This is a genomic window from Streptomyces sp. NPDC007901 (assembly GCF_042959465.1).
Classification (GTDB): domain Bacteria; phylum Actinomycetota; class Actinomycetes; order Streptomycetales; family Streptomycetaceae; genus Streptomyces.
Window position 1 is genome coordinate 216646 of sequence record NZ_JBIBKW010000010.1, and the last position, 190505, is coordinate 407150.

The following is a 190505-nucleotide window of genomic DNA, read 5'->3' on the forward strand; positions in this document are numbered from 1 at the left end:
CCGCCGTCGTGGCTGATCGCCGTTGCGGCGGTGCTCGGTGGAGCGGCAGCGGGTTGTATGGGCCGGCGAGAGCAGCCAACCCCAGGGGCGCGGGGAACTGCGCAAACCCCCGCCGCCTCGCACCCGGTGTCAACCCGGTGTACAGCGGCCGAAGTACACGGCGACGTGCCCGTACTCCTCGGGGATGGCCGGGGGTTCACCCCACCGTCGGCATCGGATGTCGGTCCCGCCCCGTACCGTTGAAGCATGGATCTTCGACCCCCCGGCCTACGAGCCCTGCTTCGGCGGCCGCGGCGGCTACTGGCCGCCGCGGCCGCCGTCGTCGTGCTCGTCGGCGCCGGCACGTGGACGGCCGTCGCCTCCGACGGCCCGCCCCCGGTGCAGCAGACCGACAAGGTCAGGGCAGTGGACGGGGTGCGTCTCGACACCTCGTTCTTCACCACGGCCGGCACCGGCCGACGCCCCGCGGTCCTCCTAGCCCACGGCTTCGGCGGCAGCAAGGACGACATGCGCGCCGAGGCCGAGGACCTCGCCCGCGACGGCTACGCGGTCCTCACCTGGTCCGCCCGCGGCTTCGGCAGATCCACCGGGAAGATCGGCCTCAACGACCCGGAGGGCGAGGTCGCCGACGTCTCCCGGCTCATCGACTGGCTGGCGAAGCAGCCCCAGGTAGAGCTGGACAAGACCGGTGACCCGCGGGTCGGCATGGCCGGCGGCTCCTACGGCGGCGCGATCTCCCTCCTCACCGCCGCCTACGACCACCGGGTCGACGCCATCGCCCCCTCCATCACGTACTGGAACCTCGCGGACGCCCTGTTCCCCGACGGCGTCTTCAAGAAGCTCTGGGCCGGGATCTTCTTCAACACCGGCGGCGGCTGCGCCAACTTCCAGCCCGAGCTGTGCGCGATGTACAACCGGGTCGCCGAGTCGGGCAAGCCGGACGCGGCGGCCGTCAAGCTCCTCGAAGAACGGTCACCGTCGGCGGTCGGCGACCGCATCAAGGTGCCCACCCTCCTCTTCCAGGGCCAGACCGACTCCCTCTTCACGCTCTCCCAGTCGGACGCGGCGGCGAAGGCGATCAAGGCCAACGGCGCTCCCGTCGACGTCGACTGGATCGCCGGCGGCCATGACGGCGGCGACCTGGAGACCAGCCGTGTCGAGGGACGGGTGACCTCCTGGTTCGACCGGTACCTGAAGGGCGACAAGGCCACCGACACCGGCCCGGCCTTCCGGATCACCCGCACCGGAGGCGTCGACTCCACCGACGGCGCCGCCCAGCTGCGCGGCGCGACCTCGGACAGCTACCCCGGCCTGGAGAGCGACCGCAGGTCCATCACCCTGAAGGGCGGCACCCAGCGCGTCGACAACCCGGCCGGCGCCAGCCCGCCCGGCGTCTCCGCGCTGCCCGGCCTCGGCGGTGGCGGCCTCTCCCAGCTCTCCTCCCTCGGCGTCGGCATCTCCCTCGACTTCCCGGGCCAGTACGCCCGCTTCGACTCGGCACCGATGGCCGACACCGTGCAGATCACCGGCACCCCCACGGCCACCGTCCACCTCACCTCCACCAGCGACGACGCCGTGCTCTTCGGCAAGGTGTACGACGTCGGCCCGGACGGCACCCAGCAGGTGCTGCCCTCCCAGCTGGTCGCCCCGATCCGCGTCGAGGGCGCCAAGGCCGGCAAGGACGTCACGATCACCCTCCCGGCCATCGACCACGAGGTGCAGAAGGGCCACCGGCTGCGCCTGGTCCTCGCCTCCACCGACCTCGGCTACGCCTCCCCGACCGCCCCGGCCACCTACACCGTCTCCCTCAAGGGCGCCCTGAGCGTGCCGACGGCACCCCGGGTGGACACGGCCGCCGCGCCGCTGCCCGCCTGGGTGTGGTGGCTGCCGCTGGCCGGCGCGGTGGCCGCCCTGGCCCTGCTGCTCACCGGCCGGCGCCGCACCGCCGCCCCGGCCCCTGCCCCGGCGCTCGCCGAAGTCCCGCTCCAGATAACGGACCTGAGCAAGCGGTACGCGGGCTCCACCGACCGGTACGCGGTCCGGGAGCTGTCCTTCCGCGTGGAGAAGGGCCAGGTCCTCGGCCTCCTCGGCCCCAACGGCGCGGGCAAGACCACGACCCTGCGCATGCTGATGGGCCTGATCAAGCCGGACGGCGGCGAGGTCCGGGTCTTCGGCCATGCCATCCGCCCGGGCGCGCCCGTCCTCTCCCGGGTCGGCGCCTTCGTGGAGGGCGCCGGCTTCCTCCCGCACCTGTCCGGCCGGGAGAACCTGGAGCTGTACTGGCAGGCCACCGGCCGGCCGCCCGAGGACGCCCACCTGGACGAGGCGCTGCAGATCGCCGGCCTCGGCGACGCGCTGGCCCGCGCGGTCCGCACGTACTCGCAGGGCATGCGCCAGCGCCTCGCCATCGCCCAGGCCATGCTCGGCCTGCCGGACCTGCTCATCCTCGACGAACCCACCAACGGCCTCGACCCGCCGCAGATCCGCGAGATGCGCGAGGTGATGATCCGCTACGCGGCCGCCGGCCGCACGGTGATCGTCTCCAGCCATCTCCTGGCCGAGGTCGAGCAGTCCTGCACCCACCTCGTGGTGATGGACCGAGGCCGGCTCGTCCAGGCCGGTCCCGTCGCCGAGATCATCGGCTCCGGCGACACCCTTCTCGTCGGCACCGGCACCCCCGTGGAGGAGCCGGTCGTGGAGAAGGTGGCCGCGCTGCCCGGCGTGGCATCCGTGACCAGCACGGACGACGGCCTGCTCGTCCGCCTGGAGCCCGGCGCCGGCGCCCCTCGCCTGGTCGCCGAACTCGTCCGGCTCGACGTGCCGGTGGCGTCGGTCGGCCCGCACCGCCGTCTGGAAGACGCCTTCCTGACCCTGATCGGAGGTTCCGCATGAGCACGCTCATCGAGAAGTCCGCGGTCGCCTCCGGCTACCGGGCGGGCCGCACCCTGCCGCTCCGCGTAGAACTGGTCCGCCAGCTCAAGCGGCGCCGCACGCTGGTGATGGGCGGGATCCTCGCCGTACTGCCCTTCGTGCTGCTGATCGCCTTCGCGATCGGCGGCCAGCCGGGCGAGCGGAACGGCCAGGTCACCCTCCTGGACACGGCCACCTCGTCCGGCGCCAACTTCGCCGCGGTCAACCTGTTCGTGTCGGCGGGCTTCCTGCTGGTCATCCCGGTCGCCCTGTTCTGCGGGGACACGGTCGCCTCGGAGGCCAGCTGGTCCTCGCTGCGCTACCTGCTCGCCGCACCCGTGCCGAGGGCCCGCCTGCTGTGGTCCAAGCTGGTCGTCGCGCTCGGCCTCAGCCTGGCCGCGATGATCATGCTGCCGCTGGTCGCCCTCGCCGTCGGCACGGCCGCCTACGGCTGGGGTCCGCTCCAGATCCCGACCGGCGGCGCGCTCGACACCGGCACGGCGACCCAGCGCCTCGCGGTCGTGGTGACGTACATCTTCCTGTCCCAACTGGTCACCGCCGGGCTGGCGTTCTGGCTGTCCACCAAAACCGACGCACCCCTCGGCGCGGTCGGCGGCGCGGTCGGCCTGACCATCGTCGGCAACGTCCTGGACGCGGTCACCGCCCTCGGCCACTGGCGCGACTTCCTGCCCGCGCACTGGCAGTTCGCCTGGGCGGACGCCGTACAACCGCATCCCGAATGGGCCGGCATGATCCAGGGCACCTCGGTTTCCATAACGTACGCCCTGGTGCTGTTCGCCCTGGCCTTCAGGGGTTTCGCCCGCAAGGACGTGGTGTCCTAGGTCACCGGACGATCTCCCTCCGGCCTCGACACCCCTGGTCCGTGGCCTCTTCGAGATCCATCCGCAACGCATCGGGGCGCACGTTCCGGCCCCCTGCGCCGTCAGAGTCGACGACAAGTCAGGAAGTCGACTCCGACCGGCTCAGGGGGTACACGCGATGGACCGACACCGGACCCGACGGCAGGCGTGCGGGGCGCTGCTCGCCCTCACCACCGCGGGCGCACTGCTGCTGACGGGCTGCAGCGCGGACGGGGACCACACGAACGGCCCGAACCACAGCAACGTTCTCCCGGCCCCCTCTCAGGCGCGGGGCGACGGACCCACCTCTTCCGCCACCGCCCCGTCCTCCGACCACCTCTCCACCTTCGCCCTCGACGTCGACACCGCCTCCTACGGCTACGCCCGCCGCACCCTCGCCGACGGCAACCGCCCGGACCCCTCGACGATCCGCCCCGAGGAGTTCGTCAACAGCTTCCGCCAGGACTACCGCACCCCCGAGCACAACGGCTTCACGGTCACCGTCGACGGTGCCCGCACCAGCAGGCCGAACTGGTCCCTGGTCCGCGTCGGCCTCACCACCCGCCCCACAGAGGACACCGACGCCCGCCCGCCGGCCGCCCTCACCTTCGTCATCGACGTCTCCGGCTCCATGGACCAACCGGGCCGCCTCGACCTCGCCAAGAAGTCCCTGGACACGATGACCGACCGGCTGCGCGACGACGACTCGGTCGCCATCGTCACCTTCAGCGAACACGCCGAGACGGTCCTGCCGATGACCCGCCTCGGTGGCCACCGCGCCGAGATCCACGACGCGGTCGACGGCCTCGCGGCCCTCTCCTCCACCAACCTCGGCGAGGGCGTCGAGACCGGCTACGCCACCGCCGTCGAGGGCCTGCGCAGGAACGCCACCAACCGAGTCGTCCTCATCTCCGACGGCCTCGCCAACGACGGCGAGACCGACCCGAACGCCATCCTCAAGCGCATCGACGGCGACCGCCGCGAGTACGGCATCACCCTGTTCGGCGTGGGAGTGGGCAGCGACTACGGCGACGCCCTCATGGAACGCCTGGCGGACAAGGGCGACGGCCACACGGTGTACGTCGCCGACACCGCGACCGCCGCCGACGTCTTCTGCCGCCAACTCCCGCAGAACATCGATCTGGTGGCCCGGGACGCCAAGGCCCAGGTGGCCTTCGACCCGCACACGGTCGCCGAGTTCCACCTCATCGGCTACCGGGACCGCAAGGTCGCCGACAAGGACTTCCGCAACGACCACGTGGACGGCGGCGAGGTGGGCCCCGGCCACACGGTCACCGCCCTCTACGCCGTCCGCACCAACCCCGGCACGGACGGCCACCTCGCCACCGCCACGGTCCGCTGGCTCGACCCCAACACCCGCTCCCCGCACGAGAACACGGGCTCGATGGAGACCGGCGCCCTGCACGACTCGGTATGGACGGCGTCCCCGCGCTTCCAGGTAACGGCGGTGGCGGCGTACTTCGCGGACGCGCTGGCGGGCGGCGACTACGACATGCCGGGAGCACCGAGCCTGACGAAGCTCCAGTCGCGGGCGGCGACGCTGGCAAGGACGACGGAGGACAAGGACGTATCCGACTTGGCCACGGCCATTCGGGAGGCGAGTTCTTCAAGCGCCGCGAACTGAAGCGCTCCTTCAGGGGCGCGGGGCTGTATCAATATGCGGCTCCGCCGCGTGGGCGCGATCAGCCACAACGCACCCGCACCCGGCGCACGACCGCACCCCTTACGGCGAGACCCATTGACCTCCCCTTACTTCCGAGTAAGTTGACGCCCCATGAGCGTACGCAGCGACCTCAGACGAGCACGCCGGCGGACGGATCTGGCCGACCGGGGCAAGGTCGAGGTCATCAGGGACGAGGCCGGGGTCGTGCGGGAGGTGCGCCGCCCGCCCCTCGCCGCCCCGCTCGCGACCGGCTCCCTCGCCGACCTCCCGTACACCAACGCGGCCGAGGAACCCCACGCCACAGCGATCCGCCGCAGCGAGGGCACCGTCACGGCGGCCGCGTTCGCCGCCCGAGTGACCTCCGTCGCCAAGGGGTTGATCGGCGCGGGCCTGGCCGCAGGCGACCGCGTCGCCGTGATGTCCCGCACCCGCTACGAGTGGACGGTCCTGGACTTCGCCGTCTGGGCGGCCGGTGGTGTGACCGTCCCGATCTACCCCACCTCCTCCGCGGACCAGGTGGAGTGGATCGTCCGGGACTCCGGCGCCCGTCACATCGTCACCGAGACCCCGGAGAACACGGCGACCGTCACCACGGGCACCGTCGGCCACCCCGAACCCCCACGCGTCTGGGAGCTGGACGCAGGCGCACTCACCGACCTCACCACCCTCGGCCAGGACGTCCCGGACGAGGAGGTCACCAAGCGCCGTGGCACCCTCACCCCCGACACCACCGCCACGGTCTGCTACACCTCCGGCACCACCGGCCGCCCCAAGGGCTGTGTCCTCACCCACGCCAACCTGCACGCCGAGGCCGCCAACACGGTCGAGCTGCTGCACCCGGTCTTCCAGGCGGTCACCGGCCAGACCGCCTCCACCCTGCTGTTCCTCCCACTCGCCCACATCCTGGGCCGCACCCTCCAGATCGCGTGCCTGATGGGCCGTATCGAGATGGGCCACTTCCCGAGCGTGAGACCGGACGAACTCCGGCCCGCGCTGCGGGAGTTCCGGCCGACGTTCCTGGTCGGGGTGCCCTACCTCTTCGAGAAGATCCACGACACCGGACGGGCGACGGCCGAGAGGATCGGGCGCGCCGCCTCCTTCGACCGCGCCGAGCGGATCGGGGTGCGGTTCGCCGAGGCGTATCTCAGCAAGTTCCTCGGCACGGGGAAGGGACCCGGGCCGGGCCTGTACGCCGCCTGGGCGTTGTACGACCTACTGGTATACCGCCGTATCCGCAAGGAACTCGGCGGCCGGATGCGGTACGCCATCAGCGGCGGTTCACCGCTCGACCGGAATCTCAACCTGTTCTTCCACGCGGCCGGGATCGTCGTCTACGAGGGCTACGGGCTGACCGAGACCAGCGCGGCCGCCACCATCGTGCCGCCGCTGGCACCCCGCCCCGGCACGGTCGGGCAGCCCATCCCGGGGACGGCCGTCCGGATCGCCGACGACGGCGAGGTGCTGGTCAAGGGGCCGGTGGTCTTCGGGTCGTACTGGAAGAACCCGGAGGCGACCGCCGAAGTCCTCCCGGAGGACGGCTGGTTCGCGACCGGTGACCTCGGGGCGCTCGACGCGGACGGCTATCTCACCATCACCGGCCGCAAGAAGGACATCCTGGTCACCTCCGGCGGCAAGAACGTCTCCCCGGCCGTCCTGGAGGACCGGCTGCGCAGCCGCTCGCCCGTCGGCCAGTGCCTGGTGGTCGGTGACAACCGGCCGTTCGTCGCCGCGCTGATCACCCTCGACCCGGAGGCGGTCGCCCACTGGCTGTCCGTACGGAAGCTGCCCCCGGACACCCCGCTGTCCGAGCTGGTGCGCGACGACCGGATGCGTGCCGAGGTGCAGAGAGCGGTCGACTACACCAACGAGGCCGTCTCCCGCGCCGAGTCGATCCGCTCCTTCGCCCTGGTCGAGGGCGAGTTCACCGAGGACAACGGACTGCTCACCCCGTCGCTCAAGCTCAAACGGCACGCGGTGACGGCCCGCTATGCCGACGAGATCGAGGCGCTGTACCGCGGCTGACGCGGCATGTGCCGTTGCGCCGTCCGCATTCCCTGCGGTCACCCACTCGATCGGCCGAGCCTGCCTTGCGGGCTGGATCTGCTCGTGGTCATGTCTCCCCGAAAGGCGCATGAAGGACATTCAGGCGCCGTGGTCAAGGGCTCGATCGCCGTCGGCAGCGGGCCCGGCGAACTCCCGGGAGGACCATTGCCCCGCCGTATGCTCCGCTCCGCGGCCACCGTGCTGGTGGTTTCCGCACCGCTCTTCACTGCCGCGCACGCACGGGCCGCGTCGGGGGACTTTCCCTGCGCCGTCGCCATCCAGAAGATCAGCTCCTCGAAGACCAGCGGGATCAGCCTCAGCCTTTTCTGCGGTCGGACGCAGACCGTCGACGTGAGCATCGCGGCGGGCGGCGCCGAGCTCGCGAGTTTTCAGGAGACCGTCCAGGCCGGCGTCCAACGGACCGTCAACCTCACCGTGCCCAAGGTTCCGCAGGTCTGCGCCACGCTGCGGACCGGCGGTGTGAGCACCTTGGTGTGCACCCCCGACGGCAGTCGGCTGTCCGAAAAAAGTTAATAGTTCGATTAGTTACACTCGGTTGGCCGTGTCTGGAATGTGGAGATAAGTGAGGTGCATGTTATCGTCTGTGACGAGTCGGGCACGGTCCGTGAAGAGGGTCGTGTGCGTGAAGAAATCGGAGACATCATGCAGAAGCTCAAGAAGGCCGCTGCCGTGGCGGTCATGGTCGGCGGCATCGGGCTTGTCGGGGGAGGGGTCGCCAGTGCCGGTGAAGGGCACTACAGCGACCCGTACCCTGGCGGCTTCGCCGTCAACAACCTGCAGCTCGCGGACTGCCAGCAGTCGTTCGACGGCGGCGTCGCCTTCGCTCCTGTCAATGGCGCGGTCACCGGCGACCTGAACCAGAACATCGGCAACTTCTGCTCGAACACTGCCATCGGCCACTGATTTCAAGGGCGCCGTGGAGAGCCGGTCTCGTGCTGCTGCGCGAGGTCGGCTCCTCGCTGTGTGCCGAGGGTGTCGGGTTGCGGCGACCGGCTTTGCGGCCTGCCCGTCCGATGATTTATATCCGTTACGGGATTTATGGACCTACTAAAGATGCTTGATGAAGGTGTGTCTGGAATGTGGCGTTAAGTGAGGTGTGTTATCTTCTGTGACGAGTTTGGCACGGTCCGTAAGGAGGGTCGTGTGCGTGGAGAAATCGGAGACATCATGCAGAAGCTCAAGAAGGCCGCTGCCGTAGCGCTCATGGTCGGCGGCATCGGCATCGCCGGCGGTGGTATCGCCAGCGCCAATGACGGTCCGGAGGTCGCCATCGACAACCTGCAGGTTGCGCGCTGCCACCAGACGTTCGATGCCGGCACCGCCTTCGCTCCTGTCAACGGTGCGACCCTCGGCGACCTGAACCAGAACATCGGCAACTTCTGCACGAACGCCACCATCGACGACCACTGATTTCAAGGGCGCCGTGGAGAGCCGGTCTCGTGCTGCTGCGCGAGGTCGGCTTCTCGTTGTGTGCCGAGGGTGTCGGGTTGCGGCGACCGGCTTTGCGGCCTGCCCGTCCGATGTTTTATATCCGTTACGGGATTTATGGACCTACTAAAGATGCTTGATGAAGGTGTGTCTGGAATGTGGCGTTAAGTGAGGTGTGTTATCTTCTGTGACGAGTTTGGCACGGTCCGTAAGGAGGGTCGTGTGCGTGGAGAAATCGGAGACATCATGCAGAAGCTCAAGAAGGCCGCTGCCGTAGCGCTCATGGTCGGCGGCATCGGCATCGCCGGCGGTGGTATCGCCAGCGCCAATGACGGTCCGGAGGTCGCCATCGACAACCTGCAGGTTGCGCGCTGCCACCAGACGTTCGACGCCGGCACCGCCTTCGCTCCTGTCACCCTTGCGACCACCGGCGACCTGAACCAGAACATCGGCAACTTCTGCGCGAACACCGCCATCAGCGCCTACCAAGCCGTCCCCATTCAGGCCGACTGATTCAAGGGCGTCGTGGAGAGCCGGTCTCGTGCTGCTGCGCGAGGCCGGCTTCTCGTTGTGTGCCGAGGGTGTCGGGTCTCCGGTGCGCTGCCGGGGAGTGCCTCCGGTGGGTGAGGGTGGGGTGCGTGAGGCCCTCGTTCAAGTGCCCGTCGGGGGCTCTTTGCCGTGTGCGTCCTGGTGCGCCGAATGGCGGGGTCGGTGAACGGGCCGGCCGTGCCTGCTCCTCGTCCGGGTGGTGGGCCGGCTCTGTGGTCTGCCGGCCTGGTGACTTCGATAATTCATGGGCTTTATGGCGCTATTAGGTGCACTCGATCGGGTGTGTCTTGAATGCAGCCTTAAGTGAAGTGCGTGTTACCTTCTGTGGCAAGTCGGGCACGGTCCGTAAGGAGGGCTGTGTGCGTGAAGAAAGCAGAGACATCATGCAGAAGCTCAAGAAGGCCGCTGCCGTAGCGCTCATGGCCGGCGGCATCGGGCTTGTCGGTGGAGGGGTCGCCAACGCCGGCGCGGCGCACTGCAACGACCCGCGCCCCGATGGCGTCGCCATCAACAACCTGCAGCTTGCGGACTGCCGGCAGTCGTTCGACGGCGGCGTCGCCTTCGCTCCTGTCAACGGTGCGACCCTCGGCGACCTGAACCAGAACATCGGCAACGCCTGCGTGAACAGCAACCCCCACGTCGACGTCGACTGATTCGAGGGCGCTGCGGAGAGCCGGTCTCGTGCTGCTGCGCGAGGCCGGCTTCTCGTTGTGTGCCGAGGGTGTCGGGTCTCCGGTGTGCTGTGGTCCGAACGGGGGCTCGGTGAAACGGGCCGACCGTGCCTGCTCCTGGCCCGCGCGGTGACCGGCTCCGTGACCTGCCTATCCGATGAGTTATATCCGTTATGGGACTCATATATCAATTAAGGACACTCGGTCGGGCGTGTCTGGAATGTGGCGTTAGGCGAAGTGCGTGTTATCGTCTGTCACGAGTCAGGCACGGTCCGTCACGAGGGTCGTGTGTGTGAAGAAAACGGAGACATCATGCAGAAGCTCAAGAAGGCCGCTGCCGTAGCACTCATGGTCAGCGGCATCGGCATCGCCGGCAGTGGTATCGCCAGCGCCAATGACGGCCCGGAGGTCTTCATCGACAACCTGCAGGTCGCGCGCTGCCACCAGGACTTCGACGCGGGCGCCGCCTTCGCCCCTGTCAACGGCGCGACCACCGGCGACGTGCACCAGAACATCGGCAACTTCTGCTCGAACGTCAACCTGGAGCACTGATCTCGGGGCGCCGGCGGCAGTCGGGTCCCATACGCGGAACAAGGGGATGTCGAGGTAGTGAGAACTCGGCGTCCCCTTGCCGTGTCAGTTGTATCCCGCCGTCGCGGCGGTCGAGAGTCAATACACGGAGGTTTACGTGCGCAGGTTCAAGAAGGTCATGCTGGTGACCAGTGTTCTCGGTGGCGTCGGCCTTGCGTCGGCCGGTACCGCCCAGGCGGCGGAATGCGGCGACGAGCCGCCCCACACCACCGTCAAGAACGCCCAGCTTCTGGACTGTGACCAGGCGTTCCAGTCCTCTCTTGTCACCATCAACGCACCGATCACTGTCGGCGGAGACCTTACCCAGAACATCGGCAATTTCTGCACCGCGATCGCGCCGGGAAAATGATCGGCTGACGGTCCGGCGGCTGGTAGGGGAAGAGGGTCTGGGCTGTTCGCAGAGATGTACCAATGAGGTCAGCGGCCGCGCACGGCGGCCGCTGACCTTTTTTCACATCAAAGCGCCGACCGTCAATCGCAATTAACCTCAATCGTCCTATGGCGCCATGCGGATGAAAACCGGCCGCGGCTCGGCCGAAAGAGGGGTTACCGCTTGATACGGGTTTTCCCGCTGAGGCACCATCGGGTCCATCCTTCTGCTGAAGAGGGTGTGAGCCGGTCCACGCCTCGGAGGGGACATGAGCAATTCGATCATCATGCCGCGCTGTCCGGAGACGGGGAAAGCGTCGTTCCGCACCGAATCCGAGGCGAGATGCTGGCTGATCAAGCAGCCGCTGCTGGAGAGAATCCCGGACCGCATCTACCTCTGCTCGGAATGCCGCTATTGGCATTTCACCGGGTCCCACCACTGGACCAGTCAGAAAATCGGATGGCGGCGAAACTATGGCAGACGTGAGGCCGCTTCCCGGCGCCACAGCGGGCGGCGGAAGAAGAACTGACCACTCACCTGCCGCAGCCGCCCGCTTTCCTCTTCCAGCTTCTTCTTCGACCAGAAAGACGACCAGAATGCGACAGAACCTGAGCAAGGGAATGATCGTGGCCGGTTGCGCGACGACCCTCCTGTCGCTGTGGGGCATCCCGGCGCTCGCGGACTCGCGGACCGACACGGCCACGGCCGAGTCACTCGGCACCCTGTCCGGCCACAGCGCCGCCGACGTCCCGGTGGACGCTCCAGCGAAGACCGACGACGTGCCGGCCTACGGGGCGCAGGGTGCCGACCGGGGAGCCGAAGGCGGTGCCGCCGGCAGGACGAGTGACCACGGTCGCACCGGTGGTCAGCGCGACGTCGACGGTTACGGCGACGACAGCGGCTCCGGCCGCGTGGTCGGGCAGGGTGACTCGGGCGGCTCCGGGGGGAGCGCCGTGCAGGGTGACGCGGGCGGCTCCGGTCGCGTGGTCGGGCAGGGTGACTCGGGCGGCTCCGGGGGGATCGCCGGACACGGTGACTCCGGCGGCTCCGACTGGATCACCGGACTCGGCGATGTGAGCGGCTCCGACTGGATCACCGGACACGGTGTCGACAGCGGCCGGGGCGACGACGTCACCGGCGGCTACGGTGACGACGAAACTCCGCCCACGACCCCGCCCACGACTCCACACACGACTCCCCCCGCGCCGCTGCCGTCCTCGCCGCCCCGGGCGGCGACACCGCCCAAGTCGGCTCCGCACGTGCACACCCCGTCCTCCGGGCCGTCGACGGCGCCGCCCGCAGCAGGCCCCGAGCAGCCGCTGTCCCTCGCAGAGACCGGGGTCGGAAGCGAGACCATGGCCACCTCGGGCGTTGCCGCGTTCCTGATGGCGAGCGGGGTCATCTTCTATCGACGGGGCCGGGGCGCGTTCCGTCGGTAGTACTCTGCGGCAGGGGGCCGGACCTGGCACGTCCGACCCCCGAGGCCTACCGTCAGCAGCGGGCCCGCGACGGTGCTTCCGCGGTGCTCCATCCCACCTGCACGGGCGACGCGTCGCTGAGCGGTGTGCCGCGCAGGCGGCGGCGCACCCCTCGTACCAGTGCCGTGGCCGTGAACGTGGCTCCGTGGACGAAACGCATGGCGGGGCCGTACGAGGAAGCGGTCAGCAGGCCTGCCAGGAAAAGCCCCGGGTGCGAGGACTCCAGGTCCCGCCCGGCGACCGGGGAGCCGTCGGCCGCCGTCGCGAGGCCGCCGCGCAGCTCGTCGGAGAGCAGGCCGAGCCGGTCCAGGGTCGCCCGGAACCCCGTTGCGGCGATGACGTGTTCGGTCTCCAGTGTCAGCGGTCCCCCGGTCAGGCTGACCGTGTCCAGCCGCACCCCGCCCGGCACCGCACGAGCCGCGGTGATGTCCCGGTCGAGCAGCACCTCCACCGCCGGCTCCACCCGGTCTCGTACCCACCAGGCTCCCGCCGGGCCCAGCGCGGTGGCCGCGACGCGGGTGCGGACCGACTCGGGGAGGCGCCGGAAGAGGCCCGGGCGCTCGGCGTAGAACCAGTTGCGCCAGCCGCAGCCCAGGCCGCTGTGCGGCATGCGGGCCGACTGCCACCAGGGACGCTCCCAGGCAGGCGGCACATCGTTCCAGTGCAGCCGGTCGGCCCGGGCCATCACCCGTACCCGAGTGCCCTGTTGGGCGAGCAGCGCCGCGGTCTCCAGGGCCGCCTGGCCGCCGCCGATCACCGTGACGTCCCGGCCGCGGAACTGTTCGAGGTCACTGTGATGGCTGCTGTGCGAGACGAGTGAGGGATGCAGACGGCGCAGCGGAGCCGGGATCTGTGTGAAGGGCATGACACCGACCGCCAGCGCCACCGTTCTCGCGTGCAGCACCTCGCCGTCCTCGGTGACCGCCTCGAACCCGGCCGGATGGGTCGCCACCCGGCTCACCATGCGCTCGTCCACCGGGGGGACGGCGTTGGACGCGAACCACAGACCGTATGCGGCGAACGTCGTCACCGGGATCGGCTCGGCGTGACGAGCCGTCATCCCCTGTGTGGCGCAGTACGCGTCCAGCCGCCAGCGGCCCTCGGGATCCGTGAGGTTGGAGGCCCACGGCTCGGACTTCAGGAACATACCGGGTGGCATGTGGTCCCGCCAGGAGGCCATCGGCCGTCCCAGCACGCGCAGGTTCAGCCCGGCGGCCGCCGCGTGGGACGCGATGGACAGGCCGTACGGGCCGGCGCCCACCACCAGAAGGTCGTACATCAGGAGCTGCTCGCTTTCTCGTCGTCGGTCGAAGTCGATGTGGCTCTCTGAGGGGTCAGGCGCACCGGAGCGGGCGCCGGCGCGGCAGCGCCCAGTCGCTGATGCAGTCTGCGTGGCACATGACGGCACCACAGCGCCCACATCGCGCGGCCGGGTGCGGAGTCGTCCCGGGCGTGCCAGGCCAGTTCACGCCCACCCGGGGCCGGCTGCAGCGCGGCGAGCGGCGCGTAGTTCTCCACCACGAAGACCCGCCCCGCCCTCGGTGCGCCCTCCGGCAGCGGACGGTGTGTCAGGTCGAGGTGCAGGGCTCGTACGACGTCCAGGCCGGCGGTGTCGGAGAACAGCCGGAACTGGGCACCGGGACGTGGGTTGAAGTCCAGCAGGTGGTAGCGTCCGGTCGCGCCGCACTGCCGGAAGTCCATGTCGAGGACGCCGCGGTAGCCCAGTTCGGAAGTGAACCGCTCGGCCAGCGCCCGTACCTCCGTGTTGGGGGCCCAGGAACCGACCGCGGTCAGCCCGGCCCCGCGCGGCCAGGCCCGCTGTTTGCATCCGACTCCGCCCGCGCGGACGATGCCGAAGCGGTCGGCGTACCCGTGGAAGAACCAGTCGCGGCCCGGCCCCGGTGGCAGACGCTGCTGCAACAGGAGCGGGCTGCCCGCCTCATCGGTGCGTGCATACAGCTCCCGCGCCTGCTGAGTGGATGTCACCACCGTCGTGCTGCGCAGTCCGCCGCCGGCCGGCAGCAGCCAGGGCCGGCTCCATTTCGCGACCGCCGGCAGACCCAGTCGACGGACGGCGCCGACGGCCTGCGCCGGACTGTCCGGGACCAGGGTCACCGGATGCGGAACGCCCACGGACGCACACAGGGCGGCCAGTTCCGCCTTGTCGGCGACGCGTTCGGGCAGCACACCGGAAGCGGCCGGCAGCAGATAGAAGGGCGCCAGCGCCTCGCCCATGCGACCCACGGCGATCGCGCTCGCGTCGTCCATGGGGATCAGGACGGCGGGATGCGCGATCCGGGCGGCCACCCGACACAGCACGTCGGCGATCTCGCGGGGGGAGGCCCCGAACGGTGGCGGAGGATGCATCCGGTGCACGAAACGCGAGCGGGATACGGGACTTCCCGCGGAATCGGCGACCACATGTACTTCCACACCGGCTCTGCCGAGTGAGCGCACGGCCCCCAGCGTTCCGTGGTGAAAGGGATTCCGGTCCACGCGCAGCACAACTGCGGGGACGCGGATGTCGAGAAATGACACGGGCTTTGTTCCTTCGCGTCGGTTGACCCGTTCGGGCGAGCAAGGCACTCGAAAGCCATGGGGCGGTGGCGTTTCTTCATTTCATGTGACTGACTTCATATGACAGGGCGTCAACAATGCGGATGGACAGGGCGCAGACAATGCGGCAGTGGAGAGGAACAGGAATGGCCCCACAGCAGAGCCGGGTCCGGACGGGGCGGCTGGCAGTCGTGGCCGCGACAGTCGTCGCCTCGGTCGCGCTGGCGTCCGGCACCAGCCTCGCGGCGGGGACGGTGCGCCCGGCCGGCAGCCCCGTTCCGGCCCCGGTCACGACGCCGCCCGCGGTGACCGCGCCGTCCGCGCAGCCCGCATCGGTGGCGCCGGCCGTGCCCGTGACCACGCCGGTCCCGTCCGTCCCCGAGCCGCAGAAGCCAGTCCCGTCCAGGCCCGCCACCGCGACGAAGCCGACCGCCGCGACGAAGCCGACCACCGCGACGATGCCGACGACCGCGACGAAGCCGACCACCGAAACGAAGCCGACCGCCGCGACGAAGCCGACGACCGAAACGAAGCCGACGCCCCGGGAGGAGACTCCCGCGTACGGTGCCTTCCTCGGTTCCGGTTCCCTGGGGATGGCTCGCATCGAGTCCTTCAGCCGCTGGCTGGGCGGTGCCGACGTGCGCGTCGGCCACACGTATCTGCCGGGCAACCACTGGCAGGACATCGAGGGCGATCCCCGCTTCCTCGACACGTGGGCGCGTTGGCGCAGGGAGAAGGACGACCGGATGCTCGTCCTCAACGTGCCCCTGCAGGAACGCAATGAGGAGGGCCTCTCCGACACCACCGTCCGGGCGCTGTTGCGGCAGGGCGCGGCCGGAGAGTTCGATCAGCACTTCCGTGTCCTCGCCGAGCGGCTGGTCGCCGCGAAGGTGCCGGACACGGTCCTGGTGCTGGGGTGGGAGATGAACGGCACGACGTACACCCACCGCTGCGGGCCGGATCCGGAGGCCTGGAAAAAGTACTGGAAAAGAATCGTCACCGTCATGCGTTCGGTGCCGGGCCAGAGGTTCCGGTTCGACTTCGCACCGAGCCGCGGTCTGGACGCCGTCGCCTGGACCCGGTGTTATCCGGGGGACGACACGGTCGACATCATCGGAATGGACGCGTACGACCAGCCGCGCGGCCTGTCGTTCGACGAGCAGGTGAAGGAGCCCTACGGACTGCAGGCACAGGTGGATTTCGCGAAAGCTCACGGCAAGCCCATTTCCTATCCTGAGTGGGGTCTTTTCCGAAACGGCGACAACCCCGTGTACATGCGGCGCATGCTCGAGTGGATGGACCAGCACAAGCCGCTGTACAACACGCTGACCGACTACTGCCCGCACGGTGTCTGGGAGTGCACCTCCCACTCCCTCTCGTCTCTGGTCTACCGGTCGTTCCTCTTCTCTTCGGCGAGCCGGCCCATCGCGTCGGCCGCATCCACGGCATCCGTCCCGCGGCCGGCCGCGACTGGTTGCCCGCCGTCGGCCCTCGGCGACTGGCTCCGGCACTCGCTCGGCGTGCTGCCGTGGCTGCGCCCCGAGTCGTGGTTGTGCGCCCGGTGACGGCCCGTGTCGGCGGCGGGCGCCGGGGCCGGTCCGCCGTCACCGGCACGCGCGGTCAGGCGGCGCAGCACCTCCTTGCCGCGCCGGCGCGCGACCACGTCCCAGGCGACCGCCGACATCAGCGGAGCGGTGGGCCGCCGGGCCAGAAGCAGCCGATGGTTGGGGACCGCCCGTGGCCGCCAGTGGTGCTTGTACGGCTCGTCGCCCCGCAGGAGGCTCAGCGTGGCCGGGCCGTCCGCACGCATGTGCCGGGTGCACGCGTCGAGCAGCATGACCGCCACGTCCGCCTTGCGTTCCCGCAGGCGCGGATGGGCGCCGTACAGGTAGGCACCGGCGAGCCGCCGCGACAGCAGGGTCAGATCCACGGCCACCACGTCGTCGTCGATCCGGAACTCGGTGACCATCGCGCTTCCCGAGCGCACCATCGGCCCCACCGACCGCACCAGGTGTTCGCAGAACCGGCTGCGCAGATGCTCCGGCGTCACCTTTCGTTCCTGCCACTGGAGCCGGTGCAGCTCCAGCAGTCTGCGCAGCGCCGCGTCCACCTCGTCCGGCCGTACGACGTGTCGCTCCACGCCGAGCGTCTGGAGCCTGCGGAGCTTGGCCCGGACCCGCTGGGCCTTGCCCGAGGGCAGCCGGGAGAGCAGTTCGTCCATGGGCAGGGCGGGCAGTTCCAGGCACAGGGAATCCTGCATGCGCAGCCTGGGGCCGCCCCAACGGTCGTACACCTGCTCGACAGCGCTGCCTGGGCGTACTTCGCGGAAGTCGATCAGCGCGGTGCGGGCAGCGGCCGACAGGCCGTCCGCGAGGGCGGCGGTCGCACGGTCGGCGCGCTCGTCGTCGATCAGTACGTCCGCGTGGTCGGAGATGCTGCCGCCCAGAGGGATCAGCACCGGCAGCGGGCGGCGCCGGAGCATCAGGGGAGCGGCGGCGACCAGGTCGCCGCCCTCCCGTACCAGGAGCAGCCGGAGCCGGCCTTCCCGGCCGTAGGACAGCCACCACGAGTGCAGCCAGGCGTGGCTCTGGAACGGGGTCGCCGTGCCGCACCGCGCGTACAGCCGTTCCCAGTCCGTTGCCAGTTCGGCGAAGGCGGACCCTTCGGTCACGAGTTCGGTGGAGAACGCGGGCCTCACCGGGTGCTCCGTTCGCACTCCGGATGCCGGCGGTGTGTGCTGCGTGGGAACCGATCCTGCACAGTTACCTCCGTTGCGAGGAATCCGGGTTGGTGCCAACCCGGCGCGTGTCGGTCGCATACCCGATCGACCCAAGCGGTGTCAGTGGGCGTCGGCGGCGACGGCCGGCCCCGGAACGAGCGCCGTGGGCACAGCATCCTCCTTGGACCTCCGGGGCCGCGCGAGCAGGAACAGGCCGCCGAGCAGCCCGCCCGCGCTCGCGCCGACGGCACCGGTCACCACCGGCGACGCGGACGTCGGCAGAGTCGGCCGCACCGCCGGGGAGAACTCGAGGAGCTGGATGTGGGTGCTGTCCTTGGTGCCGTTCGCGTGCCGGACCAGCGCACGGGTGACCCCGTTGGCCATGCCGGAGGCGAGGCGGGGCCGCGAAGAGGTCGCCGAGACCGCGACCACCGGCGCGTCCGGAGAGGCCGCCGTCCGCACACTCCGCTGCAGTGTCCGGACCGGCACGCGCGCCTCTGCCTGGGCGTCCAGGAGGACCGCGAGCTGGGTGGCGGCTCGGCCGTATGCCTGGGCGAAGCCGAGCGCGGTGCCCGGGTCGGAGCGGTCGGTCGGGACGACGACCACGTAGCTGGTGGCCGTGTACACGGGGCCCCGGTACACGGCGTAGCCACCGCCCAGCGCACCGCCCGCGAGGGTGCAGCCCGCGAACATCGACCAGGCCAGCAGGACCCGGCGGGCCGAGTGGCTCAGCCACCTGCGCCGCGTGCGGTTGTTGTCGGTCATGGCGAAGTGACTCCCTGAGGTGAGGGGGACGACGAACTGGACACCGCCGCCGCGTACACGTCCATGAGCCGGGCGGCACTACGGGCGATGCTGTAGCGGCGGGCGGCGTCCGGGGCCGTTCGAGTGCCGGGGCCGGCCGCGCGGATCTCGGCGACTGCATGTGCATACGCCTCGGGGCCGCCGCGGACCCGCCGGGCAGCGGGGGCGGCCTGCGGGGGCAGGTCCTCGATCGCCGGACAGGAGGCGTAGACCACGGGCAGTCCGCATCCGAGGGCTTCCACGACGGCCAGTCCGAAGGACTCGTCCGGCGACGGCGACGCGAGCAGATCCATCGCGCAGGTGAGGGCGGGCAGGTCGAGGCCGCTGGAATCGTCGGACAGGTAGGGGCGCTCGCCGGCGAAGACGACGCGGCCGGCCACGCCGGCTTCGTGGGCCGTGCGGCGCAGGACGCTCTCCTGCGGGCCGCCGCCGACCAGCAACAGCCAGTGATCGTCGGGAAGCCGGGAGATCGCCCGGACCAGGACGTCGAAGTGCTTGCCCTCAGCGAGTCGGCCGATACAGCCGACGACGTACGCCTCATCCGGCAGGCCCAGATGCCGGCGGGCGCGGTGACGTCGTACCGGGTCGAAGCGGAAGCGGGCCAGGTCGATGCCGTTCGGGACGACCTCGATGCGTGGGGCGGGCACTCCCCAGCGCCGGAGACGGTCGGCGACCGTGGGAGAGACGGCGACCGTGGTGGAGCCGAGCCGCTCGGCGGCCAGGTACAGCGCTCGGACGCCCGCGGTCAGCCTTCGGCCCTCCATCTGGGAGTCGCCGAGGGAGTGTTCCGTCGCCACGACGGCTCTGACACCGGCGAGCCGGGCGGCCGGCCGGCCGTAGACGCAGGCGCGGTACAGATGGGTGTGCACCAGGTCGTAGCCGCCCGCGCGGATCAGGCGGACCAGCCGCGGAAGCGCGGAGAGGTCGCGGTTGCCGCGCATGCCGAGGTGGTGCACGCGGATACCGTCGGAGACCAGCCCGGTGGCGACGGCACCCGGATTGGTGAGGGCCACCACCTCGCCCTCCACGGGAAGATGCCGCAGCAGCAGGCGGAGTTGCTGTTCGGCGCCGCCGATGCCGAGGCCGGTGATGATGTGCAGCACCCTCATGTCAGACACCCCCCACCGGACGCCGACGCAGCCGGTGGAGCCGGTACTTGAGGTGGAGCCGCCAGGAGGTGTCGTTCTGGCCGACGTGCAGGCGGGGCAGGGCGTGCCGGCCGGACAGCGGACCGGGATCGATGGCGCAGGCGTAGGCGTAGCCCGCGTCGCGAACGGCGGAGACCACGCGCCGGTCGACCGTGCCGTACGGGTAGCAGAAGCCGTCGACCGGGGCGCCGGTCAGCTCCTCCAGCAGCTCCCTGCTGTGGGCGGCCTCGGCTCCGAGGGTGATGTCGTCGACCCGGGTGAGATCGACGTGTGTCAGCCCGTGCGAGCCGATCTCCACCCCCGCGGCGGCCGCGTGCCGGACGCCTTCCGCGGTGAGCAGCGCCTTGCGCGGGCCGAGCGGATCCCAGGAGTTGACGCCGCCGAACCGCCCGGGCAGCACGAAGAGGGTGGCACCGCAGTTCCAACGGCGCAGCACCGGAAGGGCGTGGGTGAGGAAGTCGGCGTATCCGTCGTCGAAAGTGAGAGCGACCAGGCCGCGCCCCTCGCCTCGGGCACGGGCGGAGAACAGCTCGCGCAGGGGCACGCCGCGCAGTCCGCGTCGGTGCAGCCAGGCCAGCTGCTGCTCCAGCCGCTCGGGGGTGACGGTGATGCGGTACGGGTCGTCCGAGCAGTCGCCGACTGAGTGGTACATCGCCACCCAGGGCACCGTGCCGGCGCGCACCGCCGGGCGACTGCTGATGCCGGCGGAGTCAGTTGGAGCGGCCATGAGTCAGCCTTCGTGTGACGGTGTGTGCGGACTGGAGTACGGCCGTGCAGCCCTGGGCGCCCAGGGCCCGGCCGAGGAGGACGAAGACGGCGGTCACGGTCAGGCTCCCGGCCGCGAGGCTCGCCACAGGGGAGCCCGGCCCGCGCGCGGCGAGCGTTCCCGCCAGCGTCGCGACCGCGGCCGCCAGGGCGGGCCTGCTCAGCTCGGCCAGTACCTGCCGGACACGGATCGGGACTCCGCGGGCGCCGCTGTGCGGCATGACTCCTCCTTGGGGTGCCGGTGCCGGTGCCGGTGCCGGGATCGCGACCGTGCCCGGGGCGTGGGGTCGCTCACCGCTTCCGGCGTCCTCAGCACCGCAGGAGGGCCCGGCGTTTCGGACCTCGGCTGAGGCGTTCGGCTCACCCGCGAAACCGACGAGCAGCAGCGCTGCCGTGACGGTGATGCCGACCGCGTTGGCGGCGGCGATCCCCGACACGCCCCAGGAGCCCACGGTCCCCACACCGATCCAGGTGGTGGTGACGATGCCCGCGGCCATGGTGAAGAACGGGTACCAGGTGGCCCGTCCGGTCGAGAAATAGGAGCGGATCAGGACTCCCACCAGGGTCTGGCCGAGCAGACCGAGGGCGTACACCCGTAGCACGCCCGCCGTAGCGGCCGTGTCCTGCGCGGTGAACGCGCCCCGCTGGAAAAGGAGTTGAATGATCTGTGGGGCACAGGCGATCACTCCGGCGGTGCCGAGGAGTACCAGGCAGGAGGCCAGGGCGAGGTCCCGCTCCACCCGGTCCCGGGCCCGTTCGAGGGCGCCGTCGGCGATGGCCCGCGCCACCAGCGGGAAGGTGACGGTGCACAGCATCAGGGACAGCGTCATGGGGATCTGGGCAATCTTCTGCGCGTAGTTGAGGTGCGAGATGGCCCCGGCGGGCAGCGTGGAGGCGAGGAAGCGTTCGATCAGGACCTGGGACTGACGGCACAGCGCGAACAGGAGAACCGTGGCGACCAGGGCGAGGCTCATCGGCCGTTCCTCGGCCGGGGCACCGACGGCGGCCCGGGGGCGTCTGCGCAACTGCCGCCACAGGGAGGGAAGCTGCACCATCGCCATCAGGCAGCCGCCCACCGCGACTCCGGCCGCCGCGGATCGCACGCCCCAGCCCGGGCCGAGCAGCAGCATCGAGGCGATGATGCCGCCGTTGTAGACGACGTAGATGGTCGCGGGCGGCAGGAAGCGCCGGTGCGCCCGTAGGGCCGCGCTGCAGTACCCGGCCAGGCCGAAGGTCAGTGCGCAGGTCGCCGTCAGCCGGGTGCAGTCGACGGCGAGGCGGGGGTCGGGCAGGCCGGGGGCCAGCACCTCGACCAGGTAGGGGGCTCCGCCGGCGATCAACGCGGACACGGCGACGAAGCCGAGGGACAGGCGGGGCAGGGTGGTGGCGACCAGGCTGCGGACCGGATCCCCCGGAGCTCCTTGCGTGCGCCGTGCCAGCGCCATGCTGAATGCCGGGATCAGCACGAAGGCCAGTCCGTCCTCGATGAGCAGTGTGGCGGCGAACTCCGGCACGGTCCACGCGATCAGGAAGGCGTCTGTCTCACTGCCCGCCCCGAACAGGCGGGCCAGCGCCTGGTCGCGCACCAGTCCGAGCAGTGCCCCGAGGATCGAGAGTGACGCGGTGATGAGCGTCGCCTTGGCGAGAAAGTCACCGGTGACCGCGGCGGGTTCGGTATGTTCCCCGGCCCGCGCGACGGCCGGCGCCGAGGGTCCGGCCGTACCCTCGCAGGGAGCGTCGGCAGCACGCCGGGTGCGCGGAGTCGTCATCGGCATAGCCCGACGGCCTCCTTCGCCGTCCCCGGCATCGCGACCGGTGCCCCGGCCTCAGCCTCGTCGGTCCCGCCCAGTGCGCACCACGCCACCAGCCCGAAGACCACGGAGGTCACCACCGTGGAGTGTCCACCGATGTCGCTGTAGGCGAAGTCGGTCAGCTGCCACACCAGCAGTCCGCAGGCGACGAGCGCGCAGTCCATGCCGTGTCGCGGCGTGGTCCGCGTCCGCCGCAGGCGGCGCAGCGCGCACACCAGCAGGGCCAGCCAGCTTCCGACGAGACAGAGCAGCCCGATCAGACCCTGCTCACCGAGGACCAGCAGATACATGTTGTGCGGTGACAACAGCGGCTGCCTCAGGTACGCGGAGCCCGCGCCCTCGGTGTCGCTGGCCGACGACAGCGCCACCGAGGCGTAGCCGTCCCGGTACTCGGGGAAGCCCTTCAGCCCGACGCCGGCCACCGGACGTTCGCGCCACATGGCGGTCGAGGCCGACCACATCGCGTACCGGTCGGCGACGGACTGGTCGGGGGCGTCGGCGACCTGCGTGATGCTGTCGATCCGTTCCTGCAGCATCTGGGTGCCGACCCCCAGGCCGCCCACCAGGACCACGCACGCCGCAGCCGTGGCCGCGGCGACCTTGAGCGCGCGCCGCAGTCCGGCCAGCACCAGCTGCAGCGCGCAGGCCACGGCCGTCGCGATCCACGCACCCCGGCTGAAGGACAGTGCGAGCGGCGGCAGCAGCGCCAGCGCGCACCCGGCGGCACCGGCCCGCTGCCGTACGGAGGAGTGCCCGAGCGCGAGACCGACCGCGCACACCATGCCGACGGCGACCACCGTCGCCATGCCCATCACGTCCTGCGGCCCGAACGTGCCCACGGCCCGGATGTGCTCGCCCCGGTAGGAGGCACCGGACCCGGTGACGTACTGGTGCACGCCGACGGCGCCCTGCCACAGCGCGAGTCCCACGAACGACCAGGCCAGCAGCCGGATGTCCGCCCGGCCCCGGACCAGCATGAGCACGGCCGCCGGCACCAGGACGAAGAGCTGCAGATAGCGGGCCAGGCCGATGATCCCGCCTTCGGCCGAGGGCGCCCCCAGCGCGGCGACCGTGACCCCGACGACCGGCAGGCCCAGCACCACCGCGGCAGTACGCGACAGGGGGCGCCGCCGGTCCCGTACGAGACGGAACACGCAGACCAGCACGACCAGCCCGCACGCCACATCGGCCGGCCCCGGGCCGTCCGCGCCGGCCGAGGAGGGCGGCAGTGCCAGCAGGCCGAGCACGGCGACCGCGGGCAGTACCGGCGGCAGCGCGGCGATACGACGGGACGGCAGGGCCGGAACATGACTCACGGCGGTCAGCTTCCCGTCGGGCGTACGAGCTCGGCGGCGGTGCGCAGCAGGATGCAGACGTCCTGCCACAGCGACCAGTTGTCGATGTAGGCGTTGTCGAACCGGCAGCGGTCCTCGATCGAGGTGTCACCGCGCAGCCCGTGGACCTGGGCGAGGCCGGTAAGGCCGGTCCGCACCCGGTGACGTGCCGCGTAACCCGGGTGTTTCTGGCTGAACTGCGCGACGAAATAAGGACGTTCGGGGCGCGGTCCGACCAGGCTCATGTCCCCCCGGAGCACATTCCACAACTGGAGCAGCTCGTCGAGCGAGGTGCGCCGCAGAATGCGGCAGAACCAGCGCATCTCGTGCTCGTTCGCCACGCTCCACCGGGTCGCCGCCTCGTGTTCGTCGGCCGGGCGGTGCGTGCGGAACTTCAGCAGCGTGAACGGCCTGCCGTCCTTTCCGATCCGCTCCTGCCGGAACACCACGCCCGGCCCGTCACAGATCCGCAGCACCACCGCACAGGCCAGAAGCAGCGGGCTGAGCAGCAGCAACAGCGACCCGGACAGGACGACGTCGAGCGCGCGCTTGCCGAAACCGCCGCGGCGCTGCGCGGCCATCTCCAGGCGCCGGCACGGGAATCCGGCCAGCCGGCCCCTCGGTCCGTACGACGGTGTCTCCGCGTCGAGCTCCCAGATCAGGCAGCCCGACTTGGCCAGAGCCCGCAGCAGTGGACCGTACTCGGTCCGCGCGGAAGGGTGGACGGCCAGCACCGCGCGCACTCCGTTCTGGATGGCCGCCCGCTGGACCTCCTCGCCCGTCGTCAGCACCGGCAGACTCCCGGTGCCGTCCGGGCGGTCGGCTACGACGCCCACCGGGCGCACCCCGCACCCCGGATGCCGCAGCACGGCCGCGGCCACGCGCTGGGCGGTGGCTGCCGGGCCGATGACGAGCGCGGTGCGCGGGTGGCGCAGCAGCGCCGCGCGTCGCCTCGCGTGCACGGCTCCGCGCAGGGCACAGCTCGCCGCGATCTGCACGGCGACGCCCGCCAAGAGCACGCGGAGGGACAACGTGTGTTGCGGCCGGTACATCGCCACGAGTGCCGCGAGCGCCAGCCAGGCGACCGCGATCCGCCCGCACACGGCGGGCAGTTGCTCCAGGAATCCCTCTTCCGGCGATCGTGTCCGGCCCGGACGCAGCAACAGCGACGCGGCCACGAGCACGCTCACGGACAGCGCGGGAAGTGCCGCGCCGAACGGCGTCAGGCCGGCCAGCACAGCGGCCGCACCGTCGGCGACGAGCAGCGGCACCGGCGAGGCGAACCGGGCCGGTGCCCTGCGGACGGGGGACCGGAACCCAGGGGCGGTGCCGCCGCGCGGCGGCATGACCGACACGGGCGAGAATCCGTGGCTCCGAGGCTGTGCGCCGGGGAGGGGAACGGTGCTTTCCGCGGTCACGAGTGGATGGACTCCCTGTGCGAGGTGGGCGCGGAGGGGGGCGCCGCCCACGGACCGATCAGGTCGCGGTAGAGGTCCGCCACCGCCCCGGTGGCGTGCCGCACGTCGTGCCCGGTGAGTACGTGTCTGCGTCCCTGGTGACCGAGCGACTCGCGCAGCGGTGGGTCGAGCAGGAGTGCGGCGAGCGCCTCGGCCAGCGCTGTCGGGTTCCCGGCCGGGACCAGACAGCGCGGGCCCAGTGCGGGTGGCAGGCTTTCGCGGGCGCCGTCGACATCCGTGACCACCACCGGCCGTCCGCAGGCCATCGCCTCCAGCGGGGCCAGTGCCATGCCCTCCCAGCGCGACGGCAGAACGACCAGATCCGCCGCCTGGTACCAGGGGACGACGTCGGCCACGCCTCCTGCGAACAGCACCGAGGCGGGCGCCCGGCGGAGCAGGAGATCGCGGTCCGGTCCGTCGCCGACCAGGGCGAGACGTGCGCCGCGGACCCGGCGGGCGACCGCGTTCCACGCCTCCAGCAGGACGTCCTGGCCCTTCTGCCGGCACAGGCGTCCCACGCAGACGACGAGCGGCGTGGCGGGGTCGAGTCCTCGTAGCGGTCCCGGTCGGATGTTTTCGGCTCCGCCGGGGGCGGGCCGGTACCGCTGCGGATCGACGCCGTTGGGAATGACGCTCCACTGTGCCTCGATCCCGGCGCGCACACCGGCTGCTCGTTCCGCCTCGCTGACACACACGACGCGCGAGGCCCAACGCGCTCCCCACCGCTCCCACCGCAGGGCGAGCGCCGAGGTGAACCCGCCCACGGCCTGGAACGACCACGCGTGCGGCTGGAAGACGGTGGGGAGGCGCTTGCGGACGGCGAGCCGTCCGGCGATCCCGGCCTTCGCGCTGTGCAGGTGCACCAGATCGGGGCGTACCTCACCGACGATGCGGGCCAGGTCACGCACCTCCCGGACGAGTGGCGCACCGGGCGACCGTGTCGCGTGCCAGCGCCGTACGTCCGCGCCCAGCGTCCCCAGTTCGGCGGTGAGCGCGCCGTCGGGGCAGGCGACCGTGACGGCGGCTCCGGCGGCGCGCTGAGCCCGTACCAGGTCCGTCACGACCCGCGCGACTCCGCCGTCCACGGGCTGCGTGACGTGAAGGACACGGGGTCGAGGGCCGGTTGCTGACAGATGCATACGCGATGTCCTCGCTCACAGTGGCGCTCGGTTCGGAACGGGGGGAGTACGTCTCAGCGCTGGGCGTCGACGGCGACGAAGAACGCGCCTGCCCAGGCCGTGTCCTGACGGGACGTCAGCCGGAAGGCCAGCCGGTCGCCGCCGTCCCGCAGCGCTCGTGCGAGGTCGAACACGTCCGAGTCGTAGCCGAGGGTGTTGGCGTAGGCGGGCACACGGTCCGGCGGGGTCTCACCGGGCTGGCTGATCGTCGAGTTGAGGACGTCGTCGACCGGGTCGGCCGGATCGGTGAGCGAGGTGACGGCGGTGCGCTCACCGTGCGCGGTCGCGCGGGTGGTGGTGAGGCGGAGCGTGTCACCGCTCACGCCGCGGTCACCGTCGTACGCCACCAGGCCCGCGCGACCGCCGGCGCCCGTGGGGAGACGCCGCGCGATTTTCCCGAGGTCGACTTCCCCGGTCGGCGTCAGCTCTTCGAAGCCGTCCCAGAGAGAAAGACGCCGCAGTGGATCCGCCGGGTTCTCGTACGCCACCACCAGCGTCCAGCCGCCCCACGCGCCGGCCGGGGACGTTCCCTTCGCTACGTTGACCTGGGCCACCGTGTACAGGCCCGGCTTGCTGTCCCGCACCAGTTCCGTGACGTCGGCGGAGGCCTGGAAGGCATCGGCGCCGTTCGCCACGCGGTGGCCGACGACCGTGTCCGCGAGGACCTCCTTGTACTCTCCGCCGGGTTCGGCGATCAGTACGCGCCCGTTGTCCTTCGGCGGCTTCTGCTCACCGACCCGGAGGTTGCCGCCCCAGTACAGCCGTGCGTAGCTGACCCGTGATCCTTCGGGAAGACGGACCTCCGCGCGCGAGGAGTTGTATGTGTTCGGGTCCTGGTCGACGTCGATGTACGTCATGTCGAAGGCGCCGTTCACCCCGGTTCCCCCGGATCGCACCGCCGGACAGGCCGCCGTCGCCGTCGCGGGAACCGGTTGGTCCGCACGGCAGGTGATGGAGGTGTTGGCGGCGCGCACGATACCGCCGTGCTGCAGGGCCTGGTACCGCTCGGTGAACGGGATACGGCCCGCCTCCGGTGACGGTGACGGTGACGGTGGCGCCGCGGACGCGGCGGCCAGGGCAGCGGGTGCCAGGATCCCGGCCAGGGCGAGGGCGGTGACCGCCCCATGGCGCAGCGGGGGGAGCAGGGAGTCGCGCATGACCGGTTCTGGGCCTTCCGGAAAGGTGGTGAAAGGAGGGGAGGACGCCATGGAGACGATGCGTGCGCCGCGCGGGGCACGCCGGAGATGAGTAACTCTAGACGCCAGTGGTACTTATCTGCTGAAACCTACGAAAGTGTCGTAATTGTGAATGTTGGTCGGGCATCGTGCGGTCATGCCGGAACAGGCCGGTTCGTGTCCTCGCGGGGGACAGCGGTTCCCGGAGGCGGACGGTCCCGCCCGTTCCGGTACCGGTCCGGGCCGTGCGGAATCCGTGAGCCCCTTTGGCATGGCGCCCCCGGCCTGCTGCGCGCCCTGCGCGAGGCCGACTCCGACTACGTCCTGCTGGACGGCACCCTGGGCCGGTCCCTCGGGGGCGACGCCCCTCGGACGCCCGCCGGGCCGTGACCTGACGCCGACCCTGCAAACCGTCAACCGAGCGCTGTCCGCAGCACGGGCGCCGGTCGAGTGCGGCGTCGCACGTATGAAGTCCTGGCGGATCTTCCGCGGTCCCGGTGCAGCCCGAATCGAATGTCGTCAGTCTCCGCGGCCGTCCGCACTCTGGAGCGGCAGAGCTGAAAGAGCTCCGTGAGTCATGGATCTCATATGAGGACTCGGTATTTTCGGCCCACCTGGTTTCCGGATCGTCCGGGGCTCGTTGATTACGACGACAGCATTACCGCTGGCTGTTTACCCATCGAAGAAAGGAACACCAATGAAGTCTCTGAAGGCCGCCGCCGTTGTTGCCGGGTCCCTCGTCGTGGCGGGTGCCGCCGCACCCGCGTTCGCGGTGGACGTGCCGTCCGGCCTGAATGGCACGGTGAAGACCGTGACCCAGGGAGTGGACGGGCTCGGCGTCACGAAGAACGGCCCGGTGGGCCACACTCTGCAGGGCGCCACCGGCGCTTTGAACGGTCAGAAGCCGCTTGTCGGCGGTCTGCCCCTGGGCGGCTGACGATGCCGCGATCTCCGCTGGCCGCTGTTTCTTGACCGGCGCTCACCGGCGTATCGGTGATGTTTCGAACAGGCCGATTCCGTAGCGTGCGGAGTCGGCCTTCGGTCTCTTCGGCGCTCCTCACCGGCTTTCGCAGGAGGGCGCGAAGAAACCATACGGCAGAGGCCGTTCCTGCGATTGGGCTTTGAATGCGTATGGGGAATTTTCCGGTGAGGGGGTTTCCGGCGTCCTCGTGGCTCGTTGACCGTGGTGGGGCCGTGCTCTTCGCGGCCCCGCATGTTTCGCTGATGAAAGGAAACCACCATGAAGCCCATGAAGGCTGCCGCGCTCGTCGCCGGCGTCCTGACCGTTGCCGGTGCGGCCGCGCCCGCCGTCGCCCACGGCGGCACCGGGGCCAAGGACGCGGATCTCGCCGGAGTGGTGAAGCAGGTCACCGGGGGGCCTGCCAGCGTGCAACCGCTGCAGACCCTGCACACGCTCGCCGCGAACGGGGAAGGGACCCTCCCCGGCCCCCTCAAGGACCAGGGGCACGTCGTGCACCAGCGCACGGTCGGCCGGTTGGTCGGCGGACTGTAGAACCGGCCGGTGCCCACGGACGGCCGGGGATTCCCGTCCTGCCGCCGGTGCCGGAACGACACTCGACGGGAAGTTCGGAGGAGCATTGACCATACCGGTGCACACCGCGTCGAACCCCGCGGAACCCGTGGGCTCCACGAAGCCCACGGAGCGGCGTTGGGTGCTGTGGGGGCTGCTGGCCACGGGCACCATGGCGGCGATGGCGCCGGCCCCGTCGGCGCCGGGGCGGTCCGCTCCGCAGAAGGCGCGGTTCGTCGAGACATACCGTGGGCGGCGCATCACCGGAGTGAGGTACGGCGTCGGCCCGTCCGGGGATCCCTGCTGCGAAATGTGGCACGTCACGGTGGACGGATGCCCGCTGCCCCTGATGCGCCGGGCGGACGGCAGCTGGATGACCATGGTCGACCACTACCAGTCGTACCCGACCCCGCTCTTCGCCGCCCGAGCCGCCGTGGACGAACTCGGCCCCACCGCGCGGCCGGCGGCGCCGGACGGGAACGACGGCCGCATGGACCACAGCGGCGAGCGGAGTGAGCAGTCGAGATCCCCGAAGGACCATGTCCATGGTGTACACGCGTAAGGACGTCAGCACGCTCACCCGTTCCGAGCGGCGCCGGTTCGTCAACGCGGTGCTTGAGCTCAAACGCAGCGGTGAATACGACGAGTTCGTGCGCATGCACATCGCGTACTACACGCCCGACGGCGAGAGGGGCCTGCGTGCCGCCCACATGACACCCTCCTTCCTGCCGTGGCACCGGAAGTTCCTGTTGGACTTCGAGCGGGCACTGCGCCGCGTGGACGCGTCGGTGACCGTGCCGTACTGGGACTGGACCCGCAATCGCACCCCGACCGCCGTACCGTGGACCGAGGATCTGCTCGGAGGCGACGGGCGGCGTTCCGACCGGCAGGTCAGGTCCGGCCCCTTCGCGTTCCGTAACGGCCGGTGGACCATCACGGCAGGGGTGACCGACACCGAGTACCTCATGCGTGATCTCGGCCGCTCCCACGATCCGATCGCCCTGCCGACGTCCCGGGACGTGGAGTCGGCCGTCGCCGATCCCCTGTACGACACGGCTCCCTGGAACTCCACCTCCCCCAGGGGATTCCGCAACAAGCTGGAAGGGTGGGGGCCGGGACACCCTCCGGCTTCGTGGCGCAACCACAACAGGGTTCACCGTTGGGTGGGCGGTCACATGGTCAGCGGCGCGTCCGTCAATGACCCTGTGTTCTGGCTGCATCACGCCTTCGTCGATCTCCAGTGGTCCCGCTGGCGGCAGCGTCATCCATCTGCCCGCTACCTCCCCGCGAAGCCGCCCGCCCCCGGCGACACCGAGCACGGCAGGATCGTCGCACGGCGGGAGAAGCTGCCACCCTGGGACGTGACACCGCAGCAGATGGAGGACCACGGCGGGATCTACCGGTACGCGTAGCCCGTTCGGGCGCCGCGTGGCCGGGGGCCGGCCGGGACATGGTTCCGCAGTCGAAGGGCCCTGAAGGGTCCGGTGTGGGCCACCGGACCCGGTACCGGGCGCAGCGAGTGCCGGGCGCAGACTCAGTTCGTCGCAGGGGTCGAGCGATACCACCGCTCGGCCGGGCCGAACCACGTGGCGAACCCTCCGCCCGGACGCTGACCCAGCTCCGACCAGAGGGTGTCGGCCTCCAAGAAGTGGTCCGTGGTGAGGATGCCGAGCATGGCCGGCGCGACCCCCTTGGCCGCGAGGATCGCCTTGGCCCCCTCGACGGTGAGGTCGCGGCGCACGGCCAGTCGATCCCCGCACAGTCGGCGACCGCCTGGAGTTCCCGGTCGGCACCGTCGAGGGCCGCGACCGGGCCGCCGCCTTCCACCACGACCGCAAGTCCCGATTCGCCCGTACCCACAACCTCGCCGCCCACTACGGCATCCACGTGTCGGGGGACACCGCCCGCATCCGCGTCCACCTCATCGCGTCCTATGTGCACCACGAGGACGGCCCCGGACCCCGACGGCCGCTTCGACATCGGCGGCTACGGCGAGGGCGAGGCGGTCCGCACCCCGGACGGCTGGCGGCTGCGCCGCTGGCGGTTCCGGCTGCTGTGGTCCGACGGCGCCGGCCCGCGCCCCGGCCCCGCCCCCCCCGCGAACTGCGCAGCTCCCAGCCCCGACCACGTCAGACGAAAGGACGATGAGACCGTGTCAGGCACACCCACCACCGCGCTGGGCCTGGGCGCCCTGCGCGAGACCGCCGGCGCGCGTTCGAGGCGTTCCTCTGCCGGAAACTCGCCCAGCACCTGGACATCCCGCCGGCCCACCGCATCGCCCGCAACCGCCCCCTCTGCACCCAGGGCATCGACTCCCTCACCGCGCTGACCTCCAGCGCACCCTGGAGTCGGCCCTGAACATCCCGGTACCGGCCCATCACCTGCTGCGCGAGCAGTCGGTGGGCGAACTGGCCGCGACCCTGAGCGACCTGGTCGACCGGACCTGAGCGCCGGGACGGCGCCACCGGTGGCCGTGCTCGTCCCACCGGTGGCCTCCGGCAAGTAGGCTTCGACAACGTTGTCCTGATGTCCGGCCCCAGCATCCCGTCGGCCGCGTGCCGCAGCGCCGCAACACGCGGACTGCGCTGGCCGAGGAGGCCGCCGAGACCGTATCCGAGGATCGCGCCGAGGCCTGAACCGCGCGGTCCCGCGCCGCAGGCGCCGCGTGGGCCCCGCCGGTGGGAGCACGGCCTCGGTGTGACCCGGGGGAGGCGGTGGACGGGATGGACCGGGCGCGGTTCGCGCAGCGGCTCGCCGCCATGGCGCGGGAGCTGCCGACACCGGAGTCCTGGTGCTGCGCGGCACGAAGGAACGAATTCTCGCGGTCCGCAGGGGGGTGCGGCAACTGCCCCGCACACACCTCGGGTTGCTGCCGAGAAGGTCGCCGGTCTCGTGACTTCCGGGTGGAGGACCAGCCATTTTCCGGGTCGGCCGTCCGTTCGCCTGTCGAGCCATGCGCGAGGAGCCGCGAAACGCGGTGCTGACCTGGGCGACGCCCAGGCGGGAGGAAGCCTCGGGTGGCGCCCCCGGCAGGACTCGAACCTGCGGCCAAGCGCTTAGAAGGCGCCTGCTCTATCCACTGAGCTACGGGGGCCGGCTGTGCTGGCCTCGTACGCACTGCCCTGGTGCGGGCCGGTCCGTGACGTTGCCGGGGACAAGGATAGAACTCCCCGATCCTCGTCCCGGTTGCTTCGCCTCCGTGGCTCAATGTGGAGGTTCGGTGAAGCGGTCCTGATAATCGCAGGCAGGTACGAATCGTGCATCGCTTTTGGCGCCTGGCGCACCGGGTGTTGTGCACTCGTTATGCCTGGACTGTGCCTCCGTCCCAGTCGTCCCTTCCGCCCGTTGTGTTCTGTCGGCGCGCAGACATGTCTATATGCTTCAGAATCGCCCTAAAATTGGGCATTCTTCGCATGTGGTGACCTTGGACGTACGGCCCCAGCTGCTCGACACACTGTCCGCCCTGCGCGACCGTGTCGCCGCCGCACGCTTCCCGCTGCCCCTGGCGGGGGCCCCACGCGCGCGTGCCAACCGCGACGAACTGCTCGCACAGCTCGACGACTATCTGGTGCCCCGCCTCAGAGAGCCCGAAGCGCCCCTTCTGGCCGTCGTGGGCGGATCCACCGGCGCCGGAAAGTCGACCCTCGTCAACTCCCTGGTGGGGCGCCGGGTCAGTGAGGCGGGCGTACTGCGCCCGACGACCCGCACACCCGTGCTGGTCTGCCATCCCGAGGACCATCACTGGTTCAGCGGGATGCGCGTGCTGCCCGACCTCACGCGTGAGTGGGTACCGCATCAGGAGCCCGGCGACGACCTCCTGCTGCCCGGCGAGAACTCCGCGCGCGTGCTGCGCATCGAGACCGCCGACAGCCTCCCGCGCGGTCTGGCCCTGCTCGACGCCCCCGACATCGACTCCCTGGTCGTGGACAACCGGGTCCTCGCCGGGGCACTCATCTGCGCCGCCGACATCTGGGTGATGGTGACGACGGCCGCGCGGTACGCGGACGCCGTCCCCTGGCATCTGCTGCGCACCGCCAAGGAGTACGACGCCGCCCTGGTGACCGTCCTCGACCGGGTACCCCACCAGGTCGTCTCCGAGGTCTCCCGGCAGTACGGCGCGCTCCTCACCAAGGCCGGGCTCGGCGACGTGCCCCGGTTCACCGTGCCCGAGCTGCCCGAGTCGGCCTGGGGCGGCGGGCTGCTCCCGGCCACCGCCGTGGCCCCGCTGCGGGCCTGGCTGGTCCATCAGGCACAGGACCCCGGCGCCCGCCGGAACACCCTGGCCCGGACCACCCAGGGCCTCCTGGACTCCCTCAAGGCCCGCGTGCCCGAGCTGGCCGGTGCCGCCGCCGCCCAGTACGCCGCCGCGCTGCGTCTGACCTCCGCCGTCGAGACGGCGTACGACAGCGAGCACGCGCGCGTGCGAGGACGCCTGCAGAGCGGCGCCGTCCTCGCCGGGGACGCCCTCAAACGCTGGCGCGCCTTCCCCCTCGACTGCGCGGCGGGAGAACTCCTCGACGCGCTGGTGGAGAGCCTCGCCGCCCTGCTGCTGTGCTCCGTCACCGCCGCCGACGAACGCGTCGACGACGCCTGGCGCCGCGAGCCCGCCTCCGCCGCCCCCGGGCTGACCGGCCGCGACCCCGCGCTGGAGAGCGCCGAGCACCGCATCGGCCTCGCCGTCCGGCGCTGGCGGCGCGAGCTGGAGGAGTACGCCGAGGACGAGGTGCGCGAGCTGGACCGCAGCGTCGCCCCGGACTCCGAGGGCGTCGCCGCCCTGGTGGCCACCGCGGTGCTGGGCGGCCGCCGTACCAAGGCCGCGGGGGAGCGGCTCGCCGAGCGCATCGGCGCCCACGGCGCGCTGCGGCTGCGCGACCGCGCGGGACGGCTGCTCACCGAGCACATGGACCGCGTCATGCACACCGAGCGCGAACGCCGGCTCGCCCCGCTCGACGCCCTGGACGTCCACCCCGAACCCCAGGCCGAACTCATCGCCGCCCTGTCCGTCCTCCAGAAGGAGAGGTGACCGGTGACCGCCGTCACTGACCACGACCACACGGATCACATGGAACGCATGGATCACACCAGTGACTGCACCGGTGCTGGTGACCTCGACAGCGGCCCGAACGCGCCGGACGTCACCGCGCCCGCCGCGGCGCCGGACCGGGATCGGGACAGGGACCGGGACCGGGACCCGGATCGGCATCGGGACAGGGACCGGCATCGGGACCCGGATCGGGAACGGGACCAGGATCGGGACCGAGATCGGGATTGGGGCCGGGATCGGGAACGGGACCAGGATCGGGACCGAGATCGGGATTGGGGCCGCGATCGGGAACGGGACCGAGATCGGGATTGGGGCCGGGATCGGGATCGTGGCCTGGACCGGGATCGGGGCCCGGACTCCGCCGGGGGTTCGGGTCCGGTCCCCGGACCGGCTTCCGCGCCGCCCGCCGCCGCTCACGCCACCCACGCCGCCCAGGATCCGGCGTCGGACCTGGACAGGCGCGAAGAGGAGCCGGCGGCCCCCGCGGCCCCCGCCGAGGCCGCCGCCGGCAGCGAGAACGTCCCGCACGCGCGCGTGCGGGAGCAGCGGGAGCCGGCCGACGGCGACCCCGACCCGTCCACCGCCGAGGACGCCTGGGACGACGGACTCATCGCCCGCCGGGTCACCGAGACCGCCAAACCGCCCGTCCCCGTCCTGCAGACCCGCGGCCCGGGCGCTCCACCCCCCGCCCCGCTGGCGTACGACGGCCCGCTGCGCTCCCGCCTCGACGCCCTGCGCGAACTGGTCGGCCTCTCCCGCACCCGCCTCGACAGCCGTACCCTCGCCGAGGCCGGCCGGGTCCTGGACGAGGCGGCCACCCGGCGCAGGCTCTCCGGCCAGCACACCGTCGTCGCCCTCGCCGGCGCCACCGGCAGCGGCAAGTCACAGCTGTTCAACGCGCTCGCCGGAGTGGCCATCTCGGAGACCGGCGTACGCCGCCCCACCACCGCCGCGCCCATCGCCTGCACCTGGAGCGACGGCGGCGGGGCCCTCATCGACCGGCTGGGCATCCCGGGCCGGCTGCGGCGGCGCCCGGTGCACAACCCGGAGGCGGACGCCGAACTGCGCGGACTGATCCTGATCGACCTGCCCGACCACGACTCGGCCGCCGTCCAGCACCGCGAACAGGTCGACCGGATCCTGAAGCTGGTCGACGCCGTGATCTGGGTCGTCGACCCCGAGAAGTACGCCGACGCGATCCTCCATGAGCGCTATCTGCGGCCCATGGCCGGTCACGCGGAGGTCATGTTCGTCGTCCTCAACCAGACCGACCGGCTCCCCGGCGAGGCCACCGAGCAGGTCCTGCACGATCTGCGCCGGCTCCTCGACGACGACGGCATCGCCCTCGGCGAGTACGGCGACCCGGGCGCCGCCGTGCTCGGGCTGTCCGCGCTCACCGGCGACGGTGTCGGCGAACTGCGCGAACTGCTCGGCCAGTTCGTGTCCGAGCGGGGCGCGGCGGCTCGCCGGGTAGCCGCCGACGTGGACGCCGCCGCGGACCGGCTGCGGCCCGTCTACGCCACCGGGCGGCGCGCCGGGCTCACCGAGGAGGCGCGCGACGAGTTCGCCGCCCGGCTCGCCGACGCGGTGGGCGCCACCGCCGCCGGCGAGGCCGCCGAACGGGCCTGGCTGCGCAACGCCAACCGGGCCTGCGGCACGCCCTGGCTACGGCTGTGGCGGTGGCGCCAGGGGCGCAGCGAACTGCCCACCAGCCGCCTGCAGCCGACCCAGCCCGAGGAGGAGGCCACCGCGCGGCAGCGCGTCGAGCAGGCGGTGCGCACGGTCTGCGACCGGGCCTCGGCCGGACTGCCGGGGCCCTGGGCGCAGGCGGTGCGCGAGGCGGCCGTACGCGGCTCGCAGGGGCTGTCCGAGGCGCTCGACGAGCTGGCCACCCGGGCCGGGCTGCCGCCGGGGCGGCCCCCGCGTCCGGGCTGGTGGCCGGTGGCGGTGCTCGCCCAGGCGGCCATGACGCTCCTGCAGATCGTCGGCGGGCTGTGGCTGGTCGGGCAGATCGCCGGGTTCATGGCGCCCAACCTGGGCGTCCCGGTGCTGCTGATGGTCGGCGGGATCGTCGGCGGGCCGCTGGTCGAGTGGGGCTGCCGGATGGCGGCCCGCGGCCCGGCCCGGCGGTACGGCCTGGACGCGGAGCGCCGGTTGCGCGAGGCGGCCGCCGGCTGCGGGCGGGCCCGGGTGCTGGATCCGGTGGCGGCCGAACTGCTGCGGTACCAGGAGGTGCGGGAGCAGTACGCGAGGGTGACGCGGACCGGGGCCGGGGTGGGGTGACACGGCTGGGGGTGGGGTGATCCCGCGGCGGACGGGTGTCACTCGTCCGGGTGAGGGAGTTCTCCACAGCCCGGACGGCCGTCCACAGCCCACGGCGGCCCCGGCCCGGCGGCGGCACTCTGGTCCCACGGCGATCACGGCGAACGCGGACACGCTCGACGAACACGAGCACGGACACGTGCATGTGCACGGACGCGTTTCGCGCACACGGTCGCCGCGGCGGACAGAGCCGACACAGCCGTACGGGACGGGCCCGTACGCGGATCCGCCCGGTCACGGCGGCCGGGTGAGGGAGGGGTTCGTGATGAACGAGACGATGGTCTGCGCGGTGGGCAACGTGGCGACGCAGCCGGTGTACCGAGAACTGGCGGCGGGGCCGTCGGCACGGTTCCGGCTGGCGGTGACCGCGCGCTACTGGGACCGCGAGAAGAACGCGTGGACGGACGGGCACACCAACTTCTTCACGGTGTGGGCCAACCGGCAGCTCGCCGCCAACGCGGCGACCTCGCTGGCGGTCGGCGACCCGGTCGTCGTACAGGGGCGGCTGAAGGTGCGCACCGAGAACCGGGAGGGCCAGCAGTGGGCCTCCGCCGACATCGACGCGGTGGCGATCGGCCACGACCTCGCCCGCGGTACGACGGCCTTCCGGCGGTCCGGGAAGCCGGAGGCGGCGGCCCCGGCACCGCCCCGGCCGGAGCCGGACTGGGAGACACCGGCGGAGTCCCCGGGCACCGCCGCACCCCAGCGGCCGGAGCCGGTGGCGGCCGCCGGGGCGATGACGTGACGCGACGTGAAGTCGGCTCGCTCCGACCCACGTTCACCACGGCCCGGACGAACTTCAGCCGATCGACCACGCCCTGACGGCTCGACGGCTCGACGGTTCGACGGCTTCACGACGCGACGCGGCTTGTCGGCGAATGCGCTCCGAAGTGCCTGCCACGGCGACCGGGTGGATTTGTCGGTAAGCCGCGCTCGTCCGAGCTTCCGCGATAACGATTGCGGATCGGATCGCTCATCGGACCATCTCACCGGGAAAGGCCGGTCCGGCTGATCCATAGGATGCCGGGCATGGCCCCTGGGGCCGCTGATTCTGCTGGTGGGACCACCCCCCCCGCGTCCAACGGGTCCTGCTCGAAGGGGAATTCTGTGCTCGCTGCGTTCTCTGGTTCCTCGGCGCCCCGCGCGTCCGCCAGGCACTCCGGTACGCCCGGATCCGCGAGAGGCGTGGCCCGCCTCGCCGCCGCGACCCTGGCGTCCGGGCTGGTGGCCGCCGTCGTGCTGACCGGCGCCGGCCGGGCCGCGGCCGACGACGGCACCACCCAGAGCCAGAGCGGGGCGACGGCGACCATCAACGGCCTGAAGACCTACGGCGAGGCCGTGGTCCACGGCGACAGCGGCGACGAGCAGGTGGCCGCGGGACTGTTCGAGATGTCCGTGGACGGCGGCGGCACGCTCCAGACGTACTGCGTCGACCTGCACAACCCCACCCAGCGGGACGCCAGGTACCACGAGACGGCCTGGAGCGGCACCTCTCTCGGCGCCAACAAGAGCGCCGGCAAGATCCGCTGGATCCTGCAGAACTCCTACCCGCAGGTCAACGATCTCGCCGCGCTCGCCCGCAAGGCCGGGATCGGCAGCCTCACCGAACAGGACGCGGCGGCCGGCACCCAGGTGGCGATCTGGCGCTACTCGGACGGCGCGGACGTCGACGCCGTCGACCCGCAGGCCGAGAAACTCGCCGACTACCTGGAGAAGAGCGCCCGCGGCCAGAACGAGCCGCAGGCCTCGCTGACCCTCACCCCGCCGGCCGTCTCCGGCCGCCCGGGAGGCCTGCTCGGCCCGGTGACGGTCCACACCAACGCGCGCACCGTCACCGTGGTCCCGCCGGCCGACGCGGCCCTCAGCGGCGTACGGATCACCGACAAGACCGGCAAGCCGGTCAGCACGGCCGAGGACGGCAGCGAGCTCTACTTCAAGGTCCCCGACGACGCCGCGGACGATTCCGCCGAGCTCACCGTCCAGGCGTCGACCACGGTCCCCGTCGGCCGCGCCTTCACCTCCGAGAGCCGCAGCCAGACGCAGATCCTGGCCGGCTCCAGCGAGTCCACGGTCGCCGCGACCGCGAACGCGACCTGGGCGGAGCAGGGCGCCGTACCGGCCCTGTCGGCCCAGACGGACTGCGCCAAGAGCGCGGTGGACCTCACCGCGGCCAACACCGGCGACAAGCCGTTCACCTTCGAGCTGATGAGCACCGAGTACAGCATCCCCGCGCGCAGCTCGCGGACGGTGACCATCGCGCTCCAGGAGGACCAGGCCTACGACTTCACGATCACCGGCCCCAACGGCTTCGAACGCCGCTTCACCGGCGTCCTCGACTGCAAGACCCAGAGCAGCGACGCGGGCCTCACCACCCAGACGCTCAGCGAGCCCAGCCCCGCCTCGGTCGGCGGCACCACCGGCGGCACCGTCAACCTCGCCGCCACCGGTGGCGACTCGGCGACCGGCGTGATCACGGGCGTGGCCATCGGCCTGGTGGTGATCGGCGGCGCGGTCCTGGTGATCCTCCGTCAGCGCGAGAACCAGCAGACAGACTGACACCCGGACGGGAGCCCGGCCCGGCGGGCACTATGACGTCATGACGAACTCACCTGACGCGTCGTCGTCCTCGGACTCCATCCTGTCCCTGTGGTCGCACGACTCGGTGCTGTCGATCGGCTCGGTGGGCTCCGTGCTCTCCATCGGCTCGGTGGGCTCGGCCCTGTCCATCGGCTCGGTCGGCAGCACCCTCTCGGCCGCCTCCATCGGCTCGGCCCTCTCTCTCCTCTCAGCCGGTTCCTGGCTGAGCACCGGCTCCGTCCTCTCGGCCCAGTCCCGCTGGTCCGTCCTCTCCTGGCGCTCCTCCCACGCCTTCCGCTCCGCCGGCGTCGTGGGGGCGGCGGCGGTGACCGCCCTCCTCCTGGCCCGCACCCTGCAAGGATCAGGCCAGGACACGCACCGCCGCACCGCTCCGTAGGCTCGGGTCCGTCAGGCCCAGCAGCCGTTGACCGTGGCCGCGAGGCCGTCCAGGGCGTCCTTGATGTCGGCCGGGTCGGCGGTGGAGTCGTTCTCGATGAAGGAGAAGACCTTCCACTGCCCGTCCTGGGCCTTCGTCAGGCCGCTCAGGGCGATCGCGCCGGTGAGGGTGCCGGTCTTGGCCTTGACCTTGCCGATGGCGCACTGCGAGTCCGCGGTGTCGAACCGGCCCCACTCGGGGCCCAGCGTGGAGCCCGCCTCGCCCGCGACGGGCAGGCCGTCCACGATGTACTTCAGGATCTCGGAGTGGCGCGGGTCGGCGGCCAGGTCGAGGATGTCGGCGATGGTCTGCGCCGGGATGCGGTTGGCGCGGGACAGCCCGCTGCCGTCGTGGATCTCGTAGCCGGCCAGCGAGATGCCGTACTGCCCGAGCACCTCGCGCACGACCGCGGTGCCGTCCTCGAAGGTGGCCGGGCGCCCGGCCGAGAGCGCGGTCATCCGCAGCAGCGTCTCGGCGACGTCGTTGTCACTCACCTTGAGCATCTGCTGCACGACGGCGGACAGCGCCGCGGACCGGTGCGAGGCGACGTGGGCGTCGCCCGGAGCGGCCCTCCCGTGGGTGACCTCCCCGGTGACGGTGACGCCCTGCCGCGCGAGGGCCTCGGCGAAGACCTGTCCCGCGTCCAGGGAGGTGTCCGTGACATGGTGGCCGTCGACCACCAATGCCCGTACCGGCGCGACGGAGTCGGGGTAGTAGCCGTCGTTCCAGCCGGTCGCGAGGGTGGGCTCGGGGAAGAGGCTGTCGTCGACACGGACCCGCACCGAGGTGGGACCCGCCTTCTTCAGCCCTGTGACGGCGGTCCTGGCCAGCTCGGTGAGATCCGCGGTGGTCAGGGTGCGGTCGCCGCCGCCGACGAGGGTGAGCGTGCCGTCGCCCTGGACGACCTTCGTGGTGAAGCGGTGGCCGGGGCCGAGGACGGTCAACGCGGCGGTCGCGGTGCCGAGTTTGGTGTTGGAGGCGGGCATCAGCGCAGTCGTCGCGCCGTGGCCCCAGACGGGCTTGCGGGACCCGGCGTCGAGGACGACCCCGCCGAGCGTGCTGCCGAGGCGGGCATCCTGGCTGCGGGTGTCCAGGTTGTCCGCGATCCGCTGCTCGGCCGGGTCCAGCACGGCGGCCTGGCCGGTGGCGAAGGCGGCCGGAGCGGACAGGGCGGACAGGAACGTACCGGCGACGGGAACGGCGACCGCCAGCACGGCCGCCCTGCGGAGGGCGGAGGAAGAAGTGAACACGGGGTCTCGTCACCAATGCTCGTGGGGGTGTGGGCAGGAGGGAAAGTAACAGCGCAAGATCAGCTACTGATCAGTTTCTGTGAAGAAGCGGCCCGCGCCGCAGGCGCTCGGGAAGCGGTGTGCGGTAATCGGGCAGCAGACGCTGGGCACGGAAGGCCGACTTCAGGAAGAGACGGACGGCACGCTCGCGCCCGGGACTCATCCAGCCGATCCGGTGGAGTCGGCAGACCCGCTCACCGGCGAGCCAGCGGGTCACGTCCCTCCCGAACGCCCGGAAGGGGGCGGGGAACCAGCGCTCGGCGAAGAAGTCCATCATCGCGGTCGCCACGCGGCGGCCGGCCTCCGTCTGCTCGTAGGGCCGGGAGTCGAACTTCGCGGCGAACTCGGTCATCGCGTCCCAGTCCTCGGGGAACGCCTCGCCGGCCAGCGGCCCCGACTCGCGTTCCAGGAGCCGGAAGAGCGTCCGCGCCCAGCGGTGCCACGCGATCTTCATGGGCTCGCTCGTACCGGGCAGCCCCAGCGAGGTCTGCAGACGGTCGCCGAACGTGGCCAGCAGGACCAGGGGATAGACGAAGTCGTCGACGTCGTCGAAGTTGCCGGGCAGGTGCGGGGTGCGGCGGTCGACGGCCCGGTGGAGGCGGTTCAGCCGCTCGGCGGCCCTGCGGCCCTGCGGACTGGACAGGCCGTCCACCATCCAGGCCGTCAGGAAGGCGTTCCCGTCCCGGAAACGCCGGTCCGGCCGCGCCTCCAGCTTCCCGGTGTGGGCCAGGGTCGCGGCGGTCGCGGGCGGCTGCATCATGCGCATCGTGCCCGGATAGATCGTCATCGCCAGGGCGAACTCCGGGACGCGATGGCCGATGTAGAGCGAGATCATCCGCTCCCAGTCCGTCTCGGGGTCCATACCGGCCAGCTCGCGCTCCACCCACCTGTAGCGACGGCGCACGGGCGACCCCCCTTTCCTCATCAAGTGCCGTCTGGATCAAGGCACTTGACCCTCCGTGGCGAAGAGGAGGACGCCGGTCCGCCGTCTCCCGATGCGAGGGCCCGCTATGACGTGCGTCACGTCCACCGACCGGGCCGGGGCCGTCACCGGGGTGGCAGGGGCTGCCGCGGGCGACCCAGGACAGGAGGGTGCGGGGGTCGCGTTCGGCGGCGGCGTCGAGGAGGCGGTCGTACTCCTGCTTGCCCAGGGCGTGGACGAGCCGTTCCTCGCACGCGTCGCGCAGCGCGGCCGTCTCCGGTGTGCCGCGCTGCGGATGACCGGCCGTCTCCCTGAAACGGAGCGCGGCGCCGAAGGCGTGGGCGGCGGACCGCTCCTCCCCGGCGTCGGACAGCGCGATGGCGAGCACGTCCAGCGCCATGGCGATGCCGAAGTCGTCCCCGATGTGGCGTTTGGCGTCGAGTACGGCGCGGGCGTGCCCGACGGCGTCCAGGGTCCAGCACCGCGCCATCCTCCCGCACGGCCTGACACACGCCCGGCGCGTCCGCCCTTCCCCCTGCCCCCACCGCACCCCTGGCCTGTCACGACACCCCACGCACCCGCCCCGTCACCCACCCGCCCCGACGTTGACGCGCCCTCCTCGCGAGCCACCGCCGAGCGGCGGGACGACCGGCGCCGCGACCTACAGGGCCGCACCACTCGCGCCGGGCATGATCACACCGGGGGGCGGCGCAACCACGTCAAGATCCCCCGTGGTCCATCGCCATCACAACGTAGAGACACGCAATGACCGCGGCCACACAGGCAACGGCCACGGCGATCAGCGCACAGCCGAGCACCCCGGCGGCCCCGGCGATCAACGCCCAGCCGGACCGGGCGGCTCGTTCGGCCCGTCGGACCGCGTCGCGGTGGTCACTCTCGTCGTACCAGCCACCATCAGCCATGACCACCCCTCCCCCCGAGCGAAACCGCAGGTCACAGCCCCCCAGCCTAACGAGTTACCGCGCAGGGCTGGCCTTACGGCAAGATGGGGTGTATCTGCCCACTGCCAGATTTCAAGCTGCCGGACGGTTTCTCTTGGCTGAGTACATCTACACCATGCGCAAGACGCGCAAGGCAATCGGCGACAAGGTCATCCTTGACGACGTCTCGCTGAACTTCCTGCCCGGCGCGAAGATCGGTGTGGTCGGCCCGAACGGTGCGGGTAAGTCGACCATTCTGAAGATCATGGCGGGGCTGGACCAGCCGTCGAACGGTGACGCCTTCCTGTCGCCCGGGTACAGCGTCGGCATCCTGATGCAGGAGCCGAAGCTCAACGAGGACAAGACCGTCCTGGAGAACGTCCAGGAGGGTGTCGCCGAGGTCAAGGGCAAGCTCGACCGGTTCAACGAGATCGCCGAGCTGATGGCGACCGACTACTCCGACGCGCTGCTCGACGAGATGGGCAAGCTGCAGGAGGAGCTCGACCACGCCAACGCGTGGGACCTGGACGCTCAGCTGGAGCAGGCCATGGACGCGCTCGGCTGCCCTCCCGGCGACTGGCAGGTCACCACCCTCTCCGGTGGTGAGAAGCGGCGTGTGGCGCTCTGCAAGCTGCTGCTGGAGGCCCCAGACCTGCTGCTCCTCGACGAGCCCACCAACCACCTCGACGCCGAGTCGGTGAACTGGCTGGAGCAGCACCTCGCCAAGTACGAGGGCACCATCGTGGCCGTGACCCACGACCGGTACTTCCTCGACAACGTCGCCGGCTGGATCTGCGAGGTCGACCGCGGCCGGCTGCACGGCTACGAGGGCAACTACTCCAAGTACCTGGAGACCAAGGCCACCCGTCTCAAGGTCGAGGGCCAGAAGGACGCCAAGCGGCAGAAGCGGCTCAAGGAAGAGCTGGAGTGGGTGCGGTCCAACGCCAAGGGGCGTCAGGCCAAGTCCAAGGCCCGCCTCGCCCGCTACGAGGAGATGGCCGCCGAGGCCGACAAGATGCGGAAGCTGGACTTCGAGGAGATCCAGATCCCGCCGGGCCCCCGGCTCGGCAGCATCGTCGTCGAGGTCACCAACCTCTCCAAGGGCTTCGGCGACAAGGTCCTCATCGACGACCTGAGCTTCACGCTGCCGCGCAACGGCATCGTCGGCGTCATCGGCCCGAACGGCGCCGGCAAGACCACCCTCTTCAAGATGATCCAGGGTCTGGAGACCCCGGACTCCGGCGCCATCAAGGTCGGCGAGACCGTCAAGATCTCGTACGTCGACCAGAGCCGCGCCAACATCGACCCGAAGAAGACCCTGTGGGCGGTCGTCTCCGACGAGCTCGACTACATCAACGTGGGCCAGGTCGAGATGCCGAGCCGCGCCTACGTCTCGGCCTTCGGGTTCAAGGGCCCGGACCAGCAGAAGCCGGCCGGTGTGCTCTCCGGCGGTGAGCGCAACCGCCTCAACCTGGCGCTCACCCTCAAGCAGGGCGGCAACCTGCTGCTCCTCGACGAGCCGACGAACGACCTCGACGTCGAGACCCTGTCCTCCCTGGAGAACGCGCTGCTCGAGTTCCCGGGCGCGGCCGTGGTCGTCTCCCACGACCGCTGGTTCCTCGACCGGGTCGCCACCCACATCCTCGCCTACGAGGGCGATTCCAGGTGGTTCTGGTTCGAGGGCAACTTCGAGTCGTATGAAAAGAACAAGATCGAGCGGCTCGGACCGGACGCCGCGCGTCCGCACCGTGCCACCTACAAGAAGCTGACCCGGGGCTGATCGATCTTGCGCCACATCTACCGCTGCCCGCTGCGCTGGTCCGACATGGACGCGTACGGCCATGTCAACAACGCGGTCTTCGTCCGCTACCTGGAGGAGGCCCGGATCGACTGGCTGTTCCGGCCGGACAAGGAGTTCAAGCAGGGGTCGGTCGTGGCGCGCCACGAGATCGACTACAAGCGGCAGCTCGTCCACCGGCACCACCCGGTCGACATCGAGCTGTGGGTCACCGAGATCAGGGCCGCGTCCTTCACCGTCACCTACGAGGTGAAGGACGAGGACCTGGTCTACGTAAAGGCCTCGACGGTCGTCGTGCCGTTCGACTTCGAGACCGGGCGGCCGCGCCGGATCACGGCCGACGAGCGGGACTTCCTCGCGGAGTACCGCGACGACGACAAGGAGGAGGCCGTCGCCGCATGACGGTGCTCCACCTGGCTGACGAGGGGGAGACGGCGGATCTCGCCGCCTTCCTCTCCCGGCTGCTCCACTACGACCGCTCGGCCGCGGTACGGCTGCAGGCGGCCGGTACCGCGCTCGCCGTCTTCGGCCGGCCGCCGTCCTTCGAGGTGCTGGCGATCCGCGCCGTGCGGCTCGCGAAGCCGTACGAGGACGGACTCGACGTCACCCTCGACGTGACCGTGTCGGCGGGGGAGCTGCTGGAGTCACTCGACGAGCCGGCCGCCACCGCCGCCGTGCCGGGGGCGGTGACCGGCCCGCCGTGGGCCGGGGTGCTGCCGCCCAGGGGCGGCTGGCAGCCGGAGCCCGGGCTCCCCGTGCCGCAGGCGCTGCGCGCCACGGTGGCCGCCGCGGTGCGTGAGTTCCGGTCCCGTACGCAGGAGTTGGCGCCGGACGGCCGTACCCGGGCCGAACTCGACCGGATCGGGCGGGACATCTGGTCCCGGACCGTGGGCGGCACTCCGCTCCCGGTACGGGCCGTGCACGCCGCCCAGTCGCTGGGCTTCCTGCGGCCGACCGCCGCGAGCGGCGCGACCGGCGACGCGGCCGACGAGGCCGTGCTGCTGTCCTCGGGCGCGTGGCTGCGGCTGCGCACGCCGTTCGGGTCGGTCGCCGTACGGCGGGCGGGACTCGGGGCGCTGGGCGTCAGCGTCCGCTGAGCGCCGACTGCGGTCAGTCAGGCGTGTTGACCATCGAGGCGGCCGCGTAGGTGAGGTAGTTCCAGAGCTGTTCCCGGTGCTCCTCGGAGAGGCCGAGCTCGTCCACCGCCACCCGCATGTGCCGCAGCCACGCGTCGTGCGCCGCCCGGTCCACCGCGAACGGGGCGTGCCGCATCCGCAGCCGCGGATGGCCGCGGTTGTCGCTGTACGTCGTGGGGCCGCCCCAGTACTGGATCAGGAACAGGGTGAGCCGCTCCTCGGCCGGGCCCAGGTCCTCCTCGGGGTACATCGGCCGCAGGAGTTCGTCCTCGGCGACCCCCTCGTAGAAACGGTGGACCAGCCGGCGGAACGTCTCCTCCCCGCCGACCTGCTCGTAGAAGGTCTTCTCCTGAAGCGTGCCGCGCCGAATCTCTCTCACCCGTACATGGTCTCAGACGGGGTGACCGAGGACTCAAGGCTTAGGACCGGGAGCGGGGCGCGGATCTAGGGTGGACGCATGGGCGCCTACGACGCGCAGACCGAGGGGCCGGCCGCCGCGGCGCGGGCCGAGCTGGTGCGGGAGATCGACGCGGAGGGCGTCTGGGCCGGGGAACCGGTGTGGCGGGAGGCGTTCGCGGCGGTGCCCCGGCATCTGTTCGTGCCGTACTACTACGTCGCCGGGGAGCGCGGGTACGAGCGCCGGTGGGGCGAGAGTCCGGACCGCGGGGCCCGGGAACGGTGGCTGCGCGGGGCGTACGAGGACGTACCGCTGGCCACCCGGCTGCGCGACGGTGAGCTGCTGTCGTCCAGCAGCCAGCCGTCGCTGATGGCGCGGATGCTGGTCGAACTGCGGGTGGCCGAGGGGGACCGGGTGCTGGAGGTCGGGGCCGGGACCGGGTACAACGCGGCGCTGCTGGCGCACCGGCTGGGCGACGACGGTCTTGTCACGACCGTGGACCTGGATCCGGAGATCGCCGAGTCCGCGCGGCGGCATCTGGCGGCGGCGGGGTACCGGCCCACCGTCGTCACGGGGGACGGGGCGCGGGGGGTGCCGGAGCGGGCACCGTTCGACCGGATCATCGCGACCTGTGCGCTGCCGGGTGTGCCGCGGGCGTGGGTCGACCAGTGCGCGGAGGGGGCGCGGATCCTGGCGCCGGTGTCCACGGGGTTGCTGGCGCTGACCGTGCGGGGCGGATGTGCCGAGGGGAGGTTTCTGCCGTCGGCGGCGTTCTTCGTGCCGTTGCGGGGGGTGGAGAGGGCAGCGGGGGTGGGGGATGTGGGTGGGGTGCCGGGCGGGGCTCTGGGGGACGAGTTGTTCCAGTTCCTGGCGGAGCTGACCCGGGGGGTGCTCAGTCCTCGGGAGGCCTATGAGGTGTGGGTGCGGGAGGGCATGCCCGGGCGGGAGCGGTACGGGGTGAGCGTCGAGGAGGAGGGGGAGTGGGTGTGGCTGGACGACCGGGAGGGGCCGTGTGTGTGGCCGCTCCCGGTCTGAGCACGGTGCTTCGGCTGCGGGTTGTGGTGGGTTGCTCTCGCCCACGCGGCGGAGCCGCACATCGATACAGCCCCGCGCCCCTTCCGGGGCGCTATGGCTCAGCCCCGTCGAACAGTGATCGTCGTCCAGGCCCCGACGTGCACCCGGTCTCCGTCCTGCAGCGGTACCGGGACGAACGGCTGGATGGGCTCCTCGCCGCCGTTCACCGTGGTGCCGTTGGTGGAGTTCTGGTCGACGACGGCCCAGCTGCCGTCCGGCTGCTGGACCAGGACCGCGTGCTGGTGCGAGACGCCCGGGTCCTCCGGCGGTACCGCGAGGTCGATGTCGGGGGTGTCGCCGGTGGAGTGCCGGCGGCGGCCGATGGTGACCTGGTTGCCACTGAGGGTGCGCTGCTGCTCGGGGGAGTACGCGGGCAGGTTGAGGCCGGCCGCCTCCGGGCCCGAGCGCTGCATCATCGCCATGAAGTACTCGCGGTCCGGGCCGATCGTGGCCGTCCAGGTCGCCGGGCCCTGCGGAGCCTGCGGGAATCCGGGGCCGGGCGGGGCCTGCGTGGCGCCGGGCTGCGGGTAGCCGTAGCCGCCCGGACGGGCGGGCGCGCCGGGGCCGGCCGGGCCCGTGGCCGACGGCGGGGAGATCACCCAGTCGTCGTCGGCGCCGCCGAAGGGCGGACCGCCGGCCGGGGGCCGGGTGGTCTCCTGCGGGAAGCCGGGCGGCGCGGACGGTGCGGCCTGCTGGAAGGCGCCGGAAGCGCCACCGGCGGTCGGCGGCGGGACCGGCGGCCGGGACGGGTCCCCGCCGAAGGGACCGGCGGCCGGGCCGCCGGAGGGGTCGCGGGTGAAGGGGCCGGCGGCCTGGCCGGTGCCGGGGGCGCCGCCGAAGGCGGACGGGCCGCCCGGGTTCTGGCCCGGGGCGCCGCCGTACTGCGAGGGCGGCGCCGAGGGACCGCGCTCGCCACCGAAGGGCGGCGGGCCGGACTGGCCGCGGTCACCGCCGAACGCCGGGGGGCCGGACTGGCCGCGGTCGCCGCCGAACGCCGGGGGGCCGGACTGGCCGCGGTCGCCGCCGAACGCCGGGGGGCCCGACTGGCCGCGCTCGCCACCGTAGGGCGGGGGACCCTGCTGGCCGCGGTCGCCGCCGAAGGCCGGAGGGCCGGACTGGCCGCGGTCGCCGCCGTACGCGGGAGGGGCCGGGGGGCCCGACGGGCCGCCGCGCTCGCCGCCGAACGGCGTGGGGCCCGAGGGCTCGCTGCCGAAGGAGGGGATGGGCTCGGCGGGGCGGTTCATCTGCGAGGGGCGCGAGCCCTGGTACTCGTAGGAGTCGGTGTTGCCGCCGTACGACGGTGGGGTGGGCGGCCGGAAGGTCGGCGCGGCCGGTCCGCCGCCCGCCGGCGGGCGCGGGGCGGCGGGGGTGTACGAGGTGGCCGTGTTGGTGAGGAAGTTCCAGCGGCACTCCTCGCAGAACGGCGCACCGCCCTCACGGGGCGTACGGCACTGCGGGCACAGCTCCGGCTCGGGCGAGTTCGGCACCGAGGAGAGATGACGTCCGCCGGCGGGGCCACCGGCCTGCGCGCCGGGCGCGGGCGGCGGGAAGCCGTAGCCGCCGCCGGAGGTCGGCGGGGGCGGGGGCGGCGGAGGCACGGCACCGGCCATGCGGTGACCGCACACCTCGCACCAGTCGTCGGAAACCGACTGGTGTCCGTTCGGGCAGGTCGGCATGTCGGTGCTTCCCTCTCTGTCCTGCGTGCACTGCTAGGCCATGTACTGCTGGTTCACTTCTTTACACGAACAGTCTTTGTGGACCTTGTCTCGAGAGTCATCTCGTCGGCCTCCGCAACCTTCGCTTTCAGTCGCACAGTACCCGTCGCGGCGTCGACCACGTCCACCACCTTCGCAAGCAGTTTCGCAGTATCCGCGTTCCCGGAAGCGCTTGCCAACTGAACGGCCCGACCCAGTTTGGCGGTTGCTCCATCCATATCACCCGCTTTGCGGAGATCCAGCCCCTGTTGGATGGCTTGTGCCAGTTCGGCCTGACCGGTGTAGTGGGCGACCTGGGGGTTGATGGAGGTGGAGGCGACCATGTCGTCCGTCCATACCGCCCTGATCAAGCCCTGTGCGCCAAGGTTCTGGACGCTCCCGTCGGGCTGCGGGACGACCAACGAGACGCGGGCCGCGAGCATTTCCTGGCCGAGACCGGCCGAGGGGACCTCCACACAGACGTGGTAATCGCGGGACTCGTCGCCCCAGGAGCCGGTCGGGTAGTCCCCGGCGCGCGGCCCGGCCTCGGTGCGGCGGTCGGTCAACTGCTCCACGGTGGGCGCCACTTGCTTGACGTACTTGATGGTCGTGCCGACCGGGGTCCACAGCCGCAGCGCCACGTCCGCGACCTCCTTGCCCATCGCCGTCTCCATCATCTGCGTGAAGTCGGCGGCCAGACCGGTGGGATCGGCGACGATGTCGGCGGTGCCGAGCAGCGCGGAGGCTATCCCTGTGACTTCTTTCACTTCCCAGTCGGTGCCCACGCCCCGGGCGTCACAGGTGAAGCGTCCGGCGCAGGAGTCCAGGGCGGCCTTCAGGTCCTCGGGCGACTCGTGCTCGTTGCGGCCGTCGGTGAGCAGGATGCCGTGCCGGATGGTGACGTCCGCGGAGGAGAGCAGCCGGTCGGCGAGGCGCAGCCAGGTGCCGATCGCCGTACCGCCGCCCGCGCTCAGCCTGCGCAGCGCCTGCTTGGCCTGCTCCCGGGTGGTGCGGTCGGCCACCGCGAGCGCGCCGCCGCCCGGGTAGACCTCCTTGGCGACGTGGGTGCCGCCGATCACCGCGAAGTGGGTGCCGTCGCGCAGGGTGTCGATCGCGGCCGCCGTGGCGTCCCGGGCGTTGCGCATCTTGGTGGGCGGGTAGTCCATCGACCCCGAGCAGTCGACCATGACCGCCACCCCGGCGGAGGGCCCCTGCCCGGGTGCGTACGACGCCCCGACCGCGGTCCCGACGGTGCCTCCGCCGGTCGCCGTCACCGTGACGATCGCGTTGACCTCACGGCCGCCGTCCGGCAGGTATTCGTTCTGGTACACGTCCACCGAGAACTGCGGCACGCTCGACTTCGAGAAATTGGCCATGACTGCTCTGGTCCCCCTCCACCCCACGCCTGATGGGTGCTGACGATGTGCGGACCGGTCCCCTCCGGTCCGCGGTGCTTCCCCGTATGTCGCTGTACGTCCGGTTCCCGTTTGCGGCCGGTTTGCGCGGCCTCAGGCGGATCCTGCCCCCTGCGCGGTCGCCGGGAACGGCAGCAGCGCCACTGTTACGTTGTCGTGGCCCCCGCCGTCCAGGGCGTGACCGACCAGGACCCGGGCCGCGTGCAGCGGTCGTAGCGCGGCGTCGGCGGGGACGACCTCGGACATCTCCTCGGCCGTCTCCGCGTAGTTCCACAGACCGTCCGTGCACACCACCACCACACCAGGCCGGTCCGGCTTGAAGGAAGCGGTGTGCGGCTCCAGTTCGTAGGCGTCGGCGCCGAGCCAGCCGGTGATCGCGTGGGCGCGCTCGTCGGCGTAGGCCTCCGCCTCGCTCATCAGCCCCGCGGCCACCATCTGCGCGGCCCAGGAGTCGTCCTCGGTGAGCCGGGCCGCCGGTGAGCTCCGGTCCACCGGCACCCAGTAGGCGCGGCTGTCGCCGACCCAGCCGACGACCAGCAGGCCCGGGGTGACGATCGAGCCGACGATCGTGCACGCCGGGGCGTTCTGGTGCGGGGTGTGCTCCCGGGCCGAGGGCGGCTCCTCGGCGAGGGCGTTCACCGCCTGGGAGGCAACGACGATCGCCTCGTGCATCGCCTGCTGCGGGTGCGTGCCCTGCCCCAGCGCGGCCAGCAGCGCCTCGCCCGCGGCCCGGGAGGCGGCCATGGAGGCCTCGTCGGGGCGGGTAGCCGAGGAGACGCCGTCGCAGACGACCGCCAGGGTGGCCGGGGTGCCGTCGGGCAGCGCGGTGTGCTCGACGGCGAACGCGTCCTCGTTGCGGTGGTGGCGCAGCCCGCGGTCGCTGACGGCGGCCACCGGGCCCGACTCCTGCTCCATGTGGTCGCGCTCGCGCGGCTGGGCGTGCCCGCAGTTCTCGCAGTAGCCGTCGTCGTCGACCCGGCCCGCCCGGCAGGCCACGCACACCTTCGGGGTCTCGACGGTGTCGGCGGTCTCCGCGGCGGAGGCGGCGATCCTCGGGTCGGGCGCCTGGAGCGGGTAGTCGTCCGGCTCCGACGGCCGGTCGAAACGCACCCCGGAGGCCGGCGACACCGGCGAACCGTGCGCCGGTGTACCGGGCAGCGGCTTGCCGCCCGAGTCCGTGCCGGGCAGATCCGTCGGCAGATGCGGGGCCGCGGGCGTACCGGAACTCTCCGGTTCGGGCGGGGGCCAGTCCACACCCGAGGATCCCACACCGGAGGCGCCCATGGTGAGGGTCGGGTGGTCCTGCGGCGCGGCGGGCACGGCCGACAGGTCGTACCCGCACGCACCGCAGAAGAGATCACCCGATTCGAGCGGCTCGGCGCAGCTCGGGCACTTCGCCGGTGCGGCCTGCTGGGGCATCTGCGACATCAACTACACCCACGTCCGGGGGCGGTAACGGTTGGCCCGTTCCACCAGGTCGATCCTCTCCTCGCCGCCGGTCGCCAGTCTGGCCAGCGTGCGGTACGAGCGCTCCAGGCCGAAGCGGAGGCCCCGCTCGTCCAGACCGCTGCCGAGCAGTACCCGGCTGCCGGTGGCGGCCTCGCCGCCCCGGCCCCCGGAGAGTATCCAGTCCAGCGCGCAGCCGAGCACTTCCGCCGACAACTGCTCGCGCCGGGCCGGATCCAGACCGTACGCGTCCAGCGCCTCGATCTGCCCCGCGGAGGCCGTCAGATCGTCCAGGAACGGCGTGTCGTCGGCCGCCGCGGTCCGGTGTCGCAGCCGCGCCCGTACGGCCGCCACCCGGGCCGCCGTGAAGTGGATCGAGGCCTCCGGCACCGACTCCAGGGTCCGTACGGCACCGCGCCGGTCCCCGGCCGCCAGCCGCACCCGGGCCAGCCCGAAGGCGGAGCTGACGAAGCTCGGGTCGGTCGCCCACACCAGCCGGTAGTACTCGGCCGCGTTGTCCAGCTGGCCCAGCACCTCCGCGCACAGGCCGAGCGCCAGCTTGGGCGCGCTCTCGCCCGGGAAGGCGTCGTAGATCGCGTCGAAGGACAGTGCCGCGCCCTCGAAATCGCCGGTGACCAGGGCGGCCACGCCCCGGTACCAGACCACCCGCCAGTCGTCCGGCTCCTCGTCCTCCAGCGCGCCCAGCGCGGTCAGGGCGGCCTCGTGGTCGCCGTTCTCCAGCCGGGCCCGGACCTGGCGCAGCCGGGTCTCCACGGTCTGCGCAGGCGCGGCGGCCAGCGCCCCGAGCAGCTCGCCCGGCGCCGAGGTCATCATCAGGCCCGCCAGGAAACCGGCGTTCGGGTCGTTCGGATCGACCAGCGGGACCGGCAGGGCGAGGGCGGCGGCCGGGGTGGCGACGGTCTTCACCAGGGCGGGCTCGGCGGCGGCCGATCCCGCTCCCGCCGGCTCCAGCGCCAGCGTTCTGGAGGCCACCGCCCGCGCCCCCAGCCGGGACACGTCCCCGTCCAGCTTCGGGAACAGCTCGGTGTCCGTGACCTTCACCTCGGGCCCGAACAGCGTCGACAGGGCGGGCCGGGCGGTGCCGGTCTGCACCGACACCACCTCGCGCAGCACACCGGTCAGCTGCTCGGCCATCTCCTGCGCGGAGGCGAACCGGCGGGCCGGGTCCGGGTCGGTGGCCCGGACCAGCAGCCGGTAGAAGGACTCGTACTGCCGGAACACCTCGATGTTGTCCGGGTCGGGCAGCGAGTCCACGAAGACGGTCGTGTAGCCCTGGAAGTCGAAGGTGAGGACCGCGAGGGTACGGCCGACCGTGTACAGGTCGGACGCGACCGACGGGCCGACCTCCGCGACCTCGGGCGCCTGGTAGCCGACCGTGCCGTAGATGGCCGACTCCTCGTCGTCCATGCGGCGCACCGCGCCCATGTCGATCAGCTTGAGCTGGTCCTCGGTCTGGATGGCGTTGTCGACCTTGAAGTCGCAGTACAGGAGGTTGCGGCTGTGCAGGTGGCCGAGGGCCTCAAGGGCCTCGATGCCGTAAGCACACGCCTGCTCCACCGGCAGCGGGTCCCGGCGGCCGTCCGGGGTGCGCCGGTCGTTGGCGATCTCCTTCAGGGACTTGCCGCCGACGTACTCCATGACGATGTAGCCGTCGAGGGAGCCGGTGCGCTGGTCGAGGTGCTCGACGAAGTTGTAGATCCGCACGATGTTGGCGTGCTCGATCTCCGCGAGGAACCGCCGCTCGGAGATCGCCGCCTCCATCGCGTCCTGGTCGCCGGTGTCCAGGAGGCCCTTGAGGACCACCCAGCGGTCGGCGACGGCCCGGTCCACGGCGAGGTAGATCCAGCCCAGGCCGCCGTGCGCCAGACAGCCCGCGACCTCGTACTGGCCGTGCACCACGTCCCCGCCCTTGAGCTTGGGCACGAACGAGTAAGGGTTGCCGCACTTGGTGCAGAAGCCCTCGGTCCGCCCCGGCCGGTCACCGCGCCCGCGCCCGACCGGCGCCCCGCAGTCCGAGCGCGAGCAGAACCGCTTGCGCTCGGGCACCTCGGGGTTCTCCAGGACCATCTCGCGCGGGTCCGGCCGCGGCACCTGCGGGACCGTCACCAGACCGGCGCCGAGCCGGCTGCGCGCCGAGGCACTGGCCGACGAACCGGAGCTGCGCACCGACACCGAGCGGCCCGTCGACTTGCCCGACAGCGACCGCGACAGCCGCCCGGAGACCGAGCGCCGCGACTTCGACGACTGCGACGACGTACGCGAGCTGCCACGGCTGCCGGAGCGTGAACTCCCGCTGCCCGCCGAGCCCTTGCCGCCGGCCGTGATCCCGGTGGCCGTCGAACCGAGCATCCCTCCCTCGGCGGACGGATCCCCGGCCGGGACGACCGGGGCCAGACCGCAGGTGTCGCAGTACAGCTCACCGCCGCCCATGTCCTCGTACGACCCCTCGCAGCCGGGTCGCTGGCATGTCTGTCCCGCCAGGCTCACCGCGCCCCCATCTCCCTTGTCGCTCACGCTCCGGGCCCCCTCCGGTCCTCGGGCCCGCTCTGGTGCGGCACGCGCGGGGCGCGCAGCGCCTCGGCCGCCGCCTGCTGGTAGCGCAGCACCGCCTGCTCCGCGACCCGCAGATCGCAGGGCGCGCTCCACAGCATCCGCCGGGCCGCGTCGTACCGCTCGATCAGGAACGGGTCCTCCGCCAGCCCGTGCCGGGCCACCTTCGCCTTGTACGCGTCCAGCCGGCCGCGCAGCTCCGCGCGGACCGCCAGCGGCGCGGTGACCGCCGTCAACGACTCGCGGGCGCGCAGCAGTTCGTCCTCCGCCTTCTGCTCCAGCGACTCAAGCAGCGGCGACAGCCGGTGCCACTGGGCCTGCCGGCGGTACTCGGCGGCCGTCGCCAGCTGCTCCTGCAGCGCGGTCGGCGGACCGCTGACCACCGGCACCTCGGTCGCCGCGATCTTCGCGAGGACCTCACCGCGCGCGGTGCGCGCCTCGGCGAGGGTGCGGTCCGCGCGGGAGAGCACGTCCCGCAGCTTGATCAGCCGGGTCTCGGCGTCCTGCCGTACCGTCAGCACGGCGTCGATCTCCCGCCGCACCTCCTCCAGGGCCCGCGCCTCCCGGTCGTACACCGCGGTGTCGGGACGGCCGCCGCCGGGCGCCGAACTTCCCTGGGCGGGGATCCAGAAGGTCAGCGGGTCGGAGACCACGTCCTCGCGGAGCCTGGTCAGGGTGCGGGTGATGCGCTCCAGGTCGTCGCCCGCCGGGTGCTCGCCCGGGCGTACCCCCACCGAGTGCGCCAGCGTGCGGGTGCGCTGCAGCTCGGCGGCGAGTAAATCGATCCGCGCGGGCAGCGCCGACCACACCGCGTCGGCGGTGACGACCATGTCCAGCGAGGTCGCGTACAGCTCGTTCATCCGGTCCACCAGGGCCGCCAGCGAGAAGCGCTCGCTGAGCCGGCCGGCCGCCGACAGCAGCGTCGGCGCGTTCGCCGTCGCCGTGGCGCTGCCCGCCACCGTCACGGACTCGCCGCGCAGCAGCTCGGTCAGCTCCACCAGGTCCTCACGGCTGGACCAGCGGCGCCGGGCCCGGATCTCCCGGGCGGAGCGCAGCGCGTCCGTGTACGCGTCGAAGTAGGCCCACAGCAGGCTGATCGAGGCCTCGGCGGTCGTCCACCGCTCCCGGGTCGTCCCGGTCAGCTCGGCGCCTTCCAGGAGCCTGCGGCCCGCGTGGTCCTGCAGGGCGAGCAGCGAGGTCTCGATCGCCTCGTGCTCCGCGCCGAGCCGCGCCAGCGCACGGTCCACCTCGTCCCGGTCCATCACCGGCCCGGCGGGGTCCGTGACGCCCATCGATCACCTCTCGCTTGCTTGTCGGGGCCTGGCCGGCGGATGCGGGTCAGCTCGTGCGCAGGTACTGCTGCGGCGTGGGCGGTTTTGACCCCGTCGAGTCCCGTCCCAGTGTCGCCGACAGCCACCTGTTGTACGACTCCTGCCAGCCGTCGGCCCGGTAGTCCACCAGGATCTGGTTGACCCGGCGTACCAGATCGTCCGCATTGCTGTTCATCGCCACGCCGTAGTACTCGGTGGTGAACGGCGGGCCCTTCAGAGCGACCGTCGGGTCCTGGGCGGCCTGGCTGGCGGCGAGCGCGCCGTCGGTGATCACCGCGTCGACCTCGCCGAGCTGCAACCGCACCAGGCAGTCCAGCTGGTTGGGCACGACCTTGATCTTCACCGAGGAGGGCAGCTTGGTCCCCTTGTCGCGGGTCACCGCTTCGTTGGCCGTCGAACCGTCCGCCGTGCACACGGTCTTGTTCGCGAGCGTCGCGTTGTACCCCGTGATCGACGACGACTTCGGCGCGAGCACCTGCTGGCCGGTCTTGAAGTACGGCGCGGAGAACGCGACATCGTCCAGCCGCTTGCAGGTGATGGTCATCGTGCGCACCACCATGTCGACGTCGCCCTGCTGCACCGCCGGTATCCGCTGGCTGGTCGGGATCGCCTTGAACGTCACGTCGTTCGCGTCGCCGAGGATGTCCTTGGCTATCCGGTGCACCAGGTCGATGTCGAAACCCTCCAGATCCGCACCGGAGTTGTTCGGGTTGCGGTAGCCCCAGCGGTAACTGTTCTGGTCGACGCCGACGATCAGCTTCCGCGCGTCGCCCTTGCGGGCCTTGATGGCGTCGATCGTGCCGCCATCGGCGCCCGACGGCGACAGGGTCTCGTTCTGTGCCTGGGAATCCTTGCAGTTGTCGGCCCGCACCTGGCTGCCGTTGGTCAGTCCGCCCTGCCCGCCGGACCCCTCCTCGCCGCCCTCGTCAGGGGACTGGGTGAGGGGCAGCAGCAGGACGAACGCCAGCGCCAGGGCGCAGCCGACCGTCATCGCGCCCACGCCGCCCCAGCCGCGCAGGGAGACCCGCAACCTCCGTACGAACATCGCCACGCCCCCTCTCACCGGTACTCCGACAGCCTGCGCCCGATACCGAACAACGCGCCAGAGGCCGCCGCGACCCCCAGCATGGCGGCACCGATCGGCAGCCCGGTCATCGCGTCCCGCCCGTCGGTGGCCCGCTGCTGGAACTCGTGCTCCTCCTGGTCCAACGCGGCCTTCAGGTTGTTGTCGACGCTGTCGAAGCACTCGGCCGTCGCGTTCTTGGGACCGATGACCTTGGCCAGCGCCGCCTCGTAGTCGCCGTTCTCGTCGTCCTCGCGGGCGTCGGCGTGGCGGTCCTTCCACACCTGCATGTTGCCCTGGGCCGCCGCCACCGGCTTGCTGCCCGCCGTGTCGTCCGCGAGCCGCGCCGCCTGGGCGAGGCCCTTGCCGAGGGCGGTCATGTCCTTGTCGAAGTCGTAGTAGTACGCGTCGTAGTTCTCGTTGCCGACCTTGATGGTCTCGGCGCCGCGTGCCACCAGGCTCAGGTTCTCGTTGCCCCGCGCGTTCAGGGAGGCGATCCGGGCGTCGTGCAGCACGTTCAGCGAGCGGACGCCGTGGTCGTAGGAGCCGTCCAGGCCCGCGCGGGCCAGGGTGTGGCCGACGACCAGCCACAGCAGGGTGATGACGGTGGCCGCGGAGGCCGCCACCAGACCGTGGTTCAGCAGGCGGTTGGTCCGGCGGTAGTGGCGCAGCTGGGCCCAGGCGAGCGCGGCGAGCGCGAGCAGGCCGAGGACGATGGCCGCCCAGGGGTACGGCGTCGCGTCCGAGTAGTCCGACGCGAGCCGCGTGTTCTCCTTGTCGTAGAGCTCCTTCGCCGCCGGGAGCATCTCGTCCTGCATCTTGTCGTTCGCGTACCGCAGGTAGGCGCCGCCGACCGGGTAGCCCTGCCGGTTGTAGACCCTGGCCCGCTCCACGAGCCCCTTGTACTCCGGCAGCAGCTTGTTCAGCTTCGAGATGGCCGCCTCGGCGGGCGAGCCGGGCTCGGAGTTGGCGGCGGCGTTGACCAGCCCGGCGGCGGCGGTCCGGATGTCCTTCTCGTACGTGTCGCGGGAGGCCGCCGTCTCCTGACCGCCCGCCAGGAAGCCACTGGAGGCGGCCGTGTTGGCGTCCGCCAGCGAGCGGTAGATGTCGGCCGCGCCCGAACTGAGCGGCTGGCTGCGGTGCAGGACGTCGTCGGCGGCGGCCGCGCGGTCGGCCATCTGCCAGGCGGTGACGGCACCGAACGCGACGATCAGGGCGGCCAGGACGGCGCCGATCAGGCGGAGCCGGCCGGGTTCGGTGGTCGCGGCGGTGCGCAACCGCTCGACGCCCTCCGCGAACGCGGTACGGCGAGGGGGCGCCGACGCGGGCAGGCCGGGGCCTGCTCCTGGCGGTGCCGCGCTGCTGATCGGCGGGTGTGTCACGTGACCTCCCCCATGGTCATCCGGTCGCCGCCCAGTATCGCCGCCCGGACCGACATTCGGCACCGGCCTTCACTGGATCTTGATCGGATCGCAGCGGAACCCCTGCCCATGAATACGCCGGGGGGATCGGTTCGGTTCCGGAGGGGTGGGGGAGGCGCACTGCCGGCGCCGGTAGGCGTCCCCACCCCCGCCTGACCCGGGGTCACCCCTCGAAGTACGCCCGCACTCGCTCCTGCACAGCCACCCCCGCTCCCGCCGTGTCCAGTCCCAGCAGTGCCGCGCCCAGCACTGGCCGTGCTGTCACCACCCTCGGTACCGCCTTCGGGGCCCGTGCGGCCAGCAGTTCGCGGACGCCGTCGTCGAGTTGCGGGTGGCCGCCGGCCAGTACCCCGCCCCCCAGCAGCACCGGGGTCTCCTCGTCCAGCAGGTCGAGGCGGGTCAGGGCGACCATCGCCATGGCCACCACTTCCTGGGCCAGCCGGTCCACGACCGTCCGGGCGACCAGGTCGCCGTCGGCCGCGGTGGCGAACAGGACCGGGGTCAACTCGTGGCGGCGGGCGGGCTCGACCTCCTCCCGGTGCAGGGCCTCGATCAGCGCGAGCATGGTGTCGTAGCCGAAGTGCGCCGGGAGCGTGCGGGCCAGCGCCGTACCTTCCCCGCGTCCGTCCTCCGCGCGGGCCGCGTGCCAGAGGGCCTCCTCGGCGAGCCCCCAGCCGCCGCCCCAGTCGCCGGAGATGCGGCCGAGCGCGGGGAAGCGGGCGGTGCGGCCGTCGGGGCGCATGCCGACGCAGTTGATGCCCGCGCCGCACACGACGGCGACACCGCGCGGCTCGGTCACGCCGGCCCGCAGGATCGCGAAGGTGTCGTTGCGGACCGCCACCGTCGCCCCCCACGCGCGCGTGGCCAGCGCGGCGGCCAACTGCTCCTCCTCGAAGGGGAAGTCGGCGTTGGCCAGGCACGCGGAGACGTGGGCGACGGAGGTGACCCCGGCGGCGCCGTACGCCTCGGCGACCGCCTCCGCCACCTCGTCCACGGCCTGTTCCACGCCCACCACCGGCGGCCGGAAACCGCCGCCGCGGGCCGTGGCGAGGACCTCGCCGTCCGCCGCCACCACCGCGACGTCGGTCTTGCTGTTGCCCGCGTCGATGGCGAGGACACTTGCGGTCAGGCCCACGCGAGGTGCTCCCGGTTGTGCGCGATCAGTCGGTCGGTCAGGGCGTCGGCGTACTCGTACTGGCCGATCAGGGGGTGGGACAGGAGGGCCCGGAAGACGCGGTCCCGGCCGCCGCGCAGGGCCGCCTCCAGGGCCAGCTCCTCGTAGGCCGTCACGTTCGCCACCAGCCCGGCGAACAGCGGGTCGACATCCGGGACGGACATCGGTACCGGGCCGCTCGCGCCCACCGCCGCCTGGACCTCGATCACCGCGTCGTCGGGGAGGAAGGGCAGCGTGCCGCCGTTGTACGTGTTCACCACCTGGTAGGGGTTCCCGGTGCTGCCGAGCAGGGCCGCGGCCAGGTCGACCGCCGCCTCCGAGTAGTAGGCGCCGCCCCGCTTGGCGAGCAGCTCCGGCTTCTCGTCCAGGGCCGGGTCGCCGTACATCTCCAGCAACTGCTTCTCCATCGCGGCCACTTCGGCGGCCCGGGACGGCTTGGTGCGCAGTTCGCGCACCACCTCGTCGTGGGCGTAGTAGTAGCGCAGGTAGTAGGACGGGATGACGCCGCCCAGGCGGTCCAGGAGGCCTGTCGGCAGCTTGAGGTCGGCGGCGATGGCGTCGCCGTGCTCCCCGAGCAGCTTGGGCAGGACGTTGTCGCCCTCGGGGCCGCCGAGGCGGACCGCCGTCTCCCAGGTGAGGTGGTTGAGGCCGACGTGGTCGAGGTGGACCTCGGCCGGGGTGACGCCGAGCAGCTTCGCGAACTTCCGCTGGAAGCCGATCGCCACGTTGCACAGCCCGACCGCCTTGTGACCGGCCTGGAGCAGGGCACGGGTCACGATCCCCACCGGATTGGTGAAGTCGATGATCCAGGCGTTCGGGTTGGTGCGGCGGACGCGTTCGGCGATGTCCAGGACGACCGGGACCGTGCGCAGGGCCTTGGCCAGGCCGCCGGCGCCGGTGGTCTCCTGGCCGATGCAGCCGCACTCCAGCGGCCAGGTCTCGTCCTGCTGCCGGGCCGCCTGGCCGCCGACGCGCAGTTGCAGCAGCACCGCGTCGGCGCCCTCGACGCCCGCGTCCAGGTCGGAGGTGGTGACGATGCGGCCGCTGTGGCCCTGCTTGGCGAAGATGCGGCGGGCCAGTCCGCCCACCAGCTCCAGCCGTTCGGCCGCCGGGTCCACCAGGACCAGTTCCTCGACGGGCAGGGTGTCCCGCAGGCGGGCGAAGCCGTCGATGAGTTCAGGGGTGTAGGTCGAGCCTCCGCCGACCACAGTGAGTTTCATGTATGGGTTAACCCTTCACTCCGGTGAGCGTGACGCCCTCGACGAACGCCTTCTGGGCGAAGAAGAAGACGAGGATCACGGGGGCCATGACCAGCACGGTCGCGGCCATGGTCAGGTTCCAGTCGGTGTGGTGCATGCCCTTGAAGGACTCCAGGCCGTAGGAGAGGGTCCAGGCGCCCGGGTTCTCGGACGCGTAGATCTGGGGGCCGAAGTAGTCGTTCCAGGCGTAGAAGAACTGGAAGAGGGCGACGGCGGCGATGCCCGGCTTCGCCATGGGGATCACCACGCGCAGCAGGGTCCTGAGGTCCCCGCAGCCGTCCACCTTCGCCGCGTCCAGGTACTCGTTCGGGATCGTCGTCAGGAACTGGCGCAGCAGGAAGATGGAGAACGCGTCACCGAACGCCATCGGCACGATCAGCGGCCACAGGGTGCCGGAGAGGTCCAGCTGCTTAGCCCAGAAGAGGTACATCGGGATGATGACCACCTGCGGTGGCAGCATCATCATCGAGATCACCAGCATCAGGGACAGATTGCGGCCGCGGAAGCGGAACTTGGCGAGTGCGTACGCCACCGGGAGCGAGGACACCACGGTCAGGACGGTGCCCAGGCCGGCGTAGATCAGGGTGTTCTTCCACCAGGTCAGGAAGCCGGGGGTGTCGAAGACCTTCTTGTAGTTGCCCCATTCCCAGGTGTGCGGGATCAGGTCCCGGCTCAGTGCCTGGCTGTCGCTCATCAGCGAGGTGAGGAACACGAACACGAAGGGCAGCGTGAAGAAGAGGGCGGCGGCGACGCCGAGGGAGTGGACCGCCACCCAGTTCAGCAGGGCCTTGCGGCGGGCCTCGCGTTCGGCGTCCGACGCCGGGGCCTTCAACTCCGTCGGCCGGTCCAGTACTTGGGTCATCGTCAGTCACCTGCCTGGATGAGACCGCCCCGGCGCCGCATCAGGAACGCGGTGAACACCATGGACAGGGCGAAGAGCACGAGGGCGACGACACACGCGGAGCCGTAGTCGAAGCGCTGGAAACCGAGGTTGTAGACGAGCTGGGGGAGGGTGAGCGTCGACTTCTCCGGATACCCGGGCTCGAACTGCGTGCCCGCGCCCTGGATGACGCCCGAGGCGACCTTTCCGGCGATGAGCGGCTGTGTGTAGTACTGCATCGTCTGGATGACACCCGTCACGACCGCGAACATCACGATCGGCGAGATGTTCGGCAGCGTGACGAACCGGAACCGCTGCCACGCGGAGGCGCCGTCCAGCTCCGCCGCCTCGTACTGCTCCTTCGGCACGTCGAGCAGCGCGGCCATGAAGATGACCATCAGGTCGCCGACGCCCCACAGCGCGAGCAGGGTCAGGGCCGGCTTGGACCAGGTGGGGTCGTTGAACCAGCCCGGGGCCGGGATGCCGATCTTCTCCAGCATCGAGTTGACCGGCCCGGTTCCCGGGTTGAGGAGGAAGGCGAAGGCCATCGTCGCCGCGACCGGCGGGGCCAGGTACGGCAGGTAGAAGAGGGTGCGGAAGATCCCGGTACCCGTCTTTATCTTCGTGATGAGCATGCCGATGCCGAGTCCGAAGACGACCCGCAGCGAGACCATCACGACCACGAGCCACAGGGTGTTGCGCATCGCGGGCCAGAAGTAGGGATAGTGCTCGAAGACGTACGTCCAGTTCTTCGTGCCGGTCCACGTCGGCGGTTTGAAGCCGTCGTAGTGCATGAAGGAGAAATAGACCGTGGAGAGCAGCGGGTACGCGAAGAAGACCGAGAACCCGATCAGCCAGGGCGACATGAAGGCGACCGTACGAAGCGCCGACCGGCGGCGCTTCGACGCCAGCGTGATGGTGCTCATCGCTACTTGGCCTGCGCGATGTCCGTGTCGATCTGCTTGGCCGTGGCCTCCAGACCGGACTTGAGGTCCTTGACCTTGCCGCTTTCGTAGTCGTATCCGAAGTTCTGGATCGTCGTCAGGTACACACCGCCGTTGATGGAGGCGGGGGACGTCGTGGAGTTCGGGTTGGCGGCGATGTCCAGGAAGGTCTTGAAGCGCGGGTCGTACGTCAGCTTGGGCGACTTCAGGGCGGCCAGCGTGGACGGCACGTTGTGGATGGCGTTGGAGAAGTTCACCACCGCGTCGGTGTCCGTGGTGATGTACTTGACGAACTCCCAGGCCGCGTTCTGCTTCTTGCTGGTGGCGGCGATACCGGCGATGGTGCCGGTGATGTAGCCCTTGCCGTACTGCGCGACCTGGTCGTCGGGGACGGGCAGCGGGGCGACGCCGATGTCGAACTTCGGCTTGGTCGCGAGGGCCATGCCGAGCCGCCACTCGCCGTCGAGCTGCATGGCGACCTGGCCGGTCTGGAAGGGGTGCTTGTCGCCCCATTCGTCGCCGAGGGTCGCCCGGTACTTCTCCAGCTTCTGGAATCCGCCGAGGTCGTCGACGAGGTTCTTCTGCAGCGTGAACGCCTCGGTGAAAGCGGGGTCCTTGGCGATGTTCGACTTGCCGTCGGAGGTGAAATACGTCGGCGAGAACTGGGCCGCGTAGTGCTCGGTCGTGGTCTCCCAGCCGTGGTAGTCCGGCATGAAACCGAGCTGCTTGTAGCTGTCGCCCTGGGTGATCGTCAGTTTCTTGGCGTCCGCCCGGAATTCGGTCCAGGTCTTCGGCGGGCTGGTGATGCCCGCCGCCTTGAACGCCGTCTTGTTGTAGTAGAGGCCGTACGCGTCCCCGAGCAGCGGCGCCGTGCAGCGGTTGCCGTCGTACTGGGTGTACTCGTTCATCGCCTTCGGGAACGTCGTCTCCGGGTCGATGCCGGACTTCTTGAAGAACGGGTTCAGGTCGACCAGCGCGCCCGAGGAGCAGAACTTGCCCACGTTGTTGGTGGTGAACGACGAGATGACGTCCGGGGCCTTGTCGCCGCCGCTGCGCAGCGCCTGGTTGATCTTGTCGTCGGTCATGTTGGAGACGACGTTGACGTGGATGTTGGGGTGCGCCTTCTCGAAGCCGGTGATCAGCGCGTTGACCGCCTTCACCTCGTTCGGGGCGCTCCAGGCGTGCCAGAAGTTGATGGTGGTGTTCGCGGAGGCGTCGTCGGAGGCGCCGGAGGAGGACTGGCCGGTACAGGCGGTGGTGAGCAGGGCCAGCGAACTGGTCAGCACAGTCAGGGCAAAAGCCGTCTTTCGGGCGGCTGAGGGTGTGCGTGAGGGCATGACGGGATCTCCCAAGGGCGGGCAGGCGGGACGGGAAGAACGGAAAGAGCGGGAAGAGCGGGAAGAAGGGGAGGAGCCGGGGTCAGCGCGAGGTGTCGAAGACCTCGTCGCGGGTGGTCGCGAGCGCGCTCTCCAGCGCGCCGCGCAGCACGGGGTGTTCCTGGACGTCGCCGACGACGAGCCGTGGCCGGGCGGCCGCCAGCTCCTCCAGCTCGGCCTGGACCAGGGCGCGCAGGACCTCGCCGCCGGCGGTCAGGACGGTGCCGCTGAGGACGACGAGTTCGGGGTCGAGGACGGAGACGAGGGAGGCGAGACCGGTGGCGAGCCGGGTCGCGTAGGTCCGGAGGAGTTCGTGGTGCGGCCCGGTGCCGTGATCGATGGCGCGGGTGACGAGTGCGGCGGCGACCTCGGAGTGCGAGCCGGTGGGCAGGTCCTCGATGCCGAGTTCGCGGGCGAGCCGGGGAAGGGCCTGCGAACCGGCGAGTTCCTGGTAACCGCCGCTGTTGGCCTTGGTCACCTGGCGCACCAGCGGGGTGCCCGGCACCGGCAGGAAGCCGACCTCGCCGGCGCCGCCGGTCCAGCCGCGGTGCAGCCGCCCGCCGAGGACCAGGGCGGCGCCGAGGCCCTCCTCGTTCCACAGCAGCACGAAGTCGCCGTGGCCGCGGGCGGCGCCGAGCCGCTGTTCGGCGATGGCGACGAGGTTGACGTCGTTCTCGTACTCGACGGGCATCGGCAGCGCGGCGGCGAGGTCGTCGAGCAGCGCGGGGGAGTGCCAGCCGGGCAGGTGCGAGGCGTAGCGCAGTCGGCCGGTGTTGGGGTCGAAGGCGCCCGGGGTGCCGATGACGACTCGGTGCAGGTCGTCGCGGGCCAGTCCGGCCGCCTTCACCGCGCCGTCCAGGGCGTCGGTGACCTGCCGTACGACGGACTGGGCGGAGCGCCTGCCCGGGGTCGGCAGCTCGTACTCGCCGACCGTGCGGCCGGTGACGTCGGCGACGGCGGCCCGGATCCGGGCGGGGTTGACGTCGAGTCCGGCGGCGTGGGCGGCAGCGGGATTCACCGAGTACAGCTGGGCGTTGGGGCCCGGCCGGCCCTCGCTGGTGCCGGTCGCCAGGACCAGTCCGGCCGCCTCCAGACGGGCCAGCAGCTGGGAGGCGGTCGGCTTGGAGAGGCCGGTGAGCTTGCCGATCCGGGTGCGCGAGAGCGGGCCGTGCTGCAGCAGCAGGTCCAGTGCGGCGCGGTCGTTCATGGCGCGCAGCACACGCGGGGTGCCCGGCGTACCGGCGGTTCCTGCCATGGGGTTCGACACCTGCCTTTCCAGCCGCTCAGTTTCCCAGTGACCTGGGCGATCGGTCCAGCCGGGGGAACCGGTCGGACCGCTCTCCTTGATCACTGTTAGGAAAGTTTCCTGTTGGCTGGAAAAAGTAGGCCGCCGGGAGAAGTGCGTCAATAGCCCGCAGGCGCGGCAACGCACTCGTTACCTGGACATGGACATGTGAAGGGCGGAGCGAAGGGGCATGCGAAGGGCCCGCCCGGAAGATCCGGACGGGCCCTTGGTGCACCTGGAGAGCTGTCAGAGCCGGGTGGCCGGCGGGTCCACCTCGATGTGGTCGCCGGTGGCCTTCGCCGCGGCGGTGGTCGTCGTACCGGCGAAGACGTAGCGGTAGTAGCCGGTCTTCGACGCCTTCACGGTCGTGGACAGCGCACCGCCGGTGCCGGAGGTGATGCCCTTGACGTTCTCGTACGTGCTGGTGCCCTCGGCGCGGAACTGGAGGACGACCTTCTGCCCCTTGTACCCCGAGTACTTGCCGGTCTCCCAGTTCGCCCGGGTCAGCTTGCCCTTGACGGTGATCGTCTTGCCCATGACCGCCGGCTCGGGGGTCGCGTTGACGGTCAGCTTGGCCGCGCGCTGCACCTTGGCGGTGGTCAGGTTGCCCCAGATGGCCACGTCGGACTCGGTGCTGAGGAAGTCGTCCGAGACGGTGGCGTCGAGGTGGGCGTACAGGCCCGCGGCCTTCCACGTGGTGGCGTCCGAGGCGTCGTACAGGTACTCGCCCGGGTCGACCGGGATGGTCTCGGAGCAGCTCTCGGTGACCGTGCTGTCCGTCGTGGAGGTCGTCGTGCAGGTGGGCATGACCTCCGGGTCCAGCTCGTTGGCGAGCGACTTCAGCGTGCCGCGGTAGAGCATTACCGCGGCGAACGTCTTCTTGTTGTCGATGACCAGGTCGGCGGGCCGGGTCAGGGTGTACGTCACCGGCACCTTCACCGTCTTGGTGGTGCCGACGACGATCGCCTTGCCCTTGTTCACGGTCACGTCGGAGAAGACCAGGTTCGGAGTGGCCGCGGAGGCGGCGGGCGCCGCGATGCCGGCCAGGGCCAGGGAGCCGCACAGGGCGGCGCCTATGGCGAGCTTTCTCATAAGTCCCCACATTCGAAACGGGTCCCCGGGCGACGTCGCGCTCCAGAGCAAGGACCCGTAATGCGGCGACCATAGATCATCGCGAAGACGGGGAGAATACGGGGGACCTGTGAAGACCGTCTGAATCCCGCCGAGCCCGGGCCGGTGGTCACGGCTCCGTCACGATCTTCGTCCGGCCTGGTCAACAGGCCCGGTCTCATAGCTTCCTGTCCTGTGATCCCGACACCGACCGATCCCGACACCGACCAGGAGAACGGCGACCGACCATGACCCCTCGAAGACGGCTCTTCGTGCGGCTGCTGCGCGGTGCCGGCGGTGATTCCGTGGTGCCGGTCCTCACGCTGTGCGTCCTCGATCTCGTCGACCAGGGTTTCTCCCTGACGACCCTGCGGCATCTGGCCGGGTATGCGGTGGCGTTCCTCGCGCTCGCGCTGCTCTGGGCCCGCTGCCGGACCGGTCTGCTGGTGCGCCGGGCCCGCGACCTGGGCGTGGCGGCCGGCGAGCACCTCCTGGACGCCACTCAGAGCCACACCCTCACCGGTGTCCCGTTCGACCGGATCCGTGCCGAACTGGGCGCGGCCCGGCGGGCGTCCGACGTCGGCGACGGCAACCCGATCGAGTTCCGCTGGCGCCCGTACCGCACCCGGCTGTCCGCCGAGGGCTCGGTCACCTTCGACGACGCCTCGGGCGAGACCCACGTGGAGGTCCGCGCCCCCGAGCACCTTGGGAGCGGCGTCCTGGGGGGCGCCGCGTTCACCGCGGTCTGCCAGATAGTGCGCACGCTGCGGCCCCGGGAGGCGAAGTGAGACGGCGTCAGCTCGGGATCGTGCTCGGCGCTCTCCTCCTGGCGACGGGGGGCTGCACCACGACGACCGGGAAGCAGGCCGAGGACAAGCCGTCGGCAACGGCGTCCGCCACCGCCCCCGCCTGTCCGGGCGGGACCTTCCGCTGGGCCGCCGTGACACGGGAGGAACGGCTCACCGAGATCTCCCCGGTCGTGACGGTGAAGGACGGTGACCACGGCTGGATCACCTTCCGCCCCCAGCTCGTCCGCGACATCGTCCCCCGGGTCGACACCAGCGACGCAGGCGTCTCCGCGCACCGCGTCCTGGCCGCGCTCGCCAAGCGCCTCACGTGGTGGGACGCGGAGCAGTTCGCCGCGCCCGGGGAGGAATCCGCCGACCGCAGGCCTTCGCCGCTCAAGATGGGCACCCTCGGACACGGCGGGCGCTATGTCGACGCCAAGGCGGTGTCGGTCGTGGAGGGCAGCTTCACGGTCGACTGCCCTGGCCGTGCCGTCCACGGCAGCGTCACCACCTGGCTCAACGGCAACACCGACTCCTCCCTGGAGTGCGGCGTCGATCCGCGCACCGACAAGGCCTGGATCAGGGAGGCCTACCGGCTGGCCTGCGGCGGCGGGACTACTTAGCCGGCCGCTGCGAGGCGATCGGGGTCGTCGCCGCCACCTGCGGGGAGTCCGCGTTGGAGAACACGGACGGCGCGGCCACGGCCGCCGCCGGATCCGGGGCCTCGTCCTCCGTGAGGGCGACCGGCACTCCGCCGACGATCCGGATGTCCGCCGCGTCGAAGGCCCGCTTGATCCGCCAGCGCAGCTCGCGCTCCACGGTCAGCGCCTTGCCGGGCATGGTCTTGGCGGAGAGCCGGACGACCATCGAGTCGATGAGGACGGAGTCCAGGCCGAGGATCTGGATCGGGCCCCACAGCAGCTCGTTCCAGGGCTCCTCCTTGGCCATCTTCTCGGCGACCTCGTCCAGGGTGGCCCGGACCTTGTCGAGGTCCTCGCTGGGCCGCAGGGTGACGTCGACACCGGCCGTGGCCCAGCCCTGCGAGAGGTTGCCGATCCGCTTCACCTCGCCGTTGCGGACGTACCAGATCTCGCCGTTGTCGCCGCGCAGCTTGGTCACCCGCAGGCCGACCTCGATGACCTCGCCGGAGGCCACCCCCGCGTCGATCGAGTCACCGACGCCGTACTGGTCCTCCAGGATCATGAAGACTCCGGACAGGAAGTCCGTGACCAGGTTCCGGGCGCCGAAACCGATCGCGACACCGGCGACACCGGCCGAGGCCAGCAGCGGCGCGAGGTTGATCTGGAAGGCGGACAGCACCGTCAGCGCCGCCGTGCCCAGGATCACGAAGCTCGCCATCGACCGCAGCACGGACCCGATCGCCTGCGAGCGCTGCCGCCGCCGCTCCGCGTTGACCAGCAGCCCGCCGAGGGTGGTGCCCTCCGCCGACTCGGCCGTGCGGTTCATCCGGTCGATGAGCTTGGTTATCGACCGCAGCACGACGTTTCTGAGCACCACCGCGATCACCAGGATCAGCAGCACCTTCAGGCCTATCGCGAGCCAGGTCGACCAGTTCTGCTCGACCCAGCTCGCGGCGTTGGTGGCGCTCTCCTGGGCGTCCTGGAGCGTGGGCACCGCCGGGGTCGACGATCCCGAAGGAGTCGGCGACGGCGACGAACCGGCGGCCAGTAGGACGGCGGGCAAGGACACGGCGGGTACCTCCAGGCGGTGCGGTACTGCCCTCCGGTACGGCGGTCACGGGTCGTACGGCTGGTTCAAGGTCACGAAAAGGTCACCGGACGGGCAGGATCACCACACTAACGGGGCATCGCGTGTGCGCCCGACCGATACGAGAAGGAGAGACCGTGCTCACGCCCGCTTGAACAGGGTGGCGACCGGGGGATGAAATGCGGTGTGGTCGAAAACACTCCCAGCCCGTTACGCGGACATGGTGGCGCGTCCACCAGGCAAGAGGGGAGACTGGCCACAGATCGTCCCGGCGCGAGCCACGCGCCGCCGACGCCCAAGGAGGCCGCCGTGCCGCATGTCCTGGTCCTCAACGCGTCGTACGAGCCGCTCGGCGTCGTACCGCTCCGCCGCGCGCTCATCCTCGTCCTGGAGAACAAGGCTGTCGCCTTGGAGGAATCCGGCGCCTATATGCACAGCGCAACCATCACAGTCCCCGCACCCAGCGTGGTCCGGCTCAAGCGATTCGTACGGGTTCCCTACCGGGGGCCCGTTCCTCTCACCCGCAGGGCGCTCTTCGCCCGCGACGGGGGCCGGTGCATGTACTGCGGTGGCGTCGCAACCAGCGTCGACCACGTCATCCCGCGCAGTCGCGGGGGTCAGCACGTCTGGGACAACGTGGTGGCGTCCTGCCGCCGCTGCAACCACGTCAAGGCCGACCGCCATCTCTTCGAGATCGGCTGGCGGCTGCGGCACAAACCAGCCCCACCCACCGGCCTGGCCTGGCGCATCATCGGCACCGGCCATAGGGACCCGCGCTGGCTGCCGTACTTGCAGCCGTACGGCGCGGATGACGCCCTGGCCCGGATCGACGGCATCTCCGCCTGACGATCCGGGCCTTCGCATACCCCCGTGGCCGCCGGCTCGGCCACGGGGTCCTTCGGGACGCGCGTGCTCGGGCCCCGGGACTCCCCTGCGCCCCCGGGACCGGACGCTCATCCCGGGGTCAGGCGGCGGTCACGTGTAGCGCAGCTCCGCGGGGCGCACCGAGCGGCGCAGCAGGGGCAGCGAGGTGGCCGCGGCGAGCAGACAGCAGACGTACACGCCCACCGGGACCAGCAGCGCCGCGTACGGCACCCCCGAGTCGGTGTGCTCCCTGACGAGCGCCGCGTACCAGACCCCGATCCCCATGCCGCCCGCACCCGCCACCGCGACCGCGGGGAGCAGCGGCAGCGCGGTCTCCAGCAGCAGTGCCCGGGCCAGCACCCCGTGCGGCACCCCGGCGGCGGTCTGGACCGCCAGGCCCCGGCGTCGGGTGGCCAGGGACTCCGCGGTGCCCACGGCGAGCGCGGACAGCACGATCGCCAGGGCGACGAGGATCGCGGCGGCCGTCAGATCGAGCCCGTCGGTGTAGTAGGACAGGCCCATCCCGAGGTGGCCCTCGCGCTCGGAGGCGCGCAGGTCGGCGAGCAGTACCTGCCGGACCCCCACGAAGGCCGTGCCGACGACCGTCACCAGCAGCACGGCCGCGTGGGTCCGGGCCGCCGCCCACGGGTCGTCGCGGAGCCGTTCCGCCGCGATCAGCACCGCGGGGCTGCCGGTGCGGGCGGCGAGCGCCGAGCCCAGCCGCCGGGAGGACCAGCCCGCCAGCCACACCGCCACGGCGCCGATCAGCAGGCACAGGGCGAAGACCACGAGCGGGCCGACGGCGAGCCCGAACAGGGGGAGCGAGAAGGGGTCGCGCACGAACACGGCCACCACCACGAACAGCGCGGACACGCCCAGCAGGACGGTCGCCGCCTGGAACAGCCGCCCCGGACCCGCCGGCGGCACCCGCCGTACGACACCCAGCGGCGACGCCACCACGCGGCGCAGCGACAGCACGCCCACCGCCGCGCCGGCCGCCGGCACCAGCAGGACCATCGCGGCGATCCCGGCCCAGGCCAGGGGGACGGGGTGGGACCACAGGCGGAGCAGGACCGGCACCGAGACCGCCGTGGCCGCGGCGGCGCCGGCCAGGCAGGCGAACCCCGACTCCAGCGCCGCGATCCGCCGCACCTGCGCGGCCCCGGCCCCCGCCAGCCGCAGCGCGGCCAGCCGCCGGTCGCGGTGCACGGCACCGATCCGCGCGCTCTGCCCGAGGAACCCGTACACCGGGATGAGCAGCATCGTCAGCGCGACGACCACACCGCCCCGGGTCCCCTCCTCGTCCAGCAGCCCGCCGCCGACCCCGATGTGATGGTGGCCGTCCATCGGCACCAGCACGGCGACCACCGTCCCGAGCCCGGTCGCGAGGGCGGCCCCGGCCGCCGTCAGCACGACCCGCCACCACTCCCGCCGGTCCGACCCCCGGGTCAGCAGCCAGGCGAGCGCCAGATCGGCCCTCACGCGGTCACCCCCGCCGGCAGCACGGCCCCGTCGCTCAGCCGCACCTCGCGGTCCGCGTACGCCGCCACCTGGGCGTCGTGCGTGATCAGCAGGACGGCCGCGCCCGTCTCCCGGACCGTGTGCACCAGGGCGGTCATCACCTGCTCGCTCGCCAGCGAGTCCAGGGCCCCGGTCGGCTCGTCCGCGAAGACCACCTTCGGGCCGGTCACCAGCGCCCGGGCCAGCGCGGCCCGCTGGGCCTGCCCGCCGCTCATCGAGCCCGGCCGCAGCTCCTCCTGCCCGCGCACCCCGACCCGCTCCAGCCACTCGCCGGCCTGCGCCCGGGCGTCCGCACGGGTCGTCCCCGCGAGCATCAGCGGCAGCGCCACGTTGTCCAGCGCCGTGAGCTCCGGGATCAGCTGCCCGAACTGGAAGACCACCCCGAAGTCGGTCCGCCGCAGCTCGCTCAGCCGCTTCTCCGGCAGTCGGTCCAGCCGCTCCCCGGCGTACGTCACCGAGCCCGCGTCCGGGCGGACGATCCCGGCGAGGCAGTGCAGCAGCGTGGACTTCCCGCTGCCGCTGGCGCCGGTCACGGCGAGGATCTCGCCCGCGCGCAGCCCGACCGAGGCCCCGCGCAGGGCCTCGGTCCTGCCGTGTGCCTTGGCCAGGTCCCGGCCCGTCAGAAGCGGTATCGGGGTGCCCCCCTTGGTGCTCATGCTGAGTCGACCTCCGCGGTCAGAGTGGTGAGCCGGGCCGCCGTCGTGGTCATCCAACGGAGGTCGGCGTCGAGGTGGTTGAGGGCGAAGTCCGCCGAGAGCACGGTCGTCAGATCGGCCTTCCGGGCCGTCTTGACGGCGGTGAGCTCCCGCATCCGCTCCATGTGCGCGGCGCGCTGGTCGCGCAGGTAGGCGGCCGGGTCACCGCCGGCCAGGATCGACACCACGACCTTGGCGAAGATCTCGTTCGCCACGAACGGCGCCGGCGGGGTGATCGCCCCCGCCCACCGGGCCAGTTCGTGCGCGCCCGCCTCCGTCGAGCGGTAGCGGGTCCGCTCGGGGCCGCCGTCGGCGTCGGTGCCGTCGACCTCCGCCAGGCCGTCGCGGACCAGGCGCTGCAGGGTCGTGTAGACCTGCCCGTAGGCCAGCGGGCGGGCCTGCGGGAAGCGCTCGTCGTGGCGCCGCTTGAGGTCGTAGCCATGACTCGGGCCGGCCTCGAGCAGCCCCAGGAGGATGTGCCGGGTACTCATGGAGATCAGTATGCACTAGATACATGTACTGAGTGAATAGTGGCTCGGGTTTCCGTCGAGAGTGCCGTCCCGTTCACTGGGTAGGCCTGCCATGACCCGGCACCCGCCGCCGTACCCGACGAAACGACGAGGAGGCCACCGTGGCCGCAACGGTTCATCATCCGATCCCGGCCCAGTTCAAACCCTTGGTGGAGACCGAGGAGGAGCCCCATCTGTGCGTGTTCAGCGCGGAGAGCGCCTGCGCGGAGGCCCCGCTGACCAGTGAGCCGCCGCTGCCCGACGCCGAGCCGCTGACCAGCGAACCGCCGCTCGCCGACGCGGCCCCCCTGACCAGCGAGCCGGGGTTGTAGATGAGCGAAGCCGCTCCCCTCGACGGGGAGCTGTCCCGGCTGGCGGAGCTGCACGGCGTCGCCACCTCCTACAGCCCGTCCCCGGACCGTACGGTCGCCGCCTCGGCCTCCGCCGTGATCGCCGCCCTCGGCGCCCTGGGTGTCGACGCGAGCGGCCCGGAAGCCGTCCGCACCGCTCTCGCCGACCGCGAGCGCGACCTCGCCGAACGGCTGCTGCCGCCGACGGTCGTCCACTGGGCGGGCGCCGGCGGGATCGACCTCGGCCTGCCCGCGGGGACCCGCGTGGAGGTGCGCACGGAGGACGGCGAGACCCGCGACGGCGTACGGGACCTGCCGCTCGGGGTCCATCTGCTGACCGCCGCCGCCCCCGACGGCCGTACCGGCCGCTGCCACCTCGTCGTCGCGCCCGACCGGCTGCCCACCCCCGCCACCCGCTCCTACGGACTCCTCGTCCAGCTCTACTCGCTGCTGTCCCGGCGCTCCTGGGGCATGGGCGACCTCGGCGACCTCAGCGCGCTGGCCGACTGGGCCGGACGCACCGCCGGGGCCGGGTTCGTGCAGGTCAACCCGTTGCACGCGGCTGTCCCCGGGGCGCCCACCGACCCGTCCCCGTACCGTCCCTCCTCGCGCCGTTTCCCGGACCCGGTGCATCTGCGGCTGGAGTCCGTCCCCGAGTACGCCGAGGACCCCGCGCTCGCCGAACGCGCCGGACGGCTGCGCGCCGCCGTCCTCGACAAGGGCGCGCTCATCGATCGGGACGCGGTGTGGGAGCTGAAGCGGGAGGCGCTGGAGGCGGTGGCCGCCGTACCGCTCGATCCGGCCCGGCAGGCCGCCTACGACGCCTTCCGCGCGGCGGAGGGGCCGGACCTGGAGGACCACGCCACCTGGTACGCGCTCGCCGAGAAGTACGGCTCCGAGTGGCGCCGGTGGCCGAAGGCCCTGCGCGACCCCCGCTCGGCGGAGACCGCCCGGGCCCGTGCCGAGCTGGGCGACCGCGTCGCCTTCCACACCCGGCTCGCCTGGCTCACCGTCACCCAGCTCACCGACGCCCAGCGCACCGCCCGCGAGGCCGGGATGCCGGTCGGGATCGTGCACGACCTCGCCGTCGGCGTGCATCCCCAGGGCGCCGACGCCTGGGCGCAGGGCGCGTTCTTCGCCGCCGGGATGTCCGTCGGCGCCCCGCCCGACGCCTTCAACGCCCGCGGCCAGGACTGGGGCCTGCCGCCCTGGCGCCCCGACCGCCTCGCCGCCAGTGGCCACGCCCCCTTCCGCGGCCTCCTGCGCGCCCTCCTCCGCTACGCCGGTGCCCTGCGCATCGACCATGTGATGGGCCTGTTCCGGCTCTGGTGGGTACCGGAGGGCCGACCGCCGACGGAGGGCACCTACGTCCGCTACGACGCCGAGGCCATGCTGGCCCTGCTGGCCCTGGAGGCGACCCGGGCGGGCGCGGTGGTGATCGGGGAGGACCTGGGCACCGTGGAGCCGGGGGTCCGCGAGACGCTCCAGCGGCACGGGGTCCTCGGCACCTCCGTGCTCTGGTTCGAACGGGACTGGGAGGGCGACGGCCACCCGCTGCCCCCGCAACGCTGGCGCGCCGACTGCCTCGCCACCGCCACCACCCACGACCTGCCGTCCACCGCCGCCCGCCTCACCGGCGAACACGTCGAACTCCGCGACCGCCTCGGCCTGCTGACGCGCCCGGTGGCGGAGGAACTGGCGGACGCGAAGGCCGACACGGCGGAGTGGCTGGCCCTGCTGATCAGCCTGGGCCTGCTCGCCGGGACCGACGTCGGCGACGAGGAGGCCGAGATCCGGGCCGTCCACCGCTTCCTGCTGAGCACCCCCGCCCGCATGATCGGCGTCTGGCTCCCGGACACCGTCGGCGACCGCCGCCCGCAGAACCTCCCCGGCACCTGGGACCAGTACCCGAACTGGCGCCTGCCCGTCGCGGACCCTACGGGCCGCCCGGTGACCCTGGAGGAGCTGATGGCGTCGGAGCGGGCACGGGCCCTGCTGGAGACCCTCGACGCGGACCGGGCCCCATGACCCCGTTAACAGGTACCCCGGACGCGCGCCTCCCAGGTCGGCCCGCTAACTTGGGGACCGTGGACAAGAAGAACGCCCTGCGCGCCGGCGCCCTGGCTGCCGGTACGACGCTGATGATGCTGCTCATGTCGTCCCCCGCCCTCGCGCTCACGCGTGACGACGGCGACGACCCCGGCAAGGGCCTGAGCGTCGTCCAGACGCTGGGCCTCTACGTCCTGACCCCGCTCGTGCTGTTCGCGGTCATCGCCGGTCTGGTGATGGTGCTGGACAAGTCGAAGGTCCGGGTCACCAAGCCGAAGGCCAAGGCGTAGGTCCCGGCCTTCCCGCAGCCTCTTCGTTCCACCGAGGGCGCCGGTCGCCTTCCGTACGTGTCGTGCGTACGGGAGCCGACCGGCGCCCTCGGCGCGTTCGCTCAGGGACTCGGCGCGGTCAGGTACCGCTGCACGGTCGGCCCGAGCCACGCCACGATCTCCTCACGGGCCAGCGCCACGGCCGGCGGCAGCCGCAGCACGTAGCGGGTGAGGGCGAGCCCCAGCAACTGCGTGGCACACAGCGCCGCCCGCGCCGGCACCTGCTCGGGATCCGGGCACACCCGCTGGGCCACCGGCACCACCTGCTCCCGGAAGATGCCCTGCAGACGCTCGGCGCCCGCCTGGTTGGTGACGCCGACCCGCAGGACCGCGGTGAGCTCCTCGTTCTCCTCCCAGATGTTCAGGAAGTGCTCCACCAGTGCCCGCCCGACCTCGGCGCGCGGCGCCTGCGACAGGTCGGGGATCCGCAGGTCGAGCGCGACGGCGGCCGCGAAGAGGCCGTCCTTGCTGCCGAAGTAGCGCATGACCATGGAGGGGTCGATGTGCGCGTCCTTGGCGATGGCGCGGATGGTGGCGCGCTCGTAGCCGTCGGTGGCGAAGCGCTCGCGGGCGGCGGCCAGGATCGCGGAGCGGCTGGCGTCGGAGCGGCGCGCCGCCGGGCCGTGCGCGGAATCTGTGCTTCTACTGGGAGTGCCGGTCATGCCAACGAGCGTAGGCCAACATGTGTGGGCCAACAAGTGTTGACGCTTCGGGCGGCCTCGCTCTAGGCTCGTCAACGAGCGTTGGCAAACAATCGTTGACCTCGAGGAGGCCCTCATGAACGGCACGACTGGCACCTCAGGAACGCCCCGTGTGATCGTCGTCGGCTGCGGTCCCACCGGCCTGCTCCTGGCCGGTGACCTCGCCGCCGCCGGCATCCCGGTCACCCTCCTCGAAAGGCGCCCCCACAAGATCAGCAACCTCTCCCGCGCCTTCGCCCTGCACGCCCGCGCCCTGGAGCAGCTGGACGCCCGCGGCCTGGCCGACGACCTCGAAGCCATCGGGCAGCCCCTCACCCGGCTCAACCTCTTCGACGGCCTCACCCTCGACCTCGGCACCCTCCCCTCCCGCTTCCCCCACGTCCTCGTCCTCCCGCAGTACGAGATCGAGAAGGTCCTGGAGCGCCGGGCGGCCGAGGCGGGCGTCGACTTCCGGTACGAGACCGAGGTGACCGGACTGACCCAGGACGCGGACGGGGTCACCGTCCACGTCAGGGGCGGTGAGAGCCTGCGGGCCGCGTACGTCGTCGGTACCGACGGGATGCGCAGCGCGGTGCGGGAGGCGGTCGGGCTGCCGTTCCCGGGCAGGTCGGTGATCCGGTCCGTGGTCCTCGCCGACGTGCTGCTCGCGGAGAAGCCCGAGACGCTGCTCACGGCCGCCGCGGTCGGCGACGCGTTCGCCTTCCTCGCCCCCTTCGGCGACGGCTACTACCGCGTGATCTGCTGGCACCGCGGCCGTGACGTCCCCGACCACGAGCCGGTCGGCCTCGACGAGGTCCGGGAGATCACCCGGCTCGCCCTCGGCCGGGACTACGGGATGCACGACGCCCGCTGGATGTCCCGCTTCCACAGCGACGAGCGGCAGGCGCCCCGCTACCGGGTCGGCCGGGTCTTCCTGGCCGGTGACGCGGCGCATGTGCACACCCCGGCCGGCGGCCAGGGACTGAACACGGGCCTGCAGGACGCGGCCAACCTGAGCTGGAAGCTCGCCGCCGTGCTGCACGGCCACGCGGCTCCCGGCCTGCTCGACACCTACCAGAGCGAACGCCACCCCGTAGGAAAGTCGGTGCTGCGCAGCAGCGGCGCGCTGGTCCGGCTCGCGATGGCCAAGGGCTGGCAGCTGCCGGTGCGGACCGCGCTCACCACCGCCGTCCACCACCTCGCCCCCCTCCGCGCCAAGGCGGTCGGCCAGGTCACCGGCATCGGCTACCGTTACCCCGCGCCGCGCGGCGCCCACCGCCTCACCGGCGCCCGCGTCCCCGACCTCGCCCTGGCCGGCGGCGGCCGGCTCTACGAGGCCCTGCGCGGCGGCCGGTTCGTGCTGGTCACCCCGGACCCCTGTGACCCGGGTGCGGAACGCGCGGACCGCCTGACCGTCGGCCACTGGGCGAGCGACCGCCGTACGACCCTGCTGGTGCGCCCCGACGGATACGTGGCCTGGGCCGCCGAGAACGCCCAGGCGCCGGACATCGAGCGGGCGCTGGCCACCCACCTCGGGTGACCGGTTCAGGCGAGGGTGAAGTCCGCGGCCTTGGTGTCGAAGGTGGTGTGGCCGTCCTTCGCCGTGGCCAGCACGGCGATGTGCCAGGCGCCGTGCGCGGAGGACGCGGCGTCGGCGGCGGACACCGGAGCCTGGTACACGCACCGGACGGTGTGGCTGCCGGCCGGCGTGCAGGTCGCCGACTCCACTTCGGCCGCGGCCATGTCCTTGGCGGTCAGCGACTTCCTCGCGAACTCGGACTTCTCCGGCCAGGCCAGCACCTTCAGGCTCGTGACCCCGGAGGGCGCGGTGACCTCGGTGGTGAAGGAGAGCGAGCCCTTGTGGCCGGCCTCGGGGGCGGTGTAGCGGGCGGTGCTGTGGGCCAGGGCCGGCGACGGGTCCTGGTCCCCGGCGTAGGCCAGGGCGAAGGCCCCGGCACCCGCGAGGACGACGACACCGGCGACGACGGGCAGGACGATACGACGGGACATGGCGGATTCTCCGTAAGGGTCTGAGTGACTCGGCTGGACGAACCGGCGCTCTGTGCCGCGCCGTTGCACCGATGTTCGCAACGCGCGGGCACCCCCGGCGTGAGCACGGGTACTCAACTCCGCCTGGGTGAGGGGGAGTAGACGGACGCACGGAGAGGGCGCCCGGTGTCCTGGCACCGGGCGCCCTCTCCGTCGTATCGCGTCGTACCGCGCAGTACCGCCTGCTACTGCGCAGCCGCGTCCGCCGCCTGGGCCTTCAGGGCGCGCTCGACGCCCGCGCGGGACTCCGAGACCAGCCGGGCCAGGGCCGCGTTCGGCTGGGCCGAGGCCAGCCAGGTGTCCGTCTTGGTGAGGGTCTCCTGGGACACCTGGAGGGCCGGGTAGAGGCCGATCGCGATCTGCTGGGCGATCTCGTGCGAGCGGGAGTCCCACACCGACTTCAGGATCTCGAAGTACTTGTCGGTGTAGGGCGCCAGCAGCTCACGCTGGTCGGTCTGGACGAAGCCGCCGATCACGGCCTCCTGCACGGCGTTCGGCAGCTTGTCGGAGTCGATGACCGACGCCCACGCCTCCGCCTTCGCCTCCTCGGTCGGCCGGGCCGCCCGGGCGGTGGCCGCGTGCCGCTCACCGGCCGCCGTCCGGTCCCGCTCGTACTCGCCCGCGATCTCCGTCTCGTCGAAGCGGCCGACCGCCGCCAGCCGCTCCACGAACGCCCAGCGCAGTTCGGTGTCGACGGCCAGGCCCTCGATGGTGTGGGTGCCGTCCAGCAGACCGTCGAGGAGGTCCAGCTGCTCCGGGGTGCGGGCGGTGGCCGCGAAGGCGCGGGCCCAGGCCAGCTGGTGGTCGCTGGCCGGCGCGGCGGCCCGCAGGTGGGCCAGGGTGGCGTCGGTCCAGCGGGTGAGCAGGGCCTCACGGGCGCTCGGGTCGGCGTACAGCTCGACGGCGAGCTTCACCTGGCGGTGCAGCGACTGCACGACACCGATGTCGGACTCCTTGCCGATGCCCGACAGCACCAGCGACAGGTACTCGCGGGTGGGCAGCTCGGCGTCCCGGGTCATGTCCCAGGCCGACGCCCAGCACAGCGCGCGGGGCAGCGAGGACTCGAAGTCGCCGAGGTGCTCGGTGACGACGTGCAGGGACTCCTCGTCGAGGCGGACCTTGGCGTACGACAGGTCGTCGTCGTTGAGCAGGAACACCGCGGGACGGCGGCGGCCGGTCAGCTGCGGTACGGCCGTCAGCTCGCCGTCCACGTCCAGCTCGACCCTCTCGGTGCGCACCAGCTTGCCGCTCGCCTCGTCGAGGTCGTACAGGCCGATCGCGATCCGGTGCGGACGGAGAGTGGGCTCTCCCTTGGCGCCGGCCGGCAGCGCCGGGGCCTCCTGGCGGATGGCGAAGGAGGTGACGACACCGTCGGCGTCCGTCTCCACCTCCGGGCGCAGGATGTTGATGCCCGCCGTCTGCAGCCACTTCTGCGACCAGGTGCTCAGGTCACGCCCCGAGGTCTCCTCCAGGGCGCCCAGCAGGTCGGACAGGCGCGTGTTGCCGTACGCGTGCCGCTTGAAGTACGCCTGCACGCCCTTGAAGAACTCGTCCATCCCGACGTACGCGACGAGCTGCTTCAGCACACTCGCGCCCTTGGCGTACGTGATGCCGTCGAAGTTGACGAGCACGTCGTCGAGATCCCGGATCTCGGCCATGATCGGGTGCGTGGAGGGCAGCTGGTCCTGCCGGTACGCCCAGGTCTTCATGGAGTTGGCGAACGTCGTCCACGAGTGCGGCCAGCGCGACTCGGGCGCGTACGCCTGGCAGGCGATGGAGGTGTAGGTGGCGAACGACTCGTTCAGCCACAGGTCGTTCCACCACTCCATGGTGACCAGGTCGCCGAACCACATGTGGGCCAGCTCGTGCAGGATGGTCTCGGCCCGCGTCTCGTACGCCGCGTCGGTCACCTTGGACCGGAAGACGTACTGGTCGCGGATGGTCACCGCGCCCGCGTTCTCCATCGCGCCCGCGTTGAACTCGGGCACGAACAGCTGGTCGTACTTCTTGAACGGGTACGCGTAGTCGAACTTCTCCTGGAACCACTCGAAGCCCTGCCGGGTCACCTCGAAGATCGCGTCCGAGTCCAGGAACTCGGCGAGCGACGGCCGGCAGTAGATGCCGAGCGGCACGCTCTGGCCGTCCTTCTCGTACACGCTGTGCACGGAGTGGTACGGGCCGACGATCAGCGCGGTGATGTACGACGAGATCCGCGGCGTCGGCTCGAAGGTCCAGACGTCGTCCTTGGGCTCGGGCGTCGGCGAGTTCGAGATGACCGTCCAGCCGGTGGGCGCCTTCACGGTGAACTGGAAGGTCGCCTTCAGGTCGGGCTGCTCGAAGGAGGCGAAGACGCGGCGGGCGTCCGGCACCTCGAACTGGGTGTAGAGGTACGCCTGCTCGTCGACCGGGTCGACGAACCGGTGCAGACCCTCACCCGTGTTGGTGTACGCGCAGTCGGCGGCCACCCGGAGGACGTTGCGGCCCTCCAGCAGGCCGGGCAGCGCGATCCGGGAGTCCGCGAAGACCTCGGCCGGGTCGAGCGCGTCACCGTTGAGGGTGACCTCGTGGACCGCCGGGGCCACCAGGTCGATGAAGGAAGCGGCGCCGGATCCGGCGACGTCGAAGCGCACCGTGGTCACGGACCGGTAGGTACCGCCCTCCTGCGCGCCGGAGAGGTCGAGATCGATCTCGTACGAGTCAACGGTGAGCAGCTTCGCCCGCTGCTGCGCCTCTTCGCGAGTCAGGTTTGTGCCAGGCACGCGGTCATCTCCTCGTTATGTGTGGGTTGCGCCATCCTTCCACGGGACACGGGAGGAGGGCGACGAGGGAAAACCCGCGAGATTGACGTGCCCCGTAAGGGGCGCGGGGCTGTGTCGACATGCGGCTTCCGCCGCGTGGGCGCGACCAGCCCCCACGCACCCGCACGTGACTACTGCGACAGCTCCGCGGCGACCAGCTCCGCGATCTGCACGGCGTTCAGCGCGGCCCCCTTGCGGAGGTTGTCGTTGGAGACGAACAGCGCGAGCCCGTTCTCCACCGTCTCGTCCCGCCGGATCCGCCCGACGTACGACGGGTCCTGCCCGGCCGCCTGCAGCGGCGTCGGGATCTCGGACAGCTCGACGCCGGGCGCGTCGGACAGCAGCTCGGTCGCCCGCTCGGGGCTGATCGGCCGGGCGAACCGCGCGTTGATCTGGAGCGAGTGACCGGAGAACACCGGGACGCGCACGCAGGTGCCGGAGACCTTCAGCTCGGGGAGCTCCAGGATCTTGCGGGACTCGTTGCGCAGCTTCTGCTCCTCGTCGGTCTCGTTCAGACCGTCGTCGACGAGGTTGCCGGCGAAGGGGAGCACGTTGAAGGCGATGGGGCGCTTGTAGACCTGCGGCTCGGGGAAGTCGACCGCCGCGCCGTCGTGGGTGAGCTTCTCCGCGTCGGCGGCGACCTTCTGCACCTGGCCGTGCAGCTCCGCCACGCCCGCGAGACCGGAGCCGGACACCGCCTGGTAGGTGGTGGCGACCAGCGCCTCGAGGCCCGCCTCCGCGTCCAGCACCTTCAGGACCGGCATCGCGGCCATCGTGGTGCAGTTCGGGTTGGCGATGATGCCCTTGGGACGGTCCGCGATCGCGTGCGGATTCACCTCGGAGACGACCAGCGGGACCTCGGGGTCCTTGCGCCAGGCGGAGGAGTTGTCGATCACGACGGCCCCCTGCGAGGCGACCTTCTCGGCCAGCGCCTTCGAGGTGGCCCCGCCCGCCGAGAACAGCACGATGTCCAGGCCCGAGTAGTCGGCGGTCGCCGCGTCCTCCACCGTCACACCGTCGAGCACGGACCCGGCCGAACGGGCCGAGGCGAACAGGCGCAGCTCCGTGACCGGGCCAAGAGAATTGAATGCAGCCCGTTCCGCGAGGATCCTGCGCATGACCGTGCCGACCTGACCGGTGGCTCCGACGATTCCGACCCTCACGGTGACTCCCTTTACCTGCGTCGATGTGTGTCTGCGGCCTTTCCATCATGCGGCCGACCCGGGTCAGCCTGTCCAATTCTTTGCGCGCCATACCCGCCGACCGGACCACCCGGCCCGTGGAACTCCCGCCCGCACCCTCACTGAGCTGCAGAAATTACCTCCACTTGGCCGTCGTACCGCAAGCTGTGCTGCGTCGCGCGCCGGTGTGACGTACGCCTCGGAAAAGTTGTCCGGGATCCGGCCGAACGTTTCCGGGGCCCGCGGCGTCGTAGGAGAAACGCGGTGAGGGGGGTGGGTTGTGCTGCGCAGAAAGGCCCGCCGCGCCCAGGGGGACGAGCACGGGGATCCTCTGGACGCGGACCAGGAGCGCCGGGTCAGGGCGGTGCTCGCGCTGGGCGGTGTACCGCAGGCGGACCTGCTGGACGGGGTACAGCAGGTACGTCTGCGGTTGCTGGAGCGGGCCGCGAGCGGCCAGGAGGCGCCGCGGGACGTCTCGGCGTGGGCGGCGGTCGTCGCCTCCCACCTCGCCATGGACTGGCACCGCGCCAAGCGCCGCCAGGAACGCCTCGGCGAACGGCTGGCCTCCCTGCGCCCGCCCGACCCCGCCTCCGGCGAGGACAGCCGTCTGCTCTCCGTCGCCGTCGCCCGCGGCCTGGACGAACTGCCGGACGCCCAGCGCCGGATCCTCGTCCTGCGCTTCTACGCCGACCTGCCGGTGCGCGGGATAGCCGAGGAACTCGGCATCCCCGAGGGCACCGTCAAGAGCCGGCTGCACACGGCGGTACGGGCCCTGCGCGCCCGCCTGCACGAGGACGAGGTGGTGTGAGCATGACCGCCGAACACGACGCACACGACGCACACGACGCACACGACGCACACGACGCACACGACGAGTACGACGGCCGGGACGACGACTTCGACGCCCTGTTCGCCGTTCTCGCGGAGGAGCCGCTCACCGACGGGCAGCGCGCCGATGCCGCCTTCATGGCCGAGCACCGGGCGGCCGCCGCCGACGTGGCGCTCCTGCGCGAACAGCTCGGGATCATCGCGGACATCCTCGCCGAACCCCGCCCCCGGCCGCAGTCCGCGCCCCGGCCCCGGGTCCGCCCGGCCGGGCGCCGCAGGCCCTGGCAGCACCCCGGTGTCCGCGGGCTCGGCTTCGCCGGCGCTCTCGCCGCCGCGTTCGCCTCGGCGGTGTTCGGCCTCGGCTGGCTCGTGTCGAACGGCGCGGACAGCAAGAGCGCGGGCAGCAGCGCCGACAGCGCCGCCGGCAGCACGGCGGGCGGCGCCAAGGAGTCCCTCGACGGCGCCCGCTTCCTGGCCTGCGCCCGGCTCGTCGTCGAGGGCACGGTGACCGGGGTCCACGAGGTCCCGCACAGCGGCCGGGAACGCGTCACCCTGAAGGTGACCCGCGCCTACAAACCGGCGAAGACCGCCGAGGAGGTCGACGTCCTGTTCGAGGCCGACGCGGACAGCCGGATCCGGCAGGGTGCCCTCGTCCTGGTCGCCGTCCGGGCCGGGCAGCAGGTGCCCGACCGGTACGCGGTCGGCGAGCGGGAGATCGCGCCGCAGCGGGCCCGGATCGTCCGCGACCTGCCCGAGTCACGCACCCTGACCTGCCAGGAGTAACAGCTGGAAGAGACGGCGAAGGGGCGGGCGCCCCACAGGACGCCCGCCCCTCCCCGGTATCGCTGTGCCTTACGGCGTGACCTTCTCGATCTTCACGCTGCCGATGCCCGCGACCGTGCCGCGCGCGTTGACCAGCTGGACCTGTCCGAAGAACTCACGTCCCTCGGGGGCCGCCGCGGCCGCCGTGACCTGCCCGGTCACCGTGGTGGAGGCACCCGTGCCGAGCTGGACCGGCGTCGAGCCGTCGACCGTGACGCTGCCCAGCGCGGCGGAGAAGAACACGTCCCGGTAGTCGTAGTCGGTGGAGCCGGACGGCACCGAGTAGCCGACGACCTCGATCGTGTAGGTCCCGGCGGCCGGCGAGGCGATGGAGACCGCCTCCTCCGAGTCGCCGTCGGCGGACTGCGCGACCTGCTTGCCGGACGCGTCGTACACGGTCAGGTCGAGGTCGGCCGCCGTGTCGGAGACGTTCCCGATGGCCACGTCCAGCGAGGTGGCGCCCTCGGGCACGGTCACCGTGGTGGTCTGGGTCTCGCCCTCCTTGATGGCGGGGCGGGCCGTCTTGGAGGAGCCGAGCGGACCGCCGACCAGCTTGCCGTCGAGGGCGGCGAACTTGTTGGTCACCTTCCAGGACGCGGTGACCGGGGTGCCGACCTTGGCCTCGGGCACGGTCACGGTCTCCGGGTCGAAGGCCGCGCCGAGCACGGTGACGCCCAGCTTGTAGGGGTTGTCGAGCAGCGGCGAGGTGCGGCGCGCCTCGACCTCGATCTCCCAGACGCCGGCCTGCGGGTCGGCGTACGACCGCACGTCGGGCGTGCAGCCGTTGCCATTCAGGTAGTTGTTGTAGCAGTACGGGGTGCCGGTGTTGTCGACCGGAACGCCGTACGGGTGGATGGCGATGAACCGCGTCTGGCTCTTGTCGGCCAGCCCGCTCATCGCGACCTCCAGCGAGGTGGCGCCCTCGGGCACGGTCACGAAGTACGAGGTGGAGCTGTTGCGCTGCACCGAACTCGACTTCGTGTACGTGTAGTCGACCGGGGTGGAGACCACGACCGTGGTCAGGATCTGCTTGTCGACGCCCTCGGTGCGCGGGTCGTCGACCTCCAGGATCGCCGACTTGATGCCCGCGCTCCGCGGCTGCGCCTGCACCTTGACCGTCACCGGCTGGTTCAGCGGCAGCTTCACCTCGTCCGGACCGAGGATCCTGAAGGTTCCCTCGGCGTTGTTCTCGAAGGACAGCTCGTGCCAGAGCGCCTTGTCCGAGCCGGAGGTGCGGGTGACCGTGACGTCGTACGTCTTCTTCTGCCCGGCCTTCAGGCCGCCTTCGCGGTCGTAGAGGCCGGTGCCGAAGCCCGGGGTCTTCAGCGCGTAGTCGATCGCGGTGTCGACCGGCGCCTTGACCACGTAGTCGGAAAGCACAGCGTCGTGCGCGGTGGCGTGGTCGCGGATGGCGTCCCAGGCGTCGACGATGTCGATCCGGCCCGCGCCCTCCTCGTAGGCCTGAACACCCTTGATGTGGTGGGCGGTCGAGGTCAGGGCCGTGCGCAGGCCGGCGGGGGAGAGGGCGATGCCCTTCTGCTTGGCGGCCGACAGCAGCAGTGCGGAGGCGCCCGCCGCCTGCGGGGAGGCCATCGAGGTGCCCTGGAGCATCGAGTAGCCGGCCGGCAGCGAGTAGCCCGCCTCGGCGACCGGGGAGCCCGGCAGCCAGGTCTGGGTGCTGTTGATCGCGGCGCCGGGGGCGACCAGCGTCGGCGTGAAGCCGCCGTCCTCACGCGGGCCGCGCGAGGAGAAGGGCAGCAGCTGGTACTTCTTCGTCACCTGGGAGCCGTAGTTGGCGGCCCAGGTCTCCTTGGAGATGGCCGCGCCGACCGAGATGACCTTGTCGGCGAGACCGGGGTCGCCGATGGTGTTGGCGCCGGGGCCGGAGTTGCCGGCCGAGATGACCAGCTGCACGCCGTAGGTGTCGATGAGCCGCGTGTACAGCTCCGCACGGGCGTTGTTGCCGTCGTTCAGCGCCGGGAGGCCGCCGATCGACATGTTCACGATGTCCACGCCCCGGTTGGCGACCAGGTCGATCATGCCCTCGGTGAGGGCGACGTTGGTGCAGCCGCCGGTCCAGGTGCAGGCGCGCGAGGAGACGATCTTCGCGCCCGGTGCCGCGCCGTTCATCTTGCCGCCGAACAGGCCGTTGGCGGCGGTGATGCCGGCGACGTGGGTGCCGTGCTCGGACTCGATGACGCCGATGTTGACGAAGTCGGCCTTCTTGCCGACCCAGTCCCCGCCGTACGGGTCCATCGGGACGTCCTTGCGGATCTGCACGACGAACGGCTGCCGCTCGACGACGTCGGTCGCCGGGTTGTCGGTGCCGAAGTAGCCGACCTGGTAGCCGTCCTTGTACGGCTTCATCGGCGTGTCGTCGGAGAAGTCGTTGTTGTTGTTCAGGTCGACCGTGACGGTGCCGGCCGCCGGGTCGTAGAGCACGCCCCAGCTGTCGGTGGTGTCGCCGTCGCGGTTGGCGTCACCGGCCGCGTCGCCGCCCGCGGTGTACGACTCCTTGAAGGTACTGATCTGGTACGACCCGGCGGGCGCCGTCCAGCTCTTGCCCCCGTAGGTGAAGCTCGGACCGGACACGGCCGTGACCATCGGCCGCCAGGTCTGGTCGCTGTCGACGATCGGGTCGGTCGACGTCACCCAGTCGACGATCTTCCGCTCGCCCGTGGTGGTCTTCTGCAGCGCCGGGTGGCCGAGGTCCACGCCGGAGTCCAGGATGCCGATGGTGATGCCCCGGCCGTCCGCCTTCGGGTGCTCCTTGACGAAGTCGACGGCGCCCGTCTCGAAGGAGGGGTTGTACGGGTTCTCGGCGGGGGTGTTCTTGCTCGGCCCCGAGTAGGTGGCAGTGGTTTTGGTGGCCTTGGCGCCGGTCCCGCTCACCGTCGGGTCGTCGAGCGGGATCTCCTGGCGCAGGTCGATCGCGTGCACCGAGGACAGCTTCGCGGCGGCGGCGATCGCCGAGTCCGCCCGGCCGGTGGGGACGGTCGCCCGGACGTAGCCGAGCTTGTCGTACGTACGGCCCACCGAGCCGCCCTTGACCGCGTCCAGCTCCTCGGCGACCTGCTCGGTCTGCCCCGGCGCGGTCGCGATCATCATCGTGACATTCTTGGCGCCCGCGGACTTGGCCTCGGCGAGCAGTTCGGCGTCGTCCGAACCGAGCTTGTCGTGGGCCGACTTGGTGCCGGGGTCGGCGGTGGCGGCGGCGGAGGACGGGATCGCGGCGGCGGCCAGGGGTATCGGTCCGGCGGCGGAGAGCGCGGCGACGACACCGACGGCGACGGCCATCCGGCCCAGGCGTCTGTGGCCCGGTATCGGGTCGTGCTGGGGGCTGAGGGTCATCTGCATCCCTTGTAGGTAAAGGAACGAGCGTGGAACGACCGGGCATGTGCATGTCCGGCGGCTAGGCGCACAGCTTTCCCCAAGGGAACGATCTTTTGGGAACGTTGACCGAATCGATATGAACGTATGGGGAAAACCCCCGGTCCGACCGCGGAAAACCCGGTGGCCGTCGCGGGGTTCGCGCCCTACCGTGCGCATGTGCGCGAGAAGCTGAGGGTGGCGGCCTACGCCGTGTGCGTCCGTGACGGACAGATCCTGCTGGCCCGGTCGCCCGCCGCCGACGGCACTCCCGAGTGGGTCCTGCCCGGCGGCGGCATGGAACACGGCGAGGACCCCTACGACACCGTCCGCCGCGAGCTCATGGAGGAGACCGGCTACCGCATCGAGGTGACCGGCCTGCTCGGCATCGACTCCCGCCGGCACCGCTTCGCGCGCGAGAACCTGCTGACCCGCGTCACCGACCACCACAGCGTGCGGATCGTCTACAGCGGCGAGGTCGTCGGGGGAGAGCTGCGCAACGAGGTGAACGGCTCCACCGACCTGGCCGCCTGGCAGGACCTGGACGCCGTACCGGCCCTGAGGCGCGTCGGGCTGATCGACACGGCCCTGCGGCTGTGGCGGGAGCGGCCGGCCGCGGGGCGGTTCGCGGAGGAGCCGTCGTAAGCGCCGTCGTAAGCGCCGGAGACCCCCCTACCCCGGCAGATGAACACGGAGTGACCGGGCCCCGGACGCCCGCAATCCGCTCCATGGCCGGTCCCCGTCACACCTGATCCACGTACGGTGATCGGCGCTGCGCGTTGCCGCCGCGTTCACGCGCAGGTCATCCCCGGTGCCAACGATCCAAAGTGAGCGGGAAGTTCGCGGAAGCGATCGCCCGCGACCACTGCCGGACGCGTTCGTACTCGGGGAGATCGCGCCATGTCGCGCATACGCTCTGTCGCCACTTCCGCCGCCCAGAAGGGCCGGGAGGCACTGGAGATCAACCGCCGTACCGTGCTCGCCGCCGCCGGAGCCGTCTCGCTCTCCGCGGGCGTCGGCTACGCCCTGCGCCCCACCGACAGCCAGGCGGCCCCCGCCGTGACCGAGGAGCAGCAGCCGGTCGCCGAGGGCCGCCAGGCCGCCGCGGCACCCCTCGCGCCGTACACCAAGGGCACCACGCTCGCCTCCGTCGCCGCGCCCCGGAACAGCTCCGGGTACCGCCGGCTCGGCGACGGCGCCGGCTGGAAGCGCGTGCTGCGCTCCGATGTGGCCGCCGCCAAGTCCGGCCGGGCGAGCCGCCGTACGGCACTCGCCGCGTTCGTGCAGTTCACCGACCTGCACCTGATGGACGTCCAGCACCCGCTGCGTCTGGAGTTCCTGCGCGCCCACGACCCGCACGCCTGGCGCCCGCACGAGGCGCTCACCGTGCCCGGCGCGATCTCGCTCGTCGAGCGGGTCAACGCGCTGCGCGGCGCCCCGGTCACCGGCTCCCCGCTGCACTTCGTGATGACGACCGGCGACAACACCGACAACAACGCCCACTCCGAGCTGGAGTGGTTCATGAAGGTGATGAGCGGCGGCCGGATGACCCCCAACTCCGGGGACGCCAAGCACTACGAGGGCGTGCAGAACAGCGGGCTGAAGCTGTACTGGCAGGCCTCCTCCACCGTCCGCGACGGCGACAAGGCGCTGGGCTTCCCGCACCTCGCGGGCTACCTGGCCGCCGCCATCCGCGAGGTGCGGAGCCCCGGCCTCAACCTGCCCTGGTACTCCACCGTCGGCAACCACGACTCCCTGCCGCTCGGCTGCTTCGGCTCGCACGCCGACCCCTACCTGGCCGCGGCCGCGGTCGGCGGCAAGAAGCTGATGACGGTGACCGACGCCGAGGCGAAGAAGCTCCAGGACTCCATCCGCACGGCCCAGGACCCGGGGGGCGCCGGCTACCGCGACTTCCTCAAGGCCCACGCCCGTTCCATGCGGTCGGTCACGGCGGACGAGAAGCGCGCCCCGTACACGGTGACGGACTACCTGAAGGCCCACCTGGACCCGGCCCACCAGGGCCTCGGCCCGGTCGGCCACGGCTACTCCTCGGCGAACCTCGCCGCGAAGACCCAGTACTACGTCTTCCGTATCTCCGACGACGTCATCGGCATCAGCCTCGACACGACGGACGCGGGCGGCCACTACGACGGATCGATCGGCTCCACCCAGCTGGCCTGGCTGGAGAAGACCCTGAACGAGAACAAGGACTCCTACGCGGTCGTCTTCAGCCACCACACCAGCCAGACGATGACCAACACCCGCCCCGACCCGGCCCACCCGAGCGACCGCCGCCACACGGGCGCCGAGCTGGTCACCCTCCTCAACCGCCACGCCAACGTGCTGGCCTGGGTGAACGGCCACATCCACCGCAACCTCATCACCCCGCACAAGGCCTCGAACGGCAACTCCTTCTGGGAGATCACCACGGCGTCCCACGTCGACTACCCGCAGCTGGCCCGCGTCGTCGAACTCGCCGACAACAAGGACGGCACGATCTCCCTGTTCACCACCCTGATCGAGTCGGCGGCCCCGCACCGCACCGACTTCTCCGACCTCTCCCAGACCGGCCTCGCCGCCCTCTACCGCGAACTGGCCTTCAACGCCCCGGGTTCCAGCAAGGTCCTCGGCGGCGACACGGTGGACCGGAACACCGAGCTGGTGCTGAAGAAGGGGTCAACCACCCAGCAGTAAGCTTGGGTTTGCGCAACGGGCGTCACTGGCTGTGACACCGCGTTTGCGTCCAGCTCCGCCACGGCGCATGTGCTCCGGTGGTGGGGCAGGGGCCGTTGACTCGGCCCCGCTTCGCCACAACTCCCACGCTCTGGCGCGGATGTTGCGGGAGCTGTTCCGGTCCGCGTGATCAACGAATCCGCAGTTCCGGCACGCGAACCAAGCCTGCGAGACCCGGTTCGCCCTGTCGATGTGCCCACACTCGGCGCAGGTGCGGGAGGTGTACGCCGGATCGACGTACACCACCGGCACTCCCGCCTTGCGGGCCTTGTACTCGATGAACTGCCCCAGCTGAGCGAAGGACCAGCTGGAGTGGGCGGCCCGTTGGGACTTTCGAAGCCGTACCCGCTCGCGGATGCCCGTCAGGTCTTCCAGGGCGATCCCACGACCGGTGCTCCCCCACTGCCTCAAGGGCGTGGGAGGTACCCCCATTGCCTCGGCCACCACATGCTTCGCGATCTTGTGATTGATGTCCCGCGCCCTCCGCGCTTCCTTGCGCCTCCGCTTCTTCAGGCGGCGCTTGGCGGAGGGGGTGTTCTTCCTCTGCAGCTTGGTCCGCAGCGTTCGCTCCCGCACCCGGATACGGTTGATTTCCCGCCCGGCCGTGATCTCACCGTCAGACGTGGTGGCGATGTTCACGATCCCCAGGTCGATGCCGAGGAAATCCACCGGATCGTCGTTCAAAGGCGCTTCCGGCACCTCGCAGGTGGCGTTCAGGAACCACATTCCGTCCCGGCGCACCAGGTCAGATTCGCCCTTGCGGTACCGGGCCAGCGCGTCCAGTTGCTCCGGGGAAGCGGTGAACTCCACGTCCTTCTGCCGCCCGGCCGTTGTCCAGATCGAGATCCGGCACTGATCGGTCTGCCAGGACAGCATCCGGTCGTCGTAGGGCTGAGCGCTGTGTGGCCGGAAAACGACCGGCTTCCCGGCGGTCTTCCGGTACCGCTTCGAGCCCGGCTTTCCTGAATTGCCAGCCCTCGGGTTCGCCCGCAGCACCGCATACGCGTCGCACGTCTTCTTGATCACGTGCTGGGCGGCCTGCGCACCCAGACCCCACCGAGCCTTGATCTGACCATACGTGTGCTCGCGCAGCGCGAAATTTCGCTGCACGCCCTTCTCGAACGCCACACGACTGGCCCAGGTGGCCGCCTCATTGCAGGCGTGCAGGGTTGCCTCCAGCGCCGCCGCCTGAACAGGCGTCGGCAGCAGTTTCACCTGCACCACCAGCTTCACGATCACTGAACGTACGCATGTGTGCGACCGGCCACCGCGTGTTCGCAGATGATCACTCGACCGGGCGAACGGAGCTCTGCGGGAGAGGCTCGGTGACGAGGGCCCAAAAATCTTCGGCGGCGATGTCGAGAACCCGCGGCCGGCTCCGTCCCCGGGGTGCAGGCGACCACAATGGGTCGCACCAGCACCGAGGAGAACACCATGGCCAAGTACCTGCTGCTGAAGCACTACCGCGGCGCCCCGGCCCCGGTCAACGACATCCCCATGGACCGGTGGACGCCGGAGGAGATCTCGGCGCACATCCAGTACATGAACGACTTCGCTGCCCGGCTGGAGAAGTCCGGCGAGTTCGTCGACGGCCAGGCGCTGGCCCCGGAGGGGCAGTGGGTCCGGTACGACGGCGAGGGGCGCCCGCCGGTCACCGACGGCCCGTTCGCCGAGACCAAGGACCTCATCGCCGGCTGGATGATCATCGACGTCGACAGTCACGAGCGCGCCGTCGAACTGGCCGGGGAACTGTCCGCGGCCCCCGGGGCGGGCGGCAGGCCGATCCACGAGTGGCTGGAGGTACGTCCCTTCCTGGCCGCGCCGCCCACCGTCCCGGAGTGCCTCGCCCATGGATGAGGCCCTGCTCAGGAGCCTCACGCCCAGCGTGCTCACCGTCCTCGTCCGCCGCGGAGCCGACTTCGCGGCGGCCGAGGACGCCGTGCAGGAGGCGCTCGTCGAGGCGCTCCGCGGCCGGCCGGCCGGCCCGCCGCGCGATCCGAAGGGCTGGCTGGTCACCGTGGCCTGGCGCAAGTTCCTCGACGCGACCCGGGCGGACACGGCCCGGCGCCGGCGTGAGGACCGCGCCGACGAGGAGCCCCCTCCTGGCCCCGCGCCCGCCACGGACGACACCCTGCAGCTCTACTTCCTCTGCGCCCACCCCTCCCTCACCCCCTCCTCCGCCGTCGCGCTCACCCTGCGCGCCGTCGGCGGCCTCACCACCCGCCAGATCGCCCGGGCCTACCTGGTGCCCGAGGCGACCATGGCCCAGCGCATCAGCCGCGCCAAGCGCACCGTCTCCGGGGTGCGGTTCGACCGGCCCGGGGACGTCGCCACCGTGCTGCGCGTCCTCTACCTGGTCTTCAACGAGGGCTACTCCGGCGATGTCGACCTCGCCGCCGAGGCGATCCGGCTCACCCGGCAGCTCGCGGCCTCGATCGACCACCCCGAGGTGGCCGGGCTGCTCGCCCTGATGCTGCTCCACCACGCCCGGCGCGCCGCCCGTACCGCGCCCGACGGCAGCCTGGTGCCGCTCGCCGAACAGGACCGCGGCCGCTGGGACACCCGCCTGATCGCCGAGGGCGTCGGGATCCTCCAGACGGCCCTAGCCCGCGACCGGCTCGGCGAGTTCCAGGCACAGGCCGCCATTGCCGCCCTGCACGCCGACGCGCCCACCGTCGAGGAGACCGACTGGGTGCAGATCGTCGAGTGGTACGACGAGCTCGCCAAGCTGACCGACAGCCCCGTCGTCCTGCTCAACCGCGCGGTCGCCGTCGGCGAGGCCGACGGCCCCCGGGCCGGTCTGGCCGCCCTCGCCGGACTCGACGCGGCACTGCCCCGCCACACCGCGGTGGCGGCCTATCTGCACGAACGCGACGGCGACCCGGAGACGGCGGCACGGCTGTACGCCGAGGCGGCCCACCGGGCGACCACCCTCGCCGAACGCGACCATCTGACCCGCAGGGCCGCCCGGCTCAACGCTCACCGGAACGGCTGACACCGTCGTACGTTCCGGGATTCCGCTTGCCGATTTTTTTGCCCTCGGCCCGGTCGGCCCGGCGTCCGCCGACACCTCGGAGACGGCCGTTAAACCGCAGGTCAGAAGGGTGGCGGCGGCGATGTCCCGATGATGTTGACCGTGGGTCGTCGGACGCTCGCCGTGTAAATGAATCGGACTCCGGCACGAGACACGCCGTTCATTCCGATGAAACGTCCGTACCGCCTCATATCGGCTAACCCGCGGTTCCCGGGGATGGCTCGATATGGTGCAAGGCTGGTGATCGTGTGGGCGCTCGGCTCGGACTTCGTGTGCTCTCGGTCTACGAGGGTTTTTTCTCCGGGGGAGCCCGGATCGTGCACAGTGATGTGCTGCTGGGCCTGGTAGAGGGCGGACAGCAGTGGCATCGGGTGCTGAGTCTGCACGGTGAGGTCCACCGAGAAGCCACCACTCAGCGCATGGAGGACGACGCGTGTTACCGATCCCTCACGGCCGGCGGCATCGAGGTCACCTCGCTCGGCCGCAGCGCGGGCCTGGTGGACGGCACCGTCGCGGCGTCGGTTTTCAGCGGACCCGAGCTGGCCGATACGGCACGGGCGATGGCCGGCGCGGACGTCATCCTGTCGCTGAAGGAACAGCCGCTGGCCCTGCTCAACCAGGGCGGCCTGCCGCGCCGGCCCGTGGTGGTGTGCCTGCACCGCTCGGACCCGGAGAACCAGGGGCAGGCCCTGGACGAACTCAAGGCCGCCATCGCGGACGGCACCGTCGTGGCCTGCGTGTGCTGCGCCGAGTCCACCCGGGACGCGTACGAGGCCGCCGGGATCCCCGGTGAGCTGCTGCACGTGATCCCGAACGGGGTCGACCTGCTCCGCTTCCGGCCGGACGCGGCGGTCCGGCTCGCGTTCCGCGAGTCCCTCTCCATCCCGGCCACCGCGCCGGTCGTGGTCTTCGCCGCCCGGTACGCCGGCATGAAGAACGTGCCGCTCTTCCTGCGCGCGGCCCGGGCGTGGCTGGCCCGCGAGGGCGGCGGGCACGTGGTCATGTGCGGGGCCGGCATGACCGAGGACAACCCCGCCCTCTGGGCCGACATCGAGGTCGCCTTCGGCGCGGACCGGGCCGCCGTGGGCGACCGGGTCCACCTGCTCGGCGTCCGGCACGACATGGAGTCCGTGTACGCCGGCTCCGACGTCGTCGCCCTCACCTCCGCCTCCGGCGAGGCGGCGCCGCTCTGCCTGATCGAGGGCATGATGTGCGGGGCCGTCCCGGTCACCACGGACGTCGGCGACAGCGCCTCGATCGTCGAGGGGCACGGCCTGGTGACGCCCTTCGACCCGGACGCGATCGCCTTCGCCTGGTCGGCCGCCGTGGCCGAGCGGGACGCCTTCGCGCCGGCGCTGCTCGCGAGCCGCGAGCGGTTCAGCCGCACCCGGATGATCGCCGCCTACGCCGACCTGCTCGACCGGGTCGTCGGCGACGTGCGCGACGAACTCCGTCCGGGTGTCAGCGGCCAGTAGCACGCGGTACCGCCTGACCGTCCCCCTCACCCGGGGCGGTCAGGCGGGCAGCGGGTCCTCCCGTACGACGCTGTAGAGGACGCCGTCGCGCCATCGCCCGTCCCGGAACACGACACGGCGCATCACGCCCTCGCGGGTGAACCCGGCCTTCTCCAGGGCGCGTTGCTCGCCGAAGTTCTCCGACTCGGTCTCCGCCTGGATGCGTTGCACGGGGGTGTGCGCGAACAGGTAGCGGACCAGCAGGATCTGGGCGCGGGTGCCGACGCCCCGGCCGCGGGCCTCCGGTGCCAGAGCGATACCCATGCTCCAGCAGTACGACGTGGGGGCCGAGTCCAGCCTGCGCCAGGACACGAAGCCGTACGGGCCGTCGGACCCGGTGCCCCCGTCGACGATCAACAGGCCGCCGTCCGGGCCCAGCATGCCGTTCTCCGCCCAGCGGCGCCGGAACCGGCCGAGGTCCCGCCAGCCGAACCACTGGAAGGGGCCGGTCGCTTCGGGGTCGTCGAGGAACCGCTCCAGCAGGGGGAGGTCGTCCTCGCGGGCGGGGCGGAGTATCACGGAGGCGTCGTCGCTCATCGCCGTCACAGTAGTCGCAGGGCGGCGCGGGGCTTAATGGTTTGACGGCGGAGCGCGGTCTCGCGGATCGTTCCGCGCGATGACACAGACACGGACCGACACGCCCCCCGCCTGGGACGAGCGCACCCAGCTGACCACCTTCCTCGACTACGTGCGGGCCACCGCCAGGGCCAAGTGCGAGGAGGTCTCGGCCGAGGACGCGCGCCGGGCCCCGCTGCCGGGCTCCCCGCTGATGACCCTCTCCGGGCTGATCAACCACCTGCGCTGGGTGGAGTACTACTGGTTCCAGGTCGTCTTCCTCGGCGAGGAGGACCAGGGCCCCTGGACCGACAAGGACCCCGACCGCGAGATGCGGATCGCCGTCGACCTCCCGCTGGAGCGACTGCTGGGGGAGTACGAGGAACAGAGCGCCCGGTACCGGGAACTGGCCGCCGCCCACCCGCTCGACGCGAAGGCCGCGACCGCGCTCCGCGACGGCCTCCGCCCCGACCTGCGCTGGATCCTCCTCCACCTGATCGAGGAGACGGCCCGGCACAACGGCCACCTCGACATCCTGCGGGAGCTGGCGGACGGCCGCACCGGGGTGTGAGCACGGGAAAGGGGCCGTCGGTCCCCCTCCGAACCGACGGCCCCTTCCGGCCCTTCTGGTGCCCGGCCCCTGGTCAGCGGGGCAGCACCACGACATGGGCGGCCGGATCGCGGTCGTCGGCCGCCATCAGCGCCGTACGGACCACCGCCGCCTGCTGCTCCATCGCGTCCCGGAGCTTCCTCGGGGTGAGGTGGACGACCGTGATGCCGAGGCGCTCCAGGTGCTCGCGCTTGCGCGCGTACTCGGACCACATCGCGTCCTCGTCGTGGCGCGGTGCGCGGGTGTCCAGTTCGACGGCGACCGCCTGCTCGGGCCAGTAGGCGTCCAGGCCGCCCAGGTGCGGGCCGCCCGGCAGCCGCAGGTCCACGTTCCAGACCGGGTCGGGCAGGCCGTACTCGCGGACCATGCGGTAGAGGCGGTCCTCCGCGATGGCCCGGCCCTCGGCGACCAGCGAGTCCACCGCGTCCACCACATGGGGCCGGGACAGCAGCTTCGCCTGGTTCAACTCCCGGACCACCGCCGCCGGTTCGCAGTGGTGGCCGCGTACCGCCTCGGTCAGCAGCCGCCGTACCGCCTCCGCGTCCGTCAGGTCCGCCACCGCGTCCGCGAGGGCGCGCGGGACCGGCGCCACCGGGAGGCCCGTCACCGGCTCGGGGGTCGGCAGGGCGGCCGTGCGCAGCACCCGGACGTACGAGGTGGAGCGCAGCCGGCGCAGCCGGGGGACCAGCACGTCCACGTGGTCCAGGGAGAGCAGCGGCGGCGTGGAGGAGAAGCCGTGCAGGGTGAGGGCCGCCAGGCCCGTGATCATCGCGTCCGGGTAGACCGCGCGGTGCGGGGAGTCGGGGCTCGGCTGGGAGGGGACGCCCGGGGCCGGCTCCCGCGCCGCGAACAGCAGGGCCCCGTGCAGGCGTTCCTCACTGGTCGGCGGGCCGGGGTGGAGCATGACCACGCCCGGGAGCAGTTGCTGCCAGGGGCCGCCCGGGCGGCACTGCTCGGCGATCTCGGTGGCCGCGACGCCGTGGGAGCGGAGCTGGGCCGTGGTCAGCACCCGGCGGCGGGCCTCCGGGAGATGACGGAGGGGGCGGGGGGAGAGCGGGGTGTTGTGGGTCATGGCCTCGGGATTCCCGGGGCCGGCCGGGTCCTTAACCGGTGTTACGCGTTCGTCGATGAATACGGACAAGCCGGGGCTAAAGGGCAGGTGTTCGGATGCCGAGGAGGGGCCGGAAACCCCTGGTCCGGATGGGTGGGGGCCAGGGGTTACGGGCGTGATGGAATGAATTGCGTAACGGTCACCCGGCGGGCGAGCTATGGCCAAAGGTCAGCCGGTGACCGCCCGTGCGTCGCACTCCTGTCCGCGCAGCGCGCGGGCCAGGTCGTCGCGGGCCTCCAGGACCAGCCGGCGCAGCGCCGGCGGCGCGTCGGCGTGCGCCGACAGCCAGGCGTCCGTCGCCTCCAGCGTCTGCGGACGGTCCTGCAGCGAGGGGTACAGACCGCGCACCACGTCCATGCCGATCTGGATCGAGCGGTCCGCCCAGATACGCGCGATCACCTCGAAGTACTTCTCCGCGTACGGCGCAAGCAGGTCCCGCTGCGTCGGCTGGGCGAAGCCCGCGATGGTCGCCTCCACCAGCGCGTTGGACAGCGCCTGCGACTCCACGACCTGCGCCCACGCCTGCGCCTTCACGGCCGCCGACGGGCGGGCGGCCAGGCAGCGCACCTGGTGCCGCTTGCCGGACGCCGTGTCGTCCCGGGCCAGTTCGGCCGCCAGGTCGGACTCGTCGGCCGCGCCGTGCGCGGCGAGGGGTTCGAGGAACGCCCAGCGCAGCTCCTGGTCGACGTCGAGGCCGTCGATCGACGCGGTGCCGGCCAGCAGCTCCCGCAGCAGCCCGAAGTCGTCCTCGCCCGTCGCCGTCGACGCGAAGAACCGCGCCCAGGCGAGCTGGTGCTCGCTGCCCGGCTCCGCCTGCCGCAGCTCGCGCAGGGCGCCCTCGGCGAGCAGCCGCCCGGCCGCGTCCCGCCACCGGGGCGCCACATAGTGGGTCAGCGCCGAGCCCGCCCACGCCTGCAGCATCTGCAGCACGCCGATGTCCGACTCGCGGCCCGCGAACCGCAGCACCAGGTCGACGAAGTCCCGGGCCGGCAGCAGCGCGTCCCGGGTCAGGTTCCACAGCGCCGACCAGCACAGGGCGCGGGCCAGCGGGTCGGTCAGGGCACCCAGGTGGTCCCGGAGGGTCGCCAGTGACGTGTCGTCGAAGCGGATCTTGCAGTAGGTGAGGTCGTCGTCGTTGACCAGGACCAGCTCGGGGGCCTCGGCGCCGGCCAGCTCCCCGATCACCGTGCGCGGGCCGTCGACGTCCGTCTCCACGCGCGCGTAGCGCTCCAGCGCGCCCTCGGCCGTACGGCGGTAGAGGCCGATCGCGACCCGGTGCGGACGCAGCTCCGGGTGCGCCTCGGCGGCTTCCTGCAGCACCGCCAGCTCGGCCACCCGGCCCTCGCCGTCGAGCAGCACCTGCGGGGTCAGCGAGTTGACCCCCGCCGTCTGCAGCCACTGATGCGCCCACGCGCTCATGTCCCGGCCGCTGGTCTCCTGAAGGACCGACAGCAGGTCATCGAGCCGGGTGTTGCCGTACGCGTTGCGCTTGAAGTAGCGGCGGGCGCCCTCCAGGAACGCGTCCTGGCCGACGTACGCCACGAGTTGCTTCAAAACGCTGGCCCCCTTCGCGTACGTGATGCCGTCGAAGTTGAGCTTGGCGTCCTGCAGGTCGCGGATGTCGGCGGTGATGGGGTGCGTGGAGGGCAGCTGGTCGGCGCGGTAGGCCCAGGCCTTGCGGCGGTTGGCGAAGGTGATCCAGGCGCCGTCGAAGCGGGTCGCGCCGACATTGGCGAAGGTGCCCATGAAGTCCGCGAAGGACTCCTTCAGCCACAGGTCGTCCCACCACACCATGGTGACCAGGTCGCCGAACCACATGTGCGCCATCTCGTGCAGGATCACGTTGGCGCGGGCCTCGTACGACGCCTGCGTCACCCGGCCCCGGAAGATGTACTCCTCGCGGAAGGTCACCAGACCCGGGTTCTCCATCGCGCCGAGGTTGTACTCGGGCACGAACGCCTGGTCGTACTTCCCGAACGGGTACGGGTAGTCGAAGTGCTCGTGGAAGAAGTCCAGGCCCTGCTTGGTGACCAGGAAGACGTCGTCGGCGTCGAAGTAGGGGGCCAGGCCCTTGCGGCACATCGCGCCGAGCGGGATCTCCAGCGTCGAGCCGTCCGGCAGGGAGCGGCTGTAGGAGTCCGTCACGTAGTGGTACGGACCGGCCACCACACAGGTGATGTACGTCGAGATGGGCTTGGTCTCCGCGAACCGCCAGACACCGTCGGCGAGTTCACCGGCGCCGTTGCTCCACGCCGTCCACTCCTCGGGCGCCCGCACCTCGAAGCGGAACGGCGCCTTGAGGTCCGGCTGCTCGAAGCCCGCGAAGACCCGGCGGGAGTCGGCCGGCTCGTACTGCGTGTAGAGGTAGACCTCGCCGTCCTCGGGGTCGACGAAGCGGTGCAGGCCCTCACCGGTGCGGGAGTAGGCGCACTGCGCGTCCACCACCAGCTCGTTCTCCGCGGCCAGGTCCTCCAGGGCGATCCGGGTGCCGTCGAAGACCTCGCCCGGGTCGAGATCCTTCCCGTTCAGTGTCACCGCGGTCACGCTCGGTGCGATCAGGTCGGCGAAGCTGGACGCGCCCGGCTCGTTGCAGCGGAAGCGGATCGTGGTGACCGAACGGAAGGTGCGCGGCTCGGCCCGGCTCTCGCCGACGGCGGACCGTACGTCCAGCGCCACGTCGTACCCGTCGACGGACAGCAGGGCGGCCCGCTCCCGGGCCTCGTCGCGGGACAGATTCTCACCGGGCACGGGCGGCACTCCCTCGTCGTCGATACGCATCGTTGTCGGTACGCCGGAACAGCACCGATCCTCCCATGCGCCCCTGACGCCGGGCAGCCGGGAATGGGGTGGCGGGTGCCGGTGTTGCCGCTGGAAAACGGCCTTATTCCGAGGAGAACCATGTCCGAGACCGTGACCGGCTCCGGCAAGACCCCCGTCGACTTCTGGTTCGACCCGCTGTGCCCCTGGGCCTGGATGACCTCCCGGTGGGTCCTGGAGGTGGAGAAGGTCCGCGACATCGAGGTGCGCTGGCACATCATGAGCCTCGCCGTGCTCAACGAGCCCAAGCTGGACGAGCTCCCCGAGGAGTACCGGGAGCTGCTGGAGACCAAGGCGTGGAAGCCGATCCGGGTGGTCACCGCGGCCTGGCAGAAGCACGGCTCCGACATCCTCGGCCCGCTGTACACCGCGCTCGGCACCCGCATCCACAACAACGGCGAGGGCCCGACCCTGGAGGCCATCGCGGGCGCCCTCGCGGACGTCGGCCTGCCCGCCGACCTGATCGACTACGCCGACCAGGAGGACTTCGAGTTCGACGCCGAGCTGCGCGCCTCCCACAAGGAGGGCATCGACAAGGTCGGCCAGGACGTCGGCACCCCGGTCATCGCGGTCCCCGGCTCCGACGGCGAGCAGATCGCCTTCTTCGGCCCGGTCGTCACCCCCGCCCCGAAGGGCGAGGAGGCCGCCCGCCTGTGGGACGGCACCCTCGCGGTCGCCTCCGTCCCCGGCTTCTACGAGATCAAGCGGACCCGCACCAAGGGCCCCGACTTCAGCAACCTCAGCTGAAGGAGGCGGGGAGGGAGAAGCCGTCCGACCGGTTGAAGTAGGGCTGGACCCAGAGGCACTGCCCCTGTGCGGTCTTCCCCTCGCACCGCCAGAAGCCGTGCGCGCCCTTCTTCTCGTAGACCGACGCGATGTACTTCTCCTCCTCCTCGCTGACCCTGCGGAAGGGGTGCAGCTTTCCTCGGGGGCAGTTGGGACAGTGCAGGGTGGACACACCAGCCTCCCGGAGCGGTCCGGCGAAAAGGTCGGAACCGGGAGCATAGGTGCGCCGCCCTTCCCCGCGTGAGCCCGGAATCCGTCCCGCCGGGGCGGATTCCGGACGCGGCCCCATCTCCCGTAGCACCATGGGCACATGACGGAGATCGACACCTCGGTGCCGCATTCGGCGCGCATCTGGAACTACTGGCTCGGCGGCAAGGACAACTACCTCTTGACATCCTCTCCCTCTTAAAAGAGGGGGATTCCAACCCGGGTGGGTTGAGGTTCACGGGTGCTCGAACGGCTGGTGGCCGTTGTCACCCCTCCGGCACCGGCTGTGCGCCGGGGGCGGGGGATCCCGCCCTGTCCTGCCGCGACGTTGATACTTGCGTTCTCATCGGCATTGCAGGTGAACCCGCAGGACACGCAGACGAAGTCGGCTTGGCTCTTGCGCGACTTCTTCTCGATCCAGCCACAGGCGGAGCACCGCAACGACGTAAAGGGTGCCGGGACATCCTCGACCCGGCCCGGAGCCTTCTGCTCCGTGCGCTGCCTCAGCAGGCCCCAGCCCGGAGCGAGGATGGCCCGGTTCAGCCCTGCCTTCTGCCGGACATTCCTGCCTGGCTGCTCGACGGTTCCCTTCGCCGAACGGGTCATGTTCTTGATGTTCAGCTTCTCGAACCGGATCACGTCGTATGTGCGGGCGAGCATGGTGCTTGTCTTCTCGCACCAGTCCTTGCGCCGGTTCGCCTCGCGAGCTTTGAGTCTAGCGGCCTTCGCGTACGCGGCGGCCTTGAGAGCGCTGCCCTTCGGGGCCCGGGCTGCGCGGCGCTGGTGCTTGCGGATCTGCGCCTGTTCCTTGACCGTGAGCTGCGGGCAGTTCAGCTTGCGCCCGTCCGACAGGGCCGCCGTGATGGTCACGCCCCGATCAATGCCGACGGCCTTGCCCGTGCCGGGCGCGGAAGTCGGCTCGGGGATGACGGCGAATGCCATGTGCCACTGACCGTTGCGGTAGGTGACCCGGAACGTCTTCGCAGCGGGAAGCCGTGCGCCCTTGCCCTTGGCGCTGAGGCGGAAGCGGACCCAGCCGCAGCCGGGCACCTTGACCTGCGCCCACCGGCGGTTGAGTTTCTGCACGACCACCGAGCGGCCCATGACCTGCTTACCGGTCTTCTGGTTCAGCTTCGGGCTGCCGTCCGGTTCGTACTCAGGTACGCGGTCGGTGCCAATGACGCGAAAGCCTTCGTGCTGGTACTTCCTGCGCCAGGTAGGCTCGCCAAAGTCGGAGGCGAAGCGGGCGTTCTGGGCCTTGGCGAAATCCTTCAGGGCCTGCTGCTGCACGTCCGCGTTGCCGGCGGCCAGCCACTCGTTCTCCTGTCGGGCTGCGGTGAGCTGGCGGCATTGCTCCGCAAAACCGGGCGCGGACCTGCGGCCCGGCTTCCAGTGCGCGTGCTGCTCGACAGCCAGATTCCACACGTACCGGGCGTGCGCGCAGTGCAGAAGCATCTGCTCCGCCTGCGTGGGCGTCGGGTACATCCGGAATCATGACATGCCGCGAACCTAGCGACGACGTTCCTCGCTCGCGTACGCAATCGATCAGCATCACCCGGGAGAGTGACCGAGACACCCTGCCTTCCAGGGCAACTCCCGACCACAGGGCCCTCGACTCGCAGTCACCACCAACAGCTTGATTTCGCCCTCAGATCCGCGGATAGCGACGATGAATCGCCCTGCCGGTGACTCGTCCATCTTTGCGCGCTCCGGGGGAGCGCGCATTCACCCGGCCATGAAGGACCGGGCACCCCGCGCGGAAGACAGGACGGACCAAGGAGGCCAGGGTGGTGCTGCGCGGCGCGGCTCGTCCAATGCGTGAGATGGGCAAAAACGCCCACAGTGTGGGCGGCCTCTCCGATCAGAGGGGGAAGCCGCCCACTATCCGGACGCGTCCGGTGCGCGGAGTGACTACGCGGCCACGGGAGTGTAGTGCGAGGCGTCGCCCTCGATCGAGTAGCTCTCCTTGCCCTCGATGCCGACCGGGACGTCACCGGCGAGGGTCACCCGGTGCAGCCGGCGGGGCCGGCCGTCGTAGTTGTCGATGGCGTAGTGCTGGGTGATCCGGTTGTCGAAGACCACCAGCTGGTTCTCCGACCAGCGGTGGCGCAGGATGTTCTCCGGGCGGGTGACGTACGCCTGCAGGAGGTCGAGGATCCGGCGCGACTCGGACGGCGACAGGCCGACGATGCGCTGCGCGAACCCGCCGATGTACAGCCCGCGTTCCCCGGTCAGCGGGTGGACGCGGACCACCGGGTGGACCGTGCGGTACGTGATCGACGTGAACTGGGCGCGCTGGGCGGCCTGCTGCTCGTCGATCTCCTCGTCGGGGACGGCGTAGTCGTAGTCGTTCGTGTGCTCCGCCCACAGGGTGTCGGCCAGGGCCCGCAGCGGCTCGGGCAGCTGGCGGTAGGCGGCGGCCGAGCTGGCGATCAGGGTCTCGCCGCCGTACGGCGGGATCGTGATCGAGCGCAGGGTGGTGGCCTGCGGCGGGTTGAGGACGAAGGTCACGTCCGTGTGCCAGTGGTTGGCGGCCCGGCCGCGCTCGCTGTCGACCGGGAGGACGTTCGGCACGCCGTCGATCGAGGAGACCGTCGGGTGGGCGGTGGTGACCTCGCCGAAGGTGCGGACGAACGCCTGGTGGGTGTCGTCGTCGAGGTTCACGTCGTCGAAGACGAGCGCCTTGTGCGCGTTGAGGGCCTCGCGGACGGCGACGGCCGTCTCCTGGTCGAGGGGGCGGGAGATGTCGACGCCGGAGACCCGGGCGCCGATGTTCGCGGTGATCTTGGTGATCTGGAGGGACATGGCGGTTCCTTTCAGGCGAACACAGGGCTGGCGGTGTACTGGTTGGCGGGGCGGGGGAGGCCGTAGCGCTCCCGCAGGGTCCGGCGCGGGCCGTACTCCTCGCGCAGCAGGCCGCGGGCGCGCAGGATCGGGACGACGTGGTCGACGAAGGTCTCCAGACCGGACGGCAGCACGGGCGGCATGATGTTGAAGCCGTCGGCGGCGCCCTGGGTGAACCAGGTCTCGATCGCGTCGGCGACCTGCTCCGGCGTTCCGGCGAAGGTCAGATGGCCACGGCCGCCGCCGAGCCGCCCGATCAGCTGCCGCACGGTGAGCTGGTCGCGGCGGGCGAGCCCGACGACCAGCGTGTAGCGGCTCTTCGCCCCCTCGACGGCGTCCTCGGAGGGCAGGTCGGCGGGGAGCGGGCCGTCCAGCTCCAGGGTTCCGGCGGGCAGCTGGAGGAGCCGCTCCAGGTTGGCCACGCCGTGCCGGTGCACGATGTGGTCCTCCAGGAGCTGTTCGTGCGCCCGCGCCTCGGCCTCCGTCGAGCCGATCACCGGCACGATGCCGGGCAGCACCTTGAGGTGGTCGGGGTCCCGGCCGGCCGCGGCGGTCCGCGCCTTGAGGTCGGCGTAGAAGTCCCGCGCCTCCTCGATGGTCTGCTGCGCGGTGAACACCGCCTCCGCGTACCGCGCCGCGAACGCCTTGCCGTCCTCGCTGGACCCCGCCTGCACCAGCAGTGGGTAACCCTGCGGGGAGCGGGGCACGTTGAGGGCGCCCTCGACACGGAAGTACGTCCCCTGGTGCCGGGGCGGGTGGATCTTCGCGTCGTCGCCCCAGGCCCCGGAGGCCTTGTCGGCGAGGATCGCGTCGTCCTCCCAGCTGTCCCAGAGCTTCAGTGCCACGTCGAGGAACTCGGCGGCCCGCGCGTACCGCTCGGCGTGCGCGGGCTCCTCCTCGATCCCGAAGTTGCGGGCCGCCTCCGCGCCCGCCGTGGTGACGATGTTCCAGCCCGCCCGGCCGCCGCTGATGATGTCCAGGGAGGCGAACTTGCGGGCCAGGTTGTAGGGGGAGTTGTAGGAGGTGGAGGCGGTGGCGATCAGCCCGATGTGCTCGGTGGCCGTCGCCAGCGCGGTGAGCAGCGTCAGCGGTTCCAGAGCACCGGCGGGCCGCTGCGCGACACTGCCCCACAGATGCGGGCCGTCCGCCAGGAAGAGCGAGTCGAAGGTGCCCCGCTCGGCGGCCTTGGCCAGCCGCACGTAGTGCGCGAGATCGACATGCGCGTACGGGTCGCTCTCCGGGAGGCGCCAGGACGCTTCGTGGTGACCGGTGTTCATGAGGAAGGCGTTGAGGTGGAGCTGGCGGGTCATGGGGGTCCTTAGCTGTTCAGGCCGAAGCGGGGGTCCGGGAGCGCAGCCCCCGGCGGACGGTCACGCCACGTCCTCCGTGACGCCCAGCGCCGCCAGCAGCCGGCTCCGGTACTCGCCGCGGGGGCGGTCATGGTCGACGGTCAGGTCGAGGCCGATCCGCCCGCGCTCCAGGACGAGCACCCGGTCGGCGAGGACGATCGCCTCGTCGACGTCGTGGGTGACGAGCAGCACGGACGGGCGGTGCCGTTTCCACAGCTCGCGCAGCAGGTGGTGCATCTTGATGCGGGTGAGGGCGTCCAGCGCGCCGAACGGCTCGTCGGCGAGGAGCAGTTCGGGCTCGCGGACCAGGGAGCGGGCGAGCGCGGCACGCTGCGCCTCGCCGCCGGAGAGCTCGCCCGGCCAGGCCCGCTCCCGGCCGCCGAGGCCGACCTCGTCGAGCGCGGCCCGCCCCAGGTCGTGGGCGTCCTTGCCGTCCAGACCCAGCACCACGTTGTCCAGCACCCGGCGCCAGGGCAGCAGCCGGGAGTCCTGGAAGACCACCGACACCCGCTGGGGGGCGGTGAGTTCACCGCTGCCGGCCACCCCGTGGTCGAGTCCGGCGACCGCCCGCAGCAGGGTGGACTTGCCGGAGCCGCTGTGCCCGAGGAGGGCGGTGAACTGCCCGGCGGGCAGGTCGAGGTCGACGGAGTCGAGGACCGTGCGCTCCCCGAACGACCGGGTCAGGCCCCGGAGCCGGACGGCGGGGCGGGTCAGCTGCTCAGTGTGCGGCGCCACGACAGCACCCTCCGTTCGATGAGTCGGACCACGGTGTCGGAGACGAGGCCGAAGACGCCGTAGATCAGCAGACCGACGAGGATGATGTCGCTGCGCCCGTAGTTCTGGGCCTGGAACATCATGTAGCCGAGGCCGCTGGTGGCGTTGATCTGCTCCAGGACGACCAGGCCGAGCCAGGATCCGGTGACACCGAGCCGGAGTCCCACGAAGAATCCGGGCAGCGCGCCGGGGATCACGACCTCCCGGATGAACCGGAGCCTCGACAGGTCCAGCACCTCGGCGAGTTCGACGTACCGGCTGTCGATCGCGGACAGCGCGGCATGGGTGTTCAGGTAGACCGGGATGTAGACGACGATCGCGATGATGGCGATCTTGAAGGTCTCGCCGATGCCCAGCCAGAGGATGAACAGGGGGATCAGGCCGAGGGTGGGGATGGCGCGGTTGATCTGCACGGTCCCGTCGATCAGCGCCTCGCCGGTCCGGGTGAGCCCGGAGGCCAGGGCCAGCAGCACCCCGGCGGTCAGGCCGATCGCGAAGCCGTACCCGGCCCGCTCCACGGAGGTCAGGATGTCGGTGCGCAGCGTCCCCGCCGTCCACAGGTGGACGGCGGTGTCCAGGACGGTCCAGGGCGCCGGGATCGCGCCGGGGTCGAGTTGTCCGGCGGCGGAGGCGATGGCCCAGGCGGCGAGGACGACGAGCGGACCGGCCAGCCGGGCGGCGGGCAGCCGGCGGCCGGGGGAGAGCCGGCGGCGCGGCCGGACCCGGTGCGCCTCCTGCTCCGCGACGGGAACCGGCACGGTGCCGGTGGTCACGGCGGTCATTTCCGGTACTCCGCCGGTACGGCCTTCGCGGCGAGGGACTCGAAGCGGTGGTCGAAGAGCCCGGTGACGTCGGTCTTCTTCACGAAGCCGCCCTCCGCCAGCAGATCGGCGGTCTCCTGCTCCCACTTGATCGCCTCGTCCCAACTCGGCGGGAACAGCGGCTTGTTGGCGAGCTTGGTGATGCCTTGGGCCTGGGCGAGGGTCAGGTTCTGCGTCTTGACGTAGAACTCCTCGTTCCAGGTGTCCGGGTTCTCCCACTGCCAGACCAGACCCTTGGCCCACTCCGGGATGTACGCGGCGATCGCGGCGGCCTTGGCCTTGTCGTTCAGCACCGACTGCGGCGCCCACAGCAGGTTGAGCAGGTCGACGACGTCGGTGGCGATGGTGTGGGCGCCCTTGGAGCCGTACTGCTGGAGGTAGGCCGGCGCCTGGGTGTTGGCCAGCGGGGCTACGTCCACCTGCCCGGACTGCAGGGCGGTGAGGAACTGGTTGCTGGTCAGCGGGACCAGCTTCACGTCGTCGTAGGCGAGCCCGGCCTCCTTGAGCGCCCGCAGGAGTACGACCCCCTGGGCCTGCCCCTGCGAGAAGGCGAGCTTCTTGCCCTGGAAATCGGCGACCGTGCGGATGTCGCTGCCCGGCTTGGTGGCGAACAGATAGTTCGGCTTGCGGGTGATGTTGATCGCCACGATCTTCGCCGCGAATCCCTGGAACTGCGCCTGGATCGGCGGAATACCCGCGTTGTTCGCGAGGTCCAGGGACTTGGCGCGGAACGCGTTGATGACATCGGGACCGGCCCCGATGTTCACCCAGCTCGACACCGTGAACGGCAGCGCGGGCAGTTTCGCCAGCTTGAACTGCAACTGCTGGGTGCCCAGATAGGAGGCGATCTTCAGGCTGGTCCCGGCCGGGACCTTGGCGGCCAGCGGAGCCGTGGAGGCGGCCGCGGTGTCGGCGGCGGCACTGCCACCGGCGCAGCCGCCGAGCCCGGCCACGGCCGCCGAGGCGCCGAGCAGCGAGGTGAGGAAGAGCCGGCGGTCGAGGCCGGGGGAGGACGCAGAGGACATGGGAGGGCTCCGAGGGGAAAAGCAGCAGAAAGGCAGGGCGAATTCCCGGCGACAGAGGGCCGGAAAGAGAGATCTCACGCAGAGAGAAATGCGCGCTCGCAGCGCGTCAAGACGTCAGCAACAGAGGGTGCGACAGGTCATGAGCAGGATGTTCCTTGCCGTGTGCGATGGCTGTCAATATTCCGAGTTTCTGAATTAAATAAGCCGTGGTGACGCGCTCAGCGGATCCCGGTACAGCACGTCCAGGACCACCGAACCGCCCGCCACCGCCAGCACCGAGTCGCCGAAACTGGTCGGCGCGACCACGGCGGCGCGTTCCGGTCCGACCGCCTCCCGCAGCGCGGCGAGACAGTCCTCCCGGTACAGCACCCCCACCTCGGTGACGACCACGCTCTCCGGGTTGAGCACGTCGAGCAGCAGCGCCGCCGCCCGTCCGGTCAGCCGCGCCCGCTCCACCAGCAGCTCTGTGGCCGCCGGGTCACCGGCCCGCGCCGCCGCGAGGACGTGCATCGGGTTGCCGCCGTCGACGACCCCGGCCGCCCGGGCCCGCCGCACCAGCGTCCGCTCGCTCAGTTCCACCTGGAGACAGCCGGTGCGTCCGCAGCCGCACGGCTCGGTGCCGCCCGGCACCGGGAGATGGGCGATCGTGCCGGCCTGCGAGCGCGGGCCGTGGTGCACCTCCTCGCCGGTGGCGAAGGCCGCGTCGACCACGTTCCCGACGAACAGGTGCAGCACGCTCCGGCTGCCCCGGGCCCGCCCGAACAGCCGCTCCCCGTTGACCAACGCCCGGGCGTGCCCGTCCACATGGACCGGCAGCCCGGTGCGCGCGCCGAGCAGCTCGCGCACCGGCACCTCGCGCCAGCCCAGCAGCGGATGCTCGACGACGGTCCCGGAGTCCCGGTCCACCCAGCCGCCGACGGCCACCCCGACCCCCAGCGGCCGGCTGCCCGGCACCTCGGCGAGCAGCGCGGCCAGCCCGGCGGCGGCCCGCTCCAGCACCGCGCGGGGACCGGTGTCGCCGTGCTTCAACTCCCTGCGGACGACGACCCGTCCGCGCAGGTCGAGCAGCGCGACCGTGGTGTACGGCACGGCCACGTGCACCCCGCCCACCACGAACCGCGAGTCGTCCAGGTCGACGGGCACATGCGGCCGGCCCACGCCGTTCACCCGGCGCGGCGCCTCGGCCTCCCGGATCAGGCCGAGTTCGGTGAACCGGGCGCAGTAGTCGGTGACGGAGGCCGGCGACAGCCCGGTCAGCCGGGCGATGGTGGAGCGGGCCACCGGCCCGTGCTCCAGGACCGAGCGCAGGACCACACTGGCGCTGGTCCGCCGCCGGTCGCCGGGGGGAGAGAGGGGATGCGGGGGTGCCGCGGTACGGGGCATGGGAAACCGTCCTCGGGAACGGGGCCGACACGTCTCGTCTCGGGAGCCGAGGCGCGCCGGACGGTCTCCCGCCGCGCGGCCTCAGAGCGGCCGGCGACAGACGGCAGCCCCTTGCCGTCGCAGGTCGACATAGCGACGCGACGTGAAGTTCCGGGACTGGGCGACCATGTCCGGAAGCGTAGGCCAGAAACCTTGAATCCCACCAGAGTGCTGGGATTCGATTGGCGGAACTCCACAGGCCTGTTCAACGCCGTTGACGTGAGTGAAACATCTCTGCCTCAGTGATCGGTGTCACGCCGTACCGGGTGTAACCCACATCCTTTGTGGGGAGCCCACCAAGCGTCGCTTCCGGCCTTTGTCGACCGCTGACGTGTCCGGCTCAGACCGGCCGGGATAGCGTCACGGTGTTCCCCGCTTGTCCACCCTCACCCCGCGGAGTCCCCATGAGCACCGCCACCGCGACCGCGACCGCCTCCAGCCACACCGGCACCGTCCTCGCCGACCTCCTGCCCGCGTCCCGGGTGCGCGATGCCGCCCTCGTGCTCGGCGGCGCCGCGCTCACCGGCCTCGCCGCCCAGATCGCCGTCCCCGTGCCCGGCTCCCCGGTGCCGGTGACCGGCCAGACCTTCGCGGCCCTGCTCGTCGGCACCAGCCTCGGCGCCCGCCGCGGTGTCGCCTCCCTCGCCCTGTACGCGCTGGCCGGCCTCATGGGCGTGCCGTGGTTCGCGAGCGGCACCTCCGGCCTCTCCGTCTCCTTCGGCTACATCCTCGGCATGCTGCTGGCCTCCGCCGCCGTCGGCGCCCTGGCCCGGCGCGGCGCCGACCGCGGTGTGCTGCGCATGGCGGCCACCATGGTGCTCGGCGAGGCGGTCATCTACGCGATCGGCGTGCCCTACCTGGCCTTCGCCGCCGGCATGTCCGCGTCCGCGGCGATCGCGGCCGGCCTCACCCCGTTCCTGATCGGCGACGCCGTGAAGGCGCTCCTGGCGATGGGCGCGATGCCCGCGGCCTGGAAGCTCGTCGGCCAGCGCTGACCCGACGGCGGACGACAGGGGCCCGGGGTGCGGCAAGCACCCCGGGCCCCTGTGCTGTTCCCGGCCGGTTACGACTGCTGCCGCGGCCGCCGCTGCGACCACCACACCCCCGCCGCGCCCGCCGCGATCAGCGCCGCACCGGCCGCGCCGAGCGGCAGTACGTCACGTCCCGCGCCGGTCTTCGGCAGCTGGTCCCCGCCCGGCCCCACCGGCTTGTTGTCGGTGCCCAGCAGCAACGGGGTGGCCGGGGCGTTCGGCGACGGGTTCGTCGTACCGAACGGCACCGGGCCCTGCTGCCAGAACGTCTTCTTCCCGTCCGCGCTCTGCACGGGCAGGCAGATCTTCCCGGTCTTGCCCAGGTCGAACGTGGCGTCGACCGCGTACGACTTCGACTTGCCCGCGCCGAGTGCGCCGACCGGGCAACTGAAACCGCTGTTCGAACCGGCCGGCAGATCCTTCGCGGCGATCGCGTCGCAGCCCTTGACGCCGCTCACCTTCAGGCCGTCGAAACCGACCACCAAAAGCCTGATGTCGCCGCTCTCCTTGGTCCCCTCGTTCTTGACGGTCGCGGTAATCGCCGTTTTCTGCGAACTGTTGTCGACGGAGATCTTCTCGGGCAACGTGGTCGTCAGCTTCACACCCTCGGGTGCCTGGTCAACCGCCTTTCCCCCCTTGCTGCTTCCCGGTCCCTGGTCATCGGCGGCGGCCGTGAACGGCAGGATCATCACGGCCGAGAAAGATGCCGTGACCAGCGACCCCGTGACCACGGCCAGCCGCCGGGCCATACGACGAGAACTCATGTTCGTCCCCCTTGCAACCCCCTGGACCGCGCCTGAATTCGCGGCCACTTGAAGAGGTACCACAAGATTTCTCCGCACTATGCTGGTACGGCCGTAAGTGTGACCATTGTGTGTCAGCAGGGGCGGTCGTTGAGGGGGTGCAGCGAATTGCCGGAGAATTCAGGGAGTTCAGGGAATTCAGAGGGGCCGGGGAATTCCGTTGGTCCAGGGAACGCGGGGAGCGCGGGGCCGGGTGGTGTCCCGGGGCTGCTGGTGAACGACCGCTACCGGCTGGCCGAGAGTATCGGCCAGGGAGGAATGGGGCGGGTGTGGCGGGCCGCCGACGAGACACTCGACCGGCAGGTCGCCGTCAAGGAGATGCGGATCGACGGCCTCGACGCCGAGGACACCCGCACCCGCCGCGAACGCACCCTGCGCGAGGCCAGGGCCACCGCCCGCATCGACCACCCCAACGTCGTACGGGTCTACGACGTCGTCGACGAGGGCGAACGCCTGTGGATCGTCATGGAGCTGGTGCACGGCCGCTCCCTTGAATGGATCATGGCCGAGGAGGGGGCGCTGAGTCCCCGCGCGGCGGCCCGGATCGGTCTCGGCCTGGTCGCGGCACTGCGGCAGGTGCACGCCGGGGGAGTGCTGCACCGCGACATCAAACCCGGGAACGTCCTCGTCGAGAGCACCGCCGGCCGGGTCGTCCTCACCGACTTCGGCATCGCGGCGATCCAGGACGCCAAGGCGCTCACCATGGTCGGCATGCTGGTCGGCTCCCCCGACTACATGGCCCCCGAGCGGATCTCCGGCCGCCCGCAGGGCCCGCCCTCCGACGTCTGGTCGCTCGGCGCGACCCTCTGCGCGGCCCTGGCCGGCCGCTCCCCCTTCTCCCGCGACACCACCCTCGCCACCCTGCACGCGGTCCTCTACGAGGAGCCCGAACTCCCCGCCGCCGCAGGCCCGTTGCGCGAACTTCTGGCCGCACTCCTGGAGAAGGACCCCACCACCCGTCCCGACCTGGCAGAGGTCGAACAGGCCCTGCGCCCGGTGGCGTACCCGACCCGGACCCCGACCCAGACATATCCGGCCCCGCCGCCCGAGCCGACGGAACGCCCGACACCGGTGTACGTCGACCCGACGAAGCTCCGCATGCCGCCCCCTGAGGACGAACGCCCGCAGCCACCGCCGACGCAGATATCGCCGCCGGTCAGCGCATCGACGGAGGCGGCTTCGGAACGCTCGGAGGTACGGTCCGAGACCCCGTCGGGCAATTCGGCGGCCCCCACGTTGCAGCGTCCCGAACTGCAGCGCCCCGACAGGGGCGCGGGGCTGCATCGATCAGCGGCTCCGCCGCAGGGCGCGACCAGCCACGACGAGCCCGCAGCGACCCCCCGCCGCACCACCCTCCTCGCCGTACTGGGAGCCGCGGCCGTGGCCACCGCCATAGCCGTCCTCCTCACCACCACAACGGGCGGCGGCGACAACGACAAAGCGACCAGCACCTCCTCGGCCAAGCCCACTTCGTCCGCGCCCACGGTCGAGGGAACGACCCGCCCCCGAAGCCTCCCGCCCGGCGCCCACGAGGAGGCCGGCGGTTTCGCCTGGGTCACCCCCAAGGGCTGGCGGCGGGACGTGAAGACGGGCGCCGAGGTGCACTACACCTCCCCCGACGGCCGCCAGGAGCTCGTCGCCAAGTCCTCCCTGGCCCGCGGCGACCTCATGGACAGCTGGACCGCCTCCGAACGCAGCGCCCACCAGGGCCAGGACTACCGCAAGATCCGGCTGGCCGAGACGACCTTCCGCGGCTACCCGGCGGTGGTCTGGGAGTACACCTTCACCCTCAAGGGCACCCCCTGGCACGCACGGCTGCTGGGCTTCGACGCCGACGGCAAGTCGTACCAGATCAACACCTGGTACCAGCCGGCGATCGAAGCCCAGGCCGTACGGACGTACGAACAGGTGAAGGAGGGCTTCACCCTGCTGTGAGCGTCAGCCGACGGACACCTTGTCGGCGGGCTCGGCGACGGCCGCCTGCGCGGTACGGCCGCCCGTCACCTTCTGCTTCACCACGGCGACGGCGACGACGACCGCCGCGACCAGCAGCGACAGCAGCACGGTCGTACGACCGCTGCTCGCGCCCTCCGTGTCGGTCAGCATGTAGCCCAGCACGAACACGATCAGACCGGCCGTCGCCCAGGTCAGGTACGGGTACAGCCACATCTTCACGACGAGCTTCTCCGGCGCCTCGGCCTGGATGATCTTCCGCATCCGCAGCTGCGAGAAGCAGATGACCAGCCAGACGAACAGGGCGACCGCGCCGGAGGAGTTGACGAGGAAGAGGAAGACCGAGTCCGGGAACTTGTAGTTGAAGAAGACGGCGACGAAGCCGAAGACGACGGAGGCGACGATCGCGGCCATCGGCACACCGCGGGACGTGGTCCGCGCGAACGCCTTCGGCGCGTCACCGCGCTGCCCGAGCGAGAACGCCATCCGGGAGGCCGTGTACAGGCCGGAGTTGAGACAGGACAGCACGGACGTCAGCACGATGAAGTTCATGATCTCGCCGGCGTGCGCGATGCCGAGGGAGTCGAGGGCGGCGACGTACGAGCCCTTCTCCTTGATCGACGGGTCGTTCCACGGCAGCAGCGAGACCACGATCAGGATCGAGCCGAGGTAGAAGACGCCGATCCGCCAGATGATGCTGTTGGTGGACTTGGTGACCGCGCGCTGCGGGTTCTCCGACTCGCCGGCCGCCAGGGTGGCGATCTCGCTGCCCATGAAGGAGAAGACGACCAGGAGCACGCCGGTCAGGATGGTGCCGGGGCCGTGCGGCAGGAAGCCGCCGTGGTCGGTGAGGTTCGAGAAGCCCGCCTTGTCGCTGTGCACGCCGGGCAGGATGCCGAGCACGGCCAGCAGACCGACGACGATGAACGCGCCGATCGCGACGACCTTGATGCCGGCGAACCAGAACTCGAACTCGCCGTACGAGCCGACCGAGACCAGGTTGGTGGCGGTGAGCACCACCATCACGATCAGCGCCCAGCCCCACTGCGGCACGGCCGGGATCCAGCCCTCCAGGATCTTGGCGCCGGCGGTGGCCTCGACCGCCAGCACCACGACCCAGAAGAACCAGTACAGCCAGCCGATGGAGAACCCGGCCCAGCGGCCGAGCGCGCGGTCCGCGTGCGCGGAGAACGATCCGGAGGTGGGGTTCGCGGCGGACATCTCGCCGAGCATCCGCATCACCAGCACCACGAGCGTGCCGACGAGCGCGTACGACAGCAGGATGCCGGGGCCTGCGGTGGCGATTCCGGAACTGGAGCCGACGAAGAGGCCGGCGCCGATGACGCCGCCGATCGCGATCATCGACAGATGGCGGTTCTTGAGTCCTGCGTGGAGACCGTTGCCAGTCATGGGGGGAATTCCTTTGCGCCGGGTGAGCGGGCTCTCGTACGAGCGGTGTACGAGTCGGTCCAGTGAAACGGAGGTGGGCTGATTCCTGAACCTTTGAATCCAGATCGTTACTTGAGGTTTTCCTGAGGTTCTGTAGTGTTGCTCACACTTTGCGGGACGCTTTCGGGTATGCGGCCCCGCCCCTGCCGGGTGGTTACACCCGTGTCACACTCATCCCATGCGCGTGTATCTCGGCTCCGACCATGCGGGCTTCGAACTCAAGAACCACCTCGTCGAGTGGCTGAAGGCGGCGGGTCACGACCCCGTCGACTGTGGCCCCCACATCTACGACGCCCAGGACGACTACCCGCCCTTCTGCCTCCGCGCGGCCGAGCGGACGGCGGCGGACCCCGGGTCCCTCGGCATCGTGATCGGCGGCTCCGGCAACGGTGAGCAGATCGCCGCGAACAAGGTGAAGGGCGTGCGGGCCGCGCTGGCCTGGAGCGAGGAGACGGCGTCGCTCGGCCGGCAGCACAACAACGCCAACGTCGTCGCGGTGGGCGCGCGGATGCACACGGAGGACGAGGCGACGAAGTTCGTCGAGACGTTCCTCAACACGCCGTTCTCCGAGGGGGAGCGGCACATCCGTCGCATCGACATGCTGTCGGCGTACGAGACCACGGGCGACCTTCCCCCGATCCCGGCGCACCACCCCCAGCCGTAGCAGTTCCTCCCCCAACCTTCGGCCGGGGGTACCCCCAGCGCCCCTGACGGGGCGCTGCGCCGTGGCGGGCGCCCTCCTCCCTGTCCCCTCGACGTTCACCCCTCCACCGACCGAGTCGGATGGGTGGGTGGGAAGGAAGTGCGGAAGTGCCGGAGGGGCACACCATTCATCGGCTGGCGCTGGACTACCGTCGGCTCACCGGGCCCGTGAGGGCGAGCAGCCCGCAGGGCAAGTTCTCCGACGCCGCCGCGCTGATCGACGGCGCCCCCCTCACCCGTACCGAGGCGCACGGGAAGCATCTTTTCCTCGGGTTCCGCGACAGCGACTGGGTGCACATCCACCTCGGCCTCTTCGGCAAGGTGGGGTTCGGTGACGCCCCCGCGCCGCCGCCCACCGACACCGTCCGGCTGCGGCTCGCGGACGCCACCTCGTACGTCGACCTGCGCGGGCCGACCACGTGCGCCCTGATCACGGGGGAGGAGAAGGACGCCATACACGCCCGGCTCGGGCCGGACCCGCTCCGTGCCGACGCCGACCCGGACGCGGCGTACCGGAGGATCTCCCGCAGTCGTACGACGGTCGCCGCCCTGCTGATGGACCAGAAGGTCATCGCGGGCGTCGGCAACGTCTACCGCGCCGAGGCGCTGTTCCGGCACGGCATCGATCCGTACCGCGCGGGCAGGGACCTCACCCCGGGCGAGTGGGACGCCGTCTGGGGTGATCTCGTCGAGCTGATGCGCGAGGGCGTCAGGAACAACCGGATCGACACCGTGCGGCCCGAGCACACGCCGGAGGCGATGGGCCGCCCGCCGCGCGTGGACGACCACGGCGGCGAGGTGTACGTCTACCGCCGGGCCACCCTGCCCTGCCACCTCTGCGGCACCGGCATCCGCACCGCGGACCTCGCCGCCCGCAACCTCTTCTGGTGCCCCACCTGCCAGCAGCGCTGACCGCGCGCTAGAAGCCGTGCGGCAGCCACGGCGGCACCGGTGACCCGAACGCCACCGACGCCTCCGCCAGCGCCCCCGGCCGCAGCTCGGCCACCCGGCCGGCCCGCGCCAGCGACAGCAGGGACACCCCGCCGAGGTACGCCGCCCCCAGCTCCCGTACGGACAGGGCGAGCTCGGCCGGGTCCGTCGTACGCTCGCAGGACGCGCCCTTGGGGTCCCCGGTCAGCCGCCAACGCCCCGTGTTCCAGGGGCAGAAGGCGTCCTCCACCGCCAGCACCACGTCCACCGGCGTCTGGTAGGTACGGGCCGCGAGCGCCGCACCGACGTCGACGAGACGGACGTACCCCATGTCCCGCACCTGCGTCAGACAGCGCCGGATGTCGGAGACCAGGTACTGCCAGGCGTCGTCCACCGGCCGCCCCCGTACCGTCAGCTTCGACATCAGGTCGATGCCGAACAGGAACCGCCACAGCGCCGCGTCGCTCGCGGGGTCGACGGCGGCCAGGTCCTCCAGCGACACCGTGCCGTCGTGCCCGCTCGCCGACCAGCCCAGCTTGGTGCGGAACCGGGCGTACCCGGTGACCTCCCCGTCCCGCTCGGCGACCACGCACTGCAGCGCCGACGCCCCGTCGCGCTCGCTCTCCGGGTCCAGCAGCGCCGCCCGCTCCCAGCCGGGCTGCCGGGCCAGCATCCCGGGCCGCAGCGGCACCGTCCGCGCGTACACCGCCTCGCACGCGGCGAGCACCTCGGCCGGCGCGGCGTACCGCAGCCGTACGTCGTCGGTGCCGGCCGGCACGTCCAGGGTGACCCGGCTCGTGTCGATCTCGGCCTGCAGCCGGAAGGTCGCGGCGGCGTACCCGAAGCGGCCGTAGATCGCCGGCTCGGAGGCGGTCAGCGCGGCCAGCGGCTCGCCCCACTCCCGTACGTCGTCCAGCTGGCGGCGCATCATCGAGGTCAGCACCCCGCGCCGCCGGTGCGTCGCGGCCACGGTCACCATGGTGACCCCCGCGGTGGGCAGCACGGCGCCGCCCGGCACGGTCATCCGGAACCGGAACGCGCCGCCCGTCCCCACCAGCTCCGACCCGTCCCAGACGGCCAGCGACCGCTCGAAGTCGATGAGGGAACGGTCCAGTTCACGCTCCTCGGCCGACGCCGGACCCCCGCCGAAGGCCCGCACCAGGTGCTTCCACCACCCGTCGAACTCCTCGGGACGCAGCACCTTCAACTCGGTCGCACGGTCGGTCGCCATACGCCATGCCTATCAGGGGCAATGCAGGACGAGCCAGCGAATTTCTCCCGGACGGCGACGTGAGGGCGTCCGGTGAAGTTCACTGTGAAGTCGCACGCGAAGTTGAGCCTCGGACGGGGGACAAGTGGGACCTCCCGTGCCAAGAAGCTGGTCCGATGGATAGGGTCCCGAACTAATGGCAGTAGACCGAGAGCGGCGCGCGAAGGCCGAGACGCTTACGGCCCGGTGGAAGATGCAGTGGCACCGGGCCCGCGTCGGCCTGCGCAGAAGCGCCGTGGACTACTTCCGCGGCGACGGCTCCGACTGGATCGCGCTGGTCGGACTGCTGCTCACCATCCCGGTCCTCGCGGCCATGACCCTCGCCAACTCGGTGTGGTTCTCCCCGGCCCTGCTGGTCCTGCCGATCATCGCGGGCGGCCTGTTGCTGCGCCCGGCGAGCCTGCTCGGCCTGTACGCGGCGGCGGCGACGGCCCTGATCGTGGAGTCGGTACGGCTCGGCCCCTACACCGAGGGCCCCTCCCGGGTCACCCCGGGCGTCGTCCTGGTCGTCGCGGCCTGCGGGTTCTTCGGACTGCTCACCGCGCAGTTCCGCAGCCGGGTCGGCGTGCCCTGGCGGCGCGGCGGCACCATGCTCTTCGACCTGCGCGAACGCATCCGGGTGCAGAGCAAGCTGCCGAAGCTGCCGCCGGGCTGGCACCGCGAGATGGCCCTGCGGCCGGCCGGCGGCCAGTCCTTCTCCGGCGACTTCGTGGTCGCCTCCCGCACCAACAACGGCCGCACCATGGAGGTCGTCCTCACGGACGTCTCCGGCAAGGGTATGGACGCGGCGTCCCGCGCCCTGCTGCTCTCCGGCGCCTTCGGCGGCCTCCTCGGCTCCCTGCCCCCGCACGCCTTCCTGCCCGCCGCCAACGGCTACCTGCTCCGCCAGGACTGGGACGAGGGCTTCGCGACCTCCATCCACCTGGTCCTGGACCTCGACTCCGGCGACTACGAGCTGTACTCCGCGGGCCACCCGCCCGGCCTCCAGCTCAGCGCGGGCAGCGGCCGCTGGGAGGAGAAGGCCGCGGAGGGCCCCCTCCTCGGCGTCTACGACGGCGCCCAGTTCGACTCGGTCAAGGGCTCCCTGCGTCCCGGCGACGTCCTGATGCTCTTCACGGACGGTCTGGTGGAGACTTCCGACCGGGACATCATGGAAGGCATGGACCGGCTGACCGGCGAGGCCGACCGCTATGTGGCCGGCGGCTTCCACGGCGCGGCCTGGCACCTCATCGAGGCCGTCGCCAAGGACGTCAACGACGACCGAGCACTCCTGCTGATCTGCCGCGAAGCGGCCAGGTGACGTGACCCCGACCCCCCTCTCCCTCCCCGAAGTCGAGGCGATCGCCCGCGCCGCCCACGCCGGGCAGACCGACAAGGCCGGGCGGCCCTATGCCGAGCATCTGGCCGCGGTCGCCGAAGGGGTGCGTAGCCGTGGTGGTGACGCGGAGCAGGTCGCCGCCGCGTGGCTGCACGACTCCGTCGAGGATCACGCCGTGACGGAGGAGTGGCTGGGCTCGGCTCCGCTCACGCCCCGTACCAGGGCCATCGTGCTGGCGCTGACCAAGCGGGAGGGGGAGGACCCCGAGGCGTACGCGCGCCGCATCCTGGACACCCCGGGCGCGCTGCTCGTCAAACAGGCCGATCTCGCGCACAACGCGGACCCCGGCCGTCTGGCCGTACTCGACGGACCCACCCGCGAGCGGCTGACCGAGAAGTACGCCCGGATGCGCGCCCTCCTCGGCCTGCCCGCGTAGGCGGACTCACGCGTTGGCCATCTCCCGGCCGCGCCGGCCGCGCTCCCGGGCCAGTTCCGCCGCGTCCTGCCGGAACGCCCACTCCATCCCCGGCTCCATGGCGAACCGGAACACCCGCCGGACGGGCCGGGTGCACAGCAGGGTCACCCCGGCGCCGGCGAGCGCGGTGACGAGGATCTCGCCGAGCGGGCCGTGCAGCCACCTCGGGTCGAACCAGCCCGCGTGGACGCCGTACTTCACGACGAAACCGTGCAGCAGATAGCCGTAGAGCGTGCCCGCGCCCAGTGCGGTGAACCACATCCTGCGGCCCGGCACCCAGGAGAAGAAGGCGGCCGTCAGCACCATCGAGCAGCCGAACATGGCGAGCACCATCACCGGCCCGCACCACCACGGCGCACCCAGTTCCTGCGCGGAGTCACGGTGGTAGAACCATGCGGTGTTCATCCGCGGCACCGCCCACCAGGAGAACGCCAGCGCGACCGCGAACACCGGCACCGCGGCGATCCGCACCGGCCACCTGCGCACCAGCCGGAAGTGCTCGGGCCGCAGGCACAGGCCGAGCACGAAGTACGGCAGGAACTGCAGCACCCGCTGGAGGTCCAGATCGTCACCGATGCTCGGCGACACGGACGCCAGCATCGCGACGGCGAAAGCGAGCGGCAGCGGGTGGCGGACCGCCCGCCAGATCGGCGTGGTCAGCCGCCAGGCGAACAGCGCGCACAGGAACCAGGTCAGGTACCAGGGGTCCAGCAGGCTGATGTCCTGGCCGGAGGAGCCGACGACGAAGCGTTCGAACAGCGAGTAGGCCGTCTCGAACAGGACGTACGGCACGACGACCCCGGTGACCAGCCGCTTCAGCCGGTCCGGGCGCAGGTCGAAGTTCCGGGAGAAGTAGCCGGAGACGATGATGAACGCCGGCATGTGGAAGGCGTACACCACGGAGTACACCGCCTCCAGGACGCGGCTGTCGCCCTTCAGGGGCTCCCAGGAGTGACCCATCGCGACCAGCACGATCGCCAGGTACTTGGCGTTGTCGAAGAAGGCGTCGCGCTCCGTGCCTCTCGGCGGTCGGGCCGGGGGGCGGGGTGTTCGGTTCTGGCCGGGGGGCGTGGCGGCGTCAAACATCTGAGGCACCTTAGCGATGTCTGTGGGATTCCGTAAAACCCCCGACGGGAATCCTGGATATGAGCTGGGACACGTGCCGAACCGCCCTCCGCATTAGTGGAGTCGACTCCTCTACTCATGCAGTTCCATCCGGCACTTACACCCGTGATGTCCCTATTCATCCTGACTAATTGGTGCATAACATCCGCGTGTGGACCTGCCCTGTGGTGCCTGTGTCAACAATTCGAATTCGCTGCGCGCGCGTTGTGTGGACACGGAAACCATCTCTGCCAATTGCCGTGGATCCAGGGGCGGGTGGACCCTCGAATTACTGTGCGGGCGGCGGTCGGTGTGAGATGCACTGTCGACGTTGTGTCACGGACCGCATAGTGCGGCCGGGTTGGTGGCACGATGGTTCTGGCGGGGGTGCGGGGTCGTACCCCTGGGCCGGGAGAGCGGAACCGACCGAGGGTGTGATCAGTTGTGGCCATTTCACTGTCTGTGGTGCTGCTGTTGGCGATCATCCTGGTAGTGATGATCAGAGGGGGGAACATCAAGGCCGGCCCCGCGATCGTCGCGGTCCTGTTCGGCTTCTTCCTCGCGTCGACCGGGATGGCCCCGTCCATCCAGCGGTTCCTCGACTCGATAGCGCAGACCATCAACTCGATCAGCTTCTGACCGTGGCCACGGCCCCTGGACGCACCGAAGGCCCAGGGCAGAGGGGGAAACCTCTCACCTGGGCCTTCGCCGTGCAGAGCGGGCGACGGGAATCGAACCCGCGTAGTCAGTTTGGAAGACTGAAGCTCTACCATTGAGCTACGCCCGCACACCACGCGCCGCAGGTCGGTGACCGCGGCACAGGAGGCATCGTAGCGGGTCGCGGGCTGCGCGGGCCAATGGGTTGGTCTGGGCGGATGTCGGTGAACAAAGCGGCCGACGCGGGCAGCCCGGGCATGTACCCTACGTGTCGCACCGATACGGGGTGTGGCGCAGCTTGGTAGCGCGTCCGCTTTGGGAGCGGAAGGCCGTGGGTTCAAATCCCGCCACCCCGACCACCACCTGACGGCGTCCGTCTTGATCGCCTTTTGGGGCGCTGAGCGGCTGCGGTTACTATGCAAGCTGCGTGCCCGTGTGTCCCGGCCCGCCAGACGGCGGCCTACGAACTCCTCCGGGCGGCGAAACTCCGCCGGGCCCCTCTGGCACCGGCAGAACCCAAGAAGTCAGCCACAAGGAGACCGAACCGTGAAGAGCGCCGTGGAGACCCTGAACCCGACCCGGGTTCGGCTCACTGTCGAGGTGCCCTTCGAGGAGCTCAAGGACAGCCTCGACGCGGCGTACCAGAAGATCAACCAGCAGGTCACGGTGAAGGGCTTCCGCAAGGGCAAGATCCCGGCCCGGGTCATCGACCAGCGGTTCGGTCGCGGTGCGGTGCTGGAGGAGGCCGTCAACGACGCGCTCCCGAAGTTCTACACCGAAGCGGTCAACGAGGCCGAGCTCAGCCCGCTCGGCCAGCCCGACGTCGACATCACCGAGCTGAAGGACGGCGAGACGCTGAACTTCACCGCCGAGGTCGACGTCCGCCCCGCCCTGGAGATCCCGGACTACACCGGCATCGAGGTCGAGGTCGACGCCGTCGAGGTGACCGACGAGGACATCGAGAAGTCCGTGGAGCAGCTCCGTGAGCGCTTCGCGTCCACCTCCCCGGTCGAGCGTGCCGCCGAGGACGGCGACGTCGTCACCGTCGACCTGGAGGCCAAGGTCGACGGCGAGGTGCTGGAGGACGGCATCGCCAGCGGTGTCTCCTACACCATCGGCTCCGGCGAGCTGCTGGACGGCATCGACGACGCCGTGAAGGGCCTGGAGGCCGGTGGCGAGGCCACCTTCGCCTCCGAGCTCAAGGGCGGCTCCGCGGCCGGCAAGGAGGCCGAGGTCACCGTCAAGGTCACCCAGGTCGCCGCCCGCGAACTCCCCGAGCTGGACGACGAGTTCGCGCAGCTCGCCTCCGAGTTCGACACCCTGGACGAGCTCAGGGCCGACAGCCGCAAGCGGCTCGCCAACATGAAGACGTACGACCAGGCCACCCAGGCCCAGGAGCGCGTCCTGGAGAAGCTCCTGGAGCTCGTCGAGGTGCCCGTCCCCGAGAAGCTCCTCGAGGACGAGATCAACACCCGCAAGCACAACCTGGAGCACCACCAGCTCGGCCAGATGGGCCTCGACCTCGAGAAGTACCTGGAGATCCAGGGCAAGACCGCCGAGGAGTTCGAGACCGAGACCCGCGAGGCCGCGGTCAAGGGCATCAAGACCCAGTTCGTCCTCGACGAGCTGGTCAAGAAGGAGAACCTCAACGTCAACCAGGAGGAGCTCACCGAGCACCTCATGCGGCGTGCGGCCTCCTCCGGCATGTCCCCCGACCAGTTCGCCCAGGCCGTCGTCGAGGGCGGCCAGGTTCCGCTCCTGGTCGGCGAGGTCGCCCGCGGCAAGGCCCTGGCCGTCGTGGTCGAGGCCGCCACGGTGAAGGACACCAACGGCGAGCTCGTCGACCTGGACGACGAGGACGAGGACGAGACGGAGGCCCCCGAGGCCGCCGACGAGTCCCCCGAGGCCGCCGACGAGGAGAAGGCCGAGGGCTGACCCCACGGCGCCCGTAACGGCGTACAGAGGGGCTCCTGGGCACTGTCCCGGGGGCCCCTTTGTCGTAGAGCTCGGGGATCAGCGCCCCGAAAGGGGCGCGGGGCTGTGTTCGATATGCGGCCACCGCCGCGTGGGCGCGAGCAACCGCGACGCACCCGCACGCGCCCACGCACCGACGCAACCACGGCGAGTAGCCATCGGACCACCGGCGTTGCCGCTACGCCCCCGGCGAACAGCCCTGTTACCGGGATTCCCCGAAGGGACCATCGCGTTAGGGTCCATGAGTACGAGGGCAGCCAAGCCCCCGGCTACGGAAACGTGAGACGGCCCGGCGCCGTCGTAAGACGAGCAGGTGGATACGTGACGAATCTGATGCCCTCCGCCGCCGGCGAGCCTTCCATCGGTGGTGGCCTCGGCGACCAGGTCTACAACCGGCTGCTCGGCGAGCGGATCATCTTCCTGGGTCAGCAGGTGGACGACGACATCGCCAACAAGATCACCGCGCAGCTGCTGCTGCTCGCGGCCGAGCCCACCAAGGACATCTTCCTCTACATCAACAGCCCCGGCGGTTCGGTGACGGCCGGCATGGCGATCTACGACACCATGCAGTTCATCCCGAACGACGTGGTGACCATCGCGATGGGCATGGCGGCCTCGATGGGCCAGTTCCTGCTCACCGGCGGTACCGCGGGCAAGCGCTTCGCGCTGCCGCACACCGACATCATGATGCACCAGGGCTCCGCGGGCCTGGGCGGTACGGTCTCGGACATCAAGATCCAGGCCCAGTACCTGCTGCGCACCAAGAAGACCATGTCCGAGCTGACCGCCCTGCACTCCGGTCAGTCCGTCGAGACGATCGTCCGCGACGGCGACCGCGACCGCTGGTTCACCCCGGAAGAGGCCAAGGAGTACGGTCTTATCGACGGGATCATCACGCATGCCTCCGGTGTTCCGGGAGGCGGCGGCACCGGCGCCGCCTGAGCCCGGCCAGGCCGCACTCCGCCGAGACTCCAGCCCCCCGAACGCCACCAGGACGGTGAACACCCTCATGAGCAACATTCCCGGCGCCGCTGACGCCCGCTACGACGGGCCCCGGCCCGACGCCCGCTACGTCATCCCGCGCTTCGTCGAGCGCACCTCCCAGGGCATCCGCGAGTACGACCCGTACGCGAAGCTCTTCGAGGAGCGCGTGATCTTCCTCGGCGTCCAGATCGACGACGCCTCCGCCAACGACGTCATGGCGCAGCTGCTGTGCCTGGAGTCGATGGACCCGGACCGGGACATCTCGATCTACATCAACAGCCCTGGTGGCGACATGACCGCCCTCACGGCGATCTACGACACCATGCAGTTCGTGAAGCCCGACATCCAGACGGTCTGCATGGGCCAGGCGGCCTCCGCCGCGGCGATCCTGCTGGCCGCGGGCACGCCCGGCAAGCGCATGGCGCTGCCGAACTCCCGGGTGCTGATCCACCAGCCGGCCGGTTCCACCGGCCGCGGCCAGCTCTCCGACCTGGAGATCATCGCCAACGAGTTCACGCGGATGCGTGAGCAGCTGGAGAACATGCTGGCCAAGCACTCCAACCGGCCGATCGAGAAGGTCCGCGAGGACATCGAGCGCGACAAGATCCTCACGGCCGAGGAAGCGCTGGAGTACGGCATCGTGGACCAGATCATCTCCACCCGGAAGATGAACAACCCGTCGGTCCTCTGACAGAGGATGTAGTCTCTGCCGCCCTTGGCATGGTTTGACCGCGTGCTCGGCAAGGTGCACGTCAAAGTGAACCGTGCCAAGGGGGGCCCGTACGAGGGGCCCGGCAAGGTACCGTCGACATAAGGCAGCACCAGGAGCCGCTGGATTCGAAAGAGTCCAGGCGTCTCCCAGGCGAAGGGGAAGCACACCGTGGCACGCATCGGTGACGGCGGCGATCTGCTCAAGTGCTCGTTCTGCGGCAAGAGCCAGAAGCAGGTCAAGAAGCTCATCGCAGGGCCCGGTGTGTACATCTGCGACGAGTGCATCGATCTCTGCAACGAGATCATCGAGGAGGAACTCGCCGAGACGAGCGAGGTGCGCTGGGAGGAACTCCCCAAGCCCCGCGAGATCTACGAGTTCCTGGAGGGCTACGTGGTGGGCCAGGAGCCCGCCAAGAAGGCCCTCTCGGTCGCGGTGTACAACCACTACAAGCGCGTCCAGGCAGGGGAGAACGGCGGCGCCCAAGGCCGCGACGACGCCATCGAGTTGGCGAAGTCCAACATCCTCCTGCTGGGCCCCACGGGCTCCGGCAAGACCCTCCTGGCGCAGACCCTGGCCCGCATGCTGAACGTCCCGTTCGCGATCGCCGACGCGACCGCGCTGACGGAGGCGGGCTATGTGGGTGAGGACGTGGAGAACATCCTCCTCAAGCTGATCCAGGCGGCCGACTACGACGTCAAGAAGGCCGAGACCGGGATCATCTACATCGACGAGATCGACAAGGTAGCCCGAAAGAGCGAAAATCCTTCGATCACGCGGGACGTCTCCGGCGAGGGTGTCCAGCAGGCCCTGCTCAAGATCCTCGAAGGCACCACGGCCTCCGTCCCGCCGCAGGGCGGCCGCAAGCACCCGCACCAGGAGTTCATCCAGATCGACACGACGAACGTCCTGTTCATCGTGGGCGGTGCCTTCGCCGGCCTGGAGAAGATCATCGAGTCCCGGGCGGGCGCCAAGGGCATCGGCTTCGGCGCCACCATCCGCTCCAAGCGGGAGCTGCAGTCGAAGGACCAGTTCGAGGACGTCATGCCCGAGGACCTGGTCAAGTTCGGCATGATCCCCGAGTTCATCGGCCGTCTCCCCGTCATCACCTCGGTCCACAACCTGGACCGCGAGGCGCTCCTCCAGATCCTCATCGAGCCGCGCAACGCCCTGGTCAAGCAGTACCAGCGCCTCTTCGAACTCGACGGCGTGGAGCTGGACTTCGAGCGCGAGGCCCTGGAGGCCATCGCCGACCAGGCGATCCTCCGCCAGACCGGCGCGCGCGGCCTGCGCGCCATCATGGAAGAGGTCCTCATGTCCGTGATGTACGAGGTCCCGTCCCGCAAGGACGTGGCCCGCGTGGTCATCACGGCCGACGTCGTCCACTCCAACGTCAACCCGACCCTGATCCCGCGCGACGCGCGCGGCCGGGGCTCGGGGGAGCAGAAGTCGGCGTAACCCCGCCAACACCGAAGCGCCGGGCCCTCCTCGGAGAGCCCGGCGCTTTCGTGTGTGCCAAAAGGGTGCGGGCAGGCCCTACCTGGCGACGCGGGCCTCACCGCGTACGTCGGCCGCGATCTTCGCCGAGTCGTCGAGGCTGTACGTCTTCACCGCTGCCGTCGGCTCCACCATGCCGATGGTGCTGTAGTCCGCCCAGATGCACAGGTAGGCCGTCTGGTCCTTGCCGGTGAGCTGGTTCTTGCCCCTGGCCTGCTGGCACTTCATCACCGCGCCGTCCAGGCCGTCGGGCGAGACGGACTGCGCGTCGCCGACGAACTGCACGTCGTCGCCCGAGGAGCTGTCCTTCTTCATGTTGGCGAAGGTGGCGTCCAGCGCGGCCTCGGGGTCCTTCACCGTGCCGTACACCCCGAAGAAGGTGACGTTCTCGGCGGTCTGCGCCTTCGCCACGTCCGTCGGGTCGCTGGTGTCCAGGGACTGCAGATCGACGGTCGAGTAGATCGCGCTGACCGAGGTGGCACCGGTGACACCGGACTTGGCGAGGTCCTTCGCGTCGCTCGAACTCGCCTTCTGCTCGCTGGAGTCACCCACCCGCTTGTACTTGGCGGACAGGATCGCGGCCGGCGCGGAGAGCTTGTGCGGCCCGTCGTCCTTCAGCCCCGAGCCGCTGCCGGCGAGCACGAAGTACGCCCCGACCGCGACGGCGGCGACCACCGCGACCGCCCCGATGATCAGGCCCGTCTTCTTCTTCCCGCCGCCCGGGACCGGCGGCTGCGGGACGCCGTAGGGCTGCTGGCCGTACGGGGGCTGGCCGTAGGGCGGCTGCTGCTGGCCGTAGGGGTTCTGCTGCGGCGGGACCGGCGGGCCCTGCTGCGGGTAGCCGTAGCCCGGCTGCGGCGGGGCCGCCGGCGGGGCCTGCTGGGGGTAGCCATAGCCGGGCTGGGGCGCCTGCGGCGGCTGGCCGTACGGACCCGGCTGCGATCCGTACGGGCCCGGCTGCTGCGGCGGCGGCCCGCCGTACGGGCCCGGCTGGTTGTAGCTCATCTCTGGGTTCCCCTCCAGATGCTTATGTGTTCCTGACATCCTGGCGCAGTCACAGGGAACCCATGGCGTGGGGGTCCCACCGTTACAGAACAAACGCGTTTCGGGACACGCCCGGGACACCTCTAAACTGAGCCCCGTGACCGAGAATGCTCAGCAGCAGCCCACAGCGCCCAGCACCGAACTGCCGACCCAGTACGCGCCGGCCGACGTAGAGGGGACGCTGTACGAGCGCTGGGTAGAGCGCGGTTACTTCGCGGCCGACGCCAAGAGCGACAAGCCCGCGTACACCATCGTCATCCCCCCGCCGAACGTCACCGGCTCGCTGCACCTGGGCCACGCCTTCCAGCACACGCTGATGGACGCGCTGACCCGCCGCAAGCGCATGCAGGGCTTCGAGGCGTTGTGGCTGCCCGGCATGGACCACGCCGGTATCGCCACCCAGAACAAGGTCGAGCAGCAGCTCGCCGAGGAGGGCAAGTCCCGCCACGACCTGGGCCGCGAGGAGTTCGTCGAGCGGGTCTGGCAGTGGAAGGAAGAGTACGGCGGCAAGATCCTCGGCCAGATGCGCCGCCTCGGCGACGGCGTCGACTGGGACCGCGAGCGCTTCACCATGGACGAGGGCCTGTCCAAGGCCGTCCAGACCATCTTCAAGAAGCTCTACGACGACGAGCTGATCTACCGCGCCGAGCGCATCATCAACTGGTGTCCCCGCTGCCTGACGGCCATCTCGGACATCGAGGTGGAGTACCAGGAGGACGACGGCGAGCTGGTCTCCATCAAGTACGGCGAGGGTGATGAGACGCTGGTCGTCGCGACCACCCGTGCGGAGACGATGCTCGGCGACACGGCCGTCGCCGTCCACCCGGACGACGAGCGCTACCGGCACCTCATCGGCAAGCGCATCAAGCTCCCGCTGACCGACCGCACCATCCCCGTCGTCGCCGACACACATGTCGACCCGGAGTTCGGCACGGGTGCCGTCAAGGTCACCCCGGCCCACGACCCGAACGACTTCTCGATCGGCCAGCGCCACGGCCTGGAGTCGATCACGGTCATGGACGAGCGGGCGGTCATCACCGTCCCCGGCCCGTTCGAGGGACTGGACCGCTTCGAGGCGCGTTCCGCGATCGTCGGCGCGCTGCGCTCGCAGGGCCGGATCGTCGCCGAGAAGCGCCCGTACGTCCACAGCGTCGGCCACTGCTCGCGCTGCAAGACCACCATCGAGCCGCGGCTGTCCATGCAGTGGTGGGTCAAGGTCGGCCCGCTGGCGAAGGCCGCCGGTGACGCGGTCCGTGACGGGCGGGTCAAGATCCACCCCGAGGACATGTCGAAGCGGTACTTCGACTGGGTCGACAACATGCACGACTGGTGCATCTCGCGCCAGCTGTGGTGGGGCCACCGCATCCCGGTCTGGTACGGCCCGGACGGCGAGGTCGTCTGCGTCGGCCCCGACGAGCAGCCGCCCGGCACCGAGGCGGAGGGCTGGAAGCAGGACACCGACGTCCTGGACACCTGGTTCTCCTCCGGCCTGTGGCCGTTCTCCACCCTCGGCTGGCCCGAACAGACCGCGGACCTGCGGAAGTTCTACCCGACCGACGTCCTGCTCACCGGCCACGACATCATCTTCTTCTGGGTCGCCCGGATGATGATGTTCGGCCTCTACGCCATGGACGGCGAGGTCCCCTTCAGGACCATCGCGCTGACCGGCCTGGTCCGTGACGAGCGCGGCAAGAAGATGTCGAAGTCCTTCGGCAACGTCGTCGACCCGCTGGACTGGATGGACAAGTACGGCTCCGACGCCGTCCGCTTCACCCTGGCCCGCGGCGCCAACCCCGGCACCGACGTCCCGATCGGCGAGGATTGGGTCCAGGCGTCCCGCAACTTCGCCAACAAGATCTGGAACGCGACCCGCTTCGCCCTGATGAACGGCGCGACGGTCGAGGGCCCGCTCCCGGACCCGTCGGAGATGTCGGCGACGGACCGCTGGATCCTCTCCCGCCTCAACAAGACGGTCGCCGAAGTCGACGCGTTCTACGACGACTTCCAGTTCGCGAAGCTCTCCGACTCGCTCTTCCACTACGCGTGGGACGAGGTCTTCGACTGGTACGTCGAGCTGTCCAAGACCACCTTCCAGGCCGGCGGCCACGGCGCCGAGGTCTCCCAGCGCGTCCTCGGCGAGGTCCTGGACGTCACCCTGAAGCTGCTCCACCCGGTGATCCCGTTCGTCACGGACACCCTGTGGACCACGCTCACCGGCGGCGAGTCGGTCGTCATCGCCGACTGGCCGTCCGACAGCGGCTTCCGTGACGAAGCGGCGGAGAAGGAGATCGAGACCCTCCAGTCCGTCATCACCGAGGTCCGCCGCTTCCGCGCCGACCAGGGCCTGCAGGCCGGGCAGCGGGTCCCGGCCCGCCTCACCCTGGACGGCACGGCCCTCGCCCCGCACGAGGCCGCCATCCGCCAGCTGCTGCGCCTCCAGCCGGAGGGCGACGCCTTCGCGGCGACGGCCACCCTCCCGGTCGCCGGCGCCACGGTCGCCCTCGACCTCTCCGGCACGATCGACGTCGCGGCGGAGCGCAAGCGCCTCGCCAAGGACCTCGCCGCCGCCGAGAAGGAGAAGGCCCAGGCCACGGCCAAGCTGGGCAACGAGGCGTTCCTGGCGAAGGCCCCGGACAACGTGGTCGACAAGATCCGCGGGCGCCTCGCCAAGGCCGAGGAGGACATCGCGCGGATCGAGGCCCAGCTGGACCGCCTTCCGCAGGCGTAGCCCCAAGCGTCCCCGCAGGCGCCCGGCAGCCCCTTCCAGGGGCCGCCGGGCGCCTGCGCGCATCTCCCGGTCACCCGGCGCCGACTCCGCACCGCCCTACAATCCAAAAGTAGGAACATGACCTTAATGTTCCTTTTTGGTGCTATGTGGCGGAGGGAACGCCCGCATGCAGCGCAGGGGCCGGACGAAGACACCTCCGCGCAGGGGACTCGTTCCCCTGACGGCCGTCGCGGGCGGCCTGCTCGCCGTGCTCATCGGCCTCGTCTTCCTGGTCCTGGTGCTGGCCATCCAGGACGCGCGGCACTCCCTGCTGTCGGCCCGCAGCGGCAGACCGGCCCTGGACCAGATAGGGGTGGTCCAGGAGACCGTCCTCGACATGGAGGGCGGACAGCGGGGCTACGTCATCACCCGGCAGGACGAGTTCCTCAAGCCCTGGCGGGCGGCACGGGCCGCGTTCCCCGCGCGGGCGCGGAAACTCGTGGACGTCAGCACGTCCCCCGCCCAGCGCCGGCTCGCCGAGCAGATCCAGCAGGCCGGGCAGTCCTTCATCCACGACTACGCGATCCCGCTCGTCGACGAGGCCCGGCGCGGCGACCCCGACGCCATCAGCACCGCGCGGACCCTGGAGGGCAAACAGCGCCTCGACGCGCTCCGCGGCCAGTTCACCCGCTACCTCCACGACGAGCGCATCGCCATCAACCGGCGCGAGAACGCCCTCGAGTCCCGCATGGACATGCTGACGTTGGCCGCGTCCGTCGGCGTCGGGGTGGCGGCCCTCCTGATCGTCGGCTACGGCGCCTATGTGACCCGGGTGATCGTCTGGCCGGTCCGCCGGATGGCCGGCACCGCGACCAGGCTCGCCGCCGGGGACCTGAGCGCCCGGGTGCCGCCCTCCGGCCGCAAGGAGATCGGCCAGCTGGAGACCGCGTTCAACACCATGGCCGGCTCCCTGGAGAAGAGCCACCGGCGGCTCAGACTGCTCTACGACGCCGGTACGGCCGTGGGCTCCACCCTCGACGTGCGGCGGACCGCCGACGACCTGGTGCGGGTGGCCGTCCCGCGCTTCGCCGACTTCGTCACCGTCGACCTGGAGGAGTCCGTGCTGCACGGCGGGGAACCGACCTCCGCCGAGAAGGCGCTGCGGCGCGTCGCCGGGGGAGGTGTCCGCGACGACTCCCCGCTGGACCCGGTCGGCGCACTGATCGCGGTGAGCGCGCCGCCCGGGTCCGCCCCCGACGCCCTCCCGGACGCGGCCCTGGTGCTCGACCTGCGTGCCGCCGAGGCAGGGGCCGTTCCCGACGCCCAGAAGATGGACCGGCTCATCGAGTACGGCATGAACTCGCTGATCACCGCGCCGTTGTCAGTACAGGGCGTCCTGATGGGGGTGATCGTCTTCTGGCGGACCCGGGACTCGGCGCCGTTCGAGGCGGACGACCTCTCCGACGCCGAGGAACTCGCCGCGAAGTCCGCGCGCGCCATCGACAACGCCCGGCGCTACACCCGGGAACGCGAGACCGCGCTGGCCCTCCAGCGCAGCCTGCTGCCGCACGGCCTGCCGGTCTGCCCGACCCTCGACTTCGCCTACCGCTACCTGCCCACCGGCACCCGGGCCGGAGTCGGCGGCGACTGGCTCGACGTGATCCCGCTGTCGGGCACCCGGGTGGCCCTGGTCGTCGGGGACGTCGTCGGCCACGGCATCCAGGCCTCCGCCACCATGGGCCGGCTGCGCACGGCGGTCCGCACCCTCGCCGACGTCGACCTGCCGCCCGACGAGCTCCTCACCCACCTCGACGACCTGGTCCTGCACCTCGACGACGGCGCCGGGGAACAGGCCGGCGAGGTGGGTTCGACCTGCCTGTACGTCGTCCACGACCCGATCTCCCGACGCTGCGCCCTGGCCAGCGCGGGCCATCCGCTGCCCTTCGTGATCACGCCCCAGGGAGCGGTGGAGCCCGCCCCCGGCCAGGCCGGGCCGCCGCTCGGGCTCGGCGGGCTGCCGTTCGAGACGACCGAGCTGGACCTCGCCCCGGGCAGCACGCTCGCCCTGTTCAGCAACGGCCTGGTGCACTCCCGCGACCTCGACCTGAGCCACGGCCTGGACCGGCTGCGCCACGCGCTGGCCCGGAACGGGGACTCTCTGGAGGCGACCTGCGACCGGGTGGTGGACGCGCTGCGCACCGGCGAGCGCGCCGACGACGTCGCCCTGCTGCTCGCCCGCACCCACGCCCTGCCCGGCGACCAGGTGGCCACCTGGGAGGTCCCCGCGGACCCCGAGCACGTCGCCCGGGCCCGCGCCCTGACCACCGTGCAGCTCGGCGCCTGGCAGCTGGACGAGCTGTCGTTCACCACCGAACTGGTGGTCAGCGAACTCGTCACCAACGCCATCCGCTACGGCGGCTCCCCGATCCGGCTCCGCCTCATCCGCGACACCACGATGCTGATCACCGAGGTCTCCGACGGCAGCAGCACCGCCCCCCACCTGCGGCGGGCCCGGGTCTTCGACGAGGGCGGCCGGGGCCTGCTGCTGGTCGCCCAGCTCACCCAGCGCTGGGGCACCCGGCAGACCTCAGCGGGCAAGACCATCTGGTGCGAACAGTCCCTGCCGGACACCCCCTGAGTTCTCCGGGCGGTCGCCCGGCTCCGTAGACTGATGGGGTGAGTGATCTGCCCCCGCGCGACCCCCATGAGAGCTTCGACGACTTCGACGAGATGATCGAGGCCGAGACGGACCGCGACCCCGATCTCGCGGTGATCGAGGCCGGCAGCCGGACCCTCCGTACCCAGGGCGGCCCGCAGCAGGCCGACGTCCCCGCCCGCCCCGAGGACCCCGAGGTCGACAAGGCGCTGCGCGAGGTCGAGGCGGAGCTGGCCACCCGCTGGGGCGAGACCAAGCTGGAGCCCTCGGTCGCCCGCATCGCCGCGCTCATGGACGTGCTGGGCGAGCCGCAGCGGTCGTACCCCTCGATCCACATCACGGGCACCAACGGCAAGACCTCCACCGCCCGCATGATCGAGGCCCTGCTCGGCGCCTTCGACCTGCGCACCGGCCGCTACACCAGCCCGCACGTGCAGTCGATCACCGAGCGCGTCAGCCTCGACGGCGCCCCGATCTCCGCCGAGCGGTTCATCGAGACGTACCAGGACATCAAGCCCTACGTCGAGATGGTCGACGCGCAGCAGGAGTACCGGCTCTCCTTCTTCGAGGTGCTCACCGCCATGGCGTACGCGGCCTTCGCGGACGCCCCGGTGGACGTCGCGGTCGTCGAGGTCGGCATGGGCGGCTCCTGGGACGCCACCAACGTCATCGACGGGGACGTCGCCGTCGTGACCCCCATCGACCTCGACCACACCGACCGCCTCGGCGAGACGACCGCCGCGATCGCCACCGAGAAGGCCGGGATCATCAAGCAGGACGCGACCGTGATCCTGGCCCAGCAGCCGGTGGACGCGGCCCAGGTGCTGCTGAAGAAGGCCGTCGAGGTCGACGCCACCGTGGCCCGTGAGGGCCTGGAGTTCGGCGTCGTCGCCCGCCAGGTCGCCGTCGGAGGGCAGTTGCTCACCCTGCGCGGCCTCGGCGGCGAGTACGACCAGGTCTACCTCCCCCTGCACGGCCCCTACCAGGCCCACAACGCGGCCGTCGCGCTCGCCGCCGTGGAGGCGTTCTTCGGCGTCGGCTCCCAGCGCCCCGAGCCCCTCGACATCGACACGGTCCGCAAGGCCTTCGCGGCCGTCTCCTCGCCGGGCCGCCTCGAAGTCGTACGACGCTCTCCGACCGTCGTCCTGGACGCCGCGCACAACCCGGCCGGTGCCCGCGCCACCGCCGAAGCGGTCGGTGAGGCCTTCGACTTCAGCCGGCTGATCGGCGTGGTCGGGGCGAGCGGCGACAAGAACGTCCGGGGTCTGCTGGAGGCCTTCGAGCCGGTCTTCGCCGAGGTCGTGATCACCCAGAACTCCAGCCACCGCGCGATGGACGCGGACGAGCTGGCCGCGATCGCCGTCGAGGTGTTCGGCGAGGACCGCGTCCAGGTCGAACCGCGGCTGCCCGACGCCCTGGAGGCCGCGATCACGCTGGCCGAGGAGGAGGGCGAGTTCGCCGGCGGCGGGGTGCTGGTCACCGGTTCCGTCATCACCGTCGGCGAGGCCCGACTGCTCCTCGGGAGGGGCTGACCATGCGGACGCTCTGCTCCTCCACCCTGATCGGCGAGTTCTTCGTCATCGGCTTCGCCGCACTGGTCGCCATGAAGGACCCCGACCTGTCCACCTCCACGGTGTGGCTGGTCAGCGGCATCGCCATGTTCCTGTGCGTGGCCCTGTGCGGGGTGATCACCCGGCCGGGAGGCGTCGCCCTCGGCTGGGCGCTGCAGATCGCGCTGATCGCCTCCGGCGTCTTCGTGCCGACGATGTACTTCATGGGCGCGATCTTCGCCGGGCTGTGGTGGGCGTCGGTGCACTACGGGAGAAAGATCGACGAGGCCAAGGCCCGCTTCGCGGCGCAGTCCGAGGCCTCCTCCGCACCTGACGCTGCGTGACGGACGCCCAGATCCGCCCTGTAGCCTGCCACCACCGCACCCGGTCAGTACCGAAGGAGCCCCTCCCGTGACTCAGCGCACCCTCGTCCTCCTCAAGCCCGACGCCGTCCGTCGGGGACTGACCGGCGAGATCATCAGCCGTATCGAGCGCAAGGCCGGCTGGCAGATCACCGCGCTGGAGCTGCGCACCCTGGAGCGGGCCACCCTGGAGCAGCACTACGCCGAGCACGTCGGCAAGCCCTTCTACGAGCCGCTGGTCGAGTTCATGTCCGCCGGCCCGTCCGTCGCCCTGATCGTCGAGGGCGAGCGGGTCATCGAGGGCATCCGCGCGCTCGCCGGCCCGACCGACCCGATCGCCGCCGCGCCCGGTTCCATCCGCGGCGACTTCGGTGTGATCGTCCGCGAGAACCTGATCCACGCGTCCGACTCCGAGGAGTCCGCCGAGCGCGAGGTCAAGATCTTCTTCCCGGGTCGCGCGTAACCCTGCGGACCCTCGCGACGGGCCCGTACGGAGTTTTCGTGGAAGTTTTTGACGCGGCGTCAGCATGACGGTCCGCGTACGCTGGGACGGCCGAACATTTTCGGCCGTCCCTCGGCATATGCGTGCCGATCGGGGGAACGCGTGGCCCCGTTGGACCGTCTCCAGAAGCGAGGCGGCCCTGTACGTGCTGACAATGGCGAAGACCCTCGCGCAGTGTTCGTGCAGGCGCGTCTACGATGGAAGCCTTCACGTCACAGCACCCACTTCGCCGACCTGAAATGCCCTCAAAAGCTCCCGGGAAGGCCAGACGAATCCTGATGGGGAACTCAATGTCGTTCATCGGCCGTGACATGGCTGTCGACCTCGGGACCGCCAACACGCTGGTGTACGTCAGGGGTCGCGGGATCGTACTCAACGAGCCGTCCGTTGTCGCGATCAACACGAACACCGGTGGAATTCTGGCGGTCGGCGCGGAGGCGAAGAAGATGATCGGGCGCACGCCCGGCAACATCGTCGCCGTCCGCCCGCTGAAGGACGGCGTCATCGCCGACTTCGAGATCACCGAGCGGATGCTCCGCTACTTCATCCTGAAGATCCACAAGCGTCGTTATCTCGCGCGCCCGCGCGTGGTCGTCTGCGTGCCCTCCGGCATCACTGGCGTCGAGCGCCGCGCCGTCATCGAGGCGTCCTCGCAGGCCGGTGCCCGCCAGGTGCACATCATCGAGGAGCCCATGGCCGCCGCCATCGGCTCCGGCCTGCCGGTCCACGAGGCCACCGGCAACATGGTGGTGGACATCGGCGGCGGCACCACGGAGGTCGCGGTCATCTCGCTCGGCGGCATCGTCACCGCCCAGTCCATCCGCGTCGCGGGCGACGAGCTGGACAACGCGATCATCCAGCACATCAAGAAGGAGTACAGCCTCCTCCTCGGTGAGCGGACGGCCGAGCAGATCAAGATCACGATCGGTTCGGCGTACGAGCTCGACGACGACGAACACACCGAGATCCGCGGCCGGGACCTGGTCTCCGGCCTGCCGAAGACCGTGGTCATCTCGGCCGCCGAGGTCCGCAAGGCGATCGAGGAGCCGGTCAACGCGATCGTCGACGCGGTGAAGACCACGCTCGACAAGTGCCCGCCGGAGCTGTCCGGCGACATCATGGACAGGGGAATCGTTCTGACCGGCGGCGGAGCCCTGCTGCGCGGTCTGGACGAGCGGCTGCGCCGGGAGACCGGCATGCCCATCCACATCGCCGAGGACCCGCTGGACAGCGTGGCGCTCGGCTCCGGCAAGTGCGTCGAGGAGTTCGAGGCGCTCCAGCAGGTCCTGGACGCCCAGCCGCGCAGATGACGTAACTCTTCGATTCCGCCGTACGAGACGATCTCCTCTCGTGCGGCGGATCGTTGATATAGAGGCATAAGCTCACACAAAAAGAGCTCTGTTTCCCCAACCCCCCGTACAACCAAGCTCGCCCAAGTTCCTATTGAGGAAGGCACGGCCGCCGCACGTGAGGGACACGAAAGAGAGCCGGCTGCTCCTGGTGCTGCTGATCGCCATCGCGTTCGCACTGATCACGGTGGACATCCGAGGTGGCAGGAACTCCCCGGTGGACGGTGCCCGGCAGGCCGCGGCAGCGGTCTTCGGCCCGATCGAGAACGGCATGTCGACGGTGGTGGACCCGGTGGGCAACGCCGTCTCCGCCGTCCGTGACTCCGGCGAACGCCACGACCGGCTGGCCCGCCTGGAGAAGCAGAACGCGACCCTCAAGGCGCGGCTCGGCAGCAGCGACCGCAACCGCAGCCGCCTGGCGCAGCTCGACAAGATGCTGAACATCGCCGCCGAGGGCCAGTACGGCATCAAGGGCGCCCAGGTCATCGCCATAGGGTCGGCGCAGGGCTTCTCCTGGACCATCACCATCGACGTCGGCTACAACGACGGCATCAAACGCGACATGACCGTCCTCAACGGCAGCGGTCTCGTCGGTCGCGTCACCACCGTCGGCCCGGACGCCTCCACCGTGCTGCTCGCCAACGACCCCGACTTCACCGTCGGCACCCGCATGGAGGGCAGCGACGAACTCGGCTTCGCCTCCGGACAGGGCGACCGCCCGCTGCGCGTCGAACTCCTCAACGGCAAGGCCGAGGTGAAGAAGGGCGACCGGCTCGTCACCTTCGGTTCCCAGGGCGACAAGCCCTTCGTGCCGGGCGTCCCGGTCGGCAGGGTCTCCTCCGTCGACCCCTCCAACGGCGGCCTCACCCGCACCCTGTACGTCACGCCGTTCGTGTCCTTCACCAAGCTCGACATCGTCGGCGTGGTCGTCGAGGCACCGAAGAAGGACCCACGTGACGAGGTGCTCCCGGCCAAGCCGAAGCCGACCCCGACCCCGACGGTGACCGTCACGGTCACCCCGTCCGCGGACGCGAGCACGGGCACGGGATCGGACTCCAGCACCGACTCGGGCACGAACTCGGGCACGAACGAGACCGACACCAACGGCCAGCAGCGGTAGGAGCTGAATCCCTTCATGCGTGTCAACCGGATCCTGCTCTCCACCGCCCTGATCGTCGTCGCCCTGGTGATCCAGGTGAGCGTCCTCGCCCGCCTCCACCTCCCGGGCGCCGTCCCCGACCTGATGCTGCTCACCGTCCTCGGCCTCGCCATGGTCTACGGCCATGTGGGCGGCGCCCTCGTCGGCTTCGGCGCCGGACTGCTCGCCGACCTCGCCCCGCCCGCCGACCACGCGGCCGGCCGCTACGCCCTGGTGCTGTGCGTCGTCGGCTACTGCGCCGGGCTCATCAAGCCGGAGAACGGCCGCCTGAAGTCCGCGACCGGCCCGATGCTCGTCGTGGTCGCCGCCGCCGTCGGCTCCACCCTGCTCTACGCGGGCGTCGGCGCCCTCGTCGGCGACACCGCCGCCCGGCACGTCGGCATGACCAGCCTGCTGATCACCGCCGCCCTGTACGACCTGCTGCTCGCCCCGTTCGTGGTCCCCGGCGTCATGGCCCTGGCCCGCCGCGCCGACAACGACCCGCTCACCGAGGCCAACTCCGGCGGCAAGGCGGGCGACATCTCCTCCGGCTGGATCTCCTCCGGCACCGGGATGCGCATCGGCGGCCAGCGCGGCGGCCTCGGCGGCCTCAAGGCGAAGGCCCGCTCCCGCAACGTCCGCGTCGGCCGCATCAAGGGGGTCAAGCGCCTGTGAGCCCGGCGGAGTTGGGCCGCGGAGCCATTCACAGCTCCGTCGGATATGACACCCAGGTACAGCACGGAGAGGGGGAGGCAATCCAGTGACCAACGCCCACCCGTCGCCCACCACCACCCTTGAAGGAATGGGCTTCGCCCATGACTAACATTCCGGAGACCGGTCGGACCCCACGGGTCCAGATCCGTCTCGTCGTCATCCAGATCCTGGTCCTCTCCCTGCTCGGCACCCTCGGCGGCCGGCTCTGGTATCTGCAGATCCGTGAGGGCGCCGAGTACCAGAAGGAAGCTTCCGGCAACCACGTCCAGCAGGTCGTCGACCCCGCCGTACGCGGCTCGATACTGGACGCGCGCGGCGTCCCCCTCGCCGACAACGAGACCCGGCTCGTCGTCTCCGCCTCCCGTACCGACCTGCTCAAGCAGAAGGACGACGGCAAGGCGGTCCTGACCAAGCTCGCCGGTGTCCTCGGGATGAAGCCCGAGGAGGTCATGCAGAAGGTCCGCCTCTGCGACGCCAAGACCCCCCAGCCCTGCTGGAACGGCTCGCCCTACCAGCCGATCCCGATCACCGACGAGGCCACCGCCAAGCAGGCCCTGCAGATCCGCGAGCGCGCCGAGGACTTCCCCGGCATCACCGCCGAGCCCGAGGCCGTGCGCCGCTACCCGGCCCCCGGCAAGGCCAACACCGCGCAGGTCCTCGGCTACCTCTCCCCGGTCACCGACGACGAGATCGAGCAGGCCAAGGACAGCAGCTCGCCCTACCTGCGCTCCGACATGGTCGGCCGGTCCGGCCTGGAGCGCGAGTACGACAAGGAGTTGCGCGGCAAGGCCGGCGTCACCCGCTACGAGGTCGACAACCTCGGCCGGGTCATCGGCAAGGCCAAGTCGGACGCCGCCGAGCCCGGTTCCAACCTGGTCACCAGCATCGACTCCCGCGTCCAGCGGGTCGCCGAGTACGAGCTGGACAACGCGATGAAGACCGCCCGCAAGCAGTACGACAAGATCACCCAGGAGAACTACAAGGCCGACTCCGGCGCCGTCGTCGTGATGGAGGCCAAGACCGGCCGGATCGTCGCCATGGCCTCCGCGCCGAACTACGACCCGAACGTCTGGGTCGGCGGCATCTCCGCCAAGGACTACAAGGCCCTCACCGGCAAGGACTCCGACTACCCGCTGCTCAACCGGGCCATACAGGGTCAGGCGGCGCCCGGTTCGACGTTCAAGGTGGTCTCCACGGCCGCCGCGGTCCAGGCCGGCTACGTCTGGGACGGCGGCTACCCCTGCACCAGCTCGTACTCGGTCGGCGGCCAGGTTTTCAAGAACTTCGAGGGCGAGAACTTCGGCCCGATCTCCCTCGGCCGCGCCCTCGAGGTCTCCTGCGACACCGTCTTCTACGGCCTCGCCGACCGCGAGTGGAAGAAGGACGGCGGCATCAACCCGAAGAAGGGCGAGCCGAAGGACTGGTTCTTCAAGACCGCCCACCAGTTCGGCCTCGGCAAGGAGACCGGCGTCGACCTCCCCAACGAGGTCACCGGCCGCGTCCCCGACCGCCAGTGGAAGCTCGACTACTGGAAGGCCAACAAGGACGCCTGGTGCAAGTCCGGCAAGAAGGACGGCACCTACGTCGAGAAGATCGAGTACGAGAACTGCCTCGAAGGCAACAAGATGCGCGAGGGCGACGAGATCAACTACTCGATCGGCCAGGGCGACACCCTCGTCACGCCGATCCAGGAGGCGATGATCTACAGCGCCGTCGCCAACGGCGGCACCGAGTACCAGCCGACCATCGGCAAGGCGATCATCAGCGCCGACGGCAAGTCCGTCCAGGAGATCAAGCCCAAGGCGCTGCGCAAGCTGCCCGTCAGCCAGGCCACCCTGCAGGGCATGGACGACGCCTTCGCGGGCGTCATCACCCGCGGTACCGCCGCCTGGAAGTTCGGCGGCTGGCCGCAGGACAAGATCGCCCTGCACGGCAAGACCGGTACCGCCGAGGTCTACGGCAAGCAGACCACGTCGTGGCTGGCCACCTACACCAAGGACTACACGGTCATCATGACCATCGCCCAGGCCGGTACCGGTTCCGGTGCCTCCGGTGAGGCGGTCCGCAACATCTACAGCGCGCTCTACGGCGTCGGCGCGGACGGCTCCGTCGACAAGTCCAAGGCGCTGCTCTACAGCCCGCAGCAGGGCCTGCCGAAGGTCCGCACGGACGGCACCATCGCCTCCCCGAAGGTCTCCAAGGACCCGGCGAAGGACTTCCAGGCCTCCCAGCAGAGCGACAAGCAGGACGACGGCCAGACCCCGGCCGCCACCACGGCCTCACCGTCGACGGGCAACCGCACCACCCGAAGGCGGCCGCGCAAGAGGGGAAGCCGGAGGATGCTCACATGACCGGCGTCAACAGCTTCTCCGTCTCCGGCTACGGCCCGGCCCGCGCCGGCTGGACCCGGCTGTTCGCCCGCGACTCGCTGACCCGCCGCCTGGACTGGCCGATGCTGCTGGCGTCCCTGGCCCTGTCCCTGCTCGGCTCGCTGCTGGTCTTCTCCGCGACCCGCAACCGCACCGAGATCAATCAGGGCGACCAGTACTACTTCCTGCTCCGGCACCTGATGAACACCGGCATCGGGCTCGCCCTGATGATCGGCACGGTCTGGGTCGGCCACCGCCAGCTGCGCAACGCGGTGCCGATCCTCTACGGCCTCTCGGTGCTCGGCATCCTCGCGGTGCTCACCCCGCTGGGCGCCACCATCAACGGCAGCCGCAACTGGATCGTCTTCGGCGGCGGCTTCTCGCTGCAGCCCGCCGAGTTCGTGAAGATCACGATCATCCTGGGGATGGCGATGATACTGGCGGCCCGGGTGGACGCGGGTGACAAGCCGTACCCGGACCATCGCACCGTCCTGCAGTCCCTGGGCCTGGCCACGGTCCCGATCCTGGTCGTGCTGCTCATGCCCGACCTCGGCACGGTCCTGGTCATGGTGACCATCATCCTCGGCGTGCTGCTCGCCTCCGGCGCCTCCAACCGCTGGGTCTTCGGCCTGCTCACCGCCGGTGTGATCGGCTGCGTCGCCATCTGGCAGCTGCACATCCTGGACGAGTACCAGATCGCCCGCTTCGCCGCCTTCGCCAACCCGAGCCTCGACCCGGCCGGCGTCGGCTACAACACCAACCAGGCGCGGATCGCGATCGGTTCCGGCGGCCTGACCGGCGCCGGCCTCTTCCACGGTTCGCAGACCACCGGCCAGTTCGTCCCGGAACAGCAGACCGACTTCGTCTTCACGGTCGCGGGGGAGGAGCTGGGCTTCGTCGGCGCGGGCCTGATCATCGTGCTGCTGGGCGTCGTCCTGTGGCGGGCCTGCCGGATCGCCCGCGAGGCGACCGAGCTGTACGGCACGATCGTGGCGGCGGGCATCGTGGCCTGGTTCGCGTTCCAGGCGTTCGAGAACATCGGGATGACCCTCGGCATCATGCCGGTCACCGGCCTGCCGCTGCCGTTCGTGTCGTACGGCGGCTCGTCGATGTTCGCGGTGTGGGTGGCCGTGGGGCTGCTGCAGTCGATCAGAGTGCAGCGCCCGATGTCGGCCTAGCGGGACAGTCGGCATAACGGGACGGAACGGGAGGGGTGCGCAGATCGTTCGCGATGTGTTCACCTCTCCCTCATTTTGTTTTTTCCTCCGATTTACCCACCTTGGCTTCTGGCTCTTGTAGGGCGCGGCCACTAGATTCGGTTCATGGCGGATACGAAGCGTGAAATCGAGCGCAAGTACGAGTCCGATGACAGTGGGCTGCCCGACCTGACCGGTGTCGCCGGCGTGGCGAACGTCCTGGACAAGGGCACCGCCGAACTCGACGCGACCTACCACGACACCTCCGACCTGCGCCTGGCCTCGGCCAGAGTCACCCTGCGGCACCGCACCGGCGGCAGCGACGCGGGCTGGCACCTCAAGCTCCCCGTGGCCCCGGGCATCCGCGACGAGATCCACGCCCCGCTCTCCGACACCCTCCCCGACGAACTGGCCGGCCTGACCCGCTCCCGGGTCCGCCAGGGCAGCCTCGTCCCCGTCGTCCGGCTGCGCACCGCCCGCGACGTCCAGCACCTCGTCGACGCCGACGGCACCCTGCTCGCCGAGGTCAGCGTGGACCGCGTCCGCGCCGAACGGCTCTTCGGCGGCTCCGGCAAGGCCCAGTGGACCGAGATCGAGGTGGAACTGGCCGACGGCGGCGACCCGGCTTTCCTCGACAAGGTCGAGAAACGCCTCGGCAAGGCGGGCGTCCGGCCGTCGGAATCCCCCTCGAAGCTGGCCCGGGCCTTGTCCGAGACCAAGGGCGGCAAGCCACGGACCGGGAAGCCGGACGCCGGCGAGCCCGTCACGGCCGGCGACCACGTCATGGCCTACGTCCGCGCCCAGCGGGACGCGATCGTCGAGCTCGACCCCGCCGTACGCCTGGACACCGAGGAGGGCGTGCACGACATGCGCGTGGCCACCCGCCGGCTGCGCAGCACCTTCCGCACCTTCGGCAAGGTCCTCGACCGGAAGGTCACCGACCCGATCGCCGACGAGCTGAAATGGCTGGCCGGCGAGCTGGGCCTGGGCCGCGACCAGGAGGTCCTGGCCGAACGTCTGCTGACGGCCCTGGCCGACGTACCCGCCGCCCTCGTCCACGGCCCCGTCCACGACCGGCTGCGCACCTGGGCCGAGGCCGGCCAGCGCGGCTCCCGGAGCCGGCTGCTGGGCGTCCTGGACTCCGAGCGCTACCTGACCCTGCTCGACACCCTGGACGCCCTGGCCGCCGACCCGCCCCTGCTGAAGGCGGCGGCCAAGGACCCGGAGAAGGTCCTCACCCAGGCCGTCCGCAAGGACTTCGCCAAGGTCACCGACCTGATCGAGACGGGCATGGCCCAGCCCCCCGGTCACGAACGCGACCTCGGCCTGCACGAGGCCCGCAAGAAGGCCAAGCGCACCCGCTACGCGGCCGAGGCGGCCCGCCCTGCCCTCGGCGGCCCGGCGAAGACCCTCCTGAAGTCGATGAAGTCCCTCCAGACCCTGATCGGCGAGCACCAGGACAGCGTGATGGCCCGCGAGACCCTCGGCGAGCTGTCCGCGGTGGCCCACGCGGCCGGGGAGAGCGCGTTCACCTACGGGCTGCTGTACGGCCGCGAGGAACAGCGGGCGGCCGCGGTGGAGGCCGAGGTGCCGAAGGCCTGGAAGGACGTCAAGGACGAGGCCCCGGTGTGATCGGCGGGTACGGGGGAGTCCGCCGGCCGGGTTAGGCTTGATGGTCACCTCCCCAGCCTCCGGCCGGGGCGCCCCCCAGTCCGCTCACTGAAGGTCCGCGAGATGCCTGCCGAAGCCGCCGCCCAGGTCGCCGAGTCTGTGTTCCCGCAGCTCGAAGCCCTGCTCCCGCATGTGCAGAAGCCGATCCAGTACGTCGGCGGTGAGCTCAACTCCACGGTCAAGCCGTGGGAGACCTGCGACGTCCGCTGGGCGCTCATGTACCCGGACGCCTACGAGGTCGGCCTGCCCAACCAGGGCGTCATGATCCTCTACGAGGTGCTCAACGAGCAGGAGGGCGTCCTCGCCGAGCGCACGTACAGCGTGTGGCCGGACCTGGAGGCGCTGATGCGCGAGCACCGCGTCCCGCAGTTCACGGTCGACAGCCACCGCCCGGTGAAGGCCTTCGACGTGTTCGGCCTGTCCTTCTCCACGGAGCTGGGCTACACGAACATGCTCACGGCGCTGGACCTGGCCGGGATCCCCCTGGAGTCGAAGGACCGCACCCTCGACGACCCGATCGTCCTCGCGGGCGGCCACGCGGCCTTCAACCCCGAACCGATCGCGGACTTCATCGACGCGGCGATCATCGGCGACGGCGAGCAGGCCGTCCTCGACATGACGAAGATCATCCGTGACTGGAAGGCAGAGGGCCGCCCCGGCGGCCGCGAGGAGGTCCTCTTCCGCCTGGCGAAGACCGGCTCGGTCTACATCCCGGCGTTCTACGACGTCGAGTACCTCCCCGACGGCCGTATCGCCCGCGTGGTCCCCAACAAGTCGGGCGTCCCGTGGCGCGTCTCCAAGCACACCGTCATGGACCTCGACGAGTGGCCCTACCCCAAGCAGCCCCTCGTCCCGCTCGCCGAGACGGTCCACGAACGCATGTCCGTCGAGATCTTCCGCGGCTGCACGCGCGGCTGCCGCTTCTGCCAGGCCGGCATGATCACCCGCCCGGTGCGCGAGCGCTCGATCACCGGCATCGGCGACATGGTGGAGAAGGGCCTCAAGGCGACCGGCTTCGAGGAGGTCGGCCTGCTCTCCCTGTCCTCGGCCGACCACTCGGAGATCGGCGACATCGCCAAGGGTCTGGCCGACCGCTACACCGAGGACAAGATCGGCCTGTCCCTCCCCTCCACCCGCGTCGACGCCTTCAACATCGACCTGGCGAACGAACTGACGAGGAACGGCCGCCGCTCGGGCCTCACCTTCGCCCCGGAGGGCGGCTCGGAACGCATCCGCAAGGTCATCAACAAGATGGTCTCCGAGGACGACCTCATCCGTACGGTCTCGACGGCCTACGGCAACGGCTGGCGCCAGGTGAAGCTGTACTTCATGTGCGGCCTGCCCACCGAGACCGACGACGACGTCCTCCAGATCGCCGACATGGCGACCAAGGTCATCGCCAAGGGCCGCGAGGTCTCCCGCTCCAACGACATCCGCTGCACCGTCTCCATCGGCGGCTTCGTCCCCAAGCCCCACACCCCCTTCCAGTGGGCCCCGCAGCTCTCGGCTGAGGAGACGGACGCCCGCCTCGAAAAGCTCCGGGACAAGATCCGCGGCGACAAGAAGTACGGCCGCTCCATCGGCTTCCGCTACCACGACGGCAAGCCCGGCATCGTGGAAGGCCTGCTGTCGAGGGGCGACCGCCGCATCGGCGCCGTCATCCGCGCCGTCTACGAGGACGGTGGCCGCTTCGACGGCTGGCGCGAGCACTTCTCCTACGACCGCTGGATGGCCTGCGCCGACAAGGCCCTCGCTCCCGCCGGCGTCGACGTCGACTGGTACACCACCCGCGAGCGCACCTACGAGGAGGTCCTCCCCTGGGACCACCTCGACTCCGGCCTCGACAAGGACTGGCTCTGGGAGGACTGGCAGGACGCCCTCGACGAGACCGAGGTCGAGGACTGCCGCTGGACCCCCTGCTTCGACTGCGGCGTGTGCCCGCAGATGGATACGGCCATACAAATCGGCCCGACCGGCAAGAAGTTGCTGCCTCTGACGGTCAAGAACGCAGGTCCGACGCCGGCGCCGAGCGGTCACACGCACTGACGTGAGCGAGGCACTCGATCGGGTGATGGAGGCGCTGGCGGGGGTGAGTGAGGACGAGGTGGCGGCTGCGTTGGAATCGGCTCCCCCGGGACCGCCCGCAAACCGGGAGCGGGGGGCTCGGGAGGCCGTGTCCCCTCGCCCGGTCCTGCCGGGACCTATCCTTCAGCGATGGATCTGGGGACGCTGGTCAGCACGGTGACGGGAGCGGCCATCGGGGTGGGCGCCACCTCCCTGGCCGACTGGTCCAAGTGGCGCCGGGAGCAGGCCGAACGCCGTAGCGCCGTCAAGCGCGAGCTGTACGCGGCGTACCTCGCGGCCGTCGCGCGCAGCTGGAACGACATCAGAGCCGTGGTCGTCAACGGCACGGAACCCTGGCCGCAACGGGCGAGCCTGGCGGGAGACGTCTACCGAAGCGGTGGCGTGTACGAACTGCGCTACCAGATCTCCATCACCGCTCCACCGGACATAGTCGCCCTCTCCGACCAGGTCATGCGCGGTATGCGCGATCTCGTGCGCAGACTGGAGGAAGGAGAGACCTTCAGCGACTGGACCGAGCTCAGGAACGCGAACCGGCCCTGGTTCGACGCGTTCGACACCATGCGCGCCAGGATGCGCCTGGACCTCGACGACACCTCGCAGCCGCTGCCGCCCGACACCCGCTGAGCAGCGGGGTTACGGCCGGAGCACGATCTTGCCGTGGGTGTGCCCGCGTTCCAGGTCGTGGAAGGCCTCGCGGACCTGGGCCAGCGGGTAGGTGCGGGCGATCGGGACCTCCAGCTCCCCGTACGCGGCGAGCCGGGCGAGTTCGCCGACCACGACCGCGCAGGCGGCGGAGCCCTCGCCGTAGGTCCGGGCGCCGATCTTCGCCGCGGCCTGCCAGTCGCGGATCGTGTTGATGCGCTCGGGGCGCACGCCCAGCTCCACGGCCAGGTCCACGTAGCCGTCGCCGAAGGTGTCGACGAACGCGTCGACGTGCCCGCCGGCGGCCTGCCGGATCCGGTCCGCGACGCCCTCTCCGTAGGCGACCGGGATGATCCCGCGGTCCTTCAGCCACGGGTGGTTCCGCTCGCTCGCCAGCCCGATCACCGTGGCGCCGCGCCGCCGCGCGAGCTGCGCGGCGAGCGACCCGACACCGCCGGCCGCTCCGGACACCACGACCGTGTCGGACGGGCCGGGGTCCACCGCGAACACGCAGGCGTAGGCGGTCGTACCGGCCACGTACAGGGACCCGGCCACCTCCCAGGACAGCCCACGGGGGCGGGAGACCACGTGCACGTCGTCGGCCACGACGAACTCCGCGTGGCTCGCCCGGTCGTGGGTGAAGCCCAGCACCTCGTCGCCCACCGCGAAGCCGCGCACCTCGGGGCCCGTCTCCACCACGACGCCGGCCAGGTCGCTGCCCTGCCCGGAGGGGAACGTCGCCGGCCAGCGCCCGTGCCGCGCGCCCTCGCGGATCATCACCTCACCGGGCTGGATCCCGGCCGCGCGGACCTCGACCAGCAGCTGACCGGGGCCGGGCACCGGCCGATCCACCTCCTCCACCCGCAGCACATCGATCCCGCCGTACGCGTGGAACCGCACCGCCTTCATCGCGTGATCACCGCACTTCCTCGGCCCATGCCGCCCCCGGACGGCCGGACGCCGACCGTGCCGCGCGTTCAACGGCCCGGGGGCGGAGTCGTATTCCCGGCCGTGCGGCCTCAACGAACGCTTGGCAGTGGTCAGTTGGCGGGCGAGTGCGCGTGCGTCAGCCGCGCAGTGCGACCGCGCCCGTGTCGACGGCGCGCAGGGCGCGGGCGACCGTCTCCTCGTTCTCGCCGACCGGGGCCACGTAGTCGAGGACCTCGCGGGCGGCGTCCTCGCCGAGGGTGCGAGTGATCACCCAGGTGGCGAGGTACTGGGACGCCAGGCAACCGCCGGCCGTGGCGATGTTCCCCTCGGCGTGGAACGGGGTGTCCAGGACGGTGACGCCACAGGCTTCGACGAAGGGCCGGCTCTTCCGGTCCGTACAGGCGGGCATGCCGTTCAGCAGCCCGAGCCGGGCGAGCACCAGCGCGCCGGAGCACTGCGCGCCGATCAACTGCCGGTCCGGGGCGAGCCGCAGCCGGGAGATCAGCCGGTCGTCGGCCACCACGTCCCGCGTCTTCACCCCGCTGCCGACCAGCACCACGTCGGCCTCGGCCACGAACTCCATCGGGCGCTGCCCGGTCACCGGCACGCCGTTCATCGAGGTGACCACCGGGGTGGGGGTCGTGATGAAGGCCTCCAGGCCGTCCTTCCGGCACCGGTTGATCAGCGCGGAGGCGATGAAGCTGTCGAGTTCGTTGAATCCGTCGAAGGTGAGCACCGCCACCTGCATGGCATCTCCTCGGAGCACGGCACGAATGATGCGGATGCCGAGTGTCTCAGGAGGGCCGTGCCCTGGTCGCGGGCCAATCGCCGGCCGGTGGCCGCGGTACCGGCCGGTCAGCCGGTAGCCGGTAGCCGGTAGCCGGTCAGCTTTCCGTGTCCTGCTGCGCGAAGTACTCCTGCAGCCGGTCGAGGAGGGCCGCGAACGCGGGGGACATGGTGGTGTCCGACCGGGTGAGGACGGTCGTACGGCCGCCGTCCTCCACCGTGATCGTGTAGCTCATGGCGTCCGGGGCACCGCCGGGCGGCTCCGGTGCCGCGGCCTCCGGGACGGCCGCTGCCACCAGCCGGGCGATCTGCGCGGCGGTGTCCTCGGGCAGGGTGCCGGTGTCCAGCGCTCGGGGCGGGAGGCGGAGGTTGATCGCCGCCGCCTGCCCGCCGTGTGTCGCGAGGGTGACCTTCATCGTCGTCGGGCCGCCCGCTTCAGCGGCCGGTGCTCACCTGCCCGCCTTCAGCGCGGTGACGTCCTTGGCCAGACCGGTCACCTGCAGGGACAGGGCGCCGATCTGCTTGCTCAGGGCCGCCAGGCCGTCCTCCCGGCCGACAAGGCCGTCGCGGCCGTCATGGCCGTTGCGGCCCGCCGCGAGGCTGCGGGCCCGGGCGACCCCGGTGGGGACCCCGCTGATCTGGACGCCCACGTCCTGCCAGGCCGCCAGCACGGCCAGCTGCTCGTGGCTGCCGGCTCCGAACAGTTCCTCGGCCTTCTGGTAGGTGGTGTCCGCGAAGTCCTGGAACTGTGTCTCGGCGCTGGACGCCTTGAGCGACTCGTACCAGATGAGTCCGGGGGACTCCCAGGCGAATCCGCCGATGCCCGCCGCCGTCAGGTAGAACGCCCGGTTGGGAATGCCGGAGTTGATGTGCACCCCGCCGAAGTCGCCGTTGTCGCTGTCCGGCAGGTTGGCGTACTTGCTCATGTGGTCCGGCTGGGGGTCCTTGCCGAACAGGGGGTTGTCGTACGCCTGTCCCGGGGCCTTCATCGACCGCAGCGCGTCGGCCTCGATCCCCGGGGTGAAGACCTCGGCCCCGATCAGCCAGTCCGCCTCGTCGACGGACTGTTTCATCGACCACTGCTTGACGAGTGATCCGAAGACATCCGAAACGGATTCGTTCAGGGCGCCGGACTGGTTGTGGTAGACGAGTGCGGCCGTGTTCTCGGTGACTCCGTGCGTCAGTTCGTGGGCGATGACGTCGACGGATGCGGTGAAGTCGGTGAATATCTTTCCGTCGCCGTCTCCGAAGACCATCTGCCGTCCGTCCCAGAACGCGTTGTTGTAGTGCGAGCTGAAGTGGACGTAGCCGTCCAGGCGCATGCCCTGGTCGTCGATCGAGTTGCGGCTGAACACGTCGTGGTAGAAGTCGCGGGTCGCGCCCAGTCCGTCGAACGCGCGGTTGACGGACTCGTCGGCGGACGGCGGTCCGTCCTCCGAGCGGGCCGTCTCGGCCAGGGAGAGCACGCGGCCGTTCTGGCAGTCGAAGACGGTCCGCCGGCCGTTGCCGGGGGCGGCGGCGCCGGCGAAGGTCGCCCGTACCGTTCGTTCGCCCCGCAGGGACGCGGTGGTCAGCAGGGTGGCCAAGGCGGCCTTGTGCACCTCGCTGTCGTCGCTTCTCAGGAGCTTCTCGAGAAGGTGCGGGGGAATGATGCAGTTCGGGCGGCAGATCCTGGTCATGGGATACCTCGGGTGCGGGGAGAGCGGCGGCAAAGGCCTTGCTCGTCAGAGCGGCGCGCGCCGGAGGTGCCGATCGCCGAGAGAAACGGTGCCGCTGTGACCGGACGATCGCGTCCGACGCGCGGGATGGCTCCTGCGTGCGGGCGGGGAGCCCGCGGACCTGCAGGACAAGCCGTGTGGCGAGCGGCTCGCCTTCCCGGCGTCGTACACAGGACGGGAGAGTCGTGTGCATGGCTGAGGAGGCGGAAACCGCTTCTGTCCCCATTGTCCGCTCGATTCCGGCGACCCGCACCCCGGGCGGGGTCTGACGTCCGGTCAGTGCCGGTGAGGGGAGGTCTGCCGGGCGTCCCGTCCCGTCCGGTGCGGTGGTCGGGGCGAACCACCCGTCAAGGGTGAGGCCGGCGGCACGGCGCATCCGGATGCTGTCGAGCAGGCCGTACGGACCCGGCGGACGGCGGACGGCGGACGAAGGAACGGACGGGCGATGGGCGACGACAGGGCCGAGCGCATAGCGGAGTTCATCGAGCCTCTGCGGGTCGAGCCCGGGAGCAAGGTGCGGCTGGGCGAGGACTTCGACCCCGGCTACAAGGCCGGCATCCGCAAGAAGAAGGACGGCGTCGAACTGCTCCGAAGCGGTATCGAGCTGCTCGCCGACTACCAGCGGCGGCTGGCCGCCCAGGACACCTACGGAGTGCTGCTCTGCCTGCAGGCGCTGGACGCCGGAGGCAAGGACGGCACCATCCGCCATGTGATGAGCGGAGTGAACCCGCAGGGCGTGCGGGTGTCCGGTTTCAAGGTGCCCTCGGACGAGGAACTCGACCACGACTACCTGGGGCGTTACACCCGCCAGCTGCCCCGGCGCGGTGAGATCGGCATCTTCAACCGCTCCCACTACGAGGAAGTGCTGGTGGTACGGGTCCATCCGGAGAACCTGCGGCGCGAGAAACTGCCCGACGCGGCACGCGGCCCCGACGTGTGGGAGCGGCGCTACCGGGAGATCAACGACTGGGAGCGCTATCTGAGCGACAACGGCTTCAAGGTCGTAAAACTGTTTCTGAACCTGTCGAAGGAAGAACAGCGCACCCGTTTTCTGAAACGCATCGACGTTCCCGAACGGAACTGGAAGTTCTCGTCGGCCGACGTGCGTGAGCGGGCCCGGTGGGACGACTATCAGCGGGCGTTCTCGCAGATGCTCTCCGCCACCAGCACGGAATGGGCGCCCTGGTACGTCGTTCCCGCCGACCACAAATGGTTCGCCCGGGTGTGCGCGGCCGCCGTACTGGCGCACACCCTCATCGACATCGACCCCCGGTACCCGGAGGTCAGCGACGAGACCCGCCGTGAACTGGCCGAGGTCAGACGGGAACTGGAGGCGGAGGCGCCGGCGGGGGCGGCCGCGGACCCCTGTGCGGCGGAGGCCGGAGCGGGCGAGAAGAAGCGGAAGAAGAAGCACAGGAAGCACCGGTGACGGGGGCGGGCGAGCAACGGGGGCCGGGAACGGAGGCACCTTCATGACCGCGCAGACAGACGCCTCGCAGGACCGGGCGGCCGACGGCCGGTCGTGGTACGCGCATCCGGCGCAGGAGGTGGCCGCGGCGTTCGAGGTGGATCCGGCCGCCGGTCTGTCCGCCGCGCGGGCCGCGGAACTGCTGCGTACGCACGGCCCGAACGCGCTGCCCGAGGAGAAGCCGACGCCGGGCTGGCGCCGCTACCTCGCCCAGTACCGCAGCTACATGCAGCTGGTCCTGGTGAGCGCCGCCGTGGTCTCGCTGGTCATCAAGGAGTGGAGCACCGGGGTCCTGCTGCTCGTCCTGACCGTCGTCAACGCGGTCGTCGGGATGCGCCAGGAGGGCAAGGCGGACAGCGCCATGAACGCGCTGAAGTCGATGATGAAGGCGACCGCGCGGGTGCGCAGGGACGGCACCGAGTCGAAGATCCCGGCCGAGCAGGTCGTCCCGGGCGACGTGGTGCTGCTCGCGGCGGGCGACGAGGTGCCGGCGGACGGCCGGATCGTCCTGGCGAACGCCCTGCAGATCGACGAGTCGGCGCTGACCGGCGAGAGCGTGCCGGCCGCGAAGGAGACGGGCACCCTCACCGGTACCGGTCTGCCGCCCGGCGAACGCCACAACATGGCGTTCATGAACACCCCCGTCACCCACGGCAGTGGCACGGTGGTGGTCACGGCCACCGGCGCGGACACCGAACTCGGCCGTATCTCCGGCATGTTGTCGAGCACCCGCCGGGAGGCCTCGCCGCTGACCCGGGAGATGGACCGGCTCACTCTGTGGATCACGGGCACGGCCGGGCTGACGATGATCCTGATGTTCGTGCTGGGCCGCAGCCGGGGTACGGCGTGGGACGCGCTGTTCGTCAGCGCCGTCTCGCTGGCGATCGCGGCCATCCCGGAGGCCCTGCCCACCGTGTCCCAGACGATCCTGTCCATCGGCGCCATCGACCTGTCCCGGCGCCAGGCGATCGTGAAGGACCTGCCGTCGGTGGAGGCGCTGGGGTTCACCTCGGCGATCAACTCCGACAAGACCGGCACGCTCACCATGAACCAGATGACCGCGGTCGAGGTCATCGACCCCGGCGACCGCTACACCGTCTCCGGCACCGGCTACAGCCTGGCGGGCCGGATCCAGCACGCGGTCGGCAGCGCACCGGACATGACGGACGCGATCCTGCCCTACCTGGTCGCCAACGACGCCCGGCTGGTGGACGGCAAGGTGGTCGGCGACCCCACCGAGGGCGCCCTGCTGGTCCTCGGCCACAAGGCCGGCCTGGACGTCGACGCCACCCGGGATCGGCTGCCGCGGCTGGCCGTGCTGCCCTTCGACCCCTCCTACAAGTTGATGGCCACCTTCAACCGGGCCACCGACGAGACCGGCCGGCCCGTCGTGCGCTGCTTCGTGAAGGGCGCGGCGCCCGCCATGATGGACCGCGCGGCGACGGCACTGCGGCAGGGCGCGTCCGTGCCCTGGGACGACGCGCTGCGGCAGCGGGCGCAAGAGCACGTCGAGCGCATGGGCGGCGAGGGCCTCAGGGTGATGGCCGCGGCGCGCCGGGACCTCGACCCGGCCGTCTTCGATCCGGACGGCGACCTGCTCGGCTATGTCACCGACCTGCAGATGACCAGCCTGGTCGGGATGGTCGACCCGCCCCGCGCGGAGTCGAAGGCCGCGGTCGCCGACGCGCAGGCCGCGCACATCAGGGTCCGGATGGTCACCGGCGACGACGTCGTCACCGGCGCCGCCATCGCCCGCCAGCTCGGCATCGAGGGCGAGGCCATGCTGGGCGCGGACTTCGCCGCCCTGCCGGAGAGCGAACGGCTGGCCAGGATCGACGGCATCGGTGTCGTCGGCCGGGTCGCGCCCGAGCACAAGGTGCTGCTCGCCGACACCCTGAAGAAGAGGGGCGGTGTCGTCGCCATGACCGGCGACGGCGTCAACGACGCCCCCGCCATCAAGGCGGCCGACGTCGGTATCGCGATGGGCTCCGGCACCGAGGTCGCCAAGAACGCCGGCCGTATGGTGCTCGCCGACGACAACTTCGCCACGATCGTCTTCGCTGTCGAGCAGGGCCGCAAGATCTACGACAACCTCACCAAGTACATCCGGTTCGTGCTCGTCCTGCTCGTGGTGTTCGTGCTGACGTTTCTCGGCGCGACCCTGTTCGACATCGCCGCCGGGGAGCCCTTCACCCCCGCTCAGGTGCTGTGGATCCACTTCTTCGTCAACGCGGCCTTCGGCTTCGCGCTCGGCTTCGACCGGCAGAGCCCCGGCCTGATGGCCCGCCGGCCACGCCCGCGCGGCGCGCATGTGCTGTCCCGGGGCGTGATGCTCACCGTCGGCCTGTCCGGCCTGGTGATCACCATCGGTCTGCTCTGCCTGATCGAGCTCGGCACGACCCGCTACGACAGCGTCGCGATCGGCCAGTCGATGGCGTTCACCTCCTTCGCGCTCTGCCTGATCGTGGCCGCCCTGGAGTGCCGCAGCGAGCGGGACACCGTGCTCACCACCGCCAGCTTCGACAGCAAGCAGATGAACCGGGCCATGCTGATCGAGTTCGTGCTCGCGGTCCTGGTCACGCAGATGGACGTCTTCCGCAGGCTGCTGGGCACGACCGAACTGGACCTGGCCCAGTTCGCCTGGGCACTGGTACCGGCGCTCGTGCTGCTGGCGCTCTGGGAGATCGGCAAGTTCCTCGCCCGCTGGAACGGCAGGCCCACCGCGCGGACCTGACGCCGGCCCGCTGTGAGGTCTCCCACGAACTCTTGTCGCGGCCGGACACCCGCACCTAAATTCGGTCATATGTCCGCCCAAGATGACTCCCTTCCCACCGAGCCGGTGGACTTCGCCGTCGATCTCACCGGTCATGAGATGACCCGGCGGGCCCACGTCATGAACGCACTCGGCGCCGAGTGGGACCCCGTCGAAGTGATGCGCGGCGAGGAGGAGGCCTACGACCGGCTGTACTCCGGCCTCGATGAGGAACAGCAGCGGCTGTACGACACCCTCGTCGCCGCCGGCGTTCTCCCGCGGCGCGGGGGCGACGCGGCTTCCGCCTGATCCTCGCGGCCCGCCTCAGCGTCCTGCCGGCGCCCTGACGGGCCTCCGGTGCGCCATACGCGTGGGCCGGTGCGCCATGCGCGTGTGCCGGTGTCGACGTGCCGGTGCGGTGGTTGTGTCCGGGACAGGTGACGGCCACCGTGAGCGGGTGGTTCTCGTTCCGGGGCTGCTGTGGCGGCGGGGTGCGGTGAGCCGGGGTGTGGGCGCGGGGCTCGCCGCCGGTGTCTTCTTCGGGGCCTTCGTTCTCGTCGAGTCGGGTTCGTGGGCGGGCGCTCTGGTGGTCTTCGTCGTGCTGAGCGTGTTCTACGGGATCCGTGTGGCGCGCCGGATGGACCGGCTCTGGCCGGCGGGCCGGGCCCTGGACGACGCCGACCGCGCAGCCGTCGTACGCGCCACCCGGCGGGGTGAGGCCGTCGGGGATCCGCGGCTGGCGTCCTCGGTCGCTGGGTATGCCGGTGCGTTGCGGCGGGCCGCCGAGGGGGACGGGCTGCGCCGCCCGGTCGTGCTGCTCGTCACCGGGTGCGCGGTGCTGCTGGCCGTGTACGACAGCCTGCGTGGTTCCACCGGCGAGACGGTCGTCTCGTGGCTGGTGGTCGTGCTGTTCCTGGCCGACCTGGTCTGGTGGCCCCGCGGCCGGGCCCGTCTGCTGGCCCGGGCCGCCCGGGCGGAGGCGGCGGCCCGTCCTGCGGCCGGCGGGCCCGGCGGATGAGGCCGGTCAGTCGGCCGAGTCCATGAAGGCGAGCATGCGGCGGTTGACCTCGTCCGCGTGGTCGATCTGCGGCCCGTGACCGGTGCCCTCGATGATCTCGGCCCGGGCGCCCGGTATCAGCCGGGGTACGCGCTCCAGCTGGCGCTGCGGGTGCACGAGCAGGCTGCGCCTGCCGAGGACCAGGTAGAGCGGTGTGCGGACGGTGGACAGCTCGCCCTCGGTGAGGGGGAGCGGGGCCGGGCGGCGGATGCGGTACGCGCGGACGCCCAGCCGGATCATCCTGCGCAGCTCCGGCACGACTAGCACCGGCTGCTGCAGCCAGGCCGCGAGGCGCGGGCGCAGCGCCTTGGGGGCGAACGTGGCGAACAGGCCGACGAAGATCCAGACGAAGAAGCGCAGTCCCACCTTCTCCAGGCCGCCCGGGTCGAGCAGGGTCACCGAGGCCAGCCGCTCCGGCCTGCGGTGCGCCTCGTTGAGCGCGAGCCAGCCGCCGTAGGAGGAGCCGACCAGGTGGACCCGGTCCAGGCCGAGCCCGGCGAGGGTCTCGTCGAGCCACCGCGCGGCTCGCTCGGGCTGGTGGATGGGGGTGTGCTGGACGCTGCGGCCGGGGTCGCCCGGGGTGTCGAGCGCGTAGACCGGGCGCTCGGCGGCGAGGGCGCGGGTGTTCGGGTACCACATGGCGGAGCAGGAGCCCGCTCCGTGCACGAGGACGACGGGGGTGCGGGCGGCGGCGGCCGGGTCCGCCGGGTCGTAGCGGTAGACGTGGGTGGTGCCGAAGGAGGTCTCCACGTCGGTCTCGGCCGCCGCGGGCGCGCCCAGTGCGTAGAGCGCCGCGCAGGCCTCGAAGTAGCGGTCGCGCCGGGCGTCGCTCACATAACGGCCGACGTCAGGCTGGGTGCGGACAGCGGTCTGGGCCACGGCCACCTCCGGGGATCGGATTCTTCGTGATACGACCGTACCATGATGGTGGTACGGCCGTATCATCAAATTCGCCGGGTGTGGAGAACGGACGAGAGGGGCGGCCGATGCCCAAGCGTGTGGACCATGCGGAGCGGCGCACCGAGATCGCCGAGGCGCTCGTCCGGGTCGCGGGGCGGCGCGGGCTGCACGCCGTGGGGATGCGGGACGTCGCGGCGGAGGCCGGGGTGTCCCTGCGGCTGGTGCAGTACTACTTCGAGACCAAGGAGAAGCTGCTGCTCCACGGACTGCAGCGGCTGACCGAACGGTTCGGGGAGCGGGTTGCCGCCCTGGTCCGGGACGCCGGGGACGCGCCGCCGCCGCGCGCGCTGGTCGAGGCCCTGCTCACCGCGGCGCTGCCGACCGACCTGGAGAGCCGCACCTTCCACCTGCTGCACACGTCCTACGCCGTCCTGGCCGTGACCGACCCGGCCCTGGCCGCCCAGCCGTTCCTCAAGGACCCCGACGCCGCCGAACGCGTGCTGACCGAACTCCTCGGGCAGGCGCGGGAGTCGGGTCTGACCCGCCCCGGTGTCGACCCGGAGATGGAGGCGACCGGCCTGCTCGCCATGTCCGCGGGTCTCGGCACCAGCGTCCTGGCAGGCCAGCGCACTCCGGAATCCGCCGCCGCCGTCCTCGCGCACCACCTGGACCGGATCTTCCGCCCGGCAGCGAAACCGTGACACGACCGCCATGGAAGGCGGACCCGCGCGGCCGCACAATCGGGAATCCGAAGACCGGGAAGAAGCGGGGGAGTCGACGGACATGGAACTGGAACTCGGTTACGACCTGCTGGGCGGCCGGCTCCGCAGCATCGGGGACGTGGAACTCACCTACGGCCGGTGGGGCGGCAGGCCGCACGCGCTCGGCCCGCATTCGCTGGAGTACGACATGCTCGGCAGCCGGCTGCGGTGGATCGGCGACATCGAGATCGGCTACGGCCGCCTGGGCAGCGTCCCGAGGACGTTCGGGACCTGGGACGTCGACTGCGCCGCCTGGTCCGGGATCCCGCGCACCATCGGTCCCTACGCGATCGACCACCCCCGGTTCAGCGGCCGGGCCCGCGCGGTCGGCCCGGTCGAGATCTCCTACGACCTGCTGGGCAGCCGCGCCCGCCGCATCACCCTCCCCAAGGGCTGGACCGCCCTTCCCGATGACCTCCTGCGCGTCCTCTTCCTGGTCCTGCATCTCCAGACGGAACGCAACAAGAGTTCCTCCGCGTCCTCCTGAGCGGAAAAGGCCGAAGGCCCGCCGGAAAGATCCGGCGGGCCTTCGATGTGATGCCGGGTCAGACGGCGCCCGAGTACTTCGGGTTGGTGCCGTACTGGTTCTGCTCCGGCTTGCCCTCGGAGGCGAGCCAGACGATCAGGATGATCGTGCCGATCAGCGGGATGATGGCGATCAGGATCGCCCAGCCCGAACGGCCGGTGTCGTGCAGGCGGCGGACCGCGACACCCAGGCCGGGCAGGAAGACCGCGAGGCTGTAGATCAGGCCGAGGGCCGAGAAGCCGATGACCCGTCCGACGATCGCCAGCACAATGCTGATGATCACGTTGAACAGGAAGAACATCCAGTATTCCTGCCGACGCGCACGGCCGCTGAACACCGCGTACTTCTTCAGTACGTCCACGTACCAGTTCATTACTCGTCCCCCAAGGATCAAGAACTTGACTGGCCCCTAGCAAATCAAGCCGAGTTGGCCGATTCCATTCAGATTGGCGTGTGCGGGTCAACCGTTATCTTGTCGCCGCCGTACGGTGATCAAGGGGGGCGGATCGCAGCCGCGCGGCGCGCGATAGCGTCTTTCCGGCCATGGACATGCAGAAGCAATCGCAGTGGCGACCGCAGACGCAGCAGCCTGAGGGATGCCTCGTCGTCGCGATCAGAATCCCCGTCCGGATCTCCGTGTTCCTGGTGGTGCTGCCGGTACGCCTGCTCTGGGACGCGTGCACCGCCGCCGCACGGTTCCTGAGGCAGTACGTGCTCGCCCCCGTCGCCCGCTTCCTGTGGCGCTCCGTCCTCGCCCCGACGGGACACGCGACCGGCTGGATCCTGTACCGGCTCCTCGTCCTCCCCCTGATCTGGCTGTACCGCCACCTGCTCACGCCCCTCGGTCACGCCCTGCTGTGGCTCCACGCGCGCGTGCTCACCCCGATCGGCCGGGCCCTCCTGTGGCTCCTCACCCCCGTCGCGACCGGCGTTGCCTGGCTGCTCGACCAGCTCGCCACCGCACTCGCCTGGATCGCGCGCGTGCTCCTCGTCCTGCCCGCCCTCGCCCTGTGGCGCTGGATCCTCACCCCGGCCGGCCGCGTACTGGGCATCGCCCTGCGGGAGATCGGGGACGCCCTCGGGCACGCCTGGCGGGCCGCCGGGTACGTCGCACGGGCCGCCGGACGGGTTCTCGCGACCCTCTTCCGGTGGATCTTCCAGGAACCCGCCCGCTGGGTGTACCGGACCGTCCTCACCCCGGTCGGACACGTCGTGCGCGACCTCGTCCTGCGCCCCGCCGCCCAGGCCGCACGCGCCGTCGGCCGCGCCGTCGGCCAGGCCCGCGCCGACCTCCGACGGGCCCTCTTCGGCGAGCCCGTCCCGCCCGCCGCCGTCCACCGGCGGGAACCCGTGGCCCGCGACACACGTACTCTTGATGGATAGCACCGCACAGCAGCACGGCCGACCACGGCACGGCTGCTCTCACGAGAACCACGAAGGACTGACGACACTGGGCAAGCGACAGCCCGAAGGCCCGCCGCCCGCACCCGCGGTACAGCGCATCCGACTGCGCTACACCAAGCGCGGCCGCCTCCGGTTCACCAGCCACCGTGACTTCCAGCGCGCCTTCGAGCGTGCGTTGCGCCGCGCCGAGGTCCCCATGGCCTACTCGGCGGGGTTCACACCGCACCCGAAGGTGTCGTACGCCAATGCCGCACCCACCGGCACGGGCAGCGAGGCCGAGTACCTGGAGATCGCGCTCACCGCACCCCGTGACCCGGAGCGGCTGCGCGCACTGCTCGACGAGTCCCTGCCCACCGGGCTGGACATCGTCGACGCGGTCGAGGCACGGACGTCCGGACTGGCCGACCGGCTCACCGCCTCCGTGTGGGAGCTCCGGCTGACCGGCCAGGACCCCACGGAGGCGGAGAAGGCCGTCGCTGCGTTCAACGCCGCCGAGTCCGTCGAGGTCAGTCGCACCACCAAGAACGGCGTCCGCACCTTCGACGCCCGCCCCGCCGTCGTACAACTTGAAACACAGAGTGAAACGGCTGATAGGCCGACCGACCAGCCCTGTGCGATACTGCGGCTGGTTGTTCGGCACGTGACGCCTGCCGTACGACCCGACGACGTCCTGTCCGGTCTCCGCGCCGTGGCCGACCTGGCGCCGCCGGTCCCCGCAGCGGTGACCAGGCTGGCGCAGGGGCTGCTCGATGAAGAGACCGGCACGGTGACCGACCCGCTCGCGCCCGACCGCGAGGCAGAGGCGGCCCTCTCGAAGGCCGAACCCGCTGCCGCCGCGACGGCGCCGGCGTAAGGAAGGTCCCGCGAAGGACGGACGTCGTAGCGCAGCCCTCGTACTCGGGAGCCACCTGGGTCGGGCAGCGCACTGACCAGAAGACTTTCGCCAGGCCGTCCGCGACAAGGCGTACGGAACCGGCGAGACAGGACACAGAGAGCTCCTGTGCGGCGCCCGCGCCCCACACGGCGGCACCGCGCATCGCGCGAGCCGCGGACGTCAACGGCGGTCGTTCGAACCGATCGACGCCGACCAGGCGCGGCGCCCGGGAGCCTGACGGGAGAAACGCCCGCATGCTCGAACCGACCGAGCCCACCGAGGGCTCCGAACTGAACACCCCCAGCGACACCCTGCCGCCGCGCAGGCGTCGCCGTGCCGCGTCCCGCCCCGCGGGACCGCCCGCCGCGGGCGAGGCCGTGAGCGAGACCACCGAGGCCAACGGGCCGGCCATACCGGCCGACGCCTCCGCCGAGGCTTCCGCAGCCGCGGTGGTCGGCGGGACTTCCGAGGCCGCCGAGGCCGTCGAGGAGACGGCACCCGCCCCGCGTACGCGCCGTCGTGCCACCCGTAAGGCCTCGGCGCCCGCCGGTGCCTCGGCCGCCGCCGAGCCCGTGGAGCCCGTGGTGGCCGCCGCTGCCGCCGTCGTCACCGAGCCCGCCGAGGCCACCGTTGCCGACGAGGCCGCTGTCGAGAGCGGCGAGGACGCCGCCCCGCGTCGTACCCGCCGCCGGGCCACGCGCCGCGCCTCCGCGCCCGCCGGTGCCCCGGCCGCCGTCGAGGAGACCACCGCCGTGGCCGAGACCGAGACCGAGACCGAGCAGGCTGAGCAGACCGAGGCAGAAGAGGCCGTCGAGGCTGTTGAGGCTTCCGAGGTGGCTGAGGCCGTCGATGAGGTGGCGCCCGCTCCGCGTGCGCGTCGCCGTGCCACTCGCCGGGTGACCGCACCCGCCTCTGCCCCGGCCGCCGAAGAGGCCACGACCGTCGCCGCGGAGGCTGCGGAAGAGGTCGCGCCCGTCGCTGCCGAGGCGGCTGAGGTCGTGGAGGAAGCGGCGCCCGCTCCGCGTGCGCGTCGCCGTGCCACTCGCCGGGTGACCGCGCCCGTCGGTGCGCCCGAGACCGCCGAGGCGGCCGTCGCCGAGACCCCTGCCGCCGCCGCGCCGCAGACCGAGGCCGTCGAGGCACCGGCTGCCGCGCCCGCCGAGACCGCCGAGGCCGAGTCCCCGCGTCGCCGTCGCCGGGTCGTGCGGCAGGCCGCCACCGGGTTCTCCGAGCCCCCCGCCGCGGCCTCCGAGGACGAGCCGCAGCGCCGTCCGGCCCGGCCCGCCGTCGCCGTCTTCCAGGCGCCCGTGTTCACCGAGCCGCAGTTCCAGACCCCGCAGCGCGCCGCCGCGGCAGCCGCCGCCGAGGCCGCCGGTGCGGAGGAGCCCGAGGAGTCCGCGGCCCCGGCCGGGACCACGCCGTCGACCGCCTCCGGCGCGTCGGCGTTCGCCGCGGAGCCCGCCGAGCAGGCGGAGCAGCAGGCCGAGGCCGGTTCGCGGCGCCGTCGCCGCCGCCGCGGTGCCGTCGAGGAGGCCCCGGTCACCGAGGCCGCCGCCGAGGACGAGACCGAGGAGCCCGAGGAGTCCGTCGAGGACGCCGCCGACGGCGAGGACGAGGCCGAGGAGTCCGGCTCCCGCCGTCGCCGCCGTCGCGGTGGCCGTCGCCGCCGTCGCGGTGACGCCTTCGACGGTGACGGTGCCGAGGCCGACGAGCTCGCCGCCGAGCAGGCCGAGCAGGACGCCGAGGACACCGCCGAGCAGGAGGAAGAGGACGAGGACGAGGCCCACGACGAGGTCGGCGGCTCCTCCTCCAGCAGCCGTCGCCGTCGGCGTCGCCGGCGTCGTGCCGGGGACACCTCCGTCGACACCGAGCCCGACGAGGGCGACCCGGAGCGCACCGTCGTCAAGGTCCGCGAGCCCCGCAAGCCCTCCGAGCCGTCCGACGAGGTCCAGTCCATCAAGGGCTCGACCCGTCTGGAGGCCAAGAAGCAGCGCCGCCGCGAGGGCCGCGAGCAGGGCCGCCGCCGCGTCCCGATCATCACGGAGGCCGAGTTCCTCGCCCGCCGCGAGGCCGTCGAGCGTGTGATGGTCGTCCGCCAGTACGGCGACCGCACCCAGATCGGCGTCCTGGAGGACGGCGTGCTCGTCGAGCACTACGTCAACAAGGAGCAGGCCACCTCGTACGTCGGCAACGTCTACCTGGGCAAGGTCCAGAACGTGCTGCCGTCGATGGAGGCCGCCTTCATCGACATCGGCAAGGGCCGCAACGCCGTCCTGTACGCCGGTGAGGTCAACTTCGAGGCGCTCGGCATGGCCAACGGGCCGCGCCGCATCGAGGCCGCCCTCAAGTCCGGCCAGTCCGTCCTCGTCCAGGTGACGAAGGACCCGATCGGCCACAAGGGCGCCCGCCTCACCAGCCAGGTCTCCCTCCCGGGCCGCTACCTCGTGTACGTCCCCGAGGGTTCGATGACCGGCATCAGCCGCAAGCTGCCCGACACCGAGCGCGCCCGGCTGAAGACCATCCTCAAGAAGATCGTCCCCGAGGACGCGGGCGTCATCGTGCGCACCGCCGCCGAGGGCGCGAGCGAGGACGAGCTGCGCCGCGACGTCGAACGCCTGCAGGCGCAGTGGGAGGACATCCAGAAGAAGTCGAAGAACGGCAACGCCCCGACGCTGCTGTACGGCGAGCCGGACATGACCGTCCGGGTCGTCCGCGACATCTTCAACGAGGACTTCTCCAAGGTCGTCGTCAGCGGTGACGAGGCCTGGGAGACCGTCCACGGCTACGTCTCGCACGTCGCCCCCGACCTCGCGGGCCGGCTGTCGAAGTGGACCTCCGAGGTCGACGTCTTCGCCACCTACCGGATCGACGAGCAGCTCGCCAAGGCCCTGGACCGCAAGGTCTGGCTGCCCAGCGGCGGTTCGCTGGTCATCGACCGGACCGAGGCAATGGTCGTCGTCGACGTCAACACCGGCAAGTTCACCGGCCAGGGCGGGAACCTGGAAGAGACCGTCACCAGGAACAACCTGGAGGCGGCCGAGGAGATCGTCCGCCAGCTGCGGCTGCGCGACCTCGGCGGCATCATCGTCATCGACTTCATCGACATGGTCCTGGAGTCCAACCGGGACCTGGTGCTGCGCCGCCTCCTCGAGTGCCTGGGCCGGGACCGGACCAAGCACCAGGTGGCCGAGGTGACCTCGCTGGGGCTCGTCCAGATGACCCGCAAGCGGGTCGGACAGGGTCTGCTGGAGTCGTTCTCCGAGACCTGCGTGCACTGCAACGGCCGGGGCGTCATCGTCCACATGGAGCAGCCGAGCTCCAGCGGCGGTGGCGGCGGCAAGCGCAAGAAGCGCGGCCGTGGCGGCGACGGACACGAGCACGACCACGAGACGCACGAGGTCGTGGCCGACGGGGCCGTCGAGCACGCCGAGGCCGTCCACGCGGTCGAGTCGGCCGCCGAGGTCGCGGCCGAGGCCGCCGCGCCCGTCGCGCTGCCCGCGCCGGACTTCGAGCCGGACGAGGAGCTGTACAGCAGCGTCGCCGAGGCGGAGGCCGCGGCCGGTCGTGGCCGTGGCCGCCGCCGGGCCGGTCGCCGGGCCTCGGCCCCGGCCGGTGCGCCCAAGCAGCGCGCGGGACGGGACCGGGCCGCCGCCGAGGCGCCCGCCGCCCCGGCCGAGGCCGAGCGCGAGGTGCTGCCGGAGCCGGCCGCCGAGGCGCACGCCGAGCCGGTCGCCGTGGAGGTCCCGGTGGTCGAGGCCCCGGAGGCTCCCGAGGCCCCGGCCCCGGTCGCCGAGGAGGCCGCGCCCAAGGGCCGTACGCGTCGGCGTGCGACCCGGAAGGTGTCGGCGCCCGCCGGTTCCCCGGCGGGGGCCGAGGCGGCGGCCGTGGTGACTGTCGTCGCCGAGAGCGCGCCGGTCGCGGAACCCGTGGCCGAGCCGGTGGCGGAGGCGGTGACGGAGCCCGAGGCGGCCGCGCCCGCCGAGAGCGCCGCTCCGGCCCGCCCGCGCCGCCGCGCGGTGCGCAAGACCGCCGCGCCGACCGCGTCCGAGGAGACGGCCGTCGTGGTCGTCCCGACGGCGGAGGCACCGGTCGCCGAGGAGGCCGTCGAAGCGGTCGTCGAGGAAACCGTCGAGGAGGCCGTCCCGGCCAAGAAGACGGCCCGTAAGACGGCTGCCAAGAAGACGGCGGCGAAGAAGACGGCCGCCAAGAAGACCGCCGCCAAGAAGACGGTGGCGAAGAAGACGACGGCCAAGAAGGCGGTCAAGACCGCCAAGACGGCCGCCGCGAAGTCGACGGCGAAGAAGACCACCACGGTCGCCACCGCCTCCGACGAGGGCTGACACCCGGGTGCGGGGCCGGTCGCGGAGACCGGCCCCGCACTCCGTGGGGCCCGGTCCGCGTGACCGGCCCCACACCCCCCGGGGCCCGGTTTGACCCCCTCGGCCACCGCCCCGTACCCTTGACCGTCGGCGTGTCCATGGATATGAGGACGCGCCACATCCCCGTAAACCTCTTCCTTCGGAGCACAGGGTGTTCCGGAGAGGCGGCCCGTGTTCGCCGGGCGGCTGGACTGCGGGGGTGCCGTTCCCGAGCGAGAGAGTGAGATCCGCGTGTACGCCATCGTGCGCAGCGGTGGTCGCCAGCACAAGGTTGCTGTCGGCGACATCGTTGAGGTTGACAAGATTTCCACTGCCAAGGTTGGCGACACGGTCGAGCTCTCGACCCTGCTCGTTGTCGACGGCGAGGCCGTGACCAGCGACCCGTGGGTGCTGGCCGGCATCAAGGTCCAGGCCGAGGTCGTGGACCACCACAAGGGCCAGAAGATCGACATTCTGCGCTACAAGAACAAGACCGGTTACCGCCGTCGCCAGGGCCACCGCCAGCAGTACACGGCGATCAAGGTCACTGAGATCCCCACGGCTGCGAAGTAAGGGACTGAGAACAGATGGCACACAAGAAGGGCGCATCGTCCACCCGGAACGGTCGCGACTCCAATGCCCAGCGGCTCGGCGTGAAGCGCTTCGGCGGTCAGGTCGTCAACGCGGGTGAGATCCTGGTCCGCCAGCGCGGCACCCACTTCCACCCGGGTGCGGGCGTCGGCCGTGGCGGCGACGACACGCTGTTCGCGCTGCAGGCCGGTTCGGTGCAGTTCGGCACCCACCGTGGCCGCAAGGTCGTGAACATCGTTCCGGTCGCTGCCTGAGTCCTCTGACTCGACGGCTCAGACCGAACCTTTCGCGAGGCGGACCTCACTTCCCGATCGGGAAGGCGGGTCCGCCTTTCGCGTGTTGACATAGGTATTACCCCGCAAGTATCTGGAGGCACAGCACCATGACCACCTTCGTGGACCGCGTCGAGCTGCACATCGCCGCGGGTAGCGGAGGCCACGGCTGCGCCTCCGTACACCGGGAGAAGTTCAAGCCGCTCGGCGGCCCCGACGGCGGCAACGGCGGCCGGGGCGGCGACGTCATCCTGACCGTCGACCAGTCGGTGACGACCCTCCTCGACTACCACCACTCCCCGCACCGCAAGGCCACCAACGGCAAGCCCGGCGAGGGCGGCAACCGCGCGGGCAAGGACGGCCAGGACCTGATCCTGCCGGTGCCCGACGGCACGGTGGTGCTGGACAAGGCGGGCAACGTGCTCGCCGACCTCGTCGGCCACGGCACCTCCTACGTCGCCGCCCAGGGCGGCCGGGGCGGCCTCGGCAACGCGGCCCTCGCCAGCGCCCGCCGCAAGGCGCCCGGTTTCGCGCTGCTCGGCGAGCCCGGGGACCTCGGGGACATCGTCCTGGAGCTGAAGACCGTCGCCGACGTGGCCCTGGTCGGCTACCCGAGCGCCGGCAAGTCCTCGCTGATCTCCGTGCTGTCCGCGGCCAAGCCGAAGATCGCCGACTACCCGTTCACCACCCTGGTCCCCAACCTGGGTGTGGTGACCGCCGGCTCCACCGTCTACACCATCGCCGACGTCCCCGGCCTCATCCCCGGCGCCAGCCAGGGCAAGGGCCTCGGCCTGGAGTTCCTGCGCCACGTCGAGCGCTGCAGCGTGCTGGTCCACGTCCTCGACACCGCCACCCTGGAGTCCGAGCGCGACCCGGTCTCCGACCTCGACATCATCGAGGAGGAGCTCAAGCAGTACGGCGGCCTCGACAACCGGCCCCGGATCGTCGTCCTCAACAAGATCGACGTTCCGGACGGCAAGGACCTCGCCGAGATGGTCCGCCCCGACCTGGAGGCCCGCGGCTACCGCGTCTTCGAGGTGTCCGCGGTCGCCCACCTCGGGCTGCGCGAGCTGTCCTTCGCCCTCGGCGAGCTGGTCGGCAAGGCGCGCGCCGCGAAGCCCAAGGAGGAGGCGACCCGGATCGTCATCCGGCCCAAGGCTGTCGACGACGCCGGTTTCACCGTCACCCAGGAGGACGACGGCCTGTACCGGGTGCGCGGCGAGAAGCCCGAACGCTGGGTCCGCCAGACCGACTTCAACAACGACGAGGCCGTCGGCTACCTCGCCGACCGCCTCAACCGCCTCGGTGTGGAAGAGCAGTTGATGAAGGCGGGCGCCCGCTCGGGCGACGGCGTCGCCATCGGCCCCGAGGAGAACGCCGTCGTCTTCGACTGGGAGCCGTCCATGATGTCCGGCGCCGAGATGCTCGGCCGGCGCGGCGAGGACCACCGCTTCGAGGAGCAGCGGCCCGCCGTGCAGCGCCGCCGCGACCGGCAGGCGGAACGGGACGAGTCCCTGGGCGAGTACGAGGACTTCGACCCGTTCGAGTAGGCCGCGGCGCGGCGGGGCCGTCGGCCTCCCCGCTTCCCGAAGCCGACTGATCCACCGTCAGACCCGTTGTGGCCGGGACCCGTTCCCGGCCGCGACGGGTTTTCTGTTGTCTGCCTAGTTGTCATGCGCACGCATGCCGGTGTTCAGGGGGCGGACCGTCCGGCCGTGGGAGCTTCCGAAGGCCAGACCGTCCAAGAGGCCACTGTGGCAAGGGAGTCCGCGCATGACCGGAGTACCGTCGCCCGATCGACGCCGCTTTCTGACCGCCGGTGCCGCCGTTCTCGGAGCCGCCGCATCCGCCCAGCTCTGGCTGCCGGCCACCGCCCGGGCCGCCGAAACCCCGCTGCCCGACAGCGTGTTCAGCCTCGGCATCGCCTCGGGCGACCCGCTCCCCGACGGCATCGTGCTCTGGACCCGGCTCGCCCCCGACCCCCTCAACGGCGGCGGCATGCCCGACCAGGTGGTCCCCGTCCACTGGGAGATCGCCGAGGACGAGCGCCTCGGCAAGGTCGTCCGCCGGGGCACCGCCCACGCCCGGCCCGAGTACGGGCACAGCGTTCACGTGGATGTACGAGGACTGCGCCCCGGCCGCTCCTACTGGTACCGCTTCCGCGCCGGCGGACAGCTCTCACCCACCGGACGCACCCGCACCGCACCCCACCCGCACAGCAGGAACGGCTCCCTGCGCGTGACCCTGGCCTCCTGCCAGAACTGGCAGCACGGCTACTTCACCCCGTACGCCGACATGCTCGCCCAGGACCCCGACGTCGTGCTCTTCGTCGGCGACTACATCTACGAGTCCACCCCGTCGTCCGCCGGCCCGCGCCGCCACGAGGGGACCGGAGAGCCGTACACCCTGGTCCAGTACCGCAACCGGTACGCCCAGTACCGCAGCGACCCGGACCTCGCCGCGATGCACGCGAACGCGCCCTGGGTGGTCACCTTCGACGACCACGAGGTCGACAACGACTGGGCCGGCGAGATCCCCCAGGACCCCGACAAGCAGTCCCACGACGCGTTCGTCGCCCGGCTGACCGCCGCCTTCCAGGCCTACTACGAGCACATGCCGGTCCGCGCCACCGCGATCCCGGACGGGCCCCACATCCAGATGTACCGCCGCCTGGAGTTCGGCCGCCTGGTCCGGCTCAACGTCCTCGACACCCGGCAGTTCCGCAGCGACCAGGTCACCGGCCAGGCCGCCGCCGAGAACCCCGCGCTCACCATGCTCGGCGCCGGTCAGAAGCGGTGGCTGCTCGACGGACTGCACGACTCGCCGGCCCGCTGGAACCTGATCGCCTCGCAGATCATGATGGCCGAGACCGACATCCTGCCCGGCGCCGGCAAGCTCTGGTACTACGACGCCTGGGACGGCTACCAGGTCGAGCGCAACGCCCTCCTGGACGAGTTCGCCTCGGTCCGCAACCCCGTCGTGCTCAGCGGCGACCGCCACCTGACCATGATCAGCGACCTGAAGAAGGACTTCGCGGATCCCGCGTCGGACGTCGTCGGCGCCGAGTTCGTCGGCACCTCCATCTCCAGCAACGGCGACCAGGACCAGGCCGCCTTCCACGCCCAGTGGGACCCGCTGAGGGCCGACAACCCGCACTGGAAGGTCATCGACGCCCACCGCGGCTACCACCTCTTCGACATCCGCCGCGACGGCATCGACGCCCAGGTCCGCGTCGTCGACACCGTCGTCCGGCCGCAGGCCGCCGCGAGCACCCTCGCCGCCCTGCGCGTCGAGGCGGACGAACCGGGTGTACAGGTCGTCTGACGGGCGAAACGGGCGGGTCAAAAGTCAAGTCTGTGTAACAGGAGCCTGGGACTCATCTGTGTCCCAGGCTCCTCTCAGGTGAACCTAAGGTAAACGTCTTACCTTCCGTTAACCATGGAGACGGACTGCACGAGAGGCGAAGCCCCGGTGAACAACGCCCCGATAGGCCCCATCGGTCCCCCCGCCGCCCTGCCCGCCGGCACCCGCCTGCTGCACATCGGCCCGCACAAGACCGGCACCACCGCCATCCAGGGCGCCCTGTTCGCCGCGAAGGACCAGCTGCCCGCACACGGCGTGGTCTTCCCGGCGACCAGCCGGCATCCGATGGAGGCCGCCCTCGCGGCCTGCGCCCGGCCCGCGATGATGGGCGACACCGCGCCCACCGAGAAGCACTGGACGCGGCTGCTGCAGCAGGTCGAGGCGACCGGATCCCGTACCTCGGTGATCAGCAGCGAGTTCTTCGCCGACGCCCCCGACGACGAGACGATCGCCCGCATCGTCGAGCAACTCGGCGGCGAACGCGTCCACATCCTCGTCACCCTGCGCCCGATCGCCAGGATCATGCCCTCGCAGTGGCAGCAGTACGTGCAGAACGGCCTGCGCATGGGCTACGAGGACTGGCTGGACCACATGTTCCGCAAGGCCCCCTACGAGAAGCCCAACCCCAGCTTCTGGCGCCGGCACCGGCACGACCGCCTCGTCGAACGGTGGATCCGCGCGGTCGGCGCGGACCGGGTCACCGTCGTCGTGGTCGACGACCGCGACCGCGACGGACTGATGCGCACCTTCGAAGCCCTCCTCGGACTCCCCGAAAAACTCCTCCAGCCCGTCCCGGACACGGCGAACCGCTCCCTCACCCTCGCCGAGACCGAAATGCTGCGAAAGCTCAACGTGGAATTCCGCGGCAACGGACTGCCCGACGAGCTCTATTCCAAGCTCGTCCGCAACGGCGCCGTGATGCATATGAAGAACGCGTGCAGTCCCACCGAGGCCGACGTGAAGATCTCCACCCCCGCCTGGGCCGTCGAGGCCGCCGGCCGCGTCGGCGCCGAGATGGCGGAACGTATCGGCGCCATGGGCGTCCGCGTCATCGGCGACCCGGCCCTGCTCTCCGCCCTGCCCGTCATCCCCACCCAGCCGGGACCGCCCTCCGCCGAGGCCCGCATCGCACCCGAGGTGGCCGCCCAGGCCCTGTACGGCGCACTCGCCGCGGCGGCCGCGGCCCCGGTGCGGCACACCGCCGAGGCGAAGGCCCGCACGGTGCACCAGACGTCGTCGAAGGAACTCGTACGGGTCCTGGGGCACCGATGTCTGAAGAAGCTGCGGCGCCGCTGAGCCTCCAGGGGCTCCGGAGGCTCTGGGGCGTGCACTTCGTCACGCAGAGCAATCGGAATGCGCTGTGTAGTTACTCACAGCAAATTGACGGAACTTCCCCGGAGGTCTGCCGGGCGACGCCCATCACCAGCGATGCAAGGTGAATGAAAGGTTGCGGGCACATATGCAGTGGACGGCGCTCACCTTGCACAGCGGTTACCGGAAGTGGGAGCATTTCCTGGTTCCCTGATGCCCCAAGGTAGGTCACCTGTGTCCCAGCACATAGCCAAGCCCCGAACCACCGCAGTGATCCTGGCCGGTGGCACCGGCCAGCGGGTGGGTCTGTCGATCCCCAAGCAGCTGCTGAAGATCGCCGGCAAGGCAGTCATCGAGCACACCCTGGCCACCTTCGAGCAGGCCGACTCGATCGACGACATCATCGTGCTGATGGCGCCGGGCTACGTCGCGGACGTCGAGAAGATCGTCGCCAAGGCCGGGTTCGCGAAGGTCAAGAAGATCATCGAAGGCGGCAGCACACGGAACGAGACCACCGAGCGCGCCATCGAGGCCCTCGGTGAGGGCCTGGCCGAGGGCGAGGACCTCAACGTCCTCTTCCACGACGCCGTACGCCCCCTGCTGTCCCGGCGCGTCATCGACGACTGCGTGACCGCCCTGGAGCGCTACCAGGCCGTCGACGTCGCCATCCCGTCCGCCGACACCATCATCGTCACGCGGACCCACGGCGGGGACGGCGAGTTCATCACCGAGATCCCGGACCGCTCCCGGCTGCGCCGCGGCCAGACCCCGCAGGCGTTCAAGCTGTCCACGATCAAGCGGGCCTACCGGGTCGCCGACGGCGACCCCAACTTCCAGGCCACCGACGACTGCTCCGTCGTCCTCAAGTACCTGCCGGACGTGCCGATCCACGTCGTCGCCGGCGACGAGTACAACATGAAGGTCACCCAGCCGGTCGACGTCTTCATCGCGGACAAGCTCTTCCAGCTCGCCTCCACGGCGGCCCCCGAGCAGAACGGCGAGGACGCCTACCGCGCACTGCTCACCGGCAAGACCGCCGTGATCTTCGGCGGCTCGTACGGCATCGGCAAGGACATCGCCGAACTCGCCGAGTCCTACGGCGCGAACGTCTACGCGCTCGGCCGCTCCACCACCGGCACCCACGTGGAGAACCCGGAGGAGGTCGACGACGCGCTGTCCAAGGCGTACGCCGAGACCGGCCGGATCGACTACGTCGTCAACACCGCGGGCGTCCTGCGTATCGGCAAGCTCGCCGAGACCGACAACGCCACCATCGAAGAGGCGCTGAAGGTCAACTACCTGGCCCCGGTGCAGATCGCCCGCTCCAGCTACAAGTACCTCGCCGAGACCCAGGGCCAGCTGCTGCTCTACACCTCCAGCAGTTACACCCGCGGCCGCGCCGAGTACAGCCTCTACTCCTCGACCAAGGCCGCCATGGTGAACCTCACCCAGGCCCTGTCCGACGAGTGGGCCGGCGACTCCGTCCGGGTCAACTGCATCAACCCCGAGCGCACCGCCACCCCCATGCGCACCAAGGCGTTCGGCCAGGAGCCGGCGGGCTCGCTGCTCTCCTCCGAGGCCGTCGCCCGCACCTCCCTCGACGTGCTGCTCTCCGAGCTCACCGGCCATGTCATCGACGTCCGCCAGCAGGACCCGACGGCCGCCGCCGGCCAGGCCTCCGGCTTCGAGCAGGCACTGGCCAGCGTCCTGGACCGACAGGACGGCGTGGCATAATCGGCAGCCATTAGTCATCTCTTATTCAGGCCTCTGTGGTTGCACGTTCGTGGAGCACTCACAGGGGCCTGAGCCGTAAGAATCCAGATCGACAACCTTCCCGATCGTCCGCAAGGTCAAATTCAGGCCTTTTTGTCAGCAAAAGGTTCTCCGTGATATCCACCGCTATTCGCGTCGCCCGGGTGGGCAGCGCGGCCGAGCTGGCCGCGGCGGCACTCATGATGCTGGGCTTCCCGGTCCTCATGATCGCCGCGCTCGTCCCGAGCGTGTACGCCTTCGCGGCCGCGGCCGCCGTCACGTACCTGGCGGACCACTACCTGCACCGCAAGGGCAGCTACCTCGTCAACCGCCTGAGCAAGGTCCGGGCCGGCCTGTCGATCCGCTTCCTGATCCGGCAGCTGCTGCTGATCCTGCTGCTGGCCCGCATGGACCTCCAGAACGGCCTGATCTTCTACGGCGCGATCGCCTGCTTCATCGCCTTCTACGGCCTGCAGGCCCCGCACGGCGCACTGGTCACCCTGATCCGCAACCGCCGCCGGATGCCGGTCGCCACTCGCAACGTCGACCTGAAGTCCCGCATCCGCATCCCGGACGCCCCGCCGCAGGGCCTGCTGGACCGCTCCGCCGAGAAGATGCTCCACCTCGACCTCGCGGCCGTCGTCGGCCTGCTGATCTCGGCGATGACGGACAGCGCGGTCGCCGGTTTCGTCGGCATCGGCATCACCCTCGCCCTGGGCTGCCTCTACGTCCTGGTGCTCATGCCGTACGTGCGCGGCCGCAAGACCCCGCCGGACGCGGACACCGTGCTCGCCGCCGTCGACGACTGGCTCGCCGAGTACCAGCCCGGCACCGTGCTGTACTTCTCCGGCTCCAAGGACTCCGCCTACCAGGTCAACATGTGGCTGGAGACCATGGAACAGCTGGACTCCCGCCCGCTGGTCCTGCTGCGCGAACGCGTCATCCTGCAGAATCTCGGCCCGACCACGGCCCCCGTCATCTGCGTGCCCGGCGGTGTGCACCTGATGAACATGGACCTCTCCACGGTCCGCGTCGCCCTCTACGCCGCCAACGTCGGCAAGAACATCCACCTGCTGCGCGTCCCCACCATGAAGCACGTCTTCATCGGCCACGGCGACAGCGACAAACTGGCCAGCGTCAACCCGTTCAGCAAGGTGTACGACGAGGTGTGGACCGCCGGCCGCGCGGGCCGCGACCGCTACGCCATCGCCGACGTCGGCGTCCGCGACGACGACATCGTCGAGGTCGGCCGCCCGCAGCTGGCCCCCATCCAGACCTGGCAGGGCGTGCCCGAGGGCCGTATCCCGACCGTGCTGTACGCGCCGACGTGGGAGGGCTGGGACGGCGAACCGGGCAACACCTCCCTCGTTCTCGCCGGCGAGAACATCGTGAAGAAGCTGGTCAAGGCCGACCCGCCGGTCCGCGTCCTCTACAAGCCGCACCCCTTCACCGGCACCGTCAGCGCCGAGGCCGGCGCCGCCCACCGGCGCGTCACCGCCCTCGTCGAGAAGGCCGCCGCGGCGCGCGCCGCCGACCCCCGCTTCACCGTCGACACGGCCGCCCAGACGGCCGCACAGGCCGAGCTGGCCCGTATCGAGACCCGTCTGGCCGAGCTCACCGGCACCGCCAACGAGAAGCGCGACGAGGCCGAGGCCAGCCGCGACGACGTCGTCGACCTGAAGAAGCACGAGGAGATCGCCCGGCTGCGCGCCGAGTGGAACGACGCCCTCTGGCGTTCTTTCCCCGACCACGAGCACCGGGTCGTCACCGGCGCCGAACCGCGCCTGTACGACTGCTTCAACGTCTCCGACGCGATGGTCTCCGACATCTCCAGCGTCGTCTCCGACTTCATCGCGAGCGGCAAGCCGTATGCCGTCACCGACTCCGCCGGCGTCGGCGTGGAGGAGTTCAAGCGGGCCAACACCGCCGTGCGCGCCGCCGTGATCCTCTCCAACAGCGCCAAGGAGCTGGGCGGCCTGCTGGACGCCGTACGCGACTCGTCGGCCGATCCGCTGGCCGCGGAGCGGGTCGAGCTCAAGCAGTACCTGCTCGGACCGGACGAGCCGACCTCCATCGAGCAGTTCAACGGCGCCGTCGCCGCGCTCGCCCGCAAGGCCGAGACCCGCAACGTGGGCCAGGAGGCCCGGATCGCGGCCGGTGACATCGAGGCCGCCGAACTGGCCGAGGTGCTGCCGGGGAAGCCGCGGACGGCCGCCGGCGAGGCGGAGGGCGCGACCGCAGGCTGACCCTCCCAGTACACGGAAACGGGCTCGGTCCCGGGGGCTTTTCCCCGGGACCGAGCCCGTTCGGCGTTTCTCCCCCCGGCGGCACGTCCTCTTACTTTTGCTTAGCTGTCCGAGGCGTTTCTTCTTACCTTTCCTTCGCGGTCTTCGGTGAACGGCTCTTACCGCACTTCCGTACCGTCCGACGTAACCCGCCGTACACCATCCAGCTGTCCGTTGGTCATGTGAGCTAGGCCACTGGAGGCGTGTCCCAAGGCAACCCGCGGCGGCGGTCAGCCATCTAAAACGTTGCGATCCAGGCGACACAGGGGGAACGCACCATTGACTAGGGGGAAACGTGACCGTCGTTGCGCAGCCTGATGTGACCGTGATCATCGGGGCGTACGAAGCGATGCCGTATCTCGTCGAATGCCTGGCCTCCGTCGAGCGCCAGACCCTCGACCCGGCTCGTATGGAGGTCATCGCCGTCGACGACGGGTCGACCGACGGCACAGGGGAGTACCTGGAGGAGTTCGCGGCCCGCGCCGCCATGCCGGTGACCGTGATCCACCAGGAGAACTCCGGCGGCCCCAGCGGCCCCCGCAACGTCGGCCTCGGCAAGGCCGCCGGCCGCTACGTGTTCTTCCTGGACGCCGACGACCGGCTCGGCCCCGAGGCCCTGGAGCGCATGGTCGCCATGGCCGACAAGAACGGCACGGACGTCGTCCTCGGCAAGGTCGAGGGGATCAACCGCAAACCCCCGAAGTCGATGTGGCACAAGACGCTGAACCGTACCGACGTCTTCTCCTCCAACATCAAGTTCACGCTCAGCGCCCAGAAACTCTTCCGACGCGCCCTGCTGGAACAGCACGGCATGCGGTTCGACGAATCCCTGTGGACCGGCGAGGACGCGCTGTTCACCATGGAGGCCTATCTGCGCGCCGACGGCGTCTCCGTCGTCGCCGACTACCCCTGCTACTACCTGGTCGGCCGCGAGGACGGAAAACACGTCACCAAGACCGGCAGCTACACCCTGCGTTTCGACTCCGCGCGCGCCCTGATGAACCTGATCGCCGACATGGTGCCGGCCGGACCGCGCCGCGACACGCTCATGGTCCGGCCGTTCCTGGTCACCCTGCTCCCGCAGTTCGGCCCCAAGTTCCTCAAGGACAGCGAGGAGGTCCGGCGGCACAAGATGGAACTGGCCCAGCCGTTGATGGACACCCACTGGAACCCCGAGGTCGCCCGCCGTCTCAGGGTTCACGAACGGCTGCGCCTGCACCTGGTCGCCGTTCAGCGCCCCGGGCCGCTCGTCGACGTCATCGAGTTCGTCCGCGCGAAGAAGCAGGCGGGCGCCCTTCTGGAGAAGCGCGGCACGCACGTGTATCTCGTGTACCCGCACTTCCGCGCGAAGGCGGCCGGGATCCCCGACTGGATCTATCTCGCAGAGCCCCGTGAGGCCCGCGCGGTCGAGGGCTACCGCGAGGAGGCCGCCAACACCTTCCTGCGGCGCGCCGTGCGCAGAATGCGCCGGACGCTGCCGACACGGGGCGTGAAGGCGGCGGCGGTCTGACCGGACACGGCCGGACCGCCGTCCGTCCGTGCGACTACTGGCCCGTCCCCAGTGCCCGGCGGATGGGCCTGCCCACGGCCCGCCGGGCCCGCCGGTAGACCGAGGCGGGCGGCAGGGCGGGCGACACGACGGGCGCCTTGGCACGGGACCCCGCGCGCGCCAGGTCCTTCTGCAGCCGGGCGTTGTCCAGCGACAGTTCGTCGATGCGGTTGTGCAGCCAGCCGAACCGCGAGGTGAGAGAGGCGACGTCCGCCTCGTTCCAGGGACGGATGCCGGCCGGGAACGTCAGCGAACGCATCCGCTCCTCGAAAGCCGCGCCGCCGTCGCCGTGCGTGAAGGTGTTCTCCAGCCCGTTCCTGCCGAGGAAGCCGGTGAACTGCTCGAAACGCTCCCGGTGACCGCCGACCAGCCCGCCGAAGTCGGCCTCCGCGTACAGCTTCGCCGGATCCGCCGACTCGGGGTCCTTGACCGCCTGGTCCAGCCGCCGGTGCGGGATCTCGAAATATCGGCACAGTTCCAGAGTCCGCGAGTCACCGCACAGCACGGTCGCCGGAGTGCCGGCGAGCAGCGCCGCTATGTTGCCGTGGATGCGCGAACCGAAGGAGAAGTCGAAAGAACGCAGATCGTCGATCCAGGTGATCGGGTCGACGTAGACCCGCACCTTGTCCTCGCGGTACATCGGGTGGTCCGGGTGGGACGGCATCGCGGTCACCGCGGCGTTGGGATCCGACAGGTCCCGCCAGTGCAACTGCCGTGCGTCGCTGAGGTTCTGGCCGACGAACCGCAGATACGGGTAGCGCTCGTGGGTACGCGTGATGATCCGGTCCAGGCCCTGCGCGCGGACGGCGCTGTGCGAACCGTTGATCGCGATCCGTGACTCCGGCGTCAACTCCAGCGCCTTCTTGTGCACCGACAGCCGGTCGCCGTGCATGAACAGCGAAGGACAGCCGATGACCTCGACGTCCTTGAAGCCCATGGCCTTCAGGTACTGCTCGGTGAACTCGCCCCGCACACCGATCGACGCGCTGCGCTCCAGCACCGCCGCACAGAACTCCCGGACGGTCGGCTCCATCCGCTTCAGCCGCTCCGGGTTGTAGCTCACCCCCGTCTGCGCACCGACACCGAGCACGACGACCGGGATCCTCAACTTCGAGATCAGCCGGGTCATCCGCTTCAACGCGCTCTCGAAGGACGGGCGGAAGGCGTTGGCGAGCGGGATGACGAAGGCGTCGTACTCCTCGTTGATGCGCCCGGCGGCGGAGACGTCCGAGGGCATGCCGTTGGAGACGACCTCGGTCCCCGGCGTCTCGAGGATCTTGTGGGCGGCGTCGCTGAAGATCAGGTTGCCCGAGTTGGTGGCGATGACGTCCCGGTGCAGGGCCTCCTCGACGCCGACGACGTCGTAGGGACTCTTTCCCGACCTGAGGAGGATGCGCTTCTCGCTGCGCTCTTTAGATGACACAAACTTCAAGTTAACTTTAAGTTCGTTTCGATTTCCATACACAGTCAACGCAACCTTTTTGCCGTATGCGGGACGTGAGCGCACGATCACGTGCCGCTGTGTCCGGCCGGCTGCCTGTCGTGCGCCTGTCGTCCGTCCGGCGGCTGTCCGGAGGCTGGACGTGCGCGCCTGGCGTCGGTCCCGTTCGCGTAGATTGCTGCCACGCGCGACGAAGTGGGGACAGGACGTGGCAAGGGCAAGGCAGGCCGTGAGCGAGGCCCGCAGGATCGTCGTCAAGGTGGGTTCCTCCTCGCTTACCACTGCCTCCGGCGGCCTGGACGCCGACCGGGTCGACGCGCTCGTCGACGTCCTCGCCAAGAGCCGCAGCGGGGGAGAGAAGGAGATCGTCCTGGTCTCCTCCGGCGCGATCGCCGCCGGCCTCGCCCCGCTCGGGCTGCGCCGCCGCCCCCGGGACCTGGCCCGCCAGCAGGCCGCGGCCAGCGTCGGCCAGGGACTGCTCGTCGCCCGCTACGCCGCCTCCTTCGCCCGCTACGGCGTCCGCGTCGGACAGGTTCTGCTCACCTCCGACGACATGAGCCGCCGCGCCCACCACCGCAACGCCTCCCGCACCCTCGACAAACTCCTCGCGATGGGCGCTTTCCCGATCGTCAACGAGAACGACACGGTCGCCACCGACGAGATCCGCTTCGGCGACAACGACCGCCTCGCCGCCCTCGTCGCCCACCTCGTCCACGCCGACCTCCTGGTCCTCCTCTCGGACGTCGACGGCGTCTACGACGGCGACCCCAGCAGGCCCGGAACCTCGCGGATAGCGGAGGTGCGGGGCCCGCAGGACCTCGCGGACGTGGAGATCGGCAGCGCCGGGAAGGCCGGCGTCGGCACCGGCGGGATGGTCACCAAGGTGGAGGCCGCCCGGATCGCGGCCGCCGCGGGCATCCCGGTGGTCCTCACCAGCGCCGTGCACGCCGCTGACGCGCTCTCCGGGGGCGACACCGGCACCTACTTCCACCCAGCCGGCAAACGGTCCGCAGACCGCCTCCTGTGGCTTCAGCACGCCTCCACCCCGCAGGGCTCGCTCACCCTCGACGACGGCGCCGTCCGCGCGGTCGTCGAAGGCCGCAAATCGCTGCTGCCGGCAGGGATCGCAGCGGTGGAGGGCGAATTCAGCGCGGGTGACCCCGTCGAGCTGCGTGACGCCGAGGGCCGCGCGGTCGCCCGGGGGCTGGTCAGCTTCGACGCCAAGGAGATCCCGCAGCTGATCGGGCGTTCGACCAGGGAGCTGGCGCGCGAGCTGGGCCCGGCGTACGAACGGGAGGTCGTACACAGGGACGACCTGGTGGTCCTGTACCCGTAAAACCGGGCGTAACGACGGACCCCGGTGGGGGACGTTCCGTAAAACCGCCACACGAACCCTTGCGGCCTGCTCAACTTTGTCTCAGGACCACGTTCCGCACGAGCACAGCTGAAGGAGGCCGTCGTGAGACGAGTGCGCCCTGGGGCTGCGGCGTCCCGCGGTGCTCTGACGAGTGTCGCGGCCGGGGACACCTACGAGGAGCCGAAGGACCTGCCCCGCCTGTGGCACGTCACCCTTAGCGTCTGCGGTGCCGAGGTCCCGCTGCCGGAGCTGCGCCGTGGACTCGAACAACTGGCCCACGACCATCCGTTCCTCCTCACCAGTCGCTACGCCTGCGACCACGCCGAGATCCGCTACTGGGAAGAGGCCCGCGACCTCCACGACGCCGCCGCCGTCGCCCTGCGGCTGTGGGGCGAGCACCGGCAGACCGCCGGCCTGCCGGCCTGGGAGATCGTCGGTCTCGAGGTCATCGACCGCGCCACCTACCACCAGCGCATCGCCGAGGGCTACGGCCCGCCGCCCGCGACACCGGTCGGCATCCACCCCTTCTGAGAATCGTCCGATCCCCGTGCGACCCCGCACGAGCCCTGTGGGCATTGCCCCGTTTTGATCGCGTCTCGCGGTATGGGATACCGCGTGGACGGGCTCACGGAGCGCACTACCCTTCCCTCATGACGACGCTCTCGCCCTACGACGCCATGTCCCCGGTCACCCAGGCCGCCTACCGCGCCAAGGCAGCAGCCGCCGACCTCGCGCCGCTGCCGCGTGCGGTGAAGGACGACGCGCTGCTCGCCATCGCGGACGCGCTGGAGGTCCGTACGAGCGAGATCGTCGAGGCCAACGCCAAGGACATCGCCAAGGCCCGCGAGAACGGCACCAGCGAAGCCATCGTCGACCGGCTCACGCTCACCCCCGAGCGGATCTGCGCCATCGCCTCCGACGTGCGGGATGTCGCGAAGCTGCCCGACCCGGTCGGCGAGGTCGTCCGCGGCTCCACCCTCCCCAACGGCATCGACCTGCGCCAGGTCCGCGTCCCGCTCGGCGTCGTCGGCATCATCTACGAGGCCCGCCCGAACGTCACCGTCGACGCGGCCGCCCTCTGCCTGAAGTCCGGCAACGCCGTCCTGCTGCGCGGCTCCGCCTCCGCCTACGAGTCGAACACGGCGCTGGTGAGGGTCCTGCGGGACGCCGTCGGCGGCGCCGGGCTGCCTGCCGACGCCGTCCAGCTGGTGCCCGGCGAGGGCCGCGAGTCCGTCCACGAGCTGATGCGCGCCCGCGGCCTCGTCGACGTCCTCATCCCGCGCGGCGGCGCCTCCCTCATCCAGACCGTCGTCATGGAGTCCAAGGTCCCGGTCATCGAGACCGGCACCGGAAACTGCCACGTCTACGTCGACGCCCACGCCGACATCGACATGGCCGTCGACATCCTGATCAACTCCAAGGCGCAGCGGGTCAGCGTCTGCAACGCCGCCGAGACCCTCCTCGTCCACCAGGACATCGCCGCCGAGTTCCTGCCGCGCGCCCTGGACGCCCTCGCCGAGGCCGGTGTCACCATCCACGCCGACGAACGCGTCCTCGCCTACGCCAAGGACTCCAAGGCGACCGTCGTCGAGGCCGTCCCGGAGGACTGGGAGACCGAGTACCTGTCGTACGACATCGCCGCCGCCGTCGTCGACTCCCTCGACCGGGCCGTCGAGCACATCCGGCTGTGGACCTCCGGGCACACCGAGGCCATCGTCACCACCTCCCAGCAGGCCGCCCGCCGCTTCACCCAGCTGGTCGACTCCACCACCGTCGCCGTGAACGCCTCTACCCGCTTCACCGACGGCGGCCAGTTCGGCTTCGGCGCCGAGATCGGCATCTCCACCCAGAAGCTGCACGCCCGCGGCCCCATGGGCCTCCCGGAGCTGACCAGCACCAAGTACATCGTCACCGGCGACGGCCACATCCGCCGCTGACACCCGTACGGCCGCCGGCACCCGTACGGCCCAACGGCGGACGCCCACGGCGCACGGGCGCGCGGAAGGGCGTGCGGGCCCCCGGGGCGGGCGTGAGAGGCGTCTCACCGGGCCTATGAATTTCCATACCGTCTGCCCAAATTGACCCCCCAGGTCTACTCTGGATCCGTGCCGGAGGACGTGGGGGGCGCGCCGTTCCCTGACGGCTGGGAGCCCGACGACGACCATGACCACGGAATGTCGGACGAAGAATTCGACTCCGTGGTCTTCGACGAGGCCTTCGTGAAGGCGGCCGTGATCCACGAGCCGACCGCGGTCGAACGCCTCCTTGCCGCCGCCCAGGCCAGAGCCGAGGCCTCCGAGGCCGAAGCCCGCCGCGCCCACGCCAGAGGCGAGCGCTACGACGACGGCTACAACCCCGACGGTCCCGATTTCGGTCCGGGCGCCGATCTCGACGACCTTGACGACACCGACGTACTCGAAGACCGGTACGGCGCCGCCGGGACGTACGGCAAACACGTCCGCTGGCACCGACCCGTCGCCTGGGTGCTCGCCCTCGTCATGGGCATAGGCATGGTCGCGCTCGCCTTCGCTGCGGTCTACCGCGGCGCCTCCTCGGGCGGCAGCCGCGACCAGGTGCCCAGGCCCCCCTCCACCGGCCTGGAACAGGGCACCGCGGCGGCTCCCTCGGTGTCCGCCGACTACTCCCAGCCCGCCAAGTCGGCGGCCTCCGCGATCCCGCGCACCCCCTGAGCGGTCATGGCCGCCCTGGTGGCAGTCCTGGTGAGAACCTGTCAGAAGTTGTCGTGTAGCAGGGCGTTTACCTGAGGCTCCCGAGACCTACTCTGAAAGTATGGGCGGGCCTGCAGACCCACCTGAGGGGACACCCGAGGGCGGCCCCGTGGGTGGAGAGGACGAGTACCGATCCGTCGTCTTCGACGAGTCGTTCGTCCGTGCTGCCCGCCTCCAGGAGTCCTCCGCGCGCGAACGCATGACCGATCACGCGCCCGCCGTACGCCGCCGCCCGCCCCTGCGCCGGGGCCTCACCCGGCAGGCCCTGATCCTGGTCCTCCTGATCCTCGTCGCCTTCGGCACCGCGATCTACATGGGCGTCCGCCACCCCTACGGCACCGAGGAGGCCCAGCAGCCCGTCGAGCCCCTGCGGATGACCGTCATCCCGCTCGCCCCGCAGGGCAAGGTGCCCGGCGCCGCCGACGCCGAGACCCTGTTCGCACACAGCCCCGCCGCCCAGTACGGCGTGGGCGCCGAGGGGATACCGCTGCCGGTCGTCCGCAGCACCGCGCACTTCTCCGACAGCCAGGTCGTCACCGCCCTGACCACGGCCAAGGACTACCTCGTCCGCTCCTCGCTCTACCCCGAGGTCCTCGACAGCAGCCAGGTGCGGCCCGCACGGGTGCTGATCGACCCTGGCCAGCTCGACCAGTTCGACCAGAGCTTCGACCACCCCACGGCCGACGGCCGGCACGCCCCCACCGGATGGCTGGTCCGCTTCGACCCCACCCGGGCCGAGCTCGCCGACCCGAAGATCCGCGTCCGGGGCAACCTGCAGGCCACCGAGACCGACGCGGCGACCCTGGAGGTCACCGCCGACCACACCTTCGTCTACGCGCTGCGGCCCACCGGCGCCCCGGCCGGCTCCGAGGTCTCCCTGTTCACCGTCCGCCGCGAGCTGACCTTCCGCTTCGACCGCGACGACCTGCGCCTGCACCAGACCCAGCTGGTCGTCTCCTACGTCCAGGCGGGCCCGCTGTCCTGCGCCGAGGACAGCGCCAACCACCTCCACCCCCTGCTGGCCGGCGAGACGGCCAGGGCGGGCGGCCCGGCGGGCACGAACCCCTACGCCACGGACAGCGCCACCGCCCTGTGCGGGACCCTGGCCGCCGCGGCCGAGCCGAAGGTCTGACGGGGGAAGGCCTGACGGGAAAGGGAAGCCCAGCCCGCTCTCCTGCTCCTCGTCGGCTACTCCTCCTCGTCGTCGCGCGGGGGAGCGTCCTGCGGCTGTCCGTCCTGCGCGGGCGCACCCTTCGGCGGCGGTGCGCTGGCGAACCCCTCGAAGCCCCGCTTGACCCGCCCGCCGAGGCCGCCCGCCCCGCCCGCGATGTCCGTGACCAGCTTCATCAGCGGGTCCTTGGAGCTCTTCACATCGCTCGCGTAGCTCGCCGCGGACTCCTTGAACGAGTCGCTGACCGAGGTGTCCTTGTCCTCGGTGCGCCGCGCGTAGTGACCGTCCATGATCCGCTGGTAGTCACGGGACTCCGCCCACTTCTTCAGCTCGGCCGCGCGGACCGTGGTGAAGGGGTGCGAGCGCGGCAGCACGTTCAGGATCTTCAGCACCGAGTCGCGCAGGTCGCCCCCGGCCTCGTACTCCTCGGCCTGCTGCAGGAACGCGTCCACGTTCATCTCGTGCAGATGGTTGCCGCCCGCTATCTTCATCAGCCCGCGCATCGAGGCCCGCACGTCCTGGCCCACCAGCAGCCCCGCCCGGTCGGCGGACAGCTCCGACTTGCGGAACCACTCCCGCAGCGCCGTCACGATCGCCAGGACCGCCAGGTTGCCCAGCGGGATCCAGGCGACGCGCAGCGCCAGGTTCGTCAGGAACAGCAGGATCGTCCGGTACACCGAGTGCCCGGACAGCGCGTGCCCCACCTCATGACCGACGACCGCCCGCATCTCCTCCTCGTCGAGCAGCTCGACGAGCCCGGTGGTGACGACGATGATCGGCTCGTCCAGGCCGATGCACATCGCGTTGGGCTGCGGATCCTGGTTGACGTACATCGGCGGGACCTTCTCCAGGTCCAGGATGTAACAGGCGTCCCGCAGCATGTCGTTCAGGTGCGCGAACTGCTGGTCCGACACCCGCACCGAGTCGGACAGGAACAGCAGCCTCAGGCTCCGCTCCGGAAGCAGCCCGCTGAGCGCCTTGAAGACCGTGTCGAAGCCGCTCAGCTTGCGCAGCGCCACCAGCGCCGAACGGTCGGCCGGATGCTCGTACGCACGCGAGGAGATCCCCTGGAACCGCCTGCGCTGCCTGCTCGGCACGCGTTCGTGCCCGTTCTGCTCGTGGCCGTCGTCGGACATGTCATCCCCCATGTGCGTGAGTGTCTGCCGTGCCCCCGAGGCAGGGCCCAGCCTAGGCGGAGATACCGTGGACGGGCAGTACAGCCGAAGGAGTCCCCATGGAGCACACCCCCCCGGCCGCCTGGCTGACCCAGGCCGCGAGCGCCGCCCAGCAACAGGGCTCGGGCGACCTGCTCCGGGTCATCCTGATCGTCATGTTCCTGGGCTGCGGACTGACCGCCTGGTTCCTGCTGCGCGGGTACAAACAGAAGGACGACTGAACCAGCGGGATCGTTCCCCGCCCGGCGTGGCGCGGGAGTCCACCCGACGCGGGAGTCGGCCCAACGGAGGAGTCGGCGTGATCGCCGCCGGGCCGCCCGCATACGATGGGCCGACGTCTTTATCCCGTCCACACGCGATAGGTCCTGCCGCAGATGATGAATCTTCACAGCACCGCTGCCCAGTTGGTCACCCTCGCCGCCGAGGGCGAGGAGCACGGTGGCAACCACAACAGCCTCGACCCGCTCGTCACCGGTGGCAGCGCGTTCATCATCCTGCTGCTCCTGCTGTGGATCACCACCCGTTTCAACCGCGACCGCTGAGCCGGCCGCCGAGCCCGGCAGCCGTCCTCCGGGCGGGGCCCACGGGCCGGGCCGGTAGGGTCTGCACGCATGGGAGAGCAGGACATGCCTACCGGTCCGGCGCATGACGAGGCCGACACCGCCGACGACAGGGTGAGGACCCCGCGATACACGCCGGCGGGTCCCGCGCACACCGGCAAGCGCCGCCTCGGCGTCATGGGCGGAACGTTCGACCCGATCCACCACGGGCACCTCGTGGCGGCCAGCGAGGTCGCCGCCCAGTTCCACCTCGACGAGGTGGTGTTCGTGCCCACCGGGCAACCGTGGCAGAAGACCCACCGCGCGGTCTCGCCAGCCGAGGACCGCTACCTGATGACGGTCATCGCGACAGCCGAGAACCCGCAGTTCTCCATCAGCCGTATCGACATCGACCGCGGCGGCCCCACCTACACCGTCGACACCCTGCGCGACCTGCGCGCCCTCAACCCGGACGCCGACCTCTTCTTCATCACCGGCGCCGACGCCCTCGGCCAGATCCTCACCTGGCGGGACTCGGAGGAACTCTTCTCCCTGGCCCACTTCATCGGCTGCACCCGGCCCGGGCATCCCCTGACCGACCACGGCCTCCCCGAGGGGGGCGTTTCGCTGGTGGAGGTTCCCGCGCTCGCCATCTCCTCCACAGACTGCCGTGCGAGAGTCGCCAAGGGCGACCCCATCTGGTACATGGTGCCGGACGGAGTCGTGCGCTACATCGACAAGCGCGAGCTGTACCGCGGCGAGTGAGCCGAGAGGGGCACCGGTGAACGACCGATACGACGCGGGCTACGGAAGCGACCAGTACGAACTCGTCGGCTACGACGAGTACGGGCAGCCGGTGTACCGCCAGATCCCGGCCCAGCCACAGCAGCAGACGTACGACCCGTACGCCGGACAGGGCTACGGCTACGACCCGTACGCCGGCGGCGGACAGCAGACCGCGCCGTCGTACGACACCGGGCAGCAGGCGCCCGTCCACGACACCGGCCGGCAGCCGGCCGCGCCCGCCTACGACCCGTACGCCACCGGCGGGCACCCCGCCTACGACCCCTACGGGCAGACGGCCGGCAGCGGCCGGCAGCCCCGGGTCGCCGAGCAGACCGCGCACATCCCGCAGCAGGCCGGACCGGCCGACCAGTCCACCGGCCCCCGGCAGACCGAGGACGAACGGGACTACCACACCGGGCAGTTCGCGTTCGTCGAACAGCCCGACGGTGACTCCGAGGACGTCATCGACTGGCTGAACTTCACCGAGAACCGCACCGAGCGCCGCGAGGAGGCAAAGCGCCGCGCCCGCAGTCGCGTGATCGCCCTGGTCGTCGTCCTCGCCCTGGTCGCCATCGGCGGCGTCGGCTACCTCTGGTACGCCGGAAAGATCCCCGGCCTGTCGTCCTCCACCACCAAGGGCGGCACGACGACCTCCGCGGCCGCCCAGAAGCGCGACGTGATCGTCGTCCACCTGCACAACACCAGCGGTGGCGGCACCTCGACCGCGCTGCTCGTCGACAACACCACCACCAAGCAGGGCAGCACCGTCCTGCTGCCCAACTCGCTCGCCCTGACCGACGACGACGGCACCACCACGACCCTCGCCAAGTCCGTCGACGGCGACGGCTCCTCCGGCACCCGCGACCAGCTCGACACCGTCCTCGGCACCAACATCGAGGGCACCTGGCGCCTGGACACCCCCTACCTGCAGAACCTCGTCGAACTCGTCGGCAACATCGACATCGACACCAACGCCGACGTCCCCGACCCGGACGCCAAGAAGAAGGGCGAGGAGCCCCTCGTCCACAAGGGCAAGGACCAGACCCTCAGCGGCAAGGCCGCCGTCGCCTACGCCACCTACCGCGCCTCCGGCGAGGCCCAGAACGCCCAGCTGGAGCGGTTCGGGCAGGTCATGCAGGGCGTGCTGCGCAAGATGTCCTCCGACGCGTCGGCCGCCACGGTCACCGTGCAGACCCTCGCGCAGATCCTCGACCCGTCGCTGACCGACAAGGACCTCGGCTCCTTCCTCGCCAAGCTCGCCGACCTCGCCAAGGGCGGCGACTACAAGACCGCCCTGCTGCCGGTCCAGAACGACGGCACCCTGAGCGCCGAGACCAGCTCCAGCGTTGTCAAGGACATCCTCGGCGGCACCGCCAAGAGCCCCTCCGCGGGCTCCGCGGTACGGGTCTCCGTCCAGAACGCCACCGGCGTCAAGGACAACACCGAGAAGGCACGCGTGGTCCTCGTCAACGGCGGCTACACCTTCCTGGAAGGCGGTACGGCCTCCGGCACCCAGGCGACCTCCAAGGTGCTGTACTCCGGCGCCTCCGACAAGGAGAACGCCACCGAGGTCGCCAAGACCCTCGGCCTCGACGCCAAGGACGTGGTGAAGGGCACGGTCGGCTCCGGCGCAGACGTCTCCGTCGTCCTCGGCCAGGACTACAAGCCGTCCTCCTCCTGAGGCACCCGCCCACCGCACCCCACGTGACCCGGTAATCACGTGGGGTGCGCCCGGCGGTCCGTGAGACCCTTGAGGTCAAACGACCGCCGACGGAAAGCCACGCAGTGACCGCCACCGACCGTTCCATCGAGCTCATCACCGCCGCCGCGCAGGCGGCCGCCGACAAGCTCGCCCACGACGTCATCGCCTACGACGTCAGCGACGTCCTGTCGATCACGGACGCCTTCCTGCTGGCCTCCGCACCCAACGACCGCCAGGTCAAGTCGATCGTCGACGAGATCGAAGAACGCCTCCAGAAGGAACTCGGCGCCAAGCCGGTGCGCCGCGAGGGCGACCGCGAGGCCCGCTGGATCCTGCTCGACTACGTCGACATCGTCGTGCACGTCCAGCACAGCGAGGAGCGCGTCTTCTACGCCCTGGAGCGGCTCTGGAAGGACTGCCCGGAGCTCGAGCTGCCCGCCGACGCCAAGGCCACCCGCGGCAAGGCCGAGGAGCACGCCCGGCTGCAGGCCGCCGACGACGGCGAGCCGGGCGGGGAATGGTGATGAGCGCCACCGGAGAGGTGACCGACCGCAAGGGCCGCGGCCGCCGCATCATCCTGTGGCGCCACGGCCAGACCTCCTGGAACGTCGAACGCCGCTTCCAGGGCTCCACCGACGTCGACCTCACCGAGACCGGCATCGGCCAGGCCCGCCGCGCGGCCCGGCTGCTCGCCTCCCTGGGGCCCCACGCGATCGTCTCCTCGGACTTGAAGCGGGCCGCCGAGACCGCCGACCAGCTCGCCGTCCTCACCGGCCTCGACGTGGTCCGCGACGAGGCGCTGCGGGAGACCTACGCGGGCGTGTGGCAGGGCCTCACCCACGAGGAGATCATCGGCCGCTACGGCGACGAGTACGCCGCCTGGAAGCGCGGTGAGCCGGTCCGCCGCGGCGGCGGCGAACTGGAGACCGAGGTCGCCGACCGGGCCGCCCCCGTCGTGCTGCGGCACGCCGAGAAGCTGCCCGAGGACGGCACCCTCGTGGTGGTCAGCCACGGCGGGACCATCCGCACCACCATCGGCCGCCTCCTCGGCCTGGACTCCCAGCACTGGGAGAGCCTCGGCGGTCTCACCAACTGCTGCTGGTCCGTGCTCGGCGAAGGCGCCCGCGGCTGGCGACTCCTGGAGCACAACGCGGGCACCCTCCCGGAGCCCGTCCTCGGCGACGACGACTGAGGACCGTGGGACCACCGGGCCCGCCCCCGGGCCCGGATTTCACTTTCCGGCAGGTCGCAGGCTAAAGTTCTTCTTGTTCGCCCGCCGAGCGGAAAGACGGGAAGAACGCACGGGGCTATAGCTCAGTTGGTAGAGCGCCTGCATGGCATGCAGGAGGTCAGGAGTTCAATTCTCCTTAGCTCCACAGATCGACACTCCACACACTGTCGAGTTGTCAAAGATCGGTGATGAAATCCCGTCCCCATCAGAGGGCGGGATTTTCTGTGTTCCACTCCCGGATGATCCGGGCGGCCGCCTCGTCCGTCACCGGCCACAGCCGCTGCCTGCGCTCCCGCAGCGACGCCACCTTCTCCCGGGTCCGCTCGTCCTCCGGGGTGTAGACCACGATCCGGGACTCCGGCATCCCGTCGATCGACAGCGACTGCGAGGTCATCCGCAGCTCGCCCACCGCCTCATGACGGAACGTCTTCACCCGCGGCCCGGGCTGCGACACCGCACCGCTCGCCCACAACCGGGCGAAGAACGGACTGGCCTGGGACAGCGCGCGTATGAAGTCCTCCCAGGCCGGTTCCCCCACATGTCTGCCGTAGGAGGAACGCAGCGTCGCCACCATCATGGGCAGTTCACGCTCCCGGTGTGCCACCGGACAGGCGTCCTCCGCCACCGTGAACAGCGTCCACAACACGTTCGGCACGCCGATCCGCACCGTCTCCGGCACCAGGAACAGGTCCCGGTAGGCCGCGTTCGTGGCCAGCACGTCGTAGCGCGACGTGTACACCACCGCGAGCAGCGGATCGAGGGCGTCGATGATGCCCTGCACCTCCGCGCCGACCGACCGGCACAGCCCCTCGGGTGCCGGCGCGAAGGGCACCTCCGCCAGCCGGTACAGATGCTCCCGCTCCGGCGGGTCCAGCATCAGCGTGCGGGCCACCGCGTCCAGCACCTGCGGCGACGCGTTGATCGGCCGACCCTGCTCCAGCCATGTGTACCAGGTCACGCCCACGCCCGAGAGCTGCGCGACCTCCTCCCGCCTGAGCCCCGGAGTGCGCCGCCGCAGCCCCGGCGGCATGCCGACGTCGGCCGGTGTCACCCGGGCCCGCCTGGTGCGCAGGAACGCGGCCAGCTCCGGCCTGCGGCGGTGTGCTGTCGTCCCCATCGTCAGGTCCCCCGTCGTCACGTCATCCAGCGTGCGCTCCCGGCCCGCCCCCTGCCAGGTGCTGCCAGTACCAGCATCGGCGGGCTCTCGGCACCCGTACCGGCCCCTCGCCACGCTCGATGGCATGACGACGACATCCCGATCGGGACCAGGTCCCGCACCCGTTCCGAGCCCTGTGAAAAGTGAAGCACCCGGCACTGACAACCGGCCCCGACTGCTGCTCGCAGTCGTCCTCGCGGCCCTGTTCATGGCCGTGCTCGACGTCTTCATCGTGAACGTCGCGGCCCCCACCATCGGTTCCGAACTGAACGCTTCCGGCGCCGACTTGCAGCTGGTCGTCGCCGGGTACGCCATCACCTACTCCGTGCTGCTGATCACCGGCGCCCGCCTCGGCGACCGGCTCGGGCACGGCCGGGTCCACCTCGCCGGCCTCGCCCTGTTCACGGCGGCCTCGCTGGCCTGCGGACTGGCCCAGGGAGCCACCGAACTGATCGTCTTCCGGCTGGTGCAGGGCGCCGGCTCGGCGGTGATGATCCCGCAGGTCCTCAGCATCATCCAGCGCACCTTCACCGGCGAGGCCCGCATCCGGGCGCTCGGCGCCTACTCGGCGGTCCTCGCGGTCGGCGCCGCCGCAGGCCAGGTCATCGGCGGCGTCCTGGTCAGCGCGGACCTGTTCGGCACCGGCTGGCGGCCGGTGTTCCTCGTCAACGTGCCGGTCGGCGCCGTACTCCTCGTCCTTGGCAGGCGCGTCCTGCCGCCCGCCGCCGGATCCGGACCCGAGCGGGCCCGCGGCATGGACCTGCCCGGGCTGGTCCTGCTGGCGGCCGCCGTGTCCCTGCTGACGGTCCCGCTCGTGCTCGGGCAGGAGGAGGACTGGCCGCTGTGGTCCTGGCTGTCCCTGGCCGCCGCCGTGCTGCTGTTCGCCCTGTTCTGCGGCTACGAGTCCCGCCTGGCCCGGCGCGGCGGCGCCCCGATCGTCGCACCCCGGGTGCTGCGCCACCCCGGCATGGGGGTGGCCGTCTTCCGGATCCTCGCCGTCATGGCCGTCAACGCCGGATTCCTGTTCGCGCTCACCCTGCACGTCCAGAGCGGCCTCGGCTACAGCGCGCTGCGCGCCGGACTCACCTTCGCGCCGACCGCCGTCGTCTTCGGCGCGGTCGCGCTGACCTGGCGCCGGTGGCCCGCCTCCTGGCAGCGGTTGCTGACCCCGGCCGGGTTCGCGCTCGCTGCGTTGGGCGTGGCCGGCGTCGGGCTGGCCTTCCACGGGGGCGGCGACGGGGGCGCGTGGCTCTATGTGGCGTACGCCGGCGTGGGCGCGGGGCTCGCTCTCGCCTTCAGCCCCACACTCACTGGCGCCCTCGCAACCGTGCGCCCCGAGGACGCCGCGGACGCCAGCGGGCTCCTGGCGACCGTCACCCAACTCGGGCAGCTCATGGGCGTCGCCGCGTTCGGCACACTGTTCTTGAACCGGCTTGAGTCACTTGGGGGCCCGGAGGCGTATACCTCTGCGGAGGCGCTGTCAGCCTGCGCATGGGCGCTCGCCGCGACGGCGGCCGCGGGTGCCGTGTCCGGACTGGTACTGAGGCGTCGCTGACCGTATTGGTCCGGCCGTGGCAGAATCAAACGGCCGGAAGGGGGCGCGGCCCGACGGGAGGAGTAGCGATGCCTGCGAGCATCCTTGAGGAGGGCGGCCACCTCCTCGGTGCGGCGTTGATACGGGACACGATCACCCGCCTGCTCTGCCCTTCCTGCGGTTCCGTGCATGTGGCCCAAGTACTGGGCGACAACGGCGGGATCTCCTACGTGTGCACGGCCTGCGGCCACAGCTGGAGCTGATCGATGGGTGCACACAGGCGGAAGTGCGACTGGTGCGGTAGCGGCACCCCGATCGTCCGCGACATGGAGCCGATCAACCCCGACTACCAGTACTGGTGCGAGGAATGCGCGCGGGCGCTGATCATAAAAGGCGACCCGATCGAGACCTACCGTGAGCTGGAGGGCGAGCCGATCTACGGCCGTCTCCTAGAGGAGCACTGCACACTCAAGAGGTTCTACTCGTTCGTCACGGCCTGAGCGGGGCCCGGCCTCGGCAACGATGTCCGGGCGAGCACCAGGAACAGCACGCCGGTGGCGGTGTAGAGCGCCGACAGCGTCAAGTCGACACCGTTCTGACGCAGTTCGGGCCGTCCGAGTCCGTGCGGCACCCACCACAGGGCGTACGAGCAGAAGACCAGCGAGGTGCCCACGGCCGCCGCCCGTCGCCCGTGCGTCCACAGCAGCAGCACGACGGGCACGCACCACACCCAGTGGTGCGACCAGGACACGGGGCTGATCAGCAGGGCGGTCACCGCGCACACGGCCACCGCCCAGGCCCGCCGGCCGCGCAGCTCCGCCGTGATCGCCACCGCGAGCCCCAGGGCGGCCGTCAGAGCCGCCGCGGCGACCCAGAGGGCTCCCGGGTCGGGAGTGTGCAGCAACCGCGCCAGAACGCCGCGCAGGGCCTGATTCGCGGTCTCCTCGGCTCGCCCCACCCGGCCCGTCCGGAACACCATCCCCGTCCAGAACCGCCACGAGTCGTACGGCAGGACGGCCGCCGCCGACAGGGTCGCCCCCGCGAAGGCGGCGGCCGCCCCGCGCGCCTGCCGCAGCCACGGGCCCCCGTCCCGTCCTCCGAGACGCGCCACCAGGCCCGTCGCGAGCAGGAACACCACGAACAGGGCGGGCGTCAGCTTGACCGCCGCGGCGAGCCCGACACCCACCCCGGCCCAGCGGTCCGGGCGTTCGCCGGGACGACGTGACAGATCCCACAGGACCAGCGCGGCCAGCAGCAGATTGACCTGCCCGTAGCGCACGGTCGTCCACACCGGCTCGCACCACACCGCCACGGCCGCGACCCACAGCACACGCTCCACGCGCGCGTGCCCGACGAGCCGCATCGACAGCCCGACGAACACCACGAGAAGAACCAGGTTCCCGGCCGTCGCCAGCGTGCGCATGCTCGGGACGTCCAGCAACGTCAGGGGAGTGAACAGCAGTGCCGCGAACGGCGGGTAGGTGGACGGCAGATGAGCCGCCGTCGTACGCAGCGCGTAGAGATCGCCGCCCGCACGGACCGTCGACCCCTCCGCCCGGTAGACCATCAGGTCGATCATCGACACGTGCGCGGCCCGCTGCGCCACCCAGAACGCCGTGAACGACAAGAGGCACGCCCCGAGGGCCACCGGCACCCGGCGCCGGGTCTCGGAGAATGCGATCACAGTCACGAAGTCCGACACTAGCGCCCGTATCCGCACAGAACGGAAACGATTTGGTGGTGCACCCTGTCGACCGTGTAATGTTGGCGTCGCCGCCAGGGAAACCGGGCGGAACGCAAGCAAGGGGCTATAGCTCAGTTGGTAGAGCGCCTGCATGGCATGCAGGAGGTCAGGAGTTCAATTCTCCTTAGCTCCACAGAAGTCGAAGGCGGATCATCCGGACGGATGGTCCGCCTTCGACGTTGTCCCGAAAAAAGTTCAGCGCAAACAGTCCGCGTCGTCGGCCACGGTCTTTCTCGCGCTGTTTTCTTCTCACGGGCGTGGGGCGGGTCACCCGAAGTCGGGTGACCCGCCC

Annotated in this window: 164 protein-coding genes, 5 tRNA genes and 4 pseudogenes; 105 read left to right on the forward strand and 68 right to left on the reverse strand. The window is 71.0% G+C overall.

From position 1 onward, the window contains the following. The first annotated feature begins 246 nt into the window (after window positions 1-246). The 13 genes from ACFZDK_RS30675 to ACFZDK_RS30735 all read left to right on the forward strand — a co-directional run bounded on the left by ACFZDK_RS30675 (window position 247) and on the right by ACFZDK_RS30735 (window position 12566). Window positions 247-2892 carry a CocE/NonD family hydrolase gene (locus ACFZDK_RS30675; protein WP_390977166.1) on the forward strand — a complete coding sequence of 882 codons (2646 nt, stop codon included), beginning with the start codon at window positions 247-249 and terminating at the stop codon, window positions 2890-2892. Continuing rightward, complete coding sequence (locus tag ACFZDK_RS30680; RefSeq protein WP_390977167.1) at window positions 2889-3752, forward strand: ABC transporter permease; 864 nt, start codon at window positions 2889-2891, stop codon at window positions 3750-3752. Before ACFZDK_RS30675 ends, ACFZDK_RS30680 begins: the two co-directional genes overlap by 4 nt. 157 nt (window positions 3753-3909) lie before the next feature. After that, on the forward strand, window positions 3910-5415 hold the full coding sequence (locus ACFZDK_RS30685) for a von Willebrand factor type A domain-containing protein (protein ID WP_390977168.1): 1506 nt from the start codon (window positions 3910-3912) through the stop codon (window positions 5413-5415). Between the two features lie 150 nt (window positions 5416-5565). Further along, window positions 5566-7476, forward strand: coding sequence for an AMP-binding protein (locus tag ACFZDK_RS30690; protein ID WP_390977169.1), 1911 nt, complete (start codon window positions 5566-5568; stop codon window positions 7474-7476). 198 nt (window positions 7477-7674) lie between these two features. Beyond that, the gene (locus ACFZDK_RS30695) at window positions 7675-8031 is read left to right on the forward strand and encodes a hypothetical protein (protein ID WP_390977170.1); all 357 of its coding nucleotides are present in this window, start codon (window positions 7675-7677) and stop codon (window positions 8029-8031) included. Between the two features lie 105 nt (window positions 8032-8136). Beyond that, complete coding sequence (locus ACFZDK_RS30700) at window positions 8137-8421, forward strand: hypothetical protein (RefSeq protein ID WP_390977171.1); 285 nt, start codon at window positions 8137-8139, stop codon at window positions 8419-8421. A 264-nt stretch (window positions 8422-8685) separates the two neighbouring features. Beyond that, entirely contained in the window at window positions 8686-8928 is a 243-nt protein-coding gene (locus ACFZDK_RS30705; RefSeq protein ID WP_390977172.1) for a hypothetical protein, read from the forward strand. A gap of 240 nt (window positions 8929-9168) precedes the next feature. Beyond that, window positions 9169-9459, forward strand: a complete 291-nt coding sequence (locus tag ACFZDK_RS30710; RefSeq protein ID WP_390977173.1) for a hypothetical protein — start codon at window positions 9169-9171, stop codon at window positions 9457-9459. Window positions 9460-9854: 395 nt separating this feature from the next. Beyond that, a complete protein-coding gene (locus ACFZDK_RS30715; protein ID WP_390977174.1) occupies window positions 9855-10148 on the forward strand; it encodes a hypothetical protein in 294 nt (97 codons plus the stop codon). A gap of 330 nt (window positions 10149-10478) precedes the next feature. Continuing rightward, entirely contained in the window at window positions 10479-10718 is a 240-nt protein-coding gene (locus ACFZDK_RS30720) for a hypothetical protein (protein WP_390977175.1), read from the forward strand. 136 nt (window positions 10719-10854) lie between these two features. Next, entirely contained in the window at window positions 10855-11106 is a 252-nt protein-coding gene (locus tag ACFZDK_RS30725; protein WP_390977176.1) for a hypothetical protein, read from the forward strand. Between the two features lie 289 nt (window positions 11107-11395). Continuing rightward, window positions 11396-11656, forward strand: a complete 261-nt coding sequence (locus tag ACFZDK_RS30730; RefSeq protein WP_390977177.1) for a hypothetical protein — start codon at window positions 11396-11398, stop codon at window positions 11654-11656. A 67-nt stretch (window positions 11657-11723) separates the two neighbouring features. Beyond that, window positions 11724-12566, forward strand: a complete 843-nt coding sequence (locus ACFZDK_RS30735; protein WP_390977178.1) for a hypothetical protein — start codon at window positions 11724-11726, stop codon at window positions 12564-12566. A 52-nt stretch (window positions 12567-12618) separates the two neighbouring features. Here ACFZDK_RS30735 and ACFZDK_RS30740 read toward each other — a convergent pair whose 3' ends face one another. Further along, entirely contained in the window at window positions 12619-13884 is a 1266-nt protein-coding gene (locus ACFZDK_RS30740) for an NAD(P)-binding domain-containing protein (protein ID WP_390977179.1), read from the reverse strand. Then, a complete protein-coding gene (locus ACFZDK_RS30745; protein ID WP_390977180.1) occupies window positions 13884-15143 on the reverse strand; it encodes an ATP-grasp domain-containing protein in 1260 nt (419 codons plus the stop codon). Before ACFZDK_RS30745 ends, ACFZDK_RS30740 begins: the two co-directional genes overlap by 1 nt. Window positions 15144-15307: 164 nt before the next feature. Between ACFZDK_RS30745 and ACFZDK_RS30750 the strand changes: the two genes are divergently transcribed. After that, complete coding sequence (locus tag ACFZDK_RS30750; protein ID WP_390977181.1) at window positions 15308-16726, forward strand: glycosyl hydrolase; 1419 nt, start codon at window positions 15308-15310, stop codon at window positions 16724-16726. 32 nt (window positions 16727-16758) lie between these two features. On the opposite strand, the pseudogene ACFZDK_RS30755 reads toward ACFZDK_RS30750, so the two are convergent. The 9 genes and pseudogenes from ACFZDK_RS30755 to ACFZDK_RS30795 all read right to left on the reverse strand — a co-directional run. Further along, a pseudogene (locus ACFZDK_RS30755) lies at window positions 16759-17859 on the reverse strand (GNAT family N-acetyltransferase); the annotation flags it as partial. Between the two features lie 141 nt (window positions 17860-18000). Continuing rightward, window positions 18001-18645, reverse strand: a complete 645-nt coding sequence (locus tag ACFZDK_RS30760) for a lipopolysaccharide biosynthesis protein (protein WP_390977182.1) — start codon at window positions 18643-18645, stop codon at window positions 18001-18003. After that, window positions 18642-19793: a glycosyltransferase gene (locus ACFZDK_RS30765; RefSeq protein WP_390977183.1), complete on the reverse strand. Its 1152-nt coding sequence runs from the start codon at window positions 19791-19793 to the stop codon at window positions 18642-18644. Before ACFZDK_RS30765 ends, ACFZDK_RS30760 begins: the two co-directional genes overlap by 4 nt. Before the next feature lies 1 nt (window position 19794). Next, entirely contained in the window at window positions 19795-20559 is a 765-nt protein-coding gene (locus ACFZDK_RS30770; RefSeq protein ID WP_390977184.1) for a polysaccharide deacetylase family protein, read from the reverse strand. Next, window positions 20543-22366 carry a lipid II flippase MurJ gene (murJ, locus tag ACFZDK_RS30775; RefSeq protein ID WP_390977314.1) on the reverse strand — a complete coding sequence of 608 codons (1824 nt, stop codon included), beginning with the start codon at window positions 22364-22366 and terminating at the stop codon, window positions 20543-20545. Before murJ ends, ACFZDK_RS30770 begins: the two co-directional genes overlap by 17 nt. Beyond that, on the reverse strand, window positions 22363-23724 hold the full coding sequence (locus ACFZDK_RS30780) for an O-antigen ligase family protein (RefSeq protein ID WP_390977185.1): 1362 nt from the start codon (window positions 23722-23724) through the stop codon (window positions 22363-22365). Before ACFZDK_RS30780 ends, murJ begins: the two co-directional genes overlap by 4 nt. Window positions 23725-23729: 5 nt before the next feature. After that, window positions 23730-25160, reverse strand: coding sequence for an exopolysaccharide biosynthesis polyprenyl glycosylphosphotransferase (locus ACFZDK_RS30785; protein ID WP_390977186.1), 1431 nt, complete (start codon window positions 25158-25160; stop codon window positions 23730-23732). After that, window positions 25157-26338 carry a glycosyltransferase gene (locus ACFZDK_RS30790; RefSeq protein ID WP_390977187.1) on the reverse strand — a complete coding sequence of 394 codons (1182 nt, stop codon included), beginning with the start codon at window positions 26336-26338 and terminating at the stop codon, window positions 25157-25159. The genes ACFZDK_RS30785 and ACFZDK_RS30790 overlap by 4 nt, the downstream gene beginning before the upstream one ends. Window positions 26339-26391: 53 nt before the next feature. Beyond that, entirely contained in the window at window positions 26392-27534 is a 1143-nt protein-coding gene (locus ACFZDK_RS30795) for a DUF3344 domain-containing protein (protein WP_390977188.1), read from the reverse strand. Window positions 27535-27913: 379 nt separating this feature from the next. On the opposite strand from ACFZDK_RS30795, the pseudogene ACFZDK_RS30800 reads away from it, so the two are divergent. The 5 genes and pseudogenes from ACFZDK_RS30800 to ACFZDK_RS30820 all read left to right on the forward strand — a co-directional run. Then, window positions 27914-28113 (forward strand): annotated as a pseudogene (locus ACFZDK_RS30800) (transposase family protein); the annotation flags it as partial. Between the two features lie 136 nt (window positions 28114-28249). Then, complete coding sequence (locus tag ACFZDK_RS30805) at window positions 28250-28489, forward strand: hypothetical protein (RefSeq protein ID WP_390977189.1); 240 nt, start codon at window positions 28250-28252, stop codon at window positions 28487-28489. Window positions 28490-28792: 303 nt separating this feature from the next. Further along, entirely contained in the window at window positions 28793-29065 is a 273-nt protein-coding gene (locus ACFZDK_RS30810) for a hypothetical protein (RefSeq protein ID WP_390977190.1), read from the forward strand. 85 nt (window positions 29066-29150) lie between these two features. Continuing rightward, window positions 29151-29645: a tyrosinase family oxidase copper chaperone gene (locus ACFZDK_RS30815; RefSeq protein WP_390977191.1), complete on the forward strand. Its 495-nt coding sequence runs from the start codon at window positions 29151-29153 to the stop codon at window positions 29643-29645. Next, complete coding sequence (locus ACFZDK_RS30820; RefSeq protein WP_390977192.1) at window positions 29629-30495, forward strand: tyrosinase family protein; 867 nt, start codon at window positions 29629-29631, stop codon at window positions 30493-30495. Before ACFZDK_RS30815 ends, ACFZDK_RS30820 begins: the two co-directional genes overlap by 17 nt. Before the next feature lie 122 nt (window positions 30496-30617). Here ACFZDK_RS30820 and ACFZDK_RS30825 read toward each other — a convergent pair whose 3' ends face one another. Next, a complete protein-coding gene (locus ACFZDK_RS30825) occupies window positions 30618-30824 on the reverse strand; it encodes a hypothetical protein (RefSeq protein WP_390977193.1) in 207 nt (68 codons plus the stop codon). Between the two features lie 32 nt (window positions 30825-30856). On the opposite strand from ACFZDK_RS30825, the pseudogene ACFZDK_RS30830 reads away from it, so the two are divergent. Together ACFZDK_RS30830 and ACFZDK_RS30835 are read left to right on the forward strand one after the other, a co-directional pair. Beyond that, a pseudogene (locus ACFZDK_RS30830) lies at window positions 30857-30976 on the forward strand (hypothetical protein); the annotation flags it as partial. A 40-nt stretch (window positions 30977-31016) separates the two neighbouring features. Then, window positions 31017-31412: a hypothetical protein gene (locus tag ACFZDK_RS30835; protein ID WP_390977194.1), complete on the forward strand. Its 396-nt coding sequence runs from the start codon at window positions 31017-31019 to the stop codon at window positions 31410-31412. Window positions 31413-32101: 689 nt separating this feature from the next. Here ACFZDK_RS30835 and ACFZDK_RS30840 read toward each other — a convergent pair. Continuing rightward, window positions 32102-32177, reverse strand: a tRNA-Arg gene (locus ACFZDK_RS30840). 321 nt (window positions 32178-32498) lie between these two features. Here ACFZDK_RS30840 and ACFZDK_RS30845 point away from each other — a divergent pair. The 5 genes from ACFZDK_RS30845 to ACFZDK_RS30865 all read left to right on the forward strand — a co-directional run bounded on the left by ACFZDK_RS30845 (window position 32499) and on the right by ACFZDK_RS30865 (window position 39423). Continuing rightward, window positions 32499-34106, forward strand: a complete 1608-nt coding sequence (locus tag ACFZDK_RS30845) for a dynamin family protein (protein ID WP_390977195.1) — start codon at window positions 32499-32501, stop codon at window positions 34104-34106. Window positions 34107-34460: 354 nt separating this feature from the next. After that, the gene (locus tag ACFZDK_RS30850; RefSeq protein WP_390977315.1) at window positions 34461-36410 is read left to right on the forward strand and encodes a GTPase; all 1950 of its coding nucleotides are present in this window, start codon (window positions 34461-34463) and stop codon (window positions 36408-36410) included. 304 nt (window positions 36411-36714) lie between these two features. Then, a complete protein-coding gene (locus ACFZDK_RS30855; RefSeq protein ID WP_390977196.1) occupies window positions 36715-37194 on the forward strand; it encodes a single-stranded DNA-binding protein in 480 nt (159 codons plus the stop codon). A gap of 440 nt (window positions 37195-37634) precedes the next feature. Continuing rightward, complete coding sequence (locus tag ACFZDK_RS30860; protein WP_390977197.1) at window positions 37635-39005, forward strand: Cys-Gln thioester bond-forming surface protein; 1371 nt, start codon at window positions 37635-37637, stop codon at window positions 39003-39005. A gap of 40 nt (window positions 39006-39045) precedes the next feature. Beyond that, window positions 39046-39423 carry a hypothetical protein gene (locus ACFZDK_RS30865; protein WP_390977198.1) on the forward strand — a complete coding sequence of 126 codons (378 nt, stop codon included), beginning with the start codon at window positions 39046-39048 and terminating at the stop codon, window positions 39421-39423. Window positions 39424-39434: 11 nt separating this feature from the next. Here ACFZDK_RS30865 and dacB read toward each other — a convergent pair whose 3' ends face one another. The 3 genes from dacB to ACFZDK_RS30880 all read right to left on the reverse strand — a co-directional run bounded on the left by dacB (window position 39435) and on the right by ACFZDK_RS30880 (window position 42596). Then, window positions 39435-40712 (reverse strand): D-alanyl-D-alanine carboxypeptidase/D-alanyl-D-alanine-endopeptidase, encoded by a 1278-nt coding sequence (gene dacB, locus ACFZDK_RS30870; RefSeq protein ID WP_390977199.1) that lies wholly within the window; start codon window positions 40710-40712, stop codon window positions 39435-39437. Between the two features lie 70 nt (window positions 40713-40782). After that, a complete protein-coding gene (locus ACFZDK_RS30875; protein WP_390977200.1) occupies window positions 40783-41655 on the reverse strand; it encodes a DUF2236 domain-containing protein in 873 nt (290 codons plus the stop codon). Window positions 41656-42392: 737 nt separating this feature from the next. After that, entirely contained in the window at window positions 42393-42596 is a 204-nt protein-coding gene (locus ACFZDK_RS30880; RefSeq protein WP_390977201.1) for a hypothetical protein, read from the reverse strand. 133 nt (window positions 42597-42729) lie between these two features. Here ACFZDK_RS30880 and ettA point away from each other — a divergent pair, with 133 nt between their 5' ends. From ettA to ACFZDK_RS30895, 3 genes are read left to right on the forward strand one after another with little or no spacing between them, the layout of a single operon-like run. Continuing rightward, complete coding sequence (gene ettA, locus ACFZDK_RS30885) at window positions 42730-44394, forward strand: energy-dependent translational throttle protein EttA (RefSeq protein ID WP_390977202.1); 1665 nt, start codon at window positions 42730-42732, stop codon at window positions 44392-44394. 6 nt (window positions 44395-44400) lie between these two features. Then, window positions 44401-44814, forward strand: a complete 414-nt coding sequence (locus ACFZDK_RS30890) for a thioesterase family protein (protein WP_359223696.1) — start codon at window positions 44401-44403, stop codon at window positions 44812-44814. Further along, window positions 44811-45509 (forward strand): hypothetical protein, encoded by a 699-nt coding sequence (locus ACFZDK_RS30895; protein WP_390977203.1) that lies wholly within the window; start codon window positions 44811-44813, stop codon window positions 45507-45509. The genes ACFZDK_RS30890 and ACFZDK_RS30895 overlap by 4 nt, the downstream gene beginning before the upstream one ends. Window positions 45510-45522: 13 nt before the next feature. On the opposite strand, the gene ACFZDK_RS30900 is transcribed toward ACFZDK_RS30895, so the two are convergent. Next, on the reverse strand, window positions 45523-45927 hold the full coding sequence (locus ACFZDK_RS30900) for a globin (RefSeq protein WP_390977204.1): 405 nt from the start codon (window positions 45925-45927) through the stop codon (window positions 45523-45525). A 78-nt stretch (window positions 45928-46005) separates the two neighbouring features. Here ACFZDK_RS30900 and ACFZDK_RS30905 point away from each other — a divergent pair, with 78 nt between their 5' ends. Beyond that, window positions 46006-46980 (forward strand): methyltransferase domain-containing protein, encoded by a 975-nt coding sequence (locus ACFZDK_RS30905; protein WP_390977205.1) that lies wholly within the window; start codon window positions 46006-46008, stop codon window positions 46978-46980. Between the two features lie 98 nt (window positions 46981-47078). On the opposite strand, the gene ACFZDK_RS30910 is transcribed toward ACFZDK_RS30905, so the two are convergent. The 14 genes from ACFZDK_RS30910 to ACFZDK_RS30975 all read right to left on the reverse strand — a co-directional run bounded on the left by ACFZDK_RS30910 (window position 47079) and on the right by ACFZDK_RS30975 (window position 65970). After that, a complete protein-coding gene (locus ACFZDK_RS30910; RefSeq protein ID WP_390977206.1) occupies window positions 47079-48695 on the reverse strand; it encodes an FHA domain-containing protein in 1617 nt (538 codons plus the stop codon). Window positions 48696-48748: 53 nt separating this feature from the next. Then, on the reverse strand, window positions 48749-50089 hold the full coding sequence (locus ACFZDK_RS30915) for a VWA domain-containing protein (protein WP_390977207.1): 1341 nt from the start codon (window positions 50087-50089) through the stop codon (window positions 48749-48751). A gap of 132 nt (window positions 50090-50221) precedes the next feature. After that, window positions 50222-51556 (reverse strand): protein phosphatase 2C domain-containing protein, encoded by a 1335-nt coding sequence (locus ACFZDK_RS30920; RefSeq protein ID WP_390977208.1) that lies wholly within the window; start codon window positions 51554-51556, stop codon window positions 50222-50224. 3 nt (window positions 51557-51559) lie between these two features. After that, the gene (locus ACFZDK_RS30925; protein WP_390977316.1) at window positions 51560-54025 is read right to left on the reverse strand and encodes a tetratricopeptide repeat protein; all 2466 of its coding nucleotides are present in this window, start codon (window positions 54023-54025) and stop codon (window positions 51560-51562) included. Between the two features lie 80 nt (window positions 54026-54105). Further along, window positions 54106-55437, reverse strand: a complete 1332-nt coding sequence (locus ACFZDK_RS30930) for a hypothetical protein (RefSeq protein WP_390977209.1) — start codon at window positions 55435-55437, stop codon at window positions 54106-54108. 46 nt (window positions 55438-55483) lie between these two features. After that, the gene (locus ACFZDK_RS30935; RefSeq protein ID WP_390977210.1) at window positions 55484-56521 is read right to left on the reverse strand and encodes a transporter substrate-binding domain-containing protein; all 1038 of its coding nucleotides are present in this window, start codon (window positions 56519-56521) and stop codon (window positions 55484-55486) included. A 14-nt stretch (window positions 56522-56535) separates the two neighbouring features. Then, on the reverse strand, window positions 56536-57921 hold the full coding sequence (locus ACFZDK_RS30940) for a hypothetical protein (RefSeq protein WP_390977211.1): 1386 nt from the start codon (window positions 57919-57921) through the stop codon (window positions 56536-56538). Between the two features lie 202 nt (window positions 57922-58123). Beyond that, the gene (locus tag ACFZDK_RS30945; RefSeq protein ID WP_390977212.1) at window positions 58124-59095 is read right to left on the reverse strand and encodes a BadF/BadG/BcrA/BcrD ATPase family protein; all 972 of its coding nucleotides are present in this window, start codon (window positions 59093-59095) and stop codon (window positions 58124-58126) included. Next, window positions 59086-60354 (reverse strand): 6-phospho-beta-glucosidase, encoded by a 1269-nt coding sequence (locus ACFZDK_RS30950; RefSeq protein ID WP_390977213.1) that lies wholly within the window; start codon window positions 60352-60354, stop codon window positions 59086-59088. Before ACFZDK_RS30950 ends, ACFZDK_RS30945 begins: the two co-directional genes overlap by 10 nt. A 7-nt stretch (window positions 60355-60361) precedes the next feature. Continuing rightward, window positions 60362-61255 (reverse strand): carbohydrate ABC transporter permease, encoded by an 894-nt coding sequence (locus ACFZDK_RS30955; protein WP_316772780.1) that lies wholly within the window; start codon window positions 61253-61255, stop codon window positions 60362-60364. Window positions 61256-61257: 2 nt separating this feature from the next. Further along, the gene (locus ACFZDK_RS30960) at window positions 61258-62199 is read right to left on the reverse strand and encodes an ABC transporter permease subunit (RefSeq protein ID WP_390977214.1); all 942 of its coding nucleotides are present in this window, start codon (window positions 62197-62199) and stop codon (window positions 61258-61260) included. 2 nt (window positions 62200-62201) lie between these two features. Further along, window positions 62202-63554 carry an extracellular solute-binding protein gene (locus ACFZDK_RS30965; RefSeq protein ID WP_390977215.1) on the reverse strand — a complete coding sequence of 451 codons (1353 nt, stop codon included), beginning with the start codon at window positions 63552-63554 and terminating at the stop codon, window positions 62202-62204. Between the two features lie 82 nt (window positions 63555-63636). Beyond that, complete coding sequence (locus ACFZDK_RS30970) at window positions 63637-64848, reverse strand: ROK family protein (RefSeq protein WP_390977216.1); 1212 nt, start codon at window positions 64846-64848, stop codon at window positions 63637-63639. Window positions 64849-65124: 276 nt separating this feature from the next. Further along, complete coding sequence (locus ACFZDK_RS30975; protein WP_390977217.1) at window positions 65125-65970, reverse strand: hypothetical protein; 846 nt, start codon at window positions 65968-65970, stop codon at window positions 65125-65127. 266 nt (window positions 65971-66236) lie between these two features. Between ACFZDK_RS30975 and ACFZDK_RS30980 the strand changes: the two genes are divergently transcribed. Next, the gene (locus tag ACFZDK_RS30980) at window positions 66237-66776 is read left to right on the forward strand and encodes a hypothetical protein (protein WP_390977218.1); all 540 of its coding nucleotides are present in this window, start codon (window positions 66237-66239) and stop codon (window positions 66774-66776) included. Beyond that, a complete protein-coding gene (locus ACFZDK_RS30985) occupies window positions 66773-67399 on the forward strand; it encodes a hypothetical protein (RefSeq protein ID WP_390977219.1) in 627 nt (208 codons plus the stop codon). The genes ACFZDK_RS30980 and ACFZDK_RS30985 overlap by 4 nt, the downstream gene beginning before the upstream one ends. Here the strand turns inward: ACFZDK_RS30985 and ACFZDK_RS30990 are convergent. Then, window positions 67392-68486 (reverse strand): mechanosensitive ion channel domain-containing protein, encoded by a 1095-nt coding sequence (locus tag ACFZDK_RS30990; protein ID WP_390977220.1) that lies wholly within the window; start codon window positions 68484-68486, stop codon window positions 67392-67394. The two genes, ACFZDK_RS30985 and ACFZDK_RS30990, sit on opposite strands and share 8 nt — an antisense overlap. 327 nt (window positions 68487-68813) lie before the next feature. On the opposite strand from ACFZDK_RS30990, the gene ACFZDK_RS30995 reads away from it, so the two are divergent. Continuing rightward, a complete protein-coding gene (locus ACFZDK_RS30995; protein WP_390977221.1) occupies window positions 68814-69350 on the forward strand; it encodes an HNH endonuclease in 537 nt (178 codons plus the stop codon). Between the two features lie 129 nt (window positions 69351-69479). Here the strand turns inward: ACFZDK_RS30995 and ACFZDK_RS31000 are convergent, their stop codons facing one another. The 3 genes from ACFZDK_RS31000 to ACFZDK_RS31010 are packed head-to-tail and all read right to left on the reverse strand — an operon-like array spanning window position 69480 to window position 72075. Next, window positions 69480-70850 carry an FtsX-like permease family protein gene (locus ACFZDK_RS31000; protein WP_390977222.1) on the reverse strand — a complete coding sequence of 457 codons (1371 nt, stop codon included), beginning with the start codon at window positions 70848-70850 and terminating at the stop codon, window positions 69480-69482. After that, on the reverse strand, window positions 70847-71545 hold the full coding sequence (locus ACFZDK_RS31005) for an ATP-binding cassette domain-containing protein (protein ID WP_390977223.1): 699 nt from the start codon (window positions 71543-71545) through the stop codon (window positions 70847-70849). Before ACFZDK_RS31005 ends, ACFZDK_RS31000 begins: the two co-directional genes overlap by 4 nt. After that, on the reverse strand, window positions 71542-72075 hold the full coding sequence (locus tag ACFZDK_RS31010; RefSeq protein ID WP_390977224.1) for a helix-turn-helix transcriptional regulator: 534 nt from the start codon (window positions 72073-72075) through the stop codon (window positions 71542-71544). Before ACFZDK_RS31010 ends, ACFZDK_RS31005 begins: the two co-directional genes overlap by 4 nt. 140 nt (window positions 72076-72215) lie before the next feature. On the opposite strand from ACFZDK_RS31010, the gene ACFZDK_RS31015 reads away from it, so the two are divergent. The 3 genes from ACFZDK_RS31015 to ACFZDK_RS31025 are packed head-to-tail and all read left to right on the forward strand — an operon-like array spanning window position 72216 to window position 74782. After that, complete coding sequence (locus ACFZDK_RS31015) at window positions 72216-72425, forward strand: hypothetical protein (protein WP_390977225.1); 210 nt, start codon at window positions 72216-72218, stop codon at window positions 72423-72425. After that, window positions 72426-74471: a 4-alpha-glucanotransferase gene (malQ, locus tag ACFZDK_RS31020; protein WP_390977226.1), complete on the forward strand. Its 2046-nt coding sequence runs from the start codon at window positions 72426-72428 to the stop codon at window positions 74469-74471. A 59-nt stretch (window positions 74472-74530) separates the two neighbouring features. Further along, window positions 74531-74782: a hypothetical protein gene (locus ACFZDK_RS31025; protein WP_390040004.1), complete on the forward strand. Its 252-nt coding sequence runs from the start codon at window positions 74531-74533 to the stop codon at window positions 74780-74782. A 101-nt stretch (window positions 74783-74883) separates the two neighbouring features. Here the strand turns inward: ACFZDK_RS31025 and ACFZDK_RS31030 are convergent, their stop codons facing one another. Beyond that, on the reverse strand, window positions 74884-75483 hold the full coding sequence (locus tag ACFZDK_RS31030; protein WP_390977227.1) for a TetR family transcriptional regulator: 600 nt from the start codon (window positions 75481-75483) through the stop codon (window positions 74884-74886). A gap of 115 nt (window positions 75484-75598) precedes the next feature. On the opposite strand from ACFZDK_RS31030, the gene ACFZDK_RS31035 reads away from it, so the two are divergent. Continuing rightward, window positions 75599-77041 carry an FAD-dependent monooxygenase gene (locus ACFZDK_RS31035; RefSeq protein WP_390977228.1) on the forward strand — a complete coding sequence of 481 codons (1443 nt, stop codon included), beginning with the start codon at window positions 75599-75601 and terminating at the stop codon, window positions 77039-77041. Window positions 77042-77046: 5 nt separating this feature from the next. Here ACFZDK_RS31035 and ACFZDK_RS31040 read toward each other — a convergent pair whose 3' ends face one another. From ACFZDK_RS31040 to ACFZDK_RS31050, 3 genes are all read right to left on the reverse strand, one after another. Next, on the reverse strand, window positions 77047-77511 hold the full coding sequence (locus ACFZDK_RS31040; protein ID WP_390977229.1) for a DUF5707 domain-containing protein: 465 nt from the start codon (window positions 77509-77511) through the stop codon (window positions 77047-77049). Between the two features lie 224 nt (window positions 77512-77735). Then, window positions 77736-80309, reverse strand: a complete 2574-nt coding sequence (gene pepN / locus ACFZDK_RS31045; protein WP_390977230.1) for an aminopeptidase N — start codon at window positions 80307-80309, stop codon at window positions 77736-77738. Between the two features lie 170 nt (window positions 80310-80479). Continuing rightward, entirely contained in the window at window positions 80480-81511 is a 1032-nt protein-coding gene (locus tag ACFZDK_RS31050) for an aspartate-semialdehyde dehydrogenase (RefSeq protein WP_390977231.1), read from the reverse strand. 298 nt (window positions 81512-81809) lie between these two features. Between ACFZDK_RS31050 and ACFZDK_RS31055 the strand changes: the two genes are divergently transcribed. Together ACFZDK_RS31055 and ACFZDK_RS31060 are read left to right on the forward strand one after the other, a co-directional pair. Continuing rightward, window positions 81810-82337, forward strand: coding sequence for a sigma-70 family RNA polymerase sigma factor (locus ACFZDK_RS31055; RefSeq protein WP_390977232.1), 528 nt, complete (start codon window positions 81810-81812; stop codon window positions 82335-82337). 2 nt (window positions 82338-82339) lie between these two features. After that, on the forward strand, window positions 82340-83140 hold the full coding sequence (locus ACFZDK_RS31060) for a hypothetical protein (protein WP_390977233.1): 801 nt from the start codon (window positions 82340-82342) through the stop codon (window positions 83138-83140). A gap of 69 nt (window positions 83141-83209) precedes the next feature. Here the strand turns inward: ACFZDK_RS31060 and ACFZDK_RS31065 are convergent, their stop codons facing one another. After that, the gene (locus ACFZDK_RS31065; protein ID WP_390977234.1) at window positions 83210-86530 is read right to left on the reverse strand and encodes a S8 family serine peptidase; all 3321 of its coding nucleotides are present in this window, start codon (window positions 86528-86530) and stop codon (window positions 83210-83212) included. Between the two features lie 198 nt (window positions 86531-86728). Between ACFZDK_RS31065 and ACFZDK_RS31070 the strand changes: the two genes are divergently transcribed. Further along, window positions 86729-87193 carry an NUDIX hydrolase gene (locus ACFZDK_RS31070; protein ID WP_359227062.1) on the forward strand — a complete coding sequence of 155 codons (465 nt, stop codon included), beginning with the start codon at window positions 86729-86731 and terminating at the stop codon, window positions 87191-87193. A gap of 255 nt (window positions 87194-87448) precedes the next feature. After that, window positions 87449-89242 carry a TIGR03767 family metallophosphoesterase gene (locus tag ACFZDK_RS31075; protein WP_390977235.1) on the forward strand — a complete coding sequence of 598 codons (1794 nt, stop codon included), beginning with the start codon at window positions 87449-87451 and terminating at the stop codon, window positions 89240-89242. Here the strand turns inward: ACFZDK_RS31075 and ACFZDK_RS31080 are convergent. Continuing rightward, a complete protein-coding gene (locus tag ACFZDK_RS31080) occupies window positions 89225-90514 on the reverse strand; it encodes an RNA-guided endonuclease TnpB family protein (RefSeq protein WP_390977236.1) in 1290 nt (429 codons plus the stop codon). The two genes, ACFZDK_RS31075 and ACFZDK_RS31080, sit on opposite strands and share 18 nt — an antisense overlap. Window positions 90515-90715: 201 nt before the next feature. Here ACFZDK_RS31080 and ACFZDK_RS31085 point away from each other — a divergent pair, with 201 nt between their 5' ends. The 3 genes from ACFZDK_RS31085 to ACFZDK_RS31095 all read left to right on the forward strand — a co-directional run bounded on the left by ACFZDK_RS31085 (window position 90716) and on the right by ACFZDK_RS31095 (window position 93790). After that, window positions 90716-91138: a YciI family protein gene (locus ACFZDK_RS31085; RefSeq protein WP_355711863.1), complete on the forward strand. Its 423-nt coding sequence runs from the start codon at window positions 90716-90718 to the stop codon at window positions 91136-91138. After that, window positions 91131-92276, forward strand: a complete 1146-nt coding sequence (locus tag ACFZDK_RS31090) for a DUF6596 domain-containing protein (protein WP_390977237.1) — start codon at window positions 91131-91133, stop codon at window positions 92274-92276. Before ACFZDK_RS31085 ends, ACFZDK_RS31090 begins: the two co-directional genes overlap by 8 nt. A 311-nt stretch (window positions 92277-92587) precedes the next feature. After that, window positions 92588-93790, forward strand: coding sequence for a glycosyltransferase (locus ACFZDK_RS31095; protein ID WP_390977317.1), 1203 nt, complete (start codon window positions 92588-92590; stop codon window positions 93788-93790). A 39-nt stretch (window positions 93791-93829) separates the two neighbouring features. Here the strand turns inward: ACFZDK_RS31095 and ACFZDK_RS31100 are convergent, their stop codons facing one another. After that, the gene (locus tag ACFZDK_RS31100) at window positions 93830-94366 is read right to left on the reverse strand and encodes a GNAT family N-acetyltransferase (RefSeq protein WP_390977238.1); all 537 of its coding nucleotides are present in this window, start codon (window positions 94364-94366) and stop codon (window positions 93830-93832) included. Between the two features lie 79 nt (window positions 94367-94445). On the opposite strand from ACFZDK_RS31100, the gene ACFZDK_RS31105 reads away from it, so the two are divergent. Next, on the forward strand, window positions 94446-94955 hold the full coding sequence (locus ACFZDK_RS31105; RefSeq protein WP_390977239.1) for a DUF664 domain-containing protein: 510 nt from the start codon (window positions 94446-94448) through the stop codon (window positions 94953-94955). A gap of 73 nt (window positions 94956-95028) precedes the next feature. On the opposite strand, the gene ACFZDK_RS31110 is transcribed toward ACFZDK_RS31105, so the two are convergent. Further along, window positions 95029-96066, reverse strand: coding sequence for a hypothetical protein (locus tag ACFZDK_RS31110; RefSeq protein ID WP_390977240.1), 1038 nt, complete (start codon window positions 96064-96066; stop codon window positions 95029-95031). A 207-nt stretch (window positions 96067-96273) separates the two neighbouring features. Then, entirely contained in the window at window positions 96274-98853 is a 2580-nt protein-coding gene (gene pepN, locus ACFZDK_RS31115; protein WP_390977241.1) for an aminopeptidase N, read from the reverse strand. Window positions 98854-99003: 150 nt separating this feature from the next. Here pepN (ACFZDK_RS31115) and ACFZDK_RS31120 point away from each other — a divergent pair, with 150 nt between their 5' ends. Next, window positions 99004-99669: a DsbA family protein gene (locus ACFZDK_RS31120; RefSeq protein WP_390977242.1), complete on the forward strand. Its 666-nt coding sequence runs from the start codon at window positions 99004-99006 to the stop codon at window positions 99667-99669. Here the strand turns inward: ACFZDK_RS31120 and ACFZDK_RS31125 are convergent. Next, the gene (locus ACFZDK_RS31125; protein ID WP_390977243.1) at window positions 99662-99880 is read right to left on the reverse strand and encodes a hypothetical protein; all 219 of its coding nucleotides are present in this window, start codon (window positions 99878-99880) and stop codon (window positions 99662-99664) included. The genes ACFZDK_RS31120 and ACFZDK_RS31125 overlap by 8 nt on opposite strands. Before the next feature lie 138 nt (window positions 99881-100018). On the opposite strand from ACFZDK_RS31125, the pseudogene ACFZDK_RS31130 reads away from it, so the two are divergent. Continuing rightward, window positions 100019-100093, forward strand: a pseudogene (locus ACFZDK_RS31130) (SAM-dependent methyltransferase); the annotation flags it as partial. Window positions 100094-100113: 20 nt separating this feature from the next. On the opposite strand, the gene ACFZDK_RS31135 reads toward ACFZDK_RS31130, so the two are convergent. The 7 genes from ACFZDK_RS31135 to ACFZDK_RS31165 form a co-directional block, all read right to left on the reverse strand. Beyond that, window positions 100114-101400, reverse strand: coding sequence for an RNA-guided endonuclease TnpB family protein (locus tag ACFZDK_RS31135; protein WP_390977244.1), 1287 nt, complete (start codon window positions 101398-101400; stop codon window positions 100114-100116). Window positions 101401-101826: 426 nt separating this feature from the next. Beyond that, a complete protein-coding gene (locus ACFZDK_RS31140) occupies window positions 101827-102720 on the reverse strand; it encodes a TauD/TfdA family dioxygenase (RefSeq protein WP_390977245.1) in 894 nt (297 codons plus the stop codon). Window positions 102721-102731: 11 nt separating this feature from the next. Continuing rightward, a complete protein-coding gene (locus tag ACFZDK_RS31145; protein ID WP_390977246.1) occupies window positions 102732-104069 on the reverse strand; it encodes an NtaA/DmoA family FMN-dependent monooxygenase in 1338 nt (445 codons plus the stop codon). Between the two features lie 60 nt (window positions 104070-104129). Next, window positions 104130-104843, reverse strand: a complete 714-nt coding sequence (locus tag ACFZDK_RS31150; RefSeq protein WP_390977247.1) for an ATP-binding cassette domain-containing protein — start codon at window positions 104841-104843, stop codon at window positions 104130-104132. Next, window positions 104819-105664, reverse strand: coding sequence for an ABC transporter permease subunit (locus ACFZDK_RS31155; RefSeq protein WP_390977249.1), 846 nt, complete (start codon window positions 105662-105664; stop codon window positions 104819-104821). The genes ACFZDK_RS31150 and ACFZDK_RS31155 overlap by 25 nt, the downstream gene beginning before the upstream one ends. Then, window positions 105661-106728, reverse strand: a complete 1068-nt coding sequence (locus tag ACFZDK_RS31160; protein ID WP_390977250.1) for an ABC transporter substrate-binding protein — start codon at window positions 106726-106728, stop codon at window positions 105661-105663. Before ACFZDK_RS31160 ends, ACFZDK_RS31155 begins: the two co-directional genes overlap by 4 nt. Window positions 106729-106923: 195 nt before the next feature. Continuing rightward, a complete protein-coding gene (locus ACFZDK_RS31165) occupies window positions 106924-108111 on the reverse strand; it encodes an ROK family protein (RefSeq protein WP_390977251.1) in 1188 nt (395 codons plus the stop codon). A gap of 443 nt (window positions 108112-108554) precedes the next feature. On the opposite strand from ACFZDK_RS31165, the gene ACFZDK_RS31170 reads away from it, so the two are divergent. Continuing rightward, window positions 108555-109145 (forward strand): biotin transporter BioY, encoded by a 591-nt coding sequence (locus ACFZDK_RS31170; protein ID WP_390977253.1) that lies wholly within the window; start codon window positions 108555-108557, stop codon window positions 109143-109145. A gap of 68 nt (window positions 109146-109213) precedes the next feature. Here the strand turns inward: ACFZDK_RS31170 and ACFZDK_RS31175 are convergent, their stop codons facing one another. Beyond that, on the reverse strand, window positions 109214-109870 hold the full coding sequence (locus ACFZDK_RS31175) for an LPXTG cell wall anchor domain-containing protein (RefSeq protein ID WP_390977318.1): 657 nt from the start codon (window positions 109868-109870) through the stop codon (window positions 109214-109216). Between the two features lie 372 nt (window positions 109871-110242). On the opposite strand from ACFZDK_RS31175, the gene ACFZDK_RS31180 reads away from it, so the two are divergent. Continuing rightward, window positions 110243-111919, forward strand: a complete 1677-nt coding sequence (locus ACFZDK_RS31180) for a protein kinase (protein WP_390977319.1) — start codon at window positions 110243-110245, stop codon at window positions 111917-111919. 3 nt (window positions 111920-111922) lie between these two features. Here ACFZDK_RS31180 and ACFZDK_RS31185 read toward each other — a convergent pair whose 3' ends face one another. After that, window positions 111923-113347, reverse strand: a complete 1425-nt coding sequence (locus ACFZDK_RS31185; RefSeq protein ID WP_390977254.1) for an amino acid permease — start codon at window positions 113345-113347, stop codon at window positions 111923-111925. 217 nt (window positions 113348-113564) lie between these two features. Here ACFZDK_RS31185 and ACFZDK_RS31190 point away from each other — a divergent pair, with 217 nt between their 5' ends. Both ACFZDK_RS31190 and ACFZDK_RS31195 read left to right on the forward strand, forming a co-directional pair. Next, the gene (locus ACFZDK_RS31190; protein WP_390977255.1) at window positions 113565-114050 is read left to right on the forward strand and encodes a ribose-5-phosphate isomerase; all 486 of its coding nucleotides are present in this window, start codon (window positions 113565-113567) and stop codon (window positions 114048-114050) included. Window positions 114051-114196: 146 nt separating this feature from the next. Beyond that, on the forward strand, window positions 114197-115000 hold the full coding sequence (locus tag ACFZDK_RS31195) for a DNA-formamidopyrimidine glycosylase family protein (protein ID WP_390977256.1): 804 nt from the start codon (window positions 114197-114199) through the stop codon (window positions 114998-115000). A gap of 7 nt (window positions 115001-115007) precedes the next feature. On the opposite strand, the gene ACFZDK_RS31200 is transcribed toward ACFZDK_RS31195, so the two are convergent. Next, window positions 115008-116249, reverse strand: coding sequence for a GNAT family N-acetyltransferase (locus ACFZDK_RS31200; RefSeq protein WP_390977257.1), 1242 nt, complete (start codon window positions 116247-116249; stop codon window positions 115008-115010). Window positions 116250-116424: 175 nt separating this feature from the next. Here ACFZDK_RS31200 and ACFZDK_RS31205 point away from each other — a divergent pair, with 175 nt between their 5' ends. Both ACFZDK_RS31205 and ACFZDK_RS31210 read left to right on the forward strand, forming a co-directional pair. Next, window positions 116425-117588, forward strand: a complete 1164-nt coding sequence (locus ACFZDK_RS31205) for a SpoIIE family protein phosphatase (RefSeq protein WP_390977258.1) — start codon at window positions 116425-116427, stop codon at window positions 117586-117588. Window position 117589: 1 nt separating this feature from the next. After that, window positions 117590-118042: an HD domain-containing protein gene (locus ACFZDK_RS31210; RefSeq protein WP_390977259.1), complete on the forward strand. Its 453-nt coding sequence runs from the start codon at window positions 117590-117592 to the stop codon at window positions 118040-118042. A 6-nt stretch (window positions 118043-118048) separates the two neighbouring features. Here the strand turns inward: ACFZDK_RS31210 and ACFZDK_RS31215 are convergent, their stop codons facing one another. After that, window positions 118049-119167 (reverse strand): acyltransferase family protein, encoded by a 1119-nt coding sequence (locus ACFZDK_RS31215; protein ID WP_390977260.1) that lies wholly within the window; start codon window positions 119165-119167, stop codon window positions 118049-118051. A gap of 462 nt (window positions 119168-119629) precedes the next feature. Between ACFZDK_RS31215 and ACFZDK_RS31220 the strand changes: the two genes are divergently transcribed. After that, entirely contained in the window at window positions 119630-119824 is a 195-nt protein-coding gene (locus ACFZDK_RS31220; protein ID WP_390977261.1) for a hypothetical protein, read from the forward strand. Window positions 119825-119901: 77 nt separating this feature from the next. Here ACFZDK_RS31220 and ACFZDK_RS31225 read toward each other — a convergent pair. Continuing rightward, window positions 119902-119972 (reverse strand) — tRNA-Gly (locus ACFZDK_RS31225). A gap of 152 nt (window positions 119973-120124) precedes the next feature. On the opposite strand from ACFZDK_RS31225, the gene ACFZDK_RS31230 reads away from it, so the two are divergent. From ACFZDK_RS31230 to clpX, 5 genes are all read left to right on the forward strand, one after another. Further along, window positions 120125-120201, forward strand: a tRNA-Pro gene (locus ACFZDK_RS31230). A gap of 187 nt (window positions 120202-120388) precedes the next feature. Next, window positions 120389-121777 (forward strand): trigger factor, encoded by a 1389-nt coding sequence (gene tig / locus ACFZDK_RS31235; protein ID WP_390977262.1) that lies wholly within the window; start codon window positions 120389-120391, stop codon window positions 121775-121777. 372 nt (window positions 121778-122149) lie between these two features. Beyond that, on the forward strand, window positions 122150-122758 hold the full coding sequence (locus ACFZDK_RS31240) for an ATP-dependent Clp protease proteolytic subunit (RefSeq protein ID WP_390977320.1): 609 nt from the start codon (window positions 122150-122152) through the stop codon (window positions 122756-122758). Window positions 122759-122825: 67 nt separating this feature from the next. Beyond that, window positions 122826-123491 (forward strand): ATP-dependent Clp protease proteolytic subunit, encoded by a 666-nt coding sequence (locus ACFZDK_RS31245; protein ID WP_390977263.1) that lies wholly within the window; start codon window positions 122826-122828, stop codon window positions 123489-123491. Between the two features lie 189 nt (window positions 123492-123680). Beyond that, on the forward strand, window positions 123681-124967 hold the full coding sequence (gene clpX / locus ACFZDK_RS31250; protein WP_189261442.1) for an ATP-dependent Clp protease ATP-binding subunit ClpX: 1287 nt from the start codon (window positions 123681-123683) through the stop codon (window positions 124965-124967). Between the two features lie 78 nt (window positions 124968-125045). On the opposite strand, the gene ACFZDK_RS31255 is transcribed toward clpX, so the two are convergent. Next, window positions 125046-126011: a hypothetical protein gene (locus ACFZDK_RS31255; protein WP_390977264.1), complete on the reverse strand. Its 966-nt coding sequence runs from the start codon at window positions 126009-126011 to the stop codon at window positions 125046-125048. Between the two features lie 136 nt (window positions 126012-126147). Here ACFZDK_RS31255 and ACFZDK_RS31260 point away from each other — a divergent pair, with 136 nt between their 5' ends. From ACFZDK_RS31260 to ACFZDK_RS31320, 13 genes are all read left to right on the forward strand, one after another. Then, window positions 126148-128778, forward strand: coding sequence for a valine--tRNA ligase (locus tag ACFZDK_RS31260; protein WP_390977265.1), 2631 nt, complete (start codon window positions 126148-126150; stop codon window positions 128776-128778). 166 nt (window positions 128779-128944) lie between these two features. Further along, entirely contained in the window at window positions 128945-131395 is a 2451-nt protein-coding gene (locus ACFZDK_RS31265) for a SpoIIE family protein phosphatase (protein ID WP_390977266.1), read from the forward strand. Window positions 131396-131487: 92 nt separating this feature from the next. Further along, on the forward strand, window positions 131488-132945 hold the full coding sequence (locus tag ACFZDK_RS31270; protein WP_390977321.1) for a glutamate ligase domain-containing protein: 1458 nt from the start codon (window positions 131488-131490) through the stop codon (window positions 132943-132945). Between the two features lie 2 nt (window positions 132946-132947). Beyond that, entirely contained in the window at window positions 132948-133307 is a 360-nt protein-coding gene (locus tag ACFZDK_RS31275; protein ID WP_390977267.1) for a DUF4233 domain-containing protein, read from the forward strand. A gap of 67 nt (window positions 133308-133374) precedes the next feature. Continuing rightward, window positions 133375-133788 (forward strand): nucleoside-diphosphate kinase, encoded by a 414-nt coding sequence (gene ndk / locus ACFZDK_RS31280; RefSeq protein ID WP_093503045.1) that lies wholly within the window; start codon window positions 133375-133377, stop codon window positions 133786-133788. A 329-nt stretch (window positions 133789-134117) separates the two neighbouring features. Continuing rightward, window positions 134118-135137, forward strand: coding sequence for a rod shape-determining protein (locus ACFZDK_RS31285; protein WP_355722280.1), 1020 nt, complete (start codon window positions 134118-134120; stop codon window positions 135135-135137). A 157-nt stretch (window positions 135138-135294) separates the two neighbouring features. Continuing rightward, entirely contained in the window at window positions 135295-136296 is a 1002-nt protein-coding gene (mreC, locus tag ACFZDK_RS31290; protein WP_390977268.1) for a rod shape-determining protein MreC, read from the forward strand. Between the two features lie 15 nt (window positions 136297-136311). Then, on the forward strand, window positions 136312-136989 hold the full coding sequence (gene mreD, locus ACFZDK_RS31295; RefSeq protein WP_390977269.1) for a rod shape-determining protein MreD: 678 nt from the start codon (window positions 136312-136314) through the stop codon (window positions 136987-136989). A 140-nt stretch (window positions 136990-137129) separates the two neighbouring features. Further along, window positions 137130-139379, forward strand: a complete 2250-nt coding sequence (mrdA, locus tag ACFZDK_RS31300; protein WP_390977270.1) for a penicillin-binding protein 2 — start codon at window positions 137130-137132, stop codon at window positions 139377-139379. After that, complete coding sequence (gene rodA / locus ACFZDK_RS31305) at window positions 139376-140575, forward strand: rod shape-determining protein RodA (RefSeq protein WP_390977271.1); 1200 nt, start codon at window positions 139376-139378, stop codon at window positions 140573-140575. Before mrdA ends, rodA begins: the two co-directional genes overlap by 4 nt. Before the next feature lie 144 nt (window positions 140576-140719). Next, window positions 140720-142225, forward strand: a complete 1506-nt coding sequence (locus ACFZDK_RS31310) for a CHAD domain-containing protein (protein ID WP_390977272.1) — start codon at window positions 140720-140722, stop codon at window positions 142223-142225. A 102-nt stretch (window positions 142226-142327) separates the two neighbouring features. Next, entirely contained in the window at window positions 142328-144310 is a 1983-nt protein-coding gene (locus ACFZDK_RS31315; RefSeq protein WP_390977273.1) for a TIGR03960 family B12-binding radical SAM protein, read from the forward strand. Between the two features lie 168 nt (window positions 144311-144478). Continuing rightward, window positions 144479-144973 carry a hypothetical protein gene (locus ACFZDK_RS31320; RefSeq protein WP_390977274.1) on the forward strand — a complete coding sequence of 165 codons (495 nt, stop codon included), beginning with the start codon at window positions 144479-144481 and terminating at the stop codon, window positions 144971-144973. A gap of 9 nt (window positions 144974-144982) precedes the next feature. Here the strand turns inward: ACFZDK_RS31320 and ACFZDK_RS31325 are convergent, their stop codons facing one another. From ACFZDK_RS31325 to ACFZDK_RS31340, 4 genes are all read right to left on the reverse strand, one after another. Then, a complete protein-coding gene (locus tag ACFZDK_RS31325; protein WP_390977275.1) occupies window positions 144983-145900 on the reverse strand; it encodes an alcohol dehydrogenase catalytic domain-containing protein in 918 nt (305 codons plus the stop codon). Window positions 145901-146057: 157 nt separating this feature from the next. After that, window positions 146058-146669: a DJ-1/PfpI family protein gene (locus tag ACFZDK_RS31330; RefSeq protein WP_390977276.1), complete on the reverse strand. Its 612-nt coding sequence runs from the start codon at window positions 146667-146669 to the stop codon at window positions 146058-146060. Window positions 146670-146805: 136 nt separating this feature from the next. Then, complete coding sequence (locus tag ACFZDK_RS31335) at window positions 146806-147123, reverse strand: protealysin inhibitor emfourin (protein ID WP_390977277.1); 318 nt, start codon at window positions 147121-147123, stop codon at window positions 146806-146808. A gap of 33 nt (window positions 147124-147156) precedes the next feature. Next, complete coding sequence (locus tag ACFZDK_RS31340; RefSeq protein WP_390977278.1) at window positions 147157-148386, reverse strand: M4 family metallopeptidase; 1230 nt, start codon at window positions 148384-148386, stop codon at window positions 147157-147159. Window positions 148387-148870: 484 nt separating this feature from the next. Here ACFZDK_RS31340 and ACFZDK_RS31345 point away from each other — a divergent pair, with 484 nt between their 5' ends. From ACFZDK_RS31345 to ACFZDK_RS31360, 4 genes are all read left to right on the forward strand, one after another. Beyond that, window positions 148871-149854: a PPK2 family polyphosphate kinase gene (locus ACFZDK_RS31345; RefSeq protein ID WP_390977279.1), complete on the forward strand. Its 984-nt coding sequence runs from the start codon at window positions 148871-148873 to the stop codon at window positions 149852-149854. A gap of 43 nt (window positions 149855-149897) precedes the next feature. Then, complete coding sequence (locus tag ACFZDK_RS31350; protein ID WP_390977280.1) at window positions 149898-152627, forward strand: HAD-IC family P-type ATPase; 2730 nt, start codon at window positions 149898-149900, stop codon at window positions 152625-152627. Window positions 152628-152696: 69 nt separating this feature from the next. Further along, window positions 152697-152954 carry a DUF6400 family protein gene (locus ACFZDK_RS31355; protein ID WP_390977281.1) on the forward strand — a complete coding sequence of 86 codons (258 nt, stop codon included), beginning with the start codon at window positions 152697-152699 and terminating at the stop codon, window positions 152952-152954. A 148-nt stretch (window positions 152955-153102) separates the two neighbouring features. Then, complete coding sequence (locus tag ACFZDK_RS31360; RefSeq protein ID WP_390977282.1) at window positions 153103-153663, forward strand: hypothetical protein; 561 nt, start codon at window positions 153103-153105, stop codon at window positions 153661-153663. A gap of 6 nt (window positions 153664-153669) precedes the next feature. Here the strand turns inward: ACFZDK_RS31360 and ACFZDK_RS31365 are convergent, their stop codons facing one another. Then, window positions 153670-154581 (reverse strand): alpha/beta fold hydrolase, encoded by a 912-nt coding sequence (locus ACFZDK_RS31365; protein ID WP_390977283.1) that lies wholly within the window; start codon window positions 154579-154581, stop codon window positions 153670-153672. 107 nt (window positions 154582-154688) lie between these two features. Here ACFZDK_RS31365 and ACFZDK_RS31370 point away from each other — a divergent pair, with 107 nt between their 5' ends. Beyond that, window positions 154689-155303 carry a TetR family transcriptional regulator C-terminal domain-containing protein gene (locus ACFZDK_RS31370; protein WP_390977284.1) on the forward strand — a complete coding sequence of 205 codons (615 nt, stop codon included), beginning with the start codon at window positions 154689-154691 and terminating at the stop codon, window positions 155301-155303. 82 nt (window positions 155304-155385) lie between these two features. Further along, window positions 155386-155850: a hypothetical protein gene (locus ACFZDK_RS31375; RefSeq protein WP_390977285.1), complete on the forward strand. Its 465-nt coding sequence runs from the start codon at window positions 155386-155388 to the stop codon at window positions 155848-155850. A 58-nt stretch (window positions 155851-155908) separates the two neighbouring features. Here ACFZDK_RS31375 and ACFZDK_RS31380 read toward each other — a convergent pair whose 3' ends face one another. Continuing rightward, window positions 155909-156262, reverse strand: coding sequence for a DUF805 domain-containing protein (locus ACFZDK_RS31380; protein ID WP_390977286.1), 354 nt, complete (start codon window positions 156260-156262; stop codon window positions 155909-155911). 170 nt (window positions 156263-156432) lie between these two features. Here ACFZDK_RS31380 and ACFZDK_RS31385 point away from each other — a divergent pair, with 170 nt between their 5' ends. The 11 genes from ACFZDK_RS31385 (at window position 156433) to ACFZDK_RS31435 (ending at window position 173609) form a co-directional block, all read left to right on the forward strand. Continuing rightward, window positions 156433-157272, forward strand: coding sequence for a hypothetical protein (locus ACFZDK_RS31385; RefSeq protein ID WP_390977287.1), 840 nt, complete (start codon window positions 156433-156435; stop codon window positions 157270-157272). Continuing rightward, on the forward strand, window positions 157265-158146 hold the full coding sequence (locus ACFZDK_RS31390) for a TIGR03936 family radical SAM-associated protein (RefSeq protein WP_390977288.1): 882 nt from the start codon (window positions 157265-157267) through the stop codon (window positions 158144-158146). Before ACFZDK_RS31385 ends, ACFZDK_RS31390 begins: the two co-directional genes overlap by 8 nt. 275 nt (window positions 158147-158421) lie before the next feature. Continuing rightward, window positions 158422-162507 carry an Rne/Rng family ribonuclease gene (locus ACFZDK_RS31395; RefSeq protein WP_390977289.1) on the forward strand — a complete coding sequence of 1362 codons (4086 nt, stop codon included), beginning with the start codon at window positions 158422-158424 and terminating at the stop codon, window positions 162505-162507. A gap of 270 nt (window positions 162508-162777) precedes the next feature. Further along, window positions 162778-163098 carry a 50S ribosomal protein L21 gene (gene rplU, locus ACFZDK_RS31400; RefSeq protein ID WP_345659671.1) on the forward strand — a complete coding sequence of 107 codons (321 nt, stop codon included), beginning with the start codon at window positions 162778-162780 and terminating at the stop codon, window positions 163096-163098. Window positions 163099-163112: 14 nt separating this feature from the next. After that, the gene (rpmA, locus tag ACFZDK_RS31405) at window positions 163113-163370 is read left to right on the forward strand and encodes a 50S ribosomal protein L27 (protein ID WP_355722355.1); all 258 of its coding nucleotides are present in this window, start codon (window positions 163113-163115) and stop codon (window positions 163368-163370) included. 128 nt (window positions 163371-163498) lie between these two features. Beyond that, window positions 163499-164938, forward strand: a complete 1440-nt coding sequence (gene obgE / locus ACFZDK_RS31410) for a GTPase ObgE (protein ID WP_390977290.1) — start codon at window positions 163499-163501, stop codon at window positions 164936-164938. Window positions 164939-165161: 223 nt separating this feature from the next. After that, window positions 165162-166712, forward strand: a complete 1551-nt coding sequence (locus ACFZDK_RS31415; RefSeq protein WP_390977291.1) for an alkaline phosphatase D family protein — start codon at window positions 165162-165164, stop codon at window positions 166710-166712. 114 nt (window positions 166713-166826) lie between these two features. Then, window positions 166827-168047, forward strand: a complete 1221-nt coding sequence (locus ACFZDK_RS31420) for a hypothetical protein (RefSeq protein WP_390977292.1) — start codon at window positions 166827-166829, stop codon at window positions 168045-168047. A 249-nt stretch (window positions 168048-168296) separates the two neighbouring features. Continuing rightward, entirely contained in the window at window positions 168297-169796 is a 1500-nt protein-coding gene (locus ACFZDK_RS31425) for a D-ribitol-5-phosphate cytidylyltransferase (RefSeq protein WP_390977293.1), read from the forward strand. Between the two features lie 152 nt (window positions 169797-169948). Beyond that, window positions 169949-172060 carry a hypothetical protein gene (locus tag ACFZDK_RS31430; protein WP_390977294.1) on the forward strand — a complete coding sequence of 704 codons (2112 nt, stop codon included), beginning with the start codon at window positions 169949-169951 and terminating at the stop codon, window positions 172058-172060. Window positions 172061-172448: 388 nt separating this feature from the next. After that, window positions 172449-173609 carry a glycosyltransferase gene (locus tag ACFZDK_RS31435; protein ID WP_390977322.1) on the forward strand — a complete coding sequence of 387 codons (1161 nt, stop codon included), beginning with the start codon at window positions 172449-172451 and terminating at the stop codon, window positions 173607-173609. A gap of 34 nt (window positions 173610-173643) precedes the next feature. Here ACFZDK_RS31435 and ACFZDK_RS31440 read toward each other — a convergent pair whose 3' ends face one another. Continuing rightward, window positions 173644-175071, reverse strand: coding sequence for a polysaccharide pyruvyl transferase family protein (locus tag ACFZDK_RS31440; protein WP_390977295.1), 1428 nt, complete (start codon window positions 175069-175071; stop codon window positions 173644-173646). Window positions 175072-175318: 247 nt separating this feature from the next. Here ACFZDK_RS31440 and proB point away from each other — a divergent pair, with 247 nt between their 5' ends. From proB to ACFZDK_RS31465, 5 genes are all read left to right on the forward strand, one after another. After that, window positions 175319-176425 (forward strand): glutamate 5-kinase, encoded by a 1107-nt coding sequence (gene proB, locus ACFZDK_RS31445; protein ID WP_390977323.1) that lies wholly within the window; start codon window positions 175319-175321, stop codon window positions 176423-176425. A 123-nt stretch (window positions 176426-176548) separates the two neighbouring features. Then, a complete protein-coding gene (locus tag ACFZDK_RS31450; protein ID WP_046733220.1) occupies window positions 176549-176977 on the forward strand; it encodes a hypothetical protein in 429 nt (142 codons plus the stop codon). Between the two features lie 119 nt (window positions 176978-177096). Continuing rightward, complete coding sequence (locus tag ACFZDK_RS31455; RefSeq protein ID WP_390977296.1) at window positions 177097-178383, forward strand: glutamate-5-semialdehyde dehydrogenase; 1287 nt, start codon at window positions 177097-177099, stop codon at window positions 178381-178383. A gap of 168 nt (window positions 178384-178551) precedes the next feature. Next, entirely contained in the window at window positions 178552-179136 is a 585-nt protein-coding gene (locus tag ACFZDK_RS31460; RefSeq protein ID WP_390977297.1) for a hypothetical protein, read from the forward strand. Window positions 179137-179236: 100 nt separating this feature from the next. Then, on the forward strand, window positions 179237-180307 hold the full coding sequence (locus ACFZDK_RS31465) for a hypothetical protein (RefSeq protein ID WP_390977298.1): 1071 nt from the start codon (window positions 179237-179239) through the stop codon (window positions 180305-180307). Between the two features lie 56 nt (window positions 180308-180363). On the opposite strand, the gene ACFZDK_RS31470 is transcribed toward ACFZDK_RS31465, so the two are convergent. After that, window positions 180364-181482, reverse strand: a complete 1119-nt coding sequence (locus tag ACFZDK_RS31470) for a M48 family metalloprotease (protein ID WP_390977324.1) — start codon at window positions 181480-181482, stop codon at window positions 180364-180366. A gap of 98 nt (window positions 181483-181580) precedes the next feature. On the opposite strand from ACFZDK_RS31470, the gene ACFZDK_RS31475 reads away from it, so the two are divergent. From ACFZDK_RS31475 to ACFZDK_RS31505, 7 genes are all read left to right on the forward strand, one after another. Next, window positions 181581-181742 (forward strand): hypothetical protein, encoded by a 162-nt coding sequence (locus ACFZDK_RS31475; protein WP_390977299.1) that lies wholly within the window; start codon window positions 181581-181583, stop codon window positions 181740-181742. 153 nt (window positions 181743-181895) lie between these two features. Continuing rightward, on the forward strand, window positions 181896-182063 hold the full coding sequence (locus tag ACFZDK_RS31480; RefSeq protein ID WP_365683022.1) for a hypothetical protein: 168 nt from the start codon (window positions 181896-181898) through the stop codon (window positions 182061-182063). Between the two features lie 69 nt (window positions 182064-182132). Continuing rightward, window positions 182133-182825 carry a nicotinate-nucleotide adenylyltransferase gene (gene nadD, locus ACFZDK_RS31485; RefSeq protein ID WP_390977300.1) on the forward strand — a complete coding sequence of 231 codons (693 nt, stop codon included), beginning with the start codon at window positions 182133-182135 and terminating at the stop codon, window positions 182823-182825. A 16-nt stretch (window positions 182826-182841) separates the two neighbouring features. After that, window positions 182842-184527, forward strand: a complete 1686-nt coding sequence (locus ACFZDK_RS31490; protein WP_390977301.1) for a LytR C-terminal domain-containing protein — start codon at window positions 182842-182844, stop codon at window positions 184525-184527. 104 nt (window positions 184528-184631) lie between these two features. Beyond that, window positions 184632-185072 carry a ribosome silencing factor gene (gene rsfS / locus ACFZDK_RS31495; RefSeq protein ID WP_390977302.1) on the forward strand — a complete coding sequence of 147 codons (441 nt, stop codon included), beginning with the start codon at window positions 184632-184634 and terminating at the stop codon, window positions 185070-185072. Next, window positions 185066-185740, forward strand: a complete 675-nt coding sequence (locus tag ACFZDK_RS31500) for a histidine phosphatase family protein (protein WP_390977303.1) — start codon at window positions 185066-185068, stop codon at window positions 185738-185740. The genes rsfS and ACFZDK_RS31500 overlap by 7 nt, the downstream gene beginning before the upstream one ends. 111 nt (window positions 185741-185851) lie before the next feature. Continuing rightward, window positions 185852-185924: transfer RNA gene (locus tag ACFZDK_RS31505), tRNA-Ala, on the forward strand. Between the two features lie 60 nt (window positions 185925-185984). On the opposite strand, the gene ACFZDK_RS31510 is transcribed toward ACFZDK_RS31505, so the two are convergent. Further along, window positions 185985-186896 (reverse strand): helix-turn-helix domain-containing protein, encoded by a 912-nt coding sequence (locus ACFZDK_RS31510; protein WP_390977325.1) that lies wholly within the window; start codon window positions 186894-186896, stop codon window positions 185985-185987. 124 nt (window positions 186897-187020) lie between these two features. Between ACFZDK_RS31510 and ACFZDK_RS31515 the strand changes: the two genes are divergently transcribed. The 3 genes from ACFZDK_RS31515 (at window position 187021) to ACFZDK_RS31525 (ending at window position 188969) form a co-directional block, all read left to right on the forward strand. Beyond that, a complete protein-coding gene (locus ACFZDK_RS31515) occupies window positions 187021-188490 on the forward strand; it encodes an MFS transporter (protein WP_390977304.1) in 1470 nt (489 codons plus the stop codon). Window positions 188491-188558: 68 nt separating this feature from the next. After that, window positions 188559-188732, forward strand: coding sequence for a hypothetical protein (locus tag ACFZDK_RS31520; RefSeq protein WP_107483215.1), 174 nt, complete (start codon window positions 188559-188561; stop codon window positions 188730-188732). Between the two features lie 3 nt (window positions 188733-188735). Beyond that, the gene (locus tag ACFZDK_RS31525) at window positions 188736-188969 is read left to right on the forward strand and encodes a hypothetical protein (RefSeq protein ID WP_006136074.1); all 234 of its coding nucleotides are present in this window, start codon (window positions 188736-188738) and stop codon (window positions 188967-188969) included. Here the strand turns inward: ACFZDK_RS31525 and ACFZDK_RS31530 are convergent. After that, window positions 188948-190159, reverse strand: a complete 1212-nt coding sequence (locus ACFZDK_RS31530) for a glycosyltransferase 87 family protein (RefSeq protein ID WP_390977305.1) — start codon at window positions 190157-190159, stop codon at window positions 188948-188950. The genes ACFZDK_RS31525 and ACFZDK_RS31530 overlap by 22 nt on opposite strands. 114 nt (window positions 190160-190273) lie before the next feature. Between ACFZDK_RS31530 and ACFZDK_RS31535 the strand changes: the two genes are divergently transcribed. Further along, window positions 190274-190346: transfer RNA gene (locus ACFZDK_RS31535), tRNA-Ala, on the forward strand. Window positions 190347-190505: the final 159 nt, after the last annotated feature.

Excerpts from the sequence above, each read along its gene's own strand:
- ACFZDK_RS30675 (WP_390977166.1), top strand. The coding sequence starts at position 247 with ATGGATCTTCGACCCCCCGGCCTACGAGCCCTGCTTCGGCGGCCGCGG.
- ACFZDK_RS30680 (WP_390977167.1), top strand. The coding sequence starts at position 2,889 with ATGAGCACGCTCATCGAGAAGTCCGCGGTCGCCTCCGGCTACCGGGCG.
- ACFZDK_RS30685 (WP_390977168.1), top strand. The coding sequence starts at position 3,910 with ATGGACCGACACCGGACCCGACGGCAGGCGTGCGGGGCGCTGCTCGCC.
- ACFZDK_RS30690 (WP_390977169.1), top strand. The coding sequence starts at position 5,566 with ATGAGCGTACGCAGCGACCTCAGACGAGCACGCCGGCGGACGGATCTG.
- ACFZDK_RS30695 (WP_390977170.1), top strand. The coding sequence starts at position 7,675 with ATGCTCCGCTCCGCGGCCACCGTGCTGGTGGTTTCCGCACCGCTCTTC.
- ACFZDK_RS30705 (WP_390977172.1), top strand. The coding sequence starts at position 8,686 with ATGCAGAAGCTCAAGAAGGCCGCTGCCGTAGCGCTCATGGTCGGCGGC.
- ACFZDK_RS30720 (WP_390977175.1), top strand. The coding sequence starts at position 10,479 with ATGCAGAAGCTCAAGAAGGCCGCTGCCGTAGCACTCATGGTCAGCGGC.
- ACFZDK_RS30730 (WP_390977177.1), top strand. The coding sequence starts at position 11,396 with ATGAGCAATTCGATCATCATGCCGCGCTGTCCGGAGACGGGGAAAGCG.
- ACFZDK_RS30735 (WP_390977178.1), top strand. The coding sequence starts at position 11,724 with ATGCGACAGAACCTGAGCAAGGGAATGATCGTGGCCGGTTGCGCGACG.
- ACFZDK_RS30740 (WP_390977179.1), bottom strand. The coding sequence starts at position 13,884 with ATGTACGACCTTCTGGTGGTGGGCGCCGGCCCGTACGGCCTGTCCATC.
- ACFZDK_RS30750 (WP_390977181.1), top strand. The coding sequence starts at position 15,308 with ATGGCCCCACAGCAGAGCCGGGTCCGGACGGGGCGGCTGGCAGTCGTG.
- ACFZDK_RS30760 (WP_390977182.1), bottom strand. The coding sequence starts at position 18,645 with ATGACCGACAACAACCGCACGCGGCGCAGGTGGCTGAGCCACTCGGCC.
- ACFZDK_RS30765 (WP_390977183.1), bottom strand. The coding sequence starts at position 19,793 with ATGAGGGTGCTGCACATCATCACCGGCCTCGGCATCGGCGGCGCCGAA.
- ACFZDK_RS30770 (WP_390977184.1), bottom strand. The coding sequence starts at position 20,559 with ATGGCCGCTCCAACTGACTCCGCCGGCATCAGCAGTCGCCCGGCGGTG.
- murJ (WP_390977314.1), bottom strand. The coding sequence starts at position 22,366 with ATGACGACTCCGCGCACCCGGCGTGCTGCCGACGCTCCCTGCGAGGGT.
- ACFZDK_RS30790 (WP_390977187.1), bottom strand. The coding sequence starts at position 26,338 with ATGCATCTGTCAGCAACCGGCCCTCGACCCCGTGTCCTTCACGTCACG.
- ACFZDK_RS30795 (WP_390977188.1), bottom strand. The coding sequence starts at position 27,534 with ATGCGCGACTCCCTGCTCCCCCCGCTGCGCCATGGGGCGGTCACCGCC.
- ACFZDK_RS30805 (WP_390977189.1), top strand. The coding sequence starts at position 28,250 with ATGAAGTCTCTGAAGGCCGCCGCCGTTGTTGCCGGGTCCCTCGTCGTG.
- ACFZDK_RS30810 (WP_390977190.1), top strand. The coding sequence starts at position 28,793 with ATGAAGCCCATGAAGGCTGCCGCGCTCGTCGCCGGCGTCCTGACCGTT.
- ACFZDK_RS30820 (WP_390977192.1), top strand. The coding sequence starts at position 29,629 with ATGGTGTACACGCGTAAGGACGTCAGCACGCTCACCCGTTCCGAGCGG.
- ACFZDK_RS30835 (WP_390977194.1), top strand. The coding sequence starts at position 31,017 with ATGTGCACCACGAGGACGGCCCCGGACCCCGACGGCCGCTTCGACATC.
- ACFZDK_RS30855 (WP_390977196.1), top strand. The coding sequence starts at position 36,715 with ATGAACGAGACGATGGTCTGCGCGGTGGGCAACGTGGCGACGCAGCCG.
- ACFZDK_RS30865 (WP_390977198.1), top strand. The coding sequence starts at position 39,046 with ATGACGAACTCACCTGACGCGTCGTCGTCCTCGGACTCCATCCTGTCC.
- ACFZDK_RS30880 (WP_390977201.1), bottom strand. The coding sequence starts at position 42,596 with ATGGCTGATGGTGGCTGGTACGACGAGAGTGACCACCGCGACGCGGTC.
- ACFZDK_RS30895 (WP_390977203.1), top strand. The coding sequence starts at position 44,811 with ATGACGGTGCTCCACCTGGCTGACGAGGGGGAGACGGCGGATCTCGCC.
- ACFZDK_RS30905 (WP_390977205.1), top strand. The coding sequence starts at position 46,006 with ATGGGCGCCTACGACGCGCAGACCGAGGGGCCGGCCGCCGCGGCGCGG.
- ACFZDK_RS30910 (WP_390977206.1), bottom strand. The coding sequence starts at position 48,695 with ATGCCGACCTGCCCGAACGGACACCAGTCGGTTTCCGACGACTGGTGC.
- ACFZDK_RS30915 (WP_390977207.1), bottom strand. The coding sequence starts at position 50,089 with ATGGCCAATTTCTCGAAGTCGAGCGTGCCGCAGTTCTCGGTGGACGTG.
- ACFZDK_RS30920 (WP_390977208.1), bottom strand. The coding sequence starts at position 51,556 with ATGTCGCAGATGCCCCAGCAGGCCGCACCGGCGAAGTGCCCGAGCTGC.
- ACFZDK_RS30925 (WP_390977316.1), bottom strand. The coding sequence starts at position 54,025 with ATGGGCGGCGGTGAGCTGTACTGCGACACCTGCGGTCTGGCCCCGGTC.
- ACFZDK_RS30930 (WP_390977209.1), bottom strand. The coding sequence starts at position 55,437 with ATGGGCGTCACGGACCCCGCCGGGCCGGTGATGGACCGGGACGAGGTG.
- ACFZDK_RS30935 (WP_390977210.1), bottom strand. The coding sequence starts at position 56,521 with ATGTTCGTACGGAGGTTGCGGGTCTCCCTGCGCGGCTGGGGCGGCGTG.
- ACFZDK_RS30950 (WP_390977213.1), bottom strand. The coding sequence starts at position 60,354 with ATGAAACTCACTGTGGTCGGCGGAGGCTCGACCTACACCCCTGAACTC.
- ACFZDK_RS30955 (WP_316772780.1), bottom strand. The coding sequence starts at position 61,255 with ATGACCCAAGTACTGGACCGGCCGACGGAGTTGAAGGCCCCGGCGTCG.
- ACFZDK_RS30960 (WP_390977214.1), bottom strand. The coding sequence starts at position 62,199 with ATGAGCACCATCACGCTGGCGTCGAAGCGCCGCCGGTCGGCGCTTCGT.
- ACFZDK_RS30965 (WP_390977215.1), bottom strand. The coding sequence starts at position 63,554 with ATGCCCTCACGCACACCCTCAGCCGCCCGAAAGACGGCTTTTGCCCTG.
- ACFZDK_RS30970 (WP_390977216.1), bottom strand. The coding sequence starts at position 64,848 with ATGGCAGGAACCGCCGGTACGCCGGGCACCCCGCGTGTGCTGCGCGCC.
- ACFZDK_RS30975 (WP_390977217.1), bottom strand. The coding sequence starts at position 65,970 with ATGAGAAAGCTCGCCATAGGCGCCGCCCTGTGCGGCTCCCTGGCCCTG.
- ACFZDK_RS30980 (WP_390977218.1), top strand. The coding sequence starts at position 66,237 with ATGACCCCTCGAAGACGGCTCTTCGTGCGGCTGCTGCGCGGTGCCGGC.
- ACFZDK_RS31005 (WP_390977223.1), bottom strand. The coding sequence starts at position 71,545 with ATGAGCACCAAGGGGGGCACCCCGATACCGCTTCTGACGGGCCGGGAC.
- ACFZDK_RS31010 (WP_390977224.1), bottom strand. The coding sequence starts at position 72,075 with ATGAGTACCCGGCACATCCTCCTGGGGCTGCTCGAGGCCGGCCCGAGT.
- malQ (WP_390977226.1), top strand. The coding sequence starts at position 72,426 with ATGAGCGAAGCCGCTCCCCTCGACGGGGAGCTGTCCCGGCTGGCGGAG.
- ACFZDK_RS31030 (WP_390977227.1), bottom strand. The coding sequence starts at position 75,483 with ATGACCGGCACTCCCAGTAGAAGCACAGATTCCGCGCACGGCCCGGCG.
- ACFZDK_RS31035 (WP_390977228.1), top strand. The coding sequence starts at position 75,599 with ATGAACGGCACGACTGGCACCTCAGGAACGCCCCGTGTGATCGTCGTC.
- ACFZDK_RS31040 (WP_390977229.1), bottom strand. The coding sequence starts at position 77,511 with ATGTCCCGTCGTATCGTCCTGCCCGTCGTCGCCGGTGTCGTCGTCCTC.
- ACFZDK_RS31060 (WP_390977233.1), top strand. The coding sequence starts at position 82,340 with ATGACCGCCGAACACGACGCACACGACGCACACGACGCACACGACGCA.
- ACFZDK_RS31065 (WP_390977234.1), bottom strand. The coding sequence starts at position 86,530 with ATGACCCTCAGCCCCCAGCACGACCCGATACCGGGCCACAGACGCCTG.
- ACFZDK_RS31075 (WP_390977235.1), top strand. The coding sequence starts at position 87,449 with ATGTCGCGCATACGCTCTGTCGCCACTTCCGCCGCCCAGAAGGGCCGG.
- ACFZDK_RS31085 (WP_355711863.1), top strand. The coding sequence starts at position 90,716 with ATGGCCAAGTACCTGCTGCTGAAGCACTACCGCGGCGCCCCGGCCCCG.
- ACFZDK_RS31090 (WP_390977237.1), top strand. The coding sequence starts at position 91,131 with ATGGATGAGGCCCTGCTCAGGAGCCTCACGCCCAGCGTGCTCACCGTC.
- ACFZDK_RS31100 (WP_390977238.1), bottom strand. The coding sequence starts at position 94,366 with ATGAGCGACGACGCCTCCGTGATACTCCGCCCCGCCCGCGAGGACGAC.
- ACFZDK_RS31105 (WP_390977239.1), top strand. The coding sequence starts at position 94,446 with ATGACACAGACACGGACCGACACGCCCCCCGCCTGGGACGAGCGCACC.
- ACFZDK_RS31110 (WP_390977240.1), bottom strand. The coding sequence starts at position 96,066 with ATGACCCACAACACCCCGCTCTCCCCCCGCCCCCTCCGTCATCTCCCG.
- ACFZDK_RS31120 (WP_390977242.1), top strand. The coding sequence starts at position 99,004 with ATGTCCGAGACCGTGACCGGCTCCGGCAAGACCCCCGTCGACTTCTGG.
- ACFZDK_RS31135 (WP_390977244.1), bottom strand. The coding sequence starts at position 101,400 with ATGTACCCGACGCCCACGCAGGCGGAGCAGATGCTTCTGCACTGCGCG.
- ACFZDK_RS31140 (WP_390977245.1), bottom strand. The coding sequence starts at position 102,720 with ATGTCCCTCCAGATCACCAAGATCACCGCGAACATCGGCGCCCGGGTC.
- ACFZDK_RS31145 (WP_390977246.1), bottom strand. The coding sequence starts at position 104,069 with ATGACCCGCCAGCTCCACCTCAACGCCTTCCTCATGAACACCGGTCAC.
- ACFZDK_RS31155 (WP_390977249.1), bottom strand. The coding sequence starts at position 105,664 with ATGACCGCCGTGACCACCGGCACCGTGCCGGTTCCCGTCGCGGAGCAG.
- ACFZDK_RS31160 (WP_390977250.1), bottom strand. The coding sequence starts at position 106,728 with ATGTCCTCTGCGTCCTCCCCCGGCCTCGACCGCCGGCTCTTCCTCACC.
- ACFZDK_RS31165 (WP_390977251.1), bottom strand. The coding sequence starts at position 108,111 with ATGCCCCGTACCGCGGCACCCCCGCATCCCCTCTCTCCCCCCGGCGAC.
- ACFZDK_RS31170 (WP_390977253.1), top strand. The coding sequence starts at position 108,555 with ATGAGCACCGCCACCGCGACCGCGACCGCCTCCAGCCACACCGGCACC.
- ACFZDK_RS31175 (WP_390977318.1), bottom strand. The coding sequence starts at position 109,870 with ATGATCCTGCCGTTCACGGCCGCCGCCGATGACCAGGGACCGGGAAGC.
- ACFZDK_RS31180 (WP_390977319.1), top strand. The coding sequence starts at position 110,243 with ATGGGGCGGGTGTGGCGGGCCGCCGACGAGACACTCGACCGGCAGGTC.
- ACFZDK_RS31185 (WP_390977254.1), bottom strand. The coding sequence starts at position 113,347 with ATGACTGGCAACGGTCTCCACGCAGGACTCAAGAACCGCCATCTGTCG.
- ACFZDK_RS31190 (WP_390977255.1), top strand. The coding sequence starts at position 113,565 with ATGCGCGTGTATCTCGGCTCCGACCATGCGGGCTTCGAACTCAAGAAC.
- ACFZDK_RS31200 (WP_390977257.1), bottom strand. The coding sequence starts at position 116,249 with ATGGCGACCGACCGTGCGACCGAGTTGAAGGTGCTGCGTCCCGAGGAG.
- ACFZDK_RS31205 (WP_390977258.1), top strand. The coding sequence starts at position 116,425 with ATGGCAGTAGACCGAGAGCGGCGCGCGAAGGCCGAGACGCTTACGGCC.
- ACFZDK_RS31215 (WP_390977260.1), bottom strand. The coding sequence starts at position 119,167 with ATGTTTGACGCCGCCACGCCCCCCGGCCAGAACCGAACACCCCGCCCC.
- ACFZDK_RS31240 (WP_390977320.1), top strand. The coding sequence starts at position 122,150 with ATGCCCTCCGCCGCCGGCGAGCCTTCCATCGGTGGTGGCCTCGGCGAC.
- ACFZDK_RS31245 (WP_390977263.1), top strand. The coding sequence starts at position 122,826 with ATGAGCAACATTCCCGGCGCCGCTGACGCCCGCTACGACGGGCCCCGG.
- ACFZDK_RS31255 (WP_390977264.1), bottom strand. The coding sequence starts at position 126,011 with ATGAGCTACAACCAGCCGGGCCCGTACGGCGGGCCGCCGCCGCAGCAG.
- ACFZDK_RS31265 (WP_390977266.1), top strand. The coding sequence starts at position 128,945 with ATGCAGCGCAGGGGCCGGACGAAGACACCTCCGCGCAGGGGACTCGTT.
- ACFZDK_RS31270 (WP_390977321.1), top strand. The coding sequence starts at position 131,488 with ATGATCGAGGCCGAGACGGACCGCGACCCCGATCTCGCGGTGATCGAG.
- ACFZDK_RS31275 (WP_390977267.1), top strand. The coding sequence starts at position 132,948 with ATGCGGACGCTCTGCTCCTCCACCCTGATCGGCGAGTTCTTCGTCATC.
- ACFZDK_RS31285 (WP_355722280.1), top strand. The coding sequence starts at position 134,118 with ATGTCGTTCATCGGCCGTGACATGGCTGTCGACCTCGGGACCGCCAAC.
- mreD (WP_390977269.1), top strand. The coding sequence starts at position 136,312 with ATGCGTGTCAACCGGATCCTGCTCTCCACCGCCCTGATCGTCGTCGCC.
- mrdA (WP_390977270.1), top strand. The coding sequence starts at position 137,130 with ATGACTAACATTCCGGAGACCGGTCGGACCCCACGGGTCCAGATCCGT.
- rodA (WP_390977271.1), top strand. The coding sequence starts at position 139,376 with ATGACCGGCGTCAACAGCTTCTCCGTCTCCGGCTACGGCCCGGCCCGC.
- ACFZDK_RS31310 (WP_390977272.1), top strand. The coding sequence starts at position 140,720 with ATGGCGGATACGAAGCGTGAAATCGAGCGCAAGTACGAGTCCGATGAC.
- ACFZDK_RS31315 (WP_390977273.1), top strand. The coding sequence starts at position 142,328 with ATGCCTGCCGAAGCCGCCGCCCAGGTCGCCGAGTCTGTGTTCCCGCAG.
- ACFZDK_RS31320 (WP_390977274.1), top strand. The coding sequence starts at position 144,479 with ATGGATCTGGGGACGCTGGTCAGCACGGTGACGGGAGCGGCCATCGGG.
- ACFZDK_RS31325 (WP_390977275.1), bottom strand. The coding sequence starts at position 145,900 with ATGAAGGCGGTGCGGTTCCACGCGTACGGCGGGATCGATGTGCTGCGG.
- ACFZDK_RS31330 (WP_390977276.1), bottom strand. The coding sequence starts at position 146,669 with ATGCAGGTGGCGGTGCTCACCTTCGACGGATTCAACGAACTCGACAGC.
- ACFZDK_RS31335 (WP_390977277.1), bottom strand. The coding sequence starts at position 147,123 with ATGAAGGTCACCCTCGCGACACACGGCGGGCAGGCGGCGGCGATCAAC.
- ACFZDK_RS31340 (WP_390977278.1), bottom strand. The coding sequence starts at position 148,386 with ATGACCAGGATCTGCCGCCCGAACTGCATCATTCCCCCGCACCTTCTC.
- ACFZDK_RS31345 (WP_390977279.1), top strand. The coding sequence starts at position 148,871 with ATGGGCGACGACAGGGCCGAGCGCATAGCGGAGTTCATCGAGCCTCTG.
- ACFZDK_RS31350 (WP_390977280.1), top strand. The coding sequence starts at position 149,898 with ATGACCGCGCAGACAGACGCCTCGCAGGACCGGGCGGCCGACGGCCGG.
- ACFZDK_RS31355 (WP_390977281.1), top strand. The coding sequence starts at position 152,697 with ATGTCCGCCCAAGATGACTCCCTTCCCACCGAGCCGGTGGACTTCGCC.
- ACFZDK_RS31370 (WP_390977284.1), top strand. The coding sequence starts at position 154,689 with ATGCCCAAGCGTGTGGACCATGCGGAGCGGCGCACCGAGATCGCCGAG.
- ACFZDK_RS31375 (WP_390977285.1), top strand. The coding sequence starts at position 155,386 with ATGGAACTGGAACTCGGTTACGACCTGCTGGGCGGCCGGCTCCGCAGC.
- ACFZDK_RS31380 (WP_390977286.1), bottom strand. The coding sequence starts at position 156,262 with ATGAACTGGTACGTGGACGTACTGAAGAAGTACGCGGTGTTCAGCGGC.
- ACFZDK_RS31385 (WP_390977287.1), top strand. The coding sequence starts at position 156,433 with ATGGACATGCAGAAGCAATCGCAGTGGCGACCGCAGACGCAGCAGCCT.
- ACFZDK_RS31390 (WP_390977288.1), top strand. The coding sequence starts at position 157,265 with ATGGATAGCACCGCACAGCAGCACGGCCGACCACGGCACGGCTGCTCT.
- ACFZDK_RS31395 (WP_390977289.1), top strand. The coding sequence starts at position 158,422 with ATGCTCGAACCGACCGAGCCCACCGAGGGCTCCGAACTGAACACCCCC.
- rpmA (WP_355722355.1), top strand. The coding sequence starts at position 163,113 with ATGGCACACAAGAAGGGCGCATCGTCCACCCGGAACGGTCGCGACTCC.
- obgE (WP_390977290.1), top strand. The coding sequence starts at position 163,499 with ATGACCACCTTCGTGGACCGCGTCGAGCTGCACATCGCCGCGGGTAGC.
- ACFZDK_RS31415 (WP_390977291.1), top strand. The coding sequence starts at position 165,162 with ATGACCGGAGTACCGTCGCCCGATCGACGCCGCTTTCTGACCGCCGGT.
- ACFZDK_RS31420 (WP_390977292.1), top strand. The coding sequence starts at position 166,827 with ATGGAGACGGACTGCACGAGAGGCGAAGCCCCGGTGAACAACGCCCCG.
- ACFZDK_RS31435 (WP_390977322.1), top strand. The coding sequence starts at position 172,449 with ATGCCGTATCTCGTCGAATGCCTGGCCTCCGTCGAGCGCCAGACCCTC.
- ACFZDK_RS31455 (WP_390977296.1), top strand. The coding sequence starts at position 177,097 with ATGACGACGCTCTCGCCCTACGACGCCATGTCCCCGGTCACCCAGGCC.
- ACFZDK_RS31465 (WP_390977298.1), top strand. The coding sequence starts at position 179,237 with ATGGGCGGGCCTGCAGACCCACCTGAGGGGACACCCGAGGGCGGCCCC.
- ACFZDK_RS31470 (WP_390977324.1), bottom strand. The coding sequence starts at position 181,482 with ATGTCCGACGACGGCCACGAGCAGAACGGGCACGAACGCGTGCCGAGC.
- ACFZDK_RS31475 (WP_390977299.1), top strand. The coding sequence starts at position 181,581 with ATGGAGCACACCCCCCCGGCCGCCTGGCTGACCCAGGCCGCGAGCGCC.
- ACFZDK_RS31480 (WP_365683022.1), top strand. The coding sequence starts at position 181,896 with ATGATGAATCTTCACAGCACCGCTGCCCAGTTGGTCACCCTCGCCGCC.
- nadD (WP_390977300.1), top strand. The coding sequence starts at position 182,133 with ATGGGAGAGCAGGACATGCCTACCGGTCCGGCGCATGACGAGGCCGAC.
- ACFZDK_RS31500 (WP_390977303.1), top strand. The coding sequence starts at position 185,066 with ATGGTGATGAGCGCCACCGGAGAGGTGACCGACCGCAAGGGCCGCGGC.
- ACFZDK_RS31510 (WP_390977325.1), bottom strand. The coding sequence starts at position 186,896 with ATGGGGACGACAGCACACCGCCGCAGGCCGGAGCTGGCCGCGTTCCTG.
- ACFZDK_RS31515 (WP_390977304.1), top strand. The coding sequence starts at position 187,021 with ATGACGACGACATCCCGATCGGGACCAGGTCCCGCACCCGTTCCGAGC.
- ACFZDK_RS31520 (WP_107483215.1), top strand. The coding sequence starts at position 188,559 with ATGCCTGCGAGCATCCTTGAGGAGGGCGGCCACCTCCTCGGTGCGGCG.
- ACFZDK_RS31525 (WP_006136074.1), top strand. The coding sequence starts at position 188,736 with ATGGGTGCACACAGGCGGAAGTGCGACTGGTGCGGTAGCGGCACCCCG.